The organism is Microbulbifer agarilyticus, from assembly GCF_020171345.1.
GTDB classification, from domain to species: domain Bacteria; phylum Pseudomonadota; class Gammaproteobacteria; order Pseudomonadales; family Cellvibrionaceae; genus Microbulbifer; species Microbulbifer agarilyticus_D.
This window is the reverse complement of the sequence record NZ_JAIUZM010000002.1, coordinates 173,014-403,699: the sequence shown is the minus strand read 5'-3', so window position 1 is coordinate 403,699 and position 230,686 is coordinate 173,014. Positions and strand designations below refer to the sequence as shown.

Genomic DNA, 230,686 nt, shown 5'->3' with positions numbered 1-230,686 from the left:
TGAGAAAAATGTAGGTATCGCCAAAGCCGAAGCACCGGCGGAGTACTGGCAAGACCTGAGTGTGTACCGTGTCAACACGGAAAAGCCCCACGCTACGTTCATCAATTACGACAGTGCCGACAAGGTCGCTGGCGACGACTATTCCAGTTCACCCTACTACCAATTGCTGAATGGCGATTGGGAGTTCTTGTGGTCTCCCAATCCCGCAGCCGTTCCCGCTGGCTTCTACAAAACGGACTACGATTCTTCCGCCTGGGATCGCCTCCCAGTACCGGCCAACTGGCAGATGCACGGGTATGACTATCCGATCTATACCAATATCGAATACCCCTTCCCGAAAAACCCGCCGTTTGTACCGCAGGATGACAACCCGACCGGGGTTTATCGCAACACCTTCTCCATCCCCGAAGGCTGGGATGAAAAGCAGGTGTTTATACACTTTGGCGGTGTGAATTCGGCATTCTTCCTGTGGATCAATGGCCAGGAAGTGGGCTATAGCGAAGGCTCCAAAACACCAGCGGAGTTCAACATCACCCAATACCTGACCTCCGGCGAGAATGTCATGGCGGTGAAGGTCATTCGCCACAGCGACGGCAGCTACCTGGAAGACCAGGACTTCTGGCGCGTGAGCGGCATCGAGCGAGATGTCTATCTACACGCGACCGAAAATACCTACGTACGCGATTTCTTTGCCAAAACTCGCTTGAGCGACGATTACCAGAATGGTGTGCTGGACCTTGCGGTGGATATCGCCAACAAAGCGTCTTCTGCCCAGTCCGTAAAGGTCACGATCCAACTGACCGATGACCAGGGCCAGCAAGTCGCCTCCCGCGAGCAAAAGGCAATCCTGCTTGCCGGTGAAGAACTCACCATCAATGAACTGGTCGAAATTCCAGACGTAAAACGCTGGTCCGCAGAAACCCCGAACCTCTACCAGCTGACGATTGCCACCGAGTACGAAAATGGCAACGCCACCCAGTACATCGGCGAATCTGTTGGCTTCCGCTCTATCGAGCTGCGGGATGGCCAGTTCCTGGTAAATGGTGAGCCGATCCTGTTCAAAGGGGTAAACCGACACGAGCACGATGATCGGACGGGCCACGTGGTTTCCCGTGAGGACATGCTCGCCGATGTGAAGATGCTGAAGGAGCACAACATCAATGCGGTGCGCACCTCGCACTACCCGAACGATCCCTACTTCTACCATCTGGCCGACAAATACGGTCTGTACGTGGTGAACGAGGCCAATATCGAATCCCACGGCTTCCACTATGCACCAAAAGACACCCCGGCAAACAAGCCCGAATTTGAAGGCATGCATCTGGACCGTCTGGAGCGCATGGTTGAGCGCGACAAAAACCATCCGTCCGTTATTTTCTGGTCCATGGGCAATGAGGCCGGCGACGGTATCAATTATGTGAAGGGCTACGACTGGATCAAACAGCGGGACGACTCGCGCCTGACCATGTACGAACGCGCCGAGCAAAAATCCAAATACACCAAGGACACTCGCCCCCACCAGGACGCAGTTACCTGGATGTATGCGCAGATGGACCGCATTGAAAAAGAATATTTGAATCAGTACCCCAACCGTCCGTTCTTCTGGTCGGAATACTCTCACGCAATGGGCAACAGTACCGGTAACTTTAAAGAGTACTGGGACCTGGTGCGCAGTGAGCGCCAGGTACAGGGCGGATTTATCTGGGACTGGATGGACCAGGGCCTGCTCAAAAAAGACGAACAGGGCAACGAGTTCTGGGGCTACGGCGGCGACTTCGAACCGGAGGGTGTGTACAACGATGGTAACTTTGTACTGAACGGCCTGGTAAACCCGGACCGCACACCGCATCCCGGCCTGTTCGAAGTGAAAAAAGTCTACCAGGAGCTCCACTTCTCCTGGCAGGGTAACGCCGAGTTCGCCCTATACAACGAGCGCTTCTTCGCGGACTCTTCTGATCTTTCCGTCGAATGGCGACTGATCAAGGATGGACAAGTGGTTGGCACCGGCCCAGTCGAGGTTGCCGCAGGCCCACAGTCTAGTCAGGCCTTCAGCCTGAACAAGGCTCTGCCCACTCTTGAAGCCGGTGCCGAATACTTTATTAACTTCTACGCCCGCGCCAAAAACGAGCAACCACTGATTGCGCAGGGACATCTGCTAGCCAGCGAACAGTTCTTGCTGCAAGAAGGTAACGAAATGGTATTCGATCAGGATACGGCCGGCGAAGTGGCTTTGGCACAATCCGACGAGGCAACCACGGTGACCGCCGGCGATGCCATTCTCACCTTCGATCCATCGGGCTACCTTGCCTCTTACCAGTTCCAGGAAACTGAGCTGGTGAAAGAGCCGCTGAAGTTCAACCTGTGGCGCGCGCCTACCGATAACGATTTCGGTGGTAAGAAAAATAACTTTGTACAGCGCGCCAAGGCCTGGAAAGACGCTACCCTGAACCAGTCTGCCAACGGCATCAAGGTTATTGCTTCAGAACCGAATCTGGTCGTTCTGGAGCAGCAGGTTGAACTGGTAGATGCCGAATCATTCGCCGACTACCGCTATACCATTAACGGCAAAGGTGAAGTCAAGGTAGACGTCAGCTTCCGCTTTGAAGGTGGCAAGAGCGAAGGCAAGCAGTACAGCTCGATTCCCCGTATCGGCTCCAACTTCCAGATGCCGGTTGAGTTTGATCAGGTCACCTACTATGGCCGCGGCCCCCACGAAAACTACTGGGACCGCAAGACCTCTTCGTTTATCGGCATCTATCAGGGTGTCGTAGAAGATCTGGCCTATGACTATATTCGCCCACAGGAAAACGGTAACCGCAGTGATTTGCGCTGGGCCGCACTGACCAACAGTGCCGGCATTGGCCTGAAGATTTCGGGAACCCCATCCTTTGATTTCAGTGCCCACCACCAGCCACTGAGCGATTTTGACCCCGGTATTGAAAAGGCCCAGCGCCACTACACCGACATCGTCAAACGCGACCTGGTCAACGTGAACGTGGACTACAAGCAGACTGGTGTTGGCGGTGACAATAGCTGGGGGGCGATTGCGTGGGAGAAATACCAACTGCCCGCACAAAATTACAGCTACTCGTTCCTGCTCAGCCCGATTAGCCAGGCGCCAGTCTTCGGTGACGAACACGTGATTGAAATTGGTACTCACAACAAGCTATAAGCTTCGCGATCACGTCTCAGGGGCTGCCGGTTTGGCGGCCCCTGTTGTGTTCCACTCCAACCCACTTTGAACGGGAATTTCTAGCGTGATTAAGCAACGTCTCGCGGCACTCTTGCATACCAGTCGTATCCGTCATTTCAGCCGCATCGCCCTCTTCACACTATTTTCGGCAACCGCCAGCGCAGAGGCTGAAAAACCCAATTTCCTGTTCGTAGTGGCAGACGACCAGAATGATTTTATCGGTGTAATGAACAGTGAAACGGGCGTTCACACACCGAATATCGATAAGCTCGCCAATCAAGGGACACTGTTTACCAACGCACATTCCAATGCCCCCGTTTGCAGCCCATCCCGAGCCAGTTTCCTGTCCGGCATCTACCCTCACCGTTCCGGGCACTACAACTTTAATAATTGGCGCAAAAACCCCGTACTCAATCAGTCAAAAACCCTGATGGAGTTCCTGTCGGAACAGGGCTACCACACCACGGGCGCCGGCAAGGTGATGCACCATCAATGGCCCAGTGCCTGGGACGAATACGACATTCGACCAGACTACACACCACTGGCATTTAACGGAGAGAAGGTCACACAGCACCCCGGTGTTCCGGCACCCTACGGAAAACTGGTCGGCCCGCTGGATTCAACCTTTGCCCGCCTGTCCAACGTTCCTCACGTAAAGCCCGGCAACGGAAAGCCTGGGCACGAAGGCTGGTACTACGGCGGTTTCAAAAAGCCCTTCCAGTACACCGATGAGAATAACCACGACCCGCTGCCCGACGAGATGTACGCACAGTGGGCGGCAGACAAGATTCGCGCTTTTGACAACGACGGCCTCGACAAGCCGTTTTTTATCAGCCTCGGTTTTATCCGGCCGCATACGCCACTGGTTGTGCCGGATCGTTTTTTTGAGCAATACCCACTGGACACCATTCGCCTGCCAGAACTACTCGAGGGCGATGACCAGGACACCCACTTTGAAAGTATCTTCGGCGCGAAAGAATCCAAGGGCCGTAAACACTACCGCTTGCTGATGGAATCCTTTCCGGATAAAGAAACCGCGTTGAAGCGGTATTACCAGGCGTATCTGGCCAGTGTTTCGTTTATGGATGAACAGCTCGGCAAAGTAATGGTCGCGCTCGCAGAAAGCCGCTTTGCGGACAACACGGTGGTTGTGTTTACCAGTGACCACGGTTACAACCTGGGCGAAAAAGATAACCTGTTTAAAAACAACCTCTGGGAGCGCTCCACCCGCGTTCCGCTAATCGTGTTTGATCCGCGCATGAAGGGCGGGCAAAAAGTCGATGCAGCCGTTAGTCTGATCGATCTGTACCCGACCTTTAAAGACCTCGCAGGGTTAAAGGGGGACAACAAAAAAAGCCCTGCTGGTGGCGAGCTTAACGGGCTCAGCCTGGTTCCGCTGATGAATGGCACAGAAACCCGACCGCGAACTGCACTTACCGTAGTGAAAACAGACAAAGGGAAGCCGAATTTTTCCCTGCGCAATCGCGACTGGCGCTACATCCTGTACGGCAATGGCAAAGAAGAGTTGTACCACAACCGAATGGACCCGCAGGAGCACCACAATCTCGCCGATGATGCTGACTATGCAACACAAAAAGCCAGCCTGAAGGCGAACCTGTTGGCGCAAACCGCGGACGCCCGATAGTGAGTATCGCAGCAGTGTCGACTATTCGGGGGTTGCTCGCTGTACTTGTTCTGGTTGCCATCCTGCCCGCGAACGTGGCGGCGGCGCCACTGCAAGAGCCCCGGCAGAATGTCCTGTTCATTCTGGTCGACGACCTGAACGACTATATTGCAAGCATGGGGGGGCACCCCCAGGTACAAACCCCAAATATCGATCAGCTCGCCCGCCAATCGGTGCAGTTCAAACACGCCTATACCAACGTACCAGTGTGCTCCCAATCCCGCAGTAGCCTGTTCACCGGCGTGTACCCGCACGACTCCAGGGACTTTGGCTGGACCCGTATGGACCAGCAGTTTGTTTTGCGGAACAACAAAACCTTTCTGCACCTGTTCCGGGAAAACGGCTACCAGTTGCTGGGCACCGGCAAGCTTCTGCACAACAACATCAAAAATCTTTGGGATAAATGGGGCGTACCGGAGCGCTTGAACTACGGCCCCCACGCATTCGATGGTACCCGTATCACCGGGCACCCCTCGGTCCCGGAGCCCTTCCGCAGCATCAATATCGTAGACGGCTCATTTGCGCCGCTGAACGATGTACCGGAATTCTCCGGTAGCGCAACGGAAAGCACTCACACTGGTTGGGGCTTCCCACGCCTGCCATTTCGTTATGTCAATGAGACAGACCGCGACCTGCTCCCGGACGAGGCCCACGCGGTTTGGGCGAGCGAACAAATTCGTCAGTTGGATCAAAGTGATAGCGCACAGCCCTTTTTTCTCGGGGTTGGCTTTGTACGGCCACACACACCGCTGTATGCGCCCAAACGTTTTTTTGACCTGTACCCCCTCGACGAAATCCAACTCCCTCCAATCAAGGGCGGTGACCTGGAGGATACCTTCTTCCAAAGCCACTACCCACCAGACCATATCGGCTTTCATTATTTCAACGCACTAAAGGCATCCTATGGTGAAGACAACGAGGGGTTGCGCCGGGTTATCCAGGCTTATCTGGCCTGTATCACCTTTATGGATGAGCAGGTCGGCAAGGTTCTGCACGCACTCGAACAGTCTCGCTTCCGCGACAATACGACGGTCGTGTTGACCAGTGACCACGGCTGGCAATTCGGTGAGAAGAACTTTCTCTATAAGAATTCTCCGTGGGAGGAAAGCACCCGCATACCGATGCTGTGGAAAGTGCCTGGCCTGACAGCTGCGGGCCAGAGCATTCAACAGCCAGTTTCCCTGATCGATATTTTCCCTACATTCAGGGCACTGTTTGCGCTCGAAGGGAGCCACTCCAAACGTGCTGGTGCCGGCCCGGTAGGCGGCCATAGCCTGCTACCACTGCTCGACCGTGACCCAAAGACTCTCTGGAGCGGGCCACAAGGTGCCCTGACCGTGCTCGGTGCAGAGATCAACCAGCCTATCGAGGGCCTGGGTGTGCGTTTTAACCGGCAAGTGCCCTGGCACATCAAGATTATTGCCGACCTCCCCCAGGAATACGTGTGGCAGCAAACCTACAGCTATCGCACGGAAGACTGCCGCTACATCCGCTACCCCAATGGCCGCGAAGAGCTGTATCACCACCGCAGCGATCCCAATGAATGGCATAACCTGGCCGGCGAGCACGACTATCAAGCGGTACGGGAAGACCTCAAGCAACAGATGTTCGCATTGATCAACACGAACCGGTCTTAGCACTTCGCCCTGACAGATAACAAACATAACAACGGGATAGATCCCTGGAGAACCCACCATGTACTGGCGCCTGCTTGTATGCGTAATGATGATTGTTCTACCTGCTCATGCAGAGCAATTGTCCCCCAATACCCTTTCTCTGGATGGCGAATGGCAAATTCTGTTTGATGACGCTGGGAAAAGCCGTGCGGGAAAACTTCACCTCAATGAAAATTTCGAGCGGCACGCAGACGTACGCAGCATTCAGGTGCCCAGTGTGTGGGAGCGTATCGAGCGCGACTATGAAGGTGTCGCCGTCTATCGCAAAGGTTTCGACATCAGTGAAACATGGCAGGACAAGATCGTTCACCTGCATTTTGATGCTGTTAACTATCGCGCAGAGGTGTATCTGAATGATCAGGTGGTCGGCGTGCACGAAGGTGGCTTTACCCCCTTCTCCTTCCGCGTAGATGCACTACTCAAAGCCGGCGAACGCAATGTACTGACCCTGCGGGTAGTCGGCCCCATCCTGCTCGATACCGATAAAGTCATCGATGGCGTGGGTGCCATGGAAACGCCGCAATGGCGCGGTGGTATTACCGGCGGTATCTGGCAGTCCGTGCATTTGGAAGCCTCCGACAAGGCATTTATCGACGACCTGTTTGTCAGCCCGGAGATGGCCACCGATCGCGCGCTGGTTGCATTGTCGCTGGTCAACTACGACGAGCACTATCACCGCGATGACATTGAGCTGGTGGTGCGGGAGTTTGGTTCCAACCGCATCGTCGGCAAGACACGCCTTGAGCACCGCACGCAACCGGGCAAGAGCCAGCTGAATACAGCAATCGACGTCCCAAAAGCAAAACGCTGGTCACCGGATACACCGAACCTCTACACGGTAACCGCCAACATCTCCCGCAATGGGGTACTCAGTCATTCGGTAACCGAGCGCTTCGGTTTCCGCGAGTTCAGCATCAACAACAACCGCTTCCAGCTCAACGGCGAAGACATCTATGTCAAAGCGGTCTTCCTTGAAGGCATCTACCCGGTTGGGGTCGCCGCGCCCGCGGACCTCGAGCTGGCGCGCAAGGAGATCCGCATGGCCAAGGAAGCGGGCTTCAATATGATCCGCCCCTGGCGCCGCCCACCGCCGCCAGAATGGCTGGACCTGGCCGATGAAATGGGCGTGATGGTCATTGGCTCCCCGGCACTGGAATGTATGGATTTGCCGGTAGACACCCCGGACCTGCCGCGCCGAGTTCTGTTCGAGATCGAGCAGACCATTGCCCGCGACCGCAACCACGCGAGCATCGTGATGTGGGAGCTGTTCAACGAGCTACGCCGCCCAATCCTCAAGCAAATGATGGCAGAAACCGCGATGATGGCCCGGGATACCGACCCGAGCCGCCTGATCCTGGATGAATCCGGTGGCTGGGCCTTCGGCGCCAAGGTATACCTGCCCCGCTCTCGTGAATTCACCTACTTCAATGATGTACACACCTATCCGGGCCCCAACATGACGAATGCCTGGTATGACAAATTCCTCGGTGTGGGCCATACCGCGGAGGCGCGCAAGCAGCTGGGCATCCAGGGCAAGCCCATCGGCCACAACCTGAAGCCCGGGGTCACCAGTTTCGTGTCGGAGCTGGGTTACGGAAGTTACGTGGACTTCGACCCGGTAAACGCGCGATTTGAACGTGAAGGCAACCCAATATTGCCCGCTACCCGCTACCACAAACAGCTGGGCGAACAGCTGTCGGAAGTGATCACCGGCCAGCTGTCCCATGTATACGCCTCACCGCAGGCGTTCTATCGCGAGCAGCAACACATTCACGGCCTCGCCAATGCGCGCATGATCGAGGCCACCCGGGCCAACCCGAACATCACCGGCTACTGCGTACACGCCCTTACCGGCGGAGACTGGATTATGGGTGCCGGCATTCTCGACCTGTGGCGCAATCCCAAAGGGGCCGTTTTCGACTTTACCCAGGCCGCAAACCAGCCCCGTATCCTTTCTATCCGTACCTTCCCACGCAATGCCTATCAGGGCGATACCATCGACCTGCAGGTGACCGGCATCAACGACCTTAGCGCAATCGAAGGGACGCTCACCATCGACGTCACCGATGCCAGCGGCAATACCGTCTGGCGCACGGAAGAATCCGTGGAGTATGCCCGGGCAGTGAGCCAACTGTTCGAGCACCGCCTGCCGACTGAGCAACTCAAAGGCAGTTACCAGATTACTGCGACCATCACCCACAACGGAAAAACGGTCGCCCGCAATCGTCATGGCTTTGATGTATTTGCCGTGCAGGCACCGGCCACGGCCCCCGTTGCCATTGTCGATCAAACCGGACGTGTGATGCCGTTTCTGAACAAATACGCCATCCAGCACCAGCCTTTCGGCAAAGACACAGATCTCACCACACCCGTCCTTGTGGCCATGGCAGATCGCGAGGGTGACGAGCAGACAGCCATTCGCGATCAACTGAATGCCTTTGCCCGTCGCGGCGGCACGGTGGTCTATTTGCAATTCCCGATGCAACGGCCGAAGTGGAACCACGGCGTACTGAGCAAAGGGACCAGCAAGTATCTACCGGTAGAGGTGAACATAAAGGCTTCAAGTGGACTGTGGGGCGGCATGTCCCACGTGGTTGGCCAGCATCCAATATTTGACGGCCTGCCACAAAACCAGGCCATGTATGGAGCCTACGAAAATGTACGGGCCAAATTCTCCATGGTAGACCTGCCCCACACCTCGCTGGTTACGGTGGTTGCCAATGACAACTTCCCGGATATGACGTTAATGAAACGACATTACCAGGGTACCGGCGATGTGTGGACGGGAAGCGACCTGTCTGAAGTCCCTACCGGCAAAGGCAGAATTGTTTTAAGTACGCTGGATCTGATTCCACACATCGGCAAAGACCCGGTTGCCGATGTCATTACCAACAATTTGATTGGATTTTACGGGCAAGAGTAACCAGCCGAGTAAAAAGCATGGTTACGTGCGGATAAATAAGAACATTACAAAACAGAAAGCTCGGAGTGTTAGCACCGCTATGACAGCCATTAATTTCGTACTGAATGGGGAAGATCGCGAGGTTGACGATCTTGACCCCAACACCCCACTGCTATGGGTACTACGGGACCGTCTGGATATGGTCGGCACCAAGTTTGGCTGCGGGCGCGGCCTCTGTGGCGCCTGCACCGTGCATTTTAATGGCAACGCCATGCGCTCCTGCCTGTTGCCCATCTCCGCCGTTGCCGGGCAAGAGATCACCACAATCGAAGGCCTTGCAGAGACGGATGACAGTGGCAATGAACAGCTCCATCCACTGCAGGACGCCTGGATCGCCTCCGATACACCACAATGTGGTTACTGCCAGGCCGGACAAATTATGACCGCCGCGGCACTATTAAAAGCAAATCCGAATCCATCCGATGCGGATATCGACAATGCCATGGCCGGCAACCTTTGCCGCTGCGGGACCTACAAGCGTATTCGCCAGGCGATTCATACTGCGGCAGAGAACTCAGTACCAGGAGGTACCGGAGAATGAGCGAGTACTCCGAAATCGATGACCTGATCCCCGATGTGGACATGCCGGCGGAGTTTGTGGAACGCATTAACCGGGCACCGGCGGAGATCACCGACGAGGCTGAGACATTTATGCCCCGGCGGAACTTCCTGAAGCTGACAGGTATTGTCGGTGGCGGCCTTGTTCTGGGTTTCGCCCTCAGCGGTGCACCGCGCACACTGGCCGCACCAAAAGGCACAGAAGCGTCTACCGACACCGCCTTTACCTCGAACGTCTTTACCCCGAATGCCTACATCCAGATAAAGCCTGATGGCACCATCGTCATTGCCGCAAAGAACCCGGAGATTGGGCAAGGGGTAAAAACGACGTTGCCGATGATCATTGCCGAAGAACTGGAAGCCCCCTGGGAATCCGTCAGCGTGATCCAGTCCGACATCGATGCCAAACGCTTCGGCCGGCAATCCGCCGGTGGCTCCCAGTCGACACCGCGCAACTGGCGTCCACTGCGCCAGGCAGGAGCCGTCGCCAGGGAAATGCTGATTGCTGCCGCGGCGAAAACATGGGGCGTGAGCAAAGCACAGTGCTTTGCCGATCAGGGTTTTATCGTAAACCGCGAAAACAACCGCAAACTCAGTTACGCCGAACTGGCCGGCACAGCAGCAGAGCTGCCGGTACCCAACGGCAAAAAGGTGCCGTTGAAAAAACGCAGTGACTACAAGCTGCTGGGCACCTTCGTACCCGGGGTAGACAACCACTCTCTGGTTACCGGCAAGCCCCTGTTTGGTATTGACCAGAAGCTCCCCGGCCAACTCTACGCAACTTACACCAAGTGCCCGCAGTTCGGCGGCGGCGTAAAGCAGGCAAACCTGCAGGAAATTAAAGCGCTACCGGGTGTAGTAGACGCCTTCGTGATCGAGGGGAACGGCATACAAACCGAGCTACTTTCCGGCGTTGCCATTGTCACCAAATCCACTTACGAAGCATTTCAGGCCGCAAAGGCGCTGCGGGTAGAGTGGGATCTGAGTAGCGCCGCAACCGACTCATGGGAAGATATCCAGCAAAAAGCCAGCGCGCTCACCGACAAGCCCGGCGCGGCGAAGAAGAGCAAGGGCAGTGTTGACAAGGCTCTCGCTACGGCCCACAAAACCGTCAGCGGTTATTACACTTACCCATTCCTTGCGCACGCCAATCTTGAACCGCAAAACTGCACGGCCTGGTACCGCAATGGGAAAATGGACATCTGGGCACCCTCTCAGACACCGCAGTCTATTCCCGGACTCGTGTCTTCCGCCGTAGGTATTCCTGCCGAAGACATCACCGTGACACAATGCCGCATCGGTGGCGGCTTTGGCCGGCGCCTGATGAACGATTACGCCTGTGAGGCAGCCGCTATTGCCTACCGTACCAAGGCGCCCATCAAGTTAATGTGGAACCGGGAGGCGGATACCGCCCATGATTTCTACCGGGTGGGAGGGTTCCACAAACTCACCGGTGCGCTGAACGCCGAGGGTACACTCACCGGTCTGCGCGACCGAACTATCACCTTCTACCCAAAGGACGCCGACGACAGCCGGCCTGTGCGCGCAGGTAATGCCAGCTCAGGCAACCTGCAGTGCCCGGAAATCCCCAACCTAAGCATTGAGGCCCACCCACTCCCCCTACAAGTGCCCACCGGTTGGTGGCGGGCACCCGTGTCCTGCTCACTGGCCTGGGTCTACCAGAGCTTTATTCACGAGCTGGCAGTAGCGGCAGAGCGGGACCACCTGGAATTCCTGCTGGAACAGTTCGGCGCACCGCGCTGGACGGGCAGACGGCGAGCCGGGGATTTCAATACCGAGCGCGCCATCGATGTCGTCAAACTGGCCGCAAAGAACGGTGACTGGGGCCGCCCACAAAAAGATGGGCAAGGCCGCGGCCTCTCCTTCTATTTCAGCCATCTGGGATACTTTGCCCAGGTAGCCGAGGTAACCGTCGACGAACAAAATAACGTGAAAGTAGACCGTGTAGTTGTAGCCGGTGACGTGGGTATGCTGCTGAACAAAAGTGCCGGAGTGAACCAGGTGGAAGGTTCCGTGACAGACGCACTCAGCGTGCTCGCAGGACAGGAAATCAGCTTTGAAAACGGCGCTGTACAGCAATCGAATTTCGATACCTACCCGCTTCTGCGGATGCCTGCACAGCCAAAGATCGAGGTACATTGGCTCTCCACCCAATATCCCCCAACGGGATTAGGCGAACCCGCATTCCCGCCCCTGGCAGCCGCGGTCACCAACGCCATCTTCGATGCCACCGGTAAGCGGATTCGTACCATGCCGATTAGTAAAGAAGGATTTAAAGTAATCTAAAATAGTATTCGATATATTCGATTCATAAAAAATAAAAGCCCCTCCCAGGGAGCGGAAGGGGCACTGCAGGCGCCAGACCGACTGAGGAAAAACTTAACTTACTGTCCGGAAATAGTTAACCACTACACACCAACGCCTAATTTCTTCGCCAAAGCCCCCCGCAAGAAATTTAACTCTCCACGCCCTAGCGTTTCAATAAGATTCCTACGCTGCAGCCGATCCTCGTTAATTCGATAAACCTCTTCCGCTAGCGTTCTTCGCGTCTTTACATCAACCCAACGGGTATATCGATACGTATCGGTGCGAATGGAATAGCCCATCTGCCGCACAGGCTTATTGCTCGGCCATGGTCTTGCAGCCTGTGATAGGGCTAGCGTTCGATGTGGTAAATGAGGTTGTTGTAAAACGTCGTGAAAGCTTTTGCCATCCACATTGGCGGGCAATCCAATACCCGCGAACTCAGACAAGGTTGGATATAAATCCACATACTCGATTAGCGCATTGCTAATGGCGCCCTGGTTGCCCGGCAGTTTCACCAATAATGGCACTTGGGCATCCAATTCGCGGACGGTGGCTTTAGTCCAATGGCTATTTTCCCCTAGGTGATAGCCATGATCGGAGGCAAAAACAATTAGCGAATTGTCATATAGCTGATTGGCCTTTAGCGCTTGAATCACTTGGCCTAAGTTGTCATCTAAGTAACTGGTGGCAGCATAATAGCCATGCACTAGGTGTTTTTGCTGTGCTTCGCTAAACGATTTACGCTCAGGAAGATCGCTTAGCGTGCGAAGCTCTTTGTAATCAAACCAATTAATCGCGGGTACCTGCTCAGACTTTGACGCCTCGCCTAATGTCTGAAAATGATCTGCGTTGTAAATATCCCAAAAACGCTTAGGAGCATTAAATGGCGAGTGGGGTTTCATAAAGCCAATCGCTAAAAAGAACGGTGTACGCGTATCTTTTAAGCGCTTCAGCGTAGCCACTGCATCCGCTGTTATTTTGTCATCAACATATTGATTTACCGCCGACTCCCCTACCTCCGTTGCAACGCCTTTCTTTTTACCTGGTGCTAGACTCTCTGGCATCACGTAATCGGTAAAATGCGACGCTTGATCTAGGCGCGCGGGTACTGACCAGGAAGCCGGATCGGTAATATTGGCGTAGTTGTGAAAGACCTTACCAATGGATTCAGTATGATATCCATTACGCTTAAAATGTTGAGGCAGAGTTACAACATCAGGTGTAGTTTTGCGAAAATGCGTATTTAATCGCCAAACACCAATGGTATCTGGGTATTTGCCTGTGAGCATTGAGGATCTTGAAGCATTGCAACTGGCAAATTGTACGTAGGCGTGATTAAAGCGCACACTCTCGTTGGCCAACGCATCAATATTGGGCGTCTTTGCGAATTCATCGCCATAGGCGCCGATACTCATTCTTAAATCATCGGCAATAATAAACACGACATTAAGTGGCTGGTTTTCTTTGGCGCTCAGTGCCTGTGCAAAAAGCAGAGCAATAGCCAATGCCCATAAAACCAAGCGATTCATATTCACTCATATGCCTTAGAAAAATTTAAAGGTCGCTTAGTGAGACACTCATGAGACATGACCATCATCCATACCAATTGCGCTTTACACGAACATCAATGGTGATCATTCGATAGCTATAAATAAACAGTAAAAAAAACAGGACATCGCCCCACATACGGTCTGAGCGATGCCCATCGACTAGGACTACTGAAGGCCTAGGAATGCATTTGTACTACCACTAAAACGAAATCCGCACACTGGCACCAAAGGTGCGTTCAAAATCAACGGGGACATTCGCGAACATACCGCCGCCGTGTACACCCTTGTTTTTGAGGCCACCGTAGTGCACTTCGTCGGTCAGGTTCTTGCCGAACAGGCGCAGCTGGTACTTACTTTCTGCCAGGTCAACACCGGCGCTCAGGTTGAGTAAGCCGTAGGCCGGATGGGTGTAGGCGGGGTGGTGTTTGAAGTCGAAGTTTTCTTCGTCCTTCCAGCGATAATTCAACGCAACAAAACCCTCATTGTTACCCGGCAGCTCAAACCAGTACTTGCCCTGAATGTTGTAGGACAATTCCGGTGCGTTCAGCATCGGCATGCCTTCAATATTCAGTTTGTTGTTTTCACACGCCGCAAATGTCGATACTGGGCAGGCAATGACGTTATCCCCCATTTCCTCATAGCGCGCATCCATGTATACGATGCTGCTTTTCAGAGTCAGGTTCTCCAGTGCTGCCCATTCCGCATCCAGCTCCACACCCTCGGACTTGACGGTACCAGAGTTGATGTAGCGGTTAACATAGGAGCCAATACCCTCGTCAAACTCCTGCACGCGCTCCTGGAAGCCTTCAATCTCCAATGAGAACAGGCTTGCATTGAGGCGCAGGCGGTTGTCCAGCCAATCGGACTTGATGCCCATTTCCGCCTGGGTAGACTCCTCCGGGTCCAACACCGCGGCGAGGTCATCTGCGGAAACGCCGCCGGAGTTGTACCACGCCCTACCCTTGTAACCTGTCGTGAAGCTGGCGTAGACCATGGCTTCATCGGTGAGGTTGTACTGGCCACCAAACTTATAGATCAGCGCTGTGTCGTCCGTGTCATGTACGGTATACGGCAGTGCTTTTGCGCCGCCCTCGTAATCAATGGTGGACTCTTCGTAGACATGACGCAGACCGGCAAATAACGTGCTGTTATCCGTTGGGCGGAAGTTCACATGCGCGTAGGCGCCAATGTTGGTCAAATCAATAGAGGTATCGAAGGTAAAGTCGAGAACCTGACTATCGGCACAGCTGGTGAGCTCGTAGGTCTCCGGGTCCCAACTGGTTCCTGCATGTACGATATTTTTGCAGCGGTCGTTTGCACCCAGGCGCTCGGAATCCTGCTTGTAATAGAAGACACCAGCCAGGTAGTCCCACTTGTCGTAGCTCGGGGATTCGATGCGCAGCTCGTGCTGCTGGGTGTCAAAAATATTGGGGCCACCAAACACCACAGACTCGAGCTGGACCGGCGTGAGATCTACAGAGGTAGACTCATTCAGCTCCCAGTCGCGTGTAAATGCCTGATATACGAGGCGATGATCATTCAGGTTAACCGTCGCTTCCATGGAGAAGCCCGTGCTCTCCAGGGTGCTCCACTTGGAATTGAGATCGTAGTTGGCTGTGTTTGTACCCCACTGGGTATCCAGGCCAAACTCATCGATCAAACTCAAGAGACCGGCGTTGGTTATCTCACGATCTTTGTCCGGTCGCTGCAGTAATACTACAGCGCCACCGGTGCTGTCTTTCTTGCTGTGGTCAACGCGGAACAGAAGCTCGGTGTTATCCGTGGGGTTCCACGCGAGCTGCGCCCGTACGCCATTGGCGTCCAGTTTACCCAGGTTGTCACCCCCCGCATTCTCCACGTGCCCATCCGACTGCTTGTTGTAGGCATTTATGCGATAGGCAAATTTGTCGTTGATGGGCCCAGTTACGGCCGCCTTGGTCAACGACTGGCCATACTCGCCGGCCTGGACGGAAACATAGCCACCAGTCTCTTCGAAATCCGGGCGCTTGGTAACAAAATGAATAACACCGGTAGAGGAATTTTTACCAAACAGGGTGCCCTGGGGTCCGCGCAGCACTTCAACCCTCTCGATATCCGCGAGGTCGCCATTAATCGCCGCTGAGCGTGCAAAGACTTCGCCGTCGTACATGATGGATGTACTGGGTTCAATGCCGCTCGCGGTCTGGCTCGACCCGATGCCGCGAATGGTGACGGTAGAAACCCGATCTTCATCCGAGGAATTAATGTTCAAGGTTGGAATCAACTCGCCGAGCGCAGACATATCGCTCAGGCCCGCATCTTCCAAGGCCTGACCGGTGGTGGCGGAAACCGAAACCGGCACATCCTGGATCGACGCCTCCCGCTTCTGGGCAGTGACCGTCACCTCCTCCAGACCATACTCGCCATTCTCGTCGGCGACAGCGCCGCAGGCCAGCACTAGGGTACTCAGTGCAAACCCTCCGACACCGGCGCGACGAAAACGCCTTACATTACCATTGCTCATTGTGACTCTCCTTTTCATTCTAGTTACCTCTTTTGTATTACCTGTACTCGTCTGCTCACTGACCCCAGAAACGCATTGCGAGCAACCTCATGCAGGCGCATTTATTCTTTCGAAGTATTCAAATATTTCGTGGAATCCAGAGGCTAGTCCCACTCTTCTGTGGTGATATAGCCTTCACCGGTCCAACCCATCAGTAAATCTTCCCATTCTGATACATCCCAATTCAGGTCGTGCCCCAAGTCGATCGCGCGCCGTATGTGCAGGAGGGTCTTGGGCATTTCACGCGGTTGCTTTTTGAAATGGGTCATGGCTTTCAGGTAGTGATACTCGGGGTTTTCCATTTGCTTGGCTGCGATACTGGCCAGCAATTCAACGGCACCGACGACGTCAATGTGCTGGCTATCGCGCGCGAACAATTTAAGATCCGCCTGCTTCAGCTGCGCGGCAACATGCCCATCGCTGGCCGCCTCGCCCAGCCAAAACAATGCCTTGCCTTCATCCGCAACGACCCACGGGCTATCTATCAACATACGCCCAAGCCGATACTGAGCTGCAGTAACGCCCTTTGCTGCCGCCTTGTATATCCAGTTCACAGCCTGCTCTGGGTCTTGTTGCTCCCGGTACAGCTTTGCGCCGTGTTCATACATGGCCGGCGGGTACCCGTCTTGCGCAGACGACGCAAGGGCCTCGCCCACAGCACCGGCTTCGCGCTCAACCCACGGGAAATACATTAAAGCCATAGCCAGGTTGTACCGGCCCTCAGCGGAATCTGCCTGCCGGTATTTCTCCACCAGGTCCTTCACGTTCCGATAGAAAAATCGGTATTCATTCCGAATGCGGTACTTGTTGTAGCCGGCAATGCCCATATGCGTGCGGCTGAAAAAGTGCACGGGTGCACCTTCAAACGTTGGGATAGGCATGGTATTCAGTGACAGGTCGCGCACCCCTGCTGCGGTACTGCCACCTGATTGAAGTGCTGAAATATTACGTACCGAGCCATCGATAGCGACGTCGTACTCGGCAACGAGAAAAAATGGGAACCCGCCAAATATGCCCTCATTTGTACCCAGCGAGTTGTCGCCATCAAACCCTTGCAGAGGATCTTCCGAGCCAACATATCCCAAGCCGAAGTTGCTGTATTCATCGGTCAGGTTAAGTTCTAGCTCAACCGCTTCCAGACTCTCGTAATCACCGAATTCAATTTTTGTCGCCAGCCTGCCCTGACTCAACTGTGGGCGATTCTGCTTAAACAGCGGTTGCTTTACTGCATTCAACTTTGCGCGCTGCACCAGAATCTCGAGCCCCTCCAGGTGAGACGGATCCATTTGGCTTGTCAGCTTTTCCACGAGCTCGTTCGCGTTCTGGTACTGGTGCCCGGCAGCGAGGGAAAACCAGACCAATGCCTGGAGCTCGTCCACCTTTACGCCCAACCCCTTGTAATGCATCACTCCGAGCTGGTAATAGGCCTTCGGATCATCCGACGCAGCCAACTCTGTGTAGGTCTCCATCGCAAATTCAAAGTTTTCATTTGCAAATTGTTCGTCCGCTGCTGCCGATAAGTTCACCGGGCTTGCCATACTGGCCTCGCTGGACAGCAACAGGGCTAATGAAAGACAAAGACTCGATCTATTGCACCTAAACGACATAAAACCTTCTTTCATATTTGTGAAATCTCAATACCGCTCTATTTCGACGGAAAATGGCACAGCGGGCAGCCCGGAAATGCTATACAGGTTTGCACCCTCAGGATTTGTTGCCCAGGCATAGCGGACATGCTTCGGTTTTCTAACCGAGTCACTCCATACCGTGACCTCGTTATCCTGCAGTGACGCTTTCGCCCACACGTATTTCTCATCTTCACCGGCAATCGCGAATCCTGATAACCGGTCACCACGCACTGTCAAACCTTCGCCGATGTAGTCAAAGTTAATGACCACCCGAGCGCCAGAAGCCCGGGCGTCCGACACCATAGGACTTACATAATCCACCCCGGGCTCCCCATATACCCAATGCCGTGCGCCCAGCGCGAGGCGCTCGCCCACGGTTTTCTTATCTTTGGGGTGGATATCATGGCGCTCACCAACGTCGATCGCGAGTGCCATGGATGTGTAATCTACGGTAGAGAAAACTTCAGCCTGCTGGGCACGCAGCTCCGCCCAGCGGCTTTCAGCCGGCTGCATATCGGGCTTCTGAAAATTGGCAAGCTGCACAAACATAAACGGCAATTTGGGTTGCGCGAAATATTCGCGCCATAATCCAATTAAGCCCCTAAACTTATCGGAATATCCCTTCGGGTCTTTGGTATTACCCTCACCCTGATACCAAATGACGCCAGCAAACTTCATCGGCTGTAACGGAGCGATCATTGCGTTGTAGAAACCTGTCGGCTTAAAGTCCAGGCTGGTACTGTGCTTTATTAGCCACGGCAATTTCTGGTTTGGATTTTTGCGAAGCCAGCTCTTTCGCTGCTGCGCGTACTCTGCTCGCAGAGCCATGCGGGAAGTCTCATTGGACAATTTGTAAGCCATTGCCTGCGCTTCAGGGAAGGCTTGCAGCGCTTCTAAACTCATCCAGGATTCAATCGGTGTAGCGCCGACATTCGACGAAATGACGCCAATGGGGACCCCAACTCGCTCACTGAGATCCTTGGCAAAAAACCAACCCACAGCAGAAAATCGGCCGACCGTATCCTTTCCAGCTTTCGCCCACTGACCGCCGTTGATATCCGATTGCGGGCCCGAAAAATCGTAATGCCTGGCAACGTCAAAGTGGCGTACATCCGGGTAGTGATCTAATGTTTTTTCTTCTGGAAAGCGGCTGATCACCTGGTCAAGCTTATATTCCATATTGGACTGCCCACCCGCCAGGAAAACATCACCAAACGCAACATCGGAAAGAGCCAGAGAATTGCTTGCATGAATTTCGATGGTCTGGCCGGTAGATGCGGATTGCGCCGGCAAGGTGACCAGCCATCGACCCTGACCATTTGCCTGGGCGCTATAACTACGGCCATTAAATACGACTTTAATACCCTCACCCGCAGCCGCTGTCCCCCAGAGATTAAAAGGCTGCCCCCTTTGAATCACCATTGAGTCAGAGAAAAGCTTGGCCAACTTTACTTCGGCGTATGCGTTGCTCAGGGGTGCAAGGCTACCCAAGAGCAAGGTAAGAGCACCCAGTAGTTTTGAATAGAATCGGAAGCGGATTGTAAAGAGCCGTTTACTACGCATGGAATTTCTCTCAGTCAAACCGATATCTACATCTCCCGGCACGGTGGCCGGGAGACTTAGATCAACTAAGGCAATTCGACAATCGACAGACTGTCCAGATGAGAAGCGTCCACGCCCGCCTTCGGACGCCAGAAATACAACTTGATTTCGTTTGTTTCTGCATCCGTGGTAAAGGTGAGTTGCTGCTGGGTATAACTGGAATCGTAGATTTCCAACTTATCCAATACGGTATTGTCAGCGGCCTTTTTCACACCTAGTACGACTTTGCTGTTGTGTGGGTCTTCCACCTTGGCATAGCCGGTAATGACGTAGCGGGTATTTGGCTCGACGGGTATGAACTGATTAGCTGAGGCATTGCCATTTAACTGTAGCGCCTGGCTTCCTGAGTAGGCTTCCGTGGATGTAACGCTAACCGGGTTCCAGGTGTTCCACTCATTCAGGCCATCTTCGAAGCCGCCATTCTCAATGTGAACGACATATTCTTTCAGGCGAATATCATCTACATAGGCGGTCGCATTATTGCTCGGGGGTTGCCAAGCGTAGACGCTTACTGAACTGGCCCCCGCGTCAGTCGTAAATATGATGTGCTTACGGGTGTAATTTGCATCGTAGCTTTCTGTGCTCGCTATACCATTGCCCGCACCATCATTCACACCGAGCACAATGCGCTCTGCCGCAGAGCTGGATTTAAGTTGTGCTGACGCGATGTAGGTGGTATTCGGCTGCACGGATACCGTTTGATTCAAAGATCCCTTGTCCACCATCTTCACTGCTTTGCTACCGGAAGCCGCGTCGGTAGTGATCACGGGCTGATTCCACAACGCCCATCCCGTCAGGTCGGACTCAAAATCGCCATTCGTCAACAAGTTGGGCATTGGCGTACTCTCCCGCTCGACGTTCAACTCGATCATCGTCAGGGTGTTGGGCTTGAGAGTGGCAAAATAATTGCCACCCGTAGTGTTTTGCCACAACCCGATATTAGAAATCACGCCAGGATCGGCAAAGCGGTAGGCATTTTCTACAGAGAGAACATCGTAGCCATTGAGGGTGATCTCAGCATTATCCTGTGCGTCTTTCTTACTCAGCAGATACACATACGCTCTATCGCCATTCACAACAGCCGCAGAAAGCACCTTGCCATCACTCGCAGAACTACTGACAACCTGTCCACCAATAGCATGTTTGTAGAGTTCAAACACTTTCGCCATGGGCGCCGGGTTGTAGCCATCATCTGAGTTCACAAGAAACTGAAATTCAGCCTGGGAGCTCCCTTCCCACTGGGTCGTCCACATTGCGCCCAGCTCAAGGCCGCCCTGAATAAACTGCATTTGCATCTCCGATGCCATGAGTGCAGTCATAAAAGGCGTATGATCCGGGTTGGTATTGTGGTCACCAGGTGCAATGTTCCACTCTAGTGCCGCCAGTTTGATATGCGGTTTACCCAGCGACGCGGTCAAGTCATTGAAATAGTCCATCTCCTCGACAAAAGTACCGCCGTCATACCACTCGGTCTCGTTTTCCATCGGGGTCTTTGCCTTCCAGGCATCCCAGGTGGAGGTACCCCATTTCCAGTACCAGTGCACATCGATATAGTCGATATTGTCACCGGCAACATTGATAAGCGTGGTATAGGCACCCGTATTTGTACGGACTTTGTCAGTCCAGTTGGCAATCAGAATCGCGTCTGGCACCAGGGCTTTGATTGCCGCCGCGTAAACATTGATCTGTTGCGCATAGGTTTCCGGGGTCCAGGCTTCACCGTCGCCATCCCGGTCTTTGTTGTATCCATTTCCATGATGGTAGGTTTCGTTGTCGAGGTAAAAGTACTTCACATCGAAACCATTCGAGAGGCAGTAAGCAATCATATCTGTTGCTTCCTGCAGAGCCTCTTCTTCTCTATCCCACTCTATACCTGAGCTCATATTGATACCCAGCATAGGCTCGGTACCCGCCGCTGCAGTCAGTGCCATGTACTCGTCGAGATCCATGTACTCAGTTGGTGCGGCATTGTTGTCCGGGTTATAGCCGGGATCCCAGTTATCAACCCAACCAACACCACTCAAATTGTTCCAGTGATACATGGTGGTGACCGTACCACCGGGCCAGCGGAGGAAGCCGGCACCGACATCTTTGAATAGTTGTGCCATTGAGCCATCTGCGTAAATCAGGTCGGCCTCTTCCGAGTAGACCAAACCCTGGCCCTGAATCATCGGGTGCACAGTGTGTTGTGGCGCATTGCCTTGAATAGTGATGTCGATTGCCGCATTGGCACTAAGGGGAGTGGCTAGCAAGCTAGCCAGGAGTGCGGGAATGTACTTTTGCATAGGAGGTACCGTTTCTAAATTATTGTTATTCAGGTTTCGGTCTATTGACCGCTGCGCATCATCGCCGGCGCGTTGAGCAGTTTATCGCTACCATGTCAGGTTTCAACATAAAAATGGTAACGTTACCGCAAAATTGGCGAGAATGATTTACTCCCTGACGTGGAAAGCAAATCCAGGGAAAATCGCACGCCAGTCCGAAAAACCCTTAATTTACTGAATATTAACGAATTTTCTCCCGAAAACACTCCAGACAAATGCAATCTGGCGTTTATTTGTACATACAGGCTGCTCTCTCATGGAGCCTGTCGTGATAATATTATGACAACGTTACCACAGTATTCTCCCCCACTCTTCGGGGCAACGAAACCGAGTAAACAGCATGTACCTTTACCCTGATGATCGCTTCACTAACGCCTTCAAGGCCTACGACATTCGCGGCCGCTTGGGCAGTGAAATAACGGAGGCACTCGCCTACTACGTTGGCCGCGCCTATGTCGTCTGGCTGCGCTCTGAGGGCTTGAACCCGCGAAACATCGCGGTGGGATCAGATGTACGTATAACCTCCGCCGCTCTAAAGAGCGCGCTGAGTCAGGGAATTCGTGATGAGGCCGTCAACGTTTACGACATCGGCCTGTGTGGAACCGAAGAGGTCTATCACGCAGTGGCCTTTGCAGAACCAGAGCCCGATACGACGTTTGACGGTGGCATCATGGTTACCGCGAGCCACAACCCTATTGACTACAACGGGCTAAAACTCGTGCGCGAAGGTGCAAGGCCTATCAGCGCTGCCGACGGCCTATCTGAGATTAAAAACCTAATTCTGCACCAAGCCCTCCCGGTACCGGATAGCAGCAACTGCGCAGGCCACTTTCGTACCAGCTTTGCCACCGAATATCTGCAACATCTGCTCGGGTATATCGATGTGGGCGCACTAAAGCCGTTGAAAATAGTCGTTAATGCGGGCAACGGCGCGGTGGGGCCCGCTCTGGACGGAATTGAGCAATTTCTACCCGTGGAGCTCATCAAGATTAATCATGAACCGAATGGCGGCTTTCCCAATGGAATCCCCAACCCGATGCTGGTGGAGCAACAACAGATAACCGCACAGGCCGTACTGGACCACAAAGCAGACCTTGGCCTTGCGTGGGATGGCGACTTTGATCGCTGCTTCTTTTTTAGTGAGAAAGGCGAGTTCATCGAAGGCTACTACCTGGTTGGTGTGCTTGCAGAAGCCCTTATATCCAAGCAACCCACCGACAGTGATCTGGATACACCAGTAAAGATCGTCCACGACCCACGGCTCATCTGGAATACACAGGCCATTTGCCACGAGTTGGGGGGCGAGGCGATTCAAAGCGTTTGCGGCCACTCATTTATCAAGAAAATCATGCGCGAACAGGATGCGGCTTACGGCGGTGAAATGAGTGCACACCACTACTTCCGTGACTTTGCCTACTGCGACAGCGGCATGATTCCCTGGCTGCTAATCATCGAACTGCTCAGCAAAACCGGTAAAACACTGTCGGAGATGATTGGCGACCGCACACAGAGATTCGCTTGTAGTGGCGAAATCAACATCTCCGTTTCAAATGCCGACGAAACCCTCCTTGCCGTACGCAACCGCTATGAAAAACAGGCCTGCGATATTGATGAAACAGACGGGATCGGCATGGACATGGGTAGCTGGCGATTTAACTTGCGTAAATCCAACACTGAACCACTGGTACGGCTTAATGTTGAGACAACCGCAGGCACAGCACTCCTCAGCGAAGTCACAAGCGACGTAAAAACAACGATCCATGAATTAGAGGCCTCTAGCTCAGAGGCATAAGTTCAAGCCACCTCATCTCGGCGTTTCTCTGACGAGAAACGCCTTGAAATTTCCAGCACTTAACAGGAGGAAAATAGCGCTTTACACACTTCACTAAACCAATAAGAAAAATGAAATCCATTATGAAGAAAACACTAAACATTGCTTTATTAACCATTAGCATGATGAGCCAAAGCGTACTTGCGGCTGATTATTATGTCAGCTCATCAAGTGGCGATGACCTCAACAACGGACTATCTCCAGAGGCACCCTGGGCTAGCCTGGAACACGTCAGCAATACGGCGCTACTCCCCGGAGACAAGGTCTTTTTTAAATCAGACGATACATTTATCGGGCAGCTCAAGCCTAGCTACTCCGGGGAAGAAGACGCACCCATCTTCTTTGGGCGCTATGGTGAAGGTGATCAGCCAATTCTGAATGGCGCAGGCGGCCCCAAAGGCGACCACCATGCGGCAATATTCATCAACAACCAGCAGTATCTGGAATTTGATGACCTGGAGATCACCAACGATCGACAGAGCTGGATTAACGGCTTCTCAAATAAAGAAGCCTACGGCATTGATGTTTACAACGATGGTACCGAAGTGATGCGTCACTTCAAGTTTACCAATCTAACCATACGTGACATCTACCCCGTGGTATTTGACCCCAGTGACTTCAATCAAATTAAGTCTGCCGGCATCAACTTCAAGACGGAAAAAAACACGGTCGCAGGTCAGGAAAAACATATCCGTGACGTAACGGTAGACAACTGCTACATCACCATGACCACGAAATTTGGTATCTGGTCGCGGCATGGTGGCGGAGAGAATGGCATCGGTAATGAGATGATCAACCGAAACATGAACTTCGTGCTAACCAACAACCACACCTACAAAACCGGCGGCAGCGGTATCACTCCGGGCAACACCTATAACGTGCTCGTGGAAAACAACTTGTTTGAATATCCAGGAGCGGACGAAAATGGCCGCATGGCTGGCCGCGGTAGTGGTGCTTGGTTTTTCAACACACGGCATGTTGTCGCCCAATACAATATATCCAAGCACGCCCGAGGGTCAGGTGATTCCTACGGAATGCATGTCGATCACTCAAACAAATATGTACTGTTGCAGTACAACTACAGTGAAGACAGTGAAGGCGGCTTTGCAGAGATCCTCGGAAACAATGAGTACTCGACCTACCGCTTTAACATCAGTGTGAATGACGGGTTCCGGGCAAACAAGGGCAATACCTTATGGGTCACCCAATTCCCGCACGACGAACCTAAGTCCAAGCACAACTACATCTACAACAACTCTGTTTATATCAACAAGACCCTAGACGGTACGCCTCTCACCACGGGGATTGATATAGATGGAATAAATACCTATGTGTACAACAACGCGTTCTACGTTGCGAACGGCGCAAGCATGGGCCAAAAACTGCTGTCCATCTACGATGGCACAGCACTGGATGTTGATAACAACATGTTCTTCGGTAATGTCGCAAACGGCTTTACGAATAGCGACTCCAACGCGATGATGGCCGATCCGCAATATTTGGAAAACGGCCATCTTACCCCGTCGGCATACAAATTGGAGTCCACCAGCCCGGCGATTGGTGCGGCAAGAGCCGTTGTCGAACCGCCATTTCCCAATGCAGGACAGGGAATTTTTTCCCATATCACAGCCGGCGCTACGGAAGACTACTTTGGTAACCCTGTAAACCTTGCAAACACAGGCGAAAATGTTGGCGCCTATAACGGCGCCGGTATTGGACCCACAGTATACGAGGCGGAAAACGCCACGCTAATTGGCGCCGTAAAGCTGAACAGCTGCAGCAACTACTCCAATGGACAGGCCGTAAAATCCATTAGTGGAGAAAGAAAAGTTGCTTTTGAAGACGTCTATGCGGATGTTGCCGGCTACTACACGATGCGTATCAGCACGCTAAGTAAGTCGGCCTCAAATGTTTCTTTCCAAGTAAACGACTCAGAAGTTCAGACAATTACTACAAGTGGCGCTGGCAGCTTTTGCTTTGAAGGCGGTATGCCAACGGAAGTAAGCGTCGTTGTCTACCTGGAAGCAGGAGCTAACACGATCACCTTCACCAACTCGGCGCCACTAGACCGAATCACTGTTGATAATAAAGCGGTGGTTGACTACGAGGCTGAGCATTCAATTTTGAACGGTACTGCCACGGCTACCAGCTGTGAGCTGGCCTCTAATGGCGAGATGGTGAAAAACATTGGTAACAACAGTACGAATTCAATCGTATTTGACAATGTGTTTGCGCCAGAGTCTGGCACTTATACTGTCTCTGTTTCCTACTATGCCAGTGCTGCGCGCGATCTGTCCGTGAAGACCAATTCCGGCTTCTTCGAAACGCACTCTGTCCCCGCATCCGGCGCGTGGTGTTACCAGGGTGGAGCACCAGCCAGCATTGATCTGGAGCTACCTCTGAACGCAGGAACAAACAGCATCGAGCTTAAGGATATAACGGTCGTCGATAAAATTTCCGTCGAGTGGTAACCGGTATTCCAGTTTAGGTTATTGCCCGGCACTAGCGGGCAATAACCATGGGAAAGCAGGCTCAAGTGTTTTGCGCAGCCTGCTTTCTAGCATTCTTTCTGGCCGCTTTCTTAGCTTTCTTTTTATCCTCTTTATCCTTGGCCATACCATTTTCTTTAGCCGCTTCCGCCTCTGCTTTCAATCGCTTCTTGTCCGCACCATAAATACTCCAATACGCGAGAAACTCTTCGACCGTTGGCGCCTCCTGCTCGGGCAACATAGCAGCCAGCTCCTTTAGCGTATCCTGGTGATCTTCACTAGAAGCGAGGTTGTGCCACTCGTTGGAATCCTGACGATGGTCGTACAACTCTTCTGCACCGTCGAAGTAGCGAATATAACGCCAATCTTCCGTGCGTACGGTGTAGTTTCCACGCCCCCAGGAAGATATGGCCGGGATGGATACCGGAGCATTCGGGTCGCGAAGCTGCGGTACCAGGCTCACGCCATCAACATATTCAGGCGCATCAAGTTTGGCCAATTCCGCAATAGTACGATACACATTAATCAAGGTAACCGCTTGTTCAACAGGTTTACCGGTGCCCTTCTGCGAGAAACGACGGTCATCGATAATGAACGGAACCCGGGAAGCCTCCTCCCACAAAGTAAACTTGCGGAAGGTCTTCTTTTCACCCATATGGTAACCATGATCTGACCAGAGGATCACTACCGTATTGTCTGCATCAGGGCCACTTTCTACCGCATCGATAATGCGGCCAACGTTGTAATCCACCCAGGATATACAGGCAAGATAGTTTCGACGGACTTCCTCCCACTTGTTATTACCAGAGAATTTTTTGTCGTCACCAGCACGACGCATACTGTTGGCCTCACGTCCAATATCATTCAAATCACTGGCGAGAATTTCTGGAGACTCAATCTTTTCTGGTAATGCATCGTAAAACTCGACGGGACAATCAAATGGAAGATGCGGCTTTACAAGTCCGATTGCAACAAAGTACGGTTTTTCATGTTCCCGTTGAATGACTTCAATACCATAGGACGCAACTTGGTGATCCGTCATTTCTTCCAGCGGGTTAGTAACAGGCCGAAAGGACGATTTCTTCGAGTTCCCGTCAGTAAACCCCTTACCCTCGGCAAATCGTTTGGAAACATTGTCAGAAACGAAATATTCACTCCACTCCTGCTCGCCATACTGGGGGCCGTGGTGGATTTTACCCGCGCCGTAGGTCTGGTAACCATTCTCCTTAAGGAAGCGCGGCAGGCTCGTATATTTCTGACTCAGTGACTTATGGATATCGTGGTCATAAAAAGGATACAGACCGGAATTGTAGGGCTCCACGCCATACAAGAGTGCATTGCGACTCGGAGAACACCCGGGTGCGACACTGTGGGCGTTCATAAAGGCCGTACCCTGGCTGGCCAACTCATCTAAATTCGGGGTACTTGCCTGTGAATGACCGCCCATATACCCCACCCAGTCATTCATATCGTCGATCGCGATAAATACAAAATTCGGTTTGGCGTTTTCCTTAGCCCACACCTGAGTGGCGACTAACTGCACCACCATAAAAGCAAGAAAAGCGACGATAAATCGTGTTGGTTTCATGAGTTTTCCATTAGATTTTTGTAGTCAACTGATATTCGGTTTCGGCATGGGCGTCGAAAATGAAAATTCCATATTCATTCTTTGACGCAGCAACCTCCCTACCCTGCTCGTCGGTAATTACCAGTTCTCGGCCCTGATAGCGCACCCGACAAAGCCCATCCTCTCGAGCGCGAAGTGTGCTGTGGGCGAGCTGGCCATTACGCCAGCGCACACCAACTTCATAGCCACTGCGGGCCTTGATACCGCGGACCGCACCCGATGCCCAATCACGGGGAAGCGCGGGCAGAAGATCGATATAACCGGCATGAGACTGCAGCAACATTTCGACGATAGCCGCCGTTGCCCCAAAGTTGCCATCAATCTGGAATGGCGGATGCAAGTCGAACAGGTTACTGGAGGTAGAGCGTTGGTAAAGCACATCCAGGTGGTGCTTCGCGGTCTCGCCATCATGAAGGCGAGCCATAAAGTTGATCATCCATGCCCGACTCCAACCGGTCGCCGCCCCGCCGTGTTCAAGCCGATGCTCAATCGTCTTGCGCGCGGCGTCGGCGAATTCGGGCGTCAGTAACGGGTGGATTTCGCTTCCGGGATACAGGGCGTAAAGATGGGAGATATGCCGGTGCCCGGGTTCAGCTTCTCGATAGGGATAGAACCATTCCATGATTCTTCCATTTTCGTCGAGGCGGATACCGGGAGAAAGCTGCCGGTACTTGTGCTCTAGCTCCTCAGAGAATTCATTGGAGATTGCCAGATGATCCAGTACTTCAAGCGTCGACTTAAAAAGCTGTCCGATCACCTGCTGATCCATTGCAGGCCCCATGGTTGTAGAGCGCTCCACCAGCTCACCCCCCTCTTCTACCAGAAATCGGTTTTCCGGTGAAACTGCAGGCCCTGATACAAGCAGGCCATTTTGAGGATGTGGCACCAGCCAATCAAAGTAGAACTCGCACACCTCACGCAATAGCGGGTAAACCTCGTCTCTGAGAAATGCCTCATCGCCAGAGAAGCGATAGCTCTCCACCAGATGACTCACCAGCCAGGCATTGCTATTGTGACTCAAACCCCAGTAAGGTCGTGCGGCACGGGTCCATACATCCGCCCATATATCCGTTGCGTGGGGACTTACCCAGCCACGCGCGCCAAAATTTTCGCGCGCTCTTTTTCGCCCCCGAACAGCAAGGCGCTTGATAAATTCAAATAACGGCCGCTGTAATTCACTAAGATTTACCAGGTCCGCCGGCCAGTAGTTCATTTGAAGGTTAATATTCAAATGATAATCCGCATTCCACGGGGCCCTGATGTGGCGATTCCATATACCTTGCAGATTTGCCGGCTGGCTGCCCACGCGAGAGCTGCTAATCAGTAGATATCGGCCGTAGTGGTAATAAAGTGCTGAAAATGCCGGATCGGGAGCACCTTGCTGAACCCCTTGCAGGCGCATATCGGTCGGCAAGGAGGTGTTTTCCGTTTCTTCCAGAGTAAGAACCGAGCGATGATAGAGAGCTTGGTAATCCTCAATGTGCGCACGCTTTAGCGCTTTCCACCCCTTGTTGATAGCGGCATTAATTTGCGCACGTGTGCGATCAACATAGTCTGGGGTATAAAAATCGGTATTCGCGGCAATGTAAATGATCACGCTATCTGCATTCTCTACCCGAAGATCTTTGCCCAGCTTCTTGAGGACACCCCCGATGGGTACCACCGTAACCTGGTTAAAGAATCTCACCCCTGCGCCATCATTTGGATCAATTCCCCCAACCTGCGTGACTTGCCCGGATTGCACCAGGGTATTACTGCCAACGACTCGAGTAGTCGCCGTCGGAATACCGTTATCCTCCGGACGGGACAGGCGCAGGGTGAAACTTAACGCGCCAGGCTCACTGGCAGTTAGCCGCGAGACCAGAATTTGGTCGGGCTGTGAAGAAAAGGTTTGGCGCTGAAAGCGCACGCCATCGTGCATATAGCTTACGCTGGCGACAGCGGTTTTCAGATCCAAAGCGCGATGAAAGTGACTGGCTTCGGCATGGTCAAATGTCAGAAACAGATCACCCAGGGTTTGATGAGAGCGCACGGGAGTCTGGTTGATCGAGAGCTCCCGCATAATGCCCTGCTCAACAGATGCGTGATCTCCGTTAAACAAGGATTCGCGGTATGCATCGAGCTTGACCTTAGAACCGCGGTTGAAGCGATCCGTCGGCTGCCCTGCCCACATGGAATCTTCGTTGAGCTGAAGGCGCTCGTGGCCTATTCCGCCGAATACCATGGCACCAAGGCGGCCATTACCGATCGGCAATGCCTGGTCCCAATTCAATGCGGGCTGCTCAAACCAAATTGCATGTGCAGGATCGTGCTCGGCCGACTCTGAAACGGCAATGTTTGGGGACAGCAGGAACGCAGCAATCAGACTCAATACATTGCGTTTTGAAGCGGTCGACATGGGCTGCGTTCCTGCAGGGGGATCAATTTGGCTGCGTCAGCCGGTACTCAACGTCATAGTTGTCCAGCTGAACACGTCGCCATTGCTCCCCTTCGAGGTATAGCGGGTGCGGCGCAGATACGTCCCAGTCTCCCAGCGCTTTCAGCATACGCACAACGCGTTCCCGGTGAAGGTGGGCAACATCATTCTGCTCGGACGGATCTGCTTTTACATTGAACAGCATCGGCAAGCGGTCAGGCAGGCGCACCAGTTTCCAGTCATCTTCCCGAATACTGGCACTGATTGTGAAACGCCACTTCATATCGTCGTTAGGGTTGCCCGCAACTTTGCCCGCGAGGTACGGGTACACGTTGGATCCATCGAGCTTGTCGGATTCGGCAATGGCGCCACCAGCAAGTTCAACGAAGGTTGGGGTAATGTCGAGTGCAGTTACCGGATATTCGTAACGCAATCCTGCCTCAATACCCTGTGGCCATGAAACCAGGAACGGAACACGGATACCGCCCTCCAACAAGCCCCCCTTGGAGCCACGATAGGGGGCATTCAGTGTCCATGGGTTTTTGGCGGCAATGGGACCACCGTTATCACTCAGAAACACCACCATGGTGTTGTCATAAAGTCCCAGTTCCTTGAGTTCACGAACAATCCGGCCAACGTTTACGTCCAGGTTGTGCACCATCGCGGCGTATGTGCGCCGCTTTTCATCGGCAATATGCTGGTACAGCGCCAAATCTTCTTCGGTGGCCTGCAACGGGGTATGCGGCGCATTGAAGGACGCATACAGGAAAAACGGCTTGTCTTTGTGACGACGGATAAAGTCGATACTTTCATTCGCCGTATCATCCGTTAGATAAGTGATGGGGTCTGGCGTTTTGAAGTTACTCTCCAATGGCGACAGATAGCCCTCCCCATCGGGCTCAGAACGGAAGTAGTCGTGCCCGCCTACCGGGTAGGTCCACACCTCGTGAAAGCCACGGCGGCTGGGTCGAAACTGATCCTGGTCGCCCAGGTGCCATTTGCCCATCAAGCCATTGATGTAACCAAGCTCAGCCAAACGATCCGCAATCGTTTTTTCGCCCACAGGCAAGCCGAAATACTCGGGCTTGAACTGCGGTACGGGTTTTACCGGGTTATTATCAAAACCAAAATTCACCTGATTACGGCCGGTCATCAGGCCTGCGCGGGAGGGGCCGCAAACCGGGGCGCTCACATAACCCTGGTCGATAATGGCCCCACTGGCTGCCAGCGCATCGATATTTGGCGTGCGAATCTGAGTGCTGCCGGTATAGCCCAGATCACCGTACCCAAGATCATCAGCCAGAATGAGTACGAAGTTCGGCTTTGCAGACTTTTCTGCGGCGGCAACATGAGGTGCCAAAATCGAAACAATCGCAGCGGCTGCAAAACGTATCCCGTACTTCAATATCCGATGCACTGTCATAAAACCACCTGTTAGTAAGAACCTTGAGTAATTTCAGCAATACGCGTGCGGAATTGCTCTACCAGCTCAGGGTTTTCAGCGGCAATGTTATTGTGCTCGCCAATATCCTGATCCAGATCATACAGCTGGTCGTCGCTCTGGTAGCCACCGCGGATTTTCTTCGCCTTGATAAATCTCGGCTTGCTGTCATTGCCCGGGATGAACTTGTAGTTATGATGACGCAGCGCAACGTTACCGAGCGACTCCTCCAACAGATCGGTACGCCCTTCTGTGCTTTCGCCCAGCCAAACGGCAAGCTGATCCAGGCTATCCACGGCCTCACCTTCAGGCACCTCAACACCAACCAGCTTCGCCAGAGAGGCGTAGATATCCATCTGTGAAACCAGCGCATCGCTCACCAGAGGCTTGATGGTGCCCGGCCAGTAGGCGATGGTCGGCACGCGGGTACCGGCTTCCAGACGGCTGTACTTACCACCACTGAACGGGCCGGCCGGTTTATGCTCACCCAGCAACTCAATGGCGCTGTCACGGTAGCCGTCAAACAGTACGGGGCCGTTGTCACTGGTAAAGATGATCAGGGTGTTTTCAGCCAGCCCCAGATTTTCGATTTCATCGATTACCCGGCCAGTCATCCAGTCCATCTGAACGATGGCATCACCGCGAACGCCCATGGTGCTCTTACCCTCGAACTGAGGGTGTGGCAGACGCGGCACATGAATATCGTGATAGGACTTGAACAGGAAGAACGGGTTGTCTTTATTCGCGCGAATAAACTCGATCGCCTTGTCGGTAAACACCTGAGCGAAGTCTTCGTCTTTCCACAGTGCAGATTCCCCGCCCGCCATATGGCCAATACGGCTTACACCATTGACGATGGTTTCATTGTGTTGCGGGTCTGCCCAGAAGCGCAGCAGTTCCGGATTTTCATAGCCGGTCGGGCGATCACCCACTTTACCGCGGTAGTTCACTTGAATCGGGTCTGCCTGGTCCAGGTTAACGACATTGTGATTCTCTACGTATACGGTCGGTACGCGGTCACCGGTCGCGGGTAGCAGGAAGCTGTAGTCAAAGCCGATTTCCAGGGGCCCGGGCTTGATGTCTGCATTCCAATCGACGTTGCCGTCGCCCAACCCAAGGTGCCACTTACCTACCACCCCGGTGGTGTAACCGGCTTTTTTCAACATGGATGCCAGGGTCGCTTTACCTGGCTGAATCAGTGCAGGTGCATCGCCTTTGAGGATTTTCGCCTGACTGCGGAAACCGTGCTCTCCAGTTAAGAGGGAGTAGCGCGATGGGGTGCAGGTAGCTGCAGACGAATGCCCATCGGTGAAACGGATGCCGTTATCGGCAATACGGTCAATTGCTGGCGTTTCAACGCCGGTGGCACCGTAAGAACCCAAATCGCCCCAGCCCAGATCATCAATATAGAAAATCACTACATTGGGCTTTTTGTTTTCTTCATGTGTGACTGTCGGAATTGCCACATCTTCAGATTGGCTGCAGCCACTCAAAGCTGTCGTCAGCGCCAATGAAGCTGCGATTAATTGCTTCTTGATCATTTGCTCTCACCTACTTTGTTGTTCTTTTTGCGCTGGTTATTGTTTTTACGCTTTTTATTCTTTGCCGGCTTTTTCCAGCCATGGGCATCAGGGAATGCAGGAGCGGGGAAACTTTCACTCCAGGCATCAACCTGCTCATCTAAGTATTCCGCGCGTTCTTGCTTGCTCGCGCTGAGGTCTTTGCTTTCACTCAGATCACTGGAGACATCAAACAGCATTCGCTCGTCGCCCTTGCGGACAAACTTTTCATCCCCCATACGCACGGCAACACCACCCGCTTTCAAATGGCGCCAGAACAGGACATCGTGGGGAAGACCGTCGTCTTCACCGGTTAGGAAGGGAATCAGGTCAACTCCATCCAGCGGCTTGTTCTCACTGGTGTCGACATTTGCCTGCGAGGCAATGGTCGCGAGAATATCCATTGAGCTCACCGGGTTTGCGTAATCGAAACCTGCCGGAATCACACCGGGCCAGCGCGCTGCGAAAGGAACCCGCACACCACCTTCAAAAAGCGAGTTTTTGCCATCGCGCAACGGGCCATTATCGGAGGCATTGTGCCGCTCCGGGCCACCGTTGTCCGAGAGGAAAAATACCAGCGTATTGTCATCAATACCCTGCTCTTTCAAGGTGTCGAGAATCCGCCCAACACCATCATCCACGGCCGCAATCATCGCTGCATAGGTACGACGACGCTCGTTCTCGATATGGCGATAGCGATCCAGATACTCCTGGCTTGCCTGCAGCGGTGCATGTGGTGCGTTATAGGAAACATACAAAAAGAACGGGTTGTCCTTTTCTCGCTTGATGAAGTCGACCGCCTCATGGGACAACTCGTCCGTCAGATACTCATCGAAGTCGATGCGCTCTTCATTTCTTAGCAAACGGGTCTGGTACCAATCGTACTTGTGCTCAACTTCGCTCAAGTCATTGAACACCATTTCTTCAGGAAAATAGCGGTGCCCCCCGGAAAGAAACCCATAGAAGTAGTCGAAACCACGCTTGTTCGGCCGCATATCTGGATGCGTCCCCATATGCCATTTACCCACGATCCCGCTGGTATAGCCCGCTGGCTGTAGCACTTCCGCAATATTCTTTTCACTGAGAGGAATACCGTTGCCGGGCACACTCGGGTCAACACTCGGGTTGAAGTTAAACCCGAAGCGCTCCTGATGGCGACCAGTCAGCAGGCCTGCACGGCTTGGCCCGCACACAGAGAAGGTCACATAACCATTGGTAAAACGCGCACCCTCATTCGCGATGCGGTCGATATGCGGCGTAGCAATCTCAGTACTGCCGTTGAACCCAACATCTTGATAACCCTGGTCATCCGTCAGGATCACAATGAGGTTGGGCTGCTTGCCAGCTACCCCGGCCTCTGCATTAACTTCAGAGTCCGCGGAAACCTGAACAGATAACGCCAGAGCGGCCAGGAATGCCGAAAATTTCTGCAACATCATAGGATTTATTCTTGTTCCACACTTATCAGTCACATTATGCATACTGCCCCACAAATGGCAACGTTCCCATATTCAGGCCGCACACCAACAAGCTGGCGCCAGCATGCACCGATCAAGCAAGGCTTAAGCCTCAATTCAATACAACCTCAGGGAGATGGAAAGACTTCAAGATATTGATAAAAAAGGAATTTATTCGCAATCCCACCCCTATTGAAGCCCATTTGGCTTGCGCATCCACACATCTCGCACCAGCTGCTTTCAATCACTCCCAGAGGAAACTAGACATGTGGCTGTAATTCCTTATCATTTTGGTAACGATACCACAGCCATCACAAAGCAATAACAAACCATGCCCCACAAACTACTGCTCTGCGCCCTGACCTCTACCCTCCTTTCCGGGCTATCCACTTTTTCCACTGCTGGGACGAGTACCCCCCCAGAAACCGCACGCCCGAATATTGTCTGGCTGGTCACCGAGGACAACTCCAAGCACTACCTGAAGCTTTATGACCACCAGGGTGCGAGCATGCCGGCCGTAGAGGAATTGGCTGAAGACGGCCTCGTGTTCACCAACGCTTTTTCAAACTCACCGGTTTGCTCTACAGCACGCACCACCCTCGCCACCGGCCTGTACACAACGACCACCGGCACTATGAACCACCGCGGCTATACAAAAGCTGAACTGCCGGATGGACTTCCTCCTTTCAGCGAATTGCTGAGACGTGCCGGCTACTACACCAGCAACAACGTCAAAACTGACTACAACTTTTCGCGCACCGAGGAGTGGTGGGATGAGCTGTCCAGCCAGGCCCACTGGAGAGGTCGCGCCGAAGGCCAACCCTTCTTCCACATGCAGACCTTTGGCATCACCCACGAAGGCAAATTGCACTTTAAGCCCGCGGCACTAGAGAACAGCCCAACCGCACACTCCCCAGAAGACATAGAGCTGGCCCCGATATATCCAGACACCCCGCTGTTTCGCTATACCCACGCGCGAACACTCGACAACCACGTAAAGGCCGATCGCATGATTGCCGGAGTAGTGGAACAGCTAAAGCAGGATGGAGAACTGGAAAACACATTTATCTTCTACTTCGGGGACCACGGTGGGGTGCTTCCAGGCAGTAAGGGATATGTCTTTGAGCGAGGCTTAAGTGTGCCGCTGGTAGTCCGCGTCCCAGAGAACTTTAAGCACTTGGTGGGCAAAGGCCTGGAACACGAAGGCACCCGTGTAAGTGGGCTGGTGAGCTTTATTGATTTTGCGCCCACCGCTTTGCAGTTGGCCTCCATTGAGGCACCCGCCGCATACCCCGGTAAGGCATTCCTCTCCCCTGGCACCAGCCTGGAGCAGCTGAATCTGCGTGACGAAGCCTATGGACAGGCAGACCGATTCGACGAAAAGTCCGACTTGGTTCGCAGCTTACGCAAGGGCAACCTGAAATACATCCGCAATTACCAGCCCTACTACCCCGATGGACTGGAAAATTTTTATCGCTACAAACAGGAAGCGTACAAAGAGTGGCGCAACCTGTTCCAGGCGGGAGAGCTTAACGCGCAGCAAGCCGCATTCTTCAAACCGAAACAGCCAGAAGCACTCTATAACCTGGAAGTAGACCCCTACGAGACCAACAACCTTGCAGAGCACCCAGATTACCAGCCGCAACTGCAGGCAATGCGGACCCAACTGCGAACACACCAACTCGCATATCCCGACCTTGGTTTTATCCCGGAGTCTCGTCTGGTTCAGAAAAAACTAGAAAGCAGCCTCTATACATACGGCCGAGAGCATAGCGCGCACATCCAAGAGCTGATTGACATTGCTGACCTGCAGTTACTGCCCTTCGACCAAGCAATGCCAAAACTAAAAGCAGCGCTTGAACAGAACGATCCCGACAAGGTGTATCGCGCTCTGGTATCCGCCACCAGCTTCGGCAAGCAAGCCTCAGCATTCACGGCGAAGGCCCGCGAACTGCTGGTAAAATCCAGCAGCATACAAGTCCAGTCACGCGCCATGGAGTTCCTGGCAATGGTCGCCGGCGATAATCCAATCGCGACCTTCTCCGCATTGTATGGGGCGACCAAACACGACATGGAAAAAGTGGAACTGCTCAACATTGCCGCTCTGCTAAAAGAGCAACGCGGCTTTATCTTCGAACAACCGAGCGGCCTGAAAATTTTGCCACCCGTAAAAGGTACCCCCTCCGCGAAGGTAGACACCTGGCTCTATAACCGCTGGCAGTATATTACTCAGCTGTAACGCACCTGCCGGCCATCCTGCCCGCGATGGCCGGCGCCTCCACTGCCCTATCCGACCCAACCCGGCCCGACCACCCGGAACACCGAAGTAGATTTAATGCGCAACCAACTCTCAGCCCTGCTGCTCATGCTGATCGCAAATGCAGCTCCAACCTTCGCCTCCGACAACAACTGTGTTGCCTGCCACGCAGAACAGGTGGCCTCCTGGCAAGAGTCGGATCACGCTAAGGCCATGGAACTACCAACGGAACAATCCGTTCTCGGCGATTTCGACAACACCACTGCCGAGCATTTCAGCCAAAAAGCGCGATTTTACCGGTCTAATGGACGGTTCAAGATTGATTTCGAAGAACAGGGGGATAAGTCGCAATACCAGGTAGCCTACACATTTGGACACTACCCTCTTCAGCAATACCTGATCGAAACTGGCAATGGAAAACTCCAGGTGTTCCCCTTCGCCTGGGACAGCCGGCCACAGCCACAGGGCGGTCAACGCTGGTATCCGATCTACCCCGATGAAGATATTCAGTCTGCGGACCGACTGCACTGGCTACAACCCATGCAGAACTGGAACGGGATGTGTGCGGATTGCCACTCAGATGGCTTGAAGCGCAACTACTCGATACCCGATAACCGCTTTGATAGCACATGGGACAATATCAATGTTGGGTGCCAGTCCTGTCATGGAAAAATGCCCGAACATGGGAATTCCATATCCAAAGAAGATTCCGCTACTACACCCCACTCTGAAGCGGCCGCTGATGTCACTGGCTGGATGCTTAACCCCGGAGATGCGGTAGCCCATTGGCTAGGAAAAAAGCGTGACCCTGCACTCATGGACACCTGCTTTTCCTGCCACTCCCTAAGATCTCCTCTTACCGATGGCTTCGAACCCAGCACTCCATACCTAGACCAGTTTTCTCCGACACTACTGGCTCAGCCGCTCTACCACGCCGACGGCCAGATCAAGGACGAAGTGTATGTTTACGGCTCATTTTTGCAGAGCAAAATGTACCAAGCGGGTGTGGACTGCATGGATTGCCACAACCCACACAGCATGAAGGTAAAGGACACCGGCAACGGATTGTGCCTCCAGTGCCACAACCCCACGGTGTACCAGCAAGAGTCACATACCCACCACCCATTGGATTCCGCTGGCGGGCAATGCGTTAACTGTCACATGCCCTCAACCACCTATATGGGGGTCGACGCACGACGCGACCACAGTTTCAAAATTCCTGCACCTCACCTTTCGGGCCGCTATGACACGCCGAATGCATGCAGTAACTGTCACCAGGATAAGTCGAATCAGTGGGCGAGCGAAGCCGTCGCACGCTGGCATGGCAACCCCGAGCCATTATCAAACGCCGAGCGCCTGTTTATGACGCTGCAACACAGTGGAAACCTGCCTCCGGCAGACCATTTCCAGCTAATCAATAGCACCGATCTCAGTGAAATCAAACGCGCGAGCGCGATTGCCCTCTTACCCAATAGCCTCAATAAACTCGCAGATGCCGACATTCAGCCTTGGGTAGAAAGCCAGGAACCCCTGATACGGCTCGCGACCGCCAAAATTGGCCACCTGTTACCGGAGGAGGAACGGCAAAAATCCTTCGCACGACTCATAAAAGACCGCTACAGAGCGGTTCGCGTTGCGGCCGCACTAAACCTCATTGGCTTGAACACTGGTACGCAAGAGCTCCAACAACGCGCTTTTTCCGAGCTGACCGAGGCGAATGCCGTAGCCAGCTGGCGCGGGGAAGGAAATCTGAATCGCAGCCTAATGCTGAGCCGACAGGGAAAAGCCGAGGAAAGTATTCGCGCTATGCAGAACGCCATTGAGGTTGACCCACATTTCGACGCTTCCTATATCAACCTGTCAGACACTTATCGCAACCTCGAGCAATATGACAAGGAACGTAACACTCTGGCTCAGGGGCTGAAAAACAACCCCAGGTCCGGCGCACTACACTACGCCCAGGGCCTGCTTGATATTCGCTCTGGCGACAAAAGCACATCCGTGAAGTCTTTCCGCGAAGCCATACGCCATGAACCCGGCAACGAGCGGTATGCATATCTGTACTTTCTCGCACTGGATAGCATTGGACAGACCAACAAAGCACTACGAGAACTGAAGCCGCTGGTTACGCGTTACAGTAACAACACACAATTAATCCAGCTTGGACTGAACTTCTCACAGAAACTACAGGACCGACAAAGCTTCCAGTTCTTCGTTCTTCAGGCACAAAAACGATCTGAGCATTAAAAGATTGGAATATTACCGAGGCTACCGTACGGTAGACCTCGGCGCTCAACAAGAAACGAGCGCAGACTTAAAGCGCCCCAAATTGATACGTCAGGCGATGGCGATATTGCTCACCACCGTGCAGTACAATGGAGGGAAAGTTCGGCTGATTCAGGGCATCGGTATAACCCTGACTCTCAAAGCACACCCCCTGGCCAGGCTCAAATGGATCAGACAAAAATCTGGATGAGTAGACCTGCATCGCGGGCTGATCACTAAATACCGCCAATTTGATTTTGTTCGTTTCCGAGACCAATTCAGCCTTGGGAAGATCCGGTCCATCGGCCTCCATTACGAAACAGTGATCCACGCCCTCCTCCAGAATTTGCGAATACTGATTATTCGCTAGGAAGTCCCCAACCCTCTGCCAATCCTTCAGACGAAAACCGGTTTCGGCAGCATCGACAAGGCTTCCGGTAGGAACACCATCCCCGCGCTTCTGTAAGAACTTTTCGGTATTCAGACGAAATGTCAGGTTTTCGATACCTTGCTCACCCAACGAGAAATAAGCGTGGTTCGTCATATTGACAGGAGTATCCCGGTCCGAGTCAGCTGTCATTTCGACGTGCAGCGCGTTGCTTTCATCAAGCCAATAGCGCACCACGAATTCTCGATTCCCGGGAAAACCATCCTCGAGGTGTGCCAATGTAAGCCGCAAAACCGCTTCATTCGGGGCCGATTGCGCCAGTGTCCAGTAGCGGTAGGAGATATTACCCACGCCTCCATGCACACAGTTTTCGCCGTCATTCGCGTCCAACTGGTAACGGGTACTGTTCAGAGAAAACGCTGCATTACTGATGCGATTACACACGGGCCCGCAGGTTGCCCCCAAGTAGAAATCGTCTTGCAGCATCTCTTGCGGGTCTGCGTGGGTCACCGTCATTTCGCGGAACTGGCCATTCGCCAAACATTGAATTGAGGCAATTCGAGCCCCGTAATTCAATACCGTTACCCGCATTCCCTGGCTATTTTCCAGCAATGCGGACTCAAGCATCCTCTGTATTCTCCACAGCCTTGTAGCCATTTGGGTTGCCTGACTGCCAGCGCCAGGTATCTGCCATCATCTGTGCCAGTGGCCGCTTCGCTACCCAGCCGAGCACCTGTTTGGCCTTGCTTGCATCGGCCCAAAAGGCTGCGAGATCCCCTGCACGGCGAGACGCCACCTGATAAGGAATGGGCTTTTCACATGCCTGCTCGAATGCGTTGACAATCTGAAGTACAGAAACACTGTTACCGGTGCCCAAATTGAACACTTCAACCCCGCGAAACTCTCGCGCCTTCTGCATCCAATCAAGTGCTGCTACATGACCTTCAGCCAGATCCATAACATGCAGGTAGTCACGCTCACAGGTACCATCTGCGGTTGGATAATCGTCACCAAAAATGCTCAGATGGCTACGCTTGCCTACCGAAACCTGTGCAACAAATGGCAGTAGGTTATTCGGGATACCATTTGGGTCTTCGCCGATAAGGCCACTTTCATGGGCCCCAATGGGGTTAAAGTAGCGAAGCGATACGCCCCTGAAGTCACCATTTGCTTTGGCCTGATCGGCCATGACCATTTCCACCATGAGCTTGCTCACCCCATAGGGAGAGCTGGGCTCACCCATTGGCATGGTTTCCATGTATGGCGACTTGTTCTTTTCGCCGTAAACGGTTGCCGAGGATGAAAAAATAAAGTCATGCACACCGTGCGCCTGCATGACTTCCAATAGGCACAGGCTGCCATGCACATTATTCTGATAATACTGGAGTGGAATCTGCGCGGACTCACCCACGGCCTTCAGCGCGGCAAAGTGAATGACAGCACCTATAGCATGCTCGGAAAACACACGCTCCAGTGACGCCCGATCCTGAATATCACCCTCGATAAAGGTAACAGACGAACCACTCAGCTTCTCTACACGCCGGATGGACTCCAGGCTGGAGTTACACAAGTTGTCATAGACCACCACCTCATAATCCGCATTAAGCAGACTTAACACCGTATGGGATCCGATATAACCAGCACCACCGGTCACTAACACTTTCACAATGGTTTTCCTTGTATACAATTATTCTCGAAACGCGCCCGGCGCAGTACGGCAAACGTAAATGTCAGGAGTCAACCCGAACTGCTTCGGATACTCCGTACTGACCACATCAAAGACCTGCTGGACCTTTTCCTTCGGAGCCAGCGCCACAACACACCCCCCAAAGCCGCCACCGGTCATTCTGACACCGCCGGACTCCCCAATGATCTCATCAATCATTGATACCAGGCCATCCAGTTCCTTCGTTGTCACTTCGAAGTCGTCCCTGAGGGACTCATGCGACGCCTTCATCAGGGTACTCAAACGCGCAGTATCCTTTTCGATCAGTGCGCCTAAAGTGTCCCGAGCGCGATCGTTTTCAGTGATCACATGACGCGCCCGACGGTAAGAGACATCGTCTAACTGGCGTTTGTTGGCTTCCAAATCTTCAATTGTCAGATCCCGCAATGCCGGTTTTTCCAGTGTTTTTGCCACAGTTTCACACTGCTGCCGACGCGTATTGTACTCACTATCCACCAGGCCCCGCTTGACATTAGAGTTGATAATGACGATTTCCAGATCGGGCGGAACGGGAACATCCTCAAATGTCAAGCTGCGACAATCCAGCAGCATCGCATGGCCATCCTTACCCATCGCGGAAATCAATTGATCCATGATCCCGCAATTGCAGCCAACAAAATTATTCTCCGCATCCTGCCCCATCAACGCGGCCTTAACGCCGTCCAGAGGCAGATTGTTTAATGCGGCTACCGTCTTCAGGATGGCGATTTCCAGGCTTGCGGAAGAGCTAAGCCCGGCCCCTAGTGGCACATTACCAGAAATGACCATATCGACACCGCGGATGTCTGGGTACACCTTCATCAGCGCCAGTAAGGAGCCACCCACATAGTTGACCCACATTTTTTCCTGATCAAAGGCAATCTCATCCAGGCTGAACTCTGATGATTCGCCATTGCAGTCCAGCGCCAGCACTCGCACACGCCGATCTTCGCGTAGTGACGCCGCAATATCGGTACCAAAGTTGATCGCTGCGGGCAGTACGAAGCCATCATTGTAATCTGTATGGTCACCGATCAAATTCACGCGGCCAGGGCCATGAAAAATCCCGCTGGATTGGTAGCCGAAACGTTCGGTGAAGGCATTTTCTACATTTTCTTTACGTGACATATTCTTCTTCTCCGGCGGCTCGATTAGCGCGCAGACTTATAATGTTGGCTTGGCAGATCACGCAGTCGCTGTGCAGCTTGCTCCGCAGTCAGGTCACGCTGTCCCTCCGCCATCATTTCGTAACCCACCATGAATTTACGCACCGTGGCCGATCTAAGTAGCGGCGGGAAAAAGGTTCCGTGCAGGGTCCACTCTGGGTGATCTTCACCGTCGTAAGGAGCCCCGTGCCACCCCATCGAGTACGGGAAGGAACAATTGAACAGGTTGTCGTATCGGATGGTTATCTGGCTCAGAATATCTGCGAGACTGAGCTTTTGCTCCCCGGTAAGTTGCGTCATGCGCGCCACCCGAAATTTTGGCAGCAATAGCGTTTCAAACGGCCAGCACGCCCAGTAAGGAACGACAACCATCCAGTCCGCGTTCTCTACAACCGTGCGCTCCTTCAGATCACGTTCGCGGTTTACATAGTCCGCAAGAAGAGGAGAGCCATACTGCGCGAAGTAATCCAACTGGGCAGCATGCTTTTTCTCAACCAGGCTCGGCAACTGTTGCTGCGCCCAGACTTGGCCGTGCGGGTGCGGATTGGAACAACCCATTGCAGCGCCCTTGTTTTCAAACACCTGCACCCACTGGTAAACCTCTCCCAGCTCGTGGCACTGGGCCTGCCAGGTATCCACCACCAACGCAATCGCACTCAATGGCAACTCTGGTAGCGTCTTACTGTGGTCCGGGGAGAAGCAGATTACCCGGCTCTCCCCGACTTCCGTGGCCATCTTGAACAGTGGATCGTCACTAGATGCCTGCGGGATGTCTTCACGCAATGCGGCAAAGTCATTCTTAAAAACGTAAGTACCTGTGTACTTTTCGTTCACTTCCCCGTTGATACGCGTATTGCCTGCACACAGATAGCATTTCTCGTCGTAAGGAGGTGTCTCCCCCTCATCAACGGTTTCTACTTGCCCCTGCCACGGACGCTTGGCCCGATGAGGAGACACAAGAACCCACTCTCTGGTCAGAGGATTGAAGCGTCTATGGGTATGGTCGGTTGGGTCGAAGGTATTCGTCATTATTTCTTTCCCGGGGTCACCAGCTATCGTGATTTTTCGCTAGGGTAAGCGCTTACCCTTTACTGTGCAACCAGAAAATCACCTGTAAATTTGACGATTTTGCACTATTGAGCTCTAATTGCGGGTTTCTAGAAGGTTAAAATGTAAGCGCTTTCCCTTATGGTCACTATTAACGATGTAGCCAAGGCCGCGCAGGTCTCCACAGCCACCGTATCCCGGGTAGTAAACAATGGCCCCAAGGTGGGCGCGAAGACCCGGCAGCGCGTGCTCGACGTAATGGAGCAGCTTGGCTACCGACCGAACGCGAACGCCCGAGCACTCGCCTCACAGCGATCCACCACCCTCGGCGTAGTGATTCCAGAGCTCACCGACCCTTTTTTTGCATCTCTTGCCAATGGCGTCGAAGTGGTTGCCCGCAACAACGGAATGCAACTACTGCTGAGTACCGGACTGCAATCGGCAGAGACAGAACGCCAAGCGATCCAGCTACTCATTGAGCAGCGCTGCGAAGCATTAGTGGTACACAGCAAGAAGCTGGATGACGCCACCCTGCTGGAATTCGCAAGCCAAGTGCCAGGATTGATCCTTATCGACCGCTATATACCGGCCATCAAAAACCGCTGTATCTGGCTCGACAATATGGAAGGCGGCCGGATAGCCGCAAGATATTTACTATCCCTTCAGCACACACAAATCGCCTGCATTAATAGCCTGCACGAAATTGATGACCCAAGGCTGCGACAGGAGGGGTTCGAGCAAATCCTTTCAGAATCCGGACACCCGCTCTCGGACCAGCTAACCGTTCGCAATGAGCCGACCCTCAAGGGAGGCGAGCTGGCCGCCCAACAATTGCTTGCACGAGACACACCTTTTAGCTGCGTATTCGCCTACAACGATGCGATGGCGATCGGTGCGATTTCAGTTTTTGAAGACAATGGTTTCAAGGTACCAGGAGATATTTCGGTGGTGGGCTTCGACGATGTTTTAATCTCGCGCTACTCCCGCCCTAAATTAACCACCCTCCACTACCCCATTCAGGAAATGGCCGAAAGTGCCGCAACGCTGGCACTCCAGTTCAATGGTAGTGAGAGCACTGAAAGCACCAAGTGCAAATACATTCCCACCTTAGTTAAGCGAGAATCGGTAAGCCCAGAGCAGGCTTAATAGTTACCCTATAAGGCACCTTTCCTTGTATGCCACTCGCCCCCAAACTCCCGCAAAAGGATCTGGGAGCCACATAAAATCCGGATACAAAAAAGCCCGCATAAAGCGGGCTTTTTGGAAAATGGTCGGAGTGGCCGGATTTGAACCGACGACCACCACACCCCCAGTGTGGTGCGCTACCAGGCTGCGCTACACTCCGACAGGAGCAAATCAAGCGGCGTGAAAGTTACGTAAGTGCTTGATTTATAAGGGGCATCGCTTGGCGATGAGGCGCAAATCATACCGAAGTACAGTGGGAATGCAAGCCCGTTTTGCGCCTTTTTGGATCAGGCTTTGACTTCCAGTAATTCCAGCACACCTTCCAGTTCAGCGATCATTTGCGGGATCACCTGCTGCAGCTGTACGGACTGGTCTTTGTCTTTTTCGATACCGCCGCTTTCCATTTGCAGACGGGCGCCACCAATGGTGTAGCCCTCTTCATACAGGAGTGCGCGGATCTGGCGGATGAGGATAACGTCCTGATGTTGGTAATAGCGACGGTTTCCGCGGCGCTTTACCGGGCTGAGCTGCGGGAATTCCTGTTCCCAGTAGCGCAGTACGTGAGGTTTCACTGCACACAGTTCGCTGACTTCACCGATGGTGAAATAGCGCTTCCCCGGAATTACGGGGAGTTCACTGTTATGACTCGCTTCCAGCATCTTCTTCTACTCGTGCCTTGAGTTTTTGTCCTGGCTTGAAGGTAACAACCCTTCTTGCGGAAATAGGAATCTCTTCGCCAGTCTTGGGGTTCCGTCCCGGACGCTGGCTTTTATCACGCAGGTCAAAATTGCCAAACCCTGACAGTTTAACCTGCTCATTATTTTCAAGTGCGTTGCGGATTTCCTCGAAAAAGAATTCGACGATTTCTTTCGCTTCGCGCTTGTTAAAACCCAGCTCTTCGTACAACTTCTCGGCGAGCCCGGCCTTAGTCAGTGCCTCTGTCATTGGTTCCTGCCCAACAGATTCAGAGGCGTCGACTCCGGTTTTAAGCCTGGTACCGCATTGGCTTGGAACCCGGAAGCAGACGCTCTCGGGATACGCGCATCAGCCGCGCATATCCCGGAGCTAGACCGGTTTAGCGCTGGCTGGCGTTGTATTTTTGTTCTAGTTGACTGACTACCGCATCGACTGCGGCATTAATTTCTTCGTCGTTAAGGGTGCGTGAGGGATGCTGAAACGTCAAGCCCATAGCGACACTTTTTCTATGTAAATCAATGCCTTTGCCCTGATAGACATCAAAAATGTTGAAGTCCGTCAAATATTCGCCGGCTGCTTCAACGGCGGTTTCTGCCAACTGACCCACTGGAATCTCCGCATCCACCAGTATTGCCAGGTCGCGACGCACTTCGGGGAACTTAGATAAGGGAGTAAAGGCAGGAATGACCGCCTGACCCAATCCGTCCAGGCTCAATTCAAACAGGAAAGCAGCCTTCGGCAGATCGTAATCCTTTTGCAGCTCAGGATGCAGCGCACCCAGTACACCCACGGACTTGCCGTTGCGCAGCACTTCAGCGCACTGGCCCGGATGCAGCGCCGGGTGTTTGGCCGGCGCGAAGGTGAACTCGGCATCGGCTTCGTAGTGCGCCAGCATGGCTTCCACGTCCGCCTTGATGTCGTAGAAATCTACAATGTCTTTGGAACCACTCCAGCCTTCTGGCTGGCGGCTGCCGTAGATCAGGCCCGCAATCATGCGCTCCTGCTGCAGGCCTTCTCCGGATTCGGCGTTACCCGGCACAAAGCGCAGGCCCGTCTCGAACAGGCGCGCGCGGTCCTGTTGGCGGTTCAGGTTGTACTGCAGGGTCTTTACCAAGCCCGCCATCAAGTTGGTGCGCATCACTGCGAGCTCAGCGCTGATGGGGTTTTGCAGGGCCACAGGCTCAACCGCAGGATCAAACTTGGCGGAGGCATCGCGATCGATAAAGCTGAAGGTGATCGCTTCCTGATAGCCGCGGGACAGCAGGGTCTGCTCGAGGCGAGACTGGGCTACTTGGGCTTCTGCACGCGGCACGATATCCAGCGCCGCTTCGAAGCTGATGCTGGGGATGCGGTTGTAGCCATACACCCGAGCCAGCTCTTCCAGCAAATCGGACTCGATGGAGATATCGAAACGGAAGCTCGGCACCAGGAAGGTCCAGCCTTCACTGTCTTCACTGATCTTTTCCAGGCCCAGGCGAGTGATGATCTCGACGATCTCGGCATCGCTCATCTGGATACCCAAGCCGCGGCTTACGCGGGCGCGACGCAGGGTAATGCGACGCTCTGCGGGCATGGCTTCGGTAACTTCGCGAACGTGTACCGGGCCGGGCTCACCGCCGACGATATCCAGCAGCAGCTGGGTCGCGCGCTCGATGGCTCTCTCCTGCAGACGGTAGTCCACGCCGCGCTCAAAGCGGTGCGAGGAGTCGGTGTGCAGGCCGTAGGAACGCGCTTTGCCGGCAATGGCCAGCGGGCTGAAGAAAGCGCTTTCGAGGAAGATATCGTTGGTGGCCTTGGTTACGGAGGAATCCAGGCCGCCCATGATACCGGCGATAGCCAGCGGGCCTTTCTCGTCGGCGATCAGCAGGGTATCGGCTTTCAGCTCCACTTCCTGCTCGTCCAGCAGGGTGAGCTTTTCGCACTGCTCTGCCATACGTACCTTGATGCCGCCGCTCAGCTTGGCCAGGTCGAAGGCATGCATGGGCTGACCCAGCTCCAGCAGCACGTAGTTGGTTACGTCGACGACCGGATCGATGCTGCGCAGGCCACTGCGACGCAGGCGTTCCTGCATCCACAGCGGTGTTTCGGCATCGATATTGATATTGCGGATCACGCGGCCCACATAGCGCGGGCAGGCGTCTTCGGCCAGCAGGGACACCTGCAGGCTGTCATCGATTACTGCGGCAACCGGCTCGATGGCAGGCGGGGTAACTTCGCAGCGGTTCAGTACACCCACTTCACGGGCAATACCGGCCACACCCAGGCAATCGGAACGGTTGGGGGTCAGGTCGACTTCGATGGTGCTGTCGTCAAGCTGCAGGTATTCGCGCAGGTCGGTGCCGGTTACTGCCTCTTCTGGCAGCTCCCAGATACCGTCGTTGTCGTCACCCAGTTCCAGTTCGGTCTGTGCGCACAACATGCCGAAGCTTTCGACACCGCGCAGCTTGGCTTTCTTGATTTTGAAGTCGCCGGGCAGCCTGGCACCCACCAGCGCAAACGGGATCTTAATGCCGGTACGCGCATTGGGTGCGCCGCACACGACCTGCATCTCCCCTTCCGGGTGCCCTTTTACCTTGCACACGCGCAGTTTGTCGGCGTCTGGGTGCTGTTCGCAGGCGACGATTTCACCCACTACGACTCCGGAAAATGCGCCGGCTACTGGCTCTACGGCGTCCACTTCCAGGCCCGCCATGGTGATCTGGTCGGCCAGCTGTTGTGCTGTCAGGTCCGGGTTTACCCACTCCCGTAACCAGGCGTTGCTGAATTTCATAGTCGTTCTCTAATTCTTAATTCGTTTACGCAATACGCGGTTGTTTGTTCGCCTGCTTGCAGGCCCCTTAGTTAGGATTCGAGTTAGAACTGCTTTAGGAAGCGCAGGTCGTTATCGAAGAACAGGCGCAGGTCGTTTACGCCGTAACGCAGCATGGCCATACGCTCGACACCGAGGCCGAAGGCAAAGCCGGAGTATTTTTCGCTGTCGATATCGCAGGAGGCGAATACATTCGGGTGCACCATGCCGCAACCCAGCACTTCCAGCCAACCGGTGCCGGAACAGATACGGCAGCCTTCGCCACCGCAGGCGGTGCACTGGATGTCAGCTTCTGCAGACGGCTCGGTGAACGGGAAATAGGACGGACGGAAACGCACTGGCACATCCGCTTCAAAGAAGGCTTTCAGGAACTGGTCGATACAGCCCTTCAGGTGCGCGAAGCTCACACCCTCATCGATAACCAGACCTTCGATCTGGTGGAACATCGGGGAGTGGGTTACATCAGAGTCGCAGCGGTATACGCGGCCCGGGCAGATAATGCGCAGGGGCGGATTGGTTTTCTCCATGGTGCGGATCTGCACAGAAGACGTGTGCGTACGCAGAACCGTAGAGGGATCGATGTAGAAGGTATCGTGCATGGCCCGCGCCGGGTGGTGGGCGGGAATATTCAGCGCTTCGAAGTTGTAGTAGTCCCCTTCTACTTCGGGGCCCTGCTCTACGGTAAAGCCCAGGCGCTGGAAGATCTCTTCAATGCGACGCAGGGTGCGGGTGATCGGGTGCATATTGCCCTGCTCTTCACCGCGGCCTGGCAAGGTAACGTCGATGGTTTCCTTGGCGAGCTTTTCTTCGATAGCAGCCTTTTCCATCGCGGTGCGGCGCGCATTGATCGCTTCCTGCACCTGCTGCTTGGCCTCGTTGATTTTGGCCCCTGCCGCCGGACGCTCTTCCGCAGACAGTTTTCCCAGACCTTTCAGCAATGCGGTGATCTGGCCTTTTTTACCCAGGTAATCCACCCGCACCTGATCCAGTGCCGCGAGGTCGCCGGCCTTTTCTACCAGCGCCAGCGCCTGCTCGGTGAGGGACTGCAATTCTTGCATTGAAACCTTCTCGTTCTAATCGATGAGTGACAATTGTTATTTTGAGACGCAGCGGATAATAGCAAGCCTCTGCGTCAGAAATTCGTATGCTGCTGATAAAAAAATAGGGAAGAGCCAAACAGCCCTTCCCTATTTTTAAAGCACAAATCTGCCCTTGCGGGCCGATTTATTCTGCAGGCGCTAATTAAGCTGCCAGGGCTGCCTTGGCTTTTTCAACTACGGCAGCAAAAGCGGCTTTATCGTATACCGCCAGATCAGCCAGAACACGGCGATCCAGTGCGATATCCGCCTTCTTCAGGCCAGCAATCAGTCGGCTGTAGCTCAGGCCTTCAGCGCGGGACTGGGCGTTGATACGCGTGATCCACAGAGCGCGGAAGTTACGCTTCTTAACGCGACGGTCGCGGTAAGCGTACTGACCAGCTTTGATGACTGCCTGCTTGGCTACACGGAAAATGCGAGAACGCGCACCGTAGTAACCTTTAGCCTGCTTCAGAATTTTCTTGTGACTGCGACGCGCCACTACACCACGTTTTACACGGGCCATATCAATATCCTCTTAAAACTTAACGTGTGCAGCCAATTACTTGGCGCGCAACATACGATCGACCAGGGTGGCATCAGACTTGTTCAAAGTGTTGGTGCCGCGCAGCTGACGCTTACGCTTGGTGGTCATTTTGGTGAGGATGTGGCTCTTGTTAGCGTGCTTGTGCTTGTAGCCCGAAGCCGTCTTCTTGAAGCGCTTGGCAGCGCCACTGTGTACTTTTGCTTTCGGCATTTTGTACTCCAAAGTGAATAGTGACCCACGAATGGGTTCTGTTAATTGGTTACAGGCCGAAGCCTGCAACTATGCGGGAGTGAGAAGGCAGCCGTCGCCCGATCACATCCCGAAAAGAAGACTCAGATACCAGGTATCTGCGCCTTACTTTTTCTTTTTGGACGGCGCGATGACCATGATCATCTGGCGGCCTTCCATTTTTGGCCGCTGCTCCACCGTACCCAGCTCCTCGAGGTCTTTCTCGATGCGCTGCATCATTTCCATACCCAGCTCCTGGTGGGCCATTTCACGGCCACGGAAGCGCAGGGATACTTTCGCCTTGTCCCCGGCTTCCAGGAAGCGGGTCAGGTTGCGCAGTTTGATCTGGTAGTCGCCGATATCGGTACCGGGACGGAACTTCATTTCCTTGATCTGCTGCTGCTTTTGTTTCTTTTTGGCCGCATTTTTAGCCTTCTTGGCCTCAAATACATGCTTCCCGTAGTCCATAATCTTACAGACGATGGGATCGGAGTCCGAGGCAATTTCAACGAGATCCAGGCTGGCCTTCTGCGCATGTTCCAGCGCTTCTTCCAGAGAAACAATACCTACCTGTTCACCATCCGCACCAATCAGTCGCAGTTGCGATGCTTCGATCTGATCGTTGATACGGGCCTTCTTGGACTTTCCTTTCATATCTCGTTTAATAACACTCGTCTCCGGTAATTTATAAAAGTCTATTGGGGCGCTTATTCAGCTGCGCCCGCAATAGACGAACGGCCGCGGCGGCTCACGTCCTGGCGGAGGATCTCAAGGAATGACTCATAAGTCATAGTTCCGAGATCCTCACCGCTACGTGTCCGCACGGCAACCGTCTGATTTTCCACTTCCTTATCGCCGATTACCAGCAGATAAGGAACACGCTGAAGCGTGTGCTCGCGGATTTTAAAGCCGATCTTCTCGTTTCTCAAGTCAGCAGCGGCGCGGAAACCCTCACCACCCAGCTTGGACTCGATATCGCGGCAATATTCAGACTGGCGGTCGGTGATATTCAGCACCGCAACCTGCTGGGGCGCCAGCCAGGCCGGGAAAGCGCCTTCGTAGTTCTCAATCAGGATACCGATGAAGCGCTCAAAGGACCCGAGGGTCGCGCGGTGCAACATCACCGGGTTCTGACGGGAGCCATCTTCCGCCACAAACTGTGCATCGAGGCGGCCCGGCATGGAGAAGTCCACCTGAATGGTGCCGCACTGCCATACACGGCCGAGACAATCCTTCAGGGAGAACTCGATCTTGGGCCCGTAGAAGGCGCCCTCGCCTGGCAGCTCTTCCCAGTCCAGATTAGCCGCATCTAGCGCGTCCGCCAGCGCCTTCTCCGCCTTATCCCAACTCTCGTCGGAACCGACGCGCTTTTCGGGGCGGGTAGACAAACGATAGATCACTTCGTCAAAGCCGAAGTCTTTGTAGACCTCGTGCAGAAGGTCCATGAACTCAGACACTTCAGACTGGATCTGATTTTCGGTACAGAAGATGTGACCATCGTCCTGAACGAAGCCGCGAACGCGCATCAGGCCGTGCAGGGAACCCGACGGCTCACTGCGGTGACAGGAGCCGAACTCCGCCAGACGCAGCGGCAGATCGCGGTAGCTGCGCAGGCCCTGATTGAACACCTGTACGTGACAGGGGCAGTTCATGGGCTTGATGGCAAACTGACGATCTTCACTTTCCAGCGTGAACATGTCGTCGCCGAATTTATCTGCGTGACCGGATTTCTCCCACAAAGAGAAGTCCACCAGCTGCGGAGTCTTGATCTCTTTGTAGCCGCGCTCGCGCTGACGCTGGCGCATGTACTGTTCAACGGTGCTGTATACGGTCCAGCCATTGGGGTGCCAGAACACCATACCGGGCGCTTCTTCCTGCATATGGAACAGGTCGAACTTCTTCGCCAATTTGCGGTGGTCGCGCTTTTCCGCTTCCGCAATACGGTGCAGATACGCTTTGAGCTCTTTCTTGTTACCCCAGGCGGTACCGTAAACGCGGGTCAGCATCTCGTTGTTCGAGTCACCGCGCCAGTATGCACCAGCCACTTTGGTCAGCTTGAAGGCCTTGAGCTTGCCAGTGGACGGCACATGCGGGCCGCGGCACAGGTCTTCAAAGTCACCCTGACGGTACAGGGAAATATCTTCATTGGTGGGAATGCTGGCAATGATCTCTGCCTTGTATTCCTCACCCATTTCGCGGAAGTACTTAACCGCATCGTCACGCGGCAGCAGGCGGCGGCTTACCGGAATATCTTCCTTGGCCAGCTCTTCCATGCGCTTTTCGATCTTTTCGAGATCTTCCGGGGTGAACTGGCGCTCGTACGCGAAATCGTAATAGAAGCCGTCGTCGATCACAGGACCGATCGTGACCTGCGCGCCCGGATACAGCTGCTTGACCGCCTGGGCCAGCAAGTGCGCGGTAGAGTGGCGGATGATCTCCAGGCCTTCTGGCTGGCGATCGGTCACGATCGCCAGGTCGGCATCGTGATCAATAACAAAACTGGTATCCACTTCCTTACCGTCAACGACACCCGCCAGCGCAGCTTTCGCGAGGCCGGGACCAATATCATTGGCAACGTCGAATACAGAAACAGGATTGGAAAATTCGCGACGGGAACCGTCAGGGAGGGTGACAACAGGCATTGCACTTCCTTATTTATCAGTGGCGACCCCTACGTAAGACCGCGTGATTCACTTGTGTGAGTGTGGGCTTGCGCCCGAAACGAACCAGATCGAAAGAAAGGAAAAGGCTCGCGAGAAATTGGTAGACCCGAGCAGACTCGAACTGCTGACCTCTGCCATGTCAAGGCAGCGCTCTAACCAACTGAGCTACGGGTCTATAGGGCCGCAGACAGAGGGTCGACCTCGCTGCGAAGGAGGCGAACTTTAGCACCGGCTTTTTTGCTTTTCAACCGCGAAAATAAGAAAAAATTTCCGCCAATAGTCGATTCAATGTATCGTCTGCGTGCTGCTGGATGCAGCTCCACAAGCACTCGAAACAAGGACTCCCATGCGCAGGTCAAGCAGCGCCCCTACCCCCTGCACCCAAGACCAGGGTGCCCAGGCCCACCCGCACCAACCTCACAACCTCAGCCGGTACGGCTTCTGGTTGGCCCTCGGCGCAGCCTCACTGTTTTCCATCAAGGCGATCTTCATCAAACTGGCGTACCGCTACGGGGTGGATGTGGAGACGTTTATCCTGCTGCGCATGTCCCTCGCACTGCCCTTTTATCTCGCGATCCTTGCCCTCTTATATAGGCAAAACCAATGGCGACCCGTGAGCCACCGCAACCTGATACTCACGATCGTACTGGGACTGTGCAGCTATTACCTGGCCAGCTTTCTGGACCTGCACGGGCTCCGCTACATTAGCGCCAACTTTGAGCGCCTGATCATTTACCTTTACCCAACGCTGGTGCTAATTCTGGGATGGATGTTTTTAGGCAAGCGGACAACATGGCGCCAGCAACTCTGCATCGCCGCAGCCTACTGTGGCATTCTGTTGATCTACTGGCAGGATCAAAACTTTAGCACCGGCGTGGCAACACCAGACTGGGTGGCACTGGACGGCGTGAGCTGGGGAGCACTGCTAACCTTCGCTAGCGCACTTAGCTTTGCACTCTACGTCGCATTCAGCGAAAACGTGATTAAAACGTTGGGCGCACGGCAATTTACCGCTCTCGCCATGCTCGCTGCGAGCGGCGCCATCACCATGCATTTTGCCATCCGGGGCGACTGGTCCAGACTCGAGCAACCGCTGCCTGTGTATGGCTATGCGCTGGCCGTGGCATTCCTGTGTACGGTGATTCCCTCTCTGATGATGAGCGCCGCAATTCAGAAGATCGGGGCCGCGACCACCGGCGCCATCGGCACCTCCGGACCAGTAATCACACTGATCGCCGCAGCCTTAATCCTCGGAGAACCCTTCACACCATTTCACCTGATGGGCATGGCAATCATCATCAGCAGCCTGCTATTCCTCAAGCAGGCCACCACCCCCCAAAAAAGATGGTAAATAGCTGACCCTAAGGTGAGGTTTCTTTTAGCCTGGTAATTTCATCACGCAATTTGGCGGCCGCTTCAAATTCCAGATTTTTGGCATGGTTGTACATCTGCTCTTCCAACTCTTCGATACGCGTCCAGCGCTGCTGATCCGTAAGGGGCTTCTGGTCGGCCTTGTAATCCGCTCCCTTCTCAGCTACTTTGCGACGCCCGCGCGCCGGCACACCCGGCGCCACCGCGCCCTCGAGAATATCCGCGACACTTTTGCGAATACCTTTGGGGACAATGCCGTGCTCGGCGTTGTGTGCCAACTGTTTGTCACGTCTACGCTGGGTTTCATCCAGTGCACGACGCATGGAATCAGTCACCTTATCCGCATACAGAATGGCCCGCCCTTCCAAGTTGCGGGCCGCACGGCCGATCGTCTGGATAAGTGAACGATCGGAACGCAAGAACCCTTCCTTATCCGCATCAAAAATGGACACCAGAGCAACCTCTGGCATATCCAGCCCCTCGCGCAGGAGGTTAATTCCCACCAGCACGTCGAATTCACCAATACGCAGGTCGCGAATAATTTCTACCCGCTCCACCGTGTCGATATCGGAGTGCAAATAACGTACCCGTACTCCGTTATCTTGCAGGTACTCGGTAAGGTCTTCAGCCATACGCTTGGTTAGTACAGTAATCAACACACGCTGATCTTTATCGACACATCGGCGAATCTCCGAGAGTGTGTCATCCACCTGGGTCGCCGCTGGGCGCACCTCCACCTCCGGGTCGACCAAACCTGTAGGCCGTACCACCTGCTCCACGACTGCACCTGCGTGCTCCGCTTCGTACTTGCCCGGCGTGGCCGATACAAAAATGGTCTGCGGTGAAAGATGCTCCCACTCCTCGAACTTAAGCGGACGATTATCCAGCGCGGAAGGTAACCGGAAACCGTATTCCACCAGAGTCTCCTTGCGCGAACGGTCACCGCGGTACATACCGCCAATTTGTGGCACCGTTACGTGACTCTCATCGATAAACAACAAGGAATCGTGCGGCAGATAGTCAAATAGCGTGGGCGGCGGCTGCCCCACGTCGCGCCCCGAGAGGTAGCGCGAATAGTTCTCGACGCCGTTGCAGTAACCGAGCTCCTGCATCATTTCCAGATCGTACTTGGTGCGCTGCTCTAGTCGCTGCGCCTCCAGCAGCTTGCTGTTATCCCGGAGCTGCTTGAGGCGCCCCTTGAGCTCGTCTTTGATCTGGTCGATCGCGCTGACAATGGTTTCCCGGGGGGTCACATAGTGGGACTTGGGGAATATCGTGATGCGCGGCACTTTGCTCAGCACCTCGCCAGTAAGCGGGTCAAACAGGGTAATTTCTTCGATTTCTTCGTCGAACAAAGAAAGCCGTACCGCCTCCAAATCGGAGTCAGCAGGATAGATATCAATAATATCCCCGCGTACCCGATAGGTGGCACGTCGGAAATCGGCGTCGTTACGGGTGTACTGGAGCTCCGCCAGCCTGCGCAAAATGGTTCGCTGGTCGACAATATCACCGCGATCCAGATGCAAAACCATTTTGAGGTATTTGTCCGGGTCACCAAGGCCGTAAATGGCGGATACGGTAGCCACCACAATAACGTCTTTGCGCTCGATCAGCGCCTTGGTGGCCGACAGACGCATCTGCTCAATATGCTCGTTGACCGAGGCGTCTTTCTCGATAAAGGTATCCGAGGACGGGACATAGGCTTCTGGCTGGTAGTAATCGTAATAGGAGACAAAATACTCCACCGCGTTGCGCGGGAAGAACTCCTTCAACTCGCCGTAGAGCTGCGCTGCCAACGTCTTGTTGTGCGCCATGACGATTGCCGGACGCTGCAAGCGCGCAATCACGTTGGCCATCGTGAAGGTTTTACCAGAACCGGTCACCCCAAGCAGCGTTTGATGAGCAAGACCATCGCCTACCCCCTCGACCAGAGACTCAATCGCGGCTGGCTGGTCACCGGCCGGTTCGTACTTGCTGGCCACTTCAAACGGACGAGGTTCCATAAACTTCTCACCAATCAATTTTGACGACATCTTCCCGCATCAAAAACGTCGCGGGGAGTGGGAAATTGTAGGCGCGTACGCCACCAATGGACAAATGCCGCCTCACTTTGCCTGTGACGGCGAGAAAATAAACACTGAAAAATCAAAGAGTTATTTTTGGATAAAGGGGTTGACCTGTTCTGGGGTGCTCTATAAGATACGCGCCATCTGACCGAGACGGCAACCAAGCCGCCAATCAGATACCGTTCCGCCTTAGCTCAGTTGGTAGAGCAAATGACTGTTAATCATTGGGTCGCTGGTTCGAGCCCAGCAGGCGGAGCCAAATTCAAAAACCCCGGAGCCCGGAATGGCTACGGGGTTTTTATTTAGAGCACTGCTCTATTCGAGTGGCTTTCCAGAAAAGCGTCTCACACCCCCTTATTCCGCCTTAGCTCAGTTGGTAGAGCAAATGACTGTTAATCATTGGGTCGCTGGTTCGAGCCCAGCAGGCGGAGCCAAATTAAAAAACCCGCACCTTTTCAGGTAGCGGGTTTTTTATTGTCTGCACTTCCCAGCCTGTAAACCCAGAAAGCGCTCAGCTGCCGAGAACCCGGCAGCAGCTTCACACCAAAAGCCGAGCCTCATGCAGTCGGTAAACGACGCACCTCGGCAACTTCTGGTTTGCGGGCTACCTCCTCACTCGCGGCCAACTGAGACCAAACCGTATCGATCAGTTGCTGCTTGGGGGCGTAATCCTTCACCGAATCCACCAGTAAGCGATGAACTTCAGCACAATCCTGGCGAGCACAGGCATCTTTCAACTCAGACAGATACACCTGCAACTCTTCACTCGGCAAACGCTCCTCTTCGGCGCGCATAATCATTGGATGATCGGTACCAGCCACCTTGTCACCCAGCAAAAGCTCTTCGTACAGCTTTTCGCCTGGACGTAAACCGGTAATCTGAATCTCAATATCCCCATCCGGATTCGCTTCATCACGCACAGTATGCCCCATGATCTGGATCAGACGTCGCGCGATATCGAGAATGCGCACCGGCTCCCCCATATCCAGCACAAACACCTCACCCTTGCGCCCCATGCTGCCCGCCTGAAGCACCAGTTGCGCGGCTTCGGGAATGGTCATAAAGAAGCGGGTAACCTTCGGGTGGGTAACGGTGACCGGGCCACCGGCATTGATCTGGTCTGAGAACAGGGGAATAACCGAACCCGAGGAGCCAAGTACATTACCAAAGCGCACCATACACACCCGGGTACGACCAAATCGGCGGCCAAAGTCCTGACAGATCAGCTCCGCCAGTCGCTTGGTTGCCCCCATCACGTTGGTCGGTCGCACCGCCTTATCGGTGGACACCAGGACGAACTGCTCCACTCCATAGGCTTCCGCCGCCTCAAGTACTGAAAGCGTGCCCAATACATTGTTTTCCGCACCGACCGCCACATTCTGCTCAACCAGAGGAACATGCTTGTAAGCCGCCGCGTGGTAAATGGTTTGCACCTTGAATGAATCAATAATTTCGCCAACACGAATCCGGTTGCGAACATCACCTAACAGCGCTGTCACTTCGACCTGCAGGTCTTCGTCCTGCTGCTGTTGCCGCAGCTCCCGCTCGATCTGATACAGGGAGAACTCGGAGGATTCCAGCATGATCAGCTTGGCCGGCGCCCACTGCACTATCTGGCGGCACAACTCCGAGCCAATGGAGCCGCCAGCACCAGTCACCAGCACCACCTTTCCGGAGATCGATTCAGAAACAAGCTCTTTCTGCGGCTCTACCGGGGCACGACCGAGGATGTTTTCATAGATTTGGGAAACATCAGACACCCGGCCTGCACTATCAACCAACTCTTCCATACCCGGAATGACTTTCACCACAATGCCGCGCTCACGCAGACTGCGGGTAATTTCACGACGACGGCGCTTGGGTACTCCGGGCATTGCCAGGAGGATTTCGGAGATATCGCGCTCAGCGATTACTTCGTGGATATTGGCTGGACTGTAGACCAGAACACCGTCAATCAACGTGTTTTGCTTGGAGGCATTGTCATCAAAAAAGGCCACGGTTTTGTACATTTCACCGTGAATCAGACCCTTGTAGAGTTGCAGGCCGGCAGTACCGGCACCGTAGATGGCGACCCGCGTCTTGTGAATCTCCAGGGCCATTTGATAGTAGAGTCGCACCAGCCAGCGGGACCCACCAACGGTAATCAGTGCGAAACACCAGTAAATGACCGGGACCGAACGAGGCACCCCGGCATAGGTCAGATAGGAAGCTACCGCGAGCACCACGGCAGATGCGGTAACGCCTTGTAACACAGCGACAATCGCCTGCTGCCCCATGTAGCGGATAACCGTGCGATAGAGGCCAAGGCGAAGAAAAATAAAGCTACTGGAAACAAGGGTCAATCCAAGGCAGAGCGCCATGGCAGGCTCAGCAACCAAACTCGCGCCATTGAAGCGAATTGTCATCGCCATCAAAAACGCAGCCGTGAGCATCAGCAGATCATAGCTGAGCATTAAAACTGGCTTGTAGTTTTTTTGTGCAGCTTTGTAAAAGCTATTCACCTGGCCCCCAAAAGATATCCGTAACGGATCCTAAGGATCCTTCCTTTTTTATATACAACTAAAATGTCCTACCGACTCGAAAGCCTATCGATAGCCACGGCGGGCTCTTATGCCATACCCGATTTTACCAGCAGTAACGCGGAAAGAGACGTGCTAACCATCACGGCCAGCTCAATTCGCAACGACGCTTTAACCCCATGCTTCAGCGCTAGTCGCTGATACAGATGCTGACGGTGCGCTTCCCACCAGCGCTCTCCGCGGAAGATCCTGATCAGCAGAGTAATCGTCGCATCCAGCCAAAACGGCAGGAATATCAGCAGTGGAACGAGCAGCCCCCAAACACCCTGCTGCCAACCCACCATACTTACCCCAAATACCGCCAGCCCAATCACCGTCGAGCCAGCGTCCCCCAGAAAAATTTGCGCCTGCGGCCAATTGTAGTGCAAAAAAACCACACTACTGATCACCACCAGCAGGCAGATGCTGCCCAGATCTGCAGCGCCGCGCCAGAAACAAATCACCGCTAACGCGCCAAAACCGATTGCCGTCATGCTTCCGGCAAAACCATCCATGCCGTCCATAAAGTTGTACAGATTGACAACCCAAACACCCGACAGCACCAAAACGGGCCACAATAGCCAGGCAAGCCCCCCTGGAAATACAGGCAGTATTCCGTACAACAGAATACAGACGGATAAAATTTGGACAAAAAATCGCAAGCGCGCACTCAACGGGCGCAAGTCATCTGCGAATGAAATACTCAGCAACAGAAAAAAAGCAAAAAAGGTGCCAAGAGAAATCGATGCACCACTAACCAGAAAGCCAGCTGATACGCCACAAAGCAACGCCCAACCGCCAGTTCTGGGGACCGGCGTCTCATGCAGAGAACGGTGATTAGGTGTGTCCAGCGCAAATTCGCGCAATCGCGAAAGCAGAATACGCAGCACCAGCAGCGCTATGGCGCCTGCAACTGCACAAGAAACGAACAGCGACATCCACTGCTCTGAAACCACACCCATCATCTGCCCTCATTTACCGCTTGCAGAAATTGACGATAGCGCCGCGACGGCCGCCAATTCAGCGTGGTTCTTAACCTGGCTGAACTATAAAGCTCGCTCCGCCCCACTTCAAGGAAACCTGTCTTAACTCCCAACACAGACAGCGACCGAATCGCCCCACTCAGCAGTGCAGTCAAAAAATAACTGTTCTTCATGCTACGGCCGCTGGCTGCAGAGCCAATTAGACTTAGGTCGCAATACTGCGGCTCAGCGGCAATAAACACCTCGCGATCGCAATGGGACTCAACAATCAGTCGAATAGCGGCAAGCAGATCATCCAGCGCAACGAAGCTACGGAAGCCCGTAGCGGGGACCCACGGAATAAAGCGCCCCCACATTCGAAACTTTTGTCGCCAGGCCATGGCCCTCTTCTTTTCAACCGGACCCGTACCAACCAACTCGGAATCGCATTCACCTTGGTACTCACCATAAACGGCGGCAGGACGCAAAACGTTGACACGAATTTTCGCCGGCGACGCAAGCAGCATTTGCTCCGCACTCCATTTGCCTCCACCGTAAGCATCCGTAGCTGGCTGCCCGTCATTTTCGCGCGCCAGCTGACCATTTGGTGGTGTAATCGCTTTCACACTGGATAGATATAAAAATGAGTCGGCCTGCGCGGTGGCTGCAGCGCCCAGCAACTCTGCAGGGATACGGCAATTTATCAATTCAGCCATGCCTGGCTGCCGTCGACATTCGCTCGCAGAAGCGATACCGGCTGCATATATGACCCTGTCGCCCTCTGCAAACAAACCCGCGCAGTCTTTTGCGCTGAGGGTCTCCACCTGGTGGTGAATGGCCCCTGTAGGCCCTTCAGGGCGGCGAGAAACGGACATCACGGCTTCACCGGCCGCCAGTAAATAGCGACTCAATGCCGAACCGATATACCCCGAACTCCCAACAATCACCCAGCGCATTATTACAACGTCCCTCAAGCAGAAAAAAAGACAGCGCCCTCAGGCGCTGTCTTTCTCGGTCATTTATAGCTGGATCCGATCCTTATTCTTCTCCAGCGTGGCAACCCCGATACCCTTGATTTCCAGCAGTTCCTCCACGCTGGAAAAACTGCCATTCTCCTCCCGGTACTGAATAATCAGTTCAGCACGGGTCACACCGACACCATCCAGAGCATCGGCCAATTCTTCCGCAGTGGCCGTATTCAGGCTCACCACTTTTACTTCCTTCACCACTGCCTCTTCCGCAGCAAAAGAAGGCAACGCACTCAGCGTCAAAGCAATAGCGATCAATACGGCGGCGGGCACACGAAACAATTTCATAACAAAATCCTTTTTTACAGTCGTTAATACACTGATCACGAGCGCCCTATCCATGCAGGCATTCGTCAGCGTGTTTTGGTCTTCAATCCGTGGGACCAACAAACTCCACAGGCGCAGTGACTCTATCAAACAATTCGGCAGCTTTTGACCATGAAACGATTACACACCATTACAACTGCATACAGCTCGTCACCCACCCTGCACAACCGTGTTAACTCTGAACCTGTCGCAACTCCTCGACAATTGCACCCAACGCATCATTAGGGTCTTCAGCACCGGTAATGGGCCGACCGATGACCAAATAATCCGAGCCACCCTTAACAGCATCAACTGGTGTCACGATTCGGCGCTGATCGTCCGCAGCAGAACCCGCAGGACGGATCCCGGGCGTTACCAGCGCAAAGTCTTTACCACATTCCGCCTTGAGTGCACTCGCCTCACGTGCGGAACACACCACACCGTCCAGACCACTCTCTTTGGCAAGTTTTGCCAGGGCAACCACTTGCTCATTTAGCCCGCGCGTCACCCCTACCGGCGCCAGCTCTTCCTCGGCCGTACTTGTCAGCACCGTTACCCCAATCAGCAGCGGACGCTTTGCACCGAAAGGCTCCAGCGCCTCACGAGCCGCGCGCATCATGCGCTCACCACCGGAAGCGTGGACATTTACCATCCAGACACCGAGATTGGCCGCGGCGCGGACCGCGGCAGCCACCGTATTGGGAATATCATGAAATTTGAGGTCCAGAAAAACCTCGAACCCGCTGGCTACCAGTTTGCGTACCAGATCGGGACCGGCAATCGTAAAAAGCTCCTTACCTACTTTGACCCTGCAAATCGCCGGATCAAGTCGCCCAGCCATCGCCAGGGCATCTTCCGCATTATCGTAATCCAATGCCACGATGACAGGAGAAGAAACAGAATCAGTCAAAGAACACCTCAGTGTTTGCATGTGATGATGGACGAAAGGCAGCAACGAACGTTACTCGCCCTCAATTCCTTTTACCGAACGGACAGTATCCCAGCGCTTGCAACTGGGGCATAACCAGTGCAATTGATTGCCGGAGAAACCGCAGTTATTGCAACGATAGTGCGGTCTGCTTGCGATCAATTGATCGATCAGGCTTTTCAGCAGGTACAGATTGTCCCGCGCACGCCCTTCGGCACTATCGATATGTAAATTGAGAAAGTGACCCAAACCTCGCAACGAAGGTCGCATTGCCAGCTGCTTGCCCATATAGGCGGCGGCTTCCGCCTCACTCTGCTGCTGATGAATACGATCGGTCAACGCAATGAGCACACTGTTGGAGGGATGCTCCTTCTGCAACCCTTCCAGGTAGTGCTCGAGACCGCGCTCATCACCAACCGCTTCGTAACAGGTAATCAGTAACTCAAGAATTTCAGGAATGTAATCGGGGTTCTGCTTGGGAACACGCTCCAAGACCCGAATAGCCTCCCGTGGGCGCCCCAGAATATGTTCCAGGCGGCCCAGTAACAGGTTTGCACGTACAGAATGACGATCATAACCGAGCGCCGCATCAATGTGCTTACGTGCACTCAGGTAATCTTTTGCGTTTATGGCCTCTTCCGCCAATTCGCAGCAAAAGTGCGCCTGAATCGGAGCCCACTCGCTGGGCAAGCGTTTGAAGCGACGACCATGCAACAGATTGACCGCGTGAATTCCCTTGGCCCATTCGCGCTCGTCACGATAGACCTCAATCAGATATTCCAGGCTGGTGCTGCGCAGCTCCGATGAGGTCTCCACGAGCTCCTGCAGTAGACGCTCAGCCCTATCCAGCCAACCGGCGGCAATATAATCTCGGGCCAGCTCCAACTGCGCCTTCTGCTGGCTAATGCGGTTGAGACTGGGGCGAGCAAGCAAGTTCTGATGGACCCGGATAGCCTGGTCGTGCTCGCCACGCCGGCGCAAGAGATTTCCAAGAGCGAGATGGGTTTCAAAGGTGGCGCTGCTTACTTCGAGACCATCGATAAACTTTTCGATGGCGTCATCGTGGCGCTCACTCAGCAGGTAATTCAGCCCCTGAGCGTAGGATTGCGCCAGCGCCTTGTGCTGCCGATTTTTGGCACCTTTCTTTTTGCCACTTTTACGCCCCAGGTACCACCCAATGGCGATGGCCGCAAAAATGAAAATGAAAAAGGTTAGGTCGCTCAAGTTAATCTCCAGCAACCTGGCGGCGCACGGTGTGTAATTCGCGCTCGGTGCGCAGCAGCTGGCGCTCCAGCGCCTTTACCCGGTGGCGCTCGGTCCAATACGGTAACAAACTGGCCAAAAAGCCCAATAATGCGCCAATCAGCAGGAAGCCAATTAGCCAGAAGCCGACACTTCCCGCAAACAAGGGGTAGCCAGCTAACCGTGGGGTAATACTTTCGGGGTTATCGACCGCGAAATAGACACCCAGCGCAATGCACACCAGGGCCAATATCCCGAACAATAAACGCGATATCCAGCGCAGAAATGACAAACGAACCTCCGATTCCGGAAGAAGTGTGAAAATCTAAATTCCGTTACAGTGTTAGTTCACTGTGCCCAGCTCGGCAATTACGCACTCTCTAGCGTATCGCGCTGCATTTGCTGGTTCACTCGATCCCTGAGCTCTTTTCCCGGTTTGAAGTGAGGCACATATTTCCCCGCCAGCTCGACGGAGTCACCGGTTTTGGGGTTACGCCCGGTCCGCGGCGCACGGTAATGCAGTGAAAAACTGCCAAAACCACGAATCTCTATCCGCTCCCCTTCAGCCAGAACACTCGACATCGTGTCCAGCATGACTTTAACCGCCAGTTCCACATCCTTCACCGGCAGCTGATCCAACCTCAGAGCGATCTTTTCGATCAGTTCAGACTTGGTCATGCTATCCGCAATCCTTTCTAAGTCATTGATTATTCTGGAATAGCGGCAATCATCTAATAGAAAGCCGGACTGGGCAACCCCAGTCCGGCTTTCGCATAGCTTCAACTCATCGAGAAGAAGGCTTTAATAACAAGGGACTATTAGTCCTTGTTATTCATCTGGGCCTTGATCAGGTCACCGATCGTCGCCGGCTGAACCTGTTCAGCCTGCTTCTTGCTGTGATCCTTGATGGCCTGCTTCTCGTCGTCCTGATCCTTAGCTTTGATGGAGAGGCTGATCACGCGGTTCTTACGATCCACGCTGGTGATCTTGGTCTCAATTTCTTCGCCTTCTTTCAGGGCATTGCGAGCATCTTCAACCTTGTCGCGGCTGATTTCAGAAGCGCGCAGAACGCCTTCTACTTCGTCCGCCAGAGTGATGATGGCCTGCTTGGCATCTACTTCTTTGATTACACCGGTAACGATGCTGCCGCGATCGTTGGTGGTTACGTAGTCAGAGAACGGATCGGATTCCAGCTGCTTGATACCCAGGGAGATACGCTCGCGGTCGGAGTCGATACCCAGGATAACGGTTTCCAGCTCGTCGCCTTTCTTGAACTTGCGAACAGCTTCTTCGCCCGCTTCGTTCCAGGAGATGTCGGACAGGTGAACCAGACCGTCGATGCTGCCGTCCAGACCGATGAAGATACCGAAGTCAGTGATGGACTTGATCTTACCGGAGATCTTGTCGCCTTTAGCGAATTTACGCGCGAAGGCATCCCACGGATTTTCCTGACACTGCTTGATACCCAGGGAGATACGACGACGCTCTTCGTCGATATCCAGAATCATCACCTCTACCTCGTCGCCAACGTTGACAACTTTGGACGGGTGGATGTTCTTGTTGGTCCAATCCATTTCGGAAACGTGTACCAGACCTTCCACACCTTCTTCCAGCTCGGCGAAGCAGCCGTAGTCGGTCAGGTTGGTGATCACAGCCTTCACGCGGCTGTTTTCCGGGTAACGCTGCTTGATGGATACCCAAGGATCTTCGCCCAGCTGCTTCAGGCCCAGGGATACACGGCTGCGCTCGCGGTCGAACTTCAGTACTTTTACTTCGATCTCGTCGCCAACGTTCACGATCTCGCTCGGGTGCTTGATGCGCTTCCAAGCCATATCGGTGATGTGCAGCAGGCCGTCGATACCGCCCAGATCTACGAATGCACCGTAGTCGGTCAGGTTCTTCACGATACCCTTGATCGCCATACCTTCTTGCAGGCTGGCCAGCAGTGCTTCACGCTCTTCGCTGTTGGCTGCTTCCATCACGGCGCGACGGGAAACAACAACGTTGTTGCGCTTGGCGTCCAGCTTGATCACTTTGAAGTCGAGCTCTTTGCCTTCCAGGTGCGCGGTATCGCGAACCGGACGAACGTCTACCAGGGAACCCGGCAGGAACGCGCGGATATTGGCAACGTCAACAGTAAAGCCACCTTTAACCTTGCCGCTGATAACACCTTTAACCACTTCGTCTGCAGCGTGTGCAGCGTCGAGGATTTTCCAGGCTTCAGCGCGCTTGGCTTTTTCGCGGGACAGACGGGTTTCACCGAAGCCATCTTCTACGGCTTCCAGGGCAACCTGTACTTCGTCGCCGATCTGCAGATCGACTTCGCCTTTTTCGTTTTTGAACTGCTCTGCAGGAATCACACCTTCAGACTTCAGGCCCGCGTGAACGGTTACCCAGTCTTTATCGATGTCGATAACCATACCGGTCACGATAGCGCCAGGCGCCATCTCAACACTCTTCAAGCTTTCTTCAAATAACTCAGCAAAGTTCTCGGTCATTACTCATACCTATTTGGGTAGGCCCGGCCGTCGATGACTGTAAAACGTAGTCAACCTTCAGCTCAGACCCCGCCGCGCTGCCAGTACGCGGGTTAGATTACAACAGCGGCCGGGCAATTCTGGCTGACCCCGGCCGCTGCTGTTAAAAAACAAATTCTAAAAAACTGTTTCCAGTCTGGCTCAACTGATGTTTTTTTGTACCAGCTCGAGCACTTTTTGCAGAACACCGTCAATATCGATGTCCGTGCTATCCAGCACCACAGCATCTTCTGCCGGGGCTAAAGGGGAGGCTGCGCGGTTCATATCCCGCTCGTCACGGGCGCGGATGTCCTCCAGCAGGTCGCGGAGGCTAACAGAAACCCCTCTACCCTGCAACTGGTCGAAACGACGGCGCGCACGCTCTTCCGCACTTGCTGTCAGAAACACCTTGACCGGCGCGTCGGGAAACACCGTTGTACCCATATCACGCCCGTCGGCCACCAGTCCGGGCATCGCACGGAAGTCGCGCTGGCGTTGCAGCAACGCATCGCGCACCGCAGGCAAAGCGGCCACTTTGGACGCCGCCATACTCACCCGCTCCATGCGGATATCGCGACTGACATCCTCACCCGCAAGAACCGCACTCACCTCACCACCGGCGATGGCGAAGCGGATATCCAGGTTAGCGGCAATACTGGCAACCGCTGACTCATCCTCCAAGTCAGCACCGGCGTTCAGCGCAGCCAACGCCGTCAGGCGGTACAAGGCACCAGAGTCCAGCAAGGAAAAGCCGAGCTTATCGGCCAGCAGCTTGGCAATGGTGCCCTTGCCCGAGCCACTTGGGCCATCGATGGTCACAACCGGTGCGGGAAGAGTGGATGTTGAAGCGTTGATGGTCATATCAGTCATCACTAATTCGATACTACTTTAGTTGGCTGGTATTGCAGTTGGCAGAAAAAATTATCGAGGGGCGCTCAGCGCACCTCCAGGTGCATCCCGGCACCCTGAGCCAGCTCAGCAAAATTAGGGAAAGATGTCGCTACATTAGCGCAGTGCTTGATTCGGATATCCGCTCCGGCGCGCAGGGCGGCCACCGCGAAAGACATGGCAATACGGTGATCGCCCAGGCTATCCACTTCACCACCACCAAATACGACCGACGCACCACTACCACCCTTACCCTGGATCACGATGCCGTCTGATGTCGGCTCGGCGTCCACACCTAGGATCTTGAGTCCGTCGGCCATCGCCTGAATTCGGTCACTCTCCTTCACCCGCAGCTCTTCCGCACCAGTCAATACGGTCTCACCTTCGGCGCAGGATGCCGCCACAAAGATTGCCGGGAACTCATCAATAGCCAGGGGCACCTGATCTTCGGGAATCTTGATACCTTTTAAGGGCGCGTAGCGTACGCGAATATCCGCTACCGGCTCACCACCGACTTCCCGGGTATTTTCCAGAGTAATGTCGGCACCCATGGCACGCAGAATATTGATGGCACCATCGCGGGTTGGATTGATACCCACATGCTGCAACAGCACATCGGATCCCGGGGCAATCGACGCAGCCACCATGAAGAAGGTCGCAGAGGAGATATCTGCCGGTACATCGATATGGCAGGCCGTCAATTTACCACCACCCTGCAGACTCGCGCGCGGGCCTTCACGGTGCACATCGTAGCCAAAACCGGACAGCATACGCTCGGTGTGGTCGCGGGTAGGAGCCGGCTCAGTCGTGCTGGTTTCACCATCGGCATAAAGACCCGCCAGCAATACACAGGACTTCACCTGGGCGCTCGCCATCGGCAGCGTGTAATCAATGGCTTTCAGGGCGCTGCCACCGCGAATCTTGAGCGGCGGACGACCCTCTTCGCCGGTCTCGACGACGGCACCCATTTCGCGCAGAGGGTTAGCTACGCGATTCATCGGACGCTTGGACAGAGACTCATCCCCGGTCAGCACGGTATCGAACTGCTGCCCTGCCAGCAGACCCGCCAGCAATCGCATGGAGGTTCCGGAGTTGCCCACGTATAGCGGGCCGGGAGGCGCCTGCAGGCCGTGCATACCTACACCGTGGATGGTGACGCGACCGTTTACCGGTCCTTCGATTACAACTCCCATGTCGCGGAACGACTGGAGAGTGGCCAAGGCATCTTCCCCCTCCAGGAACCCTTCGACCTCGGTGACACCTTCCGCAAGGGACCCCAGCATAATAGAGCGGTGTGACATGGACTTGTCACCCGGCACTCGCAGATCACCATTTACCGCACCGCCCGGCTGGGCGATAAAAGTTACTTCCTTCGCTTCCATAGTTTCCGTATACGCTTTTTTGGCCAGCATTTTTGTAAAGTGATCCCGCGCCGCCTTGGCCCGGGTAAAAACCCCCATCAGGTGTTCGCTGTCGCCGCTGGCAATGGCACTGCGCAAGGAACCCAGATTGGAGGTGTAGAGATCGATGGATTTTAAGATGGCATCGCGATTGGCGAGCATAATGTCACGCCACATCACCGGGTCACTGGAGGCAATACGGGTAAAGTCCCGGAAGCCGCCGGCGGCATAGCGAAAAATATTTTCGTTTTCCGCATCGTGCGCGAGAGTATCCACTAAGCCGAAAGCAATCACATGCGGCAAGTGACTAGTCGCAGCAAGTACTTCATCGTGCTCACCAACAGGCATACTGAGCACTTCCGCGCCTACGGCCTGCCACATACGCTCAATACGCCGGACATGCTCAGAAGCAGTATTTTCAAGCGGTGTGAGAATAATTCGGTGGGCAATGTATAAATCATCGCGCGCGGCGGTTACCCCACTCTGCTCAGAGCCCGCAATGGGGTGACCGGGCACGAGAAACTCCGGCACCTCGCCCCAGACATTTTGCGCTGCGGCAATCACGCTGCCTTTCACACTGGCACCATCGGTGACGGTAACGCCAGCAGGCAGCTGATCTTTCAACTGCGCGAACACCGACTCAACGGTAAGCGTGGGCACGGCGACAAAAATCACATCGCCCGCTTCCAGCTCGAAAAGCACCAGGGCAATCTCGGTAACCGCACGATCCACCACACCCAGCGCAACCGCTTGCTCGCAGGTTTGCTGACGGCGCGCAACGCCGATAACTTCACGACAACCACTGGCTGCTTTCAGGCCCAGCGCCAAACTGCCACCGATTAGCCCAAGACCCACGACGACCAAGCGGCCGATTTGACCCGAGACTTCTGACGCAGCAGCACCACCCATCGTCGACATTTACAGCACTCCGCGCGGGTAGGAACCGAGCACCTTCATGTCGGACGCGCAGGCACCCACATCCTTCAACGCCGCAGCCACATTTTCACTGTCGCGATGGCCGATAAAATCGATAAAGAAAACGTAAGTCCAGTTACCGCTTTGTGAAGGACGGGTTTCCACCCGAGTGAGATCAATATTGTGGTTCTGGAAAGGCACCAGCAGATCGTGCAGCGCACCGGGTTCGTTACGCATGGACACCATCAGCGACGTTTTATCGTCGCCGCTGGGCGGCACCTCCTGAGAACCGATAATCAGGAATCGGGTCGAGTTATCCGGGCGATCCTCGATTTTTTCATTGAGAATCTTAAGGCCATACATGTCGGCCGCCATATCACCGGCAATTGCGGCCGCATTCCACTCACCCTTTACGCGCTTGGCCGCCTCCGCATTACTGGCAACAGCAACACGCTCCACGTTTGGATAGTAGGAGTCCAGCCACTTGCGGCATTGCGCCAGACTCTGCGCATGCGAGTAAATACGGGTAATGGAATCCTTGCGGGTGATATCCGAGATCATCAGGTGCTGATGAATTCGCAACTCCACCTCACCGCAAATCTTCAGATTGGACGTCATAAAGTTGTCGAGGGTATGGTTCACCACACCCTCAGTGGAGTTTTCTACCGGCACTACACCGTAATTTACGGCACCGGCCTCTACCTCGCGGAACACCTCATCAATTGCCGCCAACGGTTTGGACACTGCGGAGTGTCCAAAGTGCTTGAGCGCCGCCTGCTGAGTAAAGGTGCCTTCCGGGCCAAGGTACGCAGCCTTAATAGGCTCTTCCAACGCAAGACAGGCCGACATAATCTCTCGAAACAGACGCGCCATTTCTTCATCGGTCAAAGGACCCGCGTTGCGCTCCATGGCCCGGCGCAACACCTGGGCTTCGCGCTCCGGACGGTAATACAGCGCTTCCTCACCGTTACGCTTTTTGACTTCGGCAACTTCCAACGCGCAATTGGCACGCTCGGAAATCAGTCGTGCAATATCGCTGTCGAGACCATCGATGCGATCGCGGAGCTCCAGCAGGCGCGGATCCTGCTGCTTTGGCTTATCTTCAGACATAACTCTCGCCTAACTTCGTAAAATCCATTACTCAATCGCCACAACGGCGCTTATTAACCATGACGCTGTTCAAAATCGGCCATGAAGGCCACCAGGGCGTCAACCGCCTCCACAGGCACTGCGTTGTACAGGGACGCGCGCATACCACCCACGGAGCGATGCCCCTTCAGGTTGAGCAGTCCGGCCGCTTCCGACTCATCCAGGAATTGCTTGTCCAACTTTTCATCGGCAAGCACAAACGGCACATTCATGCGCGACCGGCTTTCCTTTGCCACCGGACTGGAGAAGAATTCACTGCGGTCGAGGAACGCATACAGCAATGCCGACTTTTTCTCGCTGAGCTCTGCCATTGCCGGCACACCACCCTGAGCTTTCAGCCATTTGAACACCAGGCCAGAGAGATACCAGGCGAAGGTCGGCGGCGTGTTGTCCATAGAGCCGCCATCGGCGGCAATCTTCCAATTGAGACTGCGCGGGATATTGGGCAGCGCGCGATCAAGCAGGTCATCACGCACGATACCTACCGCAATACCGGATGGACCAATGTTCTTTTGTGCCCCGGCATAGATAAAACCAAATTTATCAACCGGAATGGGCTGTGAAAGAATGGTCGACGACATATCCGCAACCAGCGGGCTTTTCACCTCGGGAATGTAAGGAAACTCAACGCCGCCGATAGTCTCGTTCGGCGTGTAGTGAAAGTACGCGGCATCGACACTTTCCTGCCAGCTATCCGCGGCCGGCGCGTAGCTGAAGTTCTGATCCTCAGAAGACGCCACAATATTCACATTACCGTAGCGACGCGCCTCTTTGATCGCCTTGGCCGCCCACTGCCCGGTATGGATATAGTCCGCAGACTTGCTGGAACCCCCAAACAAGTTCCAGGGAATAGCACTAAACTGGCCGGTAGCACCACCCTGCAGGAACAGCACCTTGTAGTTATCTGGAATTGCCAGTAGATCCCGCAAGTCCTGCTCGGCAGTTTCCGCCACCTGGGTAAATTCCGGCGAGCGATGGCTAACCTCCATTACGGAACAGCCCAGCCCCTGCCAGTCCAGCAATTCTTCCTGTGCCTGCCGCAATACCGGCTCCGGCAACGCCGCAGGTCCCGCACAGAAATTAAACTTTCTCATTGATTCACTTCCACAGAGAAAACAGATTGAATTAAAACTTTAGCCAAGGGCCAAATCACGAGATCCACAAACCTCGTTTTCAGCCCTGCCGATTACAAAGCTTTCGCCAACAAGGAAATGCCGGCCAGTAAAGTCAAAAAAGGCCGCGAAGATTCGCAGCCTTTTTGAGATAAATCAGGTCAGAGGTTACTCCTCGGCAGCGCCGTCTCCGGCCGCCTCACCTTCTTCATCATCAGTCTCCTGAATCCGCGCCAGGCCCACCAGCTGCTCACCACTCTTCAGGCGAATGACACGCACGCCCTGGGTGTTACGGCCAAGCACAGAAACCTCGTCGACGCGGGTGCGGACCATTGTGCCCTGATCAGAAATCAACATGATTTCTTCAGCCGGGTGCACCTGACAGGCACCAACCAGCGCGCCGTTCCGCTCACTTTCCGCGATGGCAATCACGCCCTGGGTGCCACGCCCCTTGGTTGGGAAGTCAGCAGTTGATGTGCGTTTACCGTAACCATTTTCGGTCACCATCATCACCGAGCCGCCCTCTTCCGGAATCACCATGGAGATTACGGAAACACCCTCGGCCATGCGGATACCGCGCACACCGCGGGATACACGACCCATCGAGCGGACATTTTCTTCGGCAAAACGCGCCGCCTTACCAGCACTGGTCAGCAGCAATACATCACGACTACCGTCGGTAATGGCAGTTGCCACCAGGCGATCGGTTTCTTCCAGCTCGATGGCACGCAGACCCACGCTCCGCGGACGCGCAAATGCGGTAAGCGGGGTTTTCTTCACGGTACCGTTCGCGGTCGCAAAGAAGATAAAGTGGTCTTCGTCGTATTCCGACACCGGCATCATACTGCTGATGCGCTCGTCTTCTTCCAGCGGCAACATGTTCACCATCGGGCGGCCACGTGAGGCACGGCCAGCGGTAGGCACTTCGTATACCTTCAACCAGTACACTTTACCCTTATTAGAGAAGCACAGGATGGTGTCGTGGGAGTTGGCAATCAACAGGTGCTCGACGAAATCTTCGTCTTTCACCTGAGTCGCCGACTTACCCATACCGCCACGGCGCTGGGCCTGATAATCGGCCAGCGGCTGACTCTTGGCGTAGCCACCGTGCGAGATGGTCACAACCTTGTCTTCCGGGGTAATCAGGTCTTCCACGGAAAGATCCTGGCGGGAAGCCACGATATCGGTACGGCGCTCATCGCCATACTCTTTTTCCAGCACTTCCAGCTCTTCGCGGATCACTTCCATCAAGCGCACAGGGCTGCCCAGAATTTCCAGATATTCCGCAATCTGCTCCAGGCGCTCGCTGTATTCCGCCAGCAGCTTGTCATGCTCCATGCCGGTCAGACGGTGCAGGCGCAGCTCAAGGATTGCCTGTGCCTGGGCCGGCGACAGGTAGTAAGCCCCATCGCGCATACCGAACTCTTTGGGGAGATCGTCTGGGCGGCAGGCATCGGCACCGGCACGCTCCAGGAACTGCTGTACATCACCTACCGGCCAACCTTTGGCCAACAGCGCTTCGCGGGCATCTGCGGGGGTAGCAGAGGACTTGATCAGCTCAATTACCGGGTCGATATTGGAGATGGCAATTGCCAGGCCTTCGAGGATATGCCCGCGCTCACGCGCTTTGCGCAGCAGGTATACCGTACGGCGGGTTACCACTTCCTGACGGTGGCGAATGAAGTATTCCAGCAGCTCTTTCAGGTTCAACAGTTTGGGCTGACCATCGACCAGCGCCACCATGTTGATACCAAAAACACTTTCCAGCTGGGTCTGCGAATAGAGGTTATTCAGCACAACATCACCCAGCTCACCGCGCTTGAGCTCGATGACAATGCGCAGACCGTCCTTATCCGACTCGTCGCGCAGCTCGGAAATACCTTCGATCTTCTTCTCTTTTACCAGCTCGGCAATACGCTCAATCAGGCGTGCCTTGTTCAGCTGGTAAGGGATCTCGTGAATAATGATTGTCTCACGATTGGACTTGTCATCGCGCACCACTTCCGCTTTGGCGCGGATATAGATACGCCCACGGCCGGTGCGGTATGCCATCAGAATACCGGCGCGGCCATTGATAATGGCGCCGGTGGGGAAATCCGGGCCTGGGATATATTCCATCAGCTCGTCGACAGACAGCTCGCTGTTGTCGATCAGTGCCAGACACCCCTTCACCACCTCACTCAGGTTATGCGGTGGGATATTGGTGGCCATACCAACCGCAATACCGGAAGAACCGTTTACCAGGAGGTTAGGCACGCGCGATGGCAACACTTCCGGCATTTGCTCGGAACCATCGTAGTTGTCGATAAAATTGACAGTCTCTTTATCCAGATCCGACAGCAGCTCGTGCGCCAGCTTGTCCATGCGGATTTCGGTATATCGCATGGCTGCCGCGCTGTCACCATCGATGGAACCGAAGTTACCCTGGCCATCTACGAGCATGTAGCGCAGGGAGAACGGCTGAGCCATACGTACGATGGTGTCATACACCGCACTGTCACCATGCGGGTGGTATTTACCGATTACATCACCCACGACACGCGCAGATTTTTTGTACGGTTTATTCCAGTCGTTCTTCAGTTCGTTCATTGCGTAGAGCACGCGCCGGTGTACCGGCTTGAGCCCGTCGCGCACGTCCGGCAGCGCACGGCCCACAATCACGCTCATCGCATAGTCGAGGTAGGATTGCTTCAGCTCTTCTTCGATATTAATCGGAGAAATTTCTTTGGCTAATTCGCCCATATTTTCAGGCATTCCTTATCGTTAACGCCGCCAGCGGGTTGGCCCCGGCTTCACCTGAAACTACCGCCCTCATAGGGGTAAAAGCAACAACAGGCTGGAATCTGGAGGGACCCGCAAATCACGGACCCCGATCAAGCGGGCGATTCTACCACAATTGACGCATAGAAGGACGACTTGTACAGACTTGTTCACAGTCGCCGGCGCCGCTAAAGTTTGCGCCTTTCCACCGGAACAAAAAACGCACAATGGCCAATAAGAACCCCAGTAATTCCGCGCAAAAAATAAACAGCCGGCAGGTGATCGACACCCTGATACACGCCCGCTGGATCATTCCGGTGGTACCCGAAAAGCGCGTGTACGAAAATTGCTCACTGGCGATCAAGGAGGGGGTGATCAGCGCGATACTGCCGAGCGAAGAGGCCCGCATGCGCTTTACAGCAAGCGACGTGCACGAGCTCGACAATCAACTGGTGATTCCCGGCCTGATCAATACACACAACCATGCCGCCATGAGCCTGTTGCGCGGTTTCGCCGACGACCAGCCACTGATGACCTGGCTGGAAAAACATATCTGGCCTGCGGAGCAAAAGTGGGTCAGCCCCGAATTTGTTGGCGATGGTACCCGCCTCAGCATTGCCGAGATGCTAAGAAGCGGCACCACCACCTTCTCCGATCAGTACTTCTTCCCAGAGGCCACCGCTGCCACCGCACGCGAAGCTGGCATCCGTGCGCAAATCGCCTTCCCTATCATCGACTTTCCCAACGCCTGGTCCCGAAACGGATTTGACGCGATCGAAAAGGGCCTAGCACTGCGGGACGACTACCGCTCCCACAGCCGCATCGGTCTCGCCTTCGCCCCCCACGCCCCGTATACAGTGGGCGACGACACGCTGCAGAAAATCGCTGTTTACGCGGACGAGCTGAGCATGCCGGTACAAATGCACCTGCATGAAACGGCAGGGGAAGTGGAAAAAGCCGTCGCCGATACCGGCCTGCGCCCCATCGAGCGGCTGCACAAGCTGGGACTGCTGTCACCACAGTTCCTGAGTGTACATATGACCGCGCTGAATGATGCCGATATTGCACTGATCAGCAAAACCGGCGCCCACGTCAGTCATTGCCCGCGCTCCAATCTCAAACTCGCCTCCGGTTTCACCCCAGTGGCCAAGCTACTCGACGCCGGTATCAATGTATCCATCGGCACCGATGGGCCCGCCAGCAACAATGGCCTCGATATGCTGATGGAGACCAACACCGCAGCACTGCTCGCCAAAGCGGTTTCCGGCGATGCCAGCGCCCTGCCCGCCCAGCAGGCCTTGGCCATGGCGACCATCAACGGCGCGCGCGCGCTCGGCATCGACGACGTCACCGGTAGCCTCGAGGTGGGCAAAGCCGCAGACCTCTGCGCCATCGACCTCAGCGCAATCGAGCAGCAGCCGCTGCATGACCCGACCTCGCAGCTGATCTACACCGCCAACGGCCACAATGTGCGCAATGTATGGGTAGCGGGTAAGCAACTGTTGAAAGATCGCGTGCTCACCACGATGAATGAGGCAGAAGTGAAGCAACGGGCAGAGATCTGGCGTGATAGAATCGCCGGTCTGTCCAAGTAAGCAGGACCCAAATGACCAACGTAGATCCGGCGGAAATCGCCAAATTTGAACAGCTCGCGAGCCGCTGGTGGGATCAGCAGGGTGAATTCAAGCCCCTGCACGAGATCAACCCCCTACGCGCCAACTATATTGATCAGCGCGCCCCCGTTGCCGGCAAAAAGCTCCTCGATGTGGGTTGCGGCGGCGGTATCCTGTCAGAAGCCATGGCCCAGCGCGGCGCTGAGGTGACCGGTATCGACATGGGCGAAGCTCCCCTGAACGTGGCCAGGCTACACGCTCTGGAAAGTGGCGTATCCATTGACTACCAGCGCATCCCGGTAGAAGAACTCGCCGACAAGGCACCCGCCAGCTTCGACATCGTTACCTGCCTGGAAATGCTGGAACATGTACCGGACCCGGCCTCCGTAATCCGCGCCTGTGCAAAACTGGTCAAACCCGGCGGCCACGTGTTTTTCTCCACCATTAACCGCACGCCAAAAGGCTGGTTGTTTGCGGTGGTAGGCGCCGAATACGTCTTGCGCCTACTCCCCAAAGGCACCCACGAATACGCCAAATTCATCCGCCCGTCAGAGCTCGGTCGCTGGGTCCGTGAAGCAGATCTGCAAGCCCGCGACATCACCGGTATGACCTACAATCCCCTCACCAAGCAGTACAAACTGAATCCGAGGGACGTCGACGTGAATTACCTGATGCACACCATTCGCCCGGCGGAATAACTTCAGAAGTACCCGATTTATGAAAGCTGTACTCTTCGACCTCGATGGCACTCTGTTCGACACTGCCCCGGACTTCGTGGTGGTGCTTAACCAGCTGCGTGAGCAAGAACAACTGCCGCCACTGGCCGATGCCACCATTCGCGAAGTCGTATCCAATGGTGCACGCGCCATGGTCCACCTTGGTTTTGGAGTAGACGAGGGCGAACACGGTTTCGACGATTTGCGCCAACGCCTGCTGGACCTCTACCTGATGCATCTAGCAAGGCACACGGTACCCTTCCCCGGCATAGTGCGCTTGCTGAATGAGCTAGCGGAAAACGACATCGCCTGGGGCGTGGTCACCAACAAACCATCGGCTTATACCATTCCCTTAATGCGCGCATTTGCGCACCTGCCCACCCCCGGCGCCATTATCTGTCCGGACGACGTCACCCATCGCAAGCCGGATCCGGAGCCCATTCTGCTCGCCTGTAGCCGCATTGGCTGCTTGCCGGCAGAGTCTGTTTACGTAGGCGATCACGAGCGTGACATCATGGCCGGCCGCGCTGCAGGCATGCCCACCATCGCCTGCAGCTATGGCTATATCGACAGCGGCGACGACCCAGAAAACTGGCAGGCGGATCATGTGATCCATCACGCGGATGAAATCTGGCCACTGCTGCAGCAGCATTACCTGAACAAATAATTACACTTTTTACCGATGAGCCTAAATCCTGATGTCTGAAACCATCACCAACTACCAAGCACCCGCAGACCTACTGAAAGATAAAGTTATTCTGGTGACTGGTGCCGGCGACGGCATTGGCCGCGCTGCTGCAAAGGCCTACGCCGTCCACGGCGCCACCGTCATCTTACTTGGCCGCACCGTTCCCAAACTGGAAGCCGTTTACGATGAAATCGAAGCGGCCGGCGGCGCCAAGCCCGCCATCCTGCCTGTTGACCTGTCTGAGGTACGCTGGGAACAACTGGAATACCTGGCCCAGGGCGTGGACCAGGAATTTGGCCGCCTTGACGGCCTCGTGCACTGCGCCGGCGTACTCGGCCAGCGCACCCCAATTGCCAATTACCACTACGCCAACTGGCAACAGGTCATGCAGATCAACGTGAACGCAGCGTTTGGCCTGACAAAAGCGATGCTGCCACTGCTGGAAGAATCCAAAGCCGGCTCGATCATCTTTACCAGCTCCAGCGTAGGCCTGAAAGGACGCGCTTACTGGGGCGCTTATTCGGTTTCAAAATTTGCCACCGAAGGCCTGATGCAGGTCTTAGCGGACGAAGTGGATGGCGTTTCCAACATTCGCGTCAACAGCGTAAATCCCGGCGCCACCCGCACCAATATGCGTGCCGCTGCCTACCCGGCAGAAGACCCGGCAACCGTCACCACCCCGGAAGAAATTATGCCGACCTATCTGTACCTGATGGGTGACGATAGCCTCGGGGTAAACGGCAAACAATTTAACGCACAAAGTTAAATATCCATTCCATTATCTCACCCCGCCATACATACCGTCGCAGGCTGGTTTGCCACACAGGCATTCGAGAGCCTCTTATGGAAACGCCTAGCCGGACAACTGTCCGGCACTTGGCGACCCAACGGACTAGACCCGCACGGAAAACTTTCTCAATGAGAACGACGAATTGAGCCGAATGTAATTTTTATGTAAGTCACTGTAAGCTGCTGTAATTCACTCCCCTGAATTGATTCTGCCTGTCGATTTTCCTTGCAAATCAATCGTCTGCACTATTTAGGCTTTCGAAGATTGACTCCTGTTGCATTCGCCTGTCGTGAGAAACATTTTCGTCGACTTACCACCCCAATACACCTCTGATATTCTCGCCGCGCTTTCAACTTGCGGAGCCGCTTCACGCCCCATTAAAAAGCAACCTCGCAAGTGCGCGTACTGAAAGTACGCACGGCCACGCTCCGGATGCAAAAGGATTTACAGCACCGAATATAAAAAACCCGAACACAAAAAGGAATTTACGCATGTCAGACAAAGTCGATCCCAAGGCCATCCAATTTAGCGAAGCCGGACAACCCGCGAAGATCAGCTATCAAGTCCCTTTACCTGGCGCCCACACAGGTCGACGTATCATCGAGCTGGATTTAGGGCTGGGCTTCAAAGACTTTACCTCACTGGCCAAGTCCGCCGGCACTTCATACAAAGATTCGCTTGGGATTAAACCAAAGGTAAAAGACAAGCTCTTGCCCAACGACAACAAAGTACAGAACTTCCTGAGTGACAGCATCCACCGCATCAGTACCCGAGTGACCCGCTTGCCGAACGATTCTCTGGATCAACCCAGGGCGCGCGCGACTGACAGCCAGCAACTGAAAACCATCTCAGCCCTCAATAAGGCCATCGACCCGGATGTTTTCAAGGAAAATATTGATAACGGCATGGTAATGGTACCCTCCGTTGGCTGGGCGGGTAACCTGACCTACACCCCGCACCCCATCGAATCGTCAGAAAAACCAAAGATCTTCCTTGTCGAACGCTATGGCGTTAGCTCATTCCTGGGCGACTACGGTATGGGTAAAACCGTAAAGACCTTTACCCTGCTCCCTGGGGAAACCACGAAGATCTCCATGCGCACCTGGCAGAGCACAAAGGAAAGCCGCCAGGAGTCATCAAGCATCATTGACTCCCATGAGCAATCTGCGCGCGAGCGCTTCGCAGATAAAATCCAGAATGAGACCACCGACAAGCAAACAAAATCGAAGACCGAAGAGTGGCATGTGGAAGCCGAGGTTTCCGCCAGTTGGGGCTTTGGCAGTGCCAGCGTCTCCGGTGGCGGCAGTGGTGAGTACTCCAGTGGCCGTGAACAGTTCGCCAAGCAGGCTGCAGAATCCGTTAAGGAGCATGCCGCCGAGGCCTCTAGCAAACGCGAAATGTCGGTCACAAGCAGCTCTGAACGCGAAGAAGAGTCTGGCTCCGAAACTTTCATCGAGCGCACCATCAGCAACGCCAATATGCGCCGCGTGCTCAACTTTGTATTCCGCGAACTGAATCAGGAATACATTACCAAACTGCACCTCAAGGATGTACGCGTAGCCTTCACCAATGGTCGTCGCGATTCCTGGCGCGAAGTGCCTATTTCCGGCCTGCTGGGCTTTTTGCAGGAGTTTGTCGTTGAGCACAAGATTCCGAAAGCGGCCCGCGCCATTTTGAAAGTTGCCGGCTTTATCGCCGACCGTGACGACGTAATGGTTCCCACCCTGGAGCGCGTCAACCTGGTGGACCACGGCACGCGTATCGAAATCACACCCGCCACTCTGGATGAAGACGGCGAGTTCCCGGTGCCAACCCCAACCAGCTATTACCGCTTCAAGACCGGGCCACTTCATCAGGAAGATGCGACAAACCCGGTAGATGGCGTGCTGTTGAATGATTCGCGCATCACCATGCGTACCGACAGTGTCATCGTTGAAGCCTTACTGGGCCAGGCTGATGCTCTGGATGAGTACGCGATGACCATTCAGCGCGCCGCCGCCAACAAAGAAACCCTGGCGAACGATCGCGAGCGTATCGTTCAGACGGCGATCGCTGAGGCCAAGCTTGAGGACCGCCTGGAAACCATCGTAGATCTGAACCGCCTGTGCGCGACCGAAACCGCGGAATAAGGAGCAAACCTCATGCCTCCAGTACATCCCGTCATCGATGTCACGCGCATGCTTAATGCGCAGATGTTGACGCAGACACCGGTGACAGACACCAAGGCGGCCACCGGCGGCGGGTCTCCCGCCGCCAAGGGGCCCTCAATCAAGACACTGATGGTTTACGATAACGGCGACGCGGGTATTCGTGAATTCGCTCCAATACTCGCACGTGCCTATTACCCACAGGCAAAACTGGTGGGGGCCACGTCATTAGCGGCACTTTCTGCAATCCTAAGCAAGTACAGTAGGATTGATACGCTTGTGATCGATGTGCATTCGGGGCCCGGTTATCTGCTGATCGGTGGCGCCAACCCGAGCCTTGCAGATGTCCGGGAAGCATTGAAGAAGTCCGGCGTTACGGTGCAGTCGAAAATCATTTTTGAAGGCTGCTCCATTATGCGCGATCCAATTGAGACCGCCCAAATGGTAGAGCCGATCTGTGGCCCGAAGACTCAGGTAACCGGCTTTACCTATTTCAGCGTGACCAATAAATTCGAGATCGATTTTTCCGACTTCCACAACCCAGCGGAAATTAAGGAGTTCTACAAGGGCTTTACGATGGACTACATGCTCCCCGGCCTACCGTCGGCTAAAGACTCAACCGGCAGAGTGGTTACACATGGGCGACGCTGGTTTCGAGATACCTATGATGAAACACTGCCAGAGGACGGAAACTTCCTGCACATCGAAAGCCTGGAAACCTTAAAAAAGCTCACCGTAAACACCGCCGATGAAGCGCTTGCGGCAAAAAGCAATTATTCGGCCCCTGTATTTGCCGGAGCCCAAGTAACCGTCACGAACGTGTCTGAGGTCGCGAGCGCAGATCAGGAAGCAGAGGTGGAGGCAGCTCAATAGAAGGCGTCAGCTGCTAGTGGGAGATGGTGTGAACTTTGTTGGGGCAGCACCAAAATCATGGCGCTGCCCCAACATCGCTAAGCTTCCGCCATTTTTAATCCTGAAACCTCAGCATTTACAAGGAACCTACCGTAACCGGTTGACGACCCAAAATCGTGAGCAAAGTTATCAGCAGTCGCGCCCTCTTTCTGGTACACCACCTTGCCGTTTACTAGGGTCGCTTCAATCGCATCGTCATTGCGCTTAACAAGCCTATCCATACCAAACCCTTCCATTGGCGCCTCGTGGATCTGATCCACATCATCGTTCACACCTTCAGGGTTAAGGATCACCACGTCGGCGCGATCGCCTTCGCGGATATAGCCGGCGCTCAGGCCGAACCAGCTCCCCAGGTCGCCGGTCAGCTTGTGCACGGCCTCGGCATTGGTCATAAACGGTGCGCCAGCTTTCTGTGCATCAAATACATACTTCAGCATGCGCAACGGGAAGTTGTACATGGCGAGCGAACGGATATGCGCCCCGCTATCGCCAAAGCCAATATGGGTCGAGGGGCTCTTGATGAGCTTTTGCATAATGTGCGGTCGCGCATTGGAGTAATTGGTTTTCCAGCGCAACTGTTCTTTGTACTTGGTCGCCAAATCGAAGTAGGCATCGACCGGCTCCACCCCGTAAGTATCGGCAATCTCCTTGAAGTTCTTGCCCACCAGAGATTCGTCCGGGCAATGGGTGATCCAACCGTCGCTGAAGTCACGGTGCCAAAGACCCACAGTGAAAATCTCGGAAATGTGTTTTTTGAATTCCTTGCGGAATTCCGGCTCGTTGATCTTCTTGTACAGCTCCGACTCGTCTTTCATGTCCCGAAGCAGAGCGCCAGTCTCGAACTCCTCAAATGCATTCACATTCAAGCCTTCCAGATGCACGGTGAACGGCGCCGGTAGGGTCTGCCAGCGGTAGTTGCCGCGCAGCACTTTGTTAGCCAGCCAGCCGCTGGCGCGGGTGATGAGATGCAGGAACGGGTTGGACTTCAGGTCCAGCGCGGTCAGCATAGTGACCTTCATCGGCTTGCGGAACAAACCGTGCGCCTGCCACAGGAAGCCAAACACATTCACTTTCTTTACCGCATCCGGGGCGCCCTGCAGGATCGCACCGCGGCGGCGCAGGATCTTGAACAGGCGTTTGAACTCCCACCAGGTAGAAAAGGTTGACGGCAATGGCTGGCTCCAGGCGCGTTCACCATCCATCTTGTCGAGCTTGGTGGTCATCATGGACATGCCAACGCAGCCTGCATCCAGCGCCTCTTCCAGCATGCGCTCCATTGCCTGCATTTCTTCTTCGGTCGGCTTTACATCACTGGTGGCACGGTCGATCCCCATCGCCGCAACACGCATATCGCTGTGGCCAATAAAACTCAACACGTTAGGGCCCAGTGGATGCTGGTCATAGAACTCCCGGTAACCCCTTGCATCGGTCCACTGTTTCTTTTCAAACAGGATTGGCAGTACGGCCTCACGGGGCACCGCTTCAACGCGCGTAAACAGGTCGGAACAGTCTTCCGCAGCACTATTGACCATGGAGATAGAGCAGGAACCAATCGCGATGGAGGTCACGCCGTGACGCACGGATTCTTTCAGTGCGGGCGCCGCCACAACCTCAGCATCGTAGTGACTATGAATCTCGAGAAACCCCGGGGTTATCCACTTGCCCGCCGCATCAATAATCTTACCGGCAGCAGCTTCATCGAGCGGCTGTTCGCTGACTTTTGCGATTTTTCCATCTTTAATGGCAACGTGGGCCAGCTTTTCCTTAGCCTTGGAGCCATCAAAGTAAGTACCATTTTTGATAATGATGTCGTACATAGGTGCGGTACCGCCGGTTCTAGTTATCGTTATTGAGTCAGGTAGCGACTTGCGATCAGGATCACGCCCGTCACAAATAGCAGGGTATACACCCCGATTCTGAAGTGGTTTTCATTCAAGCGGTCGTGCAGATAGTTGCCCAACTTCACGGCAACCACTAACAATGGCAAATACCAGAGCACGTTAATCAGCAGCGGCTGCATACGTCCGTCCAATAGGAACGCAGTAAACAGCAAACAGTTCATGCTGAACCAGACGGTAACCATTGTCGCGCGAAAGCGAGCCTTATCGATTTTGGTTCCGGCCACCGCGTACACCAGCAATGGACCACCACTGGCAAACAGACCATGGGTGATACCCGCGAAATAGGTAATGAACCGTGTCAGCCAAGCAGGCTTGGCCCGGTCATTAAACTGGTGGTACAGACGGTACAGTTCCCGGCCAGAGAACCAGATAATTAGCACCCCCAGTGCCTGTTTGAGGAATTCTTCATCCAGATAGGGTTTCGCAAAATAACCGGTCAGGGTACCCAGCAGCATGCCCGGCAAAATTGTTTTTAACAGCAAAGGCAGGTCGATGTTATGGCGGTTCTTGAACGCCAGGGTGCCGGTCATGGGAATATTCAATGCGACCAGGATCGGCAGAATCATGTCGATCGGCAGGAACAGCAGCCCCAGCGACAGCGCCACCACGATACTGCCGAAACCGGTAATTGCCTCCAGCGTAAAGGCCAGCAAAATAATGAAGCCAAAAAGAATCCAAAGGATTTCCACTACTACAACTCCTGAAATCGCTTACGCTTTATTTTGAACCTGATGGGCCTGAACAGAGGCTTCTAACGGTCGGCGAGACCAATAGGTAGACAAGGTGATGCCACTGACCAAATGCCAGACTCCCCAGAAACCTGCGATCAGCAGCATGCCGGATGCATTGGGGAAAAAAGTGAAGATGATAACCAGCGCGAGCGCGCCGTTCTGAATACCCACTTCCAGCGATATCGCCCGACAGTCCGCCGGCGGCAGACCGGATAGCTTGGCCCCCCAATAGCCCAGGAACAAAGCCAGTGCATTGTGGGCAACGACCAGGAAGAAGAACAAATTGAAATGCTGCAAGAACTGATCGGTATTCTTGAAGAAAGCGATCGCAGCAAGCAGTAGCATAAGCCCCATGGCGAACAGGCGCAGGGGCTTCTCTACTTTTCGAGACAACCCAGGAAAACGCCCACCTACCAGCATCCCCAGCACCAGGGGCACACCGAGCACCATAATCACCACCAGCAACAAACCGATCGGGTCCATGGCAATTTCGGTGAGCAGAGGACGGGTGTATGGGTTCAACCAGGAATACAAGGCAAAGTTCAGCGGCGTTAGCACACTCGCGGCGACGCTGGATACGGCAGTCATACTCACGGACACCGCCACATTACCACGCGCCACCCAGGTCATGATATTGGAGAAGGTACCCCCGGGGCAGGAAGCCACGAGCATCATACCCATTGCCAGCATTGGATCGATCTTGAGCAACCAGGTCGCCACGCATGTGGCCGCTGGCAGTATCAGGAATTGCAGCACCAGCCCGATAATCGGCGCTTTGGGGTTTCTGGCGATGCGTTTGAAATCGTCGGGTTTGAGTTCCAGCGAGACACCAAACATCATGATGGCAATCATGACGTTGAGCGCAACGAGAGTCTCGGGATTAAAGTCGAGGGAGACTGGGTCCATACCACCGCCGCTATCGTTATTATTTAATCTCCCAGAGGAGCTGACCGCCCAGACGCATTGAGATTCAGTGACATCTCGGCATACCCGGCCAGGATCCTGACGGGTCTAAAGCATATTCCAACCGTCGAGCTTTATTGCAGGTCAAATAAGGACATGCAAATGTCCGTTAAAGACCAGACACGAGGTAATTGGCAGCCAACTCACAAGAGTTAGCAGCGCCAACACTAGGCAAGTCGAACCGAATTTGCAATGAACTTCCGCTCGAAATGTCCGCATTTAACAGGCGTGGGGATAGTCGGGGTTAACGCGACTAAAATTGTCATGCAGATCACACGAATCGGCTATTCCCTCCTCCCCGCCCGCTACCGGACAATGCCACCATTCTATGTGTCCACTTTTCTTCCCATTTCAATAAGCCAGAGCAGGTAACGCGTGTCTGTAATTGAGTCTTTCCGTCACCACGACCTGGATGCCCTGCGCGTCGGCCGCCTGAATATGGGCGTGAATTCCTCATTCGTGGTTTACAGACTCAACGGTACATTGATTGATTGTGGACCGAGCAACCAGTGGAAACACGTCAGGTCGTTTGTCCAGTCCGGGCCTATGCGCCAACTCCTATTAACCCACCACCACGAGGACCACAGCGGTAATGCCGGCGCTATCCAGAAGCTCACCGAAGTACAACCACTTGCACCGCCCGCAACTGTTGAAATCTTACGCCAGCAATTTTCGGTGCCCGGTATTCGGCGTTTCGTATGGGGTGAACCCTACTGGGCCGATGCCGCGCCCTTACCCGAAGAGCTGCACATCGGCACAGAACAACTGAAAGCGCTGTTTTCTCCAGGCCACTCGGTCGATATGACCTGCTACCTGCTGCCCGAGCGGGGCTGGCTATTCAGTGCGGATCTGTACATTGCCAATTATTTGAAGATGCTCCATAACGGCGAGCATTTACCCACCCTGCTATGCAGTATTCGAGACATCCTGGAGCAGGATTTCGATACCATTCTCTGCCCCCATCGTGGAGTCGTGGAACACGGGCATCTGCGCCTGCGGGAAAAATACGAATTCTTACTCAACCTCGCCAATAGCGCTCAGGATCTGCGCAGGCAAGGCTATTCCCCCAAGGAAATCACTCGCAATCTGCTAGGAAGAGAACCAATGCTGGCAATCATTACCGGTTTTGAATTCAGCAAGCAGCGTTTGATTCGTGCAAGCTTGAAAGTGAATTTGGGCGACCACTAACTAGTCATTTCGGTACCCGGGCGGCGCCGCACTCGCAAACTGAAATACCCGTCACAGTCGGTTAACACCTCACTTTCATCCCGCGCTGGCGTCTTCTCATGCTGGTGCACCAGCGCTCCACGGATTACACTTTTCCGGTCTGGGATCACACTTATTGTGACCAATCAGTCCCACGCAATCACTCGCCGGCGAGAGGGATATGACCAAGTCCAATCACAACGCCAGTCCCGGGTCCATCAGCGAAGAATTGGGCGTACTCACCAGTGAGGCGCGCAATCCGAGCACGCAGGATATCGACCTGCTGCCTACCCTGGGGATCTTGGAAAAAATCAACGACGCGGACAGCGCTGTCCCCGCTGCAGTACGTGCGGTACTGCCGGAAATTGCTCAAGCGGTCGACAAAGCCGTGGAGGCGTTTAAGACTGGCGGGCGCCTGGTTTACATGGGTGCCGGCACCAGTGGCCGCATCGGCCTTCTCGATGCGGTAGAGTGCCCTCCGACATATGGCGTGCCCGAGGGCATGGTGGTACCGCTGATTGCCGGCGGAGAGGACGCGGTGCACCGCGCACAGGAAGGCGCTGAAGACGACCCTCAATTAGCCGTAGAGGACCTTAAAAACATTCAGCTCACCAGTAAAGATATGGTGGTGGGGATTGCCGCGAGCGGACGCACCCCATATGTCACCGGCGGACTGCGCTATGCACGTGATCTTGGTTGCACGACCGTGGCACTGGCCTGCAACAAATCCGCCGCAATTGCCAAAGAAGCGGATATCGCCATCCTCCCGGAGGTGGGACCAGAAGTGCTCACCGGCTCTACCAGAATGAAAGCCGGAACCGCACAAAAACTGGTACTCAATATGCTGACAACCGCCAGTATGATTCGTATCGGCAAGAGCTTTTATAATTTAATGGTCGATGTTAAGGCCACCAACCTCAAGCTGGTCGATCGCACACGACGAATTGTGGTAGAGGCTACCGGAGTGGGTTATGAGGAGGCCGGCCGCGTACTGGACCGCTGCGATCACAATGCCAAACTAGCGATTATGATGATACTGAGTGGGCTGGAACAAGAAGAGGCACAAGCAGCGCTGGGCAATGCGGACGGTTTTTTGCGCCTTGCATTGCAAAATATCGGTAAAGGCTGAATCCTTAATTTACCGAGCACTTTAGGCAAAAAAATACCCAGACAATGCGCTGTCCGGGTATTTTTTGAGGGGAATGCCCAACTTACCCCCTAGCACTCTACGAAGATCACTCTTCGCTGTGATCGATCTCGTCGGCCACTTCTTCAACGGCTTCCGCCGCTTCCTCAGCGACTTCTGCCATGGCCTCAGGCACATCGGCAAACACGTCTTCTTCCGCTGACGCGATGATTTCGCCCGTCACCTGCTCAGTCTCCTCGACCACTTCTTCCGCTTCTGCTACGGCGGCCTCAACCTCTTCAACGATCTGCGCTTCCTCGGCAACAGCCTCAGCCTGAGGCGCGGCAGTATCCAGGTTGGTGTAATAGAAATAACCACCGATGGCGGCAATGGCAATTGCGGGAATCAACAGCTTCTTCATAGTCGGCTACCCCTGTGTGTTGTTTACAATGATGCTTTATGATTTTTTTACATTCACGCACGACTATTCTTCCACGGTGTGCCCAAAGGAAGTGTGACAGGCAACTCAAAATACATGGAGGAACGCACAGTAGTGATACAATGCGCCACAGACTTAACGCACGGAACTGACTTTATGCGCAAATCCACCAAGACACACCCCCTCTCTATCAAGCTTTGGCTAGCGACCCCACTGCTGGCGACCAGCTTGCTGAGCCTTCCCGCAGTGGCCACTACGGTTCAGGAGGAGTTAAAGCGCTGTACCGAATTCAGTGACGACACGAAACGACTGGCCTGTTACGACAAGCTTGCGAACAATTTACAGGTACACGTCGAGCAGCGTTTCGGACAGGAAGAAAAAAGGGCAATTGAAGAAGCCCCGGAATCAATTACGGCGACGATCGAGATTGCTCAGAAAGGTGCCTACGACAAATACACCTTTACGCTGGATAATGGTCAGGTTTGGCGTCAGACCGACAGCGGGCGCACCATTTGGCGCGGCGGTGAACGGGTTACACTGGAGCGCGGTGCACTCGGCTCTTTCTTTATGCGGAAAACCGAAGGGGGCCGCGCCCTCCGGGTAAAACGGATTAAGTAATCCGGTCATTACCGGTCAGTCCGCGCCGCAAGGTGCGGATAGACAAAAACTGTCTAACTCAACGTCTCCAAATAACCTAACTTACGAGATCGGAACTTCGTCCAAAATACGTGACTTTGCTGCGACAAAAGTTAAACAGCAGCCTAAGTGCTGACCCAAGCTTCACAACTCACCTAAACGTACTTACCGGTCGCGTATTCTCGGCATTTTTTCCCACGGAATTCTTCCCTTCACCTATAGTCAAATGGTCCGCATGGCAATTTTTGCGCCATGCCGCGATCCTGCGAAAGGATGACGCCGGTAATCTAACGGCAGCAGCGTGGTCCACAAGGTAAAACTGCGCTGCCACAGCATAAGGTTCAGACTTTTGTCCCGAGTAAATATCGAAACAAGGGATGACCAGTGGCTGAAGGAAAATAGCAACAACGTAACCGGGAGCAACTTCCACCAAGAAGACCCGGACCAATCCATGCAACCCCGCGGGGAAGCCATCGAGGAAGACACAAGCACCGAGGACTCCCTCGGCGACAATGTCGGCACGCCGATGCAGAGCTACCTCAAACATCTGTATCGGCTAGACCTCCTGACACCGGAGGATGAACACACCACTACCTGCCTTTTACGGGACCTGGAAGAAAAAATCATCGCGCTGCTGCAGAAGCGCGGTGTCATGCTAGTGGACTTGCGCAGCGAAGGTGTCGAGCAACGCGGCAGCACCGGTGCCTACGATCACGGGCTGATCATCGCGAAAGCGGATGCGCTACTCAAGAAAGGCAAAATTTCTCAGCGCGACCGCAGTGCGCTGCAAAATTTGATGAAGAAATTCAAGGCGCAACGCAAAAAGCTAATCCAATGCAATTTGCGACTTGTCATCGCCATCGCGAAGCGTTTCCGCAATCCTTCGGTGCCCTTTATCGATCTGATTCAAGAAGGCAATGTGGGCTTGATGAAAGCCATTGAACGTTTCAAGCCGCAGATGGGATACCGTTTTTCCACCTATGCGTACTGGTGGATTCAACAGGAAATCCAACTGACCTTGCGGCGTAATGACGACATGGTGCGCCAACCTGCGAACGTTCAAGATGACCTGCGCAATATCTATCGTGCAATCAATCAGGTTCGTTCGGAGGGCCTCTCGGCCTCCGACGAAAACATCGCCAAGCAAACGGGGCTCGATATTGAACGGGTGCAGAGCCTGTTGAAATTGCCCGGACCGACAAGCTCACTGGACGACCCTATTTCTGACGACCAGAGCAGCACTCGCTTGGACTACGCACCAGCCGGTGAAATGTTCAATACCGACGAACTGGTGTCCAACCAGGAACTGGCACAGCGACTGCGAGACGCCGTTAACAAGTTGCCGCCAAGACAACGCACGGTGCTCAGCCTACGCTATGGCTTGATATCAGACCGTGACTGCTCTTTCCGCGTTATCGGAGAACAGTTGGGCCTCAGTCAGGAGCGCGCAAGACAGCTACACTCCGACGCTTTGCGGCAACTGAAGCGCCAGTGGCGCTAAGGCAAATAGGAAACTGACCCGTGTATCCGCGCCCCGAAGCTCGGGGCGTGGACCTTGTCTTCGCAGAGAATCCGGCTAACCTTGTAATACTGCCTCTAACAGCAATAAACGGCGATTGCATGATGCCCTTCTCTCCTCGTCATTCTGACTGTCATAACGCTTGTCTACTCACTGCAAACCCCCAGCCAGTACGCCCTCTTGTGGCAACTTTACAATATGCAATGGCCTTGTTCTGGGCCGCGATCCTGATGTTGGCCTCTGGCAACGCCGACGCCGGCTTAACCGGGACGGACGGAGATCAGGAGTGGATATTTAGCGGCGGCAAGGGAATCAGCAGTGCTCTGATCCAACAACGCTCCAACGCCGGCGCCGATATGCTGGGAGCGAACTGGTCCTACCAGTTTTATGACTACCCCAGCAGCCACAGACTCCAGTGGTGGGCCCAGGTCAGCTATAGCCACATGCGGATCCATCATCGTGGTGAAAGACAGAAACAACAGATTTGGGAGCTCAAACCAGTTCTGCGGTGGTATCCGCAGCGGGAAGCCAAAGGCTTATTTGGTGAAGTCGGTGTCGGCGCAGCGTATTTAACCGAGCGCAGTTTTGGCAATATTGACTTGTCCACCAACCTGAATTTTTCATTGCACTTTGGCTCGGGTTATACACTGGATAATGGGCACACCTTGTCCGTCCGCTATAGTCACTTTTCCAATGGCTATACCAATACCCCCAATCCGGGCTTTGATTTCGCATCCCTGAACTGGCACGCTAAATTTTAACGATACTAGGACCGCGGCCAGCCATCAGGGTACTCGAAAACAAGGTAAGGCAGGCACCGGAAAGCGAGCCGTCACAATTAGATAAAAATACGCCCTTCTCATCACGCAAACTACCGTCCATGAGCCAGTAACCTGACCAGGCTGCCGGGAAAAATCAGTCTAGGGAATCTCATTCACCTGCCGGAACCAATCCACTGCACGGGCACCGGTTTCTTCAAGACTGAACCCGCTGAAGTTGATCGCCTCTGGCTCATGTAGAATCGTCAAACAGGTTGCGACCAGGTTTTCGTTCAAATCGCGACGCTCAGCAACGTCTTCGCCGCCCACTGCTACGCCCGGAAACAGACCTTGCGGGAAGCACGCTTGCAACACCTCCGCCCCAGGCCCACCGAGCGTAACCGCGGGGCATTCCATTGCGAGTGCTTCAGAAACCACACGGCCATCGGCACACAACGGATCCGCCAGCTCAAAGGTAATACGTGCGCTGGCATAAAGTTCGCGCATGTCCCTCCGCGACCCCAGAAATACGACATGTTCGGCAAGCCCCATGGACTCCGCTCGCCGTTCGAGTTCACGGGCAAATTTTTCCTGCCCTGGTGCAACCTCACCCACCACAAGACCAAACAGGTCTTCACGTTTCTGCTTCAGCTGAGCGAGTAGCTCCAGAAATTTATCCTGCCCTCTTCCCGGGCCAATTTCTCCAGGCAACAGCAGCCAGCTTCTTCCTTCGAGCTGAGGATAACTATTAAGCAGGCGCTGCTGCCAATGTCCCGACACAGGTGCGCGCCGATCCAATTCGCGTACGTTTACTCCGCGATAAAGGTGGCGCACAGTAAATGGCTTGAGCGAATCTTCAGGGTCGGCAAGTGGTATCTCGAAACGCTTTGACAAACGTCGGGCGAGATCCTGTGAGGCAGTAAAAACCAGCTCTCCACGGGCAACGGCACCCTTCATCCAGCCCCCCCCAAAGACACCCCCTTGTGGCCATCGATGAAGAAAAGTAATCAGACGCGGGCGCGCAGCCTCTGGAAGTGCCTGCCAAATCTTCCACCCATGCCAACTACACAGGCTATCCCGGCACAACAACACATCCGCCTGTAAGGACTCCAGTTGCTTCCGCACCTTGCGGTGCAGCCGACTATTAATCAAACCCTTGCGGTGAACAGGCAGCTCGAAATGCTGGCAATTATGTAAAGTCAGGCGAGACACCAGGGAACCCCCGGAGGAAATCACCGAAGATTCATGACCTTGCCGGGCCATTTCTTGGGCAAATTCAAGGACTTCTTGCGCTAACTTGCCGCCTTCCATCGACGGTACCACCTGAACAATTCGCATGTTGCTCCATTCCCGCACATCGTTCTTTACTTGTGGCTTATTGTACCGCTGAATTATGCGCCATAACGCACAAATTTCATTTTCCCGGCGCGGTTCACAAAACGCACGCCAACTCATCGTGCATAACGGTACAATATCATTAACACAAATCACGAAGCTGGCTGGTTAAACACAAACCAAAAAGTAAACTGGCAAACAGATAAGCAAATGGAAATCGCTTATGAATAATCACTCTCCCACTATCGGCACTCGACTTTACGCCCAACGAGTGAGTTTGGCGCTTTGGCGAAAAACCATTTGGGTCCTGTCAGCCCTATTCTTGCTGCAGACGTATACCACTCAGGCAGCCAGTGATCGTGGGCTGCTACTGGAGGCCCAGAAGGATGGGCAAACCGTCTATCTGTTGGGCTCCATCCATTTGGCCGACAAGAGTTTTTATCCGTTGCGGGATGCAATTGAACGCGCCTACAAAAGCAGCAACGCCCTGGTTGTCGAAGCGGATATCCTTGCGATGGAATCCAATGCCGCCCTGCAAATGCAAGTTATGCAAGAGTCGGTCTACCCCCCTGGCGAACAGCTTAAAGACAATGTATCGCCAGAAGTCTATGGCCAGCTTCTGGACTGGTTAAATCAACGACAAATCCCTGAGGCCAGTTTCAGCCGACTGCGCCCGGCCATTGCCATGATTACCCTGAGCCTGATTGAAATGCAGGCACGAGGACTCGACCCCAAAGCAGGTATCGATCGACACTTTTTGAGCCAGGCACACCGCAACAATACTGAAATCCTGGAGCTGGAGAGTGTGCTGGGACAGATTCAAATGCTAAACAGCCTGGACAACCCCGAGCTCTATTTACAGCAAACCCTTGAACAACTCTCGGACATGGACGCTTTTGTACCGCGGATAACCAGTGCATGGAAGAGTGGCGATCAGGAGAAGATCTACGACCTGGTAATCCGAGAGGGACTGGATGAGCACCCGGAGTACGCCCCCTTATACGAGCTGTTGTTTTACAAACGTAACCGGGATATGGCAAAAAAAATACAGGATTTGAGCAGCCAGCATAACACCCTGTTTGTGGTGGTAGGTGCGGGGCATCTGGTGGGAGAAAAATCCATCGCCGAATTACTGGAAAAAGACGGCTTCACGGTAAAACAAATTTAACCTCCTTTTATACCTCTGGCGCACCGCAGCTTTCCTGGCCGACTAAACTGCATCCAATTGGTTGCAAAGGAATGGCGCGGTGCCCAATTTCCCCACTCTCTACCCTACCAATCGTATCTCAAAGGTCGCACCCTGCCTCCTAGTCGCGGGAGCATTGCTATCTGGTACAACCGCGAGCCTGGCGGACGAAGCAGAAACCAAAGGTGGGCTGAAAATCACGTCTGACGACGGTAATTTTTCCGCATCCCTCGGCGGGCGCATCCATTTTGATACCTATCTGTTTGATACCGACATCGAAAACCCTGTCAGCACTACAGATTTTCGCCGGGCGCGGATTACCCTGAAAGGCAATATCTACGACTGGAAATACGTGCTCGAACAGGATTTTGCCGGCGGCTCCACGGGGCGGGGATTTCGCGACGTTTTTATCGCGCATAAGTTTCTCAATGGTGAAGTGCGCATTGGACAATTCAAACCTTTCCGCTCCATGGCGGAAATGACCAGCTCCAACGAAATTACCATGCTCGAGCGCCCTTTCTCGAGCGCCACTGGGCTATACGAGGGCTTCCAGTTCCAGCAGGGAATCGGCTGGACGGGAGTACTGGACTGTTTCACCCTCGGGTTGATGGCATTTAACTTGCGAGACGCTGGTACTGCACGCAACGAAGGGGTTGGCGCCGCCGGCCGTCTCGCCTGGCACCCCATCAAAACGGATTACGCAACGCTCCACCTCGGCACCGCGCTGAATTTTGAAAACCCGAATTTGGACTCCAAAGATATTACCGCCGAAGCCGATTATGCCGGGCGCCGCGGCCCATCACAGCTGATTGCCCTCAGTCCGGGCGATCTGGGGGATGACGCTTCAACCGTGTCGCTGGAGCTGGCAGGCAGCTACGGTCCGCTGTATTTTCAGTCAGAGTTTGTGGTTGGCGACTTCGAAGCCGACTACTACCTGTCTGAGCTCGATTTCGAAGATGAGTTCGGCGCACCTCCCCCATTCTTCTGTGATCCGGACTTGGGGTGCTATATCGATGATCAGCATGTTCGTACCTGGTACATTCAGGGCAGCTGGATGATCAGCGGCGAGCACAAAACCTACAACGAAAAGCGCGGCGCCTTTAATTCCGCCAAACCATCAGGCAATGGCCTCTGGGGCGGCGCCTGGGAACTCACTGCCCGTTACGACATCATGCAAAACCGGGACATCTACAAACTGGAAGCCAACAGTGCTCAGATCGGCCTAAATTATTACGCCAATCGCAACGTGCGTGTGATGTTGAACCTGATTTTCGGTGACGATGAGTTTACTGGTGACAACACCAATCAACTGGGCCTCCGGGTGCAGATGGCCTGGTAAGATACCCCCATTTCCCGCAAACAAAAAAGCGAGCCAATTGGCTCGCTTTTTTGTCACACACAACCTCGTTAACCGACCTGCTGCGCCTTGGCGGGATCAAACACCTCCACCGGTGAACCGCCCGGCACACTCGCCTGCGGATCATAGAAGCGCTGCAACGCAATGTTGCGGGCTTCGTGGGCGAGCTTTACATTCTCCTCTTTGATCAGCCCGTAACCGCGAATCTGATCGGGATAGCACAGCAGTTCGAGCGCCGCGGCGTGGTTATCGGCACTCAGGCGCCCTACCACTTCATCGACGATCTTTTCGTACTCAGTAATTAAGCCACGCTCCATCTTGCGCTCTTCCGTGTAACCGAAGATATCGAGCACACTACCTCGCAGGAAACGGAGCTTGGCCAGGACCGAAAATGCCTTGTGCATCCAGCCGCCAAATTTCATTTTGCGCGGACGTCCCAGGTTCTTGTCAAAGCGACTGAGTAGCGGCGGCGCCAAATTAAATTCGAGCTCGAAATCGCCGGCAAAGTTTTCCTGCAGAGACTGCGTAAAACGACCATCGCTGTACAGGCGCGCCACTTCATACTCGTCTTTGTAGGCCAGCAGCTTGGCGTAGTTGCGAGCAACCACCTCAGCCAGGGCTTCACTGCCCGGCACCTTGAGAATTTCCGCGGCTTTTACTTTGTCCACCAGATCGCGATAACGACGCGCCAGGGCCGCCCCCTGATAGCCCGTAAGGTGTTCCATACGGTGCGCGACAATTTCCTCCAACCCCTGGGGCAAGACTTTCTCTTCCTGCTGGAACAACAGGGCATCCAATGCATCGCGATCTGCTGCCGCCAATCGGCCAGCCGCCAACCCCTGCAAGTTGCCTTCAACCGCAACCCCATTAAGTCGGATGGTCTCCTCAATCGCGGCCAGCCCCAGCGGAATCAGACCTTTTTGCCAGGCAAAACCGAGCATGAAAATATTTGCCGCGAGGGTATCGCCAAGAGCCGCCTTGGTGAGATTATGCCCCTCAACCACGTTCAGCTCTTTTACCGCATCTTTGATGGTATCCAGTACCGCTTGCGGAGAATGGATATCTTCACGTCCCAGAACCGAAGCAGCGGTTGGGCTCAGGTGCGTGTTCACCACCGCGCGGCTGAACGTCTCGTCCAGCTTCGCCAGGCTTGCAGACAGGTTACCCGCCGCAATCAGGTCACACGCCATCAGCGCGTCCGCCCGGCCATCAGAAATCCGTACAGCCTTGAGCGACTCGGGACGATTAGCAAAGCGCACGTGGGAATATACCGCCCCGCCTTTCTGCGCCAGTCCGGTTTGATCCAGCGTACTGCACGCCTTGCCTTCAATATGCGCCGCCATCGCCAGCAAAGCGCCAATGGTCACAACACCGGTACCGCCAACACCGGTAACCAGCAGGTTATAGGGTTCGTCCAGGTCAGGCAGTTCTGGCGCTGGCAGTTTTTCTGCCGCGTCAAACAGGGCATCGCCCACGCCGGCGCGCTTGTTCAACTTGCCACCTTTCACGGTGACAAATGACGGACAGAAGCCATTTACACAGGACATATCCTGGTTACAGGATGTCTGGTTGATACGGCGCTTGTCGCCCAGGGGCGTAGAGACTTTTTCTACCGCAATACAGCTCGACTGAGTGACGCAGTCACCACAGCCTTCACACACCAACTCGTTGATAAACGGGCGCCCTTCGGCCTTGGGTAACAGGCCGCGCTTGCGCTTGCGGCGCAGCTCGGTGGCACAGGTCTGGTCGTAAATGATCACGGTACAGCCGGGCTCTTCGCGCAGCTCGTTCATTACCGCCGGCATATGGTCGCGGTGGCGAATTTCCACTTCCGCAGGGAAACTCAGCGCGCCTTTGTACTTGTCGGTGTCATCCATCACCAGCACAACGCGCTTGACCCCTTCCGCCAACACCTGACGGCAGATCATATCCGGGTGTAGTTCCCCATCGTGAGGCTGACCACCGGTCATGGCCACGGCGTCGTTAAACAGAATCTTGTAGGTAATATTGACCTTGGCCGCGACCGAAGCGCGGATCGCGAGAATACCGGAGTGGAAGTAGGTTCCGTCACCGAGATTCACAAACACATGTGGCTCACTGGTAAAGGCCGCCTGCCCGATCCAGTTCACCCCCTCAGCGCCCATTTGGGTAAAGGTGAAGGTCTCACGATCCAGCCACTGGGCCATGTAGTGACAACCAATACCCGCAAGTGCCCGGCTGCCTTCCGGCACACGAGTCGAGCGGTTGTGCGGGCAGCCGGCACAGAACATCGGCAGGCGGGCCACACTGGAGCCGGCCTGTGCGGAAATACGCTCGGCAAGTGCATCCAAGCGCATAAGGCGATGCTTGGCGCGCTCGTTGAGATTGTCTTCACCCAGCAGATACCCAAGCACTTGTGCCACAACCGCCGGTGACAGCTCACCGTACATTGGCAGCAGCGGCTTATCGTGCTCGTCGACCTTGCCGAGAATACGCGGGAAGTGCGGATCACGCAGGTGCACGTTGTACAGCTCTTCTTTCAGCTGCACTTCCATCAGGCTGCGCTTTTCTTCCAAAACCAGAAGCGAATCGAGGCCGCGGGCAAATTCCTGGATGCCGGGAACATCCAGTGGATAGGTCATACCGACCTTGAGGATACGAATACCCAGCGCGCGGGCACGGGCCTCATCGATGCCCATGTCTTCAAACGCCTGCATCAAATCCAGGTGCGCTTTACCGGCAGTCACAATGCCCAGAGTCGCGTCTGGGTTATCCAGCACCAGTTTGTTGAGCTGGTTAGCACGGGCAAATGCCAGTGCTGCAGGACGTTTGTAGCGCCACAGGCGCTCTTCCTGCTCCAGCGGGTTGTCCTGCTTGCGGATGTTCAGACCGCCTGGCGGGCGCTCGATTTCCGGATATTCGAAGGATACCCCCGCCGGGTCTACCTCGACGGTAGAGGCACTGTCCATGTTCTCGGCCAGGGTAATCATGGCCACCCAACAGCCACTGAAGCGCGACAACTCCAGTCCGTACAGGCCGTAGTCCAACACTTCCTGCACGGTAGAGGGGTTCAGCACCGGGATATGCATGTCGACAAAGGCGAACTCGGACTGCCCGGGATAAGACGATGACTTACAGCCGTGGTCGTCACCTGCAATGATCAGCGCCCCACCTTTCGGCGAGGAACCCGCCGCATTGGCGTGACGGAATGCATCGCAGGAGCGGTCAACCCCGGGAGTTTTTCCGTACCAGATACCGCAGACGCCATCGACCTCGGCGCCTTCAAACAGGCCAACCTGCTGGGAGCCCCAGACGGAGGTGGCCGCCAGCTCTTCGTTTACACCGGGGGTAAAGCGAATGTTGTACTCATCCAGCATTTTCTTGGCGCGCGCAAGTTGCTGGTCGTAACCGCCGAGAGGTGATCCGCGGTAGCCAGAAATAAACGTGGCAGTGTTGAGCCCGCGCGCGGAGTCGACCCGCATCTGGTCGATGGGCAGGCGCACCAGCGCCTGGATACCGGACAACAGAACCCGCCCCTTCAGGGTGGTGTACCGATCGTCGAGAGACACCGAAGATTCAGCAACCTTGTGATCGGTGATCGCCTGATCCTGAACCGTTTCCGCCTGAGATCCTGTTTTCGATCCAGACTCCACTTTCTGTTCGCTCATACGCCTACTTCTTCCCGCTGATCTGTGAAGCGCCGCCATGTCCGCGGGCTTCCGGTAATTATTGTGATTCGGGGCGCTCGTCGCCGGTTTTGGCGCCAATTCATACGGGTTGTTGTCAAACAACCAGCGCTAACGACGGCTTGGTCAGGTCATACTAGTGCTTAAAGCACATGGAAACATTGCTTTATTTACGGGTTTACACGTAAAATTATGACAGCCATCTCGGCCAATAGATAAAATGTAGGACAGGAGTTTATATGAAGCGCTCAACCGACCTGGATGATTTCGACCGCAAGATCCTGCGGGCGCTACAGGAGAACGCCGATTATTCCATGGCTGAGCTGGGAGACAAAGTGGGTCTTTCCCATACTCCGTGCTGGCGTCGCATCAAGCGCCTGGAAGCCGAAGGTATCATCCGTGGGCGCGTCACCCTCCTGGATCCGCGTAAACTTGACCTAGGGGTCACAGTATACTGCTATGTCACCATACACAACCATGATGAAGATTCGTTAAACAATTTCGAATCGGCGGTGCAGGATGTCCAGGAAGTTGTGGAATGTTACTCCACCAGTGGCGATAAAGACTATGTGCTGCGCGTAGTGGTAGATAGTGTTGAGCATTACGAGCAGCTGCTCAAACGTTCGCTAGTGCACCTGCCGAACGTGGCTTCGGTGAACTCGACCTTCGCACTCAAGCAGGTCAAATACACCACTCAGTTGCCGCTGTAATCAGGCCACAGTCCGTGCCGGACCGGGACGCGCGTTCCCGGTCCAGGTAAACCTGGCTGCCATTTCACGAGAACCGCGGCATTGCCCCAAAATCGTGCCGGCCAGACCAAGCAGAAAGAATCAACTCAGCGAGCCTCGAGACTGGCAACCACCTGCCCAAGGACCTGCTCCAGATCCTGCCCGTCACAGTCCACAACAATATCTGCATAGCGGCGATACAGCGCCTGCCGCTCCTCGAACAGCTCTTCAAAGCTCTGCCCCGGCGCCTTGGCAATCCCGCGGCTTTCATAATTGTGAATACGGCGGCGCAGCTCATCGGCGGAACAGTTCAGGAACACCGCTGGGCCAAACTTCAGCAGGTTGCGCATCCCCTCTTCGCTGTACACCGCACTGCCACCGGTGGCGATCACATGATTGGGCAACTCCGCCTCAGCAATCACTTGACCTTCGATACGACGCAGATTCAGGTAATCCGACTCGTTCATGATTTCCTGCAGCGTCTTGTCTTCGCGCAGCTGAATCAGTACATCCGTATCGACAAAGTCTTTGGCCAACTCCTTCGCCAGCAATACCCCAAGGGTACTTTTGCCGGCCCCCGGCATCCCAATCAGTACCACACTGCCCTGTTTATGCATTGTTATTCGACATCCAAACTGCGTTAATCCCCTCGCCGCGGCCATATTACCGACCTCAGCCACCCCAACAGACTGTTGCCTGTGAGCAGCATTTTATCTAATTCATCGAGATTGTGCGCCTGCCGGAAGCTATCGGCGAATAGTGCCTCCCGGGTAATCATGCGACGCCGAGGGTTTATCTGCTTGATTTCACGGGCAGGGTTGCCAGCGACAACCGTGTTTGCGGGAACGTCCCGGGTAACCACACTGCCCGCCCCCACTACTGAATTATCTCCAATCGATACCCCCTTACAGACAATCGAGCTGTCCCCGATCCAGACGTTGTTACCAATGGATATCGGTGCCGTGCAGCGAAACGGACGCGTACGATTGTAAAGGCCGTGCCAATCTGAGTCGGAAATGTACACATTCGCCGCAAGCATACAGGCATCGCCGAGGGTGATGGACTCGCCAGCGGAGATGCGCACCCCCGGAGAAATCAGCACATAGTCGCCGATGGCGATGTGGGCATCGCCTCCGCGGTGCCCCATGGCAGTAAAGCGAATGCAGTTATCCGGTGTAGAAATCAAATGGGGGAAGTTACCCAGACGAATATTATTACCGAATACTTTCACCGAAGCCGGGTGCATAACTTCTGGCTCGTACCCGATTGCATCGAACTGGGGCAGTAAGAAGTGCCGGCAGCGCCAGTTGCGAAAATTCAGCAAAGCGCGCTTCAGCCAGTATGGTCTATGATCCTTTCGCATTGGAAATGCCAATATTCCCTGATACTTATTTTTAGAATCTGTTGTAAAAAATCCGTTGTGGCCATCAGCATTACCAACCGTACCAACGGCTATTTTCTAACCGCAACTTCGACAGATCTGGTCAGCAAAGCTGTCGAGCCAGCACATTGCAAAACGGTGGTGTAACACGTACCGTCACGCTCAACTTAACACTTAACTCTCCAAATATTGTCGCGAGATACTCTGAAAATGGATGCAGCCCTGCCGTTAGAACTTCCCCTGGATATCAACACCGTGAAAGGCTTTCTCGCTGACAGTGAAGGCGCGGCGCTTTACCGGCTTGCCGCCGAAGCCAGCGACCGAGGCCCCTGCCTGGAAATTGGAAGCTACTGTGGGAAATCCACCATTTACCTCGGCAGTGCCTGCAAACTTATGAACAACACCCTGTTTGCGGTAGATCATCACCGTGGATCCGAGGAACATCAGCCTGGCGAGGAATACCACGATCGCGCGCTGTTCGATGATCGCAGCCAACTTATGGATAGCTTCCACGCGTTCCGCACCAATATGCGCGCGGCACAGCTCGAGGAACATGTGGTTCCCGTGGTTGCCCCGACTACCGTGGCAGCGCGCCACTGGAACACACCTCTTGGCCTCGTGTTTATCGACGGCGGCCACTCCTTTGAGGCCGCCCTCAACGACTACCGTTGCTGGTCGCGCCATATCGTGCCCGGTGGATTCCTGGCCATTCACGACATCTTCCCAAACCCAGAAGACGGTGGACAGGCGCCCTATGACATCTACAAACTAGCGCTGGCTTCCGGCCAGTTCGAGCTGGTGGAGATGGTCGAGACCCTCGGTATCTTGCGCCGGCTCTGAGGCGCGATTAACCAGGTTCACACTGGTGAACAATTTACTGGCAGGGGTAAGCCCTGCCAGAGCATCCGCCGCCAACAGCATGGCACCCACCGTCCAGGTGGTTTTCTCCTCAGGCCACACCGCCCTATCCCGGTACACGTAACCCGTCCAGTAACCGCCGTCGCTGTCTTGCCAGCGATGCAAACCGCGATACAAAGCTCGCGCCTTACTCATCTCGCCGGCCGCCAATAAAGCCATGGTCAACTCGCAGGACTCGGCTACGGTCACCCAGGGCTCATCATTTACACAACGACAACCCAATTCGGGCACCACAAACTCGCCCCATTTCTCCTGCAGGCGCGCCTTGGCTGCGTCGCCAGAAAAAGCTCCGGTCAATACTGGGTAAAACCAGTCCATGGAAAAACGCGCTTTGCTTTCCCAGGTGCGGTCAAATCGATGGGATTTTTCCCGCAATGCCACACCCAGACGCTCGCGCGCTTCGGTCCACTCGGGCTTGGGTACCTGCAACACCGTAGCAATATTGATCCCACACTCCAGGCTCTTGAAGATGGAGGCACAACCGGTGATCAGTGCGTCCTCCATGGGTACACCGTCACTATCGACGGCCCACTGAATTTCTCCGTGAGCAGACTGCAGTCTCAGTACAAACTGCAGCGCAGCCTCTGTCATCCCCCAGTGACGCGCAAGAAACGCGCGATCACCCGAAATGAGATAGTGATGCCAGATCCCGGTGGCAACATAAGCGACGAAATTGGACTCGCGCCGCTCACCGTTATCGACCTTATTGTCCCGGTAAGCCGCCCACCAACTGCCATCATCCAACTGCTGGGTTGCCAACCAAGCGTATGCCCGCTCGGCAGCAGCAAACTCTCCCGCAATACTAAGCCCCATCGCCGCTTCTACATGGTCCCAAGGGTCTGCATAGTGCCCTTCAAACCAGGGAATACACCCATCCGCCTGCTGCTGCGACAAAATATAATCCGCACTCGCCCGCACAAAATTTTTCGGTAGAAGTGGAAGTGCGTTTTCACCTGGCGTGGAGTCCGCATCCAGTTCTGCAGAAGAAACCGCAGGGGAAGCCGCTAGCGCATCCATTACACCGCTCATACCGTCGACTCCTCTGGGAGGGCGGCCTGTTTTACCGACCTAGCGTGCGCTGAAACAATTGATGAATCCTGCGCTACAGGTACATCATGCTCGGCTGATGGCTTTACAAAATACAAGGCAACACTTTTACCCAGTACTGGATTCAACACGGCTTCTAGTCCGCGTGTCAGTATCGGGCGCTCCATCATGTCCCACACCAGAAAACGGTGATACTGACGCAGGATGGGCTTGTTATCCTGCCCCCAGAACAAGCATTTCAGCCACCAGAACGGCGCGTGCAGCGCATGCGCCTTGTGGCGGGCAAAGTATTTGAACCCCAGGGATTCGATCGCTTTGCGCAGGCCTTTTTCGCGAAAGATACGGATGTGCCCGCCTTCTACCCGGTGATAGGCATCGGACAATTTCCAGCACACCCACTCCGGGAAAAATGCCGGCACGGTTGCAGCAAATATGCCGCACGGCTTTAACACGCGCAGAATTTCGCCAAGCACACCCTGATAGTCCTCGATGTGCTCCAGTACCTCTGAGCAAATAACCACATCAAAATGATCTGCGGGAAACGGCAACGCCAGCGCATTACCCACACAAAACTGTAAACTGCCCGCTTGCTGACCACTCTCTGCAAAGGGTTGCGCGCGTTCGGCTGCGGTGGCCAAATCCTGCGCACTCAAATCGACGCCAAAGATTTCGACCTGATCGGTAATGGAGAAATGAATTGCATGGCGTCCTTCACCACAACCAAGGTCCAACACACGCTGCCCTGGTCGCAAATTCAGCAGCTTGGGGTCAACCGTAATCATCAGGCCGCGGCTCCCCGACTATTGGTATTGGTTTCTATCTCACCGCTGGTATTGGTGTATTCCGCCTGCTCGGCAGACATCGCTGAAGAGGCACTTGGAAAAGCCTGTGATTGTGGGCGTAGCGAAGGGGCGCTCGTTGCCGCTTTCTGAGCGGGCTCACGCATCACGTCACGGTAATACGCCACCAACTTTTTGGCGGCAACCTGCCAGGAAAATTGCTCTTCGATACGACGGCGCCCCGCTTTACTTAAAGATGCGTGCAGATCGGAGTCTTGCAGCACCTGTTCGATCGCGCGCGCCAAAGCACCACTGTCACCGGCGGGGACCACAAGCCCGGCATCACCCACAACTTCGGGCAATGCACCGCCATCACTGGAAATTACCGGCACCCCACAGGCCATGGCTTCACCCGCGGGAAGACCAAACCCCTCATAAAGAGATGGGCACACAACCATGCCCGCAGAGGCGTAATATCGCGCCATTTCCTCATTGGAGACTCCCGATACAAAACGCACACTGGACTCAAGGTCAAGTTCACGTAACAGCTGTTCGGTCGCACCGCCCTCCTGCAGCTTACCCACCACCAACAATTCCAACTGCGGATAGCGTGCGCGCAGCAAGGCCACTGCTTGCAACAGAAACCGCAGTCCCTTCAGCGGCTGATCTGCCGATGCCGTCGTCATAATACGCATGGGGTTCTGGCGAACATCGGCTTGTGGCCTGAACAGCTGCGTATCGATACCGTTGTAAATCAATTTGAGCTGTTCAGGCAACACACCAAACTGCGACACGATATCGTCAAAGGATTGCGAGGAAACGGTGACAATATGTTTCAGCTTGCGGGACACCCGGATCTGCATGCCGAGGAAACTGTGCCAACGGCGCACCAGCAGCCGATAAAACCAATCCGGCGCGGCATCCAGCGCCAGCTGTCGATCACGGGTAATCGGGTGATGAATGGTTGCCACCACAGGCAAGCCGGATTTTTCGATATCCAGCAAGCCATAGCACAGCGACTGATTGTCGTGCACCACGTCGTAATTCTGACCGTGCTTGCGCAAGTAACGGGCAACTCGCCGGCCAAAGGTGTATGGTTCGACGAAGCCACCGGTGAGTTTGCCAAACCATTCGTAAAAATCTGCCCAACTCAACAGATGCTTGAACTTCAGTGCCCGAGTGGGGCTTGGGTGTTCGTATAAATTGAGGCCTGGCATTTTGATCAGGCGTACACGCGGGTCAAGTTCTGGGTAGGGTTGCCCAGAAATCACGTCCACTTTGTGTCCCGCATCTGTGAGTGCCTTACTCAGGTAGTGCAGGTAAACGCCTTGGCCGCCACAATGCGGGTGGCTCCGATATCCGAGCAAGCAAATATTCAGGGGCCTGGATTCGGCCAATGGACCGTCGGTTTGATTTCCCAAGGCGGTCATAAATTCCCCGTAGTTATTGTTTTGGCTAGCAATTGATCCGTTGTCGCCGATAATAACCGGAACTCGTCGGTTCTGAATGGGGCGAAGAATACACCGCCGCGGATATGACTGCTAGGCAAGATCCATCGACTTGCGAGGCAAAACTACTCAGTCCGGCGCCACCTAAGCAGGGAAAAAAGAAACGGGTCTACTGCAAAAATCGCCCCGATAGGGACGACAAAGCCCCGGCCCACCATACCTGGCGCGCCGGGGCGAAGGAGTCTGGAGCATTTGTTCGATCAGAAGCTGAACTTGTAGCCCACACCCAGATTGAAGATCCAGGAATCGTAGTCCATGTCCTCTCTGATGCGGATGGTGTCAAAGACAATGTCATCTCGCAGGGCGATATTATCAACACCCAGCTCGAGCTCAGGATCAGCATCCACCCACATGGCCGAGGCATTGAACAACCAATTGGCATTGCGACCGAATTCAATATCGATACCTACCTGCGCGGTCCAACCCCAGGAGCTACCGAAATTCATGAGACCACGATCAGCCCGACCAACAAACTGACCGTTGTCGTTGATCACATCCTCAATAAAGACGGGACGCAGGAAATCCTGTTTAATATCGGTGTAGTTTACGCCCAAACCAAAATACGGCTGAACCCAACTTTCGACACACACCGGATACCAGTTGGCAAACAAACTGGTTACGCTGGTATCAAATCCGCGTAGACGATCGCGGCGGCGAATATCGATATCATCGCCAGTGGCCGTAATGGTGTAGTCCGCATCCATGTCGGCCTGATTCATGTGGTACAACTCAACCGCCCAGTGGTCGGCGACAAAGAAGGTACCGTTAATAAACCATGAGGAATCGCTGTCGACAGTAATACGCTCACGAATCTCTACCGGAATCGTCGAATCTGGATCATCCGGATCCACGATATCGATCACGTTGCGGTTAGAAAAAACGGAAGTACTGTCCGCGTCGACATAAGAACCCCCGACGCGGAAGATGAAATCGCCACCAGTAAAATCGGCAATCGCCGGTGAAGTCGCACTGGCGGCGGCAATCGCCAGCGGCAGAAGAAGAGACTTGGTTCGCATGGTAACTCCTTTTAACACTAAATGCTCCATAGCCGCCGGGGACAACGAACAAAAAATGACCCGTGCGTGCGGTTAGTTTCAGTATAGGTGGAGTTTTCTAAAAAACAGCAAGTACTGCCTAAGGTTTAACCCGCAAATGGGAAGAAATTTCTGCAAAAAGTTTTCGGCCAAAAAAAATGCCCGCCATAGGGCGGGCCAGATTTCTCGAACACACTTTCAGGAGGAGAGTTTGCGACGCACTGAGCAAACAAGTACTCAGTTGTCTGTGTTTAGGTATAGCAGAGCAAGCACGGCTACTTCCTGAACTGACATCAAACCCTTTGCATTGTGGCAGTAAACTGCGCCGAGCAAAGCCGTGGCGGATTAAATAGCCGAAGCTTTGTCATTAAAGTATTTGCCGATGGCAAATCACGCGCGATGCAAATAGCTCTGGTATTCAACATCAGTAACTCGCGCGGCAATTTCCGCCTGCTCCTGTCGTTTCAATAATACAAACAGATCCACAAATTCCGGATCAAGGTATTCACGCCACAATGTACTTTGCTCGAAGCGCTTCAGCGCGCCACTCCAGGTATTGATGAGCTGTTCGCTCTCCACCTGATACGCATCACCTTCCACCGCTGCACCTGGCCGGAGCTTATTTTCCAAACCATGACAAACTCCGGCAAGGATGGCGGCCAACACTAGATATGCGTTCACATCGGCACCGGCGATACGGTGCTCAATGCGGCGCGCAGCTGGCTCACTGGCGGGAATACGGAATGTCACCGTTCGGTTGTCGTAGCCCCAACACAGATTCAAGGGCGCATGACTACTTTCCTGAAAACGGCGGTAGGAGTTTGCGTGGGGCGCAAAAATCGCCATGGCGTCATTAGCAGTCGCCATCATACCCGCCACGGCTTGCTGCAATAATTCAGAGCCTTCATCGGTGCCGTCGTTAAAGACGTTATTGCCATCTTTATCGACCAGGCTCATATGCACATGCATACCATTACCGGCCAGCTCTCCAAATGGCTTGGCCATGGTGCTGACCCGAAGCCCATGACTGCGTGCAACACCTTTTAACAGACGTTTGAACAACAGGGTCTGGTCGGCAACTTTTACCGGGTCATCACTATGCAGTAAATTGATTTCAAACTGGCCGGGTGCGCATTCGGAAAGAATAGAATCAGCAGGAATCCCCTGCTCTTCACAGGCAGCGCGCACATCGGCAAAGAAATGCCGCTGGGCATCCAACTCTGCCAGGTCGTACACATCGGTAGAAGGCACCAGCTCGCTGTCATTGTCACTAACCGGACGCGGGCGCCCCAATTCATCGGCGTCCTCGCGCAACAGGTAGAACTCCACCTCGGTAGCACACACGGCCTTCAGCCCCAGACGCGCGAGGCGTTCAACCACTTTCTGCAGTTGCGCGCGCGGGTCTGCGTAAAGCACAGAACCGTCGGCTTCGTGCAACTGCATGTGCAGCTGTGCGGTCTGCTCCCGATGCCATGGTGCCAGACAAATTGGCGAGACCGGTTGGCACACCCCATCACTATCACCACTGGCAAATACCAGCGGACTGTTTTCAATATCGCGACCCCAAATATCCAGGCTCACGGCACTGCGGGGCATCTGCAAGCCACCCTTCAATAATTTTTTGGCGGAATCTGCGGGCAGCCACTTCCCCCTCGGCACACCGTTAATGTCAAAGGCGAAGCCTTCGATCCATTTAAGGTCCGGGTGATCCGCAAGGAACGCATTCGAGGTCTCGAGGATTTCCGCGGGCGGCTGGTATTTTTCTTTTGCTGCCATAAAAGGGCTTCACGCTGTTGAAGGATGCTGTTGAAAGGGAACGGCCCCCACTACAAACCTAGTGGAGGCCTAGTTTGGATATTACGCCATAGCCTTGGCGGTTTCATCCAGCGCACGGTGCGCCTTGTCCACCAGCTCGTCAATATGTGCGGTATCCAGAATCAGCGGCGGAGCAATAATCATGGTGTCGCCAGTTGCCCGCATCACCAGTCCGTTCTTGATGCTCATATCGCGACAAACAGCACCAGCAGTGCAGTCATCGTCAAAGCGCGCGCGGCTGCCTTTATCTTTCACCAGTTCCAGTGCACCTACCAGGCCGAGAGTTCGCGCCTCGCCCACGATTGGGTGATCAGCCAGTTCCGCCCAGCGCTTGGCAAGGTATGGTCCGGTGACATCACGCACGTTTTCAATGATCTTTTCATTGCGCAGGATGTTGACGGTCACGATACCCGCCATACAGGCTGCCGGGTGCGCAGAGTAAGTATAACCATGGGTAAACTCGCCGCCCTTGGCCTTGATGACTTCCGCCACACGGTCGCTCACCATGGTGCCGCCCAGCGGGAAGTAACCATTGGTCACTGCCTTGGCAAAGGTCATCAGGTCCGGCTTCATACCGTAGTAATCCGCACCAAACCATTCACCGGTGCGCCCGAAGCCAAAGATCACCTCATCCATTACCAGCAGGATGTCGTACTGATCCAGAACCTTCTTCACTTCCGGCCAGTAAGTTTCCGGCGGAATAATCACACCACCCGCACCCTGAATTGGCTCGGCGATAAAGGCGGCTACTTTTTCCGGCCCCAGTTCCTGGATTTTTTCATCCAGACAACGCGCGGCGTAGATACCAAACTCTTCCGGTGACATGTCACCACCTTCACCGAACCAGTATGGCTGCTGAATGTGCTCAATGTAGTCCAGCGCCTGGAACTGCTTGTGCATACCACTCATGCCACCCAGGCTGGCACCACCAATGGTGGAACCGTGATAGGCGTTCTGGCGGGAGATAACAATGCGCTTCTGCGGCTGATCTTTCAGATCCCAGTAGCGACGGATGATTCGCAGGTTGGTGTCATTGGCCTCACTACCGGAACCGGTGAAGAACACGTTGTTCATACCAGCCGGAGTCACCTCGGAAAGCAGGTCGGCGAGCTCAATGGAGGGCACGGTGGTGCACTGGAAGAAGCTGTTGTAGAACGGCAGCTTGTTAAGCTGCTCGTAGATGGCTTCACTGATTTCCCGACGGCTATAACCGAGGTTACAGCACCACAGGCCGGACATGCCGTCGAGCATGGTGTGGCCATCAATATCGGTAATGTACGGACCTTCCGCACTGGTGATTACACGGGTGCCCTGTTTGCCAAGGTCGTGGAAATCGGTAAACGGATGCAACAGGTGATCGCGGTCATGCTGTTGTAGCTGATTTTTGTTCATGAACTCACTCCTGACTCGAAAAATGCCTGCGCCATCTATACATTGCAGACAGCGCCGTAAAATGTGATCACATTCTAGAGGCAAGACCGGAAGTGGTGCAACCGCTATTCGCAACTCAGTCGCGCCTCAGTCGCAAAGAGGCCACCGCCGCACGAATAGCACTAGCCTAGTGCCAGCGGGCCACGAGTAGTTGCGCGGTTTGAGACCAGTAATCGCGAGGGAGTAAAGAAAGTAGAGAGGCAAGGCCGAGAAACGGGCTGAAACGCCGAGAAAATAGCAGACCAGCCAGTCAATGGGGTAAATCACATGGACCAGCCGGTAGAAATTGAAAAGTTAGCTAGAAGGCGGTGTCACGGTGACCGCAACCGGGACCACATCCAGGGCGACATCAACGATCGAGTACTGGTCTTTGGTACCAGAACCATAGCGCCAGAAGCCCCGAGACTGCTCGGTCTGCTGAAACTGGAACAATACCCCCTGCCCCGTTTCGTCGTTAAACGCGTAGCGCCGCAACTCACGCACTTCTCGATTATCCAGCAAGGAAAAGCCGAGCAAATGATCCAGGCGCTGGTTTGCGAGTGCGATACCGGCGCCCTGGGTCGCGCGATAACCAAAGGCTTCATGGCCGGGGGTTTCACTGCCAGCAATCGTGACTTCACCAGTTTCCCAGGCCAGGGTATCCCCCCCGCTCAAAACACTGAGACGCAAACCTTTGGCCGCGAATGGCCCCTCTTCAGGCGCAAATTGCGCAGTACGGCCATCGGCCACCACCAGGTTGCCAGCGCCCAGCACTTTCATGGTCTTGTTTTCGAGGTTTACCAGCAGTGCGGTGTCTTCATCCACCCCATAGCCAACCTGGGAAGCCGCGTCAGAGGAAAAGCCCAGTGCCCGGATCAAGCGCCCCAGACGCGCCTTGCGATCAAAGTGCTGATCCACCACGCCAAAGGGTAGGAAACCGAGACCGCGAGCCAGCAACAACTGTCCAGACTCCTGACTGTCCATGCCCGCGTACACTTCAACGCTGGGCAGTGTCAGCGCACTCAAGGAGTCTCCCGCGGCGATCATGGTTTCGCTCATGATCGCCGCGCCGGCGCTGGTGCCGCCAACAACGGCGCCACGCGACAGCTGTGCGCGTATTGCGGCGAGCACCGGACCATCTTCCCCGTCTGGTCCGAGCAATGTACCGGTGATTCTGGTCTGATCCCCGCCCACAAACCAAATACCACCAACATCCGCCAACGCCTCCGCAAGCACTGCGTCGTTGCCACCATCACGCCACAGACTTTCATCCACCGATTCGGTCGAGGCATCATCCTTTACCGCGATGGGCAGCACACGAATGTCACCCGCAAAACCGAAGTGGCGCAGATCGTCGGCAAACTGCTGCGCGTAGTGCGCGGGCCGACCAGAGGCCGCCGGTACGATCGCTACGCTGGGCAGCTGAGGAGGTATAGATTCGATAAACGCCCGATAAACATCTTTGTTATCACTTCTCAGTGCACCACCCACAATTAACAAGCGACCGGATTCACTGGCAACATGGGTTACATCCGACTCTGTCGATGCAACTTTTTCCAGTGCCCCATCACTTTTGCTGGAGCAACCGGCTCCGACAAGCGCGAACACGAACAGCGACAGACTCGCAATACGCCACAATTTCATAAACTCACCCCTACCCGAAAACTTTCCAACTTTGGCGAATCCACGCAAAACTGAAGCGCGGCATCGGAAGGCTCCCCGAACATCCGCTCTCCTCGTGGGCTCCGCCCAAAATGTTCTTTAAAACACCGGCTAAAATGCGAGGCAGAGCGGAAACCGCATTGCTGCCCGATAGCATCGATACTCTGCTCACTTTCCAGCAGCAGCACGCGTGCATGCTGCAGGCGCAACTCACGATAAAAACGTGCCGGTAATATTCCCTTGAAGCGGCTGAATATACGTTCCAGCTTTTTCACCGAAATATCCAGATAAGCGGCCAACTCCGCGGTGCGCAGTGGCTCTGCGAGGTTGTTGCACATCAACGCAAGCGCTTCATCCAGTAACTGTCGATCTTGCCAAACCGCCACAGCAGAACCTCGCTATTCAGAGTGTTGAGCCGTCTGCAACGACTGGTCAAACAACTGCCAGCGGCCACGTGCCATTACATGGGTAATTTGGAATCGCTCGGGATCTACCAGCAGTAAGTCCGCGTCGCGACCGGGAGCTACTTGCCCCTTGCGCTTCAGACCGAGCGCCCGCGCTGGGTTGCTGGTGACCGTCTGCAACGCGCGTGACAAGTCCAGCTGCTCATCCTGCACGGCACGTCGGAACTCATCAAACAGGCTGGTGATGGCTCCCACTTCCATATCCCGCAATTGCCCCAAGTCGCAGAAATTTGTCAGTGAACCCTGCGCATCTGAAGAAAAGGTGAGCTGGTCTATTGGCGCACCCAGCTCCAGCGCGAGCGCCAACGCCTGACTTGCACGCATTTCGCCACTCGCCAAGATGTCATCGGTGGTCGACGTGGTGAAGTCGATAAAGCCGCCCGCACAGGCAAACTCGACACCGTGCTCCAGTAGCGACCGGTTGCGGTTCATATGTGTCGGATAAAACTGGGCAATGGGAATTTCGGAGTTTTCAACCACATCAAACAACGGCTGTAGACGGCCAGCGCCATCCCCGACATGCACACTGACTACACCGCCCTTCCCGCTTAACATCCCAGCAACCCGCGCATCGGCGGCGATGCGCGTTAATTCATCACGGGTCGGGTGAGATGAACGGTGGTCGGAGATCGCCAATTCACCAACGCCAATGACGTTATCGATAAGGATGATGTCGCCACGGACACTACCGGTCAGGGTATTTACCGGTACTTGATAAGAGCCCGTCTGGATAAAGCACGAAATCCCCTGCGCCTCCAGGGATTTGGCTTTGCCAAACAACTCATTCAGGGTGCGGGTAATCGCATCGGTACCCAGGGCACCAACAACGGAGGTAACACCACCGGCGATCGCATCGCGTACATTCAGCTCAGGCGTGCGTGAGCCAAACCCACCTTCGCCACCACCTCCGGTGATATGCACCAGCGAGTCAACCAGACCAGGCATGAGCCAGGCACCATCGGCATCCACCACTTGGCCGACGTTCTCCGGCAAAGACAGATGCTGATCGATTTTTGCCACCCGGTCGCCCGCCACCAACACATCACAGCGGCCGAGACTACGGGGGGCAAATACCTCCGCATTTTTGATCAGAGTAATTTGAGACATAAAAAAACTGCTTAGAAATTAAAAGCCGGAAACGGCTGCAACCAATACCGCCAACGACGCGAATAAAAACAGCGCACCTTGCAGCGGCAAGATAAACCGAATCCACACACCCCAATCCAGACGCGCCGCGCCCAGGCATCCCATCAATGCTGCGGACGTGGGCACCACAATGTTGGTGAGACCATCGCCAAGCTGGAACGCAAGCACGGCGGTCTGACGAGTAACGCCCACCACATCCGCTAGCGGTGCCATGATTGGCATGGTCAGTGCTGCCTGACCGGAGCCGGAGGTAATAAAGAAATTAAACACGGTTTGAAATACCAGCATAAACCAGGCGGAAACCGCGCCCGATACATCCGCCAGGCTATTGCCTGCCACATGCAAGATGGTATTTAGAATACTTGCACCCTGCGGGTCATCGCCGCCGAGCAACAGCACTATGCCTTTAGCAAACGCCACCACCATCGCCGCAGGCAGCAACTGCTGCGCGCCTTCTTTAAACGCCGCTGCAGCCTTGTTGGCAGTGAGCCCATTCAGGCCAAAGGCAATGGAAACCGCGGCGATAACGATACCCATGGTGAAAAACTGGCTGGCAATTTCGGGCAGGAAGTAACTGCGCTCCACCACCCCCCAGATCATCCACGCGATACCCGCACAGAACAGCAGTAACACCCAGCCATCTCCGCGAACCATGGTTTGCAATGCATTGGTCGACACGGACTTGTCACGAAATACCTGGTCAGAGGCATAAGCCAGCGAGCGCGAGGGTTTCTTCTGGATACGACGGGCATAAAAAATGGTGTATGCAGCCAGGCCACAGGTGGCCAGCAGCCAAAGAGCCATGCGCAAACCACTGCCAGACATCAAAGGAACCCCAGCAATACCCTGGGCGATGCTTACCCCAAAAGGATTCATCCAGGATGTGGCGAAGCCTACCTGCGTTGCGACATAGGTAACCAGCAAAGCGGTAATACTGTCATAACCCATGGAAACCAGCAGGGGTACAACGATCAGGGTGAAAGGGATGACCTCTTCGCCCATACCGAACACCGCCCCACCGAGGGAAAATAGAAAGCACAGTATTGCCAGGTACAGGTGCCCTGCTTCGCGATTGCGCGCAATCACCTGAAACAAACCCCGCTCAACGGAGCCACTGGCAAATATCAAGCCGAAGGCACCACCGGTCAGCAGGATAAACGCGAACACACCAATCGATGCGCCCCACTTGCTACCAGACACCATGCCTTCAAAGGCAAAATTCAGAAAACCAATACCCCCACCCTCTGCAAACAGTGCCAAACCTGCCGGTTCGGCGGTTGCCTGCTTGTAGCTGGCCGGGTCAATCACACTGCGTTCTACCCCATTTACCACATTGGTGACGGTATCGAAGGTGCCCGCAGGGATTAAAAAATTCAGCGCAAACGCGACAACAGCTACCCCCAACAATATCAGGTAGGTATCCGGCATGGCCCAGGTCTTGGGCACCTGCGATTCCACTGACTCGGAAACGCTAGTGACAGAAGAGTTGGTATCGCTCGTTTGCATAGGAATAAACCGCATTAAATGGAAAAGTACCAGCGGGCGTGCAACGCACGCCCGCTGGGATCAGGTCCTGTGAGACGCCGATCAGAACGCGTAACCGTAGCTCATGGTGTAGAAACGCCCCATGGAGTTATGGTTAAAGTGGTCAACGTTGGCGCCAGTGCCCAGTACCAGAGGCGGCTCCTTATCGAACAGGTTGTTGACGCGCAGGCTCAACCAGCTGCCGTTGTCGAAATCACGGGCGACACGGAGGTCAAAGGTCACCCAGCTATCGACTTCCACATTACCTTCATCGTCGATGTCGACACGAGATGCGAAGTACTCGTTGCCTTCCTCAAATACGGAATCCAGTACGCGCGGGCTCGGGTCGTCCATGTAGCTGTGAACGTAACGGGCGGTCAGAGCAGATGACCAGTCCTCGTAGGTCCAGCGCAGGGAACTATTGGCACGGATACGTGGGTAGGTATAGTTACCGGCTTCTTTCACGATACCCAGCGCATCGGATGGTAGTTTGTCGAACTCGTTCAGGTAAGTACCGTCCAGAGTGAAGCGGAAGTTACCCCAGCTTTCGGTGTCAAAGTACTGGGTAAACGCCAGATCCACACCGTTGGTCTTCTGCCAACCGAGGTTGGACAGCTGGAAGTGCGCATCCACTACAAAGCCACCTGCCACTTCAAGGCCAGGCTGACCTGTTGGCAGCTCACCTTCACCTACTACCGCGAAGTCACCATTGAACGCGCGCAGGATGAAGTCATCCTCTTCCACACCGATCAGATTCTCATGCTCGATATTCCAGTAATCGATAGAGATCTCGGTATTTTCGCTCGGCTTCAACAGGAAGCCCGCACCCCAGGTGGTAGCAGTTTCCGGCTTCAGTTCATCATTGCTCACATCTTCGGACAGCAGAGACTCACCTGACTCGTCAATCAGACCGTCACAGGCCACAGGAGTTACGCTACAGTCGACGGAATAGCTGGAAAGCAAGGTACCCGCACCAACCTGCGCAAGAGATGGCGCACGGAAGGAAGTGGACCAGTTGGAACGGAAGATGATTGCATCGTTAAACGCATGGCGCAGCGCAACCTTGGGGTTGGTGTCGCCACCGAAGTTATCGTAGTGGTCGTAACGCAGGGCGAGCTGCAACTCGGTGTTGGCCGCCAGCGGAATCATCTGTTCCATGTAGACCGCCCACTGGTTACGCGCGGCGTCTGCAGAAGTGGAGCTGAAGCCCAGAATCGGCTCGGGGTTCAGGGTGGTAGAAACTGCATCACCAGACGGGGTATCTATCACAGACTCTCGGCGGAACTCACCACCAAAGGCCACCTGCACAGTACCGGCCGGCAACTCGATCCAGCTGCCAGAGATATTACCATCAATGGCGTACAGGCTGGACTTACCACCGCGTTTTGCATCCGTGCGGATCAGATCGTCCATCTCCGCTATCTGATCAACCTGACCACCGAAGGGGTTGTACCAGGCAGTGGTTTTGCCGAGGTCTTCACAGGTTTCACCCGCACCAAAACTTGCACTGGGGCGTGCTAGGTCTACTTCCCAGCGATCGACAACAGAACCATCGGTACACAGGTTGCCTACGCTTGCATTGTAGAAAGCATCCGCCTTGTACAGTCCGGAAATTCCGCGCTGCTCAGATTCACTGCGACCCAAGTTAGCGGCAACTTCCCAGCTCCAATCGTTTACTTCACCACGCAGGCCGGACACCAGGCGCATGGCCTCGCTTTCCACCTCGACCGCGCGTGCATCCGGGAACTTACCCCAGGCGAAAATCGGGTAACCGTAATAATCACTGAAATCGTTGGTTGGATAATCCGGGTGGAAGGAACCCTCCTCAACCAGATCTGCCTTCAGGGCTTCTGGCCACAGGGGGCTTTCCGGATCGAACGGCGCACGGGAGAAGTTTGCCGGAGCGGAGGTACCACGAGACTCACTGGTCTGCAGCATCAGGGTGTTAAACCACTCCAGATTGTCGGAGATATCGTAATTAAACGTGGCAACGACACTGGCGCTTTCGTATTCATCCTGAGTCGCGGCAACCGCATTGGTGTTGAATTCACAGTAATCGCCGAAGCTGCCGAAACCAAACTGATCTTCCGGACAGCCGCCGGACGCAGGGCCCTCAGTCTGGTCGTAGTACGCCAGGAACAAGTCATTGAAGCTGGGGTAAACACCCTGCTGGCTCGGACGCACAGAGTTCGCGGTCAACTTGCGGTCGCGGTCGTACATTGCGTTACGGGAGAACAGATCAACCACCACCATGGTGTGGCTGTTCTCACCTTCACGGCCCCATACCCAGTTCAGGTTGTATTTGCCTTCATCGGAGCCGGCGGTGGAGTTGCCGTGAGTCAGGGAAATTTCAGAACCGTCAAAATCATCACGCAGTACGAAGTTCACAACGCCTGCGACCGCGTCGGCACCGTAGGTGGCCGCGGCACCACTGGGCAACACTTCCACGCGCTCAATGGCAGACAATGGGATAGAGTTTACATCGACGAAAGACTCCTGGCCCTTGGCGAAGGAACTCACGGAAACACGGCGACCATTCACCAATACCAGGGTGGAGCTAGCGCCCAGACCGCGCAGGGAAACGCCGGCGGCGCCTACTGGAGTGTCACTGGAGAGCGCGCCGGACGTGGCGGTAGAGAAAGTGCCGCTGCCGCCACCAGTCTGGGACAGCTGCTGCAGAATTTCGATGGGAGAAGTTGCACCGGAAGCTTCGATGTCGTCGCGATCAATCTGTACGACCTGTACTGCACCTTCGGTATCCAGCCCCTTGATGTGGGTACCGGTAACAACGATTTCTTCAACGGACGCATCTGCACCTTTTGGTGCTTCCTGTGCCATTGCAAACGCACTGCTGCCAATCAATGAGCAGCCAAGTGCCAGTCGCACCGCCTTACTCAGTGGCGTTTTATTCAGTTGGGTTCTGTTATCCATTTTATTGCCCTCCAGGAAAAATTCCTGTCTCCGATGGTTGTTTCGTTTTTCTGTGAGATTCGAAATTGCGCGAACTGCAAGCATCAGCAATCGACACTTCAGACTCGCAGAAGATTTCCCAGGAAAAACCGGCGGCAATGCAGTGCAATAACCCATACCATCGATACCACAGCAATGCACAAGCAATGCCAACAGAGTTCGACAAATTGGGCTGGAAATAAGAACGGAAAAAACCGACTTATAGCTTCCTTGCACCCGCGCATAAATAAGCGGGGCCCCCGGTTAAACCGAGGTGGGGAAGCTACTCGTCAAACCACTCGCTGAGGTAGTAGTTGGAGGAGCAGCGCGTGACAGTAGCAGCCTTGTTCATTTTGCTCTTAATGCCTTGCACTGTTTATCAAGTAGGTTTTAACCAATTAACCACACTTGAACTTGGGAGTCAGACCGGTGGCTCTCTTGATTCGGCTATCGCGCCAGAAGCAGATCCAAATCAGATTACTATCGATCACACACCAATTTTTATCACGATGAAAAAAACCTGTAAAGGTTTTCTGCTACAGAATTTAATTCAGAAGCAGATACAGCCAGCAGCCGAATAATCTGCGATATTGTGGGAAAGAACCTTGTCGAAGGTGAACCGGAAGGGAACAAATTCCCCTCCCGATTCACCATTCCAATCACAACGTTTTTAACCGCAGAGGAAGTTACTGATACGGCTGATTGATATAGAAGTTAGTGGAGCGCCCATCGATACCAATGCGCTTGGGCGTCACGTTGCTGGCCCCAGTGGAGAGGTTGAATTGGTCAAACTCACCCAGCTTGTAGCGCAGCACGTCTTCGTAAACCACTGGCAGGCCACATTGTGCCTGAGTCCGACTGCTCTGACCGTCCTCCTGCAGAACGTACACACTGCCCGCGCCATCAACCACACCGCTGCCATCGGGAGTGAAGAAGATCGAAGTGGCTTCGTCGACGCCAATGCCCTGAATACCCGCAGGCAGTCCCGCCATAAAGGCCATCAGGCGGCCCATACGATCGCGCTCGGCAAAATGGGTATCAACGATCACACCCTGCATGATTGCGGTGGTCAGGAAGCCATCGGAAATATTGGTGTTTTCGTGGCACAGATCGCTCACCGCTTCGGACGAGTAGGCACCCAGCACGCCGTCAGGGTCGTAGATGTGCTCGGACTGCACAGCCGCACCGGCAGAGGTACCGCCCAGGACACCACCACGGGCAATCACTTCATCCAGGGCCTGCTGCAGCGGAGTGCCCTGCCACTGATTCAGGTAGTCGGATTGGTCGCCGCCGGCAATCCATACAAACTCGGCAGAACGCACGGCCCAGGCTACGTATTCGTCATTAGCGTGCTGTTGGCGATCAACAATCAGGGTTTCGACGGAATCTGCATTGAGCAGCCCCTGCAGATAATCGTTGTAGCCATCGCTACCGCTGGTGCGCAGCACCACGACATCGCCACCACCGATCAACGGCTCGACACGACGAGTAAACGCGGCATCGACGTCACTACCGCCGCCCATCACCAGCAAACCGCCGGAAGTCTGGTTCACGCAGATGTCGGCTTCACTGCCCGTAATGTATCGGGTCAGACCGCCCGGCTTTGCCGGCCGCGTGCCAACATTACAGTCGCCGCCACCGCTGCTTCCGCCGCTGCTGCCCCCACTGCTGCTGCCACCGCTACTACTTCCACCGCCACTGCTGGAGGGAATGCCGTCGACACTCAGGGTGTAGTCACCTCGGCCGGAGTAACGAGTTACTTTGAGGGTGTACAGGCCATTACCGTCGACACTGACACTGGCTGACTCGGGGCGGTTGCTTGTTTCGGCGCTATACAGTTGCTGTGATGCGTCGTACAGGTACCAATCAAAGTCGTCGCCACTGTCGTGCGCGAGAGAAATATCCAAATCGGACGGAGTATCAATATTGAAGTAATACCAATCCTGATCCCTGCGGTTGGCAATGTTGCCAGCAACCGCCTGACCAGAACATACAGGGCCATCGGCATCGGCCTCGGCATCATTCGATTCGGTCTCCGCGGAGACACAGGCCAGCGCGCCGTGACTCATCGCGGAAAGCAAAAAAAGCGGGATAAGTTTTTTCTTCACCTTAGGTTCCTCTATGCGTCGTTATTGTTATCGCCAATCTATGGCTACGGCACAAGATTACCCAAGAGGTCGGCCGCGGAAGCGTCATCCGCGGCCAAAGGGAGAAAACAGGCAAGTTAGGGATAAAACAGAACAGTTTATGCTAGAAACTGCAGTCGAGTGCGTCCAACAACATGTGTGTAATCAGACCAATACCCAGCCAGCGCACTGGCTTCCAAGGTAAAAACATCATCGCACCATACACAGAAATCGGCAGTAATTTATGCAGCGGATGGTAATTAATACTGCAACGGCCCGGGTCATAGATCGGCGTCGCCAGTAAATGATCGAGATCTACCAGATTCGCAGCCACCATAAACAACGCGGCCTTTTTCCATTCTTCGCGAAAGAAAAACCAGGCAATAGCGAGAGGAACAAGGAAGTGGAGAACAATATGAATGTAACTGAACATCAGTGCGGCATTAACTCTTCAGCAGAAATGGAGCCCAGTCCCTCTTCAATATCCTGGCGAATAGCAGTGCGCACGCGCTGCTCATCTTTTGCCGCGATCGCGTCGATCAAGTCTTGATGGCGATCTGGTAATTCCTGTACACCGAAGCGTTGGAATACCAAATGTTGTAAAGGTGCGGTCTGCAACCAGAGACTCTCGATCAATGACAAAATAATATGCGGATGCCCAAGGCGATATAGGGTGAAGTGGAACTCGAGGTTGGCGGCAACATACTCTTGTATGTCGTTTTTTGCCAGCGACTCGGTTACCCGATCGTCTAGACCTCTTAACGTTTCGAGCTCGGCATCTCCTACCTGCGGTAGCGCCTGGGCCGCGGCCTGGCACTCGAGCGCCACCCGGGCAGCACAAATTTCGTCCAACTTTTCCCGCGTCATGCTAGGTACGGTCACGCGGCGGGTATCGGAAAGCTCCAGCGCCCGCTCCGAGGTAAGCCGGCGCAGGGCCTCGCGCACGGGCATTGGGCTGCAGTCGAGCTCGGCAGCCAAGCCGCGAATCGTGATGGGATTACCGGGTAAAAACTGCCCCCGGAGAATCGCATCGCGCACCTGATAGTACACCCGCTCCTGGGTGGTCCGGAACTCTTCCTGCGGCTGAGTAAATTCGGCGTCTTTCACTGGTCTTCCACTGCTCTTCCACTTACTTAGTGGCGCGGTTGCGAGGTTGCTCCCTCAGCTATACCTCACGCGGACATTGCCAGACGGTGAGGCTCTTCATCACTGCCAACCTCGATAAGCTCGTTGGCAATGGCGCCAGTTTGCCACATTTCGAAGAAATCCTCCGCAACCCGCTTGCCGGCCTCGGTCACCGCATTCCAGTACTTGAGGCGCTCTTCCGTGGAGAGTTTGACGAAGTCATCGCGATCCGGGATTTTCCCATAAGGTAATTTGGCTACCCACGACGGCGATGGTGCCACCAGAATTACATTATCCATGGCACCGCCACGCACCCAGCGCCACCGCAGGCTCTTGTCGAACCAGCCCGGGACCATATACGGGAAGAAATGGGGGTACAGCACCAACCCTTCCGGATGCTCAAAGCCAAGATCAAAGTGATAATCGGTAATACCGCCGTCGCGATAGTTACCCGCAGGCGCCCCGGAGGGAGTCGGCACGCCGGCCATCACCAGAGGGATGGAGCCGCTGGCCAGCACCGCCGGGCAGACGTTCTCCGGGTTCAGCGGCGTGTTGACCGTACTCAGGTTGCGGAAGCCCACTGCCGGCGCATCACCGGCATGGAACACCACCCGATCCCAGAACGCCTGCAAGCTGTGGCGACTGACCGCGTTGGCCAGTGCCGATGCGAACAAGGCTGGCGCCAGAAGGGCCTTCTTTTCACTGGCGAGCGGCCCACGCCCGCGCACCGTCACAAAGTGGCTGCGCCAGACCGGGTTGTTGGCAACGTGCTCGGCCCCCAGCTCTCCCAACACCCGTAACAGGATCTCTTCCCCTTTTGCGGTAATTTCCGCGGGCGTCGGGCGCTCACTGGCATAGGTCTGGTTGACATAGCCGTGCTCCAGAACCTCCAGCGCCTCCATGGGGTTGGCGGTGGCATAGCACATGTTACGGAAGCTGCCGATGGAAGAGCCCAGCGTGGCAATCGGCGTACTCCGGTCGCGGAAAAACTCACCGATCAATACCCGATCAAGCTGACTGATCGACAACCACTTCGGGCCGCCGGAGGCGCCTACCAAAGTGGAAACCATGCCCTGGTTCAAGCCTTCATCGCGCACTCGACGAGTGGCATTGGCGCCGGCAAGTACGACACAGCTGCGGGATTTGTTCGGGTTGGCCATCTTTAGCTCTCTTCTATTACTACGAAAGCCGGGAGTGGTTACCACTCTCCGGTATTTTCCATGGAAGCCCAGGGCTCCTGTGGTGGCAGGGAGTCACCTTTCTGCAACAGCTCAATGGAAATATTGTCTGGGGAACGTACAAACGCCATGTGGCCGTCGCGAGGCGGGCGATTGATCGTCACCCCCAACTCCATCAGGCGCTGACACGTCTCATAGATGTTGTCCACGCGGTAAGCCAGATGTCCAAAATTGCGGCCACCGGTATAGGTCTCCGGGTCCCAGTTGTAGGTCAATTCGAGGCACGGCCGCTTGTCCGCGTCGGCACTGCCTCTGTCCCCAGGGGCCGCGAGGAAAATCAGCGAGAAGCGCCCTTTCTCATAATCGCTACGGCTGACCTGATACAGTCCAAGCTTGTCGCAATAAAACTCCAGCGACTTTTCCAGATCGGTGACACGCACCATTGTGTGCAAATATTCCACTGCAACGCCTCCTTTGCGGGATTACAATCCCGATACGTCCATTGGATGACAATCTAATCATCCCCAACAAAGTTACCAGAACGAAATGTATCAAAAATACTATCGACATTTTTTACAGGGGGCTCAAAAAGCCTCCTCTGCAGGCTGCGACTTACCAGTTCTACATATGGCTTGCCACTCCCACCACTACTGGGCCGACGTGACCCTGGATGCGGTCAACGAATACTGGAACGACGCCGCCGCAATGGCGGACCAGAAATGGGACAAGATCTTTGGCGAGAAGATTCCCGCCTTCCAGCGGGGTATAGCAAGCGCTGTGAACCTGCCAGCCCCAGAGCAGGTTGCCCTGGCCCCGAACACCCACGAGCTGGTCTACCGCCTGCTGAGTGCCTTCGACCTGAGCCAGCCACTGCACATCCTGACCACCGATGGCGAATTCTACAGCTTTGCCCGCCAGTTGTTGCGGCTTGAAGAATTGCCGAATGTCCAGGTCACCCGCGTCCCCACCCAGCCTTACGCAACGCTCGCAAACAGGTTTGAGCAGGAGCTGCAATCCGGCCGCTACCAGCTGGCCTACGCCAGCCAGGTATTTTTCGATTCCGGGGTCGCGTTTCCGGAGCTGCTGGCTCTGGCGGAACGCAAGCCAGAAGCCACGCACATGGTCATTGATGGCTACCACGGGTTCTATGCCCGCCCCACCGATCTCGGCAAGGTGGCCGACAAGGTGTTCTATACCGCAGGCTCATACAAGTATCTGGGTGCCGGGGAAGGCATGTGCTTTATGACCATCCCGCGCGGCTGCCAGTTGCGGCCGCTGTATACCGGCTGGTTTGCGGAGATGGCGGAGCTGGAGAATCGCGGCGAAGGCGTAGGATTTGGCAACGACTGGCTGCGCTTTGCCGGCTCTACCATCGATTTCTCTCCGCTTTACAAGGCCCTGGCGGTACTGGAGCTTCACCAGCAGGAAGGTATTTCGGTGGATAGCATCCACCGCTATGTACTGAACAATCAGCGGCGCTTCCTCGCCACGATGGATGCCGCAGATCACCCGATCCTGAACCGCGAGAACCTGATCGCGCACGATTTGGAAAGGGGTCACGGCCACTTCTTCACATTCCGCTGTGGTAGCGCCGAAGGCGCCGAGCAGTTGCAGGCAACGCTGCGCGAGAAAAATGTGCTCTGCGATCGACGCCAGCAACTGCTGCGCCTGGGCTTTGCGCTCTACCACCCGGAAGAAGAAAGCTTCGCGCGCCTATTCACCTGATGTTCAGTTAGCTGACACGATAATAGCCATCATTACGATGTAACTTTAGCCACAGTAACTCGGTCAGTAATCACTCGGTCAGCAGTCACTCCGGCAAGAAAAAGGATTCGCTATGCACAACACTCTTTCCAACACGCGCGCATTTACCCGACGCAATTCGATAAAACTGTTATCCGCGGGCCTCATCGCGGGTATCGCCATTTTTGCCAGCGGTTGCGGCAGCGATTCCGGCAACCGCCCCACCGGTACTCTCGTTTCCATTTCAGCACAGGGGGAAGCCAGCCAGGTTCCGGATATCGCTACGATTTCTGCTGGCGTGGTCACCGAGGCTGACGACAGCAAAGCGGCCATGCAGGCCAATGCTCAACAGATGGAACAGGTGATGCAGGCAATTAAAGAGGCAGGCATCGACAACAAGGATGTGCAGACCAGCGGCATCAGTCTGATGCCCCGCTACGATTACCAACCCAACCGCGAACGCAAAATCGTCGCCTACCAGGCGCGTAACAGCGTCAGCATCACCGTGCGTGAGCTGGATGACCTGAGTGGAGTGATCGATGCGCTGACTGCGGAAGGGGCAAATCAAATCCACGGCCCGAGCTTCTCCATTGATGACCCGGAGCCACTGCGAGCAGAAGCGCGCGAGAAAGCCTTAAAAATGGCGCAGACGCGCGCAGAAGCCTATGCGGAATCTCTGGGAACCAAGGTGCGCCGGATTGTCAGTATTGCGGAAGGCAGCCACGGCGGCATGCCGCGACCAATGATGCGCGCCGAGGCAGCAATGGCGGATAGTGCCAGCACTCCCGTGGCGCCGGGCGAAACTTCGGTTTCAGTAAACCTGGAACTGGTATTTGAACTGGCGAAGTAGACTAACTATATGGCCGCACTACTACTCTGCGGCCGATGAGAAGTTGGCTGCACCCGCTGGCGCCAACGCCAAGTATCCACTACGAAGTGCTTTTCTACGTAATGACGAGGCAAACTATTCAGGCTGTTTGTAAACCTCGCCAGCTTTCATCACAAACTGCACCCGTTCCAGGGTGGTAATGTCTTCCAGCGGGTTGCCGACGACCGCAATCATGTCCGCCCACTTGCCAGGCGCAATGCTGCCCAGTTCATCTTCGGCCTGCAGCAACTGCGCTGCATTCCAGGTCGCCGAGCGGATCGCGTCCGCCGGGCTCATGCCGCCCTCCACCATCAGGGCAAACTCTTTCGCATTATCGCCGTGACGGCTCACCCCGGTGTCGGTACCGTAAGCAATCTTCACACCTTTCTTGTGTGCGCGACTAAACGTATCTTGAATCAGCGGACCGATTTTTGCCGCCTTGGTGCGCACCATTTCCGGGAAGAAGCCTTCGATCGCCGCCTTCTCGGTTACCCAGTCACCGGCAAGCAAGGTCGGCACATACCAGGTGCCGTTTTTCACCATGAGCTTCATGGTTTCGTCGTCCATGTAGGTACCGTGTTCGATGGAGTCCACCCCGGCGCGAATGGCTCGCTCCATGCCCTCCTTACCGTGGGCGTGAACCGCCACGGTAAACCCGTAGTCTTTAGCGGTTTGCACCACCGCTTCCAGCTCATCCTGCATAAATTGCGGGTTCTGGCCGCTCTTGGCCACACTCAAGACACCGCCCGTGGCGGTAATCTTGATCAGGTCGGCGCCGTCTTTGTAGCGCTGACGCACCGCTTCGCGGGCGCTGGCAACACCATTCACTACGCCCTCGGCAGGCCCCGGACTACCCATCAGTCGATGGTTATGACCATTGGTTGGGTCGGCGTGCCCACCGGTAGTGGCAATGGACTTGCCGGCGGTGTAAACCCGCGGGCCAATGATGTCGCCGCGATTGATGGCGTTGCGCAGGCTCACTGTGACGTTACCGCTATCTCCGAGATCCCGCACGGTGGTAAAGCCGGCCTTCAAGGTGCGCTCCGCGGTGTTTACCGAGCGCAGCGTGTAGTCTGCCGGGTTCCAGGTAAAGGCTTCGGTGTAGGTGCGGGGGCCGAATTCGTAGGAAAGATGGGTATGCATATCCATCAAGCCGGGCAACACCGAGTAGGCACTCAGGTCGATCACCCGCTCCCCTTCGCGCTGGTGAAAACCGCGTTCGACGGACTCTACTTTGCCGTCATCAATGTGAATGGTGCGTTTTTCCATCAGCCGGCCCGTTTCACTGTCGAACAACCAGCCCGCATGTACGGCGATTTTCTCCGCCTGAGCAAGGGTCGAAAGGGTGAGCAGGGTCAAACCAAGCAAACCGCTAATAAAACGCTTTGCCGACAGAATTGTGTGCTTCAGAGTGATCATGTTAATCCCGGAAACTTCGGGGTCGATGCTGCCACGCCCCGGATTTATTGGTTTTCAACGGGGTAGTTACCTACCCAATCCCGCAATTTAACGTATTTTGACGCCATAAAAAAAGCCCGGTGTGGCAAACACCGGGCTTTTGTATGGGAGGCGCGTCTGGGACCAGACGTCGCGCCGGCCACCGGTCACTGCTCTGTAGGCAGCACCTGCACCGGCCCCAGGTCCAGCGCTTCGATATCCTCCTTGATCTTGTCGAGGTCGCCAACAATTACCCAGGTAAACTGATCAGGCGCCAGATTGTCCTTGGCTGCTCGCACCACCTGCTCCTTGGTCAAGGAGCTGACACGCTGCGGGTAGTCCGCAATGTACTCTGGCGGCAAGCCTTTCTCGATCTGCCAGGCAATACTGGAAAGCAGCTGCCCTTTGGTCTGAAAACGCGCACTCTGCTTCAGGACCTCATCATCTTTGTAGTCATTCAACTCATTGTCTTCAATGGGGCGATCATTCAGGTATGCGTTGTATTCCTTCAAAATTTCTTGCATCGCCGCGGCGGTTTTATCCGTCTGTACCGGCGCAATGACGATATATGGGCGCTGCCCTTCCGCATCCATGGACACTGCGCGCGCACCGTAGGACCAATTTTTATCTTCGCGCAGGTTCATATTGATACGGGAAGTAAATTTACCGGCAACCGCGGTCGCCATTGCATCGAACGCTTCCGCCCCTTCCGGCTGCCAGGGCGGCATCAGCAGGCCCGCCATCACATAGCTTTGCTCCGCACCCGGGCGATCCAGCAGGAATATACGGGTACTTTCCGGGCGCTCGACGCTAGCAATATCCAATTCCGGCAGCGGCTCTTTTGGCGCACGCCATTTACCCAGAGTGTCGTTGAGCAGCTTTTCGATTTCCTTCCTATCCACATCACCCACCACTGTCAGCTGCGCATTATCGGGACGTAGCCAGGTATCGTGATAATTCACCAAATCATCGCGGGTAATGGAGGAGACAGCCTTCGGCGTGCCGGAGCCCGTGAGCGGAGCGCTGTAGGGGTGGTTCTCACCGTACAGAAGCGGCGGCAGTTTGCGCATCGCCAGCCCCTGGGGCTGCGCCTCTTCCTGGCGAATTGAATCGAGCCAGTTGGATTTGACCCGGGTTAAGTCTTCCTCTGGAAACTTGGGGGCGGTAATGACATCGCGAAACAATTCAAGGGATGGCTTTAGCTGCGACTTCAAGGCACTGAAACTGATGGTGTTGTAATCCAGCCCGCTACCCGTGCCGATACTCGCCCCCAGCTCTTCCTGACGGGCGCTGAAACCGAGGCTATCGTAATCCCCTGCCCCCTCACTCAGCATGCGCGCCACCACAGATGCGAGACCCGGTTTGTCACTATCTACAGAAGCGCCGCCACGATACTGCAGTTTCATAAATACCGCCGGCGTGTCGTGACGCTCTGCCAATACAACTTTAAGCCCATTCTTCAGGGTAAATTCTTGCTGCTTGGGCAGTTCCAGTTCGACATTTTTGTCGATGGTGGGCAGTTGTGAGCGGTCGACATCGTGCTCAGACGCCTGGTACTTATCCTCAGGGGAAATAACCAGTGTGAAGTGCTCAGGCTTCAACCATTGCTGTGCAGCGTCCTGAACGTCGCTCACCGACACTTTGGCGTAATCGTCCAGCCCATTGATGAGTGCAGCGGGGTCACCATAGTAAAATTCTGAACGCGCCAGGATATCGGTTTTACCACCGAAGCCACCGATCTTTTCCAATCCTTTGACGACCGAAGCGAACTGGCTCTGTTTGATGCGGCGCAACTCATCCGCACTGACGCCATTGTCGGCGAACTGCCGCAACTCCTCGTTCAACAGCTTTTCCACTTTCTCAACCGATTGTCCGGGTTTTACATCCACGGTAATAATGAACTGACCTGCAAGCTGACGCCCGTAGTAATAGGCACTCACACTGGTGGCCACCTGCTCATCCCGCACCAGGCGGCGGTACAGCAGTGAGTTCTTGCGATTGGCCAGTAATGAGGTCATCAGGTCGAGCGCATCTTCATCGACGCTGCCAATGGCCGGCACATTCCAGACCTTGTAAATCCGGGTTTGTGGTACCCGGTCGGTCATTTCCTTGCGTTTGTTGACCTGCGAGGGAAGTTCCCAGTGTTTTATTTCCGGCGGCACCGAAGTACTGGGAATATTCCCAAAGTACTTGCGCGCCATATCCATGGCTTGCGGCACGGTGATATCGCCGGCAATCACCAGAATCGCATTGGCGGGCTGGTAATATTCGGAGAACCACTGTTTCACGTCTTCCAGACTGGCGTTGTCCAGATCCTCCATGGAACCAATGGTGCTCCACGAATAGGGGTGATCGGACGGAAACGTGCTGGCAGCGATGACATCAAACGCTTTCCCGTAGGGTACGTTTTCTCCCTGACGCTTCTCGTTCTTGACCACGCCTCGCTGCTCATCGAGCTTTTCCTGACTGATCGCGCCCTTAAAGTGCCCCATGCGATCGGACTCCATCCACATCGCCATATCCAGGGCACCGACAGGAACCGTTTCAAAGTAGTTAGTGCGATCGTTATTAGTGGTGCCATTCATATCGGTGGCACCGGAGCGCTGGAAGGGTTCGAAGTACTCGCCCGGATAGTTTTCCGAACCGTTGAACATCAGGTGCTCGAACAAGTGGGCAAAGCCGGTTTTACCGGGGCTCTCATCTTTCGACCCGACCTTGTACCAGATATTCAGGGCCACCACGGGCGCCTTCTGATCCTCGTGCACAATTACGGTCAGGCCGTTATCCAGGACCTCCTTGTGGAAAGGCAGATCAATCTCGGGGGCCTCCACATAGGCTTCGTTGCCGGTGGCAGCGGCTTTACTACTGGCGGCCGCTTTTTTATCGACCTGAAATGCCTTGTGTACCGTCTCCTGGCTATCCTCCTCGGAGTTTTGTCTATCGCATCCGGCCACAAACCAAAGGTGTACGGCGATGAGGAGCGGCAAAATCACACGGGAAAATCGCATACGCATGGTCAATTGTCCTGGCTCTGTCACTTGCCTGTTCACGTGATGAACGGACACTGATTTTTTGAGAAGGCGTAACGGGCGGGAGAGAGGGTTGAGATTCGCGATACGAATCACGCAGCGTGCATGACAGCCGCAAGGCCCGCGCGATTATCAGTGTAGGCAAAAAAGCGGGCGCCGTAGCGCCCGAAGAATACCTCACAGAGAGACGATAGGTTCGCCAGAGGAATTAGGATGAGCCGGGCGCTTGCGCCCGGAAAGAGAATTAAGCAGCAGCGGAATCTGAATTGTTTAAAGCGTCTTCGTGACCGAAGCGCTCCTCGGCAACACGGTCTGCTATGTGCGCCGTGGTTTCGCCAGACTCTTCGGCACGCTCAAAGACTTCGTGCATAGTGGTGGCAATAGTCTCGATATGCGCTTTCACCTGGTCAGCGTCATACTCGCCCTTCGCCTGTCCCATTTGCTGGTAATACACATCGATGATGCCACCGGCATTAATCACATAATCCGGGGTGTAAAGAATTCCGCGCTCTTTCAACACCTGCGCGTGCCGCTCTTCCGCCAGCTGGTTGTTGGCCGCGCCAGCAATAGCGCCAACCTTGAGCCGCTCGATGGTCTTGTCGTTCAAAATCGCCCCCAGGGCACAGGGTGCAAACATGTCCACATCCAGATCGAAAATCTCATCCGCGCCGACCGCGGTCGCGCCAAGCTCAGTTACCGCGCGATCAATGTTTTCCTGGAAGATATCGGTCACGAACAGCTCGGCACCGGCGTCTTTCAACAGCTTGGCCAGGCGGAAGCCCACATTACCTACGCCCTGAATGGACACCTTCATGCCATTCAGGTCTTCGCGCCCCCAGCGGTGTTGTGCCGCAGCCTTCAGACCGACAAATACGCCGTATGCGGTAGAGGGAGAAGGATCGCCACCGTGCTCCTGCCCGGCAATCACGCCGGAAACAAATTCGCTGCGCTCACCAATAATCTTCATATCGGCGACGCTGGTACCACTATCTTCCGCGGTAATGTAGCGGCCACCGAGTGTGTTCAGGAAGTCACCCATGGCGTGCAGCAGCTCCGGAGTCTTCTGCTTGCGCGGATCGCCGATAATCACGGACTTACCGCCACCGAGCTTGAGGCCAGACATGGCAGATTTGTAGGTCATACCGCGGGAAAGGCGCAGGACATCGTTCAGGGCCTCTGCATCGTCTGCGTAAGGCCACATGCGGCAACCGCCCAGAGCCGGGCCAAGGTTGGTGTTATGTACTGCAATAATTGCCTTCAGGCCGCTTTTGGCGTCGTGGTAGAAAGCAACTTCTTCATGGTTATCGTAGGCAGGGTGGGAAAAAACACTCATTTTCTTGCCTCTCCGGAGGTCGGATGTTCCACGGCGCCAGACACGGCCGATTTTGTCAGCTCAGTCCGCAACCGCGATTTATTGTAAGTCCCTTAGAATATATCCAGCAGGTGCAGATTTTCATTGCAATCTTTGCCAATCAAGACCATTCAGTATCACACCCATCACCAAATGCATCGATTTTTAGGATAGATCATTCACCAGCAACTCAAAGCCGCTGATGGTCACCAATTCATCGACTTTCATGAGCAAATTAGACGTTGTTCGCCATAGCGTAACTGGCCTGAAAAGCATCGTCTGGTAGAATCCGCGCCCTACACTCCTTGCAGTCGATTTACCGAGATTTACAGAGACCTGGTTATGCTCAACGCCGATGCCCTCAAACAGCTGTCCCAGCTGAAGTCCGATATCCGATCCACCAAGGAATTTGCCGAAGGCCGCGTACGCGGCGCCAATGGTAAATTCGGCTTTGTGGTACTGGATGACGGGCGCGAGGCCTTCCTGCCCCCGGCCGAAATGGATCGGGTTTTCCCTGGCGACCGCGTCAAGGTGAGCCTGACCGAAGAAGATAAAGGCAAGCTGTCCGCAGAGCTGGATAGCCTGATCTCCACGGAATTGAAGTATCTGGTGGGTCAATACGTGCAGCGAGGCCAGGGTCATTTTATCCAGCCCAGCGAGCACGGGTTTTCGCGCTGGATCTTCTTGCCCCCCAAAGGCCGCGGCAAGGCACAACCGGGGGAGTTCATCGCCTGTAGCATTTCCCGCCACCCGTTCAAAGACGGCAAGTCCCAGGCAAAGGTAGAAAGCGTGATCGGCAAGCCCGATATGGCCGGCATCGAACACGCATTTGTAGTCGCCCAGCACCGCCTGCCCAACGCCTTCAGCAAAGGTGCGCTCGAACAGGCAGAAGCCGTTCCCGCACAGCTGGAAAGCATCAGCACAGACCGTAAGGATCTTTCAGAACTCGGCTTTGTCACCATCGATTCTGAAAGCACCCGCGATATGGACGATGCCATCGCGATTACGAAAACCGACGCAGGCTGGACTCTGCACATCGCCGTAGCCGACCCTTCCAGCCTGATCGAAGCCGGCAGCCCCCTGGACAAAGACGCGCTTGCGCGGGCCAACAGTGTTTATCTCGCCGGTGAAACCCTGCCAATGCTGCCTGCGGGTTTGTGTGAGAACAGTTTCTCCCTGCTGGAGGGCCAGCTGCGCCCCGCTCTGGTGATGCATATCGCGGTATCGGAAGACGGCGCACTCAACGGCTTCGAGTACGAGTTTGCCGCGATCCGCTCCCAGCACAAGCTGAGCTATAACCAGGTTGCCCAGTACATCGATGGCGATGCCGCTGCGGTGCCAGAAACTCAGCACCAGGCCCTTAGTGAACTCAACGCCCTCAGCAAGGCGCGTGCGCAGTATCGCTCCGGCCATTCCCTGGTAATGGAAGATCGCCCGGACTACGACCTGATTCTGAATGAAAAGCGCAAGATCGAGCGCATCGAAAAGCAGGAGCGCACTTCTGCCCAGCGCATGGTTGAAGAAGCCATGCTGGCCGCGAATATTTCGGCGGGCGACAAACTCGCCGAACTCGGTGCCGGCTGCTTTTCCATCCACCTGGGTTTCCGCGACGAACGCATGACCGAGATCCGCGCCCTGCTGAAAGACGTCATGCCGGAGTACGCAGAGCAGGACCTCCACCAGCTCGACGTCTACCTCAATCTGGTAAAAACCCTGGAAGCCGATGAGGATGCCGAGAAGAAGAATACGCTGGCGGTACTCAAGCGCATGCTGCGCCCGGGCGAACTGTCTAGCAATGCCGCCGCGCACCTCGGCCTCGGCATTGCCCACTACGCCACCGTGACCTCGCCGATCCGCAAGTTCAACGACCTGCATAACCACCGGGTACTGCGTGCCGCCGCCGATCAGCAAACCCTGCCAACCCTGGCCGACGAACACGGTGAAGCCTTGCAGCAGAGTGTCACCACTGGCCGCCAGGCAGACCGCGCCCTGCAACAGTGGCTCTACTGCCAGTATCTGGAAAACAAAATCGACCAGACCTTTACTGGCAAAATCACCCTAGTCAACGGTGCGGGTATCGGCGTACGCCTGGACGACAACGGCGTCAATGGATTTGTGCGCTTTAACAGCAAAAAGAATCCGTTCGACTTCGATGGCAAGCGCCTGCGCATTACCCGCGGAGAAGAGCAGTTCCAGCTGGATCAGGAAGTGCGCATTAAAGTAAGCGCCGTGGATACCGATAAACGACGCATTGCGTTCGCGCTGGTTACAGAAACTGCCGCTAGCGAATAATTCTGCACCCGGCGTTTACACGCGGGATTGCACTACAAAAAGACTAAACCTCCAACCGCGGGCCACAAGCTCGCGGGTGCTTTCGGCCCCACCCACCGGCCGTATCCTCTGGCCACCTGCTCGCTTTGTATCAGGCGGTCTCACCACAAGGAAAACACATGTCGAGCATCGCTGAACTGAACCCAACGCCGCTGTGGAAACACTTCGCAAAGTTGTGCGAGATCCCACGCCCGTCCAAACATGAAGACCAGGTAGTGGCGTACATTGTCGATTTCGCAAAAGATCGCGGGCTCGACGTCAAGCTGGATCAGGTCGGCAACGTCATCCTGAAGAAACCCGCAACTCCGGGAATGGAGAATCGCAGAAGCCTGGCGATGCAGAGCCACGTAGACATGGTGCCGCAGAAAAATGCCGACACCGAGCACGATTTCCTGACCGACTCCATCAAACCCTATGTGGATGGTGAATGGGTAACCGCAGAAGGCACTACCCTCGGCGCCGATAACGGCATCGGCGTGGCCGCGATTCTGGCATTAATGGAATCTACCGATATTCCGCACCCGCCGCTGGAAGCCCTGCTGACCATCGACGAGGAAGCGGGCATGACCGGCGCGAAGCACTTGCAGCCAGGTCACTTTGAAGCGGACCTGTTGCTGAACCTCGACACCGAAGACGAAGGCGAGCTCTACGTGGGCTGTGCCGGCGGTGTCGATATCAATGTATCCCTGCCCTACACCGCAGACCCCCTGCCCACCGACCACCAGGCATTTAAACTGAGCGTACGCGGCCTGCGCGGCGGTCACTCCGGTCTGGACATCGACAAAGGACGCGGCAACGCCAACAAGATTGCCAACCGCATCATCGATGCCGCTCTGCAGCGAATTCCGGCACTGCGAATCGCCAGCCTCGATGGCGGCAGCCTGCGCAACGCCATTCCGCGCGAGTCGTTTTCCGTGATAACCGTGCCCGCGGAACAGTCGGCGCAGCTGCAGGAGATTTTCCAGCAGGCCACAGCAATCATCAAAGCGGAACTGGATAACGAAGCGAAACTGGATATCGCGCTGGAAGCCACCGATGCGCCGGCAAGTGTGATGGACACCGAAGCGCAGCTAAAGCTGATTCGCGCTATCCGCTGCTGCCCCAACGGCGTGGAGCGTATGAGTACCGCGCTGGAAGGCATTGCCGATACTTCCAACAACCTGGCGCGCGTCGTCACCGAAACCGAAAACGGCAACGCGCAAGTGCGTATCCAGTGCCTGGTGCGCAGCCTGTCGGACAGCGCACGGGATGCGCACGGCCTGAATGTGGCCGCAGCCTTCCAGTTGGCCGGCGCCAATGCCCTTCTGGAAAATGATTACCCTGGCTGGACACCCAATATGCAGTCGCCGCTGCTGGCACTAATGAAGGATGTCTACAAGGAGATGGAAGGCAGCGAGCCGGAGGTGAAAGTGATCCATGCCGGTCTAGAGTGCGGCCTGCTGGCCAAGCCGTACCCCAACTGGGATATGGTTTCTTTCGGCCCCACCATTCGTCGCGCGCATTCTCCGGAAGAGCGCGTGCATATCCAGAGTGTGGCGAATTTCTGGGATTATTTTGTGAAGGTTGTTGGGGCAATTCCCAGCAACTAAACAGGACATCTTGTGCAAAAAAGCCCGGCTTCAACCCCGGGCTTTTTTGTATTCCCTAACCAGGCGAGGGACAATAGCGCAAGCTACTTCCCGCAATATCAAAAATAATCAGGAGCTTTCTATGGCACAGTACGAGTGGTTGCTTTTTGACCTGGATGGCACACTGAGTGATCCGGCGGAAGGCTTTGTAAACTGCATGAATCACGCATTGGTATTCCACGATCAGGCACCGAGATCTACAAAAGAGTTGACATCCTATATTGGCCCGCCATTGGAACACACCGTCAGTGAACTCACGGGTAGTGCCGATCATGCCTTCGTACGCTCCATGGTGGACAAATACCGAGAGCGCTATGGCGACACCGGCTACGCAGAAAACACCCTCTACCCGGGGATTCAGCAAATGCTTGAGAGTCTGCGCGAGAACAAGAGCGTTCGCCTCGGCGTTTGCACGTCAAAACGCGCCGACTTTGCCACTCGTATTCTCGAGCAGTTCAACCTGTTGCCCTATTTTGAATTCGTCAGCGGTGGTGATGTGGGTATCGGGAAATGGCAGCAACTGGAAAAGCTGCTGGCGGAAAACACCATTAGCCGCAACACACTGATGATCGGCGACCGTCACTTTGACCTGAACGCCGCGCACAAAAATCAGCTGAAGTCCGCGGGCGTACTCTGGGGCTATGGCTCCCGCGAAGAGCTGCAAGAGCATCAACCGGCTTACCTATTTACGCACCCGCAAGAAATTGGCGAGCAGTTTTGCCAAGCCTAATCATTTGCCAAGCCTAGTCACCTGAGGCTGGTGACCAGCAATCCTGCTTTGGCCAGCGCATCTGCTGGCCCCTTTTTGGCGACTGACGCATAATGCCCGGCCGCTTTAAGCATACTGATTAAAATACAGCGAACGGCCTGATTTATGTGGTTTAAGAACCTGCGCGTCTACCGCCTCACCCGAGATTTCACCCTGTCCGCGGAACAGCTCAACGAGATGCTGGAACCGGATACCTTTACCCCCTGCGGCAGTCAGGATATGGCGCGCTACGGCTGGGTGCCCCCGCTGGGGCGTCACGGTACCGAGTTGGTACACGCCGCCAATGGCTACCTGATGGTATGCGCCAAGAAGCAGGAAAAAGTGATCCCTGCGGCGGTGGTCAACGAGAAGATCGAAGAAATGGCGCTGGCCATTTCTGAAAAAGAGGCGCGCAGTGTGGGCCGCAAGGAGCGGCAGAACCTGAAGGATGAAGTGCTGCTGGAAATGCGACCAAAAGCCTTCGCCCGTTCGCGCCTGCAGTTTGCCTACATTGACCCCAAAGATAACTGGATCGTGGTCAACGCATCTTCCGCGAAAGCGGCGGAAGAGCTGCTGGAAAATCTGCGCGAAGCCATCAGCAGCCTGTCGGTGGTGCCGGTCGCCGCAAAGAATATCCCTCAGCAGTCCATGACCCACTGGCTGACTGCACCTGAAGCACCCACCAATTTCGAGTTTGGTCACGAGTGCGAGCTGCGCGACCCGCAGGAGTCCGGCAGTGTGATTCGCTGTAAAAACCAGGACCTGTGCGCGGAGGAGATCCATAACCATCTCGTCGCCGGCATGCAGGTGCACAAGCTGGGGCTGGTGTGGCGCGACGGTGTCGAGCTGATGGTGGACGATCAGCTGGCGATCAAACGCCTGAAATTCAGTGACGAGGTTACCGAAAAAGCGGACAACGTAGATGCGGATAATGCTGCTCAACGGTTCGACATTGAGTTCTCGGTTATGACCCTGGAAATCTCTGCACTACTGAAAGATTTGCTGGCCGCCTTTGGCGGGCTCAATACCGATACCGCCAGCGTGGACGAGATCGTTGCCCGCGCCAGTCACGAGGAACGCGACCGGCAAGTGAGCAGCGAAGTGGAAGAAGTCGTTTGATGACTGTTTAGTTTCGCGTGTGAAAATGCGCCAATCCCGGTCTAGGCTGAACAGGAAACCCTGTTTAACACCATCGGGATTGGCCTATGACCTTCCGTAAATTTTCCCTGTTTTCCCTGCTCACACTCACGATTACCGGGATGCTGACGCTCTGCGGCTGCGCCAACAACACCTCCTCTCAGCAGTCTGCCAATATGGCTCAGTACCAAACCTTCGGGTTTGTGCCGCAAAGCGGTACACCGAGCCGCGCCACCAGCCTCGCCCACAACGCAGTGTCGCAAGAATTGATGTCTCGCGGCATGATGCCGAGCGATAACCCGGATGTACTGGTCAATGTGCATGTGTTCGCCAACCGTCAGGTGAAAATGCCGAGAAATTCCAACCTCGGCTTTGCCGCCGCGCGCTATCCCTATCTTGAGGAGTATTACAACAACCTACCTCCCGGCTATCACGCCAACGTCAGCCAATACACCGAGGGTCACCTCACGGTAGACATACTGGATACCCGGCAAAAACGTGTGGTCTGGCGCGGCAAGGCTAACAAACCAGTTACACGCAGAGTACTCAACAACCCCACCCGCGCGATGGATCAGGCTGTGGGAGAGGCTTTCCGCAGCTTCCCATCGCCACGGCGCTAAGCGTACGGCGACTCAAAACGTACCCGCAAAAAAAATGGCCGCTAAAAGCGGCCATTTTCATTTACTCAATTCAGCGATCACAATTTTTTCATCGGTCGGCCAGGCTCACTCCACAATACGTGGTACTTCTCCTGCTCAGGCTTGTCCACACGTGAGAAAGTGTGCGCGCCGAAGAAATCGCGTTGCGCCTGCAGCAGGTTTGCCGGCAGGGATTCACGGCGGAAGGCATCGTAGTAGCTGAGCGCCGAGGACAGTGCCGGAACCGGGATACCACCGATGGTGGCGTCGGCCACTGCACGGCGCCAGTTTCCCTGGTGCTCGGCAATCTGCTGGATAAAGAAATCGTCCAGCAGCAAGTTGGACAGCTTCACATCGCGCTCGTAAGCATCGCTGATGGACTGTAGGAATACGGCGCGAATGATACAGCCGGCACGCCAGATTCTGGCAATTTCGGCGAAGTTCAATTCCCAGCCCTGCTCCCTTGCCGCCAGCTTCATCAGGTCGAAACCCTGAGCGTAAACGCAAATCTTCGCGCAGTAGAGAGCATCGTGCAGCTGCTCAATGACTTCCTTGCGTCTTTCTTCCGCAACCGGGGAAATTTCCGGGCCGATCAGCTTTTTCGCGGCGCGCCCGCGCAATATCTTGCGGGTGGAAAGCGAGCGGGCAAATACCGCTTCCGCAATGCTTGGTGCCGGGCAGCCGACTTCCAGCGCGCTTACCGCCGTCCACAGGCCGGTACCCTTCTGGCCCGCGCGATCAAGAATCACGTCGACCAGCGGCTCGCCGGTTTCCGAATCACGGGTGTCCAGGACTTCAGCACTGATATCGATCAGGTAACTGTTCAGCACGCCCTTGTTCCACTCACGGAATACGGCAGCAATTTCGCTGGGGGTCATTTCCAGCGCACTGCGCATCACGTCGTACACTTCGCAGATCATCTGCATATCGGCGTACTCGATGCCGTTATGCACCATTTTTACGAAGTGACCAGAGCCGATAGGGCCGATATAGGCGGCACAGGGCTCGCCCTCTTTCACAGGGTTGCCCGGCTCGAAACGCTCGATTGGCTGGCCGCTCGCGGGATCAACTTTTGCGGCGATCGCATGCCAGACCGGCTCGATGCGCGCCCAGGCATAGCGATCACCACTGGGCATCAGGGACGGCCCGAAACGTGCCCCGACTTCACCGCCAGAAACTGCCGTGGTGAAGAAGATAAGCTTGCCCTCGTAGCGCTTGCAGCGCTGCACCGAGTCGGTCCACAGGCTGTTGCCAGTGTCGATCACGATATCGTCGGCTTGCAGTCCGGCATCCAGCAGCTTGTTGCAGACATCATCGACCGGGGCGCCGGCGGGCACCGACAGAATCACCAGATGGGGCGCCTTGGTGCGGGACAGTAGCTCGGTGTAGGAGTTACACACCTCAACACGCGGAGGCTGATCACCACGCTCTTTGGCATCCTGCTCCAACAGATCTTCCAGACGGCTGTGGTCTAGATCGAAGGCACACACGCGGTATCCATTGTCCGCCAGGTTGAGGATCAGGTTCTTCCCCATTACGCCGGCGCCAATAAAGCCGATATCGCATTGCGTTTCTGACATGTAGTTCTCCAGTGCGCAGGAATCTTGTGTTGCTGCGGGGCTCGCCCGAACACCGCTGCTTGCTCAAAGGGCGCGGAGTATAGCAATCGAAAGAGCGCTGCGGGAGCGCATTTTGACACTGCGGCCATTGTAGTAGCACCGCGGGGCATTCACCGGTTTCTCACACTGGGGCTGCGAGGGTACACTTCCGCCCTGACCGACGAGCCGAGAACTATTCTTGAGCCGTTTCATGCTTTTAAGAGACTTATGACGATGCCCGAGCAGTCCCCAACGTTGAAACCGGCACGCTTCAATGCCCCCTGGAGCAAAGAGCTGAAGCTACTGACGCTTCTGGCCAGTGTCATTCTGATCGGGATCAGCACGCTTCTATTGGTAAAGGAGCCCGAGCAGTCCCCCCCCTTGTACCACCTCGGTATCTGGCTACCACTGGTACTTCTGGTGCTGAGCGCGCTGTTTACCGTAAGGGGATATCAACTGGAGGGGGACCAGCTACTGGTTTTGCGCCTGGGGTGGCGCAGCCGGGTCTCATTGCGGGGGCTGCAATCGGTAACCATTGATGCGAAGGCGATGGATGGGTCTGTCAAGCTATTCGGCAACGGCGGACTGTTCAGTTATCTGGGCCTGTTTCGCAACAAAAGGCTTGGGCGCTATCGTGCCTACGCCACAGACGCGGCCAAGGCCGTTGTGATTAAACTTCCAACATCGACGGTGGTGGTTACCCCAGACAAACCGCAACTCTTTGTGCAGGTCGCACAGAAACTGATAGGTTCCACAGGGTCCTCCTGATACCCGTATCAAGCCCTTCCGGCCGAAGCTATACCACCAGAAGCCTTGCCACCAGAAGCTATGCCACCAAATACTGGCGCTGAACTACACTCAGTGAATGCAAACATACAGCGACGATCCGAATAGACAGCACACTATTCCACGCCTGCACATTGCTGTGCTCATCTGTCTGCTAGTGGCGAGCTGGTCGAGTTTGGCCGGGGAATCGCGTAGCGAACCCCTGCAGTTTGCCAAGGGCGCCACCGGCGCTTCTGTTTCCGGAAAAATCCAGGGCTATGACGGCGTCAACTACACCCTTTCCGCAAAGGCAGGGCAGCAGATGACGATAACGCTCACTTCCCCTCATACCGCCACCTACTTCAACGTTTACGGCCCTGGTACAGGCCCCGGCGATGCGGCGATCTACATTGGATCAATCAAAGGCGAGCGTTTTTCCCAAAAGCTCCCCATCAGTGGCACTTACACGATTCAGGTCTACATGATGCGGAGTGCGGCACGTCGTAACGAGTCAGCACCGTTTACGCTGCAGGTGGAAATAGATAGCAAACGCAGCAGTCGTTCACGCAAGGAGAAAAACCCAAGTCGCCTCGCGGCGTCATTTGACCCGGAGTCTGACGGGAGTTAACGTCTGGGTACTTGAGCATCTACCCCAGCATCCACCCGAGAAATGGAATTCTTGAACACCATGAAACCCCTGTTGCCCGCGCTCTCACTCATCATTTTTACACTTCTGCCCTCCTCGAGCACGCTCGCCGGAGACTGCGTGATTCTGTTGCACGGCCTCGCCAAGTCCGACCATTCCATGCACAAGCTGGATTCGGCACTTGCCGAGGCAGGGTTCGCTACCGTCAACGTGGATTACCCCTCCACCGATCACCCCATCGAAAAGCTGGCGGGCCCTGCGATTGCGCCCGCTTTGGACCACTGTGCGGAGCTGACCAGCAAAGAGCACAACCAATCTAAGGTACATTTTGTTACCCATTCCATGGGCGGCATTCTAGTTCGCCAGTACCTCGGCAATGTGAAAGTCGAAAACCTTGGGCGGGTGGTGATGCTCGGCCCACCCAATGGCGGTAGCGAAGTCGTGGACAACCTGGGAAGCTTTCCGGGGTTTCAGTTTATGTTTGGCGAAGCGGGACTACAGCTAGGCACAGGCAAAATGAGCGTGCCCAACAAATTAGGTGCTGCGAACTTTGAGCTCGGTATTATCGCCGGTACCCGCAGTATCAACCCGATTCTCTCAAGCATGCTGCCGGAAAAGGATGACGGGAAAGTCACCGTTGCCAGGATCCGCTTGAAGGGAATGAAAGACCACATTGAGATGCCTGTCACTCACGTGTTCATGATGAAAAATCGCAAAGTGATCGAGCAGGTGATTCACTTTCTAAAGCGCGGCCAATTCGTGCGTAAAAGCGCTGCAAAATCCGACTAACTGGCACAGGTCCAACCTACACTGAGATCCTTACGCTTTGTTTCAGCGGGATTTCTTGTGCAAAAAATCAGTGTCCTATCAGCAATGCTAACGCTCCTCGTTAGCGGGTTTCTATTCACGAGCAACGCGATTTCTTTCCCAATTGTGGCGGTCGTTGCAGACTCATCGAATCCTAACCCCCTCCATGCCGCAGAAAAAAGCAACCGGAACGCTAATCGCCCGGTAAACACAACCAACTTGATAACACGGAAAAGAGTGCAGCTAAGTGATGGAGTAGCAAACGATATCCCCCCTGCAACTGCTACCAGTGAAACAGACAGCAAACACCAAGGGAAAGAGCTGAAAGGGAAAGATCCAGCGAGAAGAGTTACCGGTGTCGCATCAGTTTCCACCAGCATCAATGGTCAACAAAAGATTGAGTATTTGATTGACGGAAAAACCGGCCAATCTCTCGAGCTGAACGTGCGTAGCAGCAATGAGCGCGTCGGATACAACCTTTCCGCACCTGCAGCGCCGCGGGCCCTTTACCGGGGCCATGGCGCACACTCTACACATCGTGTCACCCTACCCCGGGATGGCACCTACCGGCTGCTACTGTTCCTTACCGAGCCCGCAGCCAATAATGGCGAGCGTGCAGACTTCTCTCTAGAGATCCGCTTACGCAACCCGGGCTGACCCCAATCACGCAAGCGGGGCAATACTTCAGCCGATTTTACGGATGCCTACCGCTTCGCGAAGTTTTGCCAGGAAAGGCGCGGAGTAGGCACGGGCTTTTTCTGCGCCCTTCTCCAGCTCAACCTCAATCTGGGCAGGGTTGGCCAGCAGCGCCTCGTAACGCTCGCGGGCATCCCCCACCTGGCCGTTGATCAGTTCAAACAGCTGCTTTTTGGCCTCTCCCCAGGCAATACCGTCAGCAAATGCCTGACGCATTTCGGCGGTCTGCTCCGGAGTGGCAAATGCCTGCCAGATCTGGAAGACCGTTGAGGTATCCGCATCCTTCGGCTCGCCGGGTTCCAGCAGGTTGGTCTTGATCTTGTTGATGTGCTTCTTCAGCTTCTTCTCGGGCAGGAACAGTGGAATCGTATTACCATAGCTCTTGCTCATTTTTCGCCCATCGAGCCCCTGCAAGACGGATACGTGCTCGTCCACCACGGCTTCCGGCAGCGCGAAATGCTCGCCGTAGTGGTGATTGAACCGCGCGGCAATATCACGCGCCATCTCGATATGCTGGATCTGGTCCTTGCCCACCGGAACCTTGTTTGCGTTGAACATAAGAATGTCCGCCGCCATCAGGATCGGGTAGCTGTACAGGCCCATATTGATGCCGAAGTCGGAGTCCTGGCCGTCATCGCGGTTAGCGTCGACCGCCGCCTTGTACGCGTGCGCACGATTCATCAGACCCTTGGCGGTCTGGCAGGTCAGCAGCCAGGTAAGTTCTGGAATCTCCACGATGTCGGACTGGCGGTAAAACACCACATTGTCGGTATTCAGCCCCAGTGCCAGCCAGGTCGCGGCAATTTCCAGGGTGGACTGGTGCACCTGCTCCGGATCCTGACACTTGATCAGCGCGTGGTAATCCGCCAGGAAGTAGAACGACTGGTTGTCAGCGTCCTGGCTGGCCTCAATTGCTGGGCGTATCGCGCCCACATAGTTACCCAGGTGAGGGGTGCCTGTCGTCGTAATCCCGGTAAGAACCCGCTGTTTCTTCATAGCTGTGAACATTCCAACTGAAAACTTGTATCCGGCGCACTCATTGCGCGGGGCGCTATGATACCGGCTTAACGATTCAGACTAAACCAGCCAGATAATGTATCGAGTACTATCACCAATAGAGCGTTAGAGTCCGCGCGCAGCTCGTATTGCGTTCTCGTAGGGCTGCCGCCAGTTATCCCAACCATAGTGGGCCATCGACACTGGCTCCAGTGTCCCTCCCCGCTGCTTTATCGATTGCAGGGCCAACAGCCGCCGCACAGCCGCTGCCTCCGACGCATACAAGCAGGATCCTGGGTAGATTTCAGGATAAGCCATGGAATGCGGCACGAGCGGGACAGCGCCGAGGGCTGTTGCCTCCATTACCGCCAACCCCTGAAACTCGTGATACGCCGTGGATAGAAACACATCACTCTCGGCGAGCACCTTGCGATACACCTCAAGGCTGTCAACAAAACCTATCTTCAGTAAACGATGCGCAAATCGATTTTGAATTTCTATTAGCTGAGATGGCACTTTGCGAAACGACTGCCCGAGTAAATTAAGCTGGTACTCGACTCCGGCAGCCTCCAACCGCTCCAAAATACTCAGCAGGCGATCCGCCCCTTTATCGTATTCCCAACGCGCTGCCCAGCTAATGGTGAAGCAATCCGACTTCCCGCCCCTGCCATAGGCGGAATCAAACAGTTCCTGCTCCAGCGGTACCGGCATCACCAGACTACGGGTGGCGACATGCTCTACCACCTGAGGAGGGACGCAATCCGGTAGCTTGTTCAGAAGTGCCGCCGCACCCTCAAGAAAGGTGCGGCGATTGAACTCAGAGTTGAACACAACGCGATCGCCACACAAGGCGGTGTATAGATTGAGTATTTGTGGCTCCACCGACTGGTGAGCGAGACCGGTTTTCGGATAGGCAAACTGGTTTTCGTGAAAGTAAACCAATGTAGGCGTGTTCGCCAGAGCCGGAACCAACCCGCGCAGTGCGGACAGATCGGTCATTGATGTTGCGATCAGTAAGTCGTATGGCTGCTTGAGAGTCGCCCGTTCCGGGCCCATCGCCCAGCTCAGGCTATTGCCGCGGATACGCCAACTGAAATAGCGTGGCGGCAAGGTGAGCACCGTCCATTCCCAGCCGGGGAAGGCGTCCACCAGCCCGCGACGCCACCGTTTGTGACTTTCTGCATCGTAGGCTGACAGCAGTAAAATTCGCATCAGTCGAACTTGCGCACATTCTCCAGGCGGGCGAACAGGCTGGACGTGTCCCAACGCCCCCCGCCCAGCGCCTGCACCTCGCTATAAAACTGGTCTACAAGCGCAGTCACCGGCAATAAAGCCCCATTACGGCGCGCCTCATCCTGAACGATTGCCAGATCTTTACGCATCCAATCCACGGCAAAGCCGTGCTCGTAATCGCCTGCAAGCATGGTTTGGTAGCGGTTTTCCATTTGCCAGCTTTGTGCAGCACCCTTGGAAATCACTTCCACTACCTGCTCCGGATCGAGGCCTGCGGCGCGGGCAAAGTGCAGCCCTTCCGACAACCCTTGTACCAATCCGGCAATGCATATCTGGTTCACCATCTTGCACAACTGACCACTGCCCACCGGCCCCAGCAGGTTGACTGCACGTGCATAACAGTCCAACAAAGGTTTGGCTTTGTGAAAATCCACCTCACTACCACCGGCCATAATGGTGAGCGCGCCGTTTTCGGCACCCGCCTGACCACCGGATACCGGAGCATCCAGAAACCCAAGCTGGTGTTCGGTCGCCTTGTCTGCCAGTTCCCGCGCAACATTGGCAGACGCTGTGGTGTGATCCACAAACAGGGTCCCCGGCGCCATGCCGGCAAACGCACCGTCTGGCCCCACCGTTACCTGACGCAGATCATCATCGTTACCGACACAGGCAAAAACGATTTCAGCCCCTTCTGCGGCCTTGGCAGGCGTCGCAAACGCTTCCCCCTGATACGCTTCAAGCCATTGGCTGGCCCGGCTTCCGGTACGGTTGTAGATCTGAACCTGGTACCCGGCCCGGGAAAGGTACCCCGCCATGGGGTAGCCCATGACACCAAGGCCGATAAACGCGACAGTTGTCTTCATTGTTACTCCAGGTTCGATGTGAAACGATTCTATGCTGTGACCGGACTAGCTACTGGCGGATTCAGGCAGAGACAATCAGCCAGATCAAAACCGCTCCCAACAGCAAGCGATAAATGGCGAAAGGTGCCATACCGATGCGGCTAATAAACTGCAGGAAAAAGTGGATACACAGATAGGCGCTAATACCGGACAGGATCACGCCCAGGAAAATACTACCCCAGGGCACCGCTTGCGCATCGAGAAGCTCAAGGGTCAGCAGCAGCGCACTCAGGGCGATAACCGGGATCGACATCAGGAAAGAGAAGCGTGCTGCCGCTTCCCGTTTCATACCCAACATCAACCCGGCCGTCATGGTAATTCCGGAGCGCGAAGTCCCGGGGATGAGCGCAAGGGCCTGCGCGGCGCCGATCATCAGCGCCTTTTTCCAGTTCAGCTTCGCCAAACCATCGAGCCTTTTACCATGAACGTCTGCCCACCACAGCAACAGGCCGAAGATAATCGTGGTCGCCGCGATCACGGCGGATGAGCGCAGGTGGGTTTCGATAAAATCTTTAAACGCGAGGCCCACCAACCCGGCGGGAATGGTAGCCAGAACGATGAGCCAGGCGAGCCGCCCCTCATCGCTGAACTGCCCGGTTTTAAAGCCACCAAGGCCATCGCGAATCAAATGCCAAACGTCCTTGCGGAAATAAATAAGTACCGCCATCAAGGAACCGAAATGCACGGCCACATCAAACGCCAGTCCCTGATCCGGCCAACCCAGTACCTGATTCGGTAAGATCAAATGCGCGGAGCTGGAAATGGGCAAAAATTCGGTAATTCCCTGGATGAGTGCGAGGATGACAATCTGAAAGGTTTCCATACTATTTCAACTGCATAAAACAATTATTTGGATGGTCGAATCCGCTCGCGCTTTTTCCAGGTAACTTCGTTACGCAGGTAGGCGGGTTGAAGTGTGTCGGCGGAGACCTGCTTCCCTTGCTGCCACAAGTCGGCAGCGAGCACAGCAATATCCTGCGCGTGAATACCAGCATCCAGCTGCAGTGCCTGAGGGTTCAACGCGGCAAGCTCTGGGTAGCTCCAACCGGGACCTGCCGCGAGCAGCGCAGATTCACCGCGTTCCACGTCGGACTTATCCGCTGTCAGATAGCCGGCAGATTCTAAAGAAGCAATTACTTGCTCCGGGGATGACACCTGATCTGGCAACAGCGCGTGCCCGGGATTAGCCACATCATACAGGCCCCAATACACCTCTTGCATACGGGCATCCAGTGCGGCCAAAACAGGCATTTCTAATACCGCCCATTGCGGATTCTCTCGCACCGCACCCAGAGCCAGTGCAGCCAGGCTCGAAACAGGGACGACAGGAAGGTTCGCAGAGAACGCCAGCCCCTGTACGCAGCTAATCGCAATTCGCAGGCCAGTAAACGAGCCGGGGCCTTGGCTCACGGCCAGGCTGTCCAGCTGACCAAGGCTGTATCCGCTCTCCCCCAATACCTGCTCCACCATGGGCAGTAGCCTGCGGGTATGATCACGCTCGGCCCGGACAAACGTCTCTTTCACTTGCCCCTGGTCATACAGGGCCACAGAACAGGCTCCGGAGGTAGTATCGACAGCCAGGATTTTCAACGGATAAGGCCCCATTTCGGTGATATCAAAGTAAACGGCTACAAACGCCGCCGGCCATGGATATCCGACGCGCTGCTGGCTGCAGGCACGTAGGAACTTGGCCAAAGGGATTGGGGACGAATTGTGGCATGGCCAGCGGCAAACGCAACCGGCGAGACGGGGAAATAAAAAAGCCCCGGGGCTTGGGCCCCGGGGCTCTCATCACAGTCTAGCCCCCATGCGCCTGTGCAAGGGGTTGCCAGTCAAGCCTTCTTCGGTGGACGACCGCGGCGCGCGCCGGCTTTTTTGGCCGTTGCCTTTGGCGGACGCCCACGGCGGGCAGCTTTCTTCGGTGCCGACTTGGCTGCTTTCTTGGTTACGTTCTTCGCTGCTTTCTTGGCTGTTTTCTTAGCGGGCTTCTTGGCCGTTGCCTTTTTCGCTGCAGCCTTCTTGGGGCGCCCTAAGGCTTTTTTTATCGCCGCTTTGGCGGCAGATTTCTTGGCCGCAATTTTCTTTTTCGCCTTCTTCGCGACCTTTTTCGCTTCAGCCTTGGCTTTGGCCAGGGCTTTCTTCTCTAGAGCCTTGGCCTTAGCGGCCGCCTTCTTGGCCGCGGCTTTCACCTTGGCCGTTGCCTTCTTCTCGGCGGCTTTTACTTTCTTGGCATCCGCCTTGGCCCGCGTCTTTTTCCAGCGCGCCTCAAATGCCTTTAATGCCTTATCCAAATCCTTGTCGGCATTAGTAGACAACTTCTCTGCCAAACCTGAAACAGCCTTCTTCGCCGACTCTTCCGCCTGACGAACGGAATCCATCGCGTTTGCCTTGGCAAGACCGAGTTTTGCCACCGCCAGCTTGGCGCGCAGCTCACGCAACTTGCTATTGGCAGAGGCGAGTGAATTCTTTGCTGCTGCGGTATTGGATTTTTGTACCCGGGCGCGCGCTTTGCCTACACGATCCAACTGCGCATCCAGAGCTTTCGCCGCAGAATCAACCGCTTTCTGCGCTTTGGTTACCACCGGTGAGGCGGTAGCTGCGGCTTTGGCGGCCGGTTTTGCTACCCGTTTTGCCTTGGCCTTTTTCTTTGCGACTCGTGCCATCCCTAGTCTCCTTTCTCTATATGAGAAGTCACTGTGAACACTGAAGTGTGTTTCGACCAACTTTGAACAATTGAGAGCAGCCCAGCCATTAAAAATGACGCGGCTGTATCAAAGTTAATAAAAAAAGGAGGGTTTGCAAGAAAAAAAGATTAAAAACAACCAAAAAACACAAAATTATTGGATATTTTTTGGGTTTCAACGGATTTTTTACAAATTTCCCGTTGAAACCTCACACGAAATAGTCAGGCGGACGCCGTATTAGGAAAAGAAAATTTTAAAACTTATGCATTCGTTTGATGTGAAACGGCCGCGGGCAATCGATCACGCACAATGGCCTCCAGGGCCTGTATATGATCCACACGGGCGTTCAATGCTGGAATATATCGATACTCCGCTCCACCCGCATCAATAAAGTTAGCGCGATTCTCCACCGCGATTTCTTCCAGAGTCTCCAAACAATCTGCCGAAAACGCCGGACAAATGACATCGACACTGGCAACGCCGTTTTGCCCCCACTCAATCAGAGTTTTATCGGTATAGGGCTGCAACCACTCCGCTTTACCAAAGCGGGATTGAAAAGTGATTTCCCATTTGTCTCTCGGAAGCTGCAGGGATTCCGCCAGGAGTTCCGCGGTGCCGCAGCAATGCTGGTAATACGGGTCGCCCTTGCGGACATTCGCCTTGGGAATCCCGTGAAAAGACATCAGGAGCTTTTCTGCGGCACCGTGTTTTGCCCAATGTTCACGTACAGAATTCGCCAACGCCGTAATATACCCAGGGTGTTGCCAGTATTCGTGCACCACCGAGATATCGGGAACATTGCGCGATCCACGTATGATGTCTGCCACCTGATCGTAGATAGCGCCCGTAGTGGTCGCGGAGTATTGCGGGTAAAGCGGCAAGAGGGTGAACCCAGATACGCCCTCCTCCTGCAGCCGTGTCACCGTCTCTTTCAGGGACGGAGCCCCGTAGGTCATCGCGTAGGTGACGGTAAATTGCCCCTGTGCGACAGCATCGAGTCGCTGCTGCAAAAGGGCCACCTGTCGCTGTGTGTAATAGGTGATTGGCGATCCGGTAACGGCCTCACCGTCGAGCCCCTGCCCCCATATCTCGCGATACGCCGGAGCGATCTTGGCCGGCCGAAACGGCAGAATGAACAAATTCAGAATCATCGCCCACACTGGACGAGGAATTTCTACAACCCGCGGGTCGGACAGGAAATCCCTGAGAAACTGCCGCACCCCACTTGGGGTCGGTTCCGCTGGGGTACCCAGGTTCATCAGGATAATCGCGTGCGCCATGTTGCAATTGGCTCCTTTTGGTCGTGCAGGCCCCACTTGAGGTGTCTGCAGGCTAGCCAATGTAGCGCAGTCACCAAGCCGAGTTCAGCGAAATTTTACTAGCTTATGGTTCGCGGTAAACCCATTGGTGGTGGGGTCAATTACCTTGAGATAGATAGAACCAGATCCCTATACACCGCGATCATCCGTTTGGATTAACCTCTGCGGGAAAATGTCGCTGCATAAAAAAAGCTCCCGAAGGAGCTTTGTGTTACTGCACAGCATTACCGTAAAGGTGCAAAAGCAGCGCGAAACAGTATGTGCAGCTACCGGAGAGAGCACGGAGCTTAGCTCAGCGCTTCAATCACTTTTTCGCGAATCTCATCCATGGAGCCTACGCCTTCTACCTTGCTGCACTTCGGCGCAGTTTCCGGCGCACGCTGCGCCAGCTCACGATAGAAACCAACCAGCGGTTCAGTCTGCTCATGATAAACCGACAGACGATTGCGCACGGTTTCTTCGGTGTCGTCGGCGCGCTGTACCAGCGCCTCACCGGTTACATCGTCCACCCCTTCGCTCTTCGGCGGGTTGTACACCAGGTGGTATACACGGCCAGAACCTTCGTGCACACGACGGCCAGACAGGCGTTGAACGATTTCTTCATCATCAACGGCAATCTCAAGCACATTGTCGATAGACACATCGGCATCCAGCAACGCCTGGGCCTGAGGAATAGTGCGAGGGAATCCGTCGAACAGGAAGCCGTTTGCGCAGTCGTCCTGAGCAATACGCTCCTTGACCAGGGCAATAATCAGATCGTCGGAAACCAGCTTGCCTGCAGCCATAACGTCTTTGGCTTCCAATCCCAGCGGAGTGCCGGCCTTGACGGCAGCGCGCAACATGTCGCCAGTAGAAATCTGAGGAATTCCAAACTTCTCGGTGATGAACTGGGCTTGAGTCCCTTTACCGGCGCCAGGCGCGCCCAGAAGTATGATTCGCATAAACAGATAGTCTCCAGATCATGCCGAGGCCGTTATTGGTTGTTCCGGACAGGTGATTCCGGCGGCGCCCCGAGAAAAGAGCGCTACCTTACACTTTGCCCCAACACAGAACAAGCCCGCATGTGGTCAGGCCGAATTTGGTAATTTTTTTACAATTTGGCCATCAATTAAAGCAGACCGCCACCAAAATGGCGAAAATTTAAACAGAAAAACCAAGACGTTGAGCGCGGTCAAAACCAACCAATCCGCCAAGCGTTACGCTTCTGCGGAGTCACTCCCTGCGCTTTTCGCCGCGTCCCACAACCTGTCCAGCTCCTCCAGAGAAACGTCAGTGGGCTGCAGATCCCGAGCCCGCAGCGCATCCTCCACTGCACCAAAACGCTGCTCAAACTTCCGATTGCTCTTGCGCAAGGCACTTTCCGGGTCTTGCTTCAGATGGCGCGCCACATTGACACAGGAGAACAGTAGGTCACCGAGCTCTTCGTTGGCATGCTCGCGGTCGCCGCTGGCGATTGCCTCGCGCAGCTCACGCAATTCCTCTTCGACCTTGCCAAGCACGCCGTCGATTTCCGGCCAGTCGAAGCCAACTTGAGCAGCGCGTTTTTGCAGCTTCGCCGCTCGGGTGAGTGCCGGCAACCCCGTGGCCACGCCGTCCAGAGTACCGCCCTCTCCCTTCTCCTGCCTTTCCGCCACCTTGATCGCTTCCCAGTTCGCCTTTACCTGCTGTTCGTCGATCTCCGCGGTGGCGTTTTCTCCGTAGAGTTCACCCGATGGAAATACATGCGGGTGCCTGCGCACCAGCTTACGCACCAGGGTGTCGACAATACGGGAGAAGTCAAAGTGCCCCTCTTCACGCCCGAGTTGTGCATAGAAGATCACCTGAAACAGCAAATCGCCGAGCTCTTCGTGCAGGTGTTCAAAATCTTCCTGTTCGATCGCCTCGGCAACTTCGTAGGCCTCCTCAATCGTCGAGGGTACGATGGTGGCGAAGCTCTGCTTGAGATCCCAGGGGCAACCCCCATCGGGGTTCCGCAGCTGGGCCATCAGGTACTGCAGATCTTCAACGCTGTAGTTTTGCTTCATTTTCCGCGCCTTCCCGTCCGCGGGTATTCAGGATGAGCAGACGTTATCAGTGCAATATGCGCCGTTTCGCTGAAGCGATATTCGGCAACTGATTAATACGGTGCAATACCTGGCTCAACTCTTCAAAGTTATGGATTTCCGCGGTAATCACCATATCCACCGTATGCTTGTTTTTGTTGGAGTGGGTCTGCATTGCCGTGATATTGATCCGCTGGCTATCCAACATGGTGGTGACATCCCGCAACAGACCATGTCGGTCGTAGGCTTCCACCATGATTTCTACGGCATAGACCTCTGTGGGCTTTTCTGACCATTCCACCTGTAGAATCCGCTCTGGCTCATCCGCCTGCATGCGCAGCATATTCGCGCAGTCCTTGCGGTGAATGGAAACGCCGCGGCCAAGGGTGATATACCCCATGATCTCGTCGCCCGGCAGCGGATTACAGCAGCCGGCAATATGGGTCATCAGGTTGCCGACACCATCGATATAGACATCGGCCTGCCCTTCGCGCGCAACCGGTGCCGTCAGCGAGAGGATCGGCTCGTCCTGCTCCACCTTGACCATACGCTGTGCGGCATTCAGTACCTGGCCCACACCAATATCTCCCGCCCCGACGGCCGCATACAGGTCGTCCAGCGAGTGCATATTGAGTTTCTTTGCCAGTTTTTCGTAATCGAAGTCCGGAAGCGCCAGCTGCTTGAATTCACCGTCAAGGATTGAACGCCCTTCCGCGACATTCTGATCCCGCGCCTGCTGCTTGAACCAGTGAATCACCTTGGCGCGGGCGCGGGATGTAGTGATGTAGCCCATGCTGCGCGAGATCCAGTCGCGACTGGGTGACTCCCGCTTGCCCGTGAGAATTTCCACCTGGTTGGCCGTCTGCAGTTCGTGGTTGAGCGGCACAATGCGCCCGTCCACCTTGGCGCCCCGGCAGCGGTGTCCAATTTCAGTATGGATGCGGTAGGCAAAATCGAGGGGGGTCGCCCCCTTGGGCAGGTCCACCACGTGTCCATCTGGAGTGAAAACATAGATGCGCGTGTCTACATCGCTGGCCTGCAGGTCGTCCTGCAGGGGGTTGCCCCCCACTTCTTCGTGCCAGTCCAATACCTGCCGCAGCCAGGAAATTTTTTGCTCGTAGCCGTCTTGCCCTTCCAGCTGGCCCGATTTCTTATCGGTACCCTTATAACGCCAGTGCGCACAAACCCCGTACTCTGCCTCTTCGTGCATGGCGAAAGTCCGAATCTGGACTTCGAGCACTTTGCGATCCGGGCCAATTACCGCGGTGTGCAGGGAGCGGTAGCCATTTTCTTTCGGTGAGGCAATGTAATCATCAAATTCATTAGGGATGTTTCGCCACAAGTTGTGGACGATGCCCAGCACCGCATAACAGTCGCGGACGGTAGGGACGAGAATGCGCACCGCTCGGATATCGTAAACTTGTGAAAATCCGATATTTTTCCGGCGCATTTTCCGCCAGATACTGTAGATGTGCTTTGCACGCCCAAATACTTCGCCGTCGATATCCGCCTTGTGTAACTCGTTACGCAACAGGCTGAGTACATCGTCGATATACTCCTGTCGCGCCAGCCGCTTTTCGTCCAGCAGGCGCGCAATCTGCATATAGTCATCGGGTTCAAGATAGCGAAATGCCAGATCCTCAAGCTCCCACTTGATATGACCAATACCCAGCCGGTGCGCCAGCGGTGCATAGACATCGGCCACTTCTCGGGCAACCCGGCGTCGTTTGGCTTCATCTGTGTTTTTTGCCGCGCGAATAGCGCAGGTACGCTCCGCAAGCTTGATCAGCGCAACCCGTACATCGTCAACCAGCGCGACCAGCATCCTGCGGATATTTTCTGAATGCTCTTCGACCGCACCGCTTTGATTTTCTTCACCGGTATCGGCACTGCGGCTGCGAATCACCGCCATACGCAATACGCCGCGAATAAGTTTGGCGACGGTCTCGCCCATTTCCGCTTCAACGGTTTTCAGCGGTAAGCGTTTTTCTCGCACTGCGCGATACAGCATGGCCGCACACAGGGCCTCGCCGTCAATTTGCAGGTCCGCGAGGATTTCCACCATTTCCAGGCCGGTGAGGAAACTGCTCGCGCCTTCTGCCCAGATATTTTCCGCTTCGATGGCCCGCTGCTCCGCGTCTTCACTCATCTCCACGGCTTTGCGCAGATTGACGACGGTACCGCCATCGAGCTGGGCCATGGACTGAATGTGACGAAGCCAGGCCTCCCGGTCCAGGGTGCCGTCAGCTAAGCGCGGATAATTTTTTCTAACCTGTACCAATGGTCTAACTCGCGATCAAAATCATGTTTACTGGTCGGCGTTAAACAGACCCGAGGAGAGGTAACGATCGCCGCGATCACAAATGATCGCCACGATAGTGGCATTTTCCACTTCGGCAGAGAGTCGCAATGCCCCTGCCACGGCGCCGCCGGAGGATACTCCGCAAAAAATACCTTCTTCACGGGCCAATCGGCGGGTCATGGTTTCCGCCTCTGCCTGACTAATATCCATTACCCGGTCAACTTCCTGCGGGACAAATATTCTGGGCAAATACGCCTGGGGCCAGCGGCGAATACCCGGAATCGCAGAACCTTCGGTCGGCTGCAGCCCAACAATTTGAATATCCGGATTCTGCTGCTTGAGATAGCGGCCACACCCCATAATGGTGCCGGTGGTGCCCATAGAAGAAACAAAATGCGTTATCCGGCCGCCGGTCTGTCGCCAGATCTCGGGCCCAGTGCTATCAATATGCGCCTGCGGGTTGTCCAGGTTGGAGAATTGATCCAATACCAATCCCTGGCCTTCGGCTTGCATTTGTAATGCCAGATCACGCGCGCCTTCCATGCCCTGTTCAGAAGTAACAAGAATCAATTCCGCTCCGTAGGCCGCCATTGCAGCCTTTCGCTCATCCGTAGCACTTTCGGGCATGATCAGGATTAATCGGTAGCCTTTAATTGCAGCCGCCATCGCCAGCGCGATACCCGTGTTGCCACTGGTCGCTTCGATCAGGGTATCGCCGGGATGAATCTGCCCCCGAGACTCGGCGCGGGTGATCATGGAGAGCGCCGGGCGATCTTTTACCGACCCAGCTGGGTTATTGCCTTCCAGTTTGAGCAGTAGGGTATTGCTGGCCTGCCCCGGAATACGCTGCAAGCGCACCAGTGGAGTGTTACCAACACAATCGGCAATCGTCGGGTAATCCGTCGGAAAATCCATCGTTACTACAGGTCCATCGGCCTAGGCGGGCGCTCATTCTACCTCCGAGCCGGCGACACTGCGAATCGAGCGCGGGCGTGCCACAGAGTTCCGACTACTGAAAGCGTGAAATGGGGCTGGTTTCTACCGTCAGCAAGGGTAGAATCGGACAAAAATAACACAATACGCATTAGCGCAGTCAGGCAACATGGTTCAATCCCGCTCCTCTGACCCTTCATTCAGCCCTAAGACGTCGCCGACAGGTGCCGCATCCAGGCGACGACGCCTATCGCTGCGTGCCCTGCTGTTCCGCTACGTGATGACCCCCGCGTTGCTTCTGACCATCATGCTCAGCCTGTTATTTACGTTGCAGCAGGCCGGAGACCGCCGGGATCTGCTATTGAGTCACGGACGCGCCAGCGCAGAGACCCTTGTGGAGCTGATCCACCTGAGTGGTGGTCATTCATTCGAAGAACGTATCGAGTGGCTCGATAAAAGCCTGATGGCCCTGATGCTCGAGCGAGGCATGATCCGCTCGGTGCAACTGTACCGTGCTGACCTCAACGCGCAGGGCATAGAAGAATTTAAGCTCATATCCAGCGTCGGCCCGCGCCCGCGCACGGTATTTACAGCCAGTGAATTGCGTGGCAAGCATGCGCATATTTACGAAGACCTGAAAAGCTTGCACGTGCTGCAGCCCTTGATTGGTGAAAATGCCAACTGCTGGCTGAGCATCGAACTGCACCGCCCCTACTTTCTGGTGGGCACCTATCAGGTGGCTCTGGTCGGCCTGATCGGGCTGATTTTTTGCAGTCTGGTCGCACTCGTCTGGGCAGCAGTCATTGCCGAGCGTGTATCCCACAGCCTGGAGCGCTTCAAACGCGCACTGCAATCCATCGGTGGCGGGAACTTCCTGACCCAAATCCCCAATTCCAGAAACCTCGAACTGCATCAGCTGGGTGAAGAAATCGGGCACACAGCTCGAAACCTCTCGGAATATCAAAGGGATTACCAGGAGGGCCTGCACCAGACCATGGAGGATCTGCGTCAATCGCTAGACTCGATGGAAGAGCAAAACATCGAGCTGGAAATGGCCCGTAAGAAAGCCGAGGAAAACAGCCGGGTGAAGTCCACCTTCCTCGCCAATACCAGCCACGAAATTCGCACCCCGCTCAACGGTATCATCGGGTTTACCAACCTGCTGTTAAAAACCGAGGTTGATCAGCTGCAGCAGGATTACCTGCAGACTATCTTGCGGTCATCGGAGAACCTGCTGACATCCATTAATGACATTCTGGATTTCTCGCGTATCGAGTCCGGCAATCTGGTGCTCGATCACAGCCCCATGAATTTAGGTCAGGTTCTTGAAGAGACACTGCAGATCCTCGCGCCTTACGGCTATGAACATAATCTGGAACTGGTGCCGTTCGTCGACCCGCAGCTGCCGCCATCTCAAATTGGTGACCCCCTGCGTATCAAGCAGATCCTGACCAATCTGGTGAGCCTCGCCATCCACAGTTCTGAAAATGGCAGCATTCCGGTGCGCATCGAAGTGCTCAGTGGCAAAGAATCCGAGCTGATGGTGCGTATCACGATCACCGACAATGGTGCCCGCGGCGACGAACAGCGCCGCCGTGAATTGCGCCTCCTACTCACCAGTGCGACCGCGCAACACCAGCTTTCGAATAGCGGAATGGGGCTCGGCATTGCGCGCAATCTGGTGCAATCCATGGGCGGAGAAATCGGCCTCGACGACAATGATCAGGGTAGCTGCAGCTACTGGATTCAACTACCCCTCACCATCGACCGCAATCGGGTCGCAGTTACCCGCGAGCAGTTTCCCGGGTGCCGCCTGTTGCTCGTGGACCCCAATCCCATCACCCGCACACAGATCTACCAGCAGCTCAGCCATTGGCGGGCGGCCCCCCTGGAGCATAATGATGGAGAGAGCCTGGTACCCGCCGTGGAGCAGATGTGGCGCCACGACGCCCTTCCCGATGGACTGATTATCGATACCGCCCTTGCCGGCGACGACTTCGAAGGCTTTATCAGTACCGTGCAACAGCTGGTGGATACCTACCAGTGTCGAGTAATCGTGCAAGGATCTCCAGTGGACTTGCGACGCTGCTACGATGCATTGCGCACCCGAGTATTGGCCTTCCTTGCCAAACCGGTAAGCCGCGATGGTCTGCTCCGCGCACTGAAGCGCACGGTTCCGCAACAGGCACAGTCTCGCCCGCAAACCGGCACCTACCCAGCCCTACCCTGGCCCACGCAACCCAGGGTGCTGGTGGTCGACGACTACGAACCAAACCGAAAGCTGATGAGTGAACTGCTGCGTGCGCAGCATATTGAGGCGTTAATCGCCAGCTCCGGCGAAGAGGCGCTCCAGCAGTGGCAAAGTCAGCATTTTGATATGATCTTTATGGATATCCAGATGCCCGGGCTAGACGGCATTGCCACCACGCAACGGATCCGCGAGCGGGAATCCGGTCACCGCACCCCCATCATCGCCCTCACCGCCCACGTAGGCACCGAGGAGAAATCGCGCCTGCTCAGTGCCGGACTTGACGATTACCTGAGTAAACCGGTCAGCGAGACACAGCTGACACACACCGTAAAACGCTGGATGGAAGTAAGCAGCGCCACTGCGCCAGACACCAAAACCACAGCGGTGGAACCGCGTCTGGTCGATATCGGCGAAAGCCTGAATCTCGCCAATCAGGATGCGGGCCTCGCTCGCGACCTGCTACGTATGCTGCTGAAAGGCCTGCACGAAGACGAGCAGGAGCTCGCCCGACTGGCACAGAATGGGGATTGCAAAGGGCTATTTGAGCGAACTCACCGGCTGCATGGAGGTTGCTGCTATTGCGGTGTGCCACGCCTGCGCAACGCTACCGGGCAACTACAGGAACTGCTACGCCCCGTTCAGGAGTACGACTCAGCAAGGGCAGCAAAGGAGCTGGATGACAGCGCGTTTAAAGCGGCATATGAACTGGTGAAAAAAGAGATTCGAGGTCTGCGTGATTGGGGTGCGGATCAGGATCTGGAAGCGCTGTTTGGTATCGAATGCGAAGAAGCTGAAACTAATTGACGCGTCTCTGGAGCTATTCCACAGAGTACACTTGGCGGAACAGCTCGCGGCTTTTCATCGGGCGGTTGCCGAGCAAGGGGCTTAGCAACAATCGTGTAAGCCGCTTGGCTTCCATCAGTACTTCCGCCGGTAGCGTTTCAGGGAAGGCGCGCTCATCAGACGCGGCTTGACCGCCGATCAGTTGGACAATCGCCAGCAGATGACGGCCGAAGAATTCCGCCCCGCGCGGCAAATATCCTGGCGGTATCGCCACGGGTACAAAGCCATCTTCCTGCGTCAACCGGTACACACAATCTGGGCTTACCGGCGCACCTTCTATAGAGCTGTAACCCAACTCGGGGCAGCTCCCCAACGCAGCCAGCAGCTGTAGTTCAAATAGCCGCAGTGGCATTTCCAACTCGCTGCTACTACCTCCCGATAACTGCGCGAGCCACTCAAGTAGCCGCTGATAGGCCGCAAATACCGCAATCAGGCTCTCCCCTTCCGGCATCAGACGTAACAACAACTCATTGGCATAGAGCCCACCATAAACGGCGCGCCCTTTTAGCCACAATGGCTGACCGGCACTTTCTACCGGTCCGAGGGTTTTCAGGTCTCGGCGCCCGAGCAAGGTAACCAGAAGGGGGGCGAAAGGCTGTAACGCGCGTTGGCGCCGCTGCTTGTCGCGGCGTGCGCCCTTGGCGATACAGGAAATCCGCCCGTACTCGGGCGTGAGTAGATCCAGAATCAAACTGGAATCCCGGAACGGGCGGGAATGCAAGATATAGGCGGGTTGCGGGGGGAGCTGCTGCACGCCGGTGGCCAGACGTTTACTGTTTGTCCACGTAGCCGAGACTGCGCAGCGCGCGCTCGTCGTCGGACCAACCGGACTTAACCTTGACCCAAAGGTTTAACATCACCTTACTGTCAAACAGGCGTTCCATATCCACGCGTGCCTGCTGGCCGATTTGTTTGATGCGCTCGCCCTTGGTACCAATCAGAATGCGCTTCTGACCATTCCGCTCGACCAAAATCGCAGCACTGATATGCAGTACCTTGCCCTCCTGACTGAACTCTTCCACCTCAACGGTAACCGCATACGGAATTTCCGCACCCAGCTGACGCATGACCTTCTCGCGCACAATTTCTGCCGCGAGAAAACGAGAGCTGCGGTCGGTGATTTGATCCTCTTCGAAGAAGTGCATGCCCTCGGGTAAGCGCTCAACAATCACATCTTCCAGAGACTGGAGGTTCGAAGTGCGCAGGGCGGAAATGGGCACTATCTCGGCCTCGGGGAAGCGCTCGGCCAGCGCCTGCAGCTGCGGCAGCACCGCGTTCTTGTCCTGCAGCTGGTCGACCTTGTTCACCGCAACAATCAAAGGGCACTTGAGACCGCGCAGTTTTTGCGCCACCAGCTCGTCGCCCTCGGTCCACTTCGCCGGCTCTACCACAAACACCACCACGTCCACGTCGCGGGTCGAACTAATCGCCGCACGGTTCATATAGCGGTTAATCGCCTTTTCTTCGCCCGCGTGCAGCCCCGGGGTATCCACGAAAATAATCTGGTTTGGCCCCTCGGTTTTAATCCCCAGCATATTGTGGCGCGTCGTTTGTGGCTTGCGGGAAGTGATACAAATCTTTTGCCCCAGCAAATGGTTCAGCAAGGTGGATTTGCCCACATTCGGGCGGCCGACAATGGCTACATAGCCACAGCGGGAAGTTTCGGTATTGGGTTCGCTCAAGGGGGTCTCCGAGCCGGTCAAGCCCGCCTGCATCCGCAGGTTGGGCAAAATGTCAGATGGGGATTATAGGGTCAGCTCTGCCCGGTCAGTTGGGCATAGGCTTCTGCGGCGGCGGACTTCTCCGCGGCACGGCGATTACTGGCAACGCCTTTTACCGGTGCCGCCAGGCCAGATACCCGACACTCCACGATAAACTGCTGGGAGTGCTCCTCACCAGCCACTTCGACGACTTTGTATTCGGGTAACGGCTTGTGACGTGCCTGCAGCCACTCCTGCAGCCGGGTTTTGGGGTCTTTCGCGGTTTCCAGGGAAAGGTTTTGCAGGCGCGCGGCAAACCAGGCCAGTACCCGCTCACGGGCCGCTTCCAGTCCGGAATCCAGATAGATCGCACCGATAATGGCCTCTACCGCATCGGCGAGAATAGACGCGCGGCGATGACCACCACTCTTCATCTCGCCCTCGCCCAGTCGCAAGCAATCGCCAAGCTCCAGTTCGCGGGCGACCTTTGCCAGGGTCTCGCCGCTCACCAACTGAGCGCGCAAACGGCTCATCTGGCCTTCGCGGCCTTCGGGGAATTTTTCAAACAGGGCCGCACTGATGGTAAACCCGAGAATCGAGTCGCCCAGAAACTCCAGGCGCTCATTGTTGCGGCTGCCATGGGAACGGTGCGTCAGCGCCAGGTCCAATAGCTCTTCGTTAGTAAATTGGTAGCCCAGGCGGCCACCCAGTCGTTGCAGATGAAGGTCTGTCACCGGTTAGTAGTCATCTCGCTTGCGAAACTGCTCAAGGTCCACGAGCGGCTCACAGCACAGCTCTGGCTTGGCAGTATTCAATTGTTTGTTAAATTTCATGACCACGTCCACATTCTGGAACAGTGGCTGGCGCAGCTCGTAATTGATACTGACCAAAGTGCTGTCGGCACCACGGATGATCTTTACCGAATCGGTCGGCTGACCGCGCACATTGTTAATGGTAAAAAAGCGGTCCAACTCGCGCTTGATTTCCGTGTTGCTCATCTCGCGAACACCGCTGTTTTTGGCCAGGGAGTGCAAACCCTCTTCCACAAAATGCGCATCCACATAGGCCGGGCCCATTTTGGATACCACGGTCAGTCCAAAGCCAAATACGGCAATGACGGCCAACCAGCCCCAGTAACTCATGCCCCGCTGCTTTGCCAAAGCACGTGAAAATTGTGTGTTTAATGCCATGCTGACCTACCTGTTGTTATCGTTGTTGTCGCTGAACCGAGAGCACCCACTGAACCGAGAACGACCTTTCAGTCGATCCCACCAACCCGGCTAAAGCTGGGCACGCTGAGTAGTTTGTCCCAATGCATCCAGATTGCAAAGGCCTTGCCCACGATATCCTTCTCGGGCACAAAGCCCCACTTGCGGCTATCCAGGCTGTTGTCCCGGTTGTCGCCCATCATGAAGTAGTAACCTTCCGGCACGGTGACGGTGCGAATATTACCGTACGGACCTGGGCGCTGTTGTTTGGCGGCCAGGTGGCGGTGACCATCGAGGATCTCCCACATCAGTTCACGCCCCGGGTTTTGCGTATCAAAACGGATAAATTCCTGCGGCATCGCTTCGCCGTTCACATACAGCTGGTTATTTTCCACACGGATTTCATCCCCCGGCAAACCAACCACACGCTTGATGTAGTACGTCTCGTTCATGTGCGGAGGAAAAAATACCATCACGTCACCACGCTTGGGTTCACCAATATCCACCACTTTGGTACGGCTGACCGGCAGACGCAATCCATAGGCGTACTTGTTGACCAGGATAAAGTCCCCAACTTCCAGAGTGGGATCCATGGATGCAGAAGGAATCTGGAAGGGCTCCACCACGAAGGAGCGGAGCACAAACACGATCGCCAGTACCGGGAAAAATGACTTGGCGTATTCAACAACCACCGGCTCCTGCACCGGTTGCCCCTTGGCAGTGGCTGCTTTGCGTCCCCGCGCCAGAAACAGTGCATCAAACAGCCAGATCACCCCTGTCACCACAACCAGCAACAGCAAAATAAGGGGGAAATTGATATCCATTCAGTTGTCTCTTTCCGACTATTTCTTATCAGATGCGGCCGGGGAAGGCATTACGCACCCCCAGCCGCTTTATTTCAGATGTTTCCGTAACGCGCTCGATCAGTTGTCGACCTTGAGCACCGCAAGGAATGCATCCTGCGGGACTTCGACCTTACCCAGCTGCTTCATACGGCGTTTACCCGCTTTCTGCTTCTCCAGCAGCTTCTTCTTACGGGTCACGTCACCACCATAACACTTTGCGGTTACGTTCTTGCGCAGTGCTTTAACCGTGGTACGAGCAACAACCTGACCACCAATCGCGGCCTGAATCGCCACATCGAACATCTGACGTGGGATCAATTCTTTCATTTTCTCTGCCAGGGCACGACCGCGCTGCTGGGCGTTGTCACGGTGCAGAATCACCGCCAGGGCATCCACCCGCTCGCCGTTGATCAGAATATCAAGACGCACCAATTTTGCCGGGTCAAAGCGCACAAAGTTGTAATCGAGGGAAGCAAAACCGCGGCTTACAGACTTGAGGCGGTCGAAGAAGTCCATCACCACTTCGCTCATCGGCAGTTCATAGCGCAGGGAAACCTGCCCACCCACATACTGCATATCGCTCTGGATACCGCGCTTTTCCACGCACAGGGTAATCACGTTACCCAGGTAATCCTGCGGAACCAGAATGTTGGCTTCAACGATCGGCTCGCGCATTTCCTCGATCATGCCCAGATCCGGCATACGCGAGGGGTTATCCATGGTCATGGTTTCGCCGTTGGTGAGCTCCACCTCGTACACCACGGTAGGTGCGGTGGTAATCAGGTCGAGGTTGTACTCTCGCTCCAGGCGCTCCTGGATGATTTCCATGTGCAGCATACCGAGGAAGCCACAGCGAAAGCCAAAACCCAGTGCGTCCGAGGTTTCCGGCTCGTAAAACAGCGAGGCATCGTTCAGGGAGAGCTTGTCCAGCGCGTCGCGGAAGGCTTCATAGTCGTCAGAGCTTACCGGGAACAGACCGGCGTACACCTGCGGCTTCACCTTCTGGAAGCCCGGCAGCATCTCAACGGTCCCGGCTTCTTTAGCGTGCGTCAGGGTGTCACCAACGGGCGCACCGTGAATGTCCTTGATACCGGCCACCACAAAGCCCACTTCACCGGCCTTGAGCTCACCGGTTTCCTTGCGCTTGGGGGTAAATACACCGACGCTATCGACCACATGGGCGCGGCCAATAGACTTGGTCACAATCTTGTCTTTGTTCTTCAGGGTGCCCTGTACCACGCGCACCAGAGATACTACGCCCAGGTAGCTATCGAACCAGGAGTCAATAATCAGTGCCTGCAGCGGCGCTTCCACGTCACCTTCCGGTGGCGGCACCAGGCGCACCAGGTCTTCCAGCACGTCTTCAATACCGAGCCCCGACTTGGCGCTGCAACGCGTCGCCTCGGTGGCATCGATACCGATAATGTCTTCGATCTCTTCCGCGACCTTTTCCGGCTCCGCCTGAGGCAGGTCCATCTTGTTCAGAACAGGAATCACTTCCAGACCCTGCTCGATGGCGGTGTAACAGTTGGCGACGGATTGCGCCTCTACACCCTGGGCCGCGTCCACTACCAGCAGTGCACCTTCACAGGCGGCCAGCGAGCGGGAAACTTCATAAGAGAAGTCCACGTGCCCCGGAGTATCAATAAAGTTCAGCTGGTAGGTTTTGCCGTCGCGGGCCTTGTAGTCAAGGGTAACGCTCTGGGCCTTGATGGTAATGCCCCGCTCCCGCTCGATATCCATGCTATCGAGTACCTGTGCCGCCATCTCACGGTCGCTCAGGCCACCGCAGACCTGAATAAAGCGGTCTGCCAGAGTGGATTTGCCGTGGTCGATATGGGCAATAATGGAAAAGTTGCGGATATGGGAGAGATCAGTGGCCACTGCGAGGGTAAAACCTTTTAAAAATCAGTGAGTTAATGAGCGGACCGGGCCGCGCTGTGGGCGCAAGTCTAACAGGTTGCGCAAAAAGTGCATCCAATCTGTCTGCAACCCTCGAAACAACTGGGCTCGGCGCCGTTGCACGGCGCCGAGCCCATGTACTCACTGGATTTGCTGGCTTCAGCTTTCTTCGATCTGAATAGTACGGAAGGTCGGCTGGCCACCGCGGAAGAAGCGGATCGGCAACAACTCGCCTTTGGGGAGCTTCTTCACCACTTTGTCGTAGTCACCGAGGGATTCCACCTGCTCAAACCCAAGCTGGGCGATGATGTCGCCACTGCGCAGGCCCGCGTTGGCACCGGCCTTGCCCGGCACCACCTGCTTCACCAGCACACCGTTCTCAACGCCCAGTCGCTGCTTCAGGTGGTCGGGAATGTCCTCCACCACCAGTCCCAGCACCCCGCCAACATCGCTTGAGCTGGTCACACTGGACTGCGCGAAGCCTTCATCGTCACCGGGCAGCGCACCAACGCGTACCGACAGTTTGCGCTCCTTACCCTCGCGCATCAGAAGTACCGGTACTTCGGCGCCCGGGCGAGTGCGGCCGACAACATGCGGTAGGTCACCCTGGGTAAGAATTTTCTGGCCATCAAAGCGCGTGATGATATCGCCCACCTGGATCCCAGCCTTTTCCGCTGGAGAGCCGGCTTCCAACTGGCCGACCAAAGCGCCCGCCGGCTTGCCGAGCCCCATGGCCTTGGCCAGTTTGCGATCCACATCCTGGATACCCACACCCAGCCAACCGCGATCCACGCGACCTTTTTCTTTCAGCTGGGCAACAACATCTTGCGCGAGGCTCGCCGGGATCGCGAAGGACAGGCCAATGGAACCGCCACTGCGGGTATAGATCTGGGAGTTGATACCAACCACTTCACCTTCCAGGTTGAACAGCGGTCCACCGGAGTTACCCGGGTTAATCGCCACGTCGGTCTGGATGAATGGCACATAGTTTTCACGGCTTTCATTGGGAATACTGCGCCCCATGGCACTCACGATACCCGCACTCGCGGAGTAGTCCAGGCCAAAGGGGGAGCCGATGGCAACCACCCATTCACCGACCTTGATATCTTCCGAGTCACCCCAGCGCACCACCGGCAGATCATCGCCTTCCACTTTGAGTAGCGCCAGGTCCGAACGCGGGTCCGTACCCACCACCTTGGCCTCGAACTCGCGGCGGTCGGTCAGGGTGATCCGCACCTCGTCGGCACCATCGACCACGTGGTTATTGGTGACCACATAGCCATCTTCAGAAATGATAAAACCAGACCCCATGCTCGCCACCGGGCGTTGCTGACGCTGACGGGGCTCCAGCAAATGGCGGAAGATATCCGGGATCTCTTGTTGATAGCGCGGTGGAATCGCGTTGCTGGATGCGCGATTGCGCTCAACGGTGTTGATTTTCACCACCGCCGGGGAGTTCTGCTCAATCAGATCTGTCAGTTCCGGCAGTCCGCGTGCAAACACGGAAGTAGAAAATAACAAGCAAAGCACGAGAAGGAATTGCGAACAGCGTGCAACCATATATGTCACCCCTGATAAGCCCTTTTACTAATATGTCAAAACACCATTTAGATTTGGCTGCCGTTTGGTTATCACTTGGTGTTATCCAGATGGCTCCCAAATTGGCGGGTATCTGCTGACGAACCCTGCCATAACACCCTCTTAGTTCGGTGTTGCGTTAAAAAGTTCGCATTCTTTAGTGTAAATCAGTGTTAAGGATTGCATGAGCACCCAGAAACTGCCGGTTCACAAACATCCTGCCCCTGCACAACTGCGCCCCCGCCCGCAGCGCGGCCAATTCCATGCGCAGCGACAGCGGTATGGGGAGTCGGTGCTGGGCGCGCCGCTCTACTACTTCCCGGCAGAAAAGCCCGACGAACATTCGGGTATCGTGATGGCCGGCACACATGGGGACGAAGTGACCGCAGTGGTCACACTTTCCTGCGCACTGCGCGCGCTGGAAGCGGGGCTCCGGCGCCACCATGTCATACTGGCGGTCAACCCAGACGGCTGCCAGCTTGGCACCCGCTGCAACGCCCACGGCGTCGACCTGAATCGCAACTTCGCCACCATTAACTGGCAGCCGAACGGCACCGTATATCGGTGGAACAACGCGGCGGAAGAACGCGATGTTTTCCTCTCCACTGGCGAGCGACCTGGATCAGAACCGGAAACCCAGGCACTTTGCCGGTTAGTCAGGGAATTGGACCCGGCCTGGATCGTGTCTATTCACGAGCCACTGGCCTGTGTCGAAGACCCCTTGCAAAGCCCCCTCGGCCACTGGCTAGCGGAACGTATCGAGCTGCCACTGGTATGTGAACTTGGCTACCAGACACCGGGATCTTTCGGTACCTGGTGCGCCGAACACCAGCATCCCTGTATCACCCTGGAGTTCCCGCCCATTTCCACCGATGCAGCGACTGAGGACTACCTGCAGGTGATGACAGATTTACTCTGCTACCAGCCTTGAAACCTCACCTGCAGCGCGACACGCGCTTCAGGTCCAGTACACCCTTCCGTGAAAGAACTGCAGCGGGTCGACATCCTTTGCCAGCCAGGTAGGGCCATCCAGGTCTACAAACCGCGCCCCCTGCCCCAGCGGCCAGGCGGCGCGAATTGCCCGTGAGGTACACAGCATACAGCCCAGCATGACCTCAAACCCATGGGTACGTGCAGCGTCTGCGAGGAGCAGCGCCTCCCAGAGTCCGCCCGTTTTATCCAGTTTGATATTGACCATCTCGTACAGCCCCGCGAGCCGCGGTAAGTCCGCCCGGGTGTGACAACTCTCATCGGCACAGATGGGGATGGGGTGGGTAAAATTTGCGAGGGCGCGGTCATCCCCCGCAGGCAGCGGTTGCTCCAGCATGGACACGCCCTGCTTCGCAAGCGCGTCACACAGAGCGGGCAAGCCATCGGCGGACCAAGCCTCATTGGCATCGATCACCAGCTCACAGGCGGGCGCAGCGGCGCGCACTGCCGCCACTCTTTCCAGCACCTGCTTATGGTCAAGCTTGAGTTTGAGTACGGTGACACCGGACTGCTCGGCGGCACTCGCCGCCTCCGCCATATCGCCCGGAGCGGCAATCACCAGAGTTTGCACGGTAGGCAAAGACTCAGGCCCGGCAAAACTCTGACGGTGCCTTTTCTCTGCCCAGTTGGCCATCGCACAATCTACCGCATTACGCGCCGCCCCCGCAGGCATGACTTCCTGCAACTGGCTGCGCGAGATTCCCTGGCGCAATGCCGGCAACACCGAAGTGACTTCTGCCAGCACGGATTCCAAGCTTTCTCCATAGCGAGGATATGGAGTGCACTCGCCCACGCCAGCAACCCCCTCCGCTTCAACTTCCACCACAACCACCCGCGCCTCACTGCGAGCTCCTCGGGAAATCACGAAGGTGGTTTTTAGCGGCCAACTCTCCGCGTAGCAGCGGCCTTCGAAGGCTTGAACCCGGTCTAACTCCCTTTGCCCTGCCATCCTTGTTTCCTCTTATTGGTATCCGTCATGCCCGGAGCGGGCCGGCCAATGGGTCACCTTCAGTGTAGAAACAGTTTGTGAGGTAGCAGAGAAAAGCCCGCTGAAGCAGCGAGAAATCTGCGAGAAATTAGGGAATGCTCAGAGAACAGTGAGAAACGGCAAAGCAGGCACTCAGGCAGAGCAAGACCCGCGCACGGGCTCAGCTCACTGGGGCAATAGGAATTGCGCAGGGATTGCGTTGTTCTCGGCGCAGATACACAGGCTCAAGGGCCGCATCGCCGCGGCGCAGGTAACTGTATGTACGAATCGCCAGGGCGCCGGCAAACAAACCGAGCAGTGCACCGGCTATCGCCAGCGGCTCAGAGCCCAACGCCTGCCCAGCCAACGCGCCGGCAACCAAAAGTACCAGCGGCACCAGATAAACCACCAGCGCGCTACTCGCCAGCACTCGCTCACCAATCCCAATCACTACAGTGTCGTGCAGCTGCACCGCCTGAGATTCTGCCGGAGGAAGTTGTACACGCACCCGGGAAGCGCTTGCCCAGAAGTCGCCAAGCAACCCGGTGCCACATCCCGACTTGGCCGCGCAACCGTGGCAACCGCTGCGCTGAACGGTTTCCACCCAAATCGATTCGCCGTCAACGGCGACCACTTTTCCGCGCTCTTCGATCATGCCGTGCCTTACCGTACTATCCGCTCAGTCCACGCCGTCAGTTTGCCTCGGTGACCGCTTTGGCCACCAATTGCGCGGTATTGTCGGGGATTTCACCCACCACTGTCACGGTGTAACGTGCACCATTGACATCGATATGGTCCATGTAAGCCACGGTGGCGCCGCGCACGGCGCGCCCCTTGTAGTTCATTTCCGGCAGCTGCTGCACAAACACGGTGAATGCACTCAGGCCGTCACTAAATACCAGCATTTGCCCATCGCTTAACGCCTGTACGGCAACCGGTTTAAAACCGCTGGGTGCCCAACCGAGACGCCAGCGACTTTCCACAGTCGCACATTTTGCCGCTTCGTCACCGGTACTTGGCTCTGTCGAGGGGGTCTGAGGCTTCAACTCATCGTCGGTTACCGGTGTCAGATCCAGCTCGACAAACTGAAAGCGCTCGAGAACCCGTCCCGCCGGGGCAATCAGCATGGATTTGAGTGGCAAGCCGGTTTCCTTGTCGACACTGATCACCATCCCAAAGCGGTGCAGGTCCCGTGGGCGAGCCTCAAGTACGATCGCCTCGCGGTCTGCGACACGCTCTTCTCCGCGGATCAAAAACGCATAATTGGATTGAACAGTTTGCAGCCCAGCGGCGCTCAGCAGGCCGGAACGGGGAAATACGCTGCCGCTGGAGCGACACTGTTCGTCTCCGCTACGGGTCACCTTCTCGCGGGGACTGCCGGTCAGATAGCGAATACGCTCGACCTGCTCGCCATCGCGAATACCGTGCACGACTTCCAGGGTTTCCATGGAGCCCACATGCTCAAAGGTTACCAACCCTCGATACTCGAGGTTGGCGACCGCCTGTGCGAGCCGCGCCAGCAACACACGGGTTGCCTCACTCGCCGTGGCGTCCCGGGCATCTTGCGGGATCTCCTCAGGGGCTTGCTGAGGAACCTGATGGGGAGCCTCTTGCGGTGTCGATTGATCGTCCGCTGGCGCATTGTCCTGGGCGAAGCCCAGTGGCGAGGCTAATAGTAAAAAAGCCAACAGCGAACTGTTGGCTTTGCGAGGGATACGAAAAATCAGTTTTTCCATGGTCATGCTTTGTGTTGCTCAACAACGAGACAACCGGAGGCACCTCCGGCAGCCGCCATTACTCCGATGGGCGCTCCCCATAGGTTGCCCGAGCATGAGGAACCATACCCTGGCTACCAATACGAGCGGCCTGCTCTGAGTGTTCAACCATTACCCGATTCAAATGTCGCATCAGTTCTGGCGTGGGCACAACCTGCACCTGAGGAGCCGGGCCAACCCGTTGCTCGGGTACCAGCTGTGGTGCGGTGCTTACCGCGCGCGTATTCAATGTCGGGGTCAAAAATCTACCGGGTTGCGGATTGGTAGTCACTGGCTGGGGCTGGGGAGCCTCAACTTCCGCTACCAGATCACCCTGCACTTGCGGGGCCTGCATCTGTTGCACCCCCAAAATGGCGGCAAATGCCACGGTCGCGGCCACGGCGCCGCGAGAGAGTGGACGCCACCAACGGCTTCTCGCTTGGCCATTACCCGCATCGTTCGCCGAAGCCTGCTGTGCAGACTCCAGCGACGGCTCGTCGGCAATCGCTGCAGAAATACTCGCGGCGAGCCCCATATCCACCGGCGCCACCTTTTCACCACGCATCACGCTGGCGGCCAACTGGTAGCGAGACCAGCGGTGACCCAACTCACCGTCTGAAGCACCGCTGGCGTCAGACTCTTTGAGCAGGCGCTGAATTTCCAACTCGTTGGCCTCGCCATCCATTAATGCGGATAGCGATTCATTCAGGCGCTGTTGATGACTCCCGTGGGACATACGGGTAAACCCTCTTCTCAGTGCAATTCTTTGGGCGCTAGTTCACACCCTGTTTGTTAATACGTCAGACCCGGGCTTCGCAAAAAAGTTTTACCTAGCAGACAAATTTTGTGTGAATTCGTCGATATTTTTACCTGTCGTCCCGGTCAGGCTCTGGATTTAGGCCAGAAACCTCTCGACAAGCTATCCCGATAAAACAAAATAGATTAAAAAATGACCACCTGCCGGACTCGGCCAAACTAGCTGCGCCCGTCAACGGATTCGGGCTCACCGGCCATGGTCGCTTGTACCGCGCGATCAATGGCCTCCCGCGCGCGGAAAATACGCGAGCGCACGGTGCCCACTGGACACCCCATGACCTCGGCGATTTCCTCGTAGCTCAGCCCCTCCATCTCGCGCAGGGTAACGGCTGAGCGCAGATCTTCTGGCAGTTCGCGGATTGCCTGGTGCACCGCCGCTTCCAGTTGATCACGGAACAACTGGTTCTCTGGCGTTTCGTTATCGCGCAACAAGTCGGCGCCGGAATAGAATTCGGCGTCTTCCAGATCCACATCCGATGAAGGGGGACGGCGACTGCGAGAAACGAGGTGGTTTTTGGCGGTATTAATCGCGATGCGATACATCCAGGTATAAAAGGCACTCTCCCCACGGAAATTGCCCAGCGCCCGGTAAGCCTTGATAAACGCTTCCTGCACCACATCATGCACTTCGGCGTGATCGTTGATATAGCGGCTAACCACCGCCATGATTTTGTGTTGGTACTTCAACACCAGCAGGTCGAAGGCTCGCTTGTCGCCTTTCTGTACCCGCTCTACCAGCTGGCGATCACTTGGTGACGCCTGTTGCCCTGTCATCCCCTACTCCAAACCGCGGCCCAGACACCTCGCAGCGCCTTAGCCATGCTTTTTCTATTGTGTCCGAGACACCAAATTTTGGTCATAAGTTCCTGACAAATCGGTAATTTTTAAAGATGGCGTATACTACGCGCCCCCTGAGACGAATAAAACTCCACGAGAGAGAAGGCAAACGGACCCGTGAATCCTAACGAGAACAGCTACAACGAGAACAATTACGATGTGCTAGTTGTAGGCAGTGGTGCCGCCGGCTTAACCCTGGCGCTTCACCTCGCTGCACGCCACCGTGTGGCGCTGCTTTCCAAACAGCGCCTGCAAGATGGCTCCACTTGGTTCGCCCAGGGCGGCATCGCTGGTGTACTGGACGAGGCCGACTCTGTAGACGCGCATATAGCGGATACATTAGATGCAGGAGCAGGACTCTGCCACCCCGACGCGGTTCGCTTCACCGTGGAAAACAGCCGCGACGCCGTCCACTGGCTCATTCATCAGGGCGTAGATTTCACCCGCGAAGAAGATGGTGAATATCACCTGACCAAAGAAGGTGGCCACAGCCACCGGCGTATTATTCACAGCGCCGACGCCACCGGCCAGGCGGTACACAGCACCCTGCTCGAGCGGGTCCGCAACACCCCAAATATTGACTGCTTTGAGCACCATATTGCCCTGGACCTGATCCGTCAGCCGGACCCTAAAACCGGTCGCTTCCGCTGCGGCGGATGTTATGTGCATAACAAAGAAACGGAAGAGGTTGAGGTATTCCAGGGGCGCGCGGTGGTGCTCGCCACTGGCGGCGCATCCAAAGCCTACCTCTATACCAGCAATCCCGATGGCGCCAGCGGCGATGGTATCGCCATGGCCTGGCGCGCCGGATGCCGGGTTGCGAACATGGAATTCAACCAGTTCCACCCCACCTGCCTGTACCACCCCAAAGCCAAATCCATGCTCATCACCGAGGCCCTGCGCGGTGAGGGCGCCCTGTTAAAGCTGCCCAATGGCAAACGCTTTATGGATCGTTTCGACAAGCGCGGTGAACTGGCCCCGCGGGACATCGTGGCCCGCGCCATCGACCACGAGATGAAGCGACTGGGCGCCGATTGCCTGTATCTCGATATTTCGCATAAAGACCCGGAGTTTGTGCGCGAGCACTTTCCCACCGTATACAAGAGCTGCCTCGAATACGGCATCGATATCACCCGCGAGGCCATCCCGGTGGTTCCCGCCGCGCACTATACCTGCGGCGGTGTGATGGTCGACGAGCACGGCCGTACGGATTTGGATCAGCTTTACGCAATTGGTGAGACCACTTTTACCGGCCTGCACGGCGCCAACCGCCTGGCCAGCAACTCGCTGCTCGAGTGTGTGGTTTACGCGCGCTCTGCAGCCATGCACATCGACAGTTCCATCGACGAGGTCGCCCCACCGCGCGAGGCACTGGCCTGGGATGCTTCACGGGTAACCGATTCCGATGAGGACGTGGTGATCTCGCACAACTGGGATGAGTTGCGCCGCTTTATGTGGGACTTTGTAGGTATCGTGCGGACCCGTAAGCGCCTACTGCGGGCGGAGCACCGGGTGAAACTGTTGCAGCAGGAAATCACGGAGTTCTATGCGAATTACCGGATTACCAGCGACCTGATTGAGCTGCGCAACCTGGCGGTAGTATCGGAGCTGATTATCCGCTCTGCACTGGATCGCCGGGAAAGCCGTGGACTGCACTACTCACTGGACTACCCGGGATTGCGGGAACTGGCCATGGATACCATTCTGGTACCGGAAAATTTTGCCGACCAGCGGCATTTTATTGGCCCATAAGCCACACTCACGAACCCACACTGAGCGGCACAAGAGCGAAATCAACGCGAGTAACGCAAAGCGACTAATAGCCGCCGCCACTCATCAGCAGTGGCGGCATCTCGCGCCAGCACCAAGCGCAAACGGCGCCCCTCAACATCTTTGCCGTTAATTACGATCAACCAGCGCCACAAGGTCAGCTCGCCGACAAAGCGAAACTCCCGTCGCGCACCGCCCTTCACCTGCCAGTACCAGCGCCGCTCGGCGGTAGATAGCCGACCAACCGAAGCGCCAAGTCGACGCCATTCAAATACGCCGTAAAGCAAGGCCACAGGTATGAGCGCATAAACCACTAACCAGGGAAGGCGGGAGACAAGTAACAGGAGAGTGCTCTGGGCAACAATCAGCAGAAGGCACAGGCGGAGTAAACGTGACGGTACCAAGTCACAGGTGAGACGCGCCGCGCGCGCCTCTGCCCTGCCACCGCGGGCGTGGGTGCTTCCGGGAGACTTCCCGGAGCCGGCAGCGCGCGTATCCCCGGGATTATTCCTGGAGACCGGTATTGTCGCGGATGATCTGGACAATCTTCTTCAGCTCAGGGTCTTGCGGATCTTCACGACGCAGGAACCAGGCAAACATGTCCTGATCCTGCTCATCCAGCAACTTGATATATCGCTGCTTATCGTCCTCCGAGAGGGTGTCATACACATTCTCCAGAAACGGCAGCAACACCAAATCCAGCTCTAACATGCCGCGACGGCTGGCCCAAAACAGGCGGTTGCGATCCATACTTCGTTCTCAAGCCACAATTCAAAGTGCGCGCAGTATAGCGGTAGTTGAAATCCAACCGCAAAACCCCCAATTATGAGATGCTCACGTTGCGCCGCGAAGGCGCCCATATGTACATTTCTCAGGCAGCGAGTTCAGCATGAATCAACAGCAGTGGCAGGATTTTCTCAGCACCCAGGGCGCCCTCTGGCGGGACGGATATGCTGAATTCGCCAAGGATGAACCTGAGAGTAAAAGCGCGCTGCGACTCATCGACCTGAGCCCGCTGGGCGCCATTGCGATCAGCGGCCCCGACAGCCAGAAATTCCTGCAGGGCCAGCTCACCTGCGACCTGGTCAACTTGCCAGACGGGCAGCTGACACTGGGCAGCCACTGTAACCCCAAAGGCCGCATGATCAGCGCCTTCTTCGCACTGAAGCTAACCCAGAGCGAATTTGTCTTACTGATGCCGCGCGACCTGGTAGCCACCGCCCTCGCCGCACTGAAAAAATATGCGGTTTTCTTTAAGACCGAGCTGAGTGATACCAGTGAAGCGCAACGCTGGCTGGCACTGTGTGGCCGCGACGCCTGCCAGGCAGCCAATACACTATTGGCGCTGTCGAATACCCCCGACAGCGATCTGATCCCTCACCAGTTGCGCGCCTTTGATCACAACGGGCACCCGGCGCTCGCAGCCGGCCTGAATGAGCGCAATGTGGTTCTGCAGGTACCCGCGGAACAAGCAGCAGACATTTGGCAAAAACTTGCCAGTAACGGCGCCGAACCCGGAAGCTACCAGCAATGGCTACTGCAGCTGATCGACAGCGGCGTGCCACTGGTCTATCACAGCACCAGCGAAGTATTTATCCCGCAGATGCTGAACCTGCATCTGCTGGACGCGGTCAGTTTCAAGAAAGGCTGCTACACCGGACAGGAAGTGGTCGCGCGTATGCAGTATCTGGGGGCAACCAAGCGACGCATGTACCGCGCGCAAATTGACGGTGGCGAGCTGCCGGCGCCCGGCGAAGAAATCTTTACCGCGGCGGGTGGGTCCAGCATTGGCAATATTGTGCAGGCCAGCTCTCAGGGAGACGATACGGCTCTACTGGCGGTACTGACCAAGAGCAAAGTGGCCGATGGGGAAAGCCTGCAGCTGAAAGATGGAAGAGTACTGGAGCTGCTTGAACTCCCGTACGATGCGGATGCCGACCCCTTGGCGTGAGCCGGGGCAAGCGTCTATTTCAAACGCCTATCTCAAGCGCCTATCTCAAGCGCCTACCTCAAGCGTCTATCTAACTAAAGCGCCTGGTCGATGAGCGGTAGCCCACCGCTCATCGGACGTAACGCTCAGATTTCTACCGCGACCCGCTGCAGCGTTTCTGCGGGAGGCAAAGACCAATCAATGGGCGCACCTCCCCGCTGCTGCAAATAGGCATTGGCCTGGGAAAACGGGCGTGTCCCAAAAAAGCCCCGGTGTGCCGACAGTGGAGAAGGGTGTGGGCCGCGCAGCACCAGATGCCGGCGGTCATTGATAAATCCACCTTTTTTCTGCGCGTAGCTACCCCACAAAATAAATACCAGACCATCACGCTGCTCGGCAAGCGCATGCACTGCCGCGTCGGTGAACTGCTCCCAACCGCGCCCCTGGTGTGCGCCCGCCTTGCTTTCCTCCACGGTCAGCGTGGTATTTAGCAACAAAACGCCCTGCTCTGCCCATGGCTGCAGGCAACCGTGATTGGGCGGTGCGATACCGAGATCCGACTCCATTTCTTTGTAAATATTCTTCAGCGATGGCGGAACACGCACCCCCGGCATAACGGAAAAACACAGGCCATGCGCCTGGCCCGCGCCGTGATACGGATCCTGCCCGAGAATCACGACTTTCACCTGGTCGAAAGGCGTGGAATTGAAGGCGTTAAAAACCTGTGCGCTTGGTGGGAAGATCGATTTACCGGCCTGCTTTTCCTGCTGCAAAAATGTCCGCAACTCGGTCATATACGGCTGACCAAATTGGGATTCCAACACGGTGTACCAGGATGGGTGAATTTTGAACTCTTCAGGAACCTGCATTATCGACCTTTAAAACCTGATGAACCTGCGCGCGTAACGCCGGCACCACCTCCTGATCGAACCAGGGGCGGCGTTGCAACCACTGGGTATTCCTCGGGCTGGGATGGGGAAGCGGAAAAAACCCATGGGGCTGAGCATCGGCGTAATGCCGCACATTTTCGGTAATGCTGCCATACCAGTGGGGCAGATAGAAGCGCTGGGCATACTGCCCGATCAGCAAGGTCAATTGGATATTCGGCATCAGCGCCAGCAAGCGACTGTGCCAGGTGGCGGCACACTCCGGTCTGGGAGGAAGATCGCCGCCCTTTCCGCGCCCTGGGTAGCAAAACCCCATGGGCACAATGGCGATGCGCGAACCGTCGTAAAAGGTTTCCCGGTCCAGCTGCAGCCAGTCTCGCAGGCGATCCCCGGAGGGGTCGTTCCAGGGAATACCTGTCTCGTGCACGCGGGTACCGGGCGCTTGCCCGACAATCAGCAGCTGGGCCGACCCTGCCGCGCTCAGAACCGGCCGCGGCCCGCGCGGCAAGTGCTCCTCACACAACCGGCAAGCCCGCACATCGCTGAGTAATTGATCTAGCTTGGAAATAGCCAATGGGAATTATGTAACTTGGGCAATAAGGTACTTGGGCATTAGCGCTTACCGCGTGCCATTGCGTGGAGAATCGCTGGCAAACTCGGGCATGGCCAAGTGTAACAGCAGGCCGCGGCGGTCTTCGGCATCCGCAACACGCGCCACCCCATTGTTATCCAGCACCACAAAGATGCCCTGCTGGTTGATCGCCAGCCCCTCTCCTTTACCGAAGCGGGTATCCTGATATACGTACTTTGGCGCCTCCTCAATATCCCGGTAGTGCACGCACCACTCGGCACGCAAGCTGGTGAGTTCCCGCCGACACACGGCAAAGGCGTTACGCTCCAACGTGAACAGGCTGCCATCGTAGTAGGCCAGTGCGGTAACGTCTTCGGCCCGACCACGGAAATCGAGGCCCGCCACTACGGGAAGCGAACGGAAATCCTGCCCCACTTCCTCGTCGCGCTTCAGTCGCAGCAGGCCGCGAGGTTCACGCTCAAGAGCGACCCAAAAATCGTCCTCGGCCTTAACAAGCCCTTCACTCTCTGCGTTAAAAATCTGCAAGTAACCGCGCGCACGTGCGGACTCAGACCAGCGCGGAGCCAGCCATTGCGCACGCTTTGCCGCAGAATCGAGCTGTGCGATACGATTGTGTCGCTCACTGAGCAGATATACACCGGAGGCATCACAGGTGATGCCCTCAAAATCCATACTGAGTGGAGTGCTGGCGTAGTGCAGCGCGCGCACTTTCAGCGGAACGGGCTGATCGTCCGGTAAACCCGGGCGGGCAAACCGCGCTTTCGACTCCAGCGTAACGCGCTCGGCATCCGCCTGGACTGGCAAGCGGTAGATTCTTTCCGAGGATTTGTCCGCAACCGCGAGCAACTCGCCGTCGCAAAAACTGAGGCCCGAGATATCCAGACCTTCACTGCCGTCAACCCACCAGGCCCCCAGCAGCTTCGCCGGCTGTACCGGTGCGCCATTGGCGTAAGCGCCGCTCCCAGCCAGGCTCAGGAAAATACCGATACCCAGCCCGGTAACGCTTTGGCGCATGCAGTTAAAACTCTTCAAAGGTTCTTCCTCGGTAGAGTCGTCAGGAATCGCCTTAATCCCGGAAGTTATTGAACTGCAGCGGCTGCTCCAGCTCCTTCCCCCGCAACATGGCGATCACCTGCTGCAGATCATCGCGCTTCTTGCCGGTGACACGTACCGAATCACCCTGAATCGCGGCCTGCACTTTCAGTTTTTCGTCTTTGATGATCTTAACAATCTTTTTTGACAGGTCTTTGTCGAGGCCATTTTTTAATGTGACCCCAATCTTGACCAGCTTGCCGGATTGCTCCTCTTCACCTACATCCATCGCCAGCGGGTCGATATCGCACTTGATCAGCGCCGCCCGCAACATATCCACCATCTGGTTTACCTGCATGTCGGATTCCGCATGCAAAGTCAGGGCGAACTCCTTCATCTCCACCTGCGCATCCACACCCTTGAAGTCGAAACGATTGGTAATGGTGCGGTTTACCTGATCCACCGCATTGGTCAGTTGGTGTTTATCGACTTCTGAAACAATATCGAAAGACGGCATTTTATTCTCCATTAACATGGCCAGTTCACGTGGCCCGTTCAAATGCCCCGCACAATCGGCGGGATTAAAAATTCTATTTCCAGCGCTGCGGCTGAACCTCCACAGTCTCCGTGTCACTGGCCAGCCACAGCTGTCCGTCCTGGATTGTGGCGGTCAACTCCATAGAGCGCTCCGCCAGAGCAGCGAGCGCCGCACACTGCTCTGGAGGCAGGAAAAACACCTGCAGGTTATCAAAGCGCGCGGTGGCGGACTCCATCTTCTGCCACCAGACCGGTGCGGTGCGCTGGCCATAGGCATAGATCATGACCTGATCTGCGCGCCCACATGCCTTGCGCACCCGCTCTTCCGCCGGCACACCCACCTCGATCCAGGTTTCGATTTCCCCGCTCAGATTGTGCTGCCAGACATCGGCCTCATCGTCACTGGAAAGACCGCGGGTAAACTCCAGAGTTTCGCTGGCATTCAGCGCAAACGCCAGCAAGCGAATCATCATGCGCTCGTCGGTCTCCGAGGGGTGCCGCGCCAGCGTCAGGCTGTGCTCCGCGTAGTAATCCCGATCCATATCCGCGACCTGCAGTCGCGCTTTGAAAATGGTCGCTTTAAGTGCCATTGCCTACTCTCTAACAGCTCTCTAACAGCTATCTAAGGTGTCGTTACCACTTCAACCGGAAAACTCTTGCCCGAAAATACCGGATTGAAGACTATTATTGTCTGGTTCGTAACCTACAAGACTGGGAACCAGAGTTCAGGGACCAGGGATCAGGGAAAAAGGACCGACAGCATGAACGCTACTCTCCAACTTTCACGTCAGGGACGCCACCAGCTCAGCAAGGGACGCGGATGGCATCTTGCCCTGATCGCACTCGTCGCCTTTGCGCTCAGTGGATGCGGCATCAACAACATCCCCAGCTTTGATGAAAATGTGAAAGCCACCTGGGCACAGGTACAGAATCAGTACCAGCGCCGCGCCGACCTGATTCCCAACCTGGTCAAAACCGTCCAGGCCTATGCGGCGCATGAAAAAGAGACGCTGGAAGCGGTCACCGAGGCGCGCGCCAAGGTCAATTCCATGCAGGTTAACTCTGACATTATCAACGACCCGGCGAAACTCCAGCAATTCGAAGCCGCCCAGTCTCAACTGAGCAGTGCCCTGTCCCGCCTGATGGTAGTCGTTGAGCGCTACCCGGACCTCAAGGCCAACCAGAATTTCCTGGCGTTGCAATCCCAGCTGGAAGGCACCGAAAACCGCATCAGTGTCGCCCGCCGCGATTATATCGCTGCGGTGGAACGCTACAACCGTGAGATTCGTACCTTCCCCGGCAGAATCTGGCACACCGTGCTCTACAGCGATATGCCGCTGCGCGACACCTTTCAAGCCACCTCTGAAGACGCGGAAAAGGCTCCGGAAGTCGACTTCCAGTAACGCACTTCCTCTAAGCTCGTGGCGGAATCAAGCGCAATGACGATCCGGCGGATCGCCCTGTTTCTAATGCTGTTGCCCGGTGCCTTGTGGGCAACGGCGGCATTGGCGGACATCCAGTTTCCGACGCTGTCCGGCCGTGTCGTCGACAATGCCAACCTGCTCAGCCAAAGCACGCGCTACCAACTATCGGAGCTGCTCCAGCAACAGGAAAAGATCAGTAGCAACCAAATTGTGGTAGTTACTCTGCCCGACTTGCAGGGACAGACCATCGAGGAGTATGGCTACCAGCTTGGTCGCCACTGGAAGATCGGGCAGAAAGGCAAAGACAACGGCGTACTGCTGATTGTTGCCCCGCAGGATCGCCAGGTCCGTATTGAGGTCGGGTATGGCCTGGAGGGCGCGTTAACCGATGCGATTTCCTCCAACATCATTCACACCAAGATTCTGCCAGAATTCCGGATTGGTAACTTTGATGGCGGTGTTACCGCTGGCGTCGAGTCGATTATTGCCGCCACCCAAAATGAGTATGTGCCGGAAACCACCGATAGCGACGATAACCGCCAACTGGCATTACTGGTGGGTATCTTCCTGCTCTTTGTGATGCTGCAAATTTTTGGCGCCTCTGTTCTGGGAGCACCTGCCGGCAGCAGCGGTTATCGCCGCGGCCGCTACGGTGGCTATTACGGCGGCGGAGGCTTTGGCGGTGGTTATGGCGGCGGCGGCTTTGGCGGTGGATTTGGTGGCGGAGGCGGTGGCTTTGGTGGCGGTGGTGCCTCTGGTGGCTGGTAACTCTGATAGCTCGTCACCCTGGTAGCTGATATCAAGACCCTTGTGGTTGAAAACAATGATGCTAAACGCAAACGAAAAACGCACTCTCTCCGAAACCATCAAAGAGGTGGAATCGAAAACCGATGCCGAAGTGGTAACGGTATTGGCCGGCCAATCCGACAACTACCTGTATATATCTACCCTTTGGGCCGCTTTCATCGCGCTATTAATTGCGCCGCTGATGCAATTTTTACCCTGGTGGATCGAATACCAGCAGGCATTCACCCTACAGTGGATTCTGTTTATTGTGCTCGCCGTGCTGTTTCGCTGGCGACCGCTGACCATGTGGCTGGTTCCGAAAAAAATCAAATACTGGCGCGCCGCCAATCTCGCACGCAGACAATTCCTTGAGCACGAACTGCACAGTACCAAGGACCGCCTCGGCTTATTGATCTTTGTCTCTCAGGCCGAACATTATGTCGAAATACTCGCCGACCGCGGTCTCGCAGAGCAAATCACCAACGAAGCCTGGCAGGAAATTGTCGAAAATTTTATTCGCGAAGTGCGGAAGGGAAAAACCGGCGAGGCCTTTGTGCACTGTGTTGAGAAGTGTGGCGAGCTGCTCGAAGAAGCAGCACCCGCCACCGTCATCAAGAACGAACTGCCCAATCATCTGGTCGTTCTATAATTTACCGCAGCTTTCCCTTTTCCGACCGCGATAAAAGCTTATAGGTGGTCCAATGCTGCGCTCACTGCCCAATATCCCTCCCCAGATTCTTAAATATCGAATCCCCATAGGGTTTGGATTGCTGGTAGTGATCGGCACTGCAATGGCTTTCCTTGGGGAAGCTGACATACAAGCGAAAGGGGCGGTGACGTCGCCCTCACTATTTACTTCTGCGGAGCCAGGCCAATCCAGCCTCGAGGCGCGCCTTGCTTCGGTAGAGAAGACCCTAGACCAGACCTTGAAAATCCAGGGACAACTACTGGAACTGGTGAGCGAGCTGAGCGCGAAAGTAGCGCCAGAATCCGAAGCGCCACAAACACGCCGCGCCAGTATGTCCATGGCGCAATCACCGGCGGCAATCCCACAAGCGCATGGAAACCGGCAGCGGACCGAAAATCGCTTCAGTCGCCAGCGGGGAAATCAAGTAAAGCGTCTGATCGATGCAGGTTTCACCCCTGAACGTGCCGCATTAATCATTGATAGGCAGGAGCGCCTGCAGTACGAACAGATGCAGTACAGTTACGAATATCACCATATGAAGGACAAACGCTCGGACCGCGCGCTGGCATTGCAGCAAAAAATCCAGACCTACAGCAATCCTCGACGTGTGTTTGAGCAGGAGCTGAATCCGGCGGAGTTCGAACAATACCTCAATGCGTTTGGCGGGCGCACCGAGATGGAAATCGGCAGCATCATAGAGTCTGCACCGGCGTATGATGCCGGGCTAAGAGCCGGCGATAAAATCATTCGCTACAACAATCAGCGCGTATTCCATATGGGGGACCTGCGCACTCAGGTTTATCAGGCAAAGCCCGGTTCATCCGTTGAAGTGGAAATTCAGCGACAGGGAAGCTCCTCCACAGAAACCATCTATCTGCCTGCCGGGCCGCTGGGTATCCGAGGTTAACGACAGGCGACATCAAGCCGTCTATTCCGCGCTTGATAAATAAAATAACGTCCTCAACCGCGACTCCACCGCTAACGGCAAAGTCGCCCTGGCCTCAGGTACACGAACACTCATTTCAGCACATGCAAGAAATGAAAATTGCCCTGTACCTGTACTGAGAGCAATTAACCTATGACAAGCGACTTTTGAGAGTCATAGACGGAGTAAATTTCACACAAGCAACACCCGAAAAGGCAGATCTAACAATCGGACATTGAAAGGATTTCTTTATTTTTCTGCCTTTCAGCCATGCAAATCCAACTAACTCACGGTAAGTCGGCCATGAACTGGAGTAACAGACTAGATAAAGGCGAAGAAAATCTACTTGATAATCACTCCACCCGTGCAATTCGGGGTAAACCAAACTTAAATCAAAGATACTGCATATCCTTTCTTTTACTGCTTTTTTTGTTGGCCGTCAGCCGAACGGTCTCAGCCGACTACCTGAGCCTTACTGGCGCCGAAACTGCACCCAATATTGCCGAGTTTGCATTTGAAGATGAACATCTACTATTGACGCTGGAGATCTCCATTGATGACGCGCATCATTTTTGGCCAGCGCTGAAGGGGCATGAAAACCTTAATCGGTTGGTGGCTGAAGCCGATAAACATTCAAACATCAACGTTCGAGTAAAGACCGAGAATGGCGTGCACGATCCCGTCGACCTGCGAGTAACGGCAGCAACCAGATCTCCCAGATATTCCCCTTTTGCTGGAAAAATTGACCCCCGCACCGGAAGAAAATTGCCATCGATGCCGGAGGACAAACAAGTACTCCGGGTATACAGCCGCTATGACCTGGGGGGCGCTGACAAAATCACGGTCATCCCACCTCTGGATCTCACAGGCTTTAGCGCAACTACCATCGGCTTTATCTCCCGCCACGGCGCCATGCCGGTGAGCAACTACGCCTACTTATCACACTCCGTGACGTGGCGAATAAACCGGCAGGATCCATGGCAAACACAGGTCATCAACCCCAGGATTCAGCGCCAGTTGCGTTTCCCCCTCCATTCGTACCTCTATATTCAACCGCGCGAGATTCGCCACGAAATTATTTTTCGGCCTCGGGACATGGCCACTTGGTCCAACAAGCGCTTCGACGCCTGGTTAACACTCGATGATCCGCTCGAATCACAGTTTCGCACGGAGGCTCTGGAATTCTTGCGGAGTCGTAACCCTCTCGCCGTGGATAGAAATGCGGTAGAACCACAAGCGATCGAAATCCACTTCCTGAAGTTCACTAGTACCGGATTCCTTCCATTGCAGGACAATGAGAGTATTCCACTGGGGGCCCTGCTGATTGGCTACCGTGCGCGCTTTCCGGTGGAGGGCTTGCCACAAAATGTGGAAGTTGACTGGGATCTGTTCAGCCCGTTCGAGGAGCGGGTACCCTCTCTGATACAGGATCCCGCCGGCCCCTTCCCGACCCAACTGACCCCTACCATTCCAACCATCGAGTGGCAGAACTTCCTGACATCCTATGATGAGCCCACGGTTAACCCTGTTACCCTCGATACACAACGGCTCACGTTATCGGGCAAAGGGCTGGGAGCCCTAGTCGCATTCACCGTACTCGGTGTTTGCATATTCCGCCTTCGCAACACCCGGAATCATGTGATGGCTCTGGCCACACCCGCACTGGGCATTATTCTCAGTGTTGCACTGGCGATGCAGAACTCGCTCGCTATCCCCTTGTCTGCCCCGGCGTCACCCGATAGCGAGCAATTTTCTGAGATCATTTATTCACTGCTGAATGAAATACCGGATGCCTACCTTGAACAGGAATCGACAGAGTTCGAACGCTCCTTGTCGCAACTGGTTTCTGAGCAAGCATTAAAGACAACCCGGGACGCGCTTGACCCTATTTTTCGCCCACTGACCATCACCGGAGATCACGGTTACGTCTCCCAGATTTCCAACCTGCGGATAGAGGCGCTCGAACAGACATCCACCGGGGCGCGGCAAACATACCGTGCACTGTGTACCTGGCAGACGAGAAATGAGGGCCCGTTCTGGGGACATAGTGATCGCAAACTGCTGGATATCCGCGCCATGCTGGATCTCGAGGAGCATAAAGGAATATGGAAGATTGCCGGTTTCACCCCGATCACCATACGCGAATCGGTTGAACCGCAAAAAACTTGGCGACAGGACACACAGCCTGCCAATGGTTCTACGCAAACAGGGAGCACTGCCAATGCCACTCCACGCCAATAAATCGGGCAGTAGCGCAATGACACAGCTGCGCCAATGGATGTTGATGCTACTGGGTTTCGCGCTGATAACGTCGTCGACGCCCGCCAGTGCACATTTCCTGCTGAATTTAAACGTGCGTATCTTTCATGTGGAGCATACCGCTGATGGCACCACCATCTATCTGCGCCTGCCACTGCCCTATTTACTTGCGGATAAAGTCGGCACAAACGAGGCTTCCAGGGTATTGCCCGCGCCAGCCCCCTATTCCCGCAATGCACTGGAAGAAGGCCGACTGGTACATTTTGTGGACTTTGAGCAATTCTATGCCGAGCCGCAAGGACTGGGTGCCATTGCCGAATCTGCTTTGCAGTTGGAGACTGGCAATCAGAGACTAAACGGCCATGTAACCGATGTACGACTTTATGCAGTGGGAAGCGAACCGGACTTTGCCACACTGCACGAAGCTCAAGTTGCCTTTTCACCTGATGAGCAACAGCTCCGCGAGGGGTATGTGCAAACCGTGTCCCAGACAAGCAACCCGCAACAGTATGTGGGCGACACGGTGATCGATATCCGCTTGCACTATCCGGGTATCGAGCGTGGGGAGAGTTATCGCCTTGCCAGCTTCCTGAACCCAAATCTTCCGGATCAAGAAAAAACGGCGAATCTGATACTGGATTACCGGGATGGCAAAACACAGGTTTTCCGTTCCAGTGGCTTACTGAATGAGCCCATTCAGATCAGTCACTCCACTTCCCGTGCCATGTCCACCTTTATACACGAGGGCGTGGTTCACATTCTGGCAGGTCTCGACCATGTCCTGTTCGTTCTGTGCCTGATTATCGGTGCCGCCTCGCTGTCTGCATTGATGTGGCGAGTGACGGGATTTACTGTGGGCCACAGTGTCACCTTGTCGGCCGGCTTCTTTGGCTTGGTTCCCTCTGGTGCCTGGTTTGTACCGCTGGTAGAAACTGGCATTGCGCTTTCCATTATTTATGCGGCATGTATGGCGATATCCTCACGGCGAAAACGCAATACCAGTGCAGCTGGTTCACTGCGGCGCAGCGAGCGCTGGGTTATCGTTGGTACTTGTGGGCTGGGCCTGCTCCATGGCCTGGGGTTTTCATTCGTGTTACACGAGATTCTAAAAGTAGACGCGCCGAACATCTGGCAAAGCCTGCTGGCATTTAACATCGGCGTGGAGTTGGGCCAGGCACTGATTATTCTTGCGATTTGGCCATTGTTGTTACTGATCAGGAATCGGCGGGAAAGCCTGGAGCATTCCCTCTGTACCGGCATCGCATTAAGCTGTAGCGCCATTGCATTGTTCTGGACACTGGACCGCAGCTACCAGTTTGTTACCGCACTGACGACATAAAAGGGAAAGACCCGCAGCTACCATTTCCAGCTATAGGCCAAATATGGACCATGCTGGTCAATATCGTAGGCAAAGCGCCCATCTGCGCGATATGTTGCGTAGTCGATACCATAGAACAGATAGCCAAATCGTAGCGCGTGACGGTCATTGAACGCGCGCTCCGCGCCCACGAGAACCCCCCACTGCAAATCATCGCCGCCAGCACCAAAACCACCAACATCCGCTCGTAACACCAGCGTCAGACAACTGGATACCTCTATGCCAGTACGAAAGCCCACTACTGGCTCCCACCAGGTTTCCGTGCCCCCAAGAGATTGCTGGATCCCCGGCCCAGGAAAAATATCGACTCTCAGATTTGTATCGATTTCCTGCTTCAGGTAGTTCCAGCGCGCACCGGCGGACAAGTCGATCGCCCATGGATACCTTGCCCCAACAGGCGACTCGAAAGCGCGGTACAAGCCCTGTAGAGACAACCAGCCCTGGCGCACATCAACGTCGACATTCAACGTGGCAGTTAAATCCAGATCCGGGTTCACTGCAGGTTTGAGCGTCGCCCCCTGATCCATGCTCAGGGATACGTAATAGAGGTCTGCGAGAATGCCGAACCGATCGCGCCGCGCTTCAAAACGCGTGGCAAACGCGATATCCAGGATATCCAACACATCTGAGAGGTCCAGATCTAGATCCGCCTCGGTACCGGCCACCGTTGAGGTTCCTTCGGTTGCTATCGGCAGAAAGAGATATGGGGTCAGCGAGTACTCCCACTCCTTTTCCTCGTCCTGCGCCAACGACGTAATCGGTATGGCGGCCAAAAACACGAGCGCAAGAGCCAGCCAACGCCCAAGTGGTCGGTGCTCACCGGAAATTTCTTGCTGAGCAGACAGTCGGAATTCCATTGCCGAGTCCATGAAAATACTTCCCTGTTAGTGCACGCCTGTGACACGCGCCCGTTAAATTATTACTCGGGCATCGGCGGCGGTGTGTACCCCTGCCATTTACCCGCCTCTACCTTTTCAGAAGGACTTTTTTCCTCGGTACGCGGCGCATTTTTGTAGGCTTCACTGACCGCCGGTGGCAGCACATATTCGTCCACCGTGGCCATGCGCACAGTGATGTCGTTCTTGGTGACATTGATAACCATTAGGTCACGCGCCAGGGCCAGCGGTCCGCTGTAGGTTGCACGCACACCATCCATAATGGCCGCGTTGTTCTCTGGTGACTGAACCGAGTGATACCCCACCGCAAGACGCGGTGTAATGGCAGACATAACCTTGCCAAACGCATCCGGTGATGTGTGGATTCTCGTGGCAACGTAGGTAGCCTGCTTTAGATCCCAACCAAAATACTTGGCCAGCTCGTCCGGTGGCAGGAAACACTCATGGGATGCGACATCGGCGTCTTTGGCATACCTGATGTACCAGTTGTTGGGGTAAGTATCTCCGCCAAAAACATACTTCAACCCGTTCCACTCAAGGCTGTAGCTTACCGAGCCATCGAGACTGTGTATCGCCGGCCAGGAACGCACCGTTACACCGTTTTTTTCATAGACAACGGCATTTTCCTGCATGTAATCAAATTCATGCACCACGATCTTTGCGCCCTTGTCGGGAAGCGCGCCTGTGCGTGTCGCCAAATCCCATGCATAACCTTTTTGCATGGCGTCTACAAACGCTTTTGAACCAAGCTCCGGCGTCGACCCACTGGGGCCATAGAAATGCATTGGCGTATACCGTCCTGATAGCCAACCGCCAATGTGCAACCCCATGAAGTCACCGACATGGTCAATATGCAAATGACTGGCAAATACCTTGTCTAGCCGGGAAAAATCTGGTCGCAACGAAAACAGGTTGGCCATGGATCCCGAGCCGATATCAAACAGGAAGCTGTCCCCATTTCCCAGCTCCACGAGATAAGAGATGGAAACTGCGGCACGTGTCTGATTGGGCATACCGGTACCCAGCGCGGTAATACGCATTTCATCTGCATTTAATAACTCGGTATTGGGGAAGTAGCTCGCGGGGTACGTATTTCCACGAACAGGTGAAGCGATGCGCCCCGGTGGCGTCGCCGGTGGGTCATCGCTTTTTAGTTGACCTCGTGCCTCTTGCGCGTGCGCATTGCTAATAAGCTCGGCGGTAATAGCCACCCAAAACGCGATAACTGAAATAGACAGCAGACATACACAGTACACCTGCTTCCAAGGTAATCGCCCGTCGGCCATAAGACCCTCTTCACATTCGACCATTGACTAACGTATCGCGCGCCGTCCGCGGAAACAGTCATACGAAAATCGTTCAGGGTGCCAAAGATTATCGGACACACTTTGCCCGACTATACCCCTAGGTCTAGTTGTAAAGAATTAGTTACGCAACCGCTGGCAAAGAAGAAGAGACAAAAATGAAATGCCGAGGGAAGATAAACACGGCGACAAAAGAGAGAAAGAAAGGAAACGAAAGAAAAGAAGAAAAAGGCAGCTCCAGCTAATGGTACCGCCAGCAATATTGCCGACGGTACCAAACCATCACTGGAGGCGATCAGGCGCCTTCAGGACGCATATGCGGGAACAGCAATACGTCGCGAATGGACGGTGAATCGGTCAGCAACATCACCAGTCGGTCGATACCGATACCTTCGCCGGCGGTGGGCGGCAGGCCGTACTCCAGCGCGCGGATGTAGTCGGCGTCGAAATGCATGGCTTCGTCATCACCGGCTTCCTTCTCGGCCACCTGGGCCTTGAAACGCTCTGCCTGATCTTCCGCGTCATTCAGCTCGGAGAAGCCATTGGCGATCTCTCGGCCACCGACGAAGAATTCGAAACGATCGGTAACGAAGGGGTTCTCGTCATTGCGACGGGCCAGCGGAGAAACTTCCGTCGGGTACTCGGTAATAAAGGTCGGCTGGTCGAGGCGGTGCTCGACGGTTTTTTCGAAGATTTCGATCTGAATCTTGCCGAGACCCCAGATACCCTTGAGCGGAATCTCCAGACCTTCTGCAACCTTTTTCGCGCTGTCGATATTGTCGATATCGGACGCTTTCAGCTCCGGGTTGTACTTCAGGATGGAGTCGAACACGCTGATACGGTCGAACGGCTTGGCGAAGTCGTAGCTGCTGCCCTGGTAGTTCACGGTGGTGCGGCCCAGTACGTCGGTGCAGATGCCGCGAATCATGGCTTCGGTCAGGTCCATCAGGTCGTTGTAGTCCGCATACGCCTGGTAGAACTCGAGCATGGTGAACTCGGGGTTGTGGCGCGTGGACAGGCCTTCGTTACGGAAGTTACGGTTGATCTCGTAAACCCGCTCGAAGCCGCCGACGACCAAGCGCTTGAGGTACAATTCCGGCGCAATACGCAGGTACATGTCGATATCCAACGCATTGTGGTGCGTGACAAACGGACGCGCGGTAGCGCCGCCGGGAATCACCTGCAGCATCGGCGTTTCCACTTCCATAAACTGGTTGTTGTTCAGGAAGCTGCGAATATAGCTGATGACCTCGGAGCGAATGCGGAAAACGTCGCGGGATTCTGGGGTGGCAATCAGGTCGACATAGCGCTGGCGGTAGCGCATTTCCTGGTCGGCAATACCGTGGAATTTTTCCGGCAGCGGGCGCAGTGCTTTGGTCAGCAGGCTGTAGTCTTCGCAGTTTACGTAGAGGTCGCCTTTGCCGGATTTGTGCAGGGTGCCTTTTACGCCAACGATGTCGCCGATATCCCAGGTACCCCAGCGCTCTTTGATATCTTTCTGTGCGGTTTTATCCGCGTACAGCTGGATGCGATCGGAGACGTCCTGAATCACCATGAAAGGGCCGCGCTTGGCGAGGATACGACCCGCGACGCAGGCGGTATTGCCTTCGGCTTCCAGCTCTTCCTTGGTTTTCTCACCAAACTCTTTCTGCAGGTCGGCGGCGAGGTCTTCGCGGCGAAAGCTGTTCGGGAAGGCATTGCCCTTCTCACGCATGGCACTCAGTTTGGCGCGGCGCTCGGCGATCAGTTTGTTTTCGTCTTGCGGAGTTGGTGTGTTGCTCATGATCTATCACATGTCTTTTGGGTGTGTTTCGGACTTCGTAGCTCTCAAAAGTTCTAATCAAAGTCCGTGGCGGCAAAGCACTGGGGGTTCGGTTTCGAAACCGCTGTGAATACGTCCCTGTACGCTGCGTCGGCAACATCCCTGTTGCCGACGCTTTCGAAACCGAACCCCCAGCACTCCGCCTTCAATTTGAAGTATTTAACTTCGTAAGCAAATTGCGCTTTGGGGCTTAGGTTTACAGCCCTGCTTTCAAGCTCGCCTCAATAAACTGGTCCAGGTCCCCGTCCAGCACTGCCTGGCAGTTACTGGTCTGAACACTGGTGCGCAAATCCTTGATGCGCTGGTCGTCCAGTACGTAGGAGCGGATCTGGCTGCCCCAGCCGATGTCAGATTTGCTCTCTTCCATCGCCTGCTTTTCGGCGTTGCGCTTTTGCATCTCCTGCTCATAGAGCTTGGCGCGCAGCATCTTCCATGCTTTGTCGCGGTTCTGGTGCTGGGAGCGCTCACTCTGACAGGCCACAACAATGCCGGACTCGATGTGGGTCAAACGCACGGCAGAGTCGGTTTTGTTCACGTGCTGACCACCGGCACCAGAAGCGCGATAGGTGTCTTCGCGCACCTGGGACTTGTCCACTTCGATCTCGATGTTGTCGTCGATCTCGGGAGAGACGAAAACAGAGGTAAACGAGGTGTGACGGCGGTTGCCGGAATCGAACGGAGACTTACGCACCAGACGGTGTACACCGGTTTCAGTGCGCAGCCAGCCGAACGCGTATTCGCCCTGGAAGTGGATGGTGGCACTCTTGATGCCCGCAACTTCGCCAGCGGAGGCTTCTTCCAGGGTGGTTTTGAAGCCGTGGGCTTCGCCCCAGCGCAGGTACATGCGCAGCAGCATCTCGGCCCAGTCCTGGGCTTCGGTACCACCGGAGCCGGCCTGGATATCCAGATAGGCGTTGTTGGGGTCGGTCTCGCCGGAGAACATGCGACGGAACTCGAGGGTTTCCAACTGCTGCTGGAGGTTGCCAAGTTCGCTGGAGACTTCCTCGACGGAGTCTTCGTCGTCTTCTTCCACGGCCATTTCGAGGAGTTCGCGGCAGTCACTGATGCCGCTATCGAGGTCGTCGATGGTTTTCACCACGGCTTCCAGGGAGGAGCGTTCACGCCCCAGTTCCTGGGCGCGGTCGGGTTCGTCCCAGACACTGGGCTCGGCCAGTTCCAGTTCGACCTCGGTCAGGCGTTCTTTCTTGCCAGCGTAGTCAAAGATACCCCCTAAGAACGTCGGTGCGCTCTTCGAGGTCTTTCATCTGGTTTAGAAGCGGATTGATTTCCATAGATGCGTCGGCTTCTGTCGGTTAAATTCGGGCGCGCATTCTACCTCAGGACGGCCGCAGACATAAGGGGCAGCAGAGCGCCAGCCCCGGAAACACTCACTTTCCGCCGGCAAGCTGGTCGAGAATACGGCAATTGGGGGAGTCATCGCCGGGGCAGGAGTCCGCCAGTTCGGAAAGGGTCACGCGCATGGCGCGCAAGCTTTGCAGCTGCCGCTCCAGTTGGGCGAGTTTTTCCGCAACCAACGCCTTGGCATCGTGGCTGCGGCGGGCGGGGTTGCGGTACAGGCTCAGCAGCTCACGCACCTCTTCGATGGCAAACCCACAGGCGCGAGCGCGCTGAATAAACTGCAGTGTGGCCACGTCGGCAGCGGCATAGTCTCGATAGCCATTCTCACCACGGACCGGGGCAAGCAGCCCGATAGATTCGTAATAACGCAATGCCTTTGGCGTCAGTCCCGCTTGCCGGGCAGCCTGTGAAATATTCATCTCCCCTCCCTCTCATTCGCAATAGGCCACCACCTTGCGCCCTCCCCCTGGGGAAAGGTCAAGACACGGGCTGCCCCGGGGAGATATGGACCTCCGCATCAACGAGAGGCAGCCCCTCCCGGAGTCTCCTGCGGACAGTCACCCAACTGGTACTGGCCAGGCTTGGCCGGGTCAAATCCGAGTTCAAGAGCGGCATCGAGAAACCCTGCGGGGATTTTGTGTATCAGTACATCGCCGGTGGCACCACCACAGACAGCCGGATACATGCGATCGGTGCGGGTAGCGCAGCGGCTCTCCTGAACTTTGATACCGTTTTCCACCAATTGCGCGGAACTTGCCTGCAGGCTGCGGCCGCCGCCTTCGCACTGGCGATTACCGCGAGCTTGCATCACCCACAGATTGGCATCGGTCGAGGTTTGCGCGCCGGCGGCAGCTGGAGGCTCCGCCGCGGCAGGCGCCTGTTTCTCTTCCTTGGGTGGCGCCGCGTCATTCGGCTTGTCGGCCGCAATTTTATCACGGGAGGTATCACAGCCCGCCACCGCGACGGCAATCGAGGCGGCAACCACCATTCGAATCAGTCTCTGATACATGTTTGCTCTCCTTTGCTCTGCCCACTCACGCTATATTCGACGCAGTTGAGTCGGGGGTTTCCTTACTGGTTTACGTTCAGCTTAGCGCGAGCCACCCCCCTACGCCCATCATCAGGGTACCCGCGATGCGATTCATCAATTTGACGCTTTCGGCGCGCTGCAGCAGGCGACTCAAGCTATAACCACCGCTGGCATAGATCAACATGCACGCAAACTCCATCAGCAGGATCAAACTGAGCAACACCACCATCTGCGGCAGCACGGGCTGGCTCTGGCTGATAAATGGCGGAAGCAGCGCGACAAAGAATGCCCACCCTTTGGGATTGGCGACCGCGGTGACAAAGCCCTGGGACACCAGTGACTGCGCCGGAATGGCCATCGACATTTGGCCCGGCGATTCCACCAACGCCATTTGCCCTTGCGACCGCCACATCTGCACACCCAGATAGGCGAGGTACGCGGCGCCACAATATTTAAATAACTGGAACGCCTGCGGGTATTGCAACATAAACGCGGCAATCCCCACTACGGTGGCAACAGCCACCAGGGCAACCCCGGCCAGCTCTCCCAGCATCATCCACAAAGTACGCCGGACACCCAGCGCCATACCCATGGTGAGTGCCAGCGTCATGCACATGCCCGGCGTAATCGAGACAAAGAAAAACGTGGGGATGAATACCGCCAACACAGACAAATCAATCACTCAGCAAAACCTCCAATGCCGACCTCAAATACCGAATAGCCGCTCCAAAACGCTCACCAAACTTCAATGGAGCGTTAATGGTGCGTTCCGTTGTGATTGCCATAGTGACTGACAAACATACCCGCCAGCATCAGGCCACAACCCACCAGCTCTTTCGCACTGAGCATTTCATTCAAAAACAGCCAGCCCGCGGCCACCGCGAACACCGACTCCAGACTCATAATGACAGTGGCGTGGGATGGCGCCGCATTGCGCTGCCCCAACAACTGGAAAGTAAACGCGATCGCGGTGGAGAAGATCATCATGTACGCGATCGGCCAGGCCGCATCCCAGGCCGCCTGCAGGGTGGGCTGCTCGATAAGTAAGGATGCAATTGCCGATAACACGCCGCATACCAGAAACTGAATCGCCGCCAAACGCAGGGCATCGTAGCGATGCACCAGATAGTCCGCAGACAGCACCTGAATCGCAAACACAAAGGCGCTAGCAAACACCATCAGGTCGCCAATCAGCTGGGTCTCTTCACTGAAATCCGCGAGCCAGTAGAGACCAATTAGCGCCAGGGCAACACCACCCCAGGTCCAGCGATTGGTCTTGTGCCCAAGGGACAGCCCGATTATCGGTACCAAAAGTAAGTAAAAACCAGAAATGAAACCCGCCCGGCCTGCAGTCGTATAAATCAAACTCGCCTGCTGCAAGGCCGCACCAAGAAAAAGCCAGAAACCGAGCACCGCGCCGCCCGGCAAGCAATCACGCCACGAGCGGGCAATCGATGCAGCCCCCTCCTCCATAGGTTTCGAATTCCTGCGCCCCCCCAACCAGTAGACGATGGGAATCAGCAACAAGCCACCCAAAAGAAAACGCCACGCATTGAACGCCAGTGGCTCGATATGTGCCATGGCTATTTTCTGGGGTACAAAGGCAATACCCCAGAACAGCGCCGCCAATAGCAGCAATAACTCCGCTTTCGCCTGTTTTTGTTTCATACAACAACTTCCAAAATAAAAAACGCGCCTACCAACCAACCATCAAACCGGCTGGATATGACTGACCATCAATTGCAAGGACTGACGACCGCGAAATTCATTGATGTCGAGTTTGAACGCCAAATGGACACGTTCAGCCTGGGAGGGCCACATATCCGTATCCACGTTAAAAGCGATGGCATCCAGTGCTTTTTGCGGCGCATCTACCGGTGCGACCACCATCTTGAGGTGGCGCTCTCCCACAATGCGCTGCTGCAACAGCAAAAATTCACCGTCAAATTCCGGTTCCGGAAAGCCCTGCCCCCAGGGTGCGCAGCTGCGCAGGAGCCCCGCGGTTTCCATGGTGAATTCAGCCTCGTGAAGTGCACCGTCGGTTTCAATCACCGCCTGTAGCTGCGACTCCTGGATACGATTGCGCACTGCAGCTTCGAACGCCTCCTTGAATGCCGGAAGGTTTTCCAGCGGAAGGCTGAGGCCCGCGGCCATGGCGTGGCCACCAAACTTGCTGATCAAATCCGGATGCGCTGCGGCAACATCGCTCAGGGCATCGCGGATATGCAGCCCGGGTATCGAGCGTGCAGATCCCTTCACCAGATCGTTGTCGCCATCAGCAAAGGCGATCACCGGACGGTGAAATTTTTCCTTGATGCGACTGGCGAGAATACCGACCACGCCCTGATGCCAGGCACTGTCGTAAAGGCACAAACTCCAGGGCAGTCCATCCTCCGCCAGCTGCAGCTGGTCGAGGGCCGCCATGGCCTCCCGCTGCATGCCCGCCTCAATCGCTTTGCGATCGCGGTTCAGGCCGTCCAGCTCCACCGCCAGTTCCCGGGCTTCCTCCGGGTCCTCAGTGAGCAGGCAGCGAATGCCGGTACCGATGTCGTCCAAACGACCGGCCGCGTTAATGCGCGGCCCCAGAATAAAACCGATATCGCCGGTAGAGAGTCGCTGAATATTGCGCCCGGCAACATCCATCAGTGCCTGGATACCGGGGCGGCAACGGCCCGCGCGAATCCGCGCGATCCCCTGGTGCACGAGAATGCGATTGTTGTGATCCAGCGGCACCAAATCCGCCACCGTACCCAGCGCAACTAGGTCGAGATACTCCGCCATATTCGGCGCAGCAATGCCGGTCTCCTCAAACCAGCCAGCGGCTTGCAGGGCGCTCTTTACCCGGCTCAGAAGGTAAAAAATGACCCCGACACCGGCCAGGTTTTTACTGGGGAAATCGCAATCGGGCTGATTGGGATTGACGATGGCGTCCGCCCTGGGCAACTCCTGCCCGGGCAGATGGTGGTCGGTAACGATCACCTTGAGACCCGCTGCGCGCGCGGTCTCGACACCATCGATACTGCTGATGCCGTTGTCCACGGTAATCAGAAGATCCGGGTTGTACTCCCGGGCCACTTCGACGATTTCCGGGGTCAGGCCGTAGCCAAACTCAAACCGGTTCGGCACAAGGAAATCCACCGGGCCCGCGCCAAGCGCGCCCAGCGCCAGCACCGCGAGCGTACTACTGGTGGCACCGTCCGCGTCAAAGTCACCAATGATCAGAATCTTCTGCTGGCTCCGTATGACCTCGGACAGCAACGCTACCGCGGCTTCCATACCGCGCATATTCGCCGGGCTGTGCAGGCGGGCAAGCTGATGCTCCAGCGCATCTTCACTGTGGACACCGCGTCCCAACAGCACACGCTGGAGAATATCAGGGGTAGAAGACGTAAAACGGCCAGAGGAAAAATCCACTGGCCGTCGTCGAATAATCGCGTTCATCGCTTCCGGTCGCTCAGGTTCCTGGAGGGCCGGAATCACCCCGGCAAGCTCCCCATTCTACCCGGACACGGGCACCGCTCAAGCGGGGGTTAACCGAGTGCGTGAGAGATGAAATCGTGTACCGCAGAAAGTTCGTTTGGCAGGATTTGTAACCGCTCCTCCCGCTCCATCAGATCCGCCATATGGTGCGGCAATGGCACCTTGGTACCCGGCAGTGCCTTGTCGACCGCCTCACTGAACTTGGCCGGGTGCGCAGTGGCCAGGCAAACCATTGGCTCCGCCTGCGATTTTCGCGCCTTGCGCGCCGCTTCCACGCCAATGGCGGTATGCGGATCGAGCAGGTACTCGGTGGATTCAAACACCTCGCGGATCACCTCAACCGTACGCTGGTCACCCACGCGCTCGGACGCAAACAGGGTGCGCGCCCTCTCCAGAACACTTTCATCCAGCTTGAGCGGTGCACTGCGATCCGCCAGCAGGCGGGCTACCGCCGCACCATCGCGGCCATGCAGGTCAAACAACAAGCGCTCGAAGTTGCTGGAAACCATAATGTCCATGCTCGGGGACAGGCTGTGCACCAGCGGCTGCGGCGAGTGATCGTTGGCGCTGATACAACGGTGCAGGATGTCGTTGGCATTGGTGGCGATCACCAGCTGGTTGATCGGCAGCCCCATGCCGCGCGCCAGGTAACCGGCAAAAATATCGCCAAAGTTACCGGTGGGCACAGAGAAGTTGACCGCACGGTGCGGCCCGCCAAGGCTCAGCGCCGCGTGAAAGTAGTAGACGATCTGGGCCATGATCCGCGCCCAGTTAATGGAGTTGACTGCTACCAGGCGGCGCCCGTCCGGCAGGAACGACTGGTCCGCGAAGCTCGCCTTCACCATGTTCTGGCAATCGTCAAAATTACCTTCGAGGGCGATATTGAATACATTGTCCGACAGCACCGAGGTCATCTGCTTGCGCTGCACCTCCGACACACGGTTGTGCGGGTGCATGATGAAAATATCGATGTTTTCGCAGTGACGGCAGCCCTCAATGGCCGCAGAACCGGTATCACCGGACGTCGCTCCGAGCACCACGACCTTTTCACCGCGTTTTTTCAGCAGCAAATCAAACAGCTGGCCGAGGAACTGCAGGGCAAAATCCTTGAATGCCAGGGTCGGCCCCTGAAACAGCTCCATCACCCATTCGTTGTGACCGGTCTGAACCAGCGGGGCAATGGCGGAGTGACGGAAGCTGCTGTAGGCGCGCCCAATCACGCCGCGCATTTCCTCTTCACTCAGATCCTCGGAAACAAACGGCCACATAATGCGGAAGGCCAGCTCCTCATAGCTGAGGCCGGCCATTTCCGCGATTTCCTCGCGGGTGAAGGTGGGCAATTTTTCCGGAACATACAGACCGCCATCACTGGCAAGACCAGTCAGAACGGTATCGGCAAAACTCAAGGACGGCGCACGGCCACGGGTACTGATAAATTTCACGGTAATTCGATTTGGCGTAATAGCTTAATGAATAAAGCGCCGACGAACGGGAGGCCCCTCGCCGGCGTTTGAGTTGTCGCGGCAGGTGGTTAGCCTAGAGGTTCGACGCGAATCCGCACCACAGGCCCCTGAATCGTATCCAGCGCCTCGATCTGGCTTACCGCCTCCTGCAGCTGGGCCTCACGTGCGCGACTGGTCAGCAGTACCACCGGCACCAGCTCCTCGCCCTCCGCAGGCTCGTGCTGGATCAGCGCTTCAATACTGATGCCCTGCTCGCTACAGATGGTTGCCACCTTGGACATCACACCCGGCTTGTCGAAAGCGGAAATACGCATGTAGTAGCTGGTTTCCGCATCGTCCATCGACAGGACTTCATCCAGGTCACCCTGGCTTTCCTGGGTTACCCCGGCAAGCGGTACGCGCTGGTCCGGGCGCACATTCAGGGTACGCGCTACGTCCACGATATCGGCAATCACTGCAGAGGCCGTCGCCTCGGCACCGGCACCGGCACCGTAATACAACGTAGGACCAACAGCGTCGCCGTTGACCAGCACCGCATTCATCACCCCGTTTACATTGGCAATCAGGCGACGCTCGGGAATAAGGGTTGGATGCACGCGCAGCTCCACACCTTCAGCGGTGCGACGGGCAATACCGAGATGCTTGATGCGGTAACCCAACTCGTCTGCGTACTGAATATCTTCTTTGGCGACACCGCTGATTCCCTCGGTGAATACCTTGTCGAAGGCCAGCGGCATTCCAAAGGCGAGCGACGCCATGATCACCAGCTTGTGCGCCGCGTCGACACCTTCCACGTCGAAGGTGGGGTCAGCCTCGGCGTAACCCAGCGCCTGCGCCTGGGACAAAGCCTCTTCAAAGCTGCGCCCTTTCTCACGCATTTCGGTCAGGATGTAGTTGCCGGTGCCATTGATAATGCCCGCCAACCACTCGATGCGGTTGCCGGCCAGGCCTTCGCGCAGGGATTTGATAATGGGGATACCGCCTGCCACTGCAGCTTCGTAAGCGATGGTCACGCCCTTGGCGGCGGCCGCAGCAAATAACTCATTGCCATGTTCCGCAATCAGCGCCTTGTTTGCGGTCACCACGTGCTTGCCGTTGGCAATCGCGGTCAATACCAGCTCGCGCGCCACGGTAGTACCGCCGATCAGCTCCACCAGGACATCCACGTCTGGATTGTTGGCGACATCAAAAATTTCGCGGGAGACATTGATATTGCTGGTATCGCAATCCGGATTATCCCGGCGGGCACCAACCTGCACGATCTCGACCGGACGGCCACAGCGTGCAGCGATTTCCGCGCTGTTGCGCGTCATAACATTGACTGTCCCGCCACCCACGGTGCCGAGACCGCAGATACCAATTTTCACTGCGGCAGGCGCAGGGGCATCCGAGGCGGATTCACGACCCGCAAATGTAGAGTTTTCTGAGACCTTGGTGGCTTCGTCGGCGAATGCGCTCACAACTTCCCTCCGCGCATGACTACTACTAACTACTAACTAGCTGGTACACAGCGCAATAACTGGCGTAAAAATCGAAAAAAGGCCGACAACCTTACTGAGATATGGGGGAAAATGTCAATTAAATTGCGCCAGCCGATCACTAAAAGAGCAAGCCGACTAAGCATTAGCCGTCACGTGCCGCCAGACAGGAAAACCAGAAACTAAAAAGGGCCAGCAAAAGCCAGCCCTTCTCGCGCTCTGAGGCAAACACCTCAAAGACTTCTACCGGAAAGCGATCCTAGCGGATCAGATACCCAGCGCTTTTGCCAGAGTTTCCGGGGGCACATAGCCCGGCACTACAGTGCCGTCTTCCATCACGATGGTCGGGGTTCCCCGCACATCGATGGCCTCATTGCCCAGCTTGTATTGAGCGGCCACCGGATTGTCGTTGCACACCTTGAGCGGCACATTCTTACGGTTTTTCAGATCGGTAAGCGTCTTGTTGGGGTCATCCGCACACCAAGCCGTGGCCACTTTGCGATAGCCCACGGAGTTGAGCCCAGCGCGAGGGAACGCCAGGTAGCGCACCTCGATACCACGGCGGTTCAGTTCGGGCACGTCGTCGTGCAGCTTGCGGCAGTAGCCACAATCGACATCCGTAAACACATAGACATGAGCCTTGGTCTCACCTTTGGGCGAAAACACGATCATTTCGCTCAGGTCCTGCTCGCCCATCACCTTGGCGCGATTCTTACCGCGACGCTGCTCCGAGATGTTAACCACCCGCTGAGGCGTCACCTCAAACAGGTCACCAGCAATAAAGTGACCGCCATCCTTGGATACAAACAAGACATTGCCGCCATTGACCTCCACCTCATAGAGCCCCGGCATTGCACTCTCGCGTACCTCGCCGAAATTGGCGCCCGGATTACCCGCCGTCAACTTGGCTTTAATCTGCTTCGCCACGGCGTCATCAACAGCAGTGGCAGACTGCGCCAGCAACAGTGCGGCGGTGGCAGCCAATGCGGCGAGAGGCTTCAGTGGCTTGGCTAGAAAATTCATGATGGAGCTACTCCGGTGTTATTCGTCACGGTTAACCCGCGCCAGATCTTTACTCTGACCATCCCGACGGGGGCAGGTTCCAGCCCAGTATGGCATCCAACCGATCAAACGTTATCGCTTTTATGGGCGTTTGACGCGTTTTACTACACAATCACCGCAAACGCCAATGCCGGGCGCACAACCCTAAATCGAAGGCAAAATAACAGGCATAAAAAAACCGGAGCCAGGCTCCGGTTTTTTCGAACAAGAAAAACTTACTTGGCCAGTTTTTCTTTGATTCGAGCAGCTTTACCAGTCAGGTTGCGCAGGTAGTACAGCTTAGCCTGACGAACGTCACCGCGACGCTTCACAGAAATGCTGTCAACCAGCGGGCTGTGGGTCTGGAAGGTACGCTCAACGCCAACGCCGTGAGAAATTTTACGCACGGTGAAGGAAGAGTTCAGGCCGCGGTTACGCTTGCCGATCACAACACCTTCAAAGGCCTGCAGACGCTCACGGTTACCTTCTTTTACTTTCACCTGAACAACGATGGTGTCGCCCGGTGCAAAAGCTGGCAGTTCGGATTTCAGCTGTTCTTGTTCCAGCTGCTGAATGATCTTGTTGGTCATTTGGAGTTCTCCAAAAGGGTTTTGTGTAGCCTCTCGGCTAGATCGCCGAATTACTCTCGCCTCACGGCGAATCCGACATTAATCCTGTTCATCCGGTGCAGATTCCTGGAGAAACTCCTCCAGCAATTGCGCCTGCTCCGGAGACAGCGCCAACGCTTCGAGCAAGTCTGGGCGGCGCTGCTGCGTCCGACCCAGCGCCTGCTTAAGGCGCCAGCGGCGAATCTTTTCATGGTTACCGGAGAGCAATACTTCCGGTACCGACCTGCCCGCAAATTCTTCCGGGCGGGTATAGTGCGGGCAATCCAACAGGCCCTGCGCGAAAGAGTCTTCCACCGCAGACAGATTGTGCCCCAGCGCACCTGGAATCAGCCGCGTAACCGCATCCACCATTACCATGGCTGCCAGTTCGCCGCCGCTCAGTACGTAATCACCGATCGACCACTCTTCATCGATCAGGGACTCGACGATGCGCTCATCAATCCCCTCGTAGCGACCGGCCAATAAAACCAGATTGCCCGATTGAGAGAGCTGCTCCACGCCCTGCTGATCCAGCTGTCGCCCCTGCGGGGACAGATAGATAGACCTGGCGGGCCCAGTCTCTTCAGCCCAACGACGCGCCTCGCCCAAAGCCTGGGATAAAGGCTCGGCCAGCATCACCATGCCCGGACCACCGCCGTAGGGGCGATCGTCCACAGTGCGATGCCGATCACTGGTGAAATCCCGCGGATTCCAGCAGCGCACTTCCAACAGACCGTCTTTAACTGCCCGACCGGTAATACCATAGTCAGTCAGTGCTGCGAACATCTCCGGGAAGATGCTCACTAGCGCTACGCGCTTGGCCGCCATCAGAACTCAGGATCCCAGTTGACGGTAATCACGCCGGCCTTAAGGTCGACCTCGGTGATGAACTCGCCGGGAATGTACGGAATCAGGCGCTCTCGCCCGTCGTCACCCCCGCGCACCACCATCACATCATTGGCGCCCGTTTCCATCAGCCGGGCAACTTCACCGAAGCGAGTTTCCTGGCCTTCAAACGTACTTACCACCTGCAGCCCCTGTAATTGGTGCCAGTAGTATTCACCGTCATCCAGTTGTGGCATTTCGCCACCGACGACTGAGATATCTCTCTGACAAAACTGCGCGGCGATATCCCGATCATCCACACCCTTGATGTGAATAATCAGCCCCTTACCGTGACGCTTGCCAGCATCAATCTCCAGAGGCTGCCACTGGGGAACTCCCTTAGCGGGATTAGCGGCAGGATTCTGCAGCCACCAGCGAGAGTACTGCAGTATGTTTTCCATTGGCTCAGTATAGGAATGCACCTTTACCCAGCCACGGACTCCGTAAACCGAGGTGATGCGCCCTACTGTGACCAATTCTTCGCTATTTACCGAATGCTCAGCCACTGGCACACCCCGGAATACAGATGATCAGGGATCAAAGAATCAGGCAGATTCTTTCAGCAGCTTGCTGACGCGGTCAGACAGCTGGGCGCCTTGGCCTACCCAGAACTCAACGCGATCACGGTCGACGCGCAGACGCTCTTCCTGGCCACGAGCAACCGGGTTGAAGAAGCCAACACGCTCGATGAAACGACCGTCGCGAGATTTGCGGCTGTCGGTCACAGTCAGGTGATAAAACGGGCGCTTCTTCGCACCGCCACGAGCCAAACGAATGGTTACCATGTAGCTATCCTGTAGTTTCAACACTAACCGGTCAGAAAAGTTGACCGGAACATCCCGCCTCTCGGCGGTAATATCAGATACCGCCGGGGCGGAAATCTGCTTTTAAATCAATGTTCAACGAGTCGGAGCCCGCTGAAAGGCGGCGTATTCTAATGTACGCAACCGGGTTTGTATAGCGGCGAATCCGCTGCCAGTGCCAACTATCTTGTGACACCCACATCCGATCACTTTTTCTTGAACCCTGGGGGCAGACCGCCCGGCAGACCACCCATACCGCCAGGCATTCCACCGCCACCCATGCCGCCCATACCGGGCAGGCCACCCAGGCCGCGCATCATCTTGCCCATACCGCCGCCTTTGAGCTTCTTCATCATCTTGCCCATCTGCTTATGCTGCTTGAGCAGGCGGTTCAGGTCCTGGATCTGGGTACCGGATCCCGCGGTAATGCGGCGCTTGCGCGAGCCGCTCAAAATATCCGGGTTGCGGCGCTCTTCCGGTGTCATGGAGCTGATAAGCGCATCCATACGACCGAACTCCTTACCCATATCTGCCTGCTGCGCAGCCTGTGCGAGACCGCCCATCCCCGGCATCTTGTCCATCAGCGCACCCAGGCCACCCATGCTCTGCATCTGCTGCAATTGGTCGCGCAGATCTTCCAGATCGAAGCCCTTGCCCTTCTGCACCTTCTTGACCAGCTTCTCGGCTTTCGCCTTGTCGATGGTCTGCTCGGCCTGCTCGATCAAGGACAGGATGTCGCCCATACCCAGAATCCGCGAAGCGATACGATCCGGGTGGAAGGTTTCCAGCGCGTCGGTTTTCTCACCGACACCGATGAATTTGATCGGCTTACCAGTCACGTGGCGCACAGACAGCGCCGCACCACCGCGGGCGTCACCATCCGCTTTGGTCAGAATCACACCGGTCAGAGGCAGCGCGTCGTTGAAGGCGCTCGCCGTGTTCACCGCGTCCTGACCGATCATGGCATCGATTACGAACAGGGTTTCCGCCGGATCCAGGAAGTCATGCAGCTCGCGAATCTCGCCCATCAACTCTTCGTCGACGTGCAGGCGACCGGCGGTATCCACGATCAACACATCGGCAAACTGCTTGCGCGCGGCGTCCATCGCCTGACGAGCGATATCAACAGGCTTTTGTTCTGGCTGCGAGGGCTGGAAGATCGCACCCACTTCACCGGCCAGGGTTTCCAACTGCTTGATGGCCGCGGGGCGGTACACGTCCGCACTCACCACCATCACCTTTTTCTTTTCCCGCTCCTGCAGGTATTTGGCGAGCTTGGCAACACTGGTGGTTTTACCAGCACCCTGCAGACCCGCCATCAGGATCACCGCCGGTGGCTGCACGGCGAGGTTTAGCGGGGTCGCCGCCTCACCCATCACCTTGACCAGCTCATCCTGTACGATTTTGACGAACTGCTGCCCAGGGTTCAGCGCCTTGCTGACCTTCTGACCGACGGCTGCGGTCCGCACCTGCTGTACGAATGCCTTAACCACCGGCAACGCCACATCCGCCTCCAACAGCGCCTTGCGCACCTCGCGCAGCGTGTCACGGATATTGTCATCCGTTAGACGGGCTTTACCTGTGACTTTCTTCAGTGCCGACGATAATCGGTCGCTCAGGTTATCGAACATATCACCTTCTCAAATCGTATACGCCTCGGTACCGCGCGCCTTCTTATCCATGCCTCAGAACACGTCGGAGGCGCGCAACAGGGTACCGGAACCCCAAAAACGCGGCAGTATAGCCCAGCCGGGCTTTCCAGCACAGGCGCGCTGTGACACACTGCCCGCCCAGACAAATAAAGAAACAGCAAAACGGACACACCCCAATGGCGGCATTCGCCCACTGGATGGCAATAGCACTTTATATCGCCACTACAGGTGTAGCGGCTGCCACCCTGTATCGACAACCGCAAAACACCAAACAGCCGCTATTACTGGGGCTGTTTGCAGGGGCTCTGGTCGCCCACGGACTCTCTCTCAGCCACACCCTGTTGGCCAGCGACGGCTTTCGCTTCGACCTGTTGGCAGTAATGTCCTTGATTACCTGGACGGTGGGACTGCTGCTGCTCCTGCTGTCACTCCGTCACAAGTTGACCCTGCTGATTCTGGTGATCGCGCCACTCGCGGCCCTGGCACTGATAGGCGCCCAGCACGCCTGGAGCGGACCGACGCCCCGTGCGGAAATTTCCCCCGGGATCGCCGCCCACGCGTTTTTCTCGATTGCCGCCTATTCGCTGCTGACCCTGGCGACACTACAGGCCATCTACCTCTACTGGCTCAACCAGCAGCTGCACAACCACCGCCCCGGCGGCATCAGCCGTTTTTTGCCGCCACTGCAAACCATGGAGAGCCTGCTGTTTGGCCTGATCGCTTTCGGCCAGCTGCTGCTTACCGCGGCACTGATTACCGGTGCATTGTTTGTCGACGATCTATTCGGGCAGCAACTGGTCCACAAAACTACCCTGTCCATCTTCGCCTGGATTCTGTATAGCATCCTGCTCTGGGGGCACTGGAAAAAGGGCTGGCGCGGCAACACCGCTGTGCGCTGGACCCTGTCGGCATTTGCCGTATTGATGCTGGCCTTTTTTGGCAGCAAGTTGGCGCTAGAAGTGTTTCTTCCGCAGCAGTAATCCACCCCCGATGTACACCACCTGGGCCCGCACAGTTGCGGGCTCAGTCGTTCTGATTCAATATCGGCCTATTCCAATAGAAAGAGCTCTCCCTTGAACGACCTGCCGCCCGGCCTACTCTTTGCCCTGATAGGCCTGCTGATCATTATTTCCGCGTTTTTCTCCAGCTCCGAAACCAGCATGATGGCGCTCAATCGCTATCGCCTGCGGCATCAGGCCAGAACCGGTCACCGCGGCGCCAAACGCGCCATGGAGCTTCTCGCTCGCCCGGATAAGCTGATCGGCGTAATCCTGATCGGCAACAATATCGTCAACATTCTGGCGTCCGTCATTGCCGGAGCGGTATTTACCCGACTCTACGGCGAAGCCGGAGTCTGGTACGCCACCGCCGCACTCACCCTCGTGGTGCTCATTTTTGCGGAAGTCACCCCTAAAACCATCGCCGCACTGCACCCGGAGAAAATCGCCTTTCCCGCCAGCGTCATACTGCGCCCTCTTCTTTGGCTACTCACCCCACTGGTACGGCTCGTCGGCAGTGTCTCCAACGGCTTGGCCCGCCTGGTCGGCGTGGAAGCGGGGAAAGAGTCCGAGGCGGAGCACCTGGCGCCTGAAGAGCTGCGCTCGGTGGTGTTTGAATCCGGCGCACTGCTGCCGACCAAGCACAAAGGTATGCTGCTCAACGTACTGGATCTGGATCAGGCGACCGTCGAGGACATCATGATCCCTCGCAACGAGGTCAAGGGGGTGGACCTGGACGACAGCGCCCAGGAAATCCTGCAGCAACTGGCCGAGAGCAGCTTTACCCGCCTGCCGGTTTACCGTGGCGACATCAACAAGATCGTCGGTATTCTGCACCTGCGCCGCGCCGCGCAGCTACTCCGTGACGGCCCGGAGAAACTGACCGCAGAAAGCCTCAAAACCCATCTGATCGAACCCTACTTTGTACCCGAGGCCACCCCGCTGCCCACCCTGCTGATGAACTTCCAGCAGCGCAAGCATCGTATGGGCCTGGTGGTTGACGAGTACGGTGAGGTCATGGGTATCGTGACCCTGGAAGACCTGCTGGAAGAAATTGTCGGCGACTTCACCGCCAGCCCGGTACCCAGTGATGACGAGGAAATCGTCGAACAGGGCGATGGCTGGTACCTGGTGGACGGCGGCACATCCATTCGCGAGATCAACCGCACCCTGCACTGGGAACTGCCGACCGACGGTCCCAAGACATTCAACGGCTTGATCATGGAGCACCTGGAAAGTATCCCGGAAGGCAATATCAGCCTTTATATTCAGGAGTACCTGATTGAGATCGTCGAAGTTTCCGACAAGATGATTACCAGCGCACGGGTCAAGAAAGAGCGCTAGATCAGCTCCAGCTGGCGCTTAACCGGTGCGAAGCTTTTTCTGTGCACGGGGGTCGCCCCCAGGCGCGCCAGTGCTTCCATATGCGCCTTGGTGGGGTACCCCTTGTGCCCCGCAAGCCCGTACCCAGGATAGACGCGATCCAGCTCTACCATTTCACGGTCGCGGGTCACCTTGGCGAGAATCGATGCCGCGGCGATGGCGGCAACCCGGTCATCGCCTTTTACTACGGTGTCACACTGGTAGTGCCATTGCGGCTTGCGATTCCCGTCCACCAGTACAAACTCAGGCTGCACTGACAACTGCTCCACCGCGCGCTTCATCGCCAGCAGACTCGCATGCAGGATATTGAGCTGGTCGATTTCTTCGACCGTGGCGCGGGCGATGGCAAAGCTCATGGCTTTCTGCTGAATTTCTTCGAACAACCCCTCGCGCTTCTTTTCGCTCAACTTCTTTGAGTCCGCAAGCCCTTCAATAGGATTTAAGGGGTCAAGAATCACCGCCGCCGCAACAACATCACCGGCGAGCGGCCCACGCCCAACTTCATCCACGCCAGCCAACAAAGTACCGGTGTAGGGGCAGACATACGGAGGTAATGGGGTCTTGGGCATAACGAAAAACGGATCGGATAAGATAGAGAGGTAAAGCTTATTTCTGCAGCAAGGTGCACACGGCATCAGCCGCCTTTTCGGAGGCATTGCGGCGCAATTCCTGATGCATTTCGCTGAATTCACGGCGCAATCGATCACCCAGTAGCGGGTCATCAAAGTAATTCAGCACAGCGCCGCCCAGGGCCTCGGGGGTCGCATCGTCTTGCAGGATTTCCGGCACCAGCTCGCGCTGCGCCAGCAGGTTGGGCAGCGAAACCCAGGGTGTATGCAACATACGGGAGAAAATGGCATAGGACAGTGTTGCCATTTTATAGGCCACAACCATGGGTTTATTCATGAGCATGGTTTCAAGCGTCGCCGTGCCTGACGCGATCAGCACCGCATCTGCGGCCGCGAGTGCCTGTTGGGAATTCCCATCCAGCAAGGTCAGGGATAACTCACTTGCACCGGGCAACTCAGCAATCTGCTGCTCCAGTTGCTGCCGGCGCTCAGGATTGGCGGCTGGCAATACAAACTTTAGCGCGGGCCGACGCTGCTGACACCAGATTGCCGCCTGCAGAAAGAGCGGTCCAAGTAAACGCACCTCGCCACCGCGACTTCCCGGCAACAAGGCAACCACCTGATCTTCCGATGCAAACCCCAGAGACTGTCGTGCCGCCTCCACATCCACTTCAAGCGGGATTTCATCGGCGAGTGGATGCCCCACAAAACTCACCGGAACATCGTGCTCGCGATAGAAGTCCGCCTCAAACGGCAGCAGCGTCAGCATGTGATCCACGGCGCGGGCAATTTTCTTGATACGTCCGCGGCGCCACGCCCACACCGAAGGGCTGACATAGTGCACCGTGGGAATGCCGGCGCCGCGAAGCGCCTCTTCCAGGCCGAGATTGAAATCCGGGGAGTCAATACCGATAAACACATCGGGAGGATTAGCGATGAAATGCTCGCGCAAAGTGCGACGGATCTTGAGCAACTCGGGCAGACGCTTTAGTGGCTCCACCAGCCCCATCACCGACAGTCGCTCCATGGGAAACAGAGACTCGGCGCCGAGCGCCTGCATGCGAGGCCCTGCGATACCGACAACCTCAAGGTTCTCGAATCGTTTTTGCAGCGCCTGGATCAAACCAGCGCCGAGGATGTCTCCAGAAGCTTCACCGGCAAGCATGCCGACACGCAGCGTTCCACCCTGCGGCTTTACAGCCTTGTTGCTCAACGGACAATCCCACGGGTGGAGTTTTGCAGGGAATCAATCCACGGCTGAATGGCCTCGGACTCCTGTCGCAACTGCGCCAGCGACTCCAGCGCCTCATCAGTCGTCAGCCCGCGGCGATAGACAATTTTGTAGGCTTTGTTGATCAGGGCGATATCTTCACGACTGAACCCCCGGCGACGCAAACCTTCCGCATTGATGGTTTTCGCTTCGGCAGGGTTGCCTGCAACCATCACGTAGGCCGGGACATCCTTACCGATCCCCGCGCCCATCCCGGTAAATGCGTGCTCACCAATGGTGCAATGCTGGTGTACCAGGGTATAACCGCTCAGGATTGCCCAATCCCGCACATACACGTGGCCGGCCAACGCAACGTTGTTCACCAGGATGGTGTGGTTACCGATCACACTGTCGTGACCAATATGCGCATACGCCATCAGCAAGTTATCGTTGCCAATGGTGGTTTCCCCACGGTCCTGCACGGTCCCGCGATGGATAGTGACACCTTCGCGAATCACATTGTTATCGCCGATCACCAGGGTGGTTGGCTCGTCCCTGTATTTTTTGTCCGGGGTATCCTGGCCGACACTGGAAAACTGGTAGATGCGGTTGTTTTTTCCCAGCTTGGTAGGCCCGGTCAGCACTACATGGGAAGCGATCTCACAGCCATCGCCAACTTCTACATCGGGCCCCACAACACTGTAAGGGCCAATTTGCACGCCTTCTCCGATCACTGCCGAATCATCGACAATGGCAGTTGGGTGGATCTTGGTCTGCATGCTGTGGCTTTCTCCTCACCGGCTCGATGCATGATCGACTGGGCACCAAGTAGCGAACACACGTCCGCACACTGGCGCCAGAAACTACGGCGATACTTTACCCGCGAATCGCGAATATAAAAATCAATTTAGTCACATTGGTGCCAGCCGAAGCTGGCAAGAACCTGCGCTGTTCAACGCAATCGGCGTAGATCGCTTAGATCTTTCTCACCGCGCAAAGGATATCTGCGGACGCCGCAAGCTCACCGTCTACGCTCGCTTTACCTGCAAACTTCCAGATTCCGCGACGCTCGGACACAACTTCCGACTCGAGCTGCAGGCGATCACCCGGCACAACCTGACGCTTGAAGCGCACATTGTCGATACCGGCAAACAGATACAAATAGCCGTCTTCCGGTTTCTGCCCCAGAGTTTTAAAGCCGAGAATGCCGGACACCTGCGCCAGCGCTTCGACGATCATCACACCTGGAAAGATAGGCACTTCGGGAAAGTGGCCGTTAAATACCTCTTCGTTGATCGAGATATTCTTGTAACCCTTGATCGACTTCCCTTCTTCCAGTTCGACCACACGATCTACCAGTAGGAAAGGATAGCGGTGCGGAAGGTATTGACGAATTTCCTGTACGTCCATCATGGCGATTTGTCCCCAGAAACCACTTCGGGGCGCCAAACGCCCCGAAACTTCGAATGAATCTTGTGAAAAAGCCCAGCCAGCAGGTTCAACCTAATCCGGTGCCTGCGCCTGTTGCTTGAATGCTGTCTCCAACGCCTTCAGGCGTCGGGCCATCTGATCGAGTTGCCCATAGCGCACTGCATTGCGACGCCAGCTACGACTGTCCATAAAGGGCGTCCCACTGGAATAGGAGCCAGCCTCTTCAATGGATTTGGTAACCAGAGTACGCGCAGTCACATGGCTGCGATCCGCGATGGTGACGTGACCGACAATACCGACACCACCAGCGATGGTGCAGTGCTTGCCGATAATTGCGCTGCCCGCCACCGCCGAACATGCGGCCATGGCTGAGTAGTCACCAATCTGCACATTGTGCGCGATTTGCACCATGTTGTCGATCTTGACACCGCGTCCAATCACCGTATTGCCAAGTGCGCCGCGGTCAATACAGGTACAGGCACCGATCTCCACTTCATCGGCAATTTCGACACCACCCAACTGATGGATCTTGGTCCACTGGCCATCGGCAGGAGCGAAACCAAAACCATCGCCCCCAATTACCGTATTACTGTGCACGGTACAGTCTGCACCTATCGCGCAACCATGGTAGACCACCACATTGGGGAACAACCGGGTATTTGCACCGATTTCACTGCCTTCCCCTACGACACAGCCCGGACCAATGATCACACCCGATGCGATGCGGGTATTGGCCTCAATCACCGCTCCGGGACCGATCGACACACCGGTCCCGATGTCCGCAGTACGATCAATACTGGCGGAGGGATGGATACCCGCCGTGGGCGTCGGTGTTTGATCGTAAATCGCTGTCGCTTTCGCAAACGCAAGATAGGGATTGGGAACGATTAATGTACTGACCGGACAAACCTCTGCGTCTTTGGCGGAAACCAATACTGCAGAGGCCTTGGTATCTTCGAGGAAGCGACGGTAGTTTGCACTGGCAAGAAAGCTCACTTCGCCAGCAACCGCGTCTTGCAGGGTGCTTAACCCGGTAGGTACTTGCTCACTACTGGCGCCAGGCACCAGGCGCAACTCTGCGCCCAGCATCTCAGCCAACTGCGCCAGAGTTGGCTGTTTGTTAGTCATCGCTAAACCTTATTCGAAGCTGAAGGACGCTGTTTACTTGCCTGCGTTAAGACGCTTGACCAGCTCTTCTGTCAGGTTGGCGGACTTGCCTGCATATACGGCAGCGCTCGCGTCCAGCACCAGATCCAGCTTCTGCTCTTTGATCACCTCTTCCAGAGCGGTCTTGGCTTTTGGCAGCAGCTCTTTTTGCAGATCCTGAACCGCCTGCCCTTCCATCGCGCGCAGCTTTTTCACAGTGGTTTCGAAATCGGAACGCTTGAAGTTGATTTTGCGCTGCTGCTCGGCCTTCTTCTCTTCAGACCAGGTAACGCCATTTTTCTGAGCGTCCTCTGCCAGTTTTTGCATTTCCGCGCGGATGCTCTCGGCACCGTTCTGCAGCTGAGAGTACTCAGAGCTGGTTTTCAGCGCATTGATTTTGGACGTCGCTTTTTCAGTGCTCATGATCGCAGCCTGGATATTTACTACGGCGACCTTGGTCTGTGCACTGGCGGCACCCGCGAACAACAGACCTGCCAGCAAAATTGCACTTGCTTTTACAAATTTGAACACTTTCTTATTCTCCATCTTTCTTTAGATTTTCGGTCCCTTCCACAGGAGCCGTGTACGTCAGATAAACCACTTCGGGTAGCTGGGACTCAACCCTAAACACTCCCGACGCCAATTTCCAGTGGTTAGAAGCTATTACCCAACGAGAACTGGAATACTTCCACATCGTCGTCTTCGTTCTCCTCAAGCGCCTTGGACAAGCTGAAGGTGAGCGGGCCGAAGCCGGTGATCCAGGTCAAACCCACACCGGCGGACACATTCAGGTTTTCCACCGCAATGTCATAACAGTTCAGCTGAGTCACCCCACAGCTGTTGCTAAACACGTTACCCGCATCGATAAAGAACGCAGACTGCATGGAGCGCTGATCCTTGACAAAAGGAATCGGGAAAATCACTTCCGCACTACCTTCCACCAGAATATTACCGCCGAAAGGCTGCGGGTTACGGCCGGTTGAAGTCGTAATCAACTCACCAGTATTCTGGTCGAGCAGGTAACAACTTTTGGTGACATTACCCTCGGCATCTACAGCACACGCCGTGGTTGAATAGAACTCCGCAGGCGTGGAACGCGGCCCCAGGGTGTTGCGCTCGAATCCACGCACGGAGCCAAATCCACCGCCGTAGAAGTTTTCGAAGAACGGCAGTTCCTCGAGGTCTCCATAGCCATCGGCGTAACCGAGACGAGTGCGCAAGCGCAATGTCAGGTTTTTAGTCAGCGGGCGGAAATACTGGCCGGTATAAATGAACTTGTAGTACTCCAGATCACCACCAGGCAGCGCTATCTCAACGGATGCCCGCTGGGAGGCACCGCGGGTCGCCAGGATACCCCGGTTCAGGGTGGAGCGCGCATAGGAGCCCGTCACCGACCAGGTATCGAACTCGTCACCGTACAGGTCCACGAAACCGTCCAGATCGGTGTTCAGCAGGCTTTCATCCAGAGGCATACTGAGATCCAGCGCAACCCCATCCGCTACCGCCTGCTCCAGTTCTTCCAAAACCACGGTTTGGTCGGACGCAAGAATATCGCTATCGATGCCGCTGATCGGACGCGGGCTGTCAATAATCTCCTGCACAGAGCTACTGCTTGTACTCAGCTCGAGATGGTTGAAACCAATATTCAAACCGATACGAGAGATTTCAGAGATCGGATAGCCGAAGCTCAAGCCTGCACCATAGGTCGTGGTGTTATAGCTCGACAGGTTAATCTCGGAGTAATCCCGCTCCTGATAGAAAATATTGAAACCACGGCTCACGCCGTCCGGCGTGAAATAGGGATCTGTATAAGAGAAGTTCAGCACCGACTGATAGGTGGAAGTATTCACCGCGAAGCCTACGGACTTACCGGTGCCCATCCAGTTATTCTCCTGAACGTTGGCACCCAGCACCAGGCCACTACCCTGGGCATAGCCCACGGTGCCGCCGATGGTACCGGAGGGCTGCTCCTCAACGGTGTACTCCACATCGATCTGATCGGAAGTACCGGGAACCTCAGTGGTTTCTACCTGCACTTCTTTAAAGAAGCCGAGACGCTCCAGGCGCACCTTGGACTGTTCGATGCGTGCGGAAGACGCAGAGGATGCTTCCATCTGGCGCATCTCGCGGCGCAACACATCATCCGAGGTGCGCGTATTACCGCGGAAATTGATACGGCGCACATAGGCGCGCTTGCCCGGATCAATGAAGAAAGTGACCTTTACGGTTTTATCATCTTCATTCGCTTCCGGCATACCGTTCACCTCGGCGAAGGTATACCCCTCGTTACCCAGGCGCTTGGTAATGTAATCGGAGGTGGTGGTCATCAACACCTGGGAAAAGGTCTGCCCCTTGCGCACCAGCAGCAAGCGGCGAATTTCCTCTTCGGAAACGACTGGGTCACCGGCCAGCTCTACTTCGGAAACCGTATATACATCTCCCTCACTGATATTTACCGTGATAAATACGCTTTGCTTGTCAGGGCTCAGGGAAACCTGGGTGGATTCGATCTTGAATTCCAAATAACCACGGTCGAGGTAATAAGACTCCAGGCGCTCCAGGTCACCGGTAAGTTTCTCGCGAGAATACTTGTCATCACTGTTCAACCAGGACAACCAGCCAGTGGTCTGCAGCTCAAAAATTTCCGCCAGCTCATCGTCAGAAAACGCGCGGTTACCAACGATATTGATGTGCTTGATCGCGGCGACGGAGCCCTCGTCCACAATAACTTTCAGCTCAACCTGGTTGCGTGGCAGCTCTTTCACTTCCGTGGTTACGCTGGCGCCATAGCGCCCCTGGGCCACATACTGACGCTCAAGTTCCTGGGCCAGGCCTTCCAGAGTTGCACGCTTGAAGATCTGCCCTTCCGCAAGACCGTTGTCATTCATACCCTTGAGCAGGTCTTCGGTCTTGATCGCCTTGTTACCGGTAATCTCAATTTTTGAAATCGCCGGGCGCTCACGCACGGTGATGACCAATACACCATTCTCACGGCCGATCTGGATATCCTGAAAATACCCGGTGCGGAACAACGCGCGCGTGGCGCTCTGAATCTCTACGCTCTCAATCTGATCACCGACCCGGACAGGCAGGGCCGCAAATACGGTACCCGCTGAGACCCGCTGCAATCCCTCGACGCGAATATCGTTGACCTCAAACGACTGGGCGTAAGCGGCAATGGGCAGAGCTAGGCCGAGCGAAGCCGCTTTCAGGAAATTTTTCATCTACTAATTCCGAGTGTTTATTCGCAGTTCCATGAGGGCGTAACGCCCAACTCACTGGGATCAAGGTCCCTATCAAGTCCACTTACCCCTGGGGTAAAAGTGGCGCCTGACCGTCTAATAAAGCCCACCAAGAGGACCTTTGCCCTCAATGAGACCCGAGGTACAGGCAAAAAATTCACTACAGGCGCAAAATGTCGTTATAAAGCGCCAGCGCCATGATACCGAGCACCATAGCCATACCGACCTGCAGACCTATCATCTGCACTCTTTCCGAAACGGGCGAACCCTTAATCGCCTCAATACCGTAGTAGAGGAGATGACCGCCGTCGAGAACCGGGATCGGCAACAGGTTCAACACACCGAGACTGATGCTCAACAGAGCAAGCAGCGACAGGAATGACTGCCAGCCTGCGTCGGCAGAAGTGCCGGCCACTTTAGCAATGGTGATAGGACCGCTCAAGTTACGGGTAGAAAGCTCGCCAAACAGCAGCTTTTTAAGGCTGTTCAGGGTAAATACCGTCTTGCTCCAGGTCTCTTCCAGGCCCTTGTTCAAGGCGCCCAGAACACCGTAGTGATAGCGCCGCACCCGCTCCTCGGGCCAGGATGCCGCAACCGGCAAGACCCCAATGCGGCCTATTTTTTCACCACTGTCTAACGTGACCTCGTCTGGCGTGATTGAAACCACCTGCTCCGCACCATCGCGCAGTACCGTGACCGCTACCGACTGCTCCGGGCGCGCCTTGATATAGGAGGTCCACGCCTCCCAACCGCTGAAATCGCGCCCGTCAGTGGCGATAATTTCATCACCAGCCTTCAAGCCACCTTTCGCAGCAGGGCTACCATCGACCACCTGGGCAAGCTCCATGCTAACCTGTGGAATCCACAGTTTGACACCGACCTCAGCCAGGGGGTCCGCAACCTCCTTACCCGCCAGCCAGCGATCAATATCCGCATACATGTGGTACTCCAGCGCAGAATCCGGATAGCGCACGGAGAACTTGATATGGCCTGAGTCGCCCAGACGATTCGCCAAGCGCCAGTTCAGTGCCTGCCACGTGGGGGTTGGATGATCGTCGATCGCGATGATTTCCTGGCCTTCTTCCAGACCTGCGTAAGCAGCAAGGCTCCCCTGCTCCACATCGTCCACAATCGGGACGGGGCCAGAAGTACCCCCCATAAACACGCCCCAGAAGAGCACAATTGCCAGCAGGAAATTCGCGAGCGGGCCGGCAGCCGCAATCGCAATACGCTGCCACACATTCTTGCGATTGAAGGCCCGCTCCAAATCTTCCGGGGCCACCGCACATTCGCGCTCATCGAGAAACTTGACGTAACCACCCAGGGGGATGGCGGATACTGTAAATTCGGTGCCGTGACGGTCGTAACGTGACACCAGTCGCTTGCCAAAGCCAACCGAGAAACGCAGCACCTTTACGCCACACCAGCGCGCAACGATAAAGTGACCGAACTCATGAAAGCTCACCAGCACACCGAGAGCGACCAACGCCCAGACTGCAGTTTGTAGAAAATCTAACATGGGATCAGCTTACTATGATCTCGTTCATGGCTTACGCCCTTTATCTTATGTCCTATATGCCGGCCTATGGCTTCGCCATTTTTCAGGCGCCGCAGAGTTCTGCCAAAGCCTGATGAGCCTGCGCACGCGCCTCTCGATCCGCCTGTTCGACTGTCTCAAGGTCTATCAGTTCAACCACGCCAGTGGTCTCCATGACCTTTTCTATTAGCTGCGCGATACCGGTAAACGGGAGCTCGCCTGCCAGGAAAGCCTCCACAGCCACTTCGTTGGCCGCATTGAGGATAGTGGGTGCACTGCCACCCGCCAACATGGCCTCGCGCGCAAGACGCAAACACGGAAAGCGCAACTCATCCGGCGCTTCAAAGTCCAGACGTCCGGCGCTAATCAGATCCAACGCGCTTACACCACTCGCCACCCGCTGGGGGAATGCCAGCGCGTGCGCGATTGGCGTACGCATGTCCGGGTTTCCCATCTGCGCCAACAAGGAGCCATCGCGGTACTGCACCATGGAATGCACGATACTCTGCGGGTGCACGACCACCTGAATATCTTCCGGCACGGCATGGAATAGATAACAGGCTTCGATAAACTCCAAGCCCTTGTTCATCATGGTGGCGGAATCCACCGAAATTTTCCGCCCCATGGACCAGTTGGGGTGATTACACGCCTCGTCCGGCGTAACCCGATGCAAACTCTCAGGATCCGCGGTGCGGAAAGGCCCGCCCGACCCAGTCAACAGGATACGCTCTACACCGGCGTCGGTGAGGCTATCACAGGGATATGGCAGACATTGAAAAATGGCGTTGTGCTCACTGTCGATCGGCAGCAGCGAAGCATCACTTTCGGCCAGGGCAGCCATAAACACCGGCCCCGCCATCACCAGCGACTCCTTGTTGGCAAGCAGCACCTTTTTGCCGGCCTGCACGGCAGCAAGTGTTGGGCGCAAACCGGCTGCGCCGACAATGGCCGCCATCACAATGGCGACCTCGGGGTCTGACGCTACCTGACACAAGCCGTCGGTGCCGCTCAGCACTTCGGTAGACAACCTCTCAGCCGCCAGAGTCTCGCGCAGCTTCGCAGCCTTGCCCTCTTCCAGTACCACCACATAACGTGGCGCAAAACGCCGGCACTGCTGTGCCAGCTCTTCAATACGGTCACGCGCAGTCAGCGCATATACGGAGTAATTTTCGGGATGACGGGCGAGCACATCCAGCGTACTCACCCCGATGGAACCGGTGGACCCGAGCACACAGACAGATTGTGGGGTCATGGTTTGCATGAAATTGAACTACCTCTGCGCCCAAGAAATTCAGAGATACTTGGGCAATTCGCTGGCGAGCGCCGCCATAGTGAATACCGGTAACGCTGCCGTGAGGCTATCCAATCGGTCAAGAATACCGCCATGCCCCGGCAAAATTCGGCTGCTGTCCTTAATGCCGCGGTGACGCTTGAACATACTCTCGACCAAATCCCCGATAACGGATGCAAGCGCCGTCACCAGTACACCGATGGTAAACAGAACAGTATTTTTGGTCGGCAGATCGAACGCCACCGACACACCCAACGCAAGAACCAGACAGGCCGCAAGCCCGCCGAAAAACCCTTCCCAGGACTTCCCCGGGCTGACCTCTCGCGCCAGCTTATGCTTACCGAACTTACGCCCGACAAAGTAGGCACCCACATCGGCAGCAACCACGACAGCCACCACAAACAGCACCAGCCAGGCGCCGTGTTCAAGCCCCTGCAAAATCACCACCGACAACCACGCCGGCACCAGGACGACCAGGCCGATAAACCCGCGCGCCCAGCGGTTACCCCACAACATGGCACTGGCTGGATAGCCCTGTACCCACAGGAACGCCAGCGCCCACCAGCCACAGGCCACCGCCAGAATCTGGCGCGCGCGGTCGGTGTCGGGAGAGGAAAAATCAAAATCGAATACGTAGTGTGCCGTCAGCACCAGTGCACCGCCTAAAGCGGCGAGAAAAACGAACCGCAGTGCACGATTCAAGTTGGATAAATTGGCCCATTCCCAGCCACCCAGCAGGATGACACCGGCAATCACAATGGAGAACCACTGTAATGGCACGAAGAACAGCAGCCCCAGGAAAAGAGCAACCAACACCAGCGCGGTAATTATTCTTTGTTTTAGCACCGTTAAACCCTTAAACCTTCTAATTTGCTAACCCGAATCCCCAAACAGTCGGCCCCTGCCGACTCAGGCCTGAGCTTCCAGCCCGTCATCGCTGCGCCCGCCGTAACGGCGGTCGCGCTGACGAAACGCATCCAGCGCCAGATCCAGCGCCTCAACGTCGAAATCCGGCCACAGCGTATCCGTAAAATAGAACTCGCTGTAGGCCGCCTGCCACAAGATAAAGTTACTGATGCGCTGCTCACCGCTGGAGCGTATCACCAGATCCACCGCGGGCAGATCCGACAACTGGATATGCGCACCGAGCGCCGCCTCGTCGATAGAGTCCGGCATGCGCTCGCCTCTCGCCACTTCCTCCGCCAGAGTGCGCGCAGCCTGCGCGATATCCCACTGACCACCGTAGTCCGCGGCAATCACCAGGGTGCCGTTTTCGCCACCGCGAGTGAGGCTTTCCGCCTCCACAATGGCCCGCTGCACGCGGGGCGAGAAGCGGTCACGGCGGCCGATCACACGCAACTCAACGCCCTGCTCCTGCATACGCCGGGCCTCCCGGCGCAAATAGGAGTGGAACAGTGTCATCAGCAACTCCACCTCTTTCGGTGGTCGCTGCCAGTTCTCACTGGAAAAGGCGAACAGCGTGAGCACCTCAATCTGGCGCCCCTTACAAGCCTCGATCAGGTCTCGAATCCGCTCGACACCCGCTTTATGACCGGCGGAAGGTGACAGGCCCCGGCGCGCCGCCCAGCGGCCGTTTCCATCCATAATGATGGCGACATGTCGCGGCCCCGCCTGCATATGTGTTGCCACACCAGTACCGCCGGCAGACATCAGATTTCCATCAAGTCTTTTTCTTTTGTCGCCAGTGCCTTTTCCACCTCAGCAACGTACTTGTCGGTCAACTTCTGGATCTCATCCGCTGCACGACGCTCGTCGTCTTCGGAGATTTCCTTGTCCTTAACCAGTGCCTTCACTTCCGCCAGCGCATCGCGACGGTTGTTGCGGATGGACACGCGCGCACTTTCCGCTTCGCCCTTGGCCTGCTTGATGAAGTTTTTACGTGTTTCTTCTGTCAGCATGGGCATCGGGATTCGAATCACAGCACCAGCGGTAGCCGGATTCAGGCCCAAATCAGACTTCATGATCGCTTTTTCGATGTCCGGTACCAGGTTCTTCTCCCAGGGCGTTACCGACAAGGTACGCGCGTCTTCAACGGTAACATTGGCAACCTGAGAGAGCGGCGTGTCAGATCCGTAGTAGGACACGTGAATACCATCGAGAATACTCGGGTGGGCACGACCAGTACGGATTTTGTTGAAGTTGCTACCCAGCGCTTCCAGGGCCTTACCCATGCGCGCTTCGGCCTGTTTTTTGATATCGTCAATCACGATTCACTTCCTCTTCGATCAATGTGCCCTCTTCGCCACCCACAACGATATTGAGCAGTGCGCCGGTTTTATCCATACGGAAAACCCGCACTGGCATGTTGTGTTCGCGGCAGAGGCAAATTGCAGTTAGATCCATTACACCGAGCTTCTTGTCGAGAACCTCGTCATACGTCAGGCGGTCATAGCGGGTGGCCTCAGGCACCAGCACTGGATCGGCAGAATATACGCCATCCACTTTCGTGGCCTTCAGAACCATTTCCGCTTCAATTTCGATTCCGCGTAAACAGGCGGCAGAATCCGTGGTAAAGAATGGGTTCCCGGTGCCGGCAGCAAAAATCAGCACCTCACCACGCTCCAGATAACGGATGGCTGCGCGGCGATCGTAGTGATCGACGATGCCGCTCATCTGAATGGCAGACATCACGCGGGAGGAAATATTTGAGCGCTCGAGCGCATCGCGCAGCGCGAGTGCGTTCATCACAGTGGCCAGCATCCCCATATGGTCGCCAGTCACCCGATCGAGCCCTGCCGCGTTGAGCGCAGCGCCACGGAACAGATTACCGCCACCGACAACCAGACCAACCTGGACACCAATACCGACCAGTTGGCCAATTTCCAGGGCCATTTTGTCGAGCACTTTGGGGCTGATACCAAACCCCTGTTCGCCCATCAGCTCTTCTCCGCTGAGCTTTAACAGGATTCGCTTGTACTTGCGGTCTTTAATACCTGGCATCCCTTGTTCCTCAACTGTTACGGGCTAAATTCTGTGTTGAGACGCAACCGGAATTCCGGTTCGCGCCCGCCGAACATTACAACAAATTCGGCGCTATACCTATGGCTATACCTATCTGGCTGGACCCAAATAGCGAGTTTGCCTCGCTTTCCCGCTCAACAGCTCAGATATTGAACAAAATATTCCCCTGAGCCAGATACTACAGCGGGGTGCCCCGGAAGTATTCTAATGAACACGCCGGGAGCACCCCGCTGGTGCCGGCGACCCGAAGGTCACCGACTGGGTCGAGCATCAAGAGCTGGATTTCACCTGAGCGGCTACTTCCGCTGCGAAATCCACTTCTTCCTTCTCGATACCTTCACCAACTTCGAAACGCAGGAAGTTGGACACATCGCCGCCAGCATCCTTCACCAGCTTGGCAATAGTAACGTCAGGATTCTTAACGAAAGGCTGCTCTACCAAGCTGTTCTCTTTCAGGAACTTCTTGATACGACCGCCCATCATCTTCTCTACGATCTCGGCAGGCTTGCCTTCCATATCCGGCTGAGCCTTGATGATGTCCTTCTCTTTTTCCAGCACTTCAGCCGGCATATCTTCCGGCTTAACCACCTGCGGATTAACCGCAGTTACGTGCATAGCCACATCGCGCGCGGTTTCAACGTCACCACCACTCAGGGCAACGATCGCAGCGATACGGTTGTTGGAGTGAACGTAAGCGCCAACCACCGGTGCTTCCACCAGCTCGATGCGACGCACACCAATGTTCTCACCGATTTTCTGTACCAGCGCTTCACGAGCGTTTTCCAGCTCACCTTCCATCAGTGCAGCAACGTCTGCCTGGCGATCGGCGAATGCCTTATCAACCACTTTGGCAACAAACGCCTGGAAGTTTTCGTCGCGAGCAACGAAGTCAGTCTCGGAGTTCACCTCTACCAGAACACCGTAGCTGCCATCTTCTGCAACTTTTGCGGCAACAACGCCGTCAGCAGCGGTACGACCAGCTTTCTTAGCCGCTTTCAGGCCAGAGGCCTTGCGCAGATCTTCGATCGCTTTTTCGATGTCACCATCGGCCGCAGTCAGTGCCTTTTTGCACTCCATCATCGGCAGGCCGGTGCGCTCGCGCAGTTCTTTTACCATTGACGCAGTAATCGCCATGATTCAATCCTCGGGTTCAGATTCAAATTCTTTGTTGGATTTGAAAAAAAGGGGCCGGATAGATGGCCCCTTTTCCCTGCAGCGTAACCAAAAATTGTTACACCGCCAGTAGCCTGCAGCGACAACCCCGAATTAGGAGTCCGCAGCCTGCTGATCGTCGTTAGCTTCTACGTATTCGCTCTGGGCAGCAGCGCCACCAGCTTCCGCAGTACCAGCCAGTACAGCGTCTGCTACCGCAGTGGTGTACAGCTTGATCGCGCGGATGGCGTCGTCGTTACCTGGGATTACGTAGTCAACACCTTCCGGGCTGCTGTTGGTATCAACGATACCGATAACAGGGATACCCAGCTTGTTGGCTTCTTGAATGGCGATACGCTCGTGCTCAACGTCGATCACGAACAGTACGTCCGGCAGACCACCCATGTCCTTGATACCACCGATGGAGCGCTCAAGCTTCTCCATGGTACGGGTGCGCATCAGAGCTTCTTTCTTGGTCAGCTTCTCGAAAGTACCGTCCTGAGACTGTGCTTCGAGATCACGGAAACGCTTGATGGAAGCGCGGATGGTTTTGTAGTTGGTGAGCATACCACCCAGCCAGCGGTTGCTGACGTAAGGCTGACCTGCACGCTCGGCCTGCTCTTTGATGGACTTCTGCGCTGCGCGCTTGGTACCAACAAAAAGGATCTTCTTCTTCTGCGCAGCCATACCTTTGATGACTTGCAGAGCTTCGTTGAAGGCCGGAACAGTGTGCTCCAGATTGATGATGTGAATCTTGTTGCGAGCACCAAAGATGTATTCACCCATCTTCGGGTTCCAGTAGCGAGTCTGGTGACCAAAGTGGACACCAGCCTGCAGCATATCGCGCATGCTGACTTGCGGCATAATAAACCTCAAATTCAATAGCGGAGGCAGACGACCAGATCAAAAGGATCGAATGCTTCCCGGGTTTTATCCTCCATATACCCCATTTACCAATCCTTGAGAGCACGTTACGTCACTCAAAGACACCCAGGTGAATGTGCCGGTATATGTGCGGCGTTTGTTAAGAGCAGCGAAACTCACCACTCTTTGTTTAGTTTCACTTCGGGCACTGCCCAAAGCGGCGCGCTTTATACCATATAACTGGGACAGCTGGAAGTGTGACCGACGCCACGAAAGCGGCCGCCGGGAAGCAGCGGGTCACGCGAACAGTTGGCGGCCATTGGGTCACTTAATGCCCCGCACCTGTAATTCCGCTACAATACCGCGCCGCTTCTAGGCTTAGCCTGGATCAGCCCGCCGCTTTGCAGCGCCGCCCCGCGCAGCCTGCCACGGCGAAAGCGCTGGAAATACTTAGTCGAAACTGACCGATTTGGCGCCAAAATTGCCGCAAACAGCTACAAACACCCTGGGAAAAATTCATGACCAATCCTGTAAAGACACCCGAACAAATCGCCAAAATGCGCACCGCCGGCCGCCTGGCTGCGGAAGTATTGGAGATGATCGGTGAATACGTGGTTCCGGGTGTCACCACAGAAGAACTGGATCGCCGGTGTCATGACTATATCGTCAACGTACAGGACGCCATCCCAGCCTGCCTCGGCTATCGCGGTTTCCCCAAGTCTATCTGCACCTCGGTCAACGAAGTGATCTGTCACGGTATCCCTTCTGAGTCCAAGGTACTGAAAAAGGGCGACATCATTAATATCGATGTCACGGTCATCAAGGACGGCTGGTATGGCGATACCTCCAAGATGTATTTCGTCGGCAAACCTGTGGCCCACGCCGAACGACTGGTCAAGGTTACTCAGGAGTGCCTGTACAAGGCCATCGAGATCGTAAGACCCGGCACCACGCTCGGGGACATTGGCCACGTGATCCAGCAGCACGCTGAGAAAAATTATTACTCGGTGGTAAAAGACTTCTGTGGCCACGGCATCGGCGATGTATTTCACGAAGACCCGCAAGTCCTGCACTACGGTAAGCCTGGTACTGGCCAGGTGCTGGAAGAAGGCATGACCTTCACCATCGAGCCCATGATCAACGCCGGCAAGCCAGGCAGCCGCGTATTGCGCGATGGCTGGACCGCCGTGACCGTCGACCGCCGTCTGTCCGCACAGTGGGAACACACCATGGCCGTCACCAGTGATGGCGTGGAAGTATTCACCGCGCGCAAAGAAGAGTCTTTTTAGCGCAGCGGCACAGCATTTTTCCCAAGGTAAGGCATCAACAGGGTTAAACGGATTCCTCGCACATGAACTCTCCGCAGCTGGCTGAAATACCACACTTTGAAAAACCCCTGTTTTTTTTCGACCAACCCCGCTTCCGGCGGGATCTCGCGGAAGGCGCACGCCCACCACTCGAAATCTTCAAAGATGCTGTCGGTGCTGCGGACACCCATATGGCACGGCGCTTCCGTGAGGGCGAGGATGTCCGCACCCTGGTGTACGAGCGCGCACTCTTCGTTGACTGCCTGCTGCACTACGCCTGGTACCAGTACCAGTGGCCCGAGACCATTAGCCTACTGGCCGTGGGCGGTTATGGACGCGGCGAACTGCACCCGCGCTCAGACATTGACCTGCTGATCCTAACCACGGAAAAACCCAGCGCGACCGTCGTCGACAATATTGAACGGTTAGTGGCGTTTCTGTGGGACCTGAAACTCGACATCGGTCACTCCGTACGCAGCATCGATGACTGCATCGAAATGGCGGAGGAAGATATCACCATCGCCACAAACCTAATGGAGTGTCGCACGGTCGTAGGCAACCCGGCACTGCACGAAGCGCTGGCCAAGCGAACGACCCCGGAATGTCTGTGGCCCGCGGATAAATTCTTCAGTGCAAAATACGCCGAACAGCAAGCTCGCCACAGCAAGCAGCAGGGAGCCGAGTACAACCTCGAGCCCAACATCAAAAATGCCCCCGGGGGACTGCGGGATATTCAGACCATCAACTGGGTAGCCAAGCGCTACTTTCAGGTACGCACACTCAAACAGCTTCAAGGTAAAGGCTTCTTCACCGAAGAAGAGTTCGCCATCCTGCAATCCGGCGAAGACTTTCTGTGGCGTGTGCGCTACGGCCTCCACCTGCTGGCTGGACGCCCCGAGGAGCGCCTGCTGTTCGATTACCAGCGCGAACTCGCCCGCGAATTCGGCTACAAGGACAACGACACCCACCTGGCGGTGGAGCAGTTCATGCACACCTACTACCGCATCGTGATGGCGCTGCGGGAGCTAAACGATGTGTTGCTGCAATTCTTGGATGAGGTAATCCTGCAGCGCGGCAAGCACTTGCCGGTTACGCCAATCAATGAGCGCTTCCAACTACGCGGCAATACCATCGAAGCCGCGGTCACTCGCACCTTTACCGAATACCCTTCCGCGCTGCTGGAAATATTTGTGTTGATGGCGGAAAACCCGCAGATCGACGGTGTGCGTGCCTCTACCATTCGCCTGATTCGCGAACATCGACATCTGATCGACGACCGCTTCCGCGCCGACCCGGTCAATGCACAACTGTTTATGCAGCTGGTGCGCAGCCCTCGCGGCCTGTCCAAACAGCTCACACGCATGACACGCTACGGCATTCTCGGCCGCTACCTGCCAGAATTTGGCCGGGTCACCGGGCAGATGCAGCACGACCTGTTCCACATCTACACGGTCGACGCACACACACTGCAGGTCGTGCGCAACATGCGCAGTTTCCGCAGCAAAGAGGCCTGGGAAAAATTCCCACTGGCCGCGGAGATTCTCTCCCGCATGCGCAAGCCCGAGCTGCTGTATATCGCGGGCCTCTACCACGATATCGCCAAAGGTCGCGGCGGCGACCACTCGAAGCTGGGTGTCGCCGATGCAGACGCCTTCTGCCGCCGACACGATCTCTCAGCGCGCGACCGACGCCTGGTGTGCTGGCTGGTAGAAAAGCACCTGTTAATGAGCGCGGTATCGCAAAAGCAGGACATTACCGACCCGGAAGTGGTGCACAGTTTCGCCGCTGAAGTCGGCGATCGCGAACACCTGGACTACCTGTACGCGCTGACGGTTGCCGACATCAACGCAACAAACCCAGACCTGTGGAACAGTTGGCGCGCGAGCCTGATGCGCCAGCTCTATCAGTACACCCAGCGCGCCCTGCGCCGCGGACTGGAAAACCCCATCGACCGCGACGAAATTTACGAGGAAACTCAGGCTCAGGCGCGCAACATGCTGCGTGCCATGGGTATTCCAAGTAATTCCGTGGAAGACATCTGGTGTGAAATGGGGGAAGACTACTTCGTGCGCGAAAGCGCCGACAGCATCACCTGGCACACCGCGGCAATTTATCAGCTGCAAAAAGACCCCGAGCGGGACGAAGACAGCGACACCTTAGTACTCACCCGCAATTCCGGCCCCGGTGAGCACGACGGTGCCACCGAGGTGTTCGTGTACACTCCCGACCGACCCAACGTGTTTGCCGCTGTTGTAACCGGTCTGGACATGCTTAACCTGAACATTCACGACGCGCGCCTGTATAGCTCCGCCGCCGGCTACACCCTGGATACCTTCTACGTACTGGATGAATCGGGCCAGCCCCTGCTGGATGAGCCCCATCGCCTCGAACAGATCCGCAACACCCTGCAGGAAGAACTCAAGCTGGTAGAGGATTACTCCAAGGTCATCAAACGGCGAACGCCCCGCCGCCTGAAAATGTTCCACCTGGCGAGTCAGGCTCACATTTCCACGGAACCCGGTGACAGCTACAGCACCCTGGAAATCACCAGCGCTGACCGGCCCGGATTACTCGCGCGCATCGCGCGGATTTTCATTACCCATGACCTGCGCCTGCACAACGCCAAGATTTCCACCCTTGGCGAACGTGTGGAAGATATCTTCCATATCACCGACAGCGAGGACCAACCTCTGGCCGACGACGCGCTCATAGAAACGCTGCAACAGGCCATTTGTCAGGAACTGGATGCTCATCAGGCGACACTGCCACCGCAACCCTAAGGGTAGCGATGACAAGGAACCGATCCGACGCCGGATCAGCAAGGAATTAGCTCTGTAAACAGACCAATAATATGAACCCAAACTTGTCCCAGCTGCAGCCATATCCATTCGCCAAGCTTGCAAAGCTCAAAGAGGGTATCGAAGCCCCGGCCTCGCTTGGCCATATCCCGCTGTCCATTGGTGAGCCCAAGCACACGCCGCCCGCCTTTGTACGCGACGAACTGATCGACAACCTGGCAACGCTGGCCAATTATCCTGTCACCAAGGGCCTGCCAGCACTGCGTGAAACCATTGCCAGCTGGCTGTGCAATCGCTTCAAGCTGTCGACCCTGAACGCAGAAACCGAGGTGATACCGGTAAACGGCACACGAGAGGCACTGTTTGCCTTTGCCCAGGCAGTAGTGACGCCTGGCTCCAAAGTGCTGATGCCGAATCCCTTCTACCAGATATACGAAGGTGCCGCGTTTCTGGCCGGAGCCTCACCCTACTTCATCAATTGCACGGCGGAAAACGGGTTCAAACCAGACTTTGCTTCAGTGCCGGAAAGTGTGTGGCAGGATTGCAGCCTGCTGTACCTGTGCACGCCCGGAAATCCCACCGGCGCTCTTCTGGCACTGGAGGATTTAAAGCAGCTGATTGCGCTCGCCGACCGTTATGACTTCACCATCGCATCCGACGAATGCTACTCAGAGCTGTATTTCGATGAGGCCAACCCACCAGCCGGCCTGCTGCAAGCTTGCGCGGAACTCGGGCGGGATGATTACCGGCGCTGCGTGGTATTCCACAGCCTGTCGAAACGCTCCAACCTGCCCGGCTTGCGCTCTGGGTTTGTCGCCGGCGACGGCAAAATCCTGGAGCAGTTCCTGCTGTACCGCACCTATCACGGCTGCGCCATGCCGGTGCCAACCCAATACGCCTCAATTGCCGCATGGCAAGACGAACAGCACGTAAAAGAAAATCGCGATCTGTACCGACAAAAGTTTGATGCGGTGCTGGATATTCTCGACGGTTGTATCGACGTGCAAAAACCTCACGCCAGCTTTTACTTGTGGCCCCGTGTGGGTGACGGAGAGGCCTTTGCACGGGAGCTATTCCGCCAACAACACATCACCGTGTTACCCGGTGCCTATCTGGCACGCGAGAGCAACGGGATAAACCCGGGGGCGGAGTACGTCCGCATGGCACTGGTCGCCACCCTGGAAGAATGTATCGAAGCGGCGCAACGCATCCGCACGTTTTGCCAGTAAGAAGTACCCATGAGCGATGTCATGACAGCCAAAAACCTGCTCAAACAAGAGCGTGTAGAGTTTATTCTCCAGCGGCTGGAAGAGCTGTACCCGGAAACCCCAGTCCCTCTTGATCACTTCGATGCCTACTCCCTGCTGGTGGCGGTATTGCTCTCTGCCCAGTGCACAGACGAACGTGTAAACCAAATCACCCCCGCCCTGTGGGAGCTGGCAGACAACCCCTACGACATGGCAAAGGTGCCGGTCGAGAAAATACAGGCAGTCATTCGCCCCTGCGGCCTGTCACCGCAGAAATCCAAGGCGATTCAGAAGCTGTCAGAAATTCTGGTCAACGAATATCACGGCCGGGTGCCAGAAAACATGGCGGCACTGGAGACACTTCCCGGTGTGGGTCACAAAACCGCCAGTGTGGTGATGGCCCAATCCTTTGGACATCCCGCGTTCCCGGTGGACACCCACATTCACCGTCTGGCCCAGCGCTGGGGCCTGACCTCTGGCAAAAACGTGACGCAGACAGAGAAAGACCTGAAGCGGGTTTTTCCGCGAGAAAAGTGGAACAAGCTACACCTGCAGATCATTTTTTACGGCCGCGAATTCTGCTCCGCGCGCGGTTGTGATGGCACCGTGTGTGAAATTTGCACCACCTGCTATCCGGCAAGAAAACACCCCAAGAAAACCAAAAAGGCCTGATCCATTCGGTTCGGCGTGACAGACACAGGATTTGAAATGATTACCCTGTACGGCATTAAAAATTGTGACACCGTAAAAAAAGCCCGCAAATGGCTAGAGCAAAATGCAGTGGAATACCGCTTCCACGATTTCCGCGAAGACGGTATGGATACGGTACCCCTGGCTAGCTGGCTGGAACAATTCGGCTGGGAGCAGGTACTGAACCGCCGTTCCACCAGCTGGCGCGCCTTAGATGAGACGCAGAAAGACGCTATGGATAACACCAGCGCGGCGACCCTGGCCAACGAGACACCGACACTCATCAAGCGTCCGGTACTCACCAAGGGCGGCGATACCCTGTTTGGCTTCAAGGCCGATACCTACGCCAGTTTCGCCAAATAGGCGGACCGCATCTAATCCGCAAAAAAATCAGACTCAGTACAAGGAAACCATCATGAGCAACGTATACAGCATTGGCTTCGGCATTGGCACCTGCAACAGCAAGGGTGAGTGGCTGGAAGTCTACTTCCCGCAGCCGCTGCTAAATCCGGCCGACGATATCGCCAAGGCGGTAACCAGCACCCTCGATATCGACGGCGGCAATGTCACGATTGCTCTGGAAGAAGCGCAACTGCAGCCACTTGCAGAGTGCCTGGCAAGTGCCGGCGCCGAGGAGCAGGCAGCCATTCTGCGTCAATTTGCCAGCAGCCAGCGCCCTCTGGTTGCGGTGGTACTGCACAGTGACGACGCCCCGCAGTCCGTGCCCGAGTCCTATCTGAAGCTGCACCTGCTGTCTCACCGACTGGTCAAGCCGCACGGCACCAAGCTGGACGGTATCTTCGGCCAGCTGGCCAACGTGGCCTGGACCAATCAGGGGGCTATCGATCTCGCAGAGCTTCCCCAGCGCCAACTGGAAGCGCGTCTCAAAGGTGAACTGCTGGAAGTTTCCTGCGTGGACAAGTTCCCCAAAATGACCAATTACGTGGTACCGACCGGTGTACGTATCGCCCACACCGCCCGTGTTCGTCTGGGTGCCTACCTGGGTGAAGGCACCACCATCATGCACGAAGGTTTTGTAAACTTTAATGCGGGCACCGAAGGCCCGGGCATGATCGAAGGCCGTATTTCTGCCGGCGTATTCGTTGGTGCCGGCTCTGACCTCGGCGGCGGCAGCTCCACCATGGGCACCCTGTCCGGCGGCGGCAATATCGTGATCTCCCTGGGCGAAGGCTGCCTGCTCGGCGCCAACGCCGGCACCGGTATTCCGCTGGGTGACCGCTGCACGATCGAGTCTGGCCTGTACATCACTTCCGGCACCAAGGTTGCCGTGCTCGACGACAAAGGCGAGGTTGCCGAATCAGTAAAAGCACGCGACCTCGCAGGCAAATCTGACCTGCTGTTCCGTCGCAACTCAGCGACCGGCGCGGTTGAATGCCTGACCAACAAAAGTGCCGTTGAGCTGAACGCGGAGTTGCACAGCAACTAATTTGTCTCGCTCTGGCTGCTGCCGGACCTCCCTCGGAGTGACGGCAGCCGCCCGCCCAAATACAGGAACAACGCTCCACATATCTCGGAGCTAGAAGCACCCTATGACCCCGACAGTACAATTAACCTGCGACCTGATTAGTCGCCGTTCAGTAACTCCCGAAGATGCCGGCTGCATGCAACTCATGCTGGAGCGCCTGGAAAAAATCGGCTTCAAAACCGAACACTTGCGCTTCGGTGATACCGACAACTTCTGGTCTGTGCGCGGTGAAGAAGGCCCACTGTTTGCCTTCGCCGGCCACACCGACGTGGTACCCACCGGACCGGAAGAAAACTGGCAGATCCCGCCGTTCGAGCCAAAAATCGTCGACGGTATGCTCTACGGCCGTGGCGCCGCCGATATGAAAGGCTCGCTGGCCGCCATGGTCGTCGCCTGTGAAGAGTTTGTCGCCGCACACCCCAACCACAAAGGCCGCATCGCCTTTTTGATTACCAGTGATGAAGAAGGCCCCGCAAAACACGGCACCGTAAAAGTGGTGGAATGGCTGGAACAGCGCAACGAGAAAATCGACTGGTGCCTGGTTGGCGAGCCATCCAGTACCGCCCTCGCCGGCGACGTCATCAAAAATGGCCGCCGCGGTTCGCTCGGGCTGGAACTGACCGTATTCGGTATTCAGGGCCACGTGGCCTACCCGCACCTGGCTGAAAACCCGGTACACACGCTGGCACCGGCACTGGCAGAGCTCGCTGCCGAAGAGTGGGATCAGGGCAATGATTTCTTCCCGGCCACCAGCTTCCAGGTTTCCAACATCAACGGCGGCACCGGTGCCACCAACGTGATTCCAGGCGAAGTAAAGGTCGTGTGCAACTGGCGCTTCTCCACCGAAACCACTGCAGAAGAACTGGAAAGCCGCGCCCGCGCTATTTTCGATAAGCACGGGCTCAAATATGACGCCAACTTCAACCTGAGTGGACAACCCTTTCTGACCGCCGCCGGCCCGCTGGTTGAATCCGCGCAGGCGGCGATTCGAAAAGTGACCGGGCGGGAAACCGAGCTGTCCACTGCGGGAGGCACATCCGATGGCCGTTTTATTGCGCCAACCGGTGCACAAGTTGTGGAGCTGGGCCCAGTGAACGCCACCATCCACAAAGTGGATGAGTGCGTTAAAGCGGAAGATTTGGATCTGGTAAAAGATATGTACCGGGAAGTCTTGCGCGGCCTACTGGCCTGATCACAGTCGGTCCGGCAGGTTCAGAGACTTCGCCAGGAAGTTAATGCAACCTGCCGTGCCGCACTGTAGGCTCTGGCTGCGCGTGACCGTCGTAGCCGTGGGCCATCACAAAGTAATACATCACCTGCTCCTCGCCATCGGCTTCGGCCATCAGGTCGAAAATTACTTCATCTTTGTCACCGGGGGTAATCCGCACCTCAGAAACCAGATCCGGTTCAATAAACACCTCTCCGATCAGGCGCTTGCCACGCACCAACTGAACCAGCAGCGTGCGCGGGTTTTCCTCGGTGAAACGCCAGTGGAAATCATCGTGATCGTACAGGATTACGTCCGGTGTACCAGCACGCAAAATACAGTTGCAGTGATCGGAGAGCCACGGCCAGAAATCTTGCAGCGCGAGCGTACCGGAGTCAGACGGCTTCGCCATTTCGGTTTGATCCATTAGCCTGTCAGTCCTCGAGCTGGGTGACGCTCTCGGCACCACCTTCCAGATCAAACTCGACGGCAATCTGCTGGCACCATTCATTCAGTCGACCGCAGGTCAGTTCTTCCTGCTGGTCTTCGTCAATGGCCAGTCCCATAAACAGGTTTTGCCCGGGGATTTCAGCCTTGGATGCTTCGAATTCATACCCCTGCGTAGACCAGTAGCCGATAACGGTGGCGCCATTGGCGACAATGACGTCGTGCAACATGCCCATGGCATCCAGGAAGTAGTCGCCATAGCCGAACTGATCTCCCAAGCCAAACAGCGCTACGGTCTTACCGGTAAAGTCGATCTCCTGTACATCTTCCCAGAAGTCTTCCCAGTCAGACTGGATCTGGCCGAAATCCCAGGTTGGGATGCCCAGAATCAGCTGCGCGTAGTCGGCGATCTCCAACTGTGTGACATCCGCGATATCGTGGATGTCTACCCGGTCCTCTCCCAGGCGCGCGGCGATTCTCTGGGCCACCCCTTCGGTATTGCCCTCGTCGCTACCGTAAAACAGGCCGATCTTACTCACAGTGTCTCCTCAACTACTCAAAACCACCCTGCCGCTTGGGCGGGTGTCCATGGGGCGGGCATTTTCCCAACAATAGCCGGGTTCAGCAAGGCGCAGGGACAATCTTGGGGGTACATTTAGAGGTACATTGTCAGGCACAAAAAAGCCCCTGTAAGACAGGGGCATCAGGATGAGGACTCTGCCGGCGGTTGGGGTTGGGGCCGGCGAGCCCAATGCTGATAGACCGATCAGTCCAACAGCGAGAGAGTATGACTGACTAAAAACTGAGGGAGACGAAGCGCTTAGTCTGACTGCTTATTTGCACGACGCTCTTTGCGCTGCTCCCAGCGGGCTTTGCGTTCGGCCTTCATTTGCTCCATTTTGGCCCTCTGGTCATCCGTGAGAATCGCTTCGAACTGTTTATGCATCTCAACTCTGCGCTGCATCTTGCGCACTTCCAGCTCACCGAGCTTGGTACCCAGACTATTTAACGTGGCCTGGTCCGCACCGGAATCAATGGCTTCTTTCAATTGCTTGCGCACCTCGTGCATGGCCTTGCGGTCCGCCTCGCGCGCCTCCTTGCCGGCGTCACGATTTGCCTTTACCTGCGCCTTCTGGCCCTCGGTTAACTCCAACTTTTCCGCGAGCCGGTCAAACATGCGCTCGTAGTGGTCACCACCCTTGTGATGGCTCGCCTTGTGGTATCCGTGCCCTCTGTCGCCCTCTGGGAATGCCATGACCAATCCGGAGGCTGCTAATGCGCCGCCGAGAACCACAGTACCGGCCAAAGCTTTCCATTTATTTATAACGAGATGTTTCATATTCGATTCCTCAAATTTCGCTGTGCTGTAAGGCAACCTTGGGTTTCGGCTTAATCGGTTGGCCTGTGAGTTTGCGTGTTTCCCCAGTCGGTAGATGCATACTAGGCTCGTGCAGTGTAAATAGGGGATAAAGCAGGTAAACATTTGTTAAGAACGGTAAAACACGCGATATCATTTCCCGAATAGCCCCGGCACTATGCATATAATTCCTCCCGTAATTCAGTGCCGCCGCGCAAATAAAGAGACTCCACCCCATGAGCCATATCCTGCTGGTAGATGACGATATTGAACTCACCGAGCTGCTCGAGGAGTTTCTGCTGGGAGAAGGCTTTCAGGTGACGGTCGCCAACGACGGCGGTCGCGGTCTGGAGCTGGCCCGCGGTGAAGGCTTTGACGCTCTGGTACTGGATGTGATGCTACCCGTGCACAATGGCTTCGAGGTACTGCGCAAGCTGCGCGAAGATGCCAATAATCCCGGCCACGCCCTGCCGGTGGTGATGCTGACCGCAAAAGGCGACACGGTAGACCGCATCGTAGGCCTGGAAATGGGCGCCGACGACTACCTCCCCAAACCCTGTAATCCACGCGAACTCGCGGCGCGACTGCGCGCCATATTGCGGCGCGGGCGCGTGGAAGAAAAAGACGCGAGCGACGATGTGCTCGTCAGCGGGCCACTGCGCCTGCTGCCCCGAGAGCACCAGTGCCAGTGGAACGACCAACCGGTAAACCTGACCGGTGCGGAATTCTCCGTGCTCAAGGTACTCGTGGAGAACTCCGGTCAGGTTGTCAGCAAGGAAATCATCACCGAGCAGGCGCTGGGGCGGAAATTAATGCCCTACGACCGCTCGATCGATGTGCACGTCAGTAATATCCGCAAGAAGCTGGGTGAACAGGGAGCCAGCCGCGAACTGATTATCAATATCCGCGGTGCGGGGTATATGCTCACCCGCTCTCAGGGATAGACCATGCGCAGCTTGTTTGGACGAATCTTTTTCGGAGCCTGGCTGACCGCGGTCATTATGGTATTGGCTGCGGTGTACATCACCCACATCCGCGAGTTTGGCGACCCGGCACAGCAGGATCGCTGGGAAGGCGTAGAACTGTTCCGAGAAGTGACTCATAACCTGCGCATAACCCGCCGACACGGTACAGAGCACTTTGGCCACTGGCTGGGGCAACAACCGAAAGAGATTCAACAGCGCATATACGCCATCGACGCATTCGGCCAGGAAGTACTACAGCGCCCCATCCCGAGAAACATGGCCCCTCTTTTTGCCAGTCTGAATTACCGCAACCGCGAAACCCACGGGCTCGTGGATAAAAAACCCAGTATCGGTTTTTTCGTGCAGCGACGCGGTGGCGAAACTCTGCGCGTGGTGTTCATGGCGGGCAAAAGCAAAGAAGAACTCGTACTGCGCTTTATCCTGCGTAGTTTCTGGCCAATCCTGGTACTTGCCACGCTGGCTTCCGGACTGGCCTGCTACCTGCTGGCACGCTATCTGAGCAAGCCCCTCGATAACCTGCGCGTGGCGACTCGACGGGTCGCTGCGGGCGACCTCAGCTACCGGGTAACACCCTCACTACACGGCCATGGCCGCGAACTGGGTGAGCTGGCCGCGGATTTCGACTTGATGACGGCACAACTGCAGGAGTCGATGGCCGAGCAACGCCGGCTCATCAAGGATGTCTCCCACGAATTACGCTCGCCGCTCGCGCGCCTGCAGGTGGCGCTCGCCATTGCCCGCCAGAAAAACATTCAGGCCCTGGACCCGGAACTGGACAAAATAGGCAAAGCCGCGGACTATCTGGAAGACATCATCGCCGACATACTTTCCCTACCCGTCAGTGGCGACAATCAGCGGCCGCTGGACGACGTAGTGGAAATCAACAGCCTGCTGGCGGCACTTTGCGACGAGCTCAAAGATGAGGCGCAACAAAAGCAAGTCTCCATCAACCTGCGCCTCGACGACACAGAACTACTGGTCGCCACACGCGGCAGTTCGCTCACCGCTGCATTAGAGAATATTCTCCGCAACGCCATTAAATACAGCCCTTCGGGTGGCCAGGCTACCGTGACCGTAACCGGTATTCCGGCAAAAACAACCGCTCAGACCGGCAACGCCACCGAGCCGGGTCACTGCCAAATTCAGGTTAGCGACTCCGGTAACGGCGTGCCCGAGTCCGAACTGGACGCGATCTTCCGCCCCTTCTATCGCACCGATGAA

At 55.6% G+C, this 230,686-nt stretch carries 190 protein-coding genes and 4 tRNA genes (2 of these 194 running past the window's edge); 62 read left to right on the top strand and 132 right to left on the bottom strand.

What is annotated here, in order from left to right; translation table 11 throughout:
- The 6 genes from LCM31_RS08915 to LCM31_RS08890 all read left to right on the top strand — a co-directional run.
- A protein-coding gene (locus LCM31_RS08915; protein ID WP_224869274.1) for a glycoside hydrolase family 2 TIM barrel-domain containing protein crosses the window boundary here: on the top strand, positions 1-3,172 show its 3' portion. It extends 65 nt beyond the left edge of the window; the window shows 3,172 of its 3,237 coding nt (coding positions 66-3,237); the start codon falls outside the window, past its left edge; the stop codon is at positions 3,170-3,172.
- Positions 3,173-3,257: 85 nt separating this feature from the next.
- A complete protein-coding gene (locus LCM31_RS08910) occupies positions 3,258-4,838 on the top strand; it encodes a sulfatase (protein WP_224869272.1) in 1,581 nt (526 codons plus the stop codon).
- Positions 4,838-6,514, top strand: coding sequence for a sulfatase (locus LCM31_RS08905; RefSeq protein ID WP_224869270.1), 1,677 nt, complete (start codon positions 4,838-4,840; stop codon positions 6,512-6,514). Before LCM31_RS08910 ends, LCM31_RS08905 begins: the two co-directional genes overlap by 1 nt.
- Before the next feature lie 58 nt (positions 6,515-6,572).
- Entirely contained in the window at positions 6,573-9,476 is a 2,904-nt protein-coding gene (locus LCM31_RS08900) for a glycoside hydrolase family 2 protein (protein WP_224869268.1), read from the top strand.
- Positions 9,477-9,555: 79 nt separating this feature from the next.
- Complete coding sequence (locus LCM31_RS08895) at positions 9,556-10,056, top strand: (2Fe-2S)-binding protein (protein ID WP_224869266.1); 501 nt, start codon at positions 9,556-9,558, stop codon at positions 10,054-10,056.
- Complete coding sequence (locus LCM31_RS08890; protein ID WP_224869265.1) at positions 10,053-12,380, top strand: xanthine dehydrogenase family protein molybdopterin-binding subunit; 2,328 nt, start codon at positions 10,053-10,055, stop codon at positions 12,378-12,380. Before LCM31_RS08895 ends, LCM31_RS08890 begins: the two co-directional genes overlap by 4 nt.
- A 122-nt stretch (positions 12,381-12,502) precedes the next feature.
- Here the strand turns inward: LCM31_RS08890 and LCM31_RS08885 are convergent, their stop codons facing one another.
- The 5 genes from LCM31_RS08885 to LCM31_RS08865 all read right to left on the bottom strand — a co-directional run bounded on the left by LCM31_RS08885 (position 12,503) and on the right by LCM31_RS08865 (position 22,008).
- A complete protein-coding gene (locus LCM31_RS08885; protein WP_224869263.1) occupies positions 12,503-13,930 on the bottom strand; it encodes a sulfatase in 1,428 nt (475 codons plus the stop codon).
- A gap of 220 nt (positions 13,931-14,150) precedes the next feature.
- Positions 14,151-16,454: a TonB-dependent receptor gene (locus tag LCM31_RS08880; protein WP_224869261.1), complete on the bottom strand. Its 2,304-nt coding sequence runs from the start codon at positions 16,452-16,454 to the stop codon at positions 14,151-14,153.
- A 143-nt stretch (positions 16,455-16,597) separates the two neighbouring features.
- On the bottom strand, positions 16,598-18,031 hold the full coding sequence (locus tag LCM31_RS08875) for an SEL1-like repeat protein (protein ID WP_224869259.1): 1,434 nt from the start codon (positions 18,029-18,031) through the stop codon (positions 16,598-16,600).
- A gap of 96 nt (positions 18,032-18,127) precedes the next feature.
- A complete protein-coding gene (locus tag LCM31_RS08870; protein WP_224869257.1) occupies positions 18,128-19,684 on the bottom strand; it encodes a sialate O-acetylesterase in 1,557 nt (518 codons plus the stop codon).
- Between the two features lie 65 nt (positions 19,685-19,749).
- Entirely contained in the window at positions 19,750-22,008 is a 2,259-nt protein-coding gene (locus LCM31_RS08865; protein ID WP_224869255.1) for a carbohydrate binding domain-containing protein, read from the bottom strand.
- A gap of 379 nt (positions 22,009-22,387) precedes the next feature.
- On the opposite strand from LCM31_RS08865, the gene LCM31_RS08860 reads away from it, so the two are divergent.
- Both LCM31_RS08860 and LCM31_RS08855 read left to right on the top strand, forming a co-directional pair.
- Positions 22,388-23,839, top strand: coding sequence for a phosphohexomutase domain-containing protein (locus LCM31_RS08860; RefSeq protein WP_224869254.1), 1,452 nt, complete (start codon positions 22,388-22,390; stop codon positions 23,837-23,839).
- A 122-nt stretch (positions 23,840-23,961) separates the two neighbouring features.
- The gene (locus LCM31_RS08855; RefSeq protein WP_224869252.1) at positions 23,962-26,349 is read left to right on the top strand and encodes a carbohydrate-binding protein; all 2,388 of its coding nucleotides are present in this window, start codon (positions 23,962-23,964) and stop codon (positions 26,347-26,349) included.
- A 61-nt stretch (positions 26,350-26,410) separates the two neighbouring features.
- On the opposite strand, the gene LCM31_RS08850 is transcribed toward LCM31_RS08855, so the two are convergent.
- From LCM31_RS08850 to LCM31_RS08830, 5 genes are read right to left on the bottom strand one after another with little or no spacing between them, the layout of a single operon-like run.
- On the bottom strand, positions 26,411-27,955 hold the full coding sequence (locus LCM31_RS08850) for a sulfatase (RefSeq protein ID WP_224869250.1): 1,545 nt from the start codon (positions 27,953-27,955) through the stop codon (positions 26,411-26,413).
- Positions 27,956-27,965: 10 nt separating this feature from the next.
- Positions 27,966-30,392: a glycoside hydrolase family 95 protein gene (locus LCM31_RS08845; protein ID WP_224869249.1), complete on the bottom strand. Its 2,427-nt coding sequence runs from the start codon at positions 30,390-30,392 to the stop codon at positions 27,966-27,968.
- A 22-nt stretch (positions 30,393-30,414) separates the two neighbouring features.
- Positions 30,415-31,833 (bottom strand): sulfatase-like hydrolase/transferase, encoded by a 1,419-nt coding sequence (locus tag LCM31_RS08840; protein WP_224869247.1) that lies wholly within the window; start codon positions 31,831-31,833, stop codon positions 30,415-30,417.
- Between the two features lie 11 nt (positions 31,834-31,844).
- Positions 31,845-33,392: a sulfatase family protein gene (locus tag LCM31_RS08835; protein ID WP_224869245.1), complete on the bottom strand. Its 1,548-nt coding sequence runs from the start codon at positions 33,390-33,392 to the stop codon at positions 31,845-31,847.
- Positions 33,389-34,849 carry a sulfatase gene (locus LCM31_RS08830; protein WP_224869243.1) on the bottom strand — a complete coding sequence of 487 codons (1,461 nt, stop codon included), beginning with the start codon at positions 34,847-34,849 and terminating at the stop codon, positions 33,389-33,391. Before LCM31_RS08830 ends, LCM31_RS08835 begins: the two co-directional genes overlap by 4 nt.
- Positions 34,850-35,198: 349 nt before the next feature.
- Here LCM31_RS08830 and LCM31_RS08825 point away from each other — a divergent pair, with 349 nt between their 5' ends.
- Both LCM31_RS08825 and LCM31_RS08820 read left to right on the top strand, forming a co-directional pair.
- Entirely contained in the window at positions 35,199-37,106 is a 1,908-nt protein-coding gene (locus tag LCM31_RS08825) for a sulfatase family protein (RefSeq protein WP_224869241.1), read from the top strand.
- Between the two features lie 96 nt (positions 37,107-37,202).
- Complete coding sequence (locus tag LCM31_RS08820) at positions 37,203-39,371, top strand: multiheme c-type cytochrome (RefSeq protein WP_224869239.1); 2,169 nt, start codon at positions 37,203-37,205, stop codon at positions 39,369-39,371.
- A 67-nt stretch (positions 39,372-39,438) separates the two neighbouring features.
- Here LCM31_RS08820 and LCM31_RS08815 read toward each other — a convergent pair whose 3' ends face one another.
- From LCM31_RS08815 to LCM31_RS08800, 4 genes are read right to left on the bottom strand one after another with little or no spacing between them, the layout of a single operon-like run.
- Entirely contained in the window at positions 39,439-40,404 is a 966-nt protein-coding gene (locus tag LCM31_RS08815; RefSeq protein WP_224869237.1) for an aldose epimerase family protein, read from the bottom strand.
- Entirely contained in the window at positions 40,397-41,443 is a 1,047-nt protein-coding gene (galE, locus tag LCM31_RS08810) for a UDP-glucose 4-epimerase GalE (protein ID WP_224869236.1), read from the bottom strand. The genes LCM31_RS08815 and galE overlap by 8 nt, the downstream gene beginning before the upstream one ends.
- A 21-nt stretch (positions 41,444-41,464) precedes the next feature.
- The gene (gene galK, locus LCM31_RS08805) at positions 41,465-42,610 is read right to left on the bottom strand and encodes a galactokinase (RefSeq protein ID WP_224869234.1); all 1,146 of its coding nucleotides are present in this window, start codon (positions 42,608-42,610) and stop codon (positions 41,465-41,467) included.
- Positions 42,611-42,633: 23 nt separating this feature from the next.
- Positions 42,634-43,677, bottom strand: coding sequence for a UDP-glucose--hexose-1-phosphate uridylyltransferase (locus LCM31_RS08800; RefSeq protein ID WP_224869232.1), 1,044 nt, complete (start codon positions 43,675-43,677; stop codon positions 42,634-42,636).
- Between the two features lie 159 nt (positions 43,678-43,836).
- Here LCM31_RS08800 and LCM31_RS08795 point away from each other — a divergent pair, with 159 nt between their 5' ends.
- Positions 43,837-44,841: a LacI family DNA-binding transcriptional regulator gene (locus LCM31_RS08795; RefSeq protein WP_224869230.1), complete on the top strand. Its 1,005-nt coding sequence runs from the start codon at positions 43,837-43,839 to the stop codon at positions 44,839-44,841.
- Positions 44,842-44,963: 122 nt separating this feature from the next.
- Here LCM31_RS08795 and LCM31_RS08790 read toward each other — a convergent pair.
- From LCM31_RS08790 to LCM31_RS08745, 10 genes are all read right to left on the bottom strand, one after another.
- A tRNA-Pro gene (locus LCM31_RS08790) sits at positions 44,964-45,040 on the bottom strand.
- A gap of 127 nt (positions 45,041-45,167) precedes the next feature.
- Positions 45,168-45,539, bottom strand: coding sequence for a MerR family transcriptional regulator (locus LCM31_RS08785; RefSeq protein ID WP_224869228.1), 372 nt, complete (start codon positions 45,537-45,539; stop codon positions 45,168-45,170).
- Entirely contained in the window at positions 45,520-45,825 is a 306-nt protein-coding gene (ihfA, locus tag LCM31_RS08780) for an integration host factor subunit alpha (RefSeq protein WP_010131375.1), read from the bottom strand. Before ihfA ends, LCM31_RS08785 begins: the two co-directional genes overlap by 20 nt.
- A gap of 130 nt (positions 45,826-45,955) precedes the next feature.
- On the bottom strand, positions 45,956-48,346 hold the full coding sequence (gene pheT, locus LCM31_RS08775; RefSeq protein WP_224869226.1) for a phenylalanine--tRNA ligase subunit beta: 2,391 nt from the start codon (positions 48,344-48,346) through the stop codon (positions 45,956-45,958).
- Positions 48,347-48,429: 83 nt separating this feature from the next.
- A complete protein-coding gene (gene pheS / locus LCM31_RS08770) occupies positions 48,430-49,443 on the bottom strand; it encodes a phenylalanine--tRNA ligase subunit alpha (RefSeq protein ID WP_077404232.1) in 1,014 nt (337 codons plus the stop codon).
- A gap of 184 nt (positions 49,444-49,627) precedes the next feature.
- The gene (gene rplT / locus LCM31_RS08765) at positions 49,628-49,987 is read right to left on the bottom strand and encodes a 50S ribosomal protein L20 (RefSeq protein ID WP_077404234.1); all 360 of its coding nucleotides are present in this window, start codon (positions 49,985-49,987) and stop codon (positions 49,628-49,630) included.
- Between the two features lie 36 nt (positions 49,988-50,023).
- The gene (gene rpmI, locus LCM31_RS08760; protein ID WP_010131383.1) at positions 50,024-50,218 is read right to left on the bottom strand and encodes a 50S ribosomal protein L35; all 195 of its coding nucleotides are present in this window, start codon (positions 50,216-50,218) and stop codon (positions 50,024-50,026) included.
- A 144-nt stretch (positions 50,219-50,362) separates the two neighbouring features.
- The gene (infC, locus tag LCM31_RS08755; RefSeq protein WP_043315894.1) at positions 50,363-50,890 is read right to left on the bottom strand and encodes a translation initiation factor IF-3; all 528 of its coding nucleotides are present in this window, start codon (positions 50,888-50,890) and stop codon (positions 50,363-50,365) included.
- Positions 50,891-50,943: 53 nt separating this feature from the next.
- The gene (gene thrS / locus LCM31_RS08750; protein WP_224869224.1) at positions 50,944-52,878 is read right to left on the bottom strand and encodes a threonine--tRNA ligase; all 1,935 of its coding nucleotides are present in this window, start codon (positions 52,876-52,878) and stop codon (positions 50,944-50,946) included.
- Positions 52,879-52,997: 119 nt separating this feature from the next.
- Positions 52,998-53,074 (bottom strand) — tRNA-Val (locus LCM31_RS08745).
- Between the two features lie 171 nt (positions 53,075-53,245).
- Here LCM31_RS08745 and LCM31_RS08740 point away from each other — a divergent pair.
- Positions 53,246-54,250: a DMT family transporter gene (locus tag LCM31_RS08740; protein ID WP_224869222.1), complete on the top strand. Its 1,005-nt coding sequence runs from the start codon at positions 53,246-53,248 to the stop codon at positions 54,248-54,250.
- 10 nt (positions 54,251-54,260) lie between these two features.
- Here the strand turns inward: LCM31_RS08740 and uvrB are convergent, their stop codons facing one another.
- A complete protein-coding gene (gene uvrB, locus LCM31_RS08735) occupies positions 54,261-56,303 on the bottom strand; it encodes an excinuclease ABC subunit UvrB (RefSeq protein WP_318247440.1) in 2,043 nt (680 codons plus the stop codon).
- Between the two features lie 216 nt (positions 56,304-56,519).
- On the opposite strand from uvrB, the gene LCM31_RS08730 reads away from it, so the two are divergent.
- Positions 56,520-56,595, top strand: a tRNA-Asn gene (locus LCM31_RS08730).
- Positions 56,596-56,694: 99 nt separating this feature from the next.
- Positions 56,695-56,770, top strand: a tRNA-Asn gene (locus LCM31_RS08725).
- Between the two features lie 123 nt (positions 56,771-56,893).
- Here LCM31_RS08725 and LCM31_RS08720 read toward each other — a convergent pair.
- The 14 genes from LCM31_RS08720 to gyrA all read right to left on the bottom strand — a co-directional run bounded on the left by LCM31_RS08720 (position 56,894) and on the right by gyrA (position 74,082).
- A complete protein-coding gene (locus LCM31_RS08720) occupies positions 56,894-58,789 on the bottom strand; it encodes a polysaccharide biosynthesis protein (protein WP_224869220.1) in 1,896 nt (631 codons plus the stop codon).
- A 155-nt stretch (positions 58,790-58,944) separates the two neighbouring features.
- Complete coding sequence (locus tag LCM31_RS08715; RefSeq protein WP_224869218.1) at positions 58,945-59,859, bottom strand: MraY family glycosyltransferase; 915 nt, start codon at positions 59,857-59,859, stop codon at positions 58,945-58,947.
- The gene (locus tag LCM31_RS08710) at positions 59,856-60,812 is read right to left on the bottom strand and encodes an NAD-dependent epimerase/dehydratase family protein (protein WP_224869216.1); all 957 of its coding nucleotides are present in this window, start codon (positions 60,810-60,812) and stop codon (positions 59,856-59,858) included. The genes LCM31_RS08715 and LCM31_RS08710 overlap by 4 nt, the downstream gene beginning before the upstream one ends.
- Positions 60,813-60,875: 63 nt before the next feature.
- Complete coding sequence (locus LCM31_RS08705; protein WP_224869214.1) at positions 60,876-61,172, bottom strand: ComEA family DNA-binding protein; 297 nt, start codon at positions 61,170-61,172, stop codon at positions 60,876-60,878.
- Positions 61,173-61,383: 211 nt separating this feature from the next.
- Positions 61,384-62,121, bottom strand: coding sequence for an orotidine-5'-phosphate decarboxylase (gene pyrF / locus LCM31_RS08700; protein WP_224869212.1), 738 nt, complete (start codon positions 62,119-62,121; stop codon positions 61,384-61,386).
- A gap of 30 nt (positions 62,122-62,151) precedes the next feature.
- Entirely contained in the window at positions 62,152-63,342 is a 1,191-nt protein-coding gene (lapB, locus tag LCM31_RS08695) for a lipopolysaccharide assembly protein LapB (protein ID WP_224869210.1), read from the bottom strand.
- A gap of 1 nt (position 63,343) precedes the next feature.
- Entirely contained in the window at positions 63,344-63,652 is a 309-nt protein-coding gene (locus LCM31_RS08690; protein WP_224869208.1) for a LapA family protein, read from the bottom strand.
- Positions 63,653-63,729: 77 nt separating this feature from the next.
- A complete protein-coding gene (gene ihfB, locus LCM31_RS08685; RefSeq protein ID WP_010131404.1) occupies positions 63,730-64,038 on the bottom strand; it encodes an integration host factor subunit beta in 309 nt (102 codons plus the stop codon).
- A 140-nt stretch (positions 64,039-64,178) separates the two neighbouring features.
- Positions 64,179-65,858 carry a 30S ribosomal protein S1 gene (gene rpsA / locus LCM31_RS08680; protein ID WP_224869206.1) on the bottom strand — a complete coding sequence of 560 codons (1,680 nt, stop codon included), beginning with the start codon at positions 65,856-65,858 and terminating at the stop codon, positions 64,179-64,181.
- Positions 65,859-66,038: 180 nt separating this feature from the next.
- Positions 66,039-66,746, bottom strand: a complete 708-nt coding sequence (gene cmk, locus LCM31_RS08675) for a (d)CMP kinase (protein ID WP_224869204.1) — start codon at positions 66,744-66,746, stop codon at positions 66,039-66,041.
- A gap of 65 nt (positions 66,747-66,811) precedes the next feature.
- Positions 66,812-69,082 carry a bifunctional prephenate dehydrogenase/3-phosphoshikimate 1-carboxyvinyltransferase gene (locus LCM31_RS08670; protein WP_224869202.1) on the bottom strand — a complete coding sequence of 757 codons (2,271 nt, stop codon included), beginning with the start codon at positions 69,080-69,082 and terminating at the stop codon, positions 66,812-66,814.
- Positions 69,083-70,189, bottom strand: a complete 1,107-nt coding sequence (gene pheA / locus LCM31_RS08665; protein ID WP_224869200.1) for a prephenate dehydratase — start codon at positions 70,187-70,189, stop codon at positions 69,083-69,085.
- 53 nt (positions 70,190-70,242) lie between these two features.
- The gene (gene serC / locus LCM31_RS08660) at positions 70,243-71,322 is read right to left on the bottom strand and encodes a 3-phosphoserine/phosphohydroxythreonine transaminase (protein WP_224869198.1); all 1,080 of its coding nucleotides are present in this window, start codon (positions 71,320-71,322) and stop codon (positions 70,243-70,245) included.
- A 186-nt stretch (positions 71,323-71,508) separates the two neighbouring features.
- A complete protein-coding gene (gyrA, locus tag LCM31_RS08655) occupies positions 71,509-74,082 on the bottom strand; it encodes a DNA gyrase subunit A (protein ID WP_224869196.1) in 2,574 nt (857 codons plus the stop codon).
- Between the two features lie 245 nt (positions 74,083-74,327).
- Here gyrA and LCM31_RS08650 point away from each other — a divergent pair, with 245 nt between their 5' ends.
- The 6 genes from LCM31_RS08650 to LCM31_RS08625 all read left to right on the top strand — a co-directional run bounded on the left by LCM31_RS08650 (position 74,328) and on the right by LCM31_RS08625 (position 80,927).
- On the top strand, positions 74,328-75,695 hold the full coding sequence (locus LCM31_RS08650; RefSeq protein WP_224869194.1) for a TRZ/ATZ family hydrolase: 1,368 nt from the start codon (positions 74,328-74,330) through the stop codon (positions 75,693-75,695).
- Between the two features lie 11 nt (positions 75,696-75,706).
- Positions 75,707-76,411 carry a bifunctional 2-polyprenyl-6-hydroxyphenol methylase/3-demethylubiquinol 3-O-methyltransferase UbiG gene (ubiG, locus tag LCM31_RS08645; protein ID WP_224869192.1) on the top strand — a complete coding sequence of 235 codons (705 nt, stop codon included), beginning with the start codon at positions 75,707-75,709 and terminating at the stop codon, positions 76,409-76,411.
- 19 nt (positions 76,412-76,430) lie between these two features.
- Positions 76,431-77,096 carry an HAD family hydrolase gene (locus LCM31_RS08640; protein ID WP_224869190.1) on the top strand — a complete coding sequence of 222 codons (666 nt, stop codon included), beginning with the start codon at positions 76,431-76,433 and terminating at the stop codon, positions 77,094-77,096.
- A gap of 31 nt (positions 77,097-77,127) precedes the next feature.
- The gene (locus tag LCM31_RS08635; protein WP_224869188.1) at positions 77,128-77,883 is read left to right on the top strand and encodes a YciK family oxidoreductase; all 756 of its coding nucleotides are present in this window, start codon (positions 77,128-77,130) and stop codon (positions 77,881-77,883) included.
- Positions 77,884-78,398: 515 nt separating this feature from the next.
- Positions 78,399-80,036: a hypothetical protein gene (locus tag LCM31_RS08630; RefSeq protein WP_224869186.1), complete on the top strand. Its 1,638-nt coding sequence runs from the start codon at positions 78,399-78,401 to the stop codon at positions 80,034-80,036.
- A gap of 12 nt (positions 80,037-80,048) precedes the next feature.
- On the top strand, positions 80,049-80,927 hold the full coding sequence (locus LCM31_RS08625; RefSeq protein ID WP_224869184.1) for a hypothetical protein: 879 nt from the start codon (positions 80,049-80,051) through the stop codon (positions 80,925-80,927).
- Positions 80,928-81,004: 77 nt separating this feature from the next.
- On the opposite strand, the gene LCM31_RS08620 is transcribed toward LCM31_RS08625, so the two are convergent.
- From LCM31_RS08620 to LCM31_RS08610, 3 genes are read right to left on the bottom strand one after another with little or no spacing between them, the layout of a single operon-like run.
- Positions 81,005-82,783, bottom strand: a complete 1,779-nt coding sequence (locus tag LCM31_RS08620; protein WP_224869182.1) for an N-acyl-D-amino-acid deacylase family protein — start codon at positions 82,781-82,783, stop codon at positions 81,005-81,007.
- A 29-nt stretch (positions 82,784-82,812) separates the two neighbouring features.
- Positions 82,813-83,556 (bottom strand): sulfite exporter TauE/SafE family protein, encoded by a 744-nt coding sequence (locus LCM31_RS08615; RefSeq protein WP_224869180.1) that lies wholly within the window; start codon positions 83,554-83,556, stop codon positions 82,813-82,815.
- Positions 83,557-83,577: 21 nt separating this feature from the next.
- Entirely contained in the window at positions 83,578-84,504 is a 927-nt protein-coding gene (locus LCM31_RS08610) for a bile acid:sodium symporter family protein (RefSeq protein WP_224869179.1), read from the bottom strand.
- Between the two features lie 432 nt (positions 84,505-84,936).
- Here LCM31_RS08610 and LCM31_RS08605 point away from each other — a divergent pair, with 432 nt between their 5' ends.
- Both LCM31_RS08605 and murQ read left to right on the top strand, forming a co-directional pair.
- The gene (locus LCM31_RS08605; RefSeq protein WP_224869177.1) at positions 84,937-85,749 is read left to right on the top strand and encodes an MBL fold metallo-hydrolase; all 813 of its coding nucleotides are present in this window, start codon (positions 84,937-84,939) and stop codon (positions 85,747-85,749) included.
- Positions 85,750-85,948: 199 nt separating this feature from the next.
- Entirely contained in the window at positions 85,949-86,896 is a 948-nt protein-coding gene (gene murQ / locus LCM31_RS08600; RefSeq protein WP_224869175.1) for an N-acetylmuramic acid 6-phosphate etherase, read from the top strand.
- 106 nt (positions 86,897-87,002) lie between these two features.
- Here murQ and LCM31_RS08595 read toward each other — a convergent pair whose 3' ends face one another.
- Positions 87,003-87,314 (bottom strand): hypothetical protein, encoded by a 312-nt coding sequence (locus LCM31_RS08595; RefSeq protein ID WP_224869173.1) that lies wholly within the window; start codon positions 87,312-87,314, stop codon positions 87,003-87,005.
- Between the two features lie 174 nt (positions 87,315-87,488).
- On the opposite strand from LCM31_RS08595, the gene LCM31_RS08590 reads away from it, so the two are divergent.
- The 3 genes from LCM31_RS08590 to LCM31_RS08580 all read left to right on the top strand — a co-directional run bounded on the left by LCM31_RS08590 (position 87,489) and on the right by LCM31_RS08580 (position 90,248).
- A complete protein-coding gene (locus LCM31_RS08590) occupies positions 87,489-87,950 on the top strand; it encodes a hypothetical protein (protein ID WP_224869171.1) in 462 nt (153 codons plus the stop codon).
- 367 nt (positions 87,951-88,317) lie between these two features.
- Positions 88,318-89,469, top strand: coding sequence for a sigma-70 family RNA polymerase sigma factor (locus tag LCM31_RS08585; RefSeq protein WP_224869169.1), 1,152 nt, complete (start codon positions 88,318-88,320; stop codon positions 89,467-89,469).
- Between the two features lie 221 nt (positions 89,470-89,690).
- Positions 89,691-90,248, top strand: coding sequence for an acyloxyacyl hydrolase (locus tag LCM31_RS08580; protein ID WP_224869167.1), 558 nt, complete (start codon positions 89,691-89,693; stop codon positions 90,246-90,248).
- Positions 90,249-90,407: 159 nt separating this feature from the next.
- On the opposite strand, the gene LCM31_RS08575 is transcribed toward LCM31_RS08580, so the two are convergent.
- Positions 90,408-91,583, bottom strand: coding sequence for a glycosyltransferase (locus tag LCM31_RS08575; protein WP_224869165.1), 1,176 nt, complete (start codon positions 91,581-91,583; stop codon positions 90,408-90,410).
- A 220-nt stretch (positions 91,584-91,803) separates the two neighbouring features.
- Here LCM31_RS08575 and LCM31_RS08570 point away from each other — a divergent pair, with 220 nt between their 5' ends.
- Entirely contained in the window at positions 91,804-92,748 is a 945-nt protein-coding gene (locus LCM31_RS08570; RefSeq protein WP_224869164.1) for a TraB/GumN family protein, read from the top strand.
- A 79-nt stretch (positions 92,749-92,827) separates the two neighbouring features.
- Positions 92,828-94,105: an OprO/OprP family phosphate-selective porin gene (locus LCM31_RS08565; protein ID WP_224869162.1), complete on the top strand. Its 1,278-nt coding sequence runs from the start codon at positions 92,828-92,830 to the stop codon at positions 94,103-94,105.
- A gap of 68 nt (positions 94,106-94,173) precedes the next feature.
- Here the strand turns inward: LCM31_RS08565 and LCM31_RS08560 are convergent, their stop codons facing one another.
- Positions 94,174-97,770 (bottom strand): indolepyruvate ferredoxin oxidoreductase family protein, encoded by a 3,597-nt coding sequence (locus LCM31_RS08560; RefSeq protein WP_224869160.1) that lies wholly within the window; start codon positions 97,768-97,770, stop codon positions 94,174-94,176.
- A gap of 257 nt (positions 97,771-98,027) precedes the next feature.
- Between LCM31_RS08560 and LCM31_RS08555 the strand changes: the two genes are divergently transcribed.
- Complete coding sequence (locus LCM31_RS08555) at positions 98,028-98,498, top strand: Lrp/AsnC family transcriptional regulator (RefSeq protein WP_010131435.1); 471 nt, start codon at positions 98,028-98,030, stop codon at positions 98,496-98,498.
- 125 nt (positions 98,499-98,623) lie between these two features.
- Here LCM31_RS08555 and LCM31_RS08550 read toward each other — a convergent pair whose 3' ends face one another.
- Both LCM31_RS08550 and LCM31_RS08545 read right to left on the bottom strand, forming a co-directional pair.
- Positions 98,624-99,133, bottom strand: a complete 510-nt coding sequence (locus LCM31_RS08550; protein ID WP_224869158.1) for a shikimate kinase — start codon at positions 99,131-99,133, stop codon at positions 98,624-98,626.
- 23 nt (positions 99,134-99,156) lie between these two features.
- Positions 99,157-99,879: an acyltransferase gene (locus LCM31_RS08545; RefSeq protein ID WP_224869156.1), complete on the bottom strand. Its 723-nt coding sequence runs from the start codon at positions 99,877-99,879 to the stop codon at positions 99,157-99,159.
- A gap of 228 nt (positions 99,880-100,107) precedes the next feature.
- On the opposite strand from LCM31_RS08545, the gene LCM31_RS08540 reads away from it, so the two are divergent.
- On the top strand, positions 100,108-100,737 hold the full coding sequence (locus LCM31_RS08540) for a class I SAM-dependent methyltransferase (protein WP_224869154.1): 630 nt from the start codon (positions 100,108-100,110) through the stop codon (positions 100,735-100,737).
- Here the strand turns inward: LCM31_RS08540 and LCM31_RS08535 are convergent.
- The 11 genes from LCM31_RS08535 to LCM31_RS08485 form a co-directional block, all read right to left on the bottom strand.
- Positions 100,666-101,844 (bottom strand): prenyltransferase/squalene oxidase repeat-containing protein, encoded by a 1,179-nt coding sequence (locus LCM31_RS08535; RefSeq protein WP_224869152.1) that lies wholly within the window; start codon positions 101,842-101,844, stop codon positions 100,666-100,668. The genes LCM31_RS08540 and LCM31_RS08535 overlap by 72 nt on opposite strands.
- Complete coding sequence (locus tag LCM31_RS08530; RefSeq protein ID WP_224869150.1) at positions 101,841-102,644, bottom strand: class I SAM-dependent methyltransferase; 804 nt, start codon at positions 102,642-102,644, stop codon at positions 101,841-101,843. Before LCM31_RS08530 ends, LCM31_RS08535 begins: the two co-directional genes overlap by 4 nt.
- Positions 102,644-104,071, bottom strand: a complete 1,428-nt coding sequence (locus tag LCM31_RS08525) for a glycosyltransferase family 4 protein (RefSeq protein WP_224869148.1) — start codon at positions 104,069-104,071, stop codon at positions 102,644-102,646. The genes LCM31_RS08530 and LCM31_RS08525 overlap by 1 nt, the downstream gene beginning before the upstream one ends.
- A gap of 278 nt (positions 104,072-104,349) precedes the next feature.
- Positions 104,350-105,165: an OmpW/AlkL family protein gene (locus LCM31_RS08520; RefSeq protein ID WP_224869146.1), complete on the bottom strand. Its 816-nt coding sequence runs from the start codon at positions 105,163-105,165 to the stop codon at positions 104,350-104,352.
- A 408-nt stretch (positions 105,166-105,573) separates the two neighbouring features.
- Complete coding sequence (locus LCM31_RS08515; protein ID WP_224869144.1) at positions 105,574-106,959, bottom strand: glutamine synthetase family protein; 1,386 nt, start codon at positions 106,957-106,959, stop codon at positions 105,574-105,576.
- Between the two features lie 81 nt (positions 106,960-107,040).
- Positions 107,041-108,390, bottom strand: a complete 1,350-nt coding sequence (locus tag LCM31_RS08510; protein ID WP_222228911.1) for an aspartate aminotransferase family protein — start codon at positions 108,388-108,390, stop codon at positions 107,041-107,043.
- A gap of 333 nt (positions 108,391-108,723) precedes the next feature.
- Positions 108,724-110,052 carry a cyanophycinase gene (locus LCM31_RS08505; protein WP_224869142.1) on the bottom strand — a complete coding sequence of 443 codons (1,329 nt, stop codon included), beginning with the start codon at positions 110,050-110,052 and terminating at the stop codon, positions 108,724-108,726.
- On the bottom strand, positions 110,049-110,408 hold the full coding sequence (locus LCM31_RS08500; protein ID WP_224869140.1) for a helix-turn-helix domain-containing protein: 360 nt from the start codon (positions 110,406-110,408) through the stop codon (positions 110,049-110,051). Before LCM31_RS08500 ends, LCM31_RS08505 begins: the two co-directional genes overlap by 4 nt.
- Before the next feature lie 60 nt (positions 110,409-110,468).
- Positions 110,469-111,641 (bottom strand): beta-aspartyl-peptidase, encoded by a 1,173-nt coding sequence (gene iadA / locus LCM31_RS08495; RefSeq protein ID WP_224869138.1) that lies wholly within the window; start codon positions 111,639-111,641, stop codon positions 110,469-110,471.
- 18 nt (positions 111,642-111,659) lie between these two features.
- Positions 111,660-113,126, bottom strand: coding sequence for a putative basic amino acid antiporter YfcC (gene yfcC / locus LCM31_RS08490; RefSeq protein WP_224869136.1), 1,467 nt, complete (start codon positions 113,124-113,126; stop codon positions 111,660-111,662).
- Between the two features lie 141 nt (positions 113,127-113,267).
- A complete protein-coding gene (locus tag LCM31_RS08485) occupies positions 113,268-116,135 on the bottom strand; it encodes a TonB-dependent receptor domain-containing protein (protein ID WP_224869134.1) in 2,868 nt (955 codons plus the stop codon).
- Between the two features lie 347 nt (positions 116,136-116,482).
- Between LCM31_RS08485 and LCM31_RS08480 the strand changes: the two genes are divergently transcribed.
- Entirely contained in the window at positions 116,483-116,734 is a 252-nt protein-coding gene (locus LCM31_RS08480; RefSeq protein WP_224869132.1) for a hypothetical protein, read from the top strand.
- Between the two features lie 105 nt (positions 116,735-116,839).
- Here LCM31_RS08480 and LCM31_RS08475 read toward each other — a convergent pair whose 3' ends face one another.
- The 5 genes from LCM31_RS08475 to LCM31_RS08455 form a co-directional block, all read right to left on the bottom strand.
- Positions 116,840-118,261 carry a Type 1 glutamine amidotransferase-like domain-containing protein gene (locus tag LCM31_RS08475; protein WP_224869130.1) on the bottom strand — a complete coding sequence of 474 codons (1,422 nt, stop codon included), beginning with the start codon at positions 118,259-118,261 and terminating at the stop codon, positions 116,840-116,842.
- Between the two features lie 142 nt (positions 118,262-118,403).
- Positions 118,404-118,712, bottom strand: coding sequence for a DUF6122 family protein (locus LCM31_RS08470; protein ID WP_224869128.1), 309 nt, complete (start codon positions 118,710-118,712; stop codon positions 118,404-118,406).
- Positions 118,712-119,386 (bottom strand): GntR family transcriptional regulator, encoded by a 675-nt coding sequence (locus LCM31_RS16400; RefSeq protein WP_222228930.1) that lies wholly within the window; start codon positions 119,384-119,386, stop codon positions 118,712-118,714. Before LCM31_RS16400 ends, LCM31_RS08470 begins: the two co-directional genes overlap by 1 nt.
- 65 nt (positions 119,387-119,451) lie before the next feature.
- Positions 119,452-120,564, bottom strand: a complete 1,113-nt coding sequence (locus LCM31_RS08460) for a hypothetical protein (RefSeq protein ID WP_224869126.1) — start codon at positions 120,562-120,564, stop codon at positions 119,452-119,454.
- Positions 120,565-120,602: 38 nt separating this feature from the next.
- Positions 120,603-121,043, bottom strand: a complete 441-nt coding sequence (locus tag LCM31_RS08455; RefSeq protein WP_224869124.1) for a VOC family protein — start codon at positions 121,041-121,043, stop codon at positions 120,603-120,605.
- A gap of 166 nt (positions 121,044-121,209) precedes the next feature.
- Between LCM31_RS08455 and LCM31_RS08450 the strand changes: the two genes are divergently transcribed.
- Complete coding sequence (locus LCM31_RS08450) at positions 121,210-122,307, top strand: hypothetical protein (protein WP_224869122.1); 1,098 nt, start codon at positions 121,210-121,212, stop codon at positions 122,305-122,307.
- A gap of 112 nt (positions 122,308-122,419) precedes the next feature.
- Complete coding sequence (locus LCM31_RS08445) at positions 122,420-123,175, top strand: SIMPL domain-containing protein (protein ID WP_224869120.1); 756 nt, start codon at positions 122,420-122,422, stop codon at positions 123,173-123,175.
- A gap of 114 nt (positions 123,176-123,289) precedes the next feature.
- Here LCM31_RS08445 and LCM31_RS08440 read toward each other — a convergent pair whose 3' ends face one another.
- The 3 genes from LCM31_RS08440 to LCM31_RS08430 form a co-directional block, all read right to left on the bottom strand.
- Positions 123,290-124,612, bottom strand: a complete 1,323-nt coding sequence (locus LCM31_RS08440; protein ID WP_224869118.1) for a metal-dependent hydrolase family protein — start codon at positions 124,610-124,612, stop codon at positions 123,290-123,292.
- A 185-nt stretch (positions 124,613-124,797) separates the two neighbouring features.
- Complete coding sequence (locus tag LCM31_RS08435; RefSeq protein ID WP_224869116.1) at positions 124,798-127,644, bottom strand: M16 family metallopeptidase; 2,847 nt, start codon at positions 127,642-127,644, stop codon at positions 124,798-124,800.
- 259 nt (positions 127,645-127,903) lie between these two features.
- On the bottom strand, positions 127,904-128,992 hold the full coding sequence (locus tag LCM31_RS08430) for a Glu/Leu/Phe/Val dehydrogenase dimerization domain-containing protein (protein ID WP_224869114.1): 1,089 nt from the start codon (positions 128,990-128,992) through the stop codon (positions 127,904-127,906).
- Positions 128,993-129,352: 360 nt separating this feature from the next.
- On the opposite strand from LCM31_RS08430, the gene LCM31_RS08425 reads away from it, so the two are divergent.
- The 5 genes from LCM31_RS08425 (at position 129,353) to LCM31_RS08405 (ending at position 135,474) form a co-directional block, all read left to right on the top strand.
- Positions 129,353-131,302, top strand: a complete 1,950-nt coding sequence (locus LCM31_RS08425) for a VacB/RNase II family 3'-5' exoribonuclease (protein WP_224869113.1) — start codon at positions 129,353-129,355, stop codon at positions 131,300-131,302.
- Positions 131,303-131,460: 158 nt separating this feature from the next.
- The gene (locus LCM31_RS08420; RefSeq protein ID WP_224869111.1) at positions 131,461-132,930 is read left to right on the top strand and encodes an aminoacyl-histidine dipeptidase; all 1,470 of its coding nucleotides are present in this window, start codon (positions 131,461-131,463) and stop codon (positions 132,928-132,930) included.
- 121 nt (positions 132,931-133,051) lie between these two features.
- On the top strand, positions 133,052-133,699 hold the full coding sequence (locus LCM31_RS08415; RefSeq protein ID WP_224869109.1) for an HAD family hydrolase: 648 nt from the start codon (positions 133,052-133,054) through the stop codon (positions 133,697-133,699).
- A 144-nt stretch (positions 133,700-133,843) separates the two neighbouring features.
- On the top strand, positions 133,844-134,836 hold the full coding sequence (gene rdgC, locus LCM31_RS08410) for a recombination-associated protein RdgC (RefSeq protein WP_224869107.1): 993 nt from the start codon (positions 133,844-133,846) through the stop codon (positions 134,834-134,836).
- Positions 134,837-134,922: 86 nt separating this feature from the next.
- On the top strand, positions 134,923-135,474 hold the full coding sequence (locus LCM31_RS08405; RefSeq protein WP_224869105.1) for a DUF4136 domain-containing protein: 552 nt from the start codon (positions 134,923-134,925) through the stop codon (positions 135,472-135,474).
- A gap of 77 nt (positions 135,475-135,551) precedes the next feature.
- Here LCM31_RS08405 and gndA read toward each other — a convergent pair whose 3' ends face one another.
- Positions 135,552-137,072 carry an NADP-dependent phosphogluconate dehydrogenase gene (gndA, locus tag LCM31_RS08400; RefSeq protein WP_224869103.1) on the bottom strand — a complete coding sequence of 507 codons (1,521 nt, stop codon included), beginning with the start codon at positions 137,070-137,072 and terminating at the stop codon, positions 135,552-135,554.
- Positions 137,073-137,324: 252 nt separating this feature from the next.
- Here gndA and LCM31_RS08395 point away from each other — a divergent pair, with 252 nt between their 5' ends.
- The 4 genes from LCM31_RS08395 to LCM31_RS08380 all read left to right on the top strand — a co-directional run bounded on the left by LCM31_RS08395 (position 137,325) and on the right by LCM31_RS08380 (position 139,965).
- Entirely contained in the window at positions 137,325-137,858 is a 534-nt protein-coding gene (locus LCM31_RS08395) for a PH domain-containing protein (protein ID WP_224869101.1), read from the top strand.
- Between the two features lie 97 nt (positions 137,859-137,955).
- Positions 137,956-138,483: a hypothetical protein gene (locus tag LCM31_RS08390; protein ID WP_224869100.1), complete on the top strand. Its 528-nt coding sequence runs from the start codon at positions 137,956-137,958 to the stop codon at positions 138,481-138,483.
- 42 nt (positions 138,484-138,525) lie between these two features.
- Positions 138,526-139,290, top strand: coding sequence for an esterase/lipase family protein (locus LCM31_RS08385; RefSeq protein ID WP_224869097.1), 765 nt, complete (start codon positions 138,526-138,528; stop codon positions 139,288-139,290).
- Positions 139,291-139,545: 255 nt separating this feature from the next.
- On the top strand, positions 139,546-139,965 hold the full coding sequence (locus tag LCM31_RS08380) for a hypothetical protein (RefSeq protein WP_224869095.1): 420 nt from the start codon (positions 139,546-139,548) through the stop codon (positions 139,963-139,965).
- Positions 139,966-139,992: 27 nt separating this feature from the next.
- Here LCM31_RS08380 and LCM31_RS08375 read toward each other — a convergent pair whose 3' ends face one another.
- The 11 genes from LCM31_RS08375 to cysM form a co-directional block, all read right to left on the bottom strand.
- Positions 139,993-141,000 carry a tryptophan--tRNA ligase gene (locus LCM31_RS08375; protein WP_224869093.1) on the bottom strand — a complete coding sequence of 336 codons (1,008 nt, stop codon included), beginning with the start codon at positions 140,998-141,000 and terminating at the stop codon, positions 139,993-139,995.
- Between the two features lie 126 nt (positions 141,001-141,126).
- A complete protein-coding gene (locus LCM31_RS08370) occupies positions 141,127-142,212 on the bottom strand; it encodes a tRNA-queuosine alpha-mannosyltransferase domain-containing protein (protein WP_224869091.1) in 1,086 nt (361 codons plus the stop codon).
- Positions 142,212-143,096, bottom strand: coding sequence for an NAD(P)-dependent oxidoreductase (locus LCM31_RS08365; protein WP_224869089.1), 885 nt, complete (start codon positions 143,094-143,096; stop codon positions 142,212-142,214). The genes LCM31_RS08370 and LCM31_RS08365 overlap by 1 nt, the downstream gene beginning before the upstream one ends.
- Before the next feature lie 61 nt (positions 143,097-143,157).
- Positions 143,158-143,958, bottom strand: a complete 801-nt coding sequence (locus LCM31_RS08360; RefSeq protein ID WP_224869087.1) for an undecaprenyl-diphosphate phosphatase — start codon at positions 143,956-143,958, stop codon at positions 143,158-143,160.
- A 23-nt stretch (positions 143,959-143,981) separates the two neighbouring features.
- Positions 143,982-144,830: a tRNA (adenosine(37)-N6)-threonylcarbamoyltransferase complex dimerization subunit type 1 TsaB gene (tsaB, locus tag LCM31_RS08355; RefSeq protein ID WP_224869085.1), complete on the bottom strand. Its 849-nt coding sequence runs from the start codon at positions 144,828-144,830 to the stop codon at positions 143,982-143,984.
- A gap of 137 nt (positions 144,831-144,967) precedes the next feature.
- Positions 144,968-145,798 carry a hypothetical protein gene (locus LCM31_RS08350; RefSeq protein ID WP_224869083.1) on the bottom strand — a complete coding sequence of 277 codons (831 nt, stop codon included), beginning with the start codon at positions 145,796-145,798 and terminating at the stop codon, positions 144,968-144,970.
- Positions 145,799-146,079: 281 nt separating this feature from the next.
- On the bottom strand, positions 146,080-147,099 hold the full coding sequence (hemH, locus tag LCM31_RS08345) for a ferrochelatase (RefSeq protein ID WP_224869081.1): 1,020 nt from the start codon (positions 147,097-147,099) through the stop codon (positions 146,080-146,082).
- 326 nt (positions 147,100-147,425) lie between these two features.
- The gene (adk, locus tag LCM31_RS08340; RefSeq protein WP_224869080.1) at positions 147,426-148,079 is read right to left on the bottom strand and encodes an adenylate kinase; all 654 of its coding nucleotides are present in this window, start codon (positions 148,077-148,079) and stop codon (positions 147,426-147,428) included.
- Between the two features lie 255 nt (positions 148,080-148,334).
- Positions 148,335-149,162: a nucleoside triphosphate pyrophosphohydrolase gene (gene mazG / locus LCM31_RS08335; RefSeq protein ID WP_224869078.1), complete on the bottom strand. Its 828-nt coding sequence runs from the start codon at positions 149,160-149,162 to the stop codon at positions 148,335-148,337.
- Between the two features lie 46 nt (positions 149,163-149,208).
- Positions 149,209-151,461 carry a GTP diphosphokinase gene (gene relA / locus LCM31_RS08330; RefSeq protein WP_224869076.1) on the bottom strand — a complete coding sequence of 751 codons (2,253 nt, stop codon included), beginning with the start codon at positions 151,459-151,461 and terminating at the stop codon, positions 149,209-149,211.
- Between the two features lie 27 nt (positions 151,462-151,488).
- Complete coding sequence (gene cysM, locus LCM31_RS08325; RefSeq protein ID WP_224869074.1) at positions 151,489-152,397, bottom strand: cysteine synthase CysM; 909 nt, start codon at positions 152,395-152,397, stop codon at positions 151,489-151,491.
- Between the two features lie 187 nt (positions 152,398-152,584).
- On the opposite strand from cysM, the gene LCM31_RS08320 reads away from it, so the two are divergent.
- Positions 152,585-155,470 carry a response regulator gene (locus tag LCM31_RS08320; RefSeq protein ID WP_224869071.1) on the top strand — a complete coding sequence of 962 codons (2,886 nt, stop codon included), beginning with the start codon at positions 152,585-152,587 and terminating at the stop codon, positions 155,468-155,470.
- 13 nt (positions 155,471-155,483) lie between these two features.
- Here LCM31_RS08320 and recO read toward each other — a convergent pair whose 3' ends face one another.
- The 7 genes from recO to LCM31_RS08285 form a co-directional block, all read right to left on the bottom strand.
- The gene (gene recO, locus LCM31_RS08315; protein WP_224869069.1) at positions 155,484-156,263 is read right to left on the bottom strand and encodes a DNA repair protein RecO; all 780 of its coding nucleotides are present in this window, start codon (positions 156,261-156,263) and stop codon (positions 155,484-155,486) included.
- Between the two features lie 16 nt (positions 156,264-156,279).
- The gene (gene era / locus LCM31_RS08310; protein WP_224869848.1) at positions 156,280-157,224 is read right to left on the bottom strand and encodes a GTPase Era; all 945 of its coding nucleotides are present in this window, start codon (positions 157,222-157,224) and stop codon (positions 156,280-156,282) included.
- A gap of 38 nt (positions 157,225-157,262) precedes the next feature.
- On the bottom strand, positions 157,263-157,943 hold the full coding sequence (rnc, locus tag LCM31_RS08305) for a ribonuclease III (protein WP_224869067.1): 681 nt from the start codon (positions 157,941-157,943) through the stop codon (positions 157,263-157,265).
- Positions 157,944-157,946: 3 nt separating this feature from the next.
- Entirely contained in the window at positions 157,947-158,399 is a 453-nt protein-coding gene (locus tag LCM31_RS08300; protein WP_224869065.1) for a DUF4845 domain-containing protein, read from the bottom strand.
- Between the two features lie 68 nt (positions 158,400-158,467).
- A complete protein-coding gene (gene lepB, locus LCM31_RS08295; RefSeq protein WP_224869063.1) occupies positions 158,468-159,241 on the bottom strand; it encodes a signal peptidase I in 774 nt (257 codons plus the stop codon).
- Between the two features lie 99 nt (positions 159,242-159,340).
- Positions 159,341-161,146, bottom strand: coding sequence for a translation elongation factor 4 (lepA, locus tag LCM31_RS08290; RefSeq protein WP_224869061.1), 1,806 nt, complete (start codon positions 161,144-161,146; stop codon positions 159,341-159,343).
- Between the two features lie 177 nt (positions 161,147-161,323).
- Positions 161,324-162,724, bottom strand: a complete 1,401-nt coding sequence (locus tag LCM31_RS08285) for a DegQ family serine endoprotease (protein ID WP_224869059.1) — start codon at positions 162,722-162,724, stop codon at positions 161,324-161,326.
- 202 nt (positions 162,725-162,926) lie between these two features.
- On the opposite strand from LCM31_RS08285, the gene mpaA reads away from it, so the two are divergent.
- The gene (gene mpaA, locus LCM31_RS08280; RefSeq protein ID WP_224869057.1) at positions 162,927-163,673 is read left to right on the top strand and encodes a murein tripeptide amidase MpaA; all 747 of its coding nucleotides are present in this window, start codon (positions 162,927-162,929) and stop codon (positions 163,671-163,673) included.
- A gap of 27 nt (positions 163,674-163,700) precedes the next feature.
- Here the strand turns inward: mpaA and ycjG are convergent, their stop codons facing one another.
- The 5 genes from ycjG to rpoE form a co-directional block, all read right to left on the bottom strand.
- Complete coding sequence (gene ycjG / locus LCM31_RS08275) at positions 163,701-164,681, bottom strand: L-Ala-D/L-Glu epimerase (protein WP_224869055.1); 981 nt, start codon at positions 164,679-164,681, stop codon at positions 163,701-163,703.
- Positions 164,682-164,880: 199 nt separating this feature from the next.
- Positions 164,881-165,354, bottom strand: a complete 474-nt coding sequence (locus LCM31_RS08270; RefSeq protein ID WP_224869053.1) for a SoxR reducing system RseC family protein — start codon at positions 165,352-165,354, stop codon at positions 164,881-164,883.
- Positions 165,355-165,391: 37 nt separating this feature from the next.
- Positions 165,392-166,435 carry a MucB/RseB C-terminal domain-containing protein gene (locus tag LCM31_RS08265; RefSeq protein WP_224869051.1) on the bottom strand — a complete coding sequence of 348 codons (1,044 nt, stop codon included), beginning with the start codon at positions 166,433-166,435 and terminating at the stop codon, positions 165,392-165,394.
- 58 nt (positions 166,436-166,493) lie between these two features.
- On the bottom strand, positions 166,494-167,189 hold the full coding sequence (locus tag LCM31_RS08260) for a sigma-E factor negative regulatory protein (RefSeq protein WP_224869049.1): 696 nt from the start codon (positions 167,187-167,189) through the stop codon (positions 166,494-166,496).
- A 239-nt stretch (positions 167,190-167,428) separates the two neighbouring features.
- Positions 167,429-168,043, bottom strand: a complete 615-nt coding sequence (gene rpoE, locus LCM31_RS08255; RefSeq protein ID WP_010132909.1) for an RNA polymerase sigma factor RpoE — start codon at positions 168,041-168,043, stop codon at positions 167,429-167,431.
- A gap of 180 nt (positions 168,044-168,223) precedes the next feature.
- Between rpoE and nadB the strand changes: the two genes are divergently transcribed.
- A complete protein-coding gene (nadB, locus tag LCM31_RS08250; protein ID WP_224869047.1) occupies positions 168,224-169,858 on the top strand; it encodes an L-aspartate oxidase in 1,635 nt (544 codons plus the stop codon).
- Positions 169,859-169,899: 41 nt separating this feature from the next.
- On the opposite strand, the gene LCM31_RS08245 is transcribed toward nadB, so the two are convergent.
- Together LCM31_RS08245 and LCM31_RS08240 are read right to left on the bottom strand one after the other, a co-directional pair.
- The gene (locus tag LCM31_RS08245) at positions 169,900-170,421 is read right to left on the bottom strand and encodes a protein YgfX (RefSeq protein ID WP_263601020.1); all 522 of its coding nucleotides are present in this window, start codon (positions 170,419-170,421) and stop codon (positions 169,900-169,902) included.
- Entirely contained in the window at positions 170,381-170,626 is a 246-nt protein-coding gene (locus tag LCM31_RS08240; RefSeq protein WP_224869045.1) for an FAD assembly factor SdhE, read from the bottom strand. The genes LCM31_RS08245 and LCM31_RS08240 overlap by 41 nt, the downstream gene beginning before the upstream one ends.
- Before the next feature lie 139 nt (positions 170,627-170,765).
- On the opposite strand from LCM31_RS08240, the gene ygfZ reads away from it, so the two are divergent.
- Complete coding sequence (gene ygfZ / locus LCM31_RS08235) at positions 170,766-171,827, top strand: CAF17-like 4Fe-4S cluster assembly/insertion protein YgfZ (RefSeq protein ID WP_224869043.1); 1,062 nt, start codon at positions 170,766-170,768, stop codon at positions 171,825-171,827.
- 125 nt (positions 171,828-171,952) lie between these two features.
- Here the strand turns inward: ygfZ and ung are convergent, their stop codons facing one another.
- The 5 genes from ung to LCM31_RS08210 all read right to left on the bottom strand — a co-directional run bounded on the left by ung (position 171,953) and on the right by LCM31_RS08210 (position 175,444).
- Positions 171,953-172,675 (bottom strand): uracil-DNA glycosylase, encoded by a 723-nt coding sequence (gene ung, locus LCM31_RS08230; RefSeq protein WP_224869041.1) that lies wholly within the window; start codon positions 172,673-172,675, stop codon positions 171,953-171,955.
- A complete protein-coding gene (locus LCM31_RS08225) occupies positions 172,662-173,231 on the bottom strand; it encodes a uracil-DNA glycosylase family protein (RefSeq protein ID WP_224869844.1) in 570 nt (189 codons plus the stop codon). The genes ung and LCM31_RS08225 overlap by 14 nt, the downstream gene beginning before the upstream one ends.
- An 81-nt stretch (positions 173,232-173,312) precedes the next feature.
- Positions 173,313-174,317, bottom strand: coding sequence for an esterase-like activity of phytase family protein (locus LCM31_RS08220; protein ID WP_224869039.1), 1,005 nt, complete (start codon positions 174,315-174,317; stop codon positions 173,313-173,315).
- Positions 174,318-174,351: 34 nt separating this feature from the next.
- The gene (locus LCM31_RS08215; RefSeq protein ID WP_222229004.1) at positions 174,352-174,834 is read right to left on the bottom strand and encodes a YajQ family cyclic di-GMP-binding protein; all 483 of its coding nucleotides are present in this window, start codon (positions 174,832-174,834) and stop codon (positions 174,352-174,354) included.
- 73 nt (positions 174,835-174,907) lie between these two features.
- The gene (locus tag LCM31_RS08210; RefSeq protein WP_224869037.1) at positions 174,908-175,444 is read right to left on the bottom strand and encodes a YaeQ family protein; all 537 of its coding nucleotides are present in this window, start codon (positions 175,442-175,444) and stop codon (positions 174,908-174,910) included.
- A 171-nt stretch (positions 175,445-175,615) separates the two neighbouring features.
- Here LCM31_RS08210 and LCM31_RS08205 point away from each other — a divergent pair, with 171 nt between their 5' ends.
- From LCM31_RS08205 to LCM31_RS08180, 6 genes are all read left to right on the top strand, one after another.
- Positions 175,616-176,257, top strand: coding sequence for a LemA family protein (locus LCM31_RS08205; protein ID WP_224869035.1), 642 nt, complete (start codon positions 175,616-175,618; stop codon positions 176,255-176,257).
- Positions 176,258-176,293: 36 nt separating this feature from the next.
- Entirely contained in the window at positions 176,294-177,046 is a 753-nt protein-coding gene (locus tag LCM31_RS08200) for a TPM domain-containing protein (RefSeq protein ID WP_224869033.1), read from the top strand.
- 55 nt (positions 177,047-177,101) lie between these two features.
- Complete coding sequence (locus LCM31_RS08195) at positions 177,102-177,713, top strand: TPM domain-containing protein (RefSeq protein ID WP_224869031.1); 612 nt, start codon at positions 177,102-177,104, stop codon at positions 177,711-177,713.
- Between the two features lie 52 nt (positions 177,714-177,765).
- The gene (locus LCM31_RS08190; RefSeq protein WP_224869028.1) at positions 177,766-178,659 is read left to right on the top strand and encodes a PDZ domain-containing protein; all 894 of its coding nucleotides are present in this window, start codon (positions 177,766-177,768) and stop codon (positions 178,657-178,659) included.
- Positions 178,660-178,980: 321 nt separating this feature from the next.
- Complete coding sequence (locus LCM31_RS08185; RefSeq protein WP_224869025.1) at positions 178,981-180,918, top strand: hypothetical protein; 1,938 nt, start codon at positions 178,981-178,983, stop codon at positions 180,916-180,918.
- A 16-nt stretch (positions 180,919-180,934) separates the two neighbouring features.
- Positions 180,935-182,275, top strand: a complete 1,341-nt coding sequence (locus tag LCM31_RS08180) for a HupE/UreJ family protein (RefSeq protein ID WP_224869023.1) — start codon at positions 180,935-180,937, stop codon at positions 182,273-182,275.
- 17 nt (positions 182,276-182,292) lie between these two features.
- On the opposite strand, the gene LCM31_RS08175 is transcribed toward LCM31_RS08180, so the two are convergent.
- The 17 genes from LCM31_RS08175 to ffh all read right to left on the bottom strand — a co-directional run bounded on the left by LCM31_RS08175 (position 182,293) and on the right by ffh (position 200,114).
- On the bottom strand, positions 182,293-183,183 hold the full coding sequence (locus tag LCM31_RS08175) for an outer membrane protein (protein ID WP_224869022.1): 891 nt from the start codon (positions 183,181-183,183) through the stop codon (positions 182,293-182,295).
- Between the two features lie 50 nt (positions 183,184-183,233).
- Positions 183,234-184,496, bottom strand: coding sequence for a guanitoxin biosynthesis MBL fold metallo-hydrolase GntH (gene gntH, locus LCM31_RS08170; protein ID WP_224869020.1), 1,263 nt, complete (start codon positions 184,494-184,496; stop codon positions 183,234-183,236).
- 313 nt (positions 184,497-184,809) lie between these two features.
- Positions 184,810-186,297 carry a lysine--tRNA ligase gene (gene lysS / locus LCM31_RS08165; RefSeq protein WP_224869018.1) on the bottom strand — a complete coding sequence of 496 codons (1,488 nt, stop codon included), beginning with the start codon at positions 186,295-186,297 and terminating at the stop codon, positions 184,810-184,812.
- A 235-nt stretch (positions 186,298-186,532) separates the two neighbouring features.
- Positions 186,533-187,628, bottom strand: a protein-coding gene (prfB, locus tag LCM31_RS08160; RefSeq protein WP_100169375.1) for a peptide chain release factor 2 whose coding sequence is annotated in 2 segments (ribosomal slippage) — positions 186,533-187,555 and positions 187,557-187,628 — 1,095 coding nt in all. Because the reading frame shifts where the segments join, the coding sequence is not laid out codon by codon here.
- 96 nt (positions 187,629-187,724) lie between these two features.
- On the bottom strand, positions 187,725-188,114 hold the full coding sequence (gene cueR, locus LCM31_RS08155; RefSeq protein ID WP_224869016.1) for a Cu(I)-responsive transcriptional regulator: 390 nt from the start codon (positions 188,112-188,114) through the stop codon (positions 187,725-187,727).
- A gap of 98 nt (positions 188,115-188,212) precedes the next feature.
- Positions 188,213-188,704: a hypothetical protein gene (locus tag LCM31_RS08150; protein ID WP_224869013.1), complete on the bottom strand. Its 492-nt coding sequence runs from the start codon at positions 188,702-188,704 to the stop codon at positions 188,213-188,215.
- 76 nt (positions 188,705-188,780) lie between these two features.
- Entirely contained in the window at positions 188,781-189,407 is a 627-nt protein-coding gene (locus tag LCM31_RS08145; RefSeq protein ID WP_224869011.1) for a LysE family translocator, read from the bottom strand.
- A 74-nt stretch (positions 189,408-189,481) separates the two neighbouring features.
- Complete coding sequence (locus tag LCM31_RS08140; RefSeq protein WP_224869010.1) at positions 189,482-190,393, bottom strand: DMT family transporter; 912 nt, start codon at positions 190,391-190,393, stop codon at positions 189,482-189,484.
- A gap of 42 nt (positions 190,394-190,435) precedes the next feature.
- Positions 190,436-192,166 (bottom strand): single-stranded-DNA-specific exonuclease RecJ, encoded by a 1,731-nt coding sequence (gene recJ / locus LCM31_RS08135; RefSeq protein WP_224869842.1) that lies wholly within the window; start codon positions 192,164-192,166, stop codon positions 190,436-190,438.
- Between the two features lie 89 nt (positions 192,167-192,255).
- Positions 192,256-193,647, bottom strand: coding sequence for a threonine synthase (gene thrC, locus LCM31_RS08130; RefSeq protein ID WP_224869008.1), 1,392 nt, complete (start codon positions 193,645-193,647; stop codon positions 192,256-192,258).
- 89 nt (positions 193,648-193,736) lie between these two features.
- On the bottom strand, positions 193,737-194,981 hold the full coding sequence (locus tag LCM31_RS08125) for a homoserine dehydrogenase (protein WP_404804368.1): 1,245 nt from the start codon (positions 194,979-194,981) through the stop codon (positions 193,737-193,739).
- A 432-nt stretch (positions 194,982-195,413) separates the two neighbouring features.
- Positions 195,414-196,169, bottom strand: coding sequence for a DsbC family protein (locus LCM31_RS08120; protein ID WP_224869007.1), 756 nt, complete (start codon positions 196,167-196,169; stop codon positions 195,414-195,416).
- A 254-nt stretch (positions 196,170-196,423) separates the two neighbouring features.
- Positions 196,424-196,777: a 50S ribosomal protein L19 gene (gene rplS / locus LCM31_RS08115; protein WP_077404581.1), complete on the bottom strand. Its 354-nt coding sequence runs from the start codon at positions 196,775-196,777 to the stop codon at positions 196,424-196,426.
- Positions 196,778-196,855: 78 nt separating this feature from the next.
- Positions 196,856-197,623 carry a tRNA (guanosine(37)-N1)-methyltransferase TrmD gene (gene trmD / locus LCM31_RS08110; RefSeq protein WP_222229038.1) on the bottom strand — a complete coding sequence of 256 codons (768 nt, stop codon included), beginning with the start codon at positions 197,621-197,623 and terminating at the stop codon, positions 196,856-196,858.
- The gene (rimM, locus tag LCM31_RS08105; RefSeq protein ID WP_224869006.1) at positions 197,623-198,186 is read right to left on the bottom strand and encodes a ribosome maturation factor RimM; all 564 of its coding nucleotides are present in this window, start codon (positions 198,184-198,186) and stop codon (positions 197,623-197,625) included. Before rimM ends, trmD begins: the two co-directional genes overlap by 1 nt.
- Positions 198,187-198,225: 39 nt before the next feature.
- On the bottom strand, positions 198,226-198,465 hold the full coding sequence (gene rpsP, locus LCM31_RS08100; protein ID WP_010132940.1) for a 30S ribosomal protein S16: 240 nt from the start codon (positions 198,463-198,465) through the stop codon (positions 198,226-198,228).
- Positions 198,466-198,689: 224 nt separating this feature from the next.
- Positions 198,690-200,114 carry a signal recognition particle protein gene (ffh, locus tag LCM31_RS08095; RefSeq protein ID WP_224869005.1) on the bottom strand — a complete coding sequence of 475 codons (1,425 nt, stop codon included), beginning with the start codon at positions 200,112-200,114 and terminating at the stop codon, positions 198,690-198,692.
- A gap of 197 nt (positions 200,115-200,311) precedes the next feature.
- Between ffh and LCM31_RS08090 the strand changes: the two genes are divergently transcribed.
- Entirely contained in the window at positions 200,312-201,115 is an 804-nt protein-coding gene (locus tag LCM31_RS08090) for a cytochrome C assembly family protein (RefSeq protein WP_222229045.1), read from the top strand.
- Between the two features lie 93 nt (positions 201,116-201,208).
- Positions 201,209-202,477 (top strand): HlyC/CorC family transporter, encoded by a 1,269-nt coding sequence (locus LCM31_RS08085; protein ID WP_224869004.1) that lies wholly within the window; start codon positions 201,209-201,211, stop codon positions 202,475-202,477.
- Here the strand turns inward: LCM31_RS08085 and rnhB are convergent.
- The 15 genes from rnhB to rpsB form a co-directional block, all read right to left on the bottom strand.
- The gene (rnhB, locus tag LCM31_RS08080; protein ID WP_224869003.1) at positions 202,474-203,085 is read right to left on the bottom strand and encodes a ribonuclease HII; all 612 of its coding nucleotides are present in this window, start codon (positions 203,083-203,085) and stop codon (positions 202,474-202,476) included. The two genes, LCM31_RS08085 and rnhB, sit on opposite strands and share 4 nt — an antisense overlap.
- A gap of 37 nt (positions 203,086-203,122) precedes the next feature.
- Positions 203,123-204,250 carry a lipid-A-disaccharide synthase gene (gene lpxB, locus LCM31_RS08075; RefSeq protein ID WP_224869839.1) on the bottom strand — a complete coding sequence of 376 codons (1,128 nt, stop codon included), beginning with the start codon at positions 204,248-204,250 and terminating at the stop codon, positions 203,123-203,125.
- A gap of 44 nt (positions 204,251-204,294) precedes the next feature.
- Positions 204,295-205,074, bottom strand: coding sequence for an acyl-ACP--UDP-N-acetylglucosamine O-acyltransferase (gene lpxA / locus LCM31_RS08070; protein WP_224869002.1), 780 nt, complete (start codon positions 205,072-205,074; stop codon positions 204,295-204,297).
- Between the two features lie 196 nt (positions 205,075-205,270).
- On the bottom strand, positions 205,271-205,708 hold the full coding sequence (gene fabZ, locus LCM31_RS08065) for a 3-hydroxyacyl-ACP dehydratase FabZ (protein ID WP_224869001.1): 438 nt from the start codon (positions 205,706-205,708) through the stop codon (positions 205,271-205,273).
- 90 nt (positions 205,709-205,798) lie between these two features.
- A complete protein-coding gene (gene lpxD / locus LCM31_RS08060) occupies positions 205,799-206,854 on the bottom strand; it encodes a UDP-3-O-(3-hydroxymyristoyl)glucosamine N-acyltransferase (protein WP_224869000.1) in 1,056 nt (351 codons plus the stop codon).
- Between the two features lie 33 nt (positions 206,855-206,887).
- Positions 206,888-207,403, bottom strand: a complete 516-nt coding sequence (locus tag LCM31_RS08055) for an OmpH family outer membrane protein (RefSeq protein ID WP_100169381.1) — start codon at positions 207,401-207,403, stop codon at positions 206,888-206,890.
- Positions 207,404-207,525: 122 nt separating this feature from the next.
- On the bottom strand, positions 207,526-210,096 hold the full coding sequence (gene bamA, locus LCM31_RS08050) for an outer membrane protein assembly factor BamA (protein WP_224868999.1): 2,571 nt from the start codon (positions 210,094-210,096) through the stop codon (positions 207,526-207,528).
- A gap of 178 nt (positions 210,097-210,274) precedes the next feature.
- Positions 210,275-211,633, bottom strand: coding sequence for an RIP metalloprotease RseP (gene rseP / locus LCM31_RS08045; RefSeq protein WP_224868998.1), 1,359 nt, complete (start codon positions 211,631-211,633; stop codon positions 210,275-210,277).
- An 82-nt stretch (positions 211,634-211,715) separates the two neighbouring features.
- On the bottom strand, positions 211,716-212,912 hold the full coding sequence (ispC, locus tag LCM31_RS08040) for a 1-deoxy-D-xylulose-5-phosphate reductoisomerase (protein WP_224868997.1): 1,197 nt from the start codon (positions 212,910-212,912) through the stop codon (positions 211,716-211,718).
- Between the two features lie 30 nt (positions 212,913-212,942).
- Complete coding sequence (locus LCM31_RS08035; RefSeq protein ID WP_224868996.1) at positions 212,943-213,788, bottom strand: phosphatidate cytidylyltransferase; 846 nt, start codon at positions 213,786-213,788, stop codon at positions 212,943-212,945.
- 63 nt (positions 213,789-213,851) lie between these two features.
- Positions 213,852-214,613 (bottom strand): polyprenyl diphosphate synthase, encoded by a 762-nt coding sequence (uppS, locus tag LCM31_RS08030; RefSeq protein ID WP_224868995.1) that lies wholly within the window; start codon positions 214,611-214,613, stop codon positions 213,852-213,854.
- Positions 214,613-215,170: a ribosome recycling factor gene (frr, locus tag LCM31_RS08025; RefSeq protein WP_224868994.1), complete on the bottom strand. Its 558-nt coding sequence runs from the start codon at positions 215,168-215,170 to the stop codon at positions 214,613-214,615. The genes uppS and frr overlap by 1 nt, the downstream gene beginning before the upstream one ends.
- A complete protein-coding gene (pyrH, locus tag LCM31_RS08020; RefSeq protein ID WP_224868993.1) occupies positions 215,163-215,903 on the bottom strand; it encodes a UMP kinase in 741 nt (246 codons plus the stop codon). The genes frr and pyrH overlap by 8 nt, the downstream gene beginning before the upstream one ends.
- A 291-nt stretch (positions 215,904-216,194) precedes the next feature.
- Positions 216,195-217,058 carry a translation elongation factor Ts gene (gene tsf, locus LCM31_RS08015; RefSeq protein WP_224868992.1) on the bottom strand — a complete coding sequence of 288 codons (864 nt, stop codon included), beginning with the start codon at positions 217,056-217,058 and terminating at the stop codon, positions 216,195-216,197.
- A 132-nt stretch (positions 217,059-217,190) separates the two neighbouring features.
- Positions 217,191-217,940: a 30S ribosomal protein S2 gene (rpsB, locus tag LCM31_RS08010; protein ID WP_010132961.1), complete on the bottom strand. Its 750-nt coding sequence runs from the start codon at positions 217,938-217,940 to the stop codon at positions 217,191-217,193.
- Between the two features lie 518 nt (positions 217,941-218,458).
- On the opposite strand from rpsB, the gene map reads away from it, so the two are divergent.
- The 7 genes from map to dapE all read left to right on the top strand — a co-directional run bounded on the left by map (position 218,459) and on the right by dapE (position 226,660).
- Entirely contained in the window at positions 218,459-219,229 is a 771-nt protein-coding gene (gene map, locus LCM31_RS08005; protein ID WP_222247375.1) for a type I methionyl aminopeptidase, read from the top strand.
- Positions 219,230-219,291: 62 nt separating this feature from the next.
- Entirely contained in the window at positions 219,292-222,027 is a 2,736-nt protein-coding gene (locus tag LCM31_RS08000; protein WP_224868991.1) for a [protein-PII] uridylyltransferase, read from the top strand.
- A 71-nt stretch (positions 222,028-222,098) separates the two neighbouring features.
- Positions 222,099-223,274 carry a succinyldiaminopimelate transaminase gene (gene dapC, locus LCM31_RS07995; protein ID WP_224868990.1) on the top strand — a complete coding sequence of 392 codons (1,176 nt, stop codon included), beginning with the start codon at positions 222,099-222,101 and terminating at the stop codon, positions 223,272-223,274.
- Positions 223,275-223,283: 9 nt separating this feature from the next.
- On the top strand, positions 223,284-223,964 hold the full coding sequence (nth, locus tag LCM31_RS07990; protein ID WP_224868989.1) for an endonuclease III: 681 nt from the start codon (positions 223,284-223,286) through the stop codon (positions 223,962-223,964).
- 36 nt (positions 223,965-224,000) lie between these two features.
- The gene (locus LCM31_RS07985) at positions 224,001-224,345 is read left to right on the top strand and encodes an ArsC family reductase (protein ID WP_222247390.1); all 345 of its coding nucleotides are present in this window, start codon (positions 224,001-224,003) and stop codon (positions 224,343-224,345) included.
- 52 nt (positions 224,346-224,397) lie between these two features.
- On the top strand, positions 224,398-225,429 hold the full coding sequence (gene dapD, locus LCM31_RS07980) for a 2,3,4,5-tetrahydropyridine-2,6-dicarboxylate N-succinyltransferase (protein ID WP_224868987.1): 1,032 nt from the start codon (positions 224,398-224,400) through the stop codon (positions 225,427-225,429).
- 103 nt (positions 225,430-225,532) lie between these two features.
- The gene (dapE, locus tag LCM31_RS07975; RefSeq protein ID WP_224868985.1) at positions 225,533-226,660 is read left to right on the top strand and encodes a succinyl-diaminopimelate desuccinylase; all 1,128 of its coding nucleotides are present in this window, start codon (positions 225,533-225,535) and stop codon (positions 226,658-226,660) included.
- A 40-nt stretch (positions 226,661-226,700) separates the two neighbouring features.
- On the opposite strand, the gene LCM31_RS07970 is transcribed toward dapE, so the two are convergent.
- The 3 genes from LCM31_RS07970 to LCM31_RS07960 form a co-directional block, all read right to left on the bottom strand.
- Positions 226,701-227,102: a hypothetical protein gene (locus tag LCM31_RS07970; RefSeq protein ID WP_224868982.1), complete on the bottom strand. Its 402-nt coding sequence runs from the start codon at positions 227,100-227,102 to the stop codon at positions 226,701-226,703.
- 7 nt (positions 227,103-227,109) lie between these two features.
- The gene (gene fldB / locus LCM31_RS07965) at positions 227,110-227,661 is read right to left on the bottom strand and encodes a flavodoxin FldB (protein ID WP_224868979.1); all 552 of its coding nucleotides are present in this window, start codon (positions 227,659-227,661) and stop codon (positions 227,110-227,112) included.
- A gap of 281 nt (positions 227,662-227,942) precedes the next feature.
- Positions 227,943-228,461, bottom strand: a complete 519-nt coding sequence (locus LCM31_RS07960; protein WP_224868977.1) for a Spy/CpxP family protein refolding chaperone — start codon at positions 228,459-228,461, stop codon at positions 227,943-227,945.
- 254 nt (positions 228,462-228,715) lie between these two features.
- Between LCM31_RS07960 and LCM31_RS07955 the strand changes: the two genes are divergently transcribed.
- Positions 228,716-229,423, top strand: a complete 708-nt coding sequence (locus LCM31_RS07955; protein ID WP_224868975.1) for a response regulator transcription factor — start codon at positions 228,716-228,718, stop codon at positions 229,421-229,423.
- Positions 229,424-229,426: 3 nt separating this feature from the next.
- A protein-coding gene (locus LCM31_RS07950) for an ATP-binding protein (RefSeq protein ID WP_224868974.1) crosses the window boundary here: on the top strand, positions 229,427-230,686 show its 5' portion. Its footprint extends 153 nt past the window's final position; the window shows 1,260 of its 1,413 coding nt (coding positions 1-1,260); its start codon is at positions 229,427-229,429; its stop codon lies beyond the right edge, outside the window.

Bases quoted from the DNA above. Each gene is read 5' to 3' on its own strand.
- LCM31_RS08630 (WP_224869186.1), top strand. From the start codon at position 78,399: ATGTCAGACAAAGTCGATCCCAAGGCCATCCAATTTAGCGAAGCCGGA.
- gntH (WP_224869020.1), bottom strand. From the start codon at position 184,496: ATGGCCGACGGGCGATTACCTTGGAAGCAGGTGTACTGTGTATGTCTG.
- serC (WP_224869198.1), bottom strand. From the start codon at position 71,322: ATGAGAAAGTTTAATTTCTGTGCGGGACCTGCGGCGTTGCCGGAGCCG.
- LCM31_RS08795 (WP_224869230.1), top strand. From the start codon at position 43,837: ATGGTCACTATTAACGATGTAGCCAAGGCCGCGCAGGTCTCCACAGCC.
- LCM31_RS08260 (WP_224869049.1), bottom strand. From the start codon at position 167,189: ATGTCCCACGGGAGTCATCAACAGCGCCTGAATGAATCGCTATCCGCA.
- infC (WP_043315894.1), bottom strand. From the start codon at position 50,890: ATGAAAGGAAAGTCCAAGAAGGCCCGTATCAACGATCAGATCGAAGCA.
- LCM31_RS08500 (WP_224869140.1), bottom strand. From the start codon at position 110,408: ATGTGCAACAACCTCGCAGAGCCACTGCGCACCGCGGAGTTGGCCGCT.
- LCM31_RS08405 (WP_224869105.1), top strand. From the start codon at position 134,923: ATGACCTTCCGTAAATTTTCCCTGTTTTCCCTGCTCACACTCACGATT.
- LCM31_RS08200 (WP_224869033.1), top strand. From the start codon at position 176,294: ATGACGATCCGGCGGATCGCCCTGTTTCTAATGCTGTTGCCCGGTGCC.
- LCM31_RS08120 (WP_224869007.1), bottom strand. From the start codon at position 196,169: ATGAATTTTCTAGCCAAGCCACTGAAGCCTCTCGCCGCATTGGCTGCC.
- LCM31_RS08895 (WP_224869266.1), top strand. From the start codon at position 9,556: ATGACAGCCATTAATTTCGTACTGAATGGGGAAGATCGCGAGGTTGAC.
- LCM31_RS08150 (WP_224869013.1), bottom strand. From the start codon at position 188,704: ATGTATCAGAGACTGATTCGAATGGTGGTTGCCGCCTCGATTGCCGTC.
- LCM31_RS08560 (WP_224869160.1), bottom strand. From the start codon at position 97,770: ATGAGCGAACAGAAAGTGGAGTCTGGATCGAAAACAGGATCTCAGGCG.
- LCM31_RS08180 (WP_224869023.1), top strand. From the start codon at position 180,935: ATGACACAGCTGCGCCAATGGATGTTGATGCTACTGGGTTTCGCGCTG.
- LCM31_RS08705 (WP_224869214.1), bottom strand. From the start codon at position 61,172: ATGAAATTGTTTCGTGTGCCCGCCGCCGTATTGATCGCTATTGCTTTG.
- trmD (WP_222229038.1), bottom strand. From the start codon at position 197,623: ATGGCGGCCAAGCGCGTAGCGCTAGTGAGCATCTTCCCGGAGATGTTC.
- mazG (WP_224869078.1), bottom strand. From the start codon at position 149,162: ATGAAGCAAAACTACAGCGTTGAAGATCTGCAGTACCTGATGGCCCAG.
- LCM31_RS07955 (WP_224868975.1), top strand. From the start codon at position 228,716: ATGAGCCATATCCTGCTGGTAGATGACGATATTGAACTCACCGAGCTG.
- cueR (WP_224869016.1), bottom strand. From the start codon at position 188,114: ATGAATATTTCACAGGCTGCCCGGCAAGCGGGACTGACGCCAAAGGCA.
- thrS (WP_224869224.1), bottom strand. From the start codon at position 52,878: ATGCCTGTTGTCACCCTCCCTGACGGTTCCCGTCGCGAATTTTCCAAT.
- LCM31_RS08670 (WP_224869202.1), bottom strand. From the start codon at position 69,082: ATGTCGACGATGGGTGGTGCTGCTGCGTCAGAAGTCTCGGGTCAAATC.
- LCM31_RS08350 (WP_224869083.1), bottom strand. From the start codon at position 145,798: ATGGCACGAGTCGCAAAGAAAAAGGCCAAGGCAAAACGGGTAGCAAAA.
- dapC (WP_224868990.1), top strand. From the start codon at position 222,099: ATGAACCCAAACTTGTCCCAGCTGCAGCCATATCCATTCGCCAAGCTT.
- LCM31_RS08580 (WP_224869167.1), top strand. From the start codon at position 89,691: ATGGCCTTGTTCTGGGCCGCGATCCTGATGTTGGCCTCTGGCAACGCC.
- LCM31_RS08265 (WP_224869051.1), bottom strand. From the start codon at position 166,435: ATGGAAAAACTGATTTTTCGTATCCCTCGCAAAGCCAACAGTTCGCTG.
- pyrH (WP_224868993.1), bottom strand. From the start codon at position 215,903: ATGCCAGGTATTAAAGACCGCAAGTACAAGCGAATCCTGTTAAAGCTC.
- rdgC (WP_224869107.1), top strand. From the start codon at position 133,844: ATGTGGTTTAAGAACCTGCGCGTCTACCGCCTCACCCGAGATTTCACC.
- LCM31_RS08545 (WP_224869156.1), bottom strand. From the start codon at position 99,879: ATGCGAAAGGATCATAGACCATACTGGCTGAAGCGCGCTTTGCTGAAT.
- LCM31_RS08450 (WP_224869122.1), top strand. From the start codon at position 121,210: ATGGCTTGCCACTCCCACCACTACTGGGCCGACGTGACCCTGGATGCG.
- LCM31_RS08610 (WP_224869179.1), bottom strand. From the start codon at position 84,504: ATGGACCCAGTCTCCCTCGACTTTAATCCCGAGACTCTCGTTGCGCTC.
- LCM31_RS08900 (WP_224869268.1), top strand. From the start codon at position 6,573: ATGTACTGGCGCCTGCTTGTATGCGTAATGATGATTGTTCTACCTGCT.
- LCM31_RS08430 (WP_224869114.1), bottom strand. From the start codon at position 128,992: ATGAGTGTTTTTTCCCACCCTGCCTACGATAACCATGAAGAAGTTGCT.
- LCM31_RS08365 (WP_224869089.1), bottom strand. From the start codon at position 143,096: ATGAAGACAACTGTCGCGTTTATCGGCCTTGGTGTCATGGGCTACCCC.
- LCM31_RS08860 (WP_224869254.1), top strand. From the start codon at position 22,388: ATGTACCTTTACCCTGATGATCGCTTCACTAACGCCTTCAAGGCCTAC.
- rpmI (WP_010131383.1), bottom strand. From the start codon at position 50,218: ATGCCGAAAGCAAAAGTACACAGTGGCGCTGCCAAGCGCTTCAAGAAG.
- LCM31_RS08370 (WP_224869091.1), bottom strand. From the start codon at position 142,212: ATGCGAATTTTACTGCTGTCAGCCTACGATGCAGAAAGTCACAAACGG.
- rseP (WP_224868998.1), bottom strand. From the start codon at position 211,633: ATGTTAGATTTTCTACAAACTGCAGTCTGGGCGTTGGTCGCTCTCGGT.
- mpaA (WP_224869057.1), top strand. From the start codon at position 162,927: ATGAGCACCCAGAAACTGCCGGTTCACAAACATCCTGCCCCTGCACAA.
- adk (WP_224869080.1), bottom strand. From the start codon at position 148,079: ATGCGAATCATACTTCTGGGCGCGCCTGGCGCCGGTAAAGGGACTCAA.
- LCM31_RS08125 (WP_404804368.1), bottom strand. From the start codon at position 194,981: ATGACGCGCAACAGCGCGGAAATCGCTGCACGCTGTGGCCGTCCGGTC.
- LCM31_RS08515 (WP_224869144.1), bottom strand. From the start codon at position 106,959: ATGGCAGCAAAAGAAAAATACCAGCCGCCCGCGGAAATCCTCGAGACC.
- LCM31_RS08595 (WP_224869173.1), bottom strand. From the start codon at position 87,314: ATGAAGAAGCTGTTGATTCCCGCAATTGCCATTGCCGCCATCGGTGGT.
- LCM31_RS08830 (WP_224869243.1), bottom strand. From the start codon at position 34,849: ATGATGTTGCAGAAATTTTCGGCATTCCTGGCCGCTCTGGCGTTATCT.
- pheT (WP_224869226.1), bottom strand. From the start codon at position 48,346: ATGAAATTCAGCAACGCCTGGTTACGGGAGTGGGTAAACCCGGACCTG.
- bamA (WP_224868999.1), bottom strand. From the start codon at position 210,096: ATGAAAAATTTCCTGAAAGCGGCTTCGCTCGGCCTAGCTCTGCCCATT.
- pyrF (WP_224869212.1), bottom strand. From the start codon at position 62,121: ATGCAAACACTGAGGTGTTCTTTGACTGATTCTGTTTCTTCTCCTGTC.
- dapE (WP_224868985.1), top strand. From the start codon at position 225,533: ATGACCCCGACAGTACAATTAACCTGCGACCTGATTAGTCGCCGTTCA.
- LCM31_RS08620 (WP_224869182.1), bottom strand. From the start codon at position 82,783: ATGTACGACATCATTATCAAAAATGGTACTTACTTTGATGGCTCCAAG.
- LCM31_RS08740 (WP_224869222.1), top strand. From the start codon at position 53,246: ATGCGCAGGTCAAGCAGCGCCCCTACCCCCTGCACCCAAGACCAGGGT.
- LCM31_RS08435 (WP_224869116.1), bottom strand. From the start codon at position 127,644: ATGCGTATGCGATTTTCCCGTGTGATTTTGCCGCTCCTCATCGCCGTA.
- LCM31_RS08865 (WP_224869255.1), bottom strand. From the start codon at position 22,008: ATGCAAAAGTACATTCCCGCACTCCTGGCTAGCTTGCTAGCCACTCCC.
- ygfZ (WP_224869043.1), top strand. From the start codon at position 170,766: ATGAATCAACAGCAGTGGCAGGATTTTCTCAGCACCCAGGGCGCCCTC.
- LCM31_RS08555 (WP_010131435.1), top strand. From the start codon at position 98,028: ATGAAGCGCTCAACCGACCTGGATGATTTCGACCGCAAGATCCTGCGG.
- LCM31_RS08000 (WP_224868991.1), top strand. From the start codon at position 219,292: ATGAACTCTCCGCAGCTGGCTGAAATACCACACTTTGAAAAACCCCTG.
- LCM31_RS08785 (WP_224869228.1), bottom strand. From the start codon at position 45,539: ATGCTGGAAGCGAGTCATAACAGTGAACTCCCCGTAATTCCGGGGAAG.
- LCM31_RS08505 (WP_224869142.1), bottom strand. From the start codon at position 110,052: ATGAAATTGTGGCGTATTGCGAGTCTGTCGCTGTTCGTGTTCGCGCTT.
- rpoE (WP_010132909.1), bottom strand. From the start codon at position 168,043: ATGACAGGGCAACAGGCGTCACCAAGTGATCGCCAGCTGGTAGAGCGG.
- lepB (WP_224869063.1), bottom strand. From the start codon at position 159,241: ATGGATATCAATTTCCCCCTTATTTTGCTGTTGCTGGTTGTGGTGACA.
- LCM31_RS08535 (WP_224869152.1), bottom strand. From the start codon at position 101,844: ATGAGCGGTGTAATGGATGCGCTAGCGGCTTCCCCTGCGGTTTCTTCT.
- LCM31_RS08210 (WP_224869037.1), bottom strand. From the start codon at position 175,444: ATGGCACTTAAAGCGACCATTTTCAAAGCGCGACTGCAGGTCGCGGAT.
- rpsA (WP_224869206.1), bottom strand. From the start codon at position 65,858: ATGACCGAGAACTTTGCTGAGTTATTTGAAGAAAGCTTGAAGAGTGTT.
- era (WP_224869848.1), bottom strand. From the start codon at position 157,224: ATGCAGGCGGGCTTGACCGGCTCGGAGACCCCCTTGAGCGAACCCAAT.
- LCM31_RS08300 (WP_224869065.1), bottom strand. From the start codon at position 158,399: ATGGCATTAAACACACAATTTTCACGTGCTTTGGCAAAGCAGCGGGGC.
- LCM31_RS08840 (WP_224869247.1), bottom strand. From the start codon at position 31,833: ATGACAGTGCATCGGATATTGAAGTACGGGATACGTTTTGCAGCCGCT.
- LCM31_RS08850 (WP_224869250.1), bottom strand. From the start codon at position 27,955: ATGAAACCAACACGATTTATCGTCGCTTTTCTTGCTTTTATGGTGGTG.
- lpxA (WP_224869002.1), bottom strand. From the start codon at position 205,074: ATGCAGACCAAGATCCACCCAACTGCCATTGTCGATGATTCGGCAGTG.
- LCM31_RS08650 (WP_224869194.1), top strand. From the start codon at position 74,328: ATGGCCAATAAGAACCCCAGTAATTCCGCGCAAAAAATAAACAGCCGG.
- LCM31_RS08875 (WP_224869259.1), bottom strand. From the start codon at position 18,031: ATGGCAAGCCCGGTGAACTTATCGGCAGCAGCGGACGAACAATTTGCA.
- LCM31_RS07985 (WP_222247390.1), top strand. From the start codon at position 224,001: ATGATTACCCTGTACGGCATTAAAAATTGTGACACCGTAAAAAAAGCC.
- LCM31_RS08270 (WP_224869053.1), bottom strand. From the start codon at position 165,354: ATGATCGAAGAGCGCGGAAAAGTGGTCGCCGTTGACGGCGAATCGATT.
- LCM31_RS08190 (WP_224869028.1), top strand. From the start codon at position 177,766: ATGCTGCGCTCACTGCCCAATATCCCTCCCCAGATTCTTAAATATCGA.
- LCM31_RS08140 (WP_224869010.1), bottom strand. From the start codon at position 190,393: ATGAAACAAAAACAGGCGAAAGCGGAGTTATTGCTGCTATTGGCGGCG.
- gyrA (WP_224869196.1), bottom strand. From the start codon at position 74,082: ATGGGCGAATTAGCCAAAGAAATTTCTCCGATTAATATCGAAGAAGAG.
- LCM31_RS08520 (WP_224869146.1), bottom strand. From the start codon at position 105,165: ATGCGAACCAAGTCTCTTCTTCTGCCGCTGGCGATTGCCGCCGCCAGT.
- LCM31_RS08205 (WP_224869035.1), top strand. From the start codon at position 175,616: ATGAACGCTACTCTCCAACTTTCACGTCAGGGACGCCACCAGCTCAGC.
- LCM31_RS08845 (WP_224869249.1), bottom strand. From the start codon at position 30,392: ATGTCGACCGCTTCAAAACGCAATGTATTGAGTCTGATTGCTGCGTTC.
- LCM31_RS08720 (WP_224869220.1), bottom strand. From the start codon at position 58,789: ATGCTCAGCTATGATCTGCTGATGCTCACGGCTGCGTTTTTGATGGCG.
- ubiG (WP_224869192.1), top strand. From the start codon at position 75,707: ATGACCAACGTAGATCCGGCGGAAATCGCCAAATTTGAACAGCTCGCG.
- recJ (WP_224869842.1), bottom strand. From the start codon at position 192,166: ATGAACGCGATTATTCGACGACGGCCAGTGGATTTTTCCTCTGGCCGT.
- LCM31_RS08425 (WP_224869113.1), top strand. From the start codon at position 129,353: ATGCTCAACGCCGATGCCCTCAAACAGCTGTCCCAGCTGAAGTCCGAT.
- LCM31_RS08445 (WP_224869120.1), top strand. From the start codon at position 122,420: ATGCACAACACTCTTTCCAACACGCGCGCATTTACCCGACGCAATTCG.
- LCM31_RS08175 (WP_224869022.1), bottom strand. From the start codon at position 183,183: ATGGACTCGGCAATGGAATTCCGACTGTCTGCTCAGCAAGAAATTTCC.
- lysS (WP_224869018.1), bottom strand. From the start codon at position 186,297: ATGAGCAACACACCAACTCCGCAAGACGAAAACAAACTGATCGCCGAG.
- LCM31_RS08240 (WP_224869045.1), bottom strand. From the start codon at position 170,626: ATGGATCGCAACCGCCTGTTTTGGGCCAGCCGTCGCGGCATGTTAGAG.
- LCM31_RS08825 (WP_224869241.1), top strand. From the start codon at position 35,199: ATGCCCCACAAACTACTGCTCTGCGCCCTGACCTCTACCCTCCTTTCC.
- LCM31_RS08285 (WP_224869059.1), bottom strand. From the start codon at position 162,724: ATGGTTGCACGCTGTTCGCAATTCCTTCTCGTGCTTTGCTTGTTATTT.
- LCM31_RS08550 (WP_224869158.1), bottom strand. From the start codon at position 99,133: ATGCATAAACAGGGCAGTGTGGTACTGATTGGGATGCCGGGGGCCGGC.
- LCM31_RS08360 (WP_224869087.1), bottom strand. From the start codon at position 143,958: ATGGAAACCTTTCAGATTGTCATCCTCGCACTCATCCAGGGAATTACC.
- LCM31_RS08440 (WP_224869118.1), bottom strand. From the start codon at position 124,612: ATGATCACTCTGAAGCACACAATTCTGTCGGCAAAGCGTTTTATTAGC.
- pheA (WP_224869200.1), bottom strand. From the start codon at position 70,189: ATGTCTGAAGATAAGCCAAAGCAGCAGGATCCGCGCCTGCTGGAGCTC.
- LCM31_RS08215 (WP_222229004.1), bottom strand. From the start codon at position 174,834: ATGCCGTCTTTCGATATTGTTTCAGAAGTCGATAAACACCAACTGACC.
- LCM31_RS07970 (WP_224868982.1), bottom strand. From the start codon at position 227,102: ATGGATCAAACCGAAATGGCGAAGCCGTCTGACTCCGGTACGCTCGCG.
- pheS (WP_077404232.1), bottom strand. From the start codon at position 49,443: ATGCAAGAATTGCAGTCCCTCACCGAGCAGGCGCTGGCGCTGGTAGAA.
- LCM31_RS08715 (WP_224869218.1), bottom strand. From the start codon at position 59,859: ATGATGGGTGTGGTTTCAGAGCAGTGGATGTCGCTGTTCGTTTCTTGT.
- hemH (WP_224869081.1), bottom strand. From the start codon at position 147,099: ATGGCGCACGCGATTATCCTGATGAACCTGGGTACCCCAGCGGAACCG.
- gndA (WP_224869103.1), bottom strand. From the start codon at position 137,072: ATGTCAGAAACGCAATGCGATATCGGCTTTATTGGCGCCGGCGTAATG.
- LCM31_RS08855 (WP_224869252.1), top strand. From the start codon at position 23,962: ATGAAGAAAACACTAAACATTGCTTTATTAACCATTAGCATGATGAGC.
- rplT (WP_077404234.1), bottom strand. From the start codon at position 49,987: ATGGCCCGTGTAAAACGTGGTGTAGTGGCGCGTCGCAGTCACAAGAAA.
- LCM31_RS08590 (WP_224869171.1), top strand. From the start codon at position 87,489: ATGCGCAAATCCACCAAGACACACCCCCTCTCTATCAAGCTTTGGCTA.
- LCM31_RS08395 (WP_224869101.1), top strand. From the start codon at position 137,325: ATGCCCGAGCAGTCCCCAACGTTGAAACCGGCACGCTTCAATGCCCCC.
- map (WP_222247375.1), top strand. From the start codon at position 218,459: ATGACCAATCCTGTAAAGACACCCGAACAAATCGCCAAAATGCGCACC.
- LCM31_RS08185 (WP_224869025.1), top strand. From the start codon at position 178,981: ATGAACTGGAGTAACAGACTAGATAAAGGCGAAGAAAATCTACTTGAT.
- LCM31_RS08635 (WP_224869188.1), top strand. From the start codon at position 77,128: ATGTCTGAAACCATCACCAACTACCAAGCACCCGCAGACCTACTGAAA.
- LCM31_RS08390 (WP_224869100.1), top strand. From the start codon at position 137,956: ATGCAAACATACAGCGACGATCCGAATAGACAGCACACTATTCCACGC.
- rpsP (WP_010132940.1), bottom strand. From the start codon at position 198,465: ATGGTAACCATTCGTTTGGCTCGTGGCGGTGCGAAGAAGCGCCCGTTT.
- LCM31_RS08710 (WP_224869216.1), bottom strand. From the start codon at position 60,812: ATGCGCTGGGTGATTGTTGGGAGTTCGGGGTATATCGGTTCGGCATTG.
- LCM31_RS08525 (WP_224869148.1), bottom strand. From the start codon at position 104,071: ATGACCGCCTTGGGAAATCAAACCGACGGTCCATTGGCCGAATCCAGG.
- LCM31_RS08420 (WP_224869111.1), top strand. From the start codon at position 131,461: ATGTCGAGCATCGCTGAACTGAACCCAACGCCGCTGTGGAAACACTTC.
- nth (WP_224868989.1), top strand. From the start codon at position 223,284: ATGAGCGATGTCATGACAGCCAAAAACCTGCTCAAACAAGAGCGTGTA.
- LCM31_RS08890 (WP_224869265.1), top strand. From the start codon at position 10,053: ATGAGCGAGTACTCCGAAATCGATGACCTGATCCCCGATGTGGACATG.
- LCM31_RS08575 (WP_224869165.1), bottom strand. From the start codon at position 91,583: ATGCGAATTGTTCAGGTGGTACCGTCGATGGAAGGCGGCAAGTTAGCG.
- LCM31_RS08415 (WP_224869109.1), top strand. From the start codon at position 133,052: ATGGCACAGTACGAGTGGTTGCTTTTTGACCTGGATGGCACACTGAGT.
- lpxB (WP_224869839.1), bottom strand. From the start codon at position 204,250: ATGCTTGCCGGTGAAGCTTCTGGAGACATCCTCGGCGCTGGTTTGATC.
- ispC (WP_224868997.1), bottom strand. From the start codon at position 212,912: ATGCAAACCATGACCCCACAATCTGTCTGTGTGCTCGGGTCCACCGGT.
- LCM31_RS08870 (WP_224869257.1), bottom strand. From the start codon at position 19,684: ATGCGTAGTAAACGGCTCTTTACAATCCGCTTCCGATTCTATTCAAAA.
- iadA (WP_224869138.1), bottom strand. From the start codon at position 111,641: ATGTCTCAAATTACTCTGATCAAAAATGCGGAGGTATTTGCCCCCCGT.
- dapD (WP_224868987.1), top strand. From the start codon at position 224,398: ATGAGCAACGTATACAGCATTGGCTTCGGCATTGGCACCTGCAACAGC.
- LCM31_RS08375 (WP_224869093.1), bottom strand. From the start codon at position 141,000: ATGAAGAAACAGCGGGTTCTTACCGGGATTACGACGACAGGCACCCCT.
- LCM31_RS08885 (WP_224869263.1), bottom strand. From the start codon at position 13,930: ATGAATCGCTTGGTTTTATGGGCATTGGCTATTGCTCTGCTTTTTGCA.
- LCM31_RS08540 (WP_224869154.1), top strand. From the start codon at position 100,108: ATGGATGCAGCCCTGCCGTTAGAACTTCCCCTGGATATCAACACCGTG.
- ycjG (WP_224869055.1), bottom strand. From the start codon at position 164,681: ATGGCAGGGCAAAGGGAGTTAGACCGGGTTCAAGCCTTCGAAGGCCGC.
- ung (WP_224869041.1), bottom strand. From the start codon at position 172,675: ATGCAGGTTCCTGAAGAGTTCAAAATTCACCCATCCTGGTACACCGTG.
- LCM31_RS08485 (WP_224869134.1), bottom strand. From the start codon at position 116,135: ATGGATAACAGAACCCAACTGAATAAAACGCCACTGAGTAAGGCGGTG.
- LCM31_RS08470 (WP_224869128.1), bottom strand. From the start codon at position 118,712: ATGTTCAGTTACATTCATATTGTTCTCCACTTCCTTGTTCCTCTCGCT.
- ihfA (WP_010131375.1), bottom strand. From the start codon at position 45,825: ATGACAGAGGCACTGACTAAGGCCGGGCTCGCCGAGAAGTTGTACGAA.
- lpxD (WP_224869000.1), bottom strand. From the start codon at position 206,854: ATGACTAACAAACAGCCAACTCTGGCGCAGTTGGCTGAGATGCTGGGC.
- rplS (WP_077404581.1), bottom strand. From the start codon at position 196,777: ATGACCAACAAGATCATTCAGCAGCTGGAACAAGAACAGCTGAAATCC.
- LCM31_RS08090 (WP_222229045.1), top strand. From the start codon at position 200,312: ATGGCGGCATTCGCCCACTGGATGGCAATAGCACTTTATATCGCCACT.
- murQ (WP_224869175.1), top strand. From the start codon at position 85,949: ATGACCAAGTCCAATCACAACGCCAGTCCCGGGTCCATCAGCGAAGAA.
- LCM31_RS08800 (WP_224869232.1), bottom strand. From the start codon at position 43,677: ATGACGAATACCTTCGACCCAACCGACCATACCCATAGACGCTTCAAT.
- LCM31_RS08460 (WP_224869126.1), bottom strand. From the start codon at position 120,564: ATGGCCAACCCGAACAAATCCCGCAGCTGTGTCGTACTTGCCGGCGCC.
- LCM31_RS08195 (WP_224869031.1), top strand. From the start codon at position 177,102: ATGATGCTAAACGCAAACGAAAAACGCACTCTCTCCGAAACCATCAAA.
- LCM31_RS08820 (WP_224869239.1), top strand. From the start codon at position 37,203: ATGCGCAACCAACTCTCAGCCCTGCTGCTCATGCTGATCGCAAATGCA.
- LCM31_RS08320 (WP_224869071.1), top strand. From the start codon at position 152,585: ATGGTTCAATCCCGCTCCTCTGACCCTTCATTCAGCCCTAAGACGTCG.
- LCM31_RS08625 (WP_224869184.1), top strand. From the start codon at position 80,049: ATGCCTCCAGTACATCCCGTCATCGATGTCACGCGCATGCTTAATGCG.
- rnhB (WP_224869003.1), bottom strand. From the start codon at position 203,085: ATGCCCAAGACCCCATTACCTCCGTATGTCTGCCCCTACACCGGTACT.
- galK (WP_224869234.1), bottom strand. From the start codon at position 42,610: ATGTCACGTAAAGAAAATGTAGAAAATGCCTTCACCGAACGTTTCGGC.
- fabZ (WP_224869001.1), bottom strand. From the start codon at position 205,708: ATGATGGACGTACAGGAAATTCGTCAATACCTTCCGCACCGCTATCCT.
- cmk (WP_224869204.1), bottom strand. From the start codon at position 66,746: ATGACTGATATGACCATCAACGCTTCAACATCCACTCTTCCCGCACCG.
- rpsB (WP_010132961.1), bottom strand. From the start codon at position 217,940: ATGCCGCAAGTCAGCATGCGCGATATGCTGCAGGCTGGTGTCCACTTT.
- LCM31_RS08530 (WP_224869150.1), bottom strand. From the start codon at position 102,644: ATGATTACGGTTGACCCCAAGCTGCTGAATTTGCGACCAGGGCAGCGT.
- LCM31_RS08570 (WP_224869164.1), top strand. From the start codon at position 91,804: ATGAATAATCACTCTCCCACTATCGGCACTCGACTTTACGCCCAACGA.
- LCM31_RS08815 (WP_224869237.1), bottom strand. From the start codon at position 40,404: ATGCTTGAGTCCGCATTGCTGGAAAATAGCCAGGGAATGCGGGTAACG.
- LCM31_RS08835 (WP_224869245.1), bottom strand. From the start codon at position 33,392: ATGATCAAGAAGCAATTAATCGCAGCTTCATTGGCGCTGACGACAGCT.
- LCM31_RS07960 (WP_224868977.1), bottom strand. From the start codon at position 228,461: ATGAAACATCTCGTTATAAATAAATGGAAAGCTTTGGCCGGTACTGTG.
- LCM31_RS08385 (WP_224869097.1), top strand. From the start codon at position 138,526: ATGGAATTCTTGAACACCATGAAACCCCTGTTGCCCGCGCTCTCACTC.
- cysM (WP_224869074.1), bottom strand. From the start codon at position 152,397: ATGGATTTTCCGACGGATTACCCGACGATTGCCGATTGTGTTGGTAAC.
- ffh (WP_224869005.1), bottom strand. From the start codon at position 200,114: ATGTTCGATAACCTGAGCGACCGATTATCGTCGGCACTGAAGAAAGTC.
- ihfB (WP_010131404.1), bottom strand. From the start codon at position 64,038: ATGACCAAGTCTGAACTGATCGAAAAGATCGCTCTGAGGTTGGATCAG.
- LCM31_RS08880 (WP_224869261.1), bottom strand. From the start codon at position 16,454: ATGAGCAATGGTAATGTAAGGCGTTTTCGTCGCGCCGGTGTCGGAGGG.
- LCM31_RS08640 (WP_224869190.1), top strand. From the start codon at position 76,431: ATGAAAGCTGTACTCTTCGACCTCGATGGCACTCTGTTCGACACTGCC.
- tsf (WP_224868992.1), bottom strand. From the start codon at position 217,058: ATGGCGATTACTGCGTCAATGGTAAAAGAACTGCGCGAGCGCACCGGC.
- uppS (WP_224868995.1), bottom strand. From the start codon at position 214,613: ATGTCTGCCGGCGGTACTGGTGTGGCAACACATATGCAGGCGGGGCCG.
- uvrB (WP_318247440.1), bottom strand. From the start codon at position 56,303: ATGTCGTCAAAATTGATTGGTGAGAAGTTTATGGAACCTCGTCCGTTT.
- LCM31_RS08510 (WP_222228911.1), bottom strand. From the start codon at position 108,390: ATGAACAAAAATCAGCTACAACAGCATGACCGCGATCACCTGTTGCAT.